Origin of the sequence: Providencia sp. 21OH12SH02B-Prov, assembly GCF_027362595.1 — a bacterium.
GTDB lineage: Bacteria > Pseudomonadota > Gammaproteobacteria > Enterobacterales > Enterobacteriaceae > Providencia > Providencia zhejiangensis.
Map to the genome: position 1 here is coordinate 230,686 of NZ_CP114796.1, position 230,686 is coordinate 461,371.

The 230,686-nt window shown below is 42.8% G+C and carries 216 protein-coding genes, 18 tRNA genes, 7 rRNA genes and 6 pseudogenes (2 of these 247 running past the window's edge); 181 read left to right on the forward strand and 66 right to left on the reverse strand.

Going from position 1 to position 230,686, the window contains the following annotated elements; translation table 11 throughout:
• The 11 genes from btuB to O7C57_RS01040 form a co-directional block, all read left to right on the forward strand.
• Positions 1 to 916, forward strand: the 3' portion of a protein-coding gene (btuB, locus tag O7C57_RS00990) for a TonB-dependent vitamin B12 receptor BtuB (protein WP_163863323.1). The gene continues 971 nt to the left of window position 1, outside the view; only the last 916 of its 1,887 coding nucleotides appear in the window; its start codon lies beyond the left edge, outside the window; the stop codon is at positions 914 to 916.
• On the forward strand, positions 861 to 1,727 hold the full coding sequence (murI, locus tag O7C57_RS00995; protein ID WP_163863321.1) for a glutamate racemase: 867 nt from the start codon (positions 861 to 863) through the stop codon (positions 1,725 to 1,727). The genes btuB and murI overlap by 56 nt, the downstream gene beginning before the upstream one ends.
• Before the next feature lie 538 nt (positions 1,728 to 2,265).
• A 16S ribosomal RNA gene (locus O7C57_RS01000) occupies positions 2,266 to 3,805 on the forward strand.
• An 87-nt stretch (positions 3,806 to 3,892) separates the two neighbouring features.
• Positions 3,893 to 3,968 (forward strand) — tRNA-Glu (locus tag O7C57_RS01005).
• A gap of 460 nt (positions 3,969 to 4,428) precedes the next feature.
• Positions 4,429 to 7,334, forward strand: a 23S ribosomal RNA gene (locus tag O7C57_RS01010).
• A gap of 119 nt (positions 7,335 to 7,453) precedes the next feature.
• Positions 7,454 to 7,569, forward strand: a 5S ribosomal RNA gene (gene rrf / locus O7C57_RS01015).
• A 45-nt stretch (positions 7,570 to 7,614) separates the two neighbouring features.
• Positions 7,615 to 7,690, forward strand: a tRNA-Thr gene (locus O7C57_RS01020).
• A 28-nt stretch (positions 7,691 to 7,718) separates the two neighbouring features.
• Positions 7,719 to 7,834: ribosomal RNA gene (gene rrf, locus O7C57_RS01025) — 5S ribosomal RNA — on the forward strand.
• Together the 16S, 23S and 5S rRNA genes with 2 tRNA genes alongside form the textbook arrangement of a ribosomal RNA operon.
• Positions 7,835 to 8,042: 208 nt before the next feature.
• A complete protein-coding gene (gene murB / locus O7C57_RS01030) occupies positions 8,043 to 9,077 on the forward strand; it encodes a UDP-N-acetylmuramate dehydrogenase (RefSeq protein WP_154624963.1) in 1,035 nt (344 codons plus the stop codon).
• Positions 9,074 to 10,051: a bifunctional biotin--[acetyl-CoA-carboxylase] ligase/biotin operon repressor BirA gene (gene birA / locus O7C57_RS01035; protein WP_163863319.1), complete on the forward strand. Its 978-nt coding sequence runs from the start codon at positions 9,074 to 9,076 to the stop codon at positions 10,049 to 10,051. The genes murB and birA overlap by 4 nt, the downstream gene beginning before the upstream one ends.
• 190 nt (positions 10,052 to 10,241) lie before the next feature.
• A complete protein-coding gene (locus tag O7C57_RS01040) occupies positions 10,242 to 11,141 on the forward strand; it encodes a hypothetical protein (RefSeq protein WP_195848195.1) in 900 nt (299 codons plus the stop codon).
• Positions 11,142 to 11,222: 81 nt separating this feature from the next.
• Here O7C57_RS01040 and coaA read toward each other — a convergent pair whose 3' ends face one another.
• On the reverse strand, positions 11,223 to 12,173 hold the full coding sequence (gene coaA / locus O7C57_RS01045) for a type I pantothenate kinase (protein ID WP_154624779.1): 951 nt from the start codon (positions 12,171 to 12,173) through the stop codon (positions 11,223 to 11,225).
• A 438-nt stretch (positions 12,174 to 12,611) separates the two neighbouring features.
• On the opposite strand from coaA, the gene O7C57_RS01050 reads away from it, so the two are divergent.
• The 38 genes from O7C57_RS01050 to O7C57_RS01235 all read left to right on the forward strand — a co-directional run bounded on the left by O7C57_RS01050 (position 12,612) and on the right by O7C57_RS01235 (position 31,069).
• Positions 12,612 to 12,687, forward strand: a tRNA-Thr gene (locus O7C57_RS01050).
• A 16-nt stretch (positions 12,688 to 12,703) separates the two neighbouring features.
• Positions 12,704 to 12,788 (forward strand) — tRNA-Tyr (locus tag O7C57_RS01055).
• 74 nt (positions 12,789 to 12,862) lie between these two features.
• A tRNA-Gly gene (locus O7C57_RS01060) sits at positions 12,863 to 12,937 on the forward strand.
• 6 nt (positions 12,938 to 12,943) lie between these two features.
• Positions 12,944 to 13,019, forward strand: a tRNA-Thr gene (locus O7C57_RS01065).
• Positions 13,020 to 13,140: 121 nt separating this feature from the next.
• Positions 13,141 to 14,325, forward strand: a complete 1,185-nt coding sequence (tuf, locus tag O7C57_RS01070) for an elongation factor Tu (RefSeq protein WP_154624778.1) — start codon at positions 13,141 to 13,143, stop codon at positions 14,323 to 14,325.
• Positions 14,326 to 14,603: 278 nt separating this feature from the next.
• Entirely contained in the window at positions 14,604 to 15,347 is a 744-nt protein-coding gene (locus O7C57_RS01075) for an SDR family NAD(P)-dependent oxidoreductase (protein ID WP_269723517.1), read from the forward strand.
• A 90-nt stretch (positions 15,348 to 15,437) separates the two neighbouring features.
• On the forward strand, positions 15,438 to 15,638 hold the full coding sequence (gene bfd / locus O7C57_RS01080; protein ID WP_154624959.1) for a bacterioferritin-associated ferredoxin: 201 nt from the start codon (positions 15,438 to 15,440) through the stop codon (positions 15,636 to 15,638).
• A gap of 127 nt (positions 15,639 to 15,765) precedes the next feature.
• A complete protein-coding gene (bfr, locus tag O7C57_RS01085) occupies positions 15,766 to 16,239 on the forward strand; it encodes a bacterioferritin (RefSeq protein WP_154624958.1) in 474 nt (157 codons plus the stop codon).
• 352 nt (positions 16,240 to 16,591) lie between these two features.
• Positions 16,592 to 16,903 carry a 30S ribosomal protein S10 gene (gene rpsJ / locus O7C57_RS01090; RefSeq protein WP_001181005.1) on the forward strand — a complete coding sequence of 104 codons (312 nt, stop codon included), beginning with the start codon at positions 16,592 to 16,594 and terminating at the stop codon, positions 16,901 to 16,903.
• A gap of 32 nt (positions 16,904 to 16,935) precedes the next feature.
• Entirely contained in the window at positions 16,936 to 17,565 is a 630-nt protein-coding gene (gene rplC / locus O7C57_RS01095) for a 50S ribosomal protein L3 (protein ID WP_154624957.1), read from the forward strand.
• Between the two features lie 16 nt (positions 17,566 to 17,581).
• A complete protein-coding gene (rplD, locus tag O7C57_RS01100) occupies positions 17,582 to 18,187 on the forward strand; it encodes a 50S ribosomal protein L4 (RefSeq protein ID WP_004926458.1) in 606 nt (201 codons plus the stop codon).
• Positions 18,184 to 18,486, forward strand: a complete 303-nt coding sequence (gene rplW / locus O7C57_RS01105; protein ID WP_269723518.1) for a 50S ribosomal protein L23 — start codon at positions 18,184 to 18,186, stop codon at positions 18,484 to 18,486. Before rplD ends, rplW begins: the two co-directional genes overlap by 4 nt.
• A gap of 19 nt (positions 18,487 to 18,505) precedes the next feature.
• Complete coding sequence (gene rplB / locus O7C57_RS01110; RefSeq protein ID WP_070928794.1) at positions 18,506 to 19,330, forward strand: 50S ribosomal protein L2; 825 nt, start codon at positions 18,506 to 18,508, stop codon at positions 19,328 to 19,330.
• 14 nt (positions 19,331 to 19,344) lie between these two features.
• Positions 19,345 to 19,623, forward strand: a complete 279-nt coding sequence (rpsS, locus tag O7C57_RS01115) for a 30S ribosomal protein S19 (protein WP_004265426.1) — start codon at positions 19,345 to 19,347, stop codon at positions 19,621 to 19,623.
• A gap of 15 nt (positions 19,624 to 19,638) precedes the next feature.
• The gene (gene rplV / locus O7C57_RS01120; protein WP_004265430.1) at positions 19,639 to 19,971 is read left to right on the forward strand and encodes a 50S ribosomal protein L22; all 333 of its coding nucleotides are present in this window, start codon (positions 19,639 to 19,641) and stop codon (positions 19,969 to 19,971) included.
• 17 nt (positions 19,972 to 19,988) lie between these two features.
• Positions 19,989 to 20,690, forward strand: a complete 702-nt coding sequence (rpsC, locus tag O7C57_RS01125) for a 30S ribosomal protein S3 (RefSeq protein ID WP_004926451.1) — start codon at positions 19,989 to 19,991, stop codon at positions 20,688 to 20,690.
• A 12-nt stretch (positions 20,691 to 20,702) separates the two neighbouring features.
• Positions 20,703 to 21,113 (forward strand): 50S ribosomal protein L16, encoded by a 411-nt coding sequence (gene rplP, locus O7C57_RS01130; protein WP_004926449.1) that lies wholly within the window; start codon positions 20,703 to 20,705, stop codon positions 21,111 to 21,113.
• The gene (gene rpmC, locus O7C57_RS01135; RefSeq protein WP_008913885.1) at positions 21,113 to 21,304 is read left to right on the forward strand and encodes a 50S ribosomal protein L29; all 192 of its coding nucleotides are present in this window, start codon (positions 21,113 to 21,115) and stop codon (positions 21,302 to 21,304) included. Before rplP ends, rpmC begins: the two co-directional genes overlap by 1 nt.
• On the forward strand, positions 21,304 to 21,558 hold the full coding sequence (gene rpsQ / locus O7C57_RS01140; RefSeq protein WP_154624956.1) for a 30S ribosomal protein S17: 255 nt from the start codon (positions 21,304 to 21,306) through the stop codon (positions 21,556 to 21,558). The genes rpmC and rpsQ overlap by 1 nt, the downstream gene beginning before the upstream one ends.
• A gap of 177 nt (positions 21,559 to 21,735) precedes the next feature.
• Positions 21,736 to 22,107 carry a 50S ribosomal protein L14 gene (rplN, locus tag O7C57_RS01145; RefSeq protein WP_004926446.1) on the forward strand — a complete coding sequence of 124 codons (372 nt, stop codon included), beginning with the start codon at positions 21,736 to 21,738 and terminating at the stop codon, positions 22,105 to 22,107.
• An 11-nt stretch (positions 22,108 to 22,118) separates the two neighbouring features.
• Complete coding sequence (rplX, locus tag O7C57_RS01150) at positions 22,119 to 22,433, forward strand: 50S ribosomal protein L24 (protein ID WP_154624955.1); 315 nt, start codon at positions 22,119 to 22,121, stop codon at positions 22,431 to 22,433.
• A 15-nt stretch (positions 22,434 to 22,448) separates the two neighbouring features.
• Complete coding sequence (gene rplE, locus O7C57_RS01155; RefSeq protein WP_070928791.1) at positions 22,449 to 22,988, forward strand: 50S ribosomal protein L5; 540 nt, start codon at positions 22,449 to 22,451, stop codon at positions 22,986 to 22,988.
• Between the two features lie 12 nt (positions 22,989 to 23,000).
• Complete coding sequence (rpsN, locus tag O7C57_RS01160; RefSeq protein WP_154624954.1) at positions 23,001 to 23,306, forward strand: 30S ribosomal protein S14; 306 nt, start codon at positions 23,001 to 23,003, stop codon at positions 23,304 to 23,306.
• Between the two features lie 34 nt (positions 23,307 to 23,340).
• The gene (gene rpsH / locus O7C57_RS01165; RefSeq protein WP_004907134.1) at positions 23,341 to 23,733 is read left to right on the forward strand and encodes a 30S ribosomal protein S8; all 393 of its coding nucleotides are present in this window, start codon (positions 23,341 to 23,343) and stop codon (positions 23,731 to 23,733) included.
• Positions 23,734 to 23,747: 14 nt separating this feature from the next.
• A complete protein-coding gene (gene rplF, locus O7C57_RS01170) occupies positions 23,748 to 24,281 on the forward strand; it encodes a 50S ribosomal protein L6 (RefSeq protein ID WP_154624953.1) in 534 nt (177 codons plus the stop codon).
• A gap of 9 nt (positions 24,282 to 24,290) precedes the next feature.
• The gene (gene rplR / locus O7C57_RS01175) at positions 24,291 to 24,644 is read left to right on the forward strand and encodes a 50S ribosomal protein L18 (protein WP_070928789.1); all 354 of its coding nucleotides are present in this window, start codon (positions 24,291 to 24,293) and stop codon (positions 24,642 to 24,644) included.
• Between the two features lie 14 nt (positions 24,645 to 24,658).
• Complete coding sequence (gene rpsE / locus O7C57_RS01180) at positions 24,659 to 25,159, forward strand: 30S ribosomal protein S5 (RefSeq protein WP_004265471.1); 501 nt, start codon at positions 24,659 to 24,661, stop codon at positions 25,157 to 25,159.
• Between the two features lie 6 nt (positions 25,160 to 25,165).
• Positions 25,166 to 25,345: a 50S ribosomal protein L30 gene (gene rpmD / locus O7C57_RS01185; RefSeq protein WP_004265475.1), complete on the forward strand. Its 180-nt coding sequence runs from the start codon at positions 25,166 to 25,168 to the stop codon at positions 25,343 to 25,345.
• Between the two features lie 3 nt (positions 25,346 to 25,348).
• Positions 25,349 to 25,783: a 50S ribosomal protein L15 gene (gene rplO, locus O7C57_RS01190; protein WP_070928788.1), complete on the forward strand. Its 435-nt coding sequence runs from the start codon at positions 25,349 to 25,351 to the stop codon at positions 25,781 to 25,783.
• Positions 25,784 to 25,790: 7 nt separating this feature from the next.
• On the forward strand, positions 25,791 to 27,116 hold the full coding sequence (gene secY / locus O7C57_RS01195; RefSeq protein ID WP_070928787.1) for a preprotein translocase subunit SecY: 1,326 nt from the start codon (positions 25,791 to 25,793) through the stop codon (positions 27,114 to 27,116).
• Between the two features lie 47 nt (positions 27,117 to 27,163).
• On the forward strand, positions 27,164 to 27,280 hold the full coding sequence (gene rpmJ / locus O7C57_RS01200) for a 50S ribosomal protein L36 (RefSeq protein WP_071548716.1): 117 nt from the start codon (positions 27,164 to 27,166) through the stop codon (positions 27,278 to 27,280).
• 145 nt (positions 27,281 to 27,425) lie between these two features.
• Positions 27,426 to 27,782 carry a 30S ribosomal protein S13 gene (rpsM, locus tag O7C57_RS01205; protein ID WP_004907144.1) on the forward strand — a complete coding sequence of 119 codons (357 nt, stop codon included), beginning with the start codon at positions 27,426 to 27,428 and terminating at the stop codon, positions 27,780 to 27,782.
• Between the two features lie 16 nt (positions 27,783 to 27,798).
• Positions 27,799 to 28,188: a 30S ribosomal protein S11 gene (gene rpsK / locus O7C57_RS01210; protein WP_002919257.1), complete on the forward strand. Its 390-nt coding sequence runs from the start codon at positions 27,799 to 27,801 to the stop codon at positions 28,186 to 28,188.
• Positions 28,189 to 28,222: 34 nt separating this feature from the next.
• Positions 28,223 to 28,843 (forward strand): 30S ribosomal protein S4, encoded by a 621-nt coding sequence (gene rpsD, locus O7C57_RS01215; RefSeq protein ID WP_004265487.1) that lies wholly within the window; start codon positions 28,223 to 28,225, stop codon positions 28,841 to 28,843.
• A 25-nt stretch (positions 28,844 to 28,868) separates the two neighbouring features.
• On the forward strand, positions 28,869 to 29,858 hold the full coding sequence (locus tag O7C57_RS01220; protein ID WP_004926425.1) for a DNA-directed RNA polymerase subunit alpha: 990 nt from the start codon (positions 28,869 to 28,871) through the stop codon (positions 29,856 to 29,858).
• A gap of 37 nt (positions 29,859 to 29,895) precedes the next feature.
• The gene (gene rplQ, locus O7C57_RS01225; protein WP_154624952.1) at positions 29,896 to 30,282 is read left to right on the forward strand and encodes a 50S ribosomal protein L17; all 387 of its coding nucleotides are present in this window, start codon (positions 29,896 to 29,898) and stop codon (positions 30,280 to 30,282) included.
• Positions 30,283 to 30,409: 127 nt separating this feature from the next.
• Positions 30,410 to 30,826, forward strand: a complete 417-nt coding sequence (zntR, locus tag O7C57_RS01230; protein WP_154624961.1) for a Zn(2+)-responsive transcriptional regulator — start codon at positions 30,410 to 30,412, stop codon at positions 30,824 to 30,826.
• 42 nt (positions 30,827 to 30,868) lie between these two features.
• Positions 30,869 to 31,069: an alternative ribosome-rescue factor A gene (locus O7C57_RS01235; RefSeq protein WP_167520927.1), complete on the forward strand. Its 201-nt coding sequence runs from the start codon at positions 30,869 to 30,871 to the stop codon at positions 31,067 to 31,069.
• Between the two features lie 3 nt (positions 31,070 to 31,072).
• Here O7C57_RS01235 and mscL read toward each other — a convergent pair whose 3' ends face one another.
• From mscL to def, 5 genes are all read right to left on the reverse strand, one after another.
• Positions 31,073 to 31,483: a large-conductance mechanosensitive channel protein MscL gene (gene mscL, locus O7C57_RS01240; protein ID WP_154624951.1), complete on the reverse strand. Its 411-nt coding sequence runs from the start codon at positions 31,481 to 31,483 to the stop codon at positions 31,073 to 31,075.
• A 101-nt stretch (positions 31,484 to 31,584) separates the two neighbouring features.
• Complete coding sequence (gene trkA, locus O7C57_RS01245) at positions 31,585 to 32,961, reverse strand: Trk system potassium transporter TrkA (RefSeq protein WP_154622880.1); 1,377 nt, start codon at positions 32,959 to 32,961, stop codon at positions 31,585 to 31,587.
• 33 nt (positions 32,962 to 32,994) lie between these two features.
• A complete protein-coding gene (gene rsmB, locus O7C57_RS01250; protein ID WP_269723519.1) occupies positions 32,995 to 34,281 on the reverse strand; it encodes a 16S rRNA (cytosine(967)-C(5))-methyltransferase RsmB in 1,287 nt (428 codons plus the stop codon).
• A gap of 71 nt (positions 34,282 to 34,352) precedes the next feature.
• On the reverse strand, positions 34,353 to 35,300 hold the full coding sequence (gene fmt / locus O7C57_RS01255; protein ID WP_163863310.1) for a methionyl-tRNA formyltransferase: 948 nt from the start codon (positions 35,298 to 35,300) through the stop codon (positions 34,353 to 34,355).
• Positions 35,301 to 35,325: 25 nt separating this feature from the next.
• Positions 35,326 to 35,850 (reverse strand): peptide deformylase, encoded by a 525-nt coding sequence (def, locus tag O7C57_RS01260; protein WP_163863309.1) that lies wholly within the window; start codon positions 35,848 to 35,850, stop codon positions 35,326 to 35,328.
• A gap of 134 nt (positions 35,851 to 35,984) precedes the next feature.
• Between def and dprA the strand changes: the two genes are divergently transcribed.
• The 5 genes from dprA to O7C57_RS01285 are packed head-to-tail and all read left to right on the forward strand — an operon-like array spanning position 35,985 to position 39,286.
• Positions 35,985 to 37,064: a DNA-processing protein DprA gene (dprA, locus tag O7C57_RS01265; protein ID WP_154622877.1), complete on the forward strand. Its 1,080-nt coding sequence runs from the start codon at positions 35,985 to 35,987 to the stop codon at positions 37,062 to 37,064.
• A 17-nt stretch (positions 37,065 to 37,081) separates the two neighbouring features.
• Positions 37,082 to 37,621, forward strand: coding sequence for a DNA topoisomerase family protein (locus tag O7C57_RS01270; RefSeq protein WP_154622876.1), 540 nt, complete (start codon positions 37,082 to 37,084; stop codon positions 37,619 to 37,621).
• 12 nt (positions 37,622 to 37,633) lie between these two features.
• Positions 37,634 to 38,203: an L-threonylcarbamoyladenylate synthase type 1 TsaC gene (gene tsaC / locus O7C57_RS01275; RefSeq protein WP_154622875.1), complete on the forward strand. Its 570-nt coding sequence runs from the start codon at positions 37,634 to 37,636 to the stop codon at positions 38,201 to 38,203.
• 7 nt (positions 38,204 to 38,210) lie between these two features.
• A complete protein-coding gene (aroE, locus tag O7C57_RS01280; protein ID WP_269723520.1) occupies positions 38,211 to 39,029 on the forward strand; it encodes a shikimate dehydrogenase in 819 nt (272 codons plus the stop codon).
• A complete protein-coding gene (locus O7C57_RS01285) occupies positions 39,026 to 39,286 on the forward strand; it encodes a DUF1488 domain-containing protein (RefSeq protein ID WP_154622873.1) in 261 nt (86 codons plus the stop codon). The genes aroE and O7C57_RS01285 overlap by 4 nt, the downstream gene beginning before the upstream one ends.
• Here the strand turns inward: O7C57_RS01285 and O7C57_RS01290 are convergent.
• Positions 39,262 to 39,807 carry a gamma carbonic anhydrase family protein gene (locus tag O7C57_RS01290; RefSeq protein ID WP_154622872.1) on the reverse strand — a complete coding sequence of 182 codons (546 nt, stop codon included), beginning with the start codon at positions 39,805 to 39,807 and terminating at the stop codon, positions 39,262 to 39,264. The two genes, O7C57_RS01285 and O7C57_RS01290, sit on opposite strands and share 25 nt — an antisense overlap.
• A 555-nt stretch (positions 39,808 to 40,362) precedes the next feature.
• Between O7C57_RS01290 and O7C57_RS01295 the strand changes: the two genes are divergently transcribed.
• From O7C57_RS01295 to O7C57_RS01320, 6 genes are all read left to right on the forward strand, one after another.
• Positions 40,363 to 41,902: ribosomal RNA gene (locus O7C57_RS01295) — 16S ribosomal RNA — on the forward strand.
• Between the two features lie 133 nt (positions 41,903 to 42,035).
• Positions 42,036 to 42,111: transfer RNA gene (locus tag O7C57_RS01300), tRNA-Glu, on the forward strand.
• Between the two features lie 345 nt (positions 42,112 to 42,456).
• Positions 42,457 to 45,362: ribosomal RNA gene (locus tag O7C57_RS01305) — 23S ribosomal RNA — on the forward strand.
• 119 nt (positions 45,363 to 45,481) lie between these two features.
• Positions 45,482 to 45,597, forward strand: a 5S ribosomal RNA gene (rrf, locus tag O7C57_RS01310).
• A gap of 55 nt (positions 45,598 to 45,652) precedes the next feature.
• Positions 45,653 to 45,729: transfer RNA gene (locus O7C57_RS01315), tRNA-Asp, on the forward strand.
• A gap of 8 nt (positions 45,730 to 45,737) precedes the next feature.
• A tRNA-Trp gene (locus tag O7C57_RS01320) sits at positions 45,738 to 45,813 on the forward strand.
• Between the two features lie 857 nt (positions 45,814 to 46,670).
• On the opposite strand, the gene hdfR is transcribed toward O7C57_RS01320, so the two are convergent.
• Positions 46,671 to 47,510, reverse strand: coding sequence for an HTH-type transcriptional regulator HdfR (gene hdfR, locus O7C57_RS01325; protein WP_154624507.1), 840 nt, complete (start codon positions 47,508 to 47,510; stop codon positions 46,671 to 46,673).
• Positions 47,511 to 47,621: 111 nt separating this feature from the next.
• On the opposite strand from hdfR, the gene O7C57_RS01330 reads away from it, so the two are divergent.
• Positions 47,622 to 47,960, forward strand: a complete 339-nt coding sequence (locus tag O7C57_RS01330; protein WP_004915426.1) for a DUF413 domain-containing protein — start codon at positions 47,622 to 47,624, stop codon at positions 47,958 to 47,960.
• Positions 47,961 to 48,162: 202 nt separating this feature from the next.
• Here the strand turns inward: O7C57_RS01330 and O7C57_RS01335 are convergent, their stop codons facing one another.
• Positions 48,163 to 49,689, reverse strand: a complete 1,527-nt coding sequence (locus O7C57_RS01335; protein ID WP_163863298.1) for a YifB family Mg chelatase-like AAA ATPase — start codon at positions 49,687 to 49,689, stop codon at positions 48,163 to 48,165.
• Between the two features lie 479 nt (positions 49,690 to 50,168).
• On the opposite strand from O7C57_RS01335, the gene ilvL reads away from it, so the two are divergent.
• The 6 genes from ilvL (at position 50,169) to ilvA (ending at position 56,749) form a co-directional block, all read left to right on the forward strand.
• Positions 50,169 to 50,270 (forward strand): ilv operon leader peptide, encoded by a 102-nt coding sequence (gene ilvL, locus O7C57_RS01340; protein WP_071599630.1) that lies wholly within the window; start codon positions 50,169 to 50,171, stop codon positions 50,268 to 50,270.
• 134 nt (positions 50,271 to 50,404) lie between these two features.
• Complete coding sequence (ilvG, locus tag O7C57_RS01345) at positions 50,405 to 52,051, forward strand: acetolactate synthase 2 catalytic subunit (RefSeq protein WP_154623522.1); 1,647 nt, start codon at positions 50,405 to 50,407, stop codon at positions 52,049 to 52,051.
• Positions 52,048 to 52,317, forward strand: coding sequence for an acetolactate synthase 2 small subunit (ilvM, locus tag O7C57_RS01350; protein ID WP_154623521.1), 270 nt, complete (start codon positions 52,048 to 52,050; stop codon positions 52,315 to 52,317). Before ilvG ends, ilvM begins: the two co-directional genes overlap by 4 nt.
• Positions 52,318 to 52,329: 12 nt before the next feature.
• Positions 52,330 to 53,256 (forward strand): branched-chain amino acid transaminase, encoded by a 927-nt coding sequence (locus O7C57_RS01355; RefSeq protein ID WP_154623520.1) that lies wholly within the window; start codon positions 52,330 to 52,332, stop codon positions 53,254 to 53,256.
• A gap of 65 nt (positions 53,257 to 53,321) precedes the next feature.
• Positions 53,322 to 55,172, forward strand: coding sequence for a dihydroxy-acid dehydratase (gene ilvD, locus O7C57_RS01360; protein ID WP_154623519.1), 1,851 nt, complete (start codon positions 53,322 to 53,324; stop codon positions 55,170 to 55,172).
• Positions 55,173 to 55,174: 2 nt separating this feature from the next.
• Entirely contained in the window at positions 55,175 to 56,749 is a 1,575-nt protein-coding gene (gene ilvA, locus O7C57_RS01365; RefSeq protein WP_163863291.1) for a threonine ammonia-lyase, biosynthetic, read from the forward strand.
• Here ilvA and ilvY read toward each other — a convergent pair.
• Entirely contained in the window at positions 56,741 to 57,637 is an 897-nt protein-coding gene (gene ilvY, locus O7C57_RS01370) for an HTH-type transcriptional activator IlvY (RefSeq protein WP_154623518.1), read from the reverse strand. The genes ilvA and ilvY overlap by 9 nt on opposite strands.
• 177 nt (positions 57,638 to 57,814) lie before the next feature.
• On the opposite strand from ilvY, the gene ilvC reads away from it, so the two are divergent.
• Together ilvC and rep are read left to right on the forward strand one after the other, a co-directional pair.
• Entirely contained in the window at positions 57,815 to 59,290 is a 1,476-nt protein-coding gene (gene ilvC / locus O7C57_RS01375) for a ketol-acid reductoisomerase (protein WP_154623517.1), read from the forward strand.
• A 375-nt stretch (positions 59,291 to 59,665) separates the two neighbouring features.
• Positions 59,666 to 61,690, forward strand: coding sequence for a DNA helicase Rep (gene rep, locus O7C57_RS01380; protein ID WP_163863289.1), 2,025 nt, complete (start codon positions 59,666 to 59,668; stop codon positions 61,688 to 61,690).
• Positions 61,691 to 61,739: 49 nt separating this feature from the next.
• Here the strand turns inward: rep and gppA are convergent, their stop codons facing one another.
• Both gppA and rhlB read right to left on the reverse strand, forming a co-directional pair.
• Positions 61,740 to 63,245: a guanosine-5'-triphosphate,3'-diphosphate diphosphatase gene (gene gppA / locus O7C57_RS01385; protein ID WP_154623515.1), complete on the reverse strand. Its 1,506-nt coding sequence runs from the start codon at positions 63,243 to 63,245 to the stop codon at positions 61,740 to 61,742.
• A gap of 11 nt (positions 63,246 to 63,256) precedes the next feature.
• A complete protein-coding gene (gene rhlB / locus O7C57_RS01390; RefSeq protein WP_096617953.1) occupies positions 63,257 to 64,543 on the reverse strand; it encodes an ATP-dependent RNA helicase RhlB in 1,287 nt (428 codons plus the stop codon).
• Positions 64,544 to 64,660: 117 nt separating this feature from the next.
• Between rhlB and trxA the strand changes: the two genes are divergently transcribed.
• From trxA to O7C57_RS01485, 19 genes are all read left to right on the forward strand, one after another.
• On the forward strand, positions 64,661 to 64,987 hold the full coding sequence (gene trxA, locus O7C57_RS01395) for a thioredoxin TrxA (RefSeq protein WP_096617951.1): 327 nt from the start codon (positions 64,661 to 64,663) through the stop codon (positions 64,985 to 64,987).
• A 680-nt stretch (positions 64,988 to 65,667) separates the two neighbouring features.
• A complete protein-coding gene (gene rho / locus O7C57_RS01400) occupies positions 65,668 to 66,927 on the forward strand; it encodes a transcription termination factor Rho (RefSeq protein WP_004915469.1) in 1,260 nt (419 codons plus the stop codon).
• Between the two features lie 724 nt (positions 66,928 to 67,651).
• Positions 67,652 to 68,740 carry a UDP-N-acetylglucosamine--undecaprenyl-phosphate N-acetylglucosaminephosphotransferase gene (wecA, locus tag O7C57_RS01405; RefSeq protein WP_163863287.1) on the forward strand — a complete coding sequence of 363 codons (1,089 nt, stop codon included), beginning with the start codon at positions 67,652 to 67,654 and terminating at the stop codon, positions 68,738 to 68,740.
• 31 nt (positions 68,741 to 68,771) lie between these two features.
• The gene (wzzE, locus tag O7C57_RS01410) at positions 68,772 to 69,830 is read left to right on the forward strand and encodes an ECA polysaccharide chain length modulation protein (RefSeq protein ID WP_163863285.1); all 1,059 of its coding nucleotides are present in this window, start codon (positions 68,772 to 68,774) and stop codon (positions 69,828 to 69,830) included.
• Between the two features lie 98 nt (positions 69,831 to 69,928).
• Positions 69,929 to 71,059 carry a non-hydrolyzing UDP-N-acetylglucosamine 2-epimerase gene (gene wecB, locus O7C57_RS01415; protein WP_163863284.1) on the forward strand — a complete coding sequence of 377 codons (1,131 nt, stop codon included), beginning with the start codon at positions 69,929 to 69,931 and terminating at the stop codon, positions 71,057 to 71,059.
• Positions 71,056 to 72,318, forward strand: a complete 1,263-nt coding sequence (wecC, locus tag O7C57_RS01420) for a UDP-N-acetyl-D-mannosamine dehydrogenase (protein ID WP_154624222.1) — start codon at positions 71,056 to 71,058, stop codon at positions 72,316 to 72,318. The genes wecB and wecC overlap by 4 nt, the downstream gene beginning before the upstream one ends.
• Positions 72,315 to 73,382 carry a dTDP-glucose 4,6-dehydratase gene (gene rffG / locus O7C57_RS01425; protein ID WP_154624223.1) on the forward strand — a complete coding sequence of 356 codons (1,068 nt, stop codon included), beginning with the start codon at positions 72,315 to 72,317 and terminating at the stop codon, positions 73,380 to 73,382. The genes wecC and rffG overlap by 4 nt, the downstream gene beginning before the upstream one ends.
• 9 nt (positions 73,383 to 73,391) lie before the next feature.
• Positions 73,392 to 74,273, forward strand: a complete 882-nt coding sequence (gene rfbA, locus O7C57_RS01430; RefSeq protein WP_154624224.1) for a glucose-1-phosphate thymidylyltransferase RfbA — start codon at positions 73,392 to 73,394, stop codon at positions 74,271 to 74,273.
• Entirely contained in the window at positions 74,251 to 74,991 is a 741-nt protein-coding gene (rffC, locus tag O7C57_RS01435; protein WP_163863282.1) for a dTDP-4-amino-4,6-dideoxy-D-galactose acyltransferase, read from the forward strand. The genes rfbA and rffC overlap by 23 nt, the downstream gene beginning before the upstream one ends.
• Positions 74,978 to 76,108 (forward strand): dTDP-4-amino-4,6-dideoxygalactose transaminase, encoded by a 1,131-nt coding sequence (rffA, locus tag O7C57_RS01440; RefSeq protein WP_154624225.1) that lies wholly within the window; start codon positions 74,978 to 74,980, stop codon positions 76,106 to 76,108. The genes rffC and rffA overlap by 14 nt, the downstream gene beginning before the upstream one ends.
• Positions 76,108 to 77,358, forward strand: a complete 1,251-nt coding sequence (gene wzxE / locus O7C57_RS01445; RefSeq protein ID WP_163863280.1) for a lipid III flippase WzxE — start codon at positions 76,108 to 76,110, stop codon at positions 77,356 to 77,358. The genes rffA and wzxE overlap by 1 nt, the downstream gene beginning before the upstream one ends.
• On the forward strand, positions 77,355 to 78,437 hold the full coding sequence (locus tag O7C57_RS01450) for a TDP-N-acetylfucosamine:lipid II N-acetylfucosaminyltransferase (protein WP_269723521.1): 1,083 nt from the start codon (positions 77,355 to 77,357) through the stop codon (positions 78,435 to 78,437). Before wzxE ends, O7C57_RS01450 begins: the two co-directional genes overlap by 4 nt.
• Positions 78,434 to 79,789, forward strand: a complete 1,356-nt coding sequence (wzyE, locus tag O7C57_RS01455; RefSeq protein WP_154624228.1) for an ECA oligosaccharide polymerase — start codon at positions 78,434 to 78,436, stop codon at positions 79,787 to 79,789. The genes O7C57_RS01450 and wzyE overlap by 4 nt, the downstream gene beginning before the upstream one ends.
• Before the next feature lie 9 nt (positions 79,790 to 79,798).
• Positions 79,799 to 80,536 carry a lipopolysaccharide N-acetylmannosaminouronosyltransferase gene (wecG, locus tag O7C57_RS01460; RefSeq protein ID WP_154624229.1) on the forward strand — a complete coding sequence of 246 codons (738 nt, stop codon included), beginning with the start codon at positions 79,799 to 79,801 and terminating at the stop codon, positions 80,534 to 80,536.
• Positions 80,537 to 80,839: 303 nt separating this feature from the next.
• Positions 80,840 to 82,228: a bifunctional threonine/serine APC transporter ThrP gene (gene thrP, locus O7C57_RS01465; RefSeq protein WP_154624230.1), complete on the forward strand. Its 1,389-nt coding sequence runs from the start codon at positions 80,840 to 80,842 to the stop codon at positions 82,226 to 82,228.
• A gap of 169 nt (positions 82,229 to 82,397) precedes the next feature.
• A tRNA-Arg gene (locus O7C57_RS01470) sits at positions 82,398 to 82,474 on the forward strand.
• A gap of 81 nt (positions 82,475 to 82,555) precedes the next feature.
• Positions 82,556 to 82,631, forward strand: a tRNA-His gene (locus O7C57_RS01475).
• Positions 82,632 to 82,646: 15 nt separating this feature from the next.
• Positions 82,647 to 82,732, forward strand: a tRNA-Leu gene (locus O7C57_RS01480).
• Between the two features lie 30 nt (positions 82,733 to 82,762).
• Positions 82,763 to 82,839, forward strand: a tRNA-Pro gene (locus O7C57_RS01485).
• A gap of 995 nt (positions 82,840 to 83,834) precedes the next feature.
• On the opposite strand, the gene O7C57_RS01490 is transcribed toward O7C57_RS01485, so the two are convergent.
• From O7C57_RS01490 to hemC, 5 genes are all read right to left on the reverse strand, one after another.
• A complete protein-coding gene (locus O7C57_RS01490; protein WP_154622326.1) occupies positions 83,835 to 84,062 on the reverse strand; it encodes a hypothetical protein in 228 nt (75 codons plus the stop codon).
• 329 nt (positions 84,063 to 84,391) lie between these two features.
• Positions 84,392 to 85,585, reverse strand: coding sequence for a protoheme IX biogenesis protein HemY (gene hemY, locus O7C57_RS01495; RefSeq protein ID WP_163863276.1), 1,194 nt, complete (start codon positions 85,583 to 85,585; stop codon positions 84,392 to 84,394).
• Positions 85,586 to 85,587: 2 nt separating this feature from the next.
• Positions 85,588 to 86,814 (reverse strand): uroporphyrinogen-III C-methyltransferase, encoded by a 1,227-nt coding sequence (gene hemX / locus O7C57_RS01500; RefSeq protein WP_247047183.1) that lies wholly within the window; start codon positions 86,812 to 86,814, stop codon positions 85,588 to 85,590.
• 3 nt (positions 86,815 to 86,817) lie between these two features.
• The gene (locus tag O7C57_RS01505; protein WP_154622905.1) at positions 86,818 to 87,573 is read right to left on the reverse strand and encodes a uroporphyrinogen-III synthase; all 756 of its coding nucleotides are present in this window, start codon (positions 87,571 to 87,573) and stop codon (positions 86,818 to 86,820) included.
• Entirely contained in the window at positions 87,570 to 88,514 is a 945-nt protein-coding gene (hemC, locus tag O7C57_RS01510) for a hydroxymethylbilane synthase (protein WP_154622904.1), read from the reverse strand. Before hemC ends, O7C57_RS01505 begins: the two co-directional genes overlap by 4 nt.
• 722 nt (positions 88,515 to 89,236) lie before the next feature.
• On the opposite strand from hemC, the gene O7C57_RS01515 reads away from it, so the two are divergent.
• Positions 89,237 to 91,810: a class I adenylate cyclase gene (locus tag O7C57_RS01515; protein ID WP_163863272.1), complete on the forward strand. Its 2,574-nt coding sequence runs from the start codon at positions 89,237 to 89,239 to the stop codon at positions 91,808 to 91,810.
• An 18-nt stretch (positions 91,811 to 91,828) separates the two neighbouring features.
• Here the strand turns inward: O7C57_RS01515 and cyaY are convergent, their stop codons facing one another.
• Positions 91,829 to 92,146 carry an iron donor protein CyaY gene (cyaY, locus tag O7C57_RS01520; RefSeq protein WP_269723522.1) on the reverse strand — a complete coding sequence of 106 codons (318 nt, stop codon included), beginning with the start codon at positions 92,144 to 92,146 and terminating at the stop codon, positions 91,829 to 91,831.
• Between the two features lie 273 nt (positions 92,147 to 92,419).
• Between cyaY and lptM the strand changes: the two genes are divergently transcribed.
• The 8 genes from lptM (at position 92,420) to O7C57_RS21835 (ending at position 100,604) form a co-directional block, all read left to right on the forward strand.
• Positions 92,420 to 92,608: an LPS translocon maturation chaperone LptM gene (gene lptM / locus O7C57_RS01525; RefSeq protein WP_154622902.1), complete on the forward strand. Its 189-nt coding sequence runs from the start codon at positions 92,420 to 92,422 to the stop codon at positions 92,606 to 92,608.
• 21 nt (positions 92,609 to 92,629) lie between these two features.
• A complete protein-coding gene (dapF, locus tag O7C57_RS01530) occupies positions 92,630 to 93,454 on the forward strand; it encodes a diaminopimelate epimerase (protein ID WP_163863267.1) in 825 nt (274 codons plus the stop codon).
• Between the two features lie 153 nt (positions 93,455 to 93,607).
• On the forward strand, positions 93,608 to 94,312 hold the full coding sequence (locus O7C57_RS01535) for a DUF484 domain-containing protein (protein ID WP_269723523.1): 705 nt from the start codon (positions 93,608 to 93,610) through the stop codon (positions 94,310 to 94,312).
• A complete protein-coding gene (xerC, locus tag O7C57_RS01540; RefSeq protein ID WP_269723524.1) occupies positions 94,294 to 95,223 on the forward strand; it encodes a tyrosine recombinase XerC in 930 nt (309 codons plus the stop codon). The genes O7C57_RS01535 and xerC overlap by 19 nt, the downstream gene beginning before the upstream one ends.
• The gene (yigB, locus tag O7C57_RS01545; protein WP_154622898.1) at positions 95,223 to 95,939 is read left to right on the forward strand and encodes a 5-amino-6-(5-phospho-D-ribitylamino)uracil phosphatase YigB; all 717 of its coding nucleotides are present in this window, start codon (positions 95,223 to 95,225) and stop codon (positions 95,937 to 95,939) included. The genes xerC and yigB overlap by 1 nt, the downstream gene beginning before the upstream one ends.
• A gap of 49 nt (positions 95,940 to 95,988) precedes the next feature.
• A complete protein-coding gene (gene uvrD / locus O7C57_RS01550) occupies positions 95,989 to 98,163 on the forward strand; it encodes a DNA helicase II (protein ID WP_196713761.1) in 2,175 nt (724 codons plus the stop codon).
• A 401-nt stretch (positions 98,164 to 98,564) separates the two neighbouring features.
• Positions 98,565 to 99,262, forward strand: a protein-coding gene (locus tag O7C57_RS01555) for an IS1 family transposase (protein ID WP_269723143.1) whose coding sequence is annotated in 2 segments (ribosomal slippage) — positions 98,565 to 98,814 and positions 98,814 to 99,262 — 699 coding nt in all. Because the reading frame shifts where the segments join, the coding sequence is not laid out codon by codon here.
• A 1,192-nt stretch (positions 99,263 to 100,454) separates the two neighbouring features.
• Positions 100,455 to 100,604, forward strand: a complete 150-nt coding sequence (locus O7C57_RS21835; protein WP_425476433.1) for a hypothetical protein — start codon at positions 100,455 to 100,457, stop codon at positions 100,602 to 100,604.
• Here O7C57_RS21835 and O7C57_RS01560 read toward each other — a convergent pair.
• Positions 100,601 to 100,780, reverse strand: coding sequence for a hypothetical protein (locus O7C57_RS01560; RefSeq protein ID WP_154624384.1), 180 nt, complete (start codon positions 100,778 to 100,780; stop codon positions 100,601 to 100,603). The genes O7C57_RS21835 and O7C57_RS01560 overlap by 4 nt on opposite strands.
• Positions 100,781 to 100,999: 219 nt before the next feature.
• Between O7C57_RS01560 and O7C57_RS01565 the strand changes: the two genes are divergently transcribed.
• Together O7C57_RS01565 and O7C57_RS01570 are read left to right on the forward strand one after the other, a co-directional pair.
• A complete protein-coding gene (locus O7C57_RS01565) occupies positions 101,000 to 101,518 on the forward strand; it encodes a DUF3304 domain-containing protein (protein ID WP_163863262.1) in 519 nt (172 codons plus the stop codon).
• Positions 101,506 to 103,947 (forward strand): T6SS phospholipase effector Tle1-like catalytic domain-containing protein, encoded by a 2,442-nt coding sequence (locus O7C57_RS01570; RefSeq protein ID WP_269723525.1) that lies wholly within the window; start codon positions 101,506 to 101,508, stop codon positions 103,945 to 103,947. The genes O7C57_RS01565 and O7C57_RS01570 overlap by 13 nt, the downstream gene beginning before the upstream one ends.
• A gap of 107 nt (positions 103,948 to 104,054) precedes the next feature.
• On the opposite strand, the pseudogene O7C57_RS21500 reads toward O7C57_RS01570, so the two are convergent.
• Together O7C57_RS21500 and O7C57_RS01590 are read right to left on the reverse strand one after the other, a co-directional pair.
• A pseudogene (locus O7C57_RS21500) lies at positions 104,055 to 106,614 on the reverse strand (T6SS phospholipase effector Tle1-like catalytic domain-containing protein).
• The gene (locus O7C57_RS01590) at positions 106,602 to 107,111 is read right to left on the reverse strand and encodes a DUF3304 domain-containing protein (RefSeq protein WP_244316451.1); all 510 of its coding nucleotides are present in this window, start codon (positions 107,109 to 107,111) and stop codon (positions 106,602 to 106,604) included. The pseudogene O7C57_RS21500 and the gene O7C57_RS01590 overlap by 13 nt, the downstream one beginning before the upstream one ends.
• Positions 107,112 to 107,574: 463 nt before the next feature.
• Here O7C57_RS01590 and O7C57_RS01595 point away from each other — a divergent pair, with 463 nt between their 5' ends.
• The 10 genes from O7C57_RS01595 (at position 107,575) to O7C57_RS01640 (ending at position 114,163) form a co-directional block, all read left to right on the forward strand.
• Positions 107,575 to 107,826 carry a HigA family addiction module antitoxin gene (locus O7C57_RS01595; protein ID WP_154635762.1) on the forward strand — a complete coding sequence of 84 codons (252 nt, stop codon included), beginning with the start codon at positions 107,575 to 107,577 and terminating at the stop codon, positions 107,824 to 107,826.
• 1,096 nt (positions 107,827 to 108,922) lie between these two features.
• Positions 108,923 to 109,063 carry a replication initiation protein gene (locus O7C57_RS01600; protein WP_269723526.1) on the forward strand — a complete coding sequence of 47 codons (141 nt, stop codon included), beginning with the start codon at positions 108,923 to 108,925 and terminating at the stop codon, positions 109,061 to 109,063.
• A 17-nt stretch (positions 109,064 to 109,080) separates the two neighbouring features.
• Entirely contained in the window at positions 109,081 to 109,611 is a 531-nt protein-coding gene (locus O7C57_RS01605; RefSeq protein WP_269723527.1) for a replication initiation protein, read from the forward strand.
• A 130-nt stretch (positions 109,612 to 109,741) separates the two neighbouring features.
• The gene (locus O7C57_RS01610; RefSeq protein ID WP_230085890.1) at positions 109,742 to 109,894 is read left to right on the forward strand and encodes a hypothetical protein; all 153 of its coding nucleotides are present in this window, start codon (positions 109,742 to 109,744) and stop codon (positions 109,892 to 109,894) included.
• A gap of 239 nt (positions 109,895 to 110,133) precedes the next feature.
• Positions 110,134 to 110,649, forward strand: coding sequence for a DUF3304 domain-containing protein (locus O7C57_RS01615; protein WP_269723528.1), 516 nt, complete (start codon positions 110,134 to 110,136; stop codon positions 110,647 to 110,649).
• Positions 110,637 to 111,023: a hypothetical protein gene (locus tag O7C57_RS01620; RefSeq protein WP_163863254.1), complete on the forward strand. Its 387-nt coding sequence runs from the start codon at positions 110,637 to 110,639 to the stop codon at positions 111,021 to 111,023. Before O7C57_RS01615 ends, O7C57_RS01620 begins: the two co-directional genes overlap by 13 nt.
• Before the next feature lie 63 nt (positions 111,024 to 111,086).
• Positions 111,087 to 111,590, forward strand: coding sequence for a DUF3304 domain-containing protein (locus tag O7C57_RS01625; protein ID WP_154624351.1), 504 nt, complete (start codon positions 111,087 to 111,089; stop codon positions 111,588 to 111,590).
• Positions 111,578 to 112,249 carry a DUF2235 domain-containing protein gene (locus O7C57_RS21505; protein ID WP_269723529.1) on the forward strand — a complete coding sequence of 224 codons (672 nt, stop codon included), beginning with the start codon at positions 111,578 to 111,580 and terminating at the stop codon, positions 112,247 to 112,249. Before O7C57_RS01625 ends, O7C57_RS21505 begins: the two co-directional genes overlap by 13 nt.
• 222 nt (positions 112,250 to 112,471) lie before the next feature.
• The gene (locus O7C57_RS21510) at positions 112,472 to 113,143 is read left to right on the forward strand and encodes a phospholipase effector Tle1 domain-containing protein (RefSeq protein WP_336432815.1); all 672 of its coding nucleotides are present in this window, start codon (positions 112,472 to 112,474) and stop codon (positions 113,141 to 113,143) included.
• Positions 113,144 to 113,314: 171 nt separating this feature from the next.
• The gene (locus tag O7C57_RS01640) at positions 113,315 to 114,163 is read left to right on the forward strand and encodes a hypothetical protein (protein ID WP_269723530.1); all 849 of its coding nucleotides are present in this window, start codon (positions 113,315 to 113,317) and stop codon (positions 114,161 to 114,163) included.
• 60 nt (positions 114,164 to 114,223) lie between these two features.
• On the opposite strand, the gene O7C57_RS21840 is transcribed toward O7C57_RS01640, so the two are convergent.
• Together O7C57_RS21840 and O7C57_RS21845 are read right to left on the reverse strand one after the other, a co-directional pair.
• Entirely contained in the window at positions 114,224 to 114,382 is a 159-nt protein-coding gene (locus O7C57_RS21840) for a DUF3304 domain-containing protein (RefSeq protein WP_269723531.1), read from the reverse strand.
• A gap of 118 nt (positions 114,383 to 114,500) precedes the next feature.
• Positions 114,501 to 114,644: pseudogene (locus tag O7C57_RS21845) on the reverse strand (DUF3304 domain-containing protein); the annotation flags it as partial.
• 344 nt (positions 114,645 to 114,988) lie between these two features.
• Between O7C57_RS21845 and O7C57_RS01655 the strand changes: the two are divergent.
• Both O7C57_RS01655 and O7C57_RS01660 read left to right on the forward strand, forming a co-directional pair.
• Complete coding sequence (locus O7C57_RS01655) at positions 114,989 to 115,330, forward strand: hypothetical protein (protein ID WP_269723532.1); 342 nt, start codon at positions 114,989 to 114,991, stop codon at positions 115,328 to 115,330.
• A 252-nt stretch (positions 115,331 to 115,582) separates the two neighbouring features.
• Positions 115,583 to 116,167: a 2OG-Fe(II) oxygenase gene (locus tag O7C57_RS01660; protein WP_154624355.1), complete on the forward strand. Its 585-nt coding sequence runs from the start codon at positions 115,583 to 115,585 to the stop codon at positions 116,165 to 116,167.
• A gap of 47 nt (positions 116,168 to 116,214) precedes the next feature.
• Here the strand turns inward: O7C57_RS01660 and prfH are convergent, their stop codons facing one another.
• The 6 genes and pseudogenes from prfH to O7C57_RS01690 form a co-directional block, all read right to left on the reverse strand.
• On the reverse strand, positions 116,215 to 116,823 hold the full coding sequence (gene prfH, locus O7C57_RS01665) for a peptide chain release factor H (RefSeq protein ID WP_163863246.1): 609 nt from the start codon (positions 116,821 to 116,823) through the stop codon (positions 116,215 to 116,217).
• Positions 116,823 to 117,959 carry an RNA ligase RtcB family protein gene (locus O7C57_RS01670; protein ID WP_154624357.1) on the reverse strand — a complete coding sequence of 379 codons (1,137 nt, stop codon included), beginning with the start codon at positions 117,957 to 117,959 and terminating at the stop codon, positions 116,823 to 116,825. Before O7C57_RS01670 ends, prfH begins: the two co-directional genes overlap by 1 nt.
• A gap of 287 nt (positions 117,960 to 118,246) precedes the next feature.
• A complete protein-coding gene (locus tag O7C57_RS01675) occupies positions 118,247 to 119,968 on the reverse strand; it encodes an amidohydrolase (protein WP_154624358.1) in 1,722 nt (573 codons plus the stop codon).
• Between the two features lie 191 nt (positions 119,969 to 120,159).
• Positions 120,160 to 121,512, reverse strand: a pseudogene (locus tag O7C57_RS01680) (APC family permease).
• Positions 121,513 to 122,371: 859 nt separating this feature from the next.
• Entirely contained in the window at positions 122,372 to 123,262 is an 891-nt protein-coding gene (rarD, locus tag O7C57_RS01685) for an EamA family transporter RarD (RefSeq protein WP_154624519.1), read from the reverse strand.
• A gap of 159 nt (positions 123,263 to 123,421) precedes the next feature.
• Positions 123,422 to 123,892, reverse strand: coding sequence for a thioesterase family protein (locus O7C57_RS01690; RefSeq protein ID WP_154624518.1), 471 nt, complete (start codon positions 123,890 to 123,892; stop codon positions 123,422 to 123,424).
• A 156-nt stretch (positions 123,893 to 124,048) separates the two neighbouring features.
• Between O7C57_RS01690 and pldA the strand changes: the two genes are divergently transcribed.
• From pldA to O7C57_RS01715, 5 genes are all read left to right on the forward strand, one after another.
• The gene (gene pldA / locus O7C57_RS01695) at positions 124,049 to 124,942 is read left to right on the forward strand and encodes a phospholipase A (protein ID WP_154624517.1); all 894 of its coding nucleotides are present in this window, start codon (positions 124,049 to 124,051) and stop codon (positions 124,940 to 124,942) included.
• Positions 124,943 to 125,073: 131 nt separating this feature from the next.
• Positions 125,074 to 126,900 carry an ATP-dependent DNA helicase RecQ gene (gene recQ, locus O7C57_RS01700; RefSeq protein WP_269723533.1) on the forward strand — a complete coding sequence of 609 codons (1,827 nt, stop codon included), beginning with the start codon at positions 125,074 to 125,076 and terminating at the stop codon, positions 126,898 to 126,900.
• Positions 126,901 to 126,916: 16 nt separating this feature from the next.
• Positions 126,917 to 127,912 carry a lysophospholipase L2 gene (pldB, locus tag O7C57_RS01705; RefSeq protein WP_154624515.1) on the forward strand — a complete coding sequence of 332 codons (996 nt, stop codon included), beginning with the start codon at positions 126,917 to 126,919 and terminating at the stop codon, positions 127,910 to 127,912.
• Positions 127,913 to 127,925: 13 nt separating this feature from the next.
• Positions 127,926 to 128,744: a sugar/pyridoxal phosphate phosphatase YigL gene (gene yigL, locus O7C57_RS01710; protein WP_154624514.1), complete on the forward strand. Its 819-nt coding sequence runs from the start codon at positions 127,926 to 127,928 to the stop codon at positions 128,742 to 128,744.
• A 656-nt stretch (positions 128,745 to 129,400) separates the two neighbouring features.
• Entirely contained in the window at positions 129,401 to 130,192 is a 792-nt protein-coding gene (locus O7C57_RS01715) for a tetratricopeptide repeat protein (RefSeq protein ID WP_269723534.1), read from the forward strand.
• Between the two features lie 12 nt (positions 130,193 to 130,204).
• On the opposite strand, the gene O7C57_RS21520 is transcribed toward O7C57_RS01715, so the two are convergent.
• The 4 genes from O7C57_RS21520 to rsgA form a co-directional block, all read right to left on the reverse strand.
• Positions 130,205 to 130,534 carry a hypothetical protein gene (locus O7C57_RS21520; RefSeq protein ID WP_154624512.1) on the reverse strand — a complete coding sequence of 110 codons (330 nt, stop codon included), beginning with the start codon at positions 130,532 to 130,534 and terminating at the stop codon, positions 130,205 to 130,207.
• Between the two features lie 64 nt (positions 130,535 to 130,598).
• Positions 130,599 to 133,940: a miniconductance mechanosensitive channel MscM gene (gene mscM, locus O7C57_RS01725; RefSeq protein ID WP_163863237.1), complete on the reverse strand. Its 3,342-nt coding sequence runs from the start codon at positions 133,938 to 133,940 to the stop codon at positions 130,599 to 130,601.
• Positions 133,941 to 133,973: 33 nt separating this feature from the next.
• Positions 133,974 to 134,885, reverse strand: a complete 912-nt coding sequence (gene asd / locus O7C57_RS01730) for an archaetidylserine decarboxylase (protein ID WP_247046951.1) — start codon at positions 134,883 to 134,885, stop codon at positions 133,974 to 133,976.
• Positions 134,886 to 135,042: 157 nt separating this feature from the next.
• Positions 135,043 to 136,095: a small ribosomal subunit biogenesis GTPase RsgA gene (gene rsgA, locus O7C57_RS01735; protein ID WP_163863233.1), complete on the reverse strand. Its 1,053-nt coding sequence runs from the start codon at positions 136,093 to 136,095 to the stop codon at positions 135,043 to 135,045.
• 117 nt (positions 136,096 to 136,212) lie between these two features.
• On the opposite strand from rsgA, the gene orn reads away from it, so the two are divergent.
• The 5 genes from orn (at position 136,213) to O7C57_RS01760 (ending at position 137,925) form a co-directional block, all read left to right on the forward strand.
• A complete protein-coding gene (gene orn, locus O7C57_RS01740) occupies positions 136,213 to 136,755 on the forward strand; it encodes an oligoribonuclease (protein WP_154624509.1) in 543 nt (180 codons plus the stop codon).
• Positions 136,756 to 137,036: 281 nt separating this feature from the next.
• Positions 137,037 to 137,249: a DUF1471 domain-containing protein gene (locus tag O7C57_RS01745; protein WP_154624508.1), complete on the forward strand. Its 213-nt coding sequence runs from the start codon at positions 137,037 to 137,039 to the stop codon at positions 137,247 to 137,249.
• Positions 137,250 to 137,619: 370 nt separating this feature from the next.
• Positions 137,620 to 137,695: transfer RNA gene (locus O7C57_RS01750), tRNA-Gly, on the forward strand.
• 39 nt (positions 137,696 to 137,734) lie between these two features.
• Positions 137,735 to 137,810 (forward strand) — tRNA-Gly (locus O7C57_RS01755).
• 39 nt (positions 137,811 to 137,849) lie between these two features.
• Positions 137,850 to 137,925: transfer RNA gene (locus O7C57_RS01760), tRNA-Gly, on the forward strand.
• 687 nt (positions 137,926 to 138,612) lie between these two features.
• Here the strand turns inward: O7C57_RS01760 and queG are convergent.
• A complete protein-coding gene (gene queG / locus O7C57_RS01765) occupies positions 138,613 to 139,770 on the reverse strand; it encodes a tRNA epoxyqueuosine(34) reductase QueG (protein WP_154623469.1) in 1,158 nt (385 codons plus the stop codon).
• A gap of 345 nt (positions 139,771 to 140,115) precedes the next feature.
• Here queG and tsaE point away from each other — a divergent pair, with 345 nt between their 5' ends.
• The 8 genes from tsaE to hflC all read left to right on the forward strand — a co-directional run bounded on the left by tsaE (position 140,116) and on the right by hflC (position 148,881).
• The gene (tsaE, locus tag O7C57_RS01770) at positions 140,116 to 140,580 is read left to right on the forward strand and encodes a tRNA (adenosine(37)-N6)-threonylcarbamoyltransferase complex ATPase subunit type 1 TsaE (protein WP_154623468.1); all 465 of its coding nucleotides are present in this window, start codon (positions 140,116 to 140,118) and stop codon (positions 140,578 to 140,580) included.
• Between the two features lie 13 nt (positions 140,581 to 140,593).
• On the forward strand, positions 140,594 to 141,886 hold the full coding sequence (gene amiB / locus O7C57_RS01775; protein WP_154623467.1) for an N-acetylmuramoyl-L-alanine amidase AmiB: 1,293 nt from the start codon (positions 140,594 to 140,596) through the stop codon (positions 141,884 to 141,886).
• A gap of 12 nt (positions 141,887 to 141,898) precedes the next feature.
• Positions 141,899 to 143,863, forward strand: a complete 1,965-nt coding sequence (mutL, locus tag O7C57_RS01780; RefSeq protein ID WP_154623466.1) for a DNA mismatch repair endonuclease MutL — start codon at positions 141,899 to 141,901, stop codon at positions 143,861 to 143,863.
• Positions 143,856 to 144,797 carry a tRNA (adenosine(37)-N6)-dimethylallyltransferase MiaA gene (gene miaA, locus O7C57_RS01785; protein ID WP_196713723.1) on the forward strand — a complete coding sequence of 314 codons (942 nt, stop codon included), beginning with the start codon at positions 143,856 to 143,858 and terminating at the stop codon, positions 144,795 to 144,797. Before mutL ends, miaA begins: the two co-directional genes overlap by 8 nt.
• Positions 144,798 to 144,903: 106 nt before the next feature.
• The gene (gene hfq / locus O7C57_RS01790; RefSeq protein ID WP_154623464.1) at positions 144,904 to 145,200 is read left to right on the forward strand and encodes an RNA chaperone Hfq; all 297 of its coding nucleotides are present in this window, start codon (positions 144,904 to 144,906) and stop codon (positions 145,198 to 145,200) included.
• Positions 145,201 to 145,301: 101 nt separating this feature from the next.
• Positions 145,302 to 146,582, forward strand: a complete 1,281-nt coding sequence (gene hflX, locus O7C57_RS01795; RefSeq protein ID WP_154623463.1) for a ribosome rescue GTPase HflX — start codon at positions 145,302 to 145,304, stop codon at positions 146,580 to 146,582.
• Between the two features lie 86 nt (positions 146,583 to 146,668).
• Positions 146,669 to 147,874, forward strand: coding sequence for an FtsH protease activity modulator HflK (gene hflK, locus O7C57_RS01800; RefSeq protein WP_269723535.1), 1,206 nt, complete (start codon positions 146,669 to 146,671; stop codon positions 147,872 to 147,874).
• A 2-nt stretch (positions 147,875 to 147,876) separates the two neighbouring features.
• The gene (gene hflC / locus O7C57_RS01805) at positions 147,877 to 148,881 is read left to right on the forward strand and encodes a protease modulator HflC (protein ID WP_154623461.1); all 1,005 of its coding nucleotides are present in this window, start codon (positions 147,877 to 147,879) and stop codon (positions 148,879 to 148,881) included.
• Positions 148,882 to 148,908: 27 nt separating this feature from the next.
• On the opposite strand, the gene O7C57_RS01810 is transcribed toward hflC, so the two are convergent.
• The gene (locus O7C57_RS01810; RefSeq protein WP_269723536.1) at positions 148,909 to 149,046 is read right to left on the reverse strand and encodes a hypothetical protein; all 138 of its coding nucleotides are present in this window, start codon (positions 149,044 to 149,046) and stop codon (positions 148,909 to 148,911) included.
• A 105-nt stretch (positions 149,047 to 149,151) separates the two neighbouring features.
• Between O7C57_RS01810 and O7C57_RS01815 the strand changes: the two genes are divergently transcribed.
• Positions 149,152 to 150,450 carry an adenylosuccinate synthase gene (locus O7C57_RS01815; RefSeq protein WP_154622437.1) on the forward strand — a complete coding sequence of 433 codons (1,299 nt, stop codon included), beginning with the start codon at positions 149,152 to 149,154 and terminating at the stop codon, positions 150,448 to 150,450.
• Positions 150,451 to 150,568: 118 nt separating this feature from the next.
• On the opposite strand, the gene O7C57_RS01820 is transcribed toward O7C57_RS01815, so the two are convergent.
• Positions 150,569 to 151,771, reverse strand: a complete 1,203-nt coding sequence (locus O7C57_RS01820; protein WP_154622438.1) for a mechanosensitive ion channel family protein — start codon at positions 151,769 to 151,771, stop codon at positions 150,569 to 150,571.
• A 642-nt stretch (positions 151,772 to 152,413) separates the two neighbouring features.
• Between O7C57_RS01820 and nsrR the strand changes: the two genes are divergently transcribed.
• The 7 genes from nsrR to rplI all read left to right on the forward strand — a co-directional run bounded on the left by nsrR (position 152,414) and on the right by rplI (position 157,758).
• A complete protein-coding gene (gene nsrR / locus O7C57_RS01825) occupies positions 152,414 to 152,836 on the forward strand; it encodes a nitric oxide-sensing transcriptional repressor NsrR (protein WP_163863223.1) in 423 nt (140 codons plus the stop codon).
• Positions 152,837 to 152,878: 42 nt separating this feature from the next.
• Positions 152,879 to 155,344 carry a ribonuclease R gene (gene rnr, locus O7C57_RS01830; protein ID WP_269723537.1) on the forward strand — a complete coding sequence of 822 codons (2,466 nt, stop codon included), beginning with the start codon at positions 152,879 to 152,881 and terminating at the stop codon, positions 155,342 to 155,344.
• A gap of 66 nt (positions 155,345 to 155,410) precedes the next feature.
• A complete protein-coding gene (gene rlmB, locus O7C57_RS01835; protein ID WP_154622440.1) occupies positions 155,411 to 156,157 on the forward strand; it encodes a 23S rRNA (guanosine(2251)-2'-O)-methyltransferase RlmB in 747 nt (248 codons plus the stop codon).
• Between the two features lie 159 nt (positions 156,158 to 156,316).
• A complete protein-coding gene (rpsF, locus tag O7C57_RS01840) occupies positions 156,317 to 156,712 on the forward strand; it encodes a 30S ribosomal protein S6 (RefSeq protein ID WP_154622441.1) in 396 nt (131 codons plus the stop codon).
• A gap of 8 nt (positions 156,713 to 156,720) precedes the next feature.
• The gene (priB, locus tag O7C57_RS01845) at positions 156,721 to 157,038 is read left to right on the forward strand and encodes a primosomal replication protein N (RefSeq protein ID WP_163863218.1); all 318 of its coding nucleotides are present in this window, start codon (positions 156,721 to 156,723) and stop codon (positions 157,036 to 157,038) included.
• Between the two features lie 4 nt (positions 157,039 to 157,042).
• The gene (gene rpsR, locus O7C57_RS01850) at positions 157,043 to 157,270 is read left to right on the forward strand and encodes a 30S ribosomal protein S18 (RefSeq protein WP_000135199.1); all 228 of its coding nucleotides are present in this window, start codon (positions 157,043 to 157,045) and stop codon (positions 157,268 to 157,270) included.
• Between the two features lie 38 nt (positions 157,271 to 157,308).
• Positions 157,309 to 157,758, forward strand: a complete 450-nt coding sequence (gene rplI / locus O7C57_RS01855) for a 50S ribosomal protein L9 (RefSeq protein ID WP_154622442.1) — start codon at positions 157,309 to 157,311, stop codon at positions 157,756 to 157,758.
• 101 nt (positions 157,759 to 157,859) lie between these two features.
• Here the strand turns inward: rplI and O7C57_RS01860 are convergent, their stop codons facing one another.
• Positions 157,860 to 158,474 carry a LysM-like peptidoglycan-binding domain-containing protein gene (locus tag O7C57_RS01860; protein WP_196713720.1) on the reverse strand — a complete coding sequence of 205 codons (615 nt, stop codon included), beginning with the start codon at positions 158,472 to 158,474 and terminating at the stop codon, positions 157,860 to 157,862.
• A gap of 231 nt (positions 158,475 to 158,705) precedes the next feature.
• Here O7C57_RS01860 and fklB point away from each other — a divergent pair, with 231 nt between their 5' ends.
• The gene (gene fklB / locus O7C57_RS01865) at positions 158,706 to 159,326 is read left to right on the forward strand and encodes an FKBP-type peptidyl-prolyl cis-trans isomerase (protein ID WP_154622444.1); all 621 of its coding nucleotides are present in this window, start codon (positions 158,706 to 158,708) and stop codon (positions 159,324 to 159,326) included.
• 95 nt (positions 159,327 to 159,421) lie between these two features.
• Here fklB and O7C57_RS01870 read toward each other — a convergent pair whose 3' ends face one another.
• Positions 159,422 to 160,390 carry a hypothetical protein gene (locus tag O7C57_RS01870; protein WP_196713719.1) on the reverse strand — a complete coding sequence of 323 codons (969 nt, stop codon included), beginning with the start codon at positions 160,388 to 160,390 and terminating at the stop codon, positions 159,422 to 159,424.
• Between the two features lie 571 nt (positions 160,391 to 160,961).
• Here O7C57_RS01870 and cysQ point away from each other — a divergent pair.
• A complete protein-coding gene (cysQ, locus tag O7C57_RS01875) occupies positions 160,962 to 161,702 on the forward strand; it encodes a 3'(2'),5'-bisphosphate nucleotidase CysQ (protein WP_154623673.1) in 741 nt (246 codons plus the stop codon).
• 53 nt (positions 161,703 to 161,755) lie between these two features.
• Here the strand turns inward: cysQ and mqo are convergent, their stop codons facing one another.
• The 4 genes from mqo to O7C57_RS01895 all read right to left on the reverse strand — a co-directional run bounded on the left by mqo (position 161,756) and on the right by O7C57_RS01895 (position 165,209).
• The gene (mqo, locus tag O7C57_RS01880) at positions 161,756 to 163,249 is read right to left on the reverse strand and encodes a malate dehydrogenase (quinone) (protein WP_196713718.1); all 1,494 of its coding nucleotides are present in this window, start codon (positions 163,247 to 163,249) and stop codon (positions 161,756 to 161,758) included.
• Between the two features lie 9 nt (positions 163,250 to 163,258).
• The gene (locus O7C57_RS01885) at positions 163,259 to 163,648 is read right to left on the reverse strand and encodes a hypothetical protein (protein ID WP_154623671.1); all 390 of its coding nucleotides are present in this window, start codon (positions 163,646 to 163,648) and stop codon (positions 163,259 to 163,261) included.
• A 419-nt stretch (positions 163,649 to 164,067) separates the two neighbouring features.
• Positions 164,068 to 164,658, reverse strand: a complete 591-nt coding sequence (locus tag O7C57_RS01890; protein ID WP_163863213.1) for an NUDIX domain-containing protein — start codon at positions 164,656 to 164,658, stop codon at positions 164,068 to 164,070.
• Positions 164,659 to 164,804: 146 nt separating this feature from the next.
• Complete coding sequence (locus tag O7C57_RS01895; RefSeq protein WP_154624524.1) at positions 164,805 to 165,209, reverse strand: YgiW/YdeI family stress tolerance OB fold protein; 405 nt, start codon at positions 165,207 to 165,209, stop codon at positions 164,805 to 164,807.
• Positions 165,210 to 165,387: 178 nt separating this feature from the next.
• Between O7C57_RS01895 and qseB the strand changes: the two genes are divergently transcribed.
• Positions 165,388 to 166,050, forward strand: coding sequence for a quorum sensing response regulator transcription factor QseB (gene qseB / locus O7C57_RS01900; protein ID WP_154624525.1), 663 nt, complete (start codon positions 165,388 to 165,390; stop codon positions 166,048 to 166,050).
• A complete protein-coding gene (gene qseC, locus O7C57_RS01905) occupies positions 166,047 to 167,396 on the forward strand; it encodes a quorum sensing histidine kinase QseC (RefSeq protein WP_163863211.1) in 1,350 nt (449 codons plus the stop codon). The genes qseB and qseC overlap by 4 nt, the downstream gene beginning before the upstream one ends.
• A 167-nt stretch (positions 167,397 to 167,563) precedes the next feature.
• Here the strand turns inward: qseC and O7C57_RS01910 are convergent, their stop codons facing one another.
• Positions 167,564 to 168,124, reverse strand: a complete 561-nt coding sequence (locus O7C57_RS01910; protein ID WP_269723538.1) for a YtfJ family protein — start codon at positions 168,122 to 168,124, stop codon at positions 167,564 to 167,566.
• A 303-nt stretch (positions 168,125 to 168,427) separates the two neighbouring features.
• Between O7C57_RS01910 and O7C57_RS01915 the strand changes: the two genes are divergently transcribed.
• On the forward strand, positions 168,428 to 168,634 hold the full coding sequence (locus O7C57_RS01915) for a DUF1107 domain-containing protein (RefSeq protein WP_014657315.1): 207 nt from the start codon (positions 168,428 to 168,430) through the stop codon (positions 168,632 to 168,634).
• A 91-nt stretch (positions 168,635 to 168,725) separates the two neighbouring features.
• Here the strand turns inward: O7C57_RS01915 and O7C57_RS01920 are convergent, their stop codons facing one another.
• Together O7C57_RS01920 and msrA are read right to left on the reverse strand one after the other, a co-directional pair.
• Positions 168,726 to 170,093: a hemolysin family protein gene (locus O7C57_RS01920; RefSeq protein WP_154624528.1), complete on the reverse strand. Its 1,368-nt coding sequence runs from the start codon at positions 170,091 to 170,093 to the stop codon at positions 168,726 to 168,728.
• A 148-nt stretch (positions 170,094 to 170,241) separates the two neighbouring features.
• Positions 170,242 to 170,883 carry a peptide-methionine (S)-S-oxide reductase MsrA gene (msrA, locus tag O7C57_RS01925; RefSeq protein ID WP_269723539.1) on the reverse strand — a complete coding sequence of 214 codons (642 nt, stop codon included), beginning with the start codon at positions 170,881 to 170,883 and terminating at the stop codon, positions 170,242 to 170,244.
• 133 nt (positions 170,884 to 171,016) lie between these two features.
• Between msrA and tamA the strand changes: the two genes are divergently transcribed.
• The 3 genes from tamA to O7C57_RS01940 are packed head-to-tail and all read left to right on the forward strand — an operon-like array spanning position 171,017 to position 176,880.
• Positions 171,017 to 172,759 (forward strand): autotransporter assembly complex protein TamA, encoded by a 1,743-nt coding sequence (gene tamA / locus O7C57_RS01930; protein WP_163863204.1) that lies wholly within the window; start codon positions 171,017 to 171,019, stop codon positions 172,757 to 172,759.
• Positions 172,756 to 176,526 carry an autotransporter assembly complex protein TamB gene (gene tamB, locus O7C57_RS01935; protein ID WP_269723540.1) on the forward strand — a complete coding sequence of 1,257 codons (3,771 nt, stop codon included), beginning with the start codon at positions 172,756 to 172,758 and terminating at the stop codon, positions 176,524 to 176,526. Before tamA ends, tamB begins: the two co-directional genes overlap by 4 nt.
• Positions 176,527 to 176,529: 3 nt before the next feature.
• Positions 176,530 to 176,880 carry a gamma-glutamylcyclotransferase family protein gene (locus tag O7C57_RS01940; RefSeq protein ID WP_154624531.1) on the forward strand — a complete coding sequence of 117 codons (351 nt, stop codon included), beginning with the start codon at positions 176,530 to 176,532 and terminating at the stop codon, positions 176,878 to 176,880.
• Positions 176,881 to 176,986: 106 nt separating this feature from the next.
• Here O7C57_RS01940 and ppa read toward each other — a convergent pair whose 3' ends face one another.
• The gene (ppa, locus tag O7C57_RS01945; protein ID WP_154624532.1) at positions 176,987 to 177,517 is read right to left on the reverse strand and encodes an inorganic diphosphatase; all 531 of its coding nucleotides are present in this window, start codon (positions 177,515 to 177,517) and stop codon (positions 176,987 to 176,989) included.
• Positions 177,518 to 177,728: 211 nt separating this feature from the next.
• Positions 177,729 to 178,736: a class 1 fructose-bisphosphatase gene (gene fbp / locus O7C57_RS01950; RefSeq protein ID WP_154624533.1), complete on the reverse strand. Its 1,008-nt coding sequence runs from the start codon at positions 178,734 to 178,736 to the stop codon at positions 177,729 to 177,731.
• A 301-nt stretch (positions 178,737 to 179,037) separates the two neighbouring features.
• On the opposite strand from fbp, the gene mpl reads away from it, so the two are divergent.
• Positions 179,038 to 180,417 (forward strand): UDP-N-acetylmuramate:L-alanyl-gamma-D-glutamyl-meso-diaminopimelate ligase, encoded by a 1,380-nt coding sequence (gene mpl, locus O7C57_RS01955; RefSeq protein WP_154624534.1) that lies wholly within the window; start codon positions 179,038 to 179,040, stop codon positions 180,415 to 180,417.
• 184 nt (positions 180,418 to 180,601) lie between these two features.
• Here the strand turns inward: mpl and argR are convergent, their stop codons facing one another.
• On the reverse strand, positions 180,602 to 181,072 hold the full coding sequence (argR, locus tag O7C57_RS01960) for a transcriptional regulator ArgR (RefSeq protein WP_154624535.1): 471 nt from the start codon (positions 181,070 to 181,072) through the stop codon (positions 180,602 to 180,604).
• Positions 181,073 to 181,511: 439 nt separating this feature from the next.
• On the opposite strand from argR, the gene mdh reads away from it, so the two are divergent.
• Entirely contained in the window at positions 181,512 to 182,450 is a 939-nt protein-coding gene (mdh, locus tag O7C57_RS01965) for a malate dehydrogenase (RefSeq protein WP_154624536.1), read from the forward strand.
• 79 nt (positions 182,451 to 182,529) lie between these two features.
• Here mdh and O7C57_RS01970 read toward each other — a convergent pair whose 3' ends face one another.
• Positions 182,530 to 182,802 carry a helix-turn-helix domain-containing protein gene (locus O7C57_RS01970; protein ID WP_154624537.1) on the reverse strand — a complete coding sequence of 91 codons (273 nt, stop codon included), beginning with the start codon at positions 182,800 to 182,802 and terminating at the stop codon, positions 182,530 to 182,532.
• 517 nt (positions 182,803 to 183,319) lie between these two features.
• Here O7C57_RS01970 and O7C57_RS01975 point away from each other — a divergent pair.
• Both O7C57_RS01975 and O7C57_RS01980 read left to right on the forward strand, forming a co-directional pair.
• Positions 183,320 to 183,667 carry a DNA-binding protein gene (locus O7C57_RS01975; protein WP_154622861.1) on the forward strand — a complete coding sequence of 116 codons (348 nt, stop codon included), beginning with the start codon at positions 183,320 to 183,322 and terminating at the stop codon, positions 183,665 to 183,667.
• Positions 183,668 to 183,813: 146 nt separating this feature from the next.
• Positions 183,814 to 184,176, forward strand: coding sequence for a DNA-binding protein (locus O7C57_RS01980; protein ID WP_154622860.1), 363 nt, complete (start codon positions 183,814 to 183,816; stop codon positions 184,174 to 184,176).
• 25 nt (positions 184,177 to 184,201) lie between these two features.
• Here the strand turns inward: O7C57_RS01980 and ispB are convergent, their stop codons facing one another.
• Entirely contained in the window at positions 184,202 to 185,173 is a 972-nt protein-coding gene (gene ispB, locus O7C57_RS01985) for an octaprenyl diphosphate synthase (protein ID WP_154622859.1), read from the reverse strand.
• Positions 185,174 to 185,508: 335 nt separating this feature from the next.
• Here ispB and rplU point away from each other — a divergent pair, with 335 nt between their 5' ends.
• The 3 genes from rplU (at position 185,509) to cgtA (ending at position 187,397) form a co-directional block, all read left to right on the forward strand.
• On the forward strand, positions 185,509 to 185,817 hold the full coding sequence (gene rplU / locus O7C57_RS01990) for a 50S ribosomal protein L21 (RefSeq protein ID WP_004915752.1): 309 nt from the start codon (positions 185,509 to 185,511) through the stop codon (positions 185,815 to 185,817).
• 19 nt (positions 185,818 to 185,836) lie between these two features.
• A complete protein-coding gene (gene rpmA / locus O7C57_RS01995; protein ID WP_004915755.1) occupies positions 185,837 to 186,094 on the forward strand; it encodes a 50S ribosomal protein L27 in 258 nt (85 codons plus the stop codon).
• Positions 186,095 to 186,224: 130 nt separating this feature from the next.
• On the forward strand, positions 186,225 to 187,397 hold the full coding sequence (gene cgtA / locus O7C57_RS02000; RefSeq protein WP_154622858.1) for an Obg family GTPase CgtA: 1,173 nt from the start codon (positions 186,225 to 186,227) through the stop codon (positions 187,395 to 187,397).
• Positions 187,398 to 187,472: 75 nt separating this feature from the next.
• On the opposite strand, the gene dacB is transcribed toward cgtA, so the two are convergent.
• Entirely contained in the window at positions 187,473 to 188,921 is a 1,449-nt protein-coding gene (gene dacB / locus O7C57_RS02005) for a serine-type D-Ala-D-Ala carboxypeptidase (RefSeq protein ID WP_154622857.1), read from the reverse strand.
• Positions 188,922 to 189,181: 260 nt separating this feature from the next.
• Here dacB and greA point away from each other — a divergent pair, with 260 nt between their 5' ends.
• Positions 189,182 to 189,658, forward strand: coding sequence for a transcription elongation factor GreA (gene greA, locus O7C57_RS02010; RefSeq protein ID WP_154622856.1), 477 nt, complete (start codon positions 189,182 to 189,184; stop codon positions 189,656 to 189,658).
• Between the two features lie 118 nt (positions 189,659 to 189,776).
• Here the strand turns inward: greA and yhbY are convergent, their stop codons facing one another.
• Positions 189,777 to 190,070 carry a ribosome assembly RNA-binding protein YhbY gene (gene yhbY / locus O7C57_RS02015; RefSeq protein ID WP_154622855.1) on the reverse strand — a complete coding sequence of 98 codons (294 nt, stop codon included), beginning with the start codon at positions 190,068 to 190,070 and terminating at the stop codon, positions 189,777 to 189,779.
• A 207-nt stretch (positions 190,071 to 190,277) separates the two neighbouring features.
• On the opposite strand from yhbY, the gene rlmE reads away from it, so the two are divergent.
• From rlmE to O7C57_RS02095, 16 genes are all read left to right on the forward strand, one after another.
• Entirely contained in the window at positions 190,278 to 190,907 is a 630-nt protein-coding gene (gene rlmE, locus O7C57_RS02020) for a 23S rRNA (uridine(2552)-2'-O)-methyltransferase RlmE (protein ID WP_154622854.1), read from the forward strand.
• Between the two features lie 57 nt (positions 190,908 to 190,964).
• A complete protein-coding gene (gene ftsH, locus O7C57_RS02025; protein WP_154622853.1) occupies positions 190,965 to 192,941 on the forward strand; it encodes an ATP-dependent zinc metalloprotease FtsH in 1,977 nt (658 codons plus the stop codon).
• 68 nt (positions 192,942 to 193,009) lie between these two features.
• The gene (folP, locus tag O7C57_RS02030; protein WP_154622852.1) at positions 193,010 to 193,858 is read left to right on the forward strand and encodes a dihydropteroate synthase; all 849 of its coding nucleotides are present in this window, start codon (positions 193,010 to 193,012) and stop codon (positions 193,856 to 193,858) included.
• Complete coding sequence (glmM, locus tag O7C57_RS02035) at positions 193,851 to 195,188, forward strand: phosphoglucosamine mutase (protein ID WP_154622851.1); 1,338 nt, start codon at positions 193,851 to 193,853, stop codon at positions 195,186 to 195,188. Before folP ends, glmM begins: the two co-directional genes overlap by 8 nt.
• Positions 195,189 to 195,449: 261 nt before the next feature.
• A complete protein-coding gene (gene secG, locus O7C57_RS02040; RefSeq protein ID WP_154622850.1) occupies positions 195,450 to 195,788 on the forward strand; it encodes a preprotein translocase subunit SecG in 339 nt (112 codons plus the stop codon).
• A 93-nt stretch (positions 195,789 to 195,881) separates the two neighbouring features.
• Positions 195,882 to 195,971 (forward strand) — tRNA-Leu (locus tag O7C57_RS02045).
• 58 nt (positions 195,972 to 196,029) lie between these two features.
• Positions 196,030 to 196,106, forward strand: a tRNA-Met gene (locus O7C57_RS02050).
• Positions 196,107 to 196,313: 207 nt separating this feature from the next.
• Positions 196,314 to 196,766, forward strand: coding sequence for a ribosome maturation factor RimP (gene rimP / locus O7C57_RS02055; protein WP_014657325.1), 453 nt, complete (start codon positions 196,314 to 196,316; stop codon positions 196,764 to 196,766).
• 23 nt (positions 196,767 to 196,789) lie between these two features.
• Positions 196,790 to 198,298, forward strand: coding sequence for a transcription termination factor NusA (nusA, locus tag O7C57_RS02060; protein WP_154622849.1), 1,509 nt, complete (start codon positions 196,790 to 196,792; stop codon positions 198,296 to 198,298).
• 23 nt (positions 198,299 to 198,321) lie between these two features.
• The gene (gene infB, locus O7C57_RS02065) at positions 198,322 to 201,054 is read left to right on the forward strand and encodes a translation initiation factor IF-2 (RefSeq protein WP_154622848.1); all 2,733 of its coding nucleotides are present in this window, start codon (positions 198,322 to 198,324) and stop codon (positions 201,052 to 201,054) included.
• A 202-nt stretch (positions 201,055 to 201,256) separates the two neighbouring features.
• Entirely contained in the window at positions 201,257 to 201,667 is a 411-nt protein-coding gene (rbfA, locus tag O7C57_RS02070) for a 30S ribosome-binding factor RbfA (protein ID WP_269723541.1), read from the forward strand.
• Positions 201,667 to 202,611 (forward strand): tRNA pseudouridine(55) synthase TruB, encoded by a 945-nt coding sequence (gene truB / locus O7C57_RS02075; RefSeq protein ID WP_154622846.1) that lies wholly within the window; start codon positions 201,667 to 201,669, stop codon positions 202,609 to 202,611. Before rbfA ends, truB begins: the two co-directional genes overlap by 1 nt.
• A gap of 122 nt (positions 202,612 to 202,733) precedes the next feature.
• Positions 202,734 to 203,003 carry a 30S ribosomal protein S15 gene (gene rpsO / locus O7C57_RS02080; protein WP_154622845.1) on the forward strand — a complete coding sequence of 90 codons (270 nt, stop codon included), beginning with the start codon at positions 202,734 to 202,736 and terminating at the stop codon, positions 203,001 to 203,003.
• 401 nt (positions 203,004 to 203,404) lie between these two features.
• Positions 203,405 to 205,528 carry a polyribonucleotide nucleotidyltransferase gene (gene pnp / locus O7C57_RS02085; protein WP_154622844.1) on the forward strand — a complete coding sequence of 708 codons (2,124 nt, stop codon included), beginning with the start codon at positions 203,405 to 203,407 and terminating at the stop codon, positions 205,526 to 205,528.
• 78 nt (positions 205,529 to 205,606) lie between these two features.
• Positions 205,607 to 206,524 carry a lipoprotein NlpI gene (gene nlpI / locus O7C57_RS02090; protein WP_154622843.1) on the forward strand — a complete coding sequence of 306 codons (918 nt, stop codon included), beginning with the start codon at positions 205,607 to 205,609 and terminating at the stop codon, positions 206,522 to 206,524.
• A gap of 169 nt (positions 206,525 to 206,693) precedes the next feature.
• The gene (locus tag O7C57_RS02095; protein WP_154622842.1) at positions 206,694 to 208,625 is read left to right on the forward strand and encodes a DEAD/DEAH family ATP-dependent RNA helicase; all 1,932 of its coding nucleotides are present in this window, start codon (positions 206,694 to 206,696) and stop codon (positions 208,623 to 208,625) included.
• A 230-nt stretch (positions 208,626 to 208,855) separates the two neighbouring features.
• Here the strand turns inward: O7C57_RS02095 and O7C57_RS02100 are convergent, their stop codons facing one another.
• The 3 genes from O7C57_RS02100 to O7C57_RS02110 all read right to left on the reverse strand — a co-directional run bounded on the left by O7C57_RS02100 (position 208,856) and on the right by O7C57_RS02110 (position 211,750).
• Positions 208,856 to 209,230: a YjaA family stress response protein gene (locus O7C57_RS02100; RefSeq protein ID WP_154622841.1), complete on the reverse strand. Its 375-nt coding sequence runs from the start codon at positions 209,228 to 209,230 to the stop codon at positions 208,856 to 208,858.
• Positions 209,231 to 209,332: 102 nt separating this feature from the next.
• Positions 209,333 to 210,049: a two-component system response regulator BtsR gene (btsR, locus tag O7C57_RS02105; RefSeq protein ID WP_154622840.1), complete on the reverse strand. Its 717-nt coding sequence runs from the start codon at positions 210,047 to 210,049 to the stop codon at positions 209,333 to 209,335.
• Positions 210,050 to 210,064: 15 nt separating this feature from the next.
• Positions 210,065 to 211,750 (reverse strand): sensor histidine kinase, encoded by a 1,686-nt coding sequence (locus tag O7C57_RS02110; RefSeq protein WP_269723542.1) that lies wholly within the window; start codon positions 211,748 to 211,750, stop codon positions 210,065 to 210,067.
• A 240-nt stretch (positions 211,751 to 211,990) separates the two neighbouring features.
• Here O7C57_RS02110 and O7C57_RS02115 point away from each other — a divergent pair, with 240 nt between their 5' ends.
• From O7C57_RS02115 to O7C57_RS02145, 7 genes and pseudogenes are all read left to right on the forward strand, one after another.
• Entirely contained in the window at positions 211,991 to 212,962 is a 972-nt protein-coding gene (locus tag O7C57_RS02115; RefSeq protein WP_154622838.1) for an HlyD family secretion protein, read from the forward strand.
• 11 nt (positions 212,963 to 212,973) lie between these two features.
• On the forward strand, positions 212,974 to 214,119 hold the full coding sequence (locus tag O7C57_RS02120) for an ABC transporter permease (protein ID WP_154622837.1): 1,146 nt from the start codon (positions 212,974 to 212,976) through the stop codon (positions 214,117 to 214,119).
• Positions 214,119 to 215,279: an ABC transporter permease gene (locus O7C57_RS02125; RefSeq protein WP_154622836.1), complete on the forward strand. Its 1,161-nt coding sequence runs from the start codon at positions 214,119 to 214,121 to the stop codon at positions 215,277 to 215,279. Before O7C57_RS02120 ends, O7C57_RS02125 begins: the two co-directional genes overlap by 1 nt.
• A 267-nt stretch (positions 215,280 to 215,546) precedes the next feature.
• Positions 215,547 to 215,954 (forward strand): DUF350 domain-containing protein, encoded by a 408-nt coding sequence (locus tag O7C57_RS02130; RefSeq protein WP_196713708.1) that lies wholly within the window; start codon positions 215,547 to 215,549, stop codon positions 215,952 to 215,954.
• Between the two features lie 16 nt (positions 215,955 to 215,970).
• A complete protein-coding gene (locus tag O7C57_RS02135) occupies positions 215,971 to 216,687 on the forward strand; it encodes a DUF1190 domain-containing protein (RefSeq protein ID WP_196713707.1) in 717 nt (238 codons plus the stop codon).
• Between the two features lie 2 nt (positions 216,688 to 216,689).
• Positions 216,690 to 217,883, forward strand: coding sequence for a glutathionylspermidine synthase family protein (locus O7C57_RS02140; RefSeq protein WP_163863188.1), 1,194 nt, complete (start codon positions 216,690 to 216,692; stop codon positions 217,881 to 217,883).
• A gap of 158 nt (positions 217,884 to 218,041) precedes the next feature.
• A pseudogene (locus O7C57_RS02145) lies at positions 218,042 to 218,209 on the forward strand (PAAR domain-containing protein); the annotation flags it as partial.
• A 256-nt stretch (positions 218,210 to 218,465) separates the two neighbouring features.
• Here O7C57_RS02145 and O7C57_RS02150 read toward each other — a convergent pair.
• Positions 218,466 to 219,341, reverse strand: a complete 876-nt coding sequence (locus tag O7C57_RS02150) for a U32 family peptidase (protein ID WP_154622831.1) — start codon at positions 219,339 to 219,341, stop codon at positions 218,466 to 218,468.
• 13 nt (positions 219,342 to 219,354) lie between these two features.
• Entirely contained in the window at positions 219,355 to 220,350 is a 996-nt protein-coding gene (gene ubiU / locus O7C57_RS02155) for a ubiquinone anaerobic biosynthesis protein UbiU (RefSeq protein ID WP_154622830.1), read from the reverse strand.
• A gap of 419 nt (positions 220,351 to 220,769) precedes the next feature.
• Here ubiU and ubiT point away from each other — a divergent pair, with 419 nt between their 5' ends.
• Positions 220,770 to 221,294 (forward strand): ubiquinone anaerobic biosynthesis accessory factor UbiT, encoded by a 525-nt coding sequence (ubiT, locus tag O7C57_RS02160; protein WP_163863186.1) that lies wholly within the window; start codon positions 220,770 to 220,772, stop codon positions 221,292 to 221,294.
• Positions 221,288 to 221,791 carry a GNAT family N-acetyltransferase gene (locus tag O7C57_RS02165; RefSeq protein WP_154622829.1) on the forward strand — a complete coding sequence of 168 codons (504 nt, stop codon included), beginning with the start codon at positions 221,288 to 221,290 and terminating at the stop codon, positions 221,789 to 221,791. Before ubiT ends, O7C57_RS02165 begins: the two co-directional genes overlap by 7 nt.
• Here O7C57_RS02165 and O7C57_RS02170 read toward each other — a convergent pair.
• Positions 221,773 to 222,075, reverse strand: coding sequence for a GIY-YIG nuclease family protein (locus O7C57_RS02170; protein WP_154622828.1), 303 nt, complete (start codon positions 222,073 to 222,075; stop codon positions 221,773 to 221,775). The two genes, O7C57_RS02165 and O7C57_RS02170, sit on opposite strands and share 19 nt — an antisense overlap.
• Before the next feature lie 297 nt (positions 222,076 to 222,372).
• Between O7C57_RS02170 and O7C57_RS02175 the strand changes: the two genes are divergently transcribed.
• Both O7C57_RS02175 and O7C57_RS02180 read left to right on the forward strand, forming a co-directional pair.
• Positions 222,373 to 222,624, forward strand: coding sequence for a DUF1471 domain-containing protein (locus tag O7C57_RS02175; RefSeq protein WP_154624840.1), 252 nt, complete (start codon positions 222,373 to 222,375; stop codon positions 222,622 to 222,624).
• 114 nt (positions 222,625 to 222,738) lie between these two features.
• Positions 222,739 to 223,176: a YhbP family protein gene (locus O7C57_RS02180; protein WP_196713706.1), complete on the forward strand. Its 438-nt coding sequence runs from the start codon at positions 222,739 to 222,741 to the stop codon at positions 223,174 to 223,176.
• Here O7C57_RS02180 and nrdG read toward each other — a convergent pair.
• The 7 genes and pseudogenes from nrdG to O7C57_RS02215 all read right to left on the reverse strand — a co-directional run.
• A complete protein-coding gene (gene nrdG, locus O7C57_RS02185) occupies positions 223,173 to 223,637 on the reverse strand; it encodes an anaerobic ribonucleoside-triphosphate reductase-activating protein (RefSeq protein ID WP_163863182.1) in 465 nt (154 codons plus the stop codon). The two genes, O7C57_RS02180 and nrdG, sit on opposite strands and share 4 nt — an antisense overlap.
• A gap of 4 nt (positions 223,638 to 223,641) precedes the next feature.
• Complete coding sequence (nrdD, locus tag O7C57_RS02190; RefSeq protein ID WP_269723543.1) at positions 223,642 to 225,780, reverse strand: anaerobic ribonucleoside-triphosphate reductase; 2,139 nt, start codon at positions 225,778 to 225,780, stop codon at positions 223,642 to 223,644.
• A 656-nt stretch (positions 225,781 to 226,436) separates the two neighbouring features.
• The gene (locus O7C57_RS02195; RefSeq protein ID WP_154624843.1) at positions 226,437 to 226,883 is read right to left on the reverse strand and encodes a GNAT family N-acetyltransferase; all 447 of its coding nucleotides are present in this window, start codon (positions 226,881 to 226,883) and stop codon (positions 226,437 to 226,439) included.
• 336 nt (positions 226,884 to 227,219) lie between these two features.
• A complete protein-coding gene (ridA, locus tag O7C57_RS02200; protein ID WP_004915899.1) occupies positions 227,220 to 227,606 on the reverse strand; it encodes a 2-iminobutanoate/2-iminopropanoate deaminase in 387 nt (128 codons plus the stop codon).
• Positions 227,607 to 227,704: 98 nt separating this feature from the next.
• Positions 227,705 to 228,169 carry an aspartate carbamoyltransferase regulatory subunit gene (gene pyrI, locus O7C57_RS02205; protein WP_154624844.1) on the reverse strand — a complete coding sequence of 155 codons (465 nt, stop codon included), beginning with the start codon at positions 228,167 to 228,169 and terminating at the stop codon, positions 227,705 to 227,707.
• Positions 228,170 to 228,182: 13 nt separating this feature from the next.
• Positions 228,183 to 229,118, reverse strand: coding sequence for an aspartate carbamoyltransferase (gene pyrB, locus O7C57_RS02210; RefSeq protein WP_154624845.1), 936 nt, complete (start codon positions 229,116 to 229,118; stop codon positions 228,183 to 228,185).
• 313 nt (positions 229,119 to 229,431) lie between these two features.
• Positions 229,432 to 229,620 (reverse strand): annotated as a pseudogene (locus tag O7C57_RS02215) (phosphonate ABC transporter permease); the annotation flags it as partial.
• Between the two features lie 38 nt (positions 229,621 to 229,658).
• Here O7C57_RS02215 and O7C57_RS02220 point away from each other — a divergent pair.
• Positions 229,659 to 229,865: pseudogene (locus O7C57_RS02220) on the forward strand (HAD-IA family hydrolase); the annotation flags it as partial.
• 144 nt (positions 229,866 to 230,009) lie between these two features.
• Here the strand turns inward: O7C57_RS02220 and argF are convergent.
• A protein-coding gene (gene argF, locus O7C57_RS02225) for an ornithine carbamoyltransferase (protein ID WP_269723544.1) crosses the window boundary here: on the reverse strand, positions 230,010 to 230,686 show its 3' portion. It continues 349 nt past the right edge of the window; the window shows 677 of its 1,026 coding nt (coding positions 350-1,026); the start codon falls outside the window, past its right edge; its stop codon occupies positions 230,010 to 230,012.

The following is a 230,686-nucleotide window of genomic DNA, read 5'->3' on the forward strand; positions in this document are numbered from 1 at the left end:
CAATTATCGTTTAGATAAAGGTAATATTAGTGCGGGTATAGATTATCAGCGTCAAAGCATAGAACCTAATGGCTATGCTTTAATAACTAAAAAAGAAACCATGAATAACACGGGGCTCTATTTGACGGGGCAATACTCGTTTGTTGATTCTGTTATAGCTGAAGCCGCCGTTCGCACGGATCATCATTCAGAATTTAATTGGCATACATCATGGCAATCAGGGCTGAGCTGGGAATTTTATGATGGGTATAAACTGGTTGGATCATACGCAACAGCATATAAAGCACCTAATCTAAGTCAACTGTACGCATATTCTTCATCAAGTTGGGGAACAACAAAAGGTAATCCGAACTTAAAACCAGAAGAAAGTAAGCAGTGGGAAATTGGTGTTGAAGGAACAACGGGACCGCTATTCTGGCAAATTAATGCTTATCATAATGATATTGATAACCTGATTGAATATAAATATGGCAATTTTATCAATACATATGAAAATATTGGAAAAGCAGAAATTAAAGGTATCGAGTGGGTTGGTGAATTTAGCACTGGCTTTTTACATCATCAATTAACATACCAATATGTCGATCCCAGAAATAAAAAAACGAACAAAGTATTGGAGCGCCGAGCTAAGCAACAAGTGAAATACCAATTAGATTGGAATATTGCTGAGGTAGATATGGGGCTAACTTATCACTATATAGGTTCGCGTTATGATAATGACTTTTCCCAATCACCATCAAAACGTCTAAAACAAGGGGGAGTTAGCCTTTGGGATCTCACAGCGGCATATCCAATCACTTCACAGCTCACAATTCGTGGTAAAATAGCTAATATGTTCGATAAAGACTATGAGACCGCGTATGGTTATCGCACCGCTGGAAGAGAATATTTCCTTACAGGAAGCTACAACTTCTAATCACAACCTATCTATTCGCCCGACCATCCTTGTGTTTGATTCAGGGGTGGGCGGGTTATCTGTTTATCGTGAAGTCAAAAAATTACTGCCTAACGCACATTATATATATGCATTCGATAATGAAGCTTTTCCTTATGGCGAAAAGAGCGAAGAGTTTATTGTCGATAGGGTTTATCAAATCGTGAATGCAATTGCCAAAAAGCATCCTTTGACTATTACTATCATCGCATGTAACACCGCAAGTACGATTAGCTTGCCTAATCTTAGAGCGCATTTTAATTTTCCTGTGGTTGGTGTCGTACCCGCGATTAAACCCGCCACTAAATTAACCCGAAATGGCATAGTTGGGTTGTTAGCGACGAAGGGCACCGTCAATCGCGAGTATACGAAAGAGTTGATTGCGCGATTTGCGACAGACTGTAGAGTCATTTCACTTGGTTCAGCGGACCTTGTGCAATTGGCAGAAAGAAAGCTACATGGAGAACAGATACCTTTAACAGAAGTCGCCAATGCGGTGAAACCATGGTTAAGAATGCCAGAAGCGCCAGATACCGTTGTTCTAGGCTGTACTCATTTCCCTCTATTAATAGAAGAACTTGAGCAAGTGCTTCCAAATGGAACTCGATTCATTGATTCAGGCGCTGCAATTGCTAGGCGTACGGTATGGCTGATTAACAATCAAGCAGAAGATATCATTGCGAGTCATGATGCAGATTTTGCGTATTGTCTATTAATGAATCATAGCGCGATAGAATTGCAATCAGTGTTGGCCACTGAAGGGTTTAATTCGTTGGAAAAACTGGCTATCTAAGTTAAATTTGATGGCAATCTGAGCAAACGAAAAAAAAATTGAAAAAAGGGGTTGCCAGAATTTTCTGACTCCCTATAATGCGCCTCCACTGACCGACGATGAGCCAACACAGAATGTGATGGCAAGCCCAAAAGGCTAACGACGGCAGACGAGAGAATCTGAAAAGATAAGCGAAAAAAAAGCTTGACTCTCGGTGAGGAAAGCGTAATATACGCCACCTCGCGACAACAACCTAAACGGTTAATATCGAAAGATAAAGTCGCAACGCTCTTTAACAATTTATCAGACAATCTGTGTGGGCACTCACAGGACACTATCAAAAAAATATTTGATTTTAAGTCTTGAAGAGTGACTAACACGTTAATTCATATATGAACTAACAATGTGCAATTCGATTGTGGAAGGATAACGCGAAGGCGAGTGAGTATTTCCGAGACAGTACTGAGGTACGGCGAGGAAAGCGGAGCGAAGCCGACAATGTTAGCCGAACAGAAGCGAATTGATAAACAGTTTAATTCTTTGAGCATCAGACTACTTTTAATTGAAGAGTTTGATCATGGCTCAGATTGAACGCTGGCGGCAGGCCTAACACATGCAAGTCGAGCGGTAACAGGGGAAGCTTGCTTCCCGCTGACGAGCGGCGGACGGGTGAGTAATGTATGGGGATCTGCCCGATAGAGGGGGATAACTACTGGAAACGGTGGCTAATACCGCATAATCTCTAAGGAGCAAAGCAGGGGACCTTCGGGCCTTGCGCTATCGGATGAACCCATATGGGATTAGCTAGTAGGTGGGGTAATGGCTCACCTAGGCGACGATCCCTAGCTGGTCTGAGAGGATGATCAGCCACACTGGGACTGAGACACGGCCCAGACTCCTACGGGAGGCAGCAGTGGGGAATATTGCACAATGGGCGCAAGCCTGATGCAGCCATGCCGCGTGTATGAAGAAGGCCCTAGGGTTGTAAAGTACTTTCAGTCGGGAGGAAGGCGTTGATGCTAATATCATCAACGATTGACGTTACCGACAGAAGAAGCACCGGCTAACTCCGTGCCAGCAGCCGCGGTAATACGGAGGGTGCAAGCGTTAATCGGAATTACTGGGCGTAAAGCGCACGCAGGCGGTTGATTAAGTTAGATGTGAAATCCCCGGGCTTAACCTGGGAATGGCATCTAAGACTGGTCAGCTAGAGTCTTGTAGAGGGGGGTAGAATTCCATGTGTAGCGGTGAAATGCGTAGAGATGTGGAGGAATACCGGTGGCGAAGGCGGCCCCCTGGACAAAGACTGACGCTCAGGTGCGAAAGCGTGGGGAGCAAACAGGATTAGATACCCTGGTAGTCCACGCTGTAAACGATGTCGATTTGGAGGTTGTGCCCTTGAGGCGTGGCTTCCGGAGCTAACGCGTTAAATCGACCGCCTGGGGAGTACGGCCGCAAGGTTAAAACTCAAATGAATTGACGGGGGCCCGCACAAGCGGTGGAGCATGTGGTTTAATTCGATGCAACGCGAAGAACCTTACCTACTCTTGACATCCAGAGAACTTAGCAGAGATGCTTTGGTGCCTTCGGGAACTCTGAGACAGGTGCTGCATGGCTGTCGTCAGCTCGTGTTGTGAAATGTTGGGTTAAGTCCCGCAACGAGCGCAACCCTTATCCTTTGTTGCCAGCGATTCGGTCGGGAACTCAAAGGAGACTGCCGGTGATAAACCGGAGGAAGGTGGGGATGACGTCAAGTCATCATGGCCCTTACGAGTAGGGCTACACACGTGCTACAATGGCGTATACAAAGAGAAGCGACCTCGCGAGAGCAAGCGGAACTCATAAAGTACGTCGTAGTCCGGATTGGAGTCTGCAACTCGACTCCATGAAGTCGGAATCGCTAGTAATCGTAGATCAGAATGCTACGGTGAATACGTTCCCGGGCCTTGTACACACCGCCCGTCACACCATGGGAGTGGGTTGCAAAAGAAGTAGGTAGCTTAACCTTCGGGAGGGCGCTTACCACTTTGTGATCCATGACTGGGGTGAAGTCGTAACAAGGTAACCGTAGGGGAACCTGCGGTTGGATCACCTCCTTACCATTGAAGTGTTTTGTGAAGTGTTCACACAGATTGTCTGATGAAAAGTAGAGCAAAGCCAATCTAAGATTGACTGAAGACCTTGTTGTCCCCTTCGTCTAGAGGCCTAGGACACCGCCCTTTCACGGCGGTAACAGGGGTTCGAATCCCCTAGGGGACGCCATTCAGTGTGGGTCAATCGAAAGGCTGCGCGTCGACCTTTCAGCGTTGTGCGGTGCTCGCGATGCTCATGTACTGAATGTACATTCCGCTCGCTGTGCGCCTACGCCTTGAAATGTCTTAGCTCGCACTTTCTCGAAAGTGCTGGCCATAAATAATGATTAAACTAATTCACTGAGTTAGTTTAACAATTATGCTCTTTAACAATCTGGAACAAGCTGAAAATTGAAACAACGCACATTGTTTATCGCTTAAACAATGTGAGAGTCTCTCAAAATTTCAAACCTGAAGTTTTCGGTCATTCAAACGAGTGGCATGAGCGAGCAGTGTGAAATTCGCGGCGTAGGAGCGCAGTCAGCGCAGCGTACATCGGTACGTGAGCATGACGAGCACCGCGCAACAAAGAATTTCACCACGCACAGCCATGACAGTTAGGTGATCGTTGAAACAATTTCGGGTTGTGAGGTTAAGCGACTAAGCGTACACGGTGGATGCCTAGGCAATCAGAGGCGATGAAGGACGTGCTAATCTGCGAAAAGCGTCGGTAAGGTGATATGAACCGCTATAACCGACGATGTCCGAATGGGGAAACCCAGTGCAATTCGTTGCACTATCGTTTGATGAATCCATAGTCAAACGAGGCGAACCGAGGGAACTGAAACATCTCAGTACCTCGAGGAAAAGAAATCAACCGAGATTCCCCTAGTAGCGGCGAGCGAACGGGGAGCAGCCCAGAGTCTTAATCAGCATCAGCATCAGGAGAACGGTCTGGAAAGTCCGGCAGTAAAGGGTGATAGCCCCGTATCCGAAGGTGTTGGTGTTGTGAACTCGACGAGTAGGGCGGGACACGTGTTATCCTGTCTGAATATGGGGGGACCATCCTCCAAGGCTAAATACTCCTGATTGACCGATAGTGAACCAGTACCGTGAGGGAAAGGCGAAAAGAACCCCGGCGAGGGGAGTGAAATAGAACCTGAAACCGTGTACGTACAAGCAGTGGGAGCACCTTTTAGGTGTGACTGCGTACCTTTTGTATAATGGGTCAGCGACTTATATTCTGTAGCAAGGTTAACCGTATAGGGGAGCCGTAGGGAAACCGAGTCTTAACTGGGCGATTAAGTTGCAGGGTATAGACCCGAAACCCGGTGATCTAGCCATGGGCAGGTTGAAGGTTGGGTAACACTAACTGGAGGACCGAACCGACTAATGTTGAAAAATTAGCGGATGACTTGTGGCTGGGGGTGAAAGGCCAATCAAACCGGGAGATAGCTGGTTCTCCCCGAAAGCTATTTAGGTAGCGCCTCGTGAACTCATCTTCGGGGGTAGAGCACTGTTTCGGCTAGGGGGTCATCCCGACTTACCAACCCGATGCAAACTACGAATACCGAAGAATGTTATCACGGGAGACACACGGCGGGTGCTAACGTTCGTCGTGAAGAGGGAAACAACCCAGACCGCCAGCTAAGGTCCCAAAGTCATGGTTAAGTGGGAAACGAAGTGGGAAGGCTCAGACAGCCAGGATGTTGGCTTAGAAGCAGCCATCATTTAAAGAAAGCGTAATAGCTCACTGGTCGAGTCGGCCTGCGCGGAAGATGTAACGGGGCTAAACCATGCACCGAAGCTGCGGCAGCGACATTTAGATGTTGTTGGGTAGGGGAGCGTTCTGTAAGCCTGTGAAGGTGTGCTGTGAGGCATGCTGGAGGTATCAGAAGTGCGAATGCTGACATAAGTAACGATAATGCGGGTGAAAAACCCGCACGCCGGAAGACCAAGGGTTCCTGTCCAACGTTAATCGGGGCAGGGTGAGTCGACCCCTAAGGCGAGGCAGAAATGCGTAGTCGATGGGAAACAGGTTAATATTCCTGTACTGGTGATAATTGCGATGGGGGGACGGAGAAGGCTAGGCTGGCCGGGCGACGGTTGTCCCGGTTTAAGGATGTAGGCAGGTGAATTAGGCAAATCCGGTTCACTATATGCTGAGGTCTGATGACGAGTCACTACGGTGGCGAAGTAGCTCATGCCCCGCTTCCAGGAAAAGCCTCTAAGCTCTAGATTATCATTAATCGTACCCCAAACCGACACAGGTGGTCAGGTAGAGAATACTCAGGCGCTTGAGAGAACTCGGGTGAAGGAACTAGGCAAAATGGTGCCGTAACTTCGGGAGAAGGCACGCTGGCGCTAGGTGAAGTCCCTCGCGGATGGAGCCGAAGCCAGTCGCAGATACCAGCTGGCTGCAACTGTTTATTAAAAACACAGCACTGTGCAAACACGAAAGTGGACGTATACGGTGTGACGCCTGCCCGGTGCTGGAAGGTTAATTGATGGGGTTATCCGTAAGGAGAAGCTCTTGATCGAAGCCCCAGTAAACGGCGGCCGTAACTATAACGGTCCTAAGGTAGCGAAATTCCTTGTCGGGTAAGTTCCGACCTGCACGAATGGCGTAATGATGGCCAGGCTGTCTCCACCCGAGACTCAGTGAAATTGAACTCGCTGTGAAGATGCAGTGTACCCGCGGCAAGACGGAAAGACCCCGTGAACCTTTACTATAGCTTGACACTGAACATTGAGCCTTGATGTGTAGGATAGGTGGGAGGCTTTGAAGTGTGGACGCCAGTCTGCATGGAGCCAACCTTGAAATACCACCCTTTAATGTTTGATGTTCTAACGTGGCCCCATCATCTGGGGTGCGGACAGTGTCTGGTGGGTAGTTTGACTGGGGCGGTCTCCTCCCAAAGAGTAACGGAGGAGCACGAAGGTTGGCTAAGCATGGTCGGACATCATGCGGTTAGTGCAAAGGCATAAGCCAGCTTGACTGCGAGAGTGACGGCTCGAGCAGGTACGAAAGTAGGTCTTAGTGATCCGGTGGTTCTGAATGGAAGGGCCATCGCTCAACGGATAAAAGGTACTCCGGGGATAACAGGCTGATACCGCCCAAGAGTTCATATCGACGGCGGTGTTTGGCACCTCGATGTCGGCTCATCACATCCTGGGGCTGAAGTAGGTCCCAAGGGTATGGCTGTTCGCCATTTAAAGTGGTACGCGAGCTGGGTTTAGAACGTCGTGAGACAGTTCGGTCCCTATCTGCCGTGGGCGTTGGAAGATTGAAAGGGGCTGCTCCTAGTACGAGAGGACCGGAGTGGACGCACCACTGGTGTTCGGGTTGTCATGCCAATGGCACTGCCCGGTAGCTAAGTGCGGAAGAGATAACCGCTGAAAGCATCTAAGCGGGAAACTTGCCTTGAGATGAGTCTTCCCTGACTCTTTAAGGGGCCTAAAGGAACGTTTAAGACTAAGACGTTGATAGGCTGGGTGTGTAAGCGTAGCGATACGTTGAGCTAACCAGTACTAATGAACCGTGAGGCTTAACCTGACAACACCGAAGGTGTTTTAGAGAGAACGTTGTGAAGCGCACGCAGAGTGCGAGAAATTAGCTTGTTCAAGATTGCTGTTCTGGTTGGTGGAAGCCAACGGGAACGAAAACCGAATTTGTCTGGCGGCAATAGCGCGGTGGTCCCACCTGACCCCATGCCGAACTCAGCAGTGAAACGCCGTAGCGCCGATGGTAGTGTGGGGTCTCCCCATGTGAGAGTAGGGAACTGCCAGACATCAATTTTAAAGGTTGTGTCAGTACTGACTGACCGCACCATATTGCTGATATGGCTCAGTTGGTAGAGCACACCCTTGGTAAGGGTGAGGTCCCCAGTTCGAATCTGGGTATCAGCACCATGAATTATCGGCATTTAAAAAGAATTTACCTAGCGGCAATAGCGCGGTGGTCCCACCTGACCCCATGCCGAACTCAGTAGTGAAACGCCGTAGCGCCGATGGTAGTGTGGGGTCTCCCCATGTGAGAGTAGGGAACTGCTAGGTTTTAAACATAAAAAAGCCACCTTAATCGGTGGCTTTTTGCTATTTAGCGTTTGCAAAAGCTCCCACAGCCTTTGATATATTGTTTCGATTTTTACTGTTTTAAAGTAATACTCTTAATATCATCAATGTCGCTTCATTATTTAATGATTCTCGTTGGTCGGCCTGATAGACTTGTCTTATCTTTATTTATTGTTTATCGAAGGCTGCAATGAACCCATCCCTTGAATTAAAACCATTTAATAGTTTTGGTATTGATGCAACAGCAAAGTCCATTTGTATTGCTGAATCAGCGGAAGCTATTTATCAGCAATGGCTTGAAGCAAAAAAACAGCAGTTACCTGTTTTGATTCTTGGTGGCGGTAGTAATGTTTTATTTATCGATAATTTTGATGGCGTAGTTATTTTAAATCGCATTAAAGGGATCAATGTAACTGAAACAGCTGATGATTGGCAGGTATATTCAGCAGCAGGTGAAAACTGGCATCAATTTATTGAATATTTAATGAATAACGGTATTAATGGAGCTGAAAACTTAGCATTAATACCTGGCTGTGTAGGATCTGCGCCAATACAAAATATAGGCGCTTATGGCGTTGAGCTAAAAGATATATGTGAGTATGTGGATATGTTGCATCTGATAACAGGTGAAACGGTGAGGATCCAAGCTGAAGAATGTCGTTTTGGTTATCGTGATAGTATCTTTAAGCATGAATATCAGGATGATTACATTATTATTGGTGTTGGGTTTAAACTTTCTAAACAATGGACTCCAAAACTCACTTATGGCGATTTGGCGCTGTTAGATCCTGAAACAGTCACACCACAGCAAGTTTTTGACTCTGTATGTAATACACGAAAAATGAAATTACCCGACCCTGCTATTACAGGAAATGCGGGTAGCTTTTTTAAAAACCCAATTATCTCGGCAGATAAAGCACAGCAAATAAAGCAGCTTTACCCCACATGTCCACAATATCTTCAGGAAGATGGTTCAGTCAAAGTTGCCGCAGGATGGCTGATAGATCAGTGTGGTCTGAAAGGTTATGAATTGGGCGGAGCGGCAGTTCATACACGGCAAGCTTTAGTGATAATTAATAAAAATCAAGCGACAGGGAATGATGTCGTTAATCTCGCTAGACATATTAGCCAAACGGTACATTCACATTTTGGTATTATGCTTGAGCCTGAAGTGAGATTTATTGGCAAAAATGGTGAAATTAACCCAATGGATTGTATTTTATGAAAGAAACTAGCATACCATTACAATTGATTGAGCTTTTATCGGATGCCCAAATTCACTCTGGACAACAACTGGGTGATAAAATTGGTATGACAAGAGCGGGTATCAATAAGCACATTAAAACGCTACGTTCATGGGGTATTCAGGTACAAACAATTACCGGAAAAGGCTATAAATTACCTTATTCAGTTAATTTGTTGAATGGTGAAGTAATTAGAAAGCAGGTTCAGGGGAGTCATGTGATCGTCGAACCTGTCATTGATTCAACAAATCAGTATATGCTGGATAGAATTCCTAGCTTACAGTCTGGTGATACATGTCTAGCGGAATATCAAAGTGCTGGAAGAGGCCGTAGAGGGCGACAGTGGGTTTCTCCATTTGGCTGTAATCTATATTTATCCATGTATTGGAAACTTGACCAAGGGCCGGCGGCGGCGGTAGGTCTTAGTTTAGTTGTGGGTATCGTCATTGCGAAAACGTTAAACAAAATTAGCAAAGGCAAAGTTAAGGTTAAATGGCCTAATGACCTTTACCTTAATGATAAAAAATTAGCAGGAATACTTGTTGAATTAACAGGTAAAACAGGTGATGCGGCACATATTATTATTGGTATTGGCATTAATATTGGTATGGAGAAAAAAAATATTGATAAAGAAAAATCCATCAACCAAGAATGGGCATCATTGGTAGACGAAGTTGAAAATATTGAAAGAAACGAATTATCAGCAAGTATTATTAATGCATTAAAAGAAGCATTAATCTTATTTGAAAAAGAAGGTTTAGCCCCATTTTTAGAGAGCTGGTTTGAGCTTGATAATTTCTTAGGAAGAAAGGTTAAGTTATTGATTGGAGATAAAATCATCACTGGGATTGAAAAGGGGATTGATCAGCAAGGTGCTCTTTTATTGCAACATGATAATGGTGATATTATTCCATATATTGGCGGTGAAATTTCATTAAGAGCGAATGAAATATAACGAAGTGTTTAATATATATCGACTGATTTTAGGTATATTTTTTGGTAGTGCAATAAAGGTATTTAAATCAGTTGATATCGAGTAAAACAGGAAAAATATTATTAAGGGCGACAATATTTTATTGTTAGAAATAAATAATTAATAATCTACACTTATTATTAATTATTTAAATCATACAGTTAATGCGAACATGATGAGAAGAATACAACAAACAGCTTTATTTTTAGTGCTAGTACATAATGCAAATTTAACTTATGCTGATGACTTAACTTCCGGATACTCTAAACTTTTAACCTTATCATCAAGCAATGATATCAGCGCATCTACGCTGCATTCTGAAGGGGTTGATTACAACAAATATATTTTGCCATATGTATTTGAAAATTTGTATCAGCATGAAGATTATGCATTCTCTCTCGGACTAAAAGGAAGTTATCTTAAAGTTCGCTTAGACCCGATTAGTATCAATGACGATAACGATATTTATTATGGGCGCTGGGATATATTCAATGTAATGGTTACCCCAAAAGTGGATTACAAATTAAATCAATATGTAACCCTAGAAGGGGCGGTTGATTTAGGTTATTCAAAAATGGTGAATAATTCTAAGGTTCGAGGAAGTCAAGAAGTAAAAGAGGGCCTCACCGATAATGGGCTACTTGATTGGGATGTTAATACCTTACATTTTGCGCCTGAAATCGGTGCGAAATTTAAAAAAGCCTTTGATAATAATGATGAGCTCACATTCCATAGTCGCATTTCATATATGGTGTTAACCGGTATTGATAATAATAAAAGCGGCGTTAAAGTTGATGATAATGCAGGAACATGGTCAACCGGAGCAAGTTATTTAGTTTCGGATGCCTTGAATATTATGGAAAAGGATTTTGACCTATTGCTGTCCAATCGAATTGGCGGTTTTTATGGTAAAGGTTATCGTGACTTATCTTTTGGATTTATTAACAGTACTGAAGTTGCAGTTGAAACACCGCTGAAAATTTATGGTTATGATATGAAAATGAAAATCGGTGTAGGCTATCTGTCGAGCGATAACGCCCACGGTACTACATTGGTATTTGGCCTCCAGTAATGATACGAACAGCGTATTTTAAATACCGTTGGAAATTATCAGTAAATAAATAACAGCCGGTTTTTAGCCGGCTTGCTGTTATTATTTTCTTAACCGAACACTCTGAATGGAATGGTTTTCACCCTTAGTCATGATGAGGCTAGCACGTTCTTTTGTCGGCAAAATATTTTCTTTGAGATTGAGTCCATTAATTTCATCCCAAATAGCGCCAGCGATATTAACGGCTTCTTCTTCACTCAATTTAGAGTAATTGTGAAAATAAGAATCAGGATCTGAGAATGCGCCTTGGCGAAATTTTAAGAATCTCCCCACATACCACTGTTTTAATAGTTCAGGGTTCGCATCGACATAGATAGAGAAGTCAACAAAATCGGATACAAACACATGGTGAGGGTCATGTGGGTAGTCCATATCGCTTTGTAACACGTTCAAGCCTTCTAAAATCAATATATCAGGTTGATCAATGACTTGTTGTTGGTCGGGAACGATGTCATAAGTGAGGTGCGAGTATACTGGTGCAACAACATTGCGGGCGCCTGACTTTATTTGTGAGACAAAGTTAACCAACCTACGCATATCATAAGATTGAGGGAAACCTTTTTTCTTCATGATATTACGATCTTTTAAAACTTGGTTCGGATATAAAAAACCATCCGTTGTGATTAAATCAACTTTTCGATGCTCAGGCCAGCGAGTCAACAGCGCCTGTAATAAGCGAGCCGTCGTGCTTTTACCGACAGCAACACTTCCAGCAATCCCTATAATGTATGGAACCTTAGCGCCATTGGTACCAAGAAATTGTTCTAACACAGCTTGGCGACGTAAATTAGAGCTAATATAGAAATTGAGTAAACGAGACAATGGTAGATAGATCTCAATAACATCTTCCATGGAGAGTTCTTCATTAATGCCTTTCAGCTCAGAAAGCTCACTTGGTGTTAATGTTAATGGCACTGAATCACGTAATGTAGCCCAATGTTCTCGATCAAACTCTAAGTATGGTGTAGTAATTAAATTCTCTGTCTGTTTCATAAACCAACATCTGCCTATTCTATGCAGGTTGGACAGGTTGCCTAAACACCCGTATCCGTAAAATTAAGTTGCATCATAGCGAGTGAAAGATAGTAGGCGTAGAACTTTTTATGTTTTATGTGAATTTTTTTTGACGGAGGCTGTAAAAATATCATTAACTGCTGAAAAAAACAGCGATAGACATGGTCTCTAAACAGACAAAAAACGTCATTTTTAATTTTAAAAAATGAGTTCACCATTTTTTTATGGTGCCAAGACACTTTACTGATTAAATAATCCTAGATTATAGTAGCAATTCGCTGTAGATGTTTTAAGCTGAATGTAGCGAAAAAAGCATCAAAATCACAAAAAACGAATAAAATGTGAGCAAGCGAACAAAAAATTAAATTTTTTTGTTGCAAGTCGCGCTCACTCTTCCTAGAATGCGCAGCACTTGATGCCGGCATAGCTCAGTTGGTAGAGCAACTGACTTGTAATCAGTAGGTCCCGAGTTCGACTCTTGGTGCCGGCACCAATTAACAATTTGGATAGGTGGGATACCCAAGCGGCCAAAGGGAGCAGACTGTAAATCTGCCGTCATCGACTTCGAAGGTTCGAATCCTTCTCCCACCACCATCTCCAAGAAGCTTCCCAAGAGGAAACTTTAAGGAACAGTTTAGCAGCTGATAACTCAGGTAGCCGAGTTCATTGCGGGCATCGTATAATGGCTATTACCTCAGCCTTCCAAGCTGATGATGCGGGTTCGATTCCCGCTGCCCGCTCCAAGATGTGCTGATATGGCTCAGTTGGTAGAGCACACCCTTGGTAAGGGTGAGGTCGGCAGTTCGAATCTGCCTATCAGCACCACTTCCCTTATGTTCTCAAATATCTCCCTGATTTGTCTCCTGTAAAAAGCAAGCAAATAGAATCTTAACTGCTTGGTTGATGTGGTGTAGCCACCGATTCCGTGTCTTAGAGGGACAATCTAATGTCTAAAGAAAAATTTGAACGTTCAAAACCGCACGTTAACGTTGGTACAATCGGCCACGTTGACCACGGTAAAACTACCCTGACAGCAGCAATCACTACTGTTCTGGCAAAAACTTACGGCGGTAGCGCTCGTGCATTCGATCAAATCGATAATGCACCAGAAGAAAAAGCGCGTGGTATCACCATCTCTACTTCTCACGTAGAGTACGATACACCAACTCGCCACTACGCACACGTAGACTGCCCAGGACACGCCGACTATGTTAAAAACATGATCACCGGTGCTGCGCAGATGGATGGTGCAATCCTGGTTGTTGCTGCAACTGATGGCCCAATGCCACAAACTCGTGAGCACATCCTGTTAGGTCGTCAGGTTGGTGTTCCTTACATCATCGTTTTCCTGAACAAATGTGACATGGTAGACGACGAAGAGCTGTTAGAGCTAGTTGAAATGGAAGTTCGTGAGCTTCTGTCTCAGTACGATTTCCCAGGCGATGACACTCCAGTTATCCGTGGTTCAGCTCTGAAAGCGCTGGAAGGCAACCCAGAGTGGGAAGCGAAAATTGTTGAATTAGCAGAAGCACTGGACAGCTACATTCCAGAGCCAGAGCGTGCAATTGACAAGCCATTCCTGCTGCCAATCGAAGACGTATTCTCAATCTCTGGTCGTGGTACAGTAGTAACAGGCCGTGTTGAGCGTGGTATCATCAAAGTGGGTGAAGAAGTTGAAATCGTTGGTATCAAAGAGACCGCGAAAACCACTTGTACTGGTGTTGAAATGTTCCGTAAGCTTCTAGACGAAGGTCGTGCAGGTGAGAACGTTGGTGTTCTTCTGCGTGGTACTAAGCGTGAAGAAATCGAACGTGGTCAAGTTCTGGCGAAACCAGGTTCAATCAAGCCACACACTACTTTCGAATCAGAAGTTTATATCCTGAGCAAAGATGAAGGTGGTCGTCACACTCCATTCTTCAAAGGCTACCGTCCACAGTTCTACTTCCGTACAACTGACGTAACCGGTACTATCGAACTGCCAGAAGGCGTAGAGATGGTAATGCCAGGTGACAACATCAACATGAAAGTTACCCTGATCCACCCAATCGCGATGGATGATGGTTTGCGTTTCGCAATCCGTGAAGGTGGCCGTACTGTAGGTGCGGGTGTTGTTGCAAAAATCATTGCATAATAACAACCCACTTTAGTAAAAAGGGCATCATTAAGATGCCCTTTTGCATTTCAACGCTCTATTCCCTATTTTAACTCTCTCACTTTCATTTCACTTCGAACAATTACAAATAAAACTGTTCCTCTAGATATTATAATAATGAGTGATATTTTAATTTATTCATTACATATCAACGCGTTAAATCGATCACAGAACAAACATTAATCTGAGTGCTTTCTAAAAAGATAAGACACAGCGCCTATTATTTAATAGTTGATGTCAAAATAAGGAAGCTAACTATGATTTCGTTTGAAAATAAGGTCGGTATCATTACTGGCGGTAATAGTGGAATTGGTTTAGCGGCGGCAAAAAAGTTTTTAGCGCTAGGGGCATCAGTTGTGATAACGGGGACTAACGTAGTTCGTGGTCAGAATGCTGAAAAGAAATTACAGGAAAAAGGGTACCCGATAAAATTTATACAAATGGATGCTGCTAGCGAAAAAGATAACCAACAATTGGTACAGTTTGTAGCGAAAGAATATGGCACGATTGATTTTTTATTCGCAAATGCAGGGGTTCTGACTGATAGTGCTGCGGATAAATTAGCGTATGAGCAATGGAAGCGTCTCATTGATGTTAATTTGAATGGTGTTTTTTTGATCAATCAGGCAGTGATTCAATATTGGTTAAAAAATCAGCAAAAAGGAGCCATTGTTAACTGTAGTTCGATTTGCTCTTTTGTTGGTCAGCATGAATTTTCTGGATATTGTGCCTCAAAAGGGGGAGTAAAGTTGTTAACGCAAACATTAGCCATAGATTATGCGATCCACAATATTCGTGTGAATGCCGTTTGTCCTGGTTATATTGATACTCCTTTGTTAGATGGACGTCATTTAGATAAGCAGAAATTAGCAGAGCTTCATCCGATGAAAAGAATAGGTACGCCAGAAGAAGTTGCTAATGTTGTTGCATTTTTAGCGAGTGATGTAGCCTCTTTTGTCACAGGTGCTTCATATCTGGTTGATGGAGGCTTCACCGCTTAGCGAGAGAAATGTAAATTAACAATAATGATAATTGAAATGGTAATCATTATTATTTAAACTGCCTGTATGTGATTTATACAGGTAGTTGTTATGTACGTATGTCTTTGTGAAGCTATTACCGACAAACAAATTAGGAATGCCGTACGTCAGCATCATGTGGCATCCTTAAAAGGTTTACGCCAAATTCTTCCCATTGGTCGTGAGTGTGGCAAATGTATTAGGCAAACACGTGAAATTATGAATGAAGAGCTAATACATATCGGCCAGCTACACATTGCTGAAGTCGCTTAATCGAAATAAGAATCATTTAACTCATTCATTAATAAGTAACTTTCATTTTAAATCTTGCAGATAAAATTACTCATTCATCGAATTTCAGTACTACACTTTAAAGACTGGAAGCGATGGAGGATTAAAAATGAAAGGCGATAAAAAAATGATAGCCCATTTAAACAAACTGTTGGGCAATGAATTAGTAGCAATTAATCAATATTTTCTTCATGCCCGTATGTTCAAAAATTGGGGATTAACCCGCCTCAACGAAGTGGAATACCATGAATCAATTGATGAAATGAAGCATGCAGATAAATATATTGAGCGTATATTATTTCTTGAAGGAATACCTAACCTACAAGATCTGGGTAAATTGAACATTGGTGAAGATGTTGAAGAAATGTTGGCCTCAGATCTCAAACTCGAATTAGATGGTGCTAAAAATCTGAAAGAAGCGATCAGTTATGCTGATTCCATCCATGACTATGTTAGTCGTGACTTAATGATTGAAATCTTAGCAGATGAAGAGAACCATATTGATTGGATTGAGACTCAGCTCGATTTAATTAAACGTATGGGGATTCAAAACTATACGCAAGCTCAAATCATCGAAGAGTAATCAAACTTCACATTATGCATTTTCCAAAAATGCCTCATTTGCTTACTGTGCGATGGGGCATTTTTTATTATCGGCAAAGAGGGAAGGGGGATAAAAATCAGAAAAATTCGCACATATTTTCCACGATTACTTGCGTTTAAGATTCAGTTGCGTATAATGCGCGGGCTTACTGATTAGTAATCTCTAATTTTTTAGGTTTTAAAGGTCAGTATTGAGTCAACGATTTGTTGCTCATTTAGACAATACTCCCGATTTGGGGGTTACATCAAAGAACGATTACACTCCCCCATCAATCGAAATGGGTGCGAGGAGTAATTATTTACGTTTATAAAATAGTTGGAGCTCTGGTCTCATGCAGAACCAAAGAATCCGTATCCGCCTGAAAGCCTTTGATCATCGTTTAATTGATCAATCAACTGCGGAAATCGTAGAGACTGCTAAGCGCACTGGTGCGCAAGTTCGTGGTCCTATCCCGCTGCCGACACGTAAAGAGCGTTTTACCGTTCTGATTTCTCCGCACGTTAACAAAGATGCGCGTGATCAGTACGAAATTCGCACTCACAAACGTCTGGTTGACATCGTTGAGCCAACCGAGAAGACCGTTGATGCTCTGATGCGTCTGGACCTGGCTGCCGGCGTAGACGTGCAGATCAGCCTGGGTTAATCAGGTCGTCGAACGATTGAGAGGTTGAAACAATGATTGGTTTAGTCGGTAAGAAAGTGGGTATGACTCGTATCTTCACTGAAGATGGCGTTTCTATCCCTGTAACTGTTATCGAAATCGAAAATAACCGTGTTACTCAGGTTAAAACTGCAGAAACTGACGGTTACAATGCAATTCAGGTGACTACTGGTAGCAAAAAAGCGAACCGTGTATCTAAGCCTGAAGCAGGTCATTTCGCTAAAGCTGGCGTTGAAGCTGGCCGTATTCTACGTGAATTCCGTACTGAAGAAGGTGCAGAGTTTAACGTAGGTCAAAGCATTAGCGTTGAAATTTTCGCTGACGTTAAAAAAGTCGACGTTACTGGTACATCTAAAGGTAAAGGTTTTGCCGGCACAGTTAAGCGCTGGAATTTCCGTACTCAAGATGCGACTCACGGTAACTCCTTGTCACACCGTGTTCCGGGTTCTATCGGTCAGAACCAGACTCCGGGCAAAGTGTTTAAAGGCAAGAAAATGGCAGGCCAACTGGGTAATGAGCGTGTAACCGTTCAGAGCTTAGATGTAGTACGTGTTGACGCTGAGCGCAACCTGCTGCTGGTCAAAGGTGCTGTTCCAGGAGCAACTGGTAGCAACCTGATCGTAAAACCGGCTGTCAAGGCTTAACGTCGAGGAGATAGGAATGGAATTGGTAATGAAAGACGCGCAAAGCGCGCTGACTGTTTCCGAAACTACCTTCGGGCGTGATTTCAATGAAGCGCTTGTTCACCAAGTAGTTGTTGCGTATGCAGCTGGTGCTCGTCAAGGTACTCGTGCTCAGAAAACTCGTGCTGAAGTTTCTGGTTCAGGTAAAAAACCATGGCGTCAAAAAGGCACAGGCCGCGCACGTTCTGGTTCTATCAAGAGCCCAATTTGGCGCTCTGGTGGTGTTAGCTTTGCTGCTAAACCACAGGACCACAGTCAAAAAGTTAATAAGAAGATGTACCGTGGTGCTCTGAAAAGCATCCTGTCTGAACTGGTACGTCAAGATCGTCTGATCGTTGTCGAGAAGTTTTCTGTTGAAGCACCTAAAACTAAGTTGCTAGCACAAAAACTGAAAGATATGGCTCTGGAAGATGTGCTGATCATCACTGCTGAATTAGATGAGAATCTGTTCTTAGCAGCACGTAACCTGTACAAGGTTGACGTTCGTGATGCAGCGGGTATCGACCCAGTTAGCTTAATCGCCTTCGACAAAGTGGTTATGACTGCTGATGCTGTGAAGCAAGTTGAGGAGATGCTGGCATGATCCGTGAAGAACGTCTGCTAAAAGTACTGCGCGCGCCGCACGTATCTGAAAAAGCTTCTACAGCGATGGAAAAAAGCAATACCATCGTTCTCAAAGTTGCGAAAGACGCGACTAAAGCAGAAATCAAAGCTGCTGTGCAGAAACTGTTTGAAGTCGAAGTTGAAGGTGTTAACACTTTGCTGGTTAAAGGCAAAACTAAACGCCACGGTCAGCGTTTCGGTCGTCGTAGCGACTGGAAAAAAGCTTACGTTAAGCTGAAAGAAGGCCAGAATCTGGACTTCATTGGCGGCGCAGAGTAAGTCGGAGGAGTAAAGAACAATGGCAATTGTTAAATGTAAACCTACGTCTCCGGGCCGTCGCCACGTAGTTAAAGTGGTTAACCCTGAGCTGCATAAGGGTAAACCTTATGCTCCGCTGTTAGAGAAAAACAGCAAATCCGGTGGTCGCAACAACAATGGCCGTATCACCACTCGTCACATTGGTGGTGGCCATAAGCAACATTATCGTCTGGTTGACTTTAAACGCAACAAAGATGGTATCCCTGCTGTTGTTGAGCGTTTGGAATATGATCCAAACCGTTCTGCGAACATTGCACTGGTTCTATATAAAGACGGTGAACGTCGTTATATTCTTGCACCTAAAGGCCTGAAAGCTGGTGACCAGATTCAATCTGGTGTTGATTCAGCAATCAAAGCTGGTAACGCACTGCCTATGCGCAACATCCCTGTTGGTTCTACAGTTCACAACATCGAACTGAAACCAGGTAAAGGTGGTCAGTTAGCGCGTTCAGCAGGTACTTACGCTCAGATCGTTGCTCGTGACGGTGCTTATGTCACCCTACGTCTGCGTTCTGGTGAAATGCGTAAAGTTCTGGCTGATTGCCGTGCAACTTTAGGTGAAGTTGGTAACGCTGAACATATGTTACGTGTTCTGGGTAAAGCTGGTGCTAGCCGCTGGCGTGGTATTCGTCCTACTGTTCGTGGTACGGCGATGAACCCAGTTGACCACCCACATGGTGGTGGTGAAGGTCGTAACTTTGGTAAACACCCTGTAACACCATGGGGCGTTCAGACCAAAGGTAAGAAAACTCGTAGCAACAAGCGTACTGATCAATTCATCGTACGTCATCGTTCTAAAAAATAATTAGAGGATAAGCCATGCCACGTTCTCTCAAGAAAGGTCCTTTTATTGACCTGCACTTGCTGAAGAAGGTAGAGAAAGCGGTGGAAAGCGGAGACAAGAAGCCTCTCAAGACTTGGTCCCGTCGTTCAACGATCTTTCCTAATATGATCGGATTGACCATCGCTGTCCATAATGGTCGTCAGCATGTTCCAGTTTTCGTAACCGACGAAATGGTTGGTCACAAACTGGGTGAATTCGCACCGACTCGCACTTATCGCGGCCACGCGGCTGATAAGAAAGCTAAGAAACGTTAAGGATAGGAGGAAGAGATGGAAACTTTAGCTATGCATCGCCACGCTCGTTCTTCTGCCCAGAAGGTTCGCTTAGTTGCAGACCTTATTCGCGGTAAGAAAGTGTCGCAAGCTCTGGAAATTCTGACCTATACCAACAAGAAAGCTGCTGGTTTAGTGAAGAAAGTACTTGAATCTGCAATTGCTAACGCAGAGCAAAACGATGGCGCTGACATTGATGACCTGAAAGTTGCGAAAATTTTCGTAGACGAAGGTCCAACCATGAAACGCATCATGCCGCGTGCGAAAGGCCGTGCAGATCGTATTCTTAAGCGCACCAGCCACATTACTGTGGTTGTGTCCGATCGCTGAGACTCTGGAGACTAGCAATGGGTCAGAAAGTACATCCTAATGGTATTCGCCTGGGTATTGTCAAACCTTGGAACTCTACTTGGTACGCGAATACTAATGAATTCGCTGACAACCTAGACAGCGATTATAAAGTACGCCAGTACTTGAACAAAGAATTGGCAAAAGCGTCAATTTCACGCATCGTTATCGAGCGTCCTGCAAAAAGCATCCGTGTGACTATTCACACTGCTCGCCCAGGTATCGTTATCGGTAAGAAAGGTGAAGACGTAGAAAAACTGCGTAAAACAGTAGCGGATATCGCTGGTGTTCCTGCGCAAATCAATATCGCCGAAGTTCGTAAACCAGAACTAGACGCTAAATTGGTTGCTGATAGCATCGCTTCACAGCTGGAACGTCGTGTTATGTTCCGTCGTGCTATGAAACGTGCTGTACAGAACGCAATGCGTCTGGGCGCTAAAGGTATCAAAGTTGAAGTCAGTGGCCGTTTAGGCGGTGCTGAAATCGCTCGTACCGAGTGGTATCGTGAAGGCCGTGTGCCACTGCACACTCTACGTGCTGATATCGATTACAACACTTCAGAAGCGCACACTACTTATGGTGTTCTCGGCGTTAAGGTATGGATCTTCAAAGGTGAGATTCTGGGTGGTATGGCTGCTGTTGAACAAGCTGAGAAACCAGCTGCTCAACCTAAAAAGCAGCAGCGTAAAGGCCGCAAGTAAGGAGAGTCGCTGATGTTACAACCAAAGCGTACAAAATTCCGTAAAGTGCATAAAGGCCGCAACCGTGGTCTGGCACAAGGTACGGATGTTAGCTTCGGCACTTTCGGTCTTAAAGCTGTGGGCCGTGGTCGTCTGACTGCTCGTCAGATCGAAGCGGCACGTCGTGCTATGACCCGTGCAGTTAAGCGTCAAGGTAAAATCTGGATCCGTGTGTTCCCAGATAAGCCAATTACTGAAAAGCCACTCGAAGTTCGTATGGGTAAAGGTAAAGGTAACGTAGAATATTGGGTTGCTTTGATCCAGCCTGGTAAAGTCCTGTATGAAATGGACGGTGTGCCTGAAGAGCTGGCTCGTGAAGCATTCTCTCTGGCAGCAGCGAAACTGCCTATCAAAACCACCTTTGTAACTAAGACGGTGATGTAATGAAAGCACAAGAGCTGCGCGAAAAAAGCGTTGAAGAGCTGAATTCTGAACTGCTGAATCTGCTGCGTGAACAATTCAATTTACGTATGCAGGCTGCAAGCGGTCAGCTACAACAGTCTCATCTGTTGAAACAAGTGCGTCGCGATATCGCACGTGTGAAGACTTTACTGACTGAGAAGGCAGGTGCGTAATGAGCGATAAAATCCGTACTCTGCAAGGTCGTGTAGTTAGCGATAAAATGGAGAAATCCATCGTTGTTGCTATCGAGCGTATGGTGAAGCACCCTCTGTATGGTAAATTCATCCGTCGTACGACTAAATTGCACGTACATGACGAGAACAATGAATGTGGTATCGGTGACGTGGTAGAAATCCGCCAAACTCGTCCACTGTCTAAGACTAAGTCTTGGGCCTTAGTTCGCGTTGTTGAAAAAGCAATTCTGTAATAGAATAGCTTCTTCTGATAAATAAACGGCTCTTTTTTTACTGGGCCGTTTATTTTTTTCTGTCCATAACGAAGATGTGGTGTTATAATGCCGCGCCCTCGTATTATGGGGTATATTGAACGGTCTCTTCAATAATGAAGTGGCTCAGTAGTAGTTGACATTTAGCGGAGCACTAAAATGATCCAAGAACAGACTATGCTGAACGTGGCCGACAACTCCGGTGCACGTCGCGTAATGTGTATCAAGGTTCTAGGTGGCTCGCACCGTCGCTACGCAGGCGTCGGCGACATCATTAAAATTACTGTTAAAGAAGCAATTCCACGCGGTAAAGTGAAAAAAGGTGATGTCCTGAAGGCGGTAGTGGTGCGCACCAAGAAGGGTGTACGTCGCCCGGACGGTTCTGTCATTCGCTTCGATAGTAATGCATGCGTTATTTTAAACAATAACAGCGAGCAGGTAGTCGGTACGCGTATTTTTGGGCCGGTAACTCGTGAACTTCGTACAGAGAAGTTTATGAAAATTATTTCACTGGCACCTGAAGTACTCTAAGGAGCGGAACTATGGCAGCGAAAATCCGTCGTGATGACGAAGTTATCGTGCTGACTGGTAAAGATAAAGGTAAGCGCGGTAAAGTAAAACAGGTTATTTCTTCTGGTAAAGTTATCGTTGAAGGTATCAATCTGGTTAAGAAACATCAGAAGCCTGTCCCGGCTCTGAACCAACCAGGTGGCATCGTTGAAAAAGAAGCGGCTATTCAAGTTTCTAACGTTGCAATCTTTAACAAGGCAACCGGTAAGGCTGACCGTGTAGGCTTTAGATTTGAAGACGGTAAAAAAGTCCGTTTCTTCAAGTCTAACAGTGAAACTATCAAGTAATTTTTGGAGTATACGATGGCGAAACTGCATGATTACTATAAAGACGAAGTAACTAAACAACTGATGACTCAGTTTGGTTACAATTCTGTCATGCAAGTCCCTCGGGTCGAGAAGATCACCCTGAACATGGGTGTTGGTGAAGCGATCGCTGATAAGAAACTGCTGGATAATGCAGCAGCTGACTTAGCAGCAATCTCTGGTCAAAAACCACTGATCACCAAAGCACGCAAATCTGTTGCAGGCTTCAAAATCCGTCAGGGCTATCCAATCGGCTGTAAAGTAACTCTGCGTGGCGAACGCATGTGGGAGTTCCTTGAGCGACTGATTTCTATTGCTGTACCACGTATTCGTGACTTCCGTGGCTTGTCCGCTAAGTCATTTGATGGTCGCGGTAACTACAGCATGGGTGTACGTGAACAAATCATCTTCCCTGAAATCGATTACGATAAAGTGGATCGTGTACGTGGTTTAGATATTACTATCACCACGACTGCGAAATCAGATGATGAAGGTCGCGCACTGTTAGCAGCGTTCAACTTCCCGTTCCGCAAGTAAGGCAGGGTACTCATGGCTAAGAAATCTATGAAAGCGCGTGATGTTAAGCGTGCTAAATTAGCTGATAAGTTCTTCGCAAAGCGCGTTGAGCTGAAAGCTATCATCTCTGATGTAAAAGCATCTGATGAAGATCGCTGGGACGCTGTTCTCAAGCTGCAAACACTGCCACGTGATTCAAGTCCTTCTCGTCAGCGTAACCGCTGCCGTCAAACTGGGCGTCCGCACGGTTTCCTGCGGAAATTTGGTCTGAGCCGTATTAAAGTCCGTGAAGCCGCTATGCGCGGTGAAATCCCGGGCCTTAAAAAGGCTAGTTGGTAATTGTCACCATATTGAATCACGGGAGTAAAGACAGATGAGCATGCAAGATCCCATCGCGGATATGCTGACCCGTATCCGTAACGGTCAGGCCGCGAACAAAGTTGCGGTCACCATGCCTTCCTCCAAGCTGAAAGTGGCAATTGCCAAAGTGCTGAAGGAAGAAGGTTATATTGAAGATTTTAAAATTGAAGGCGACATCAAGCCAGAATTGGAACTGACTCTGCGTTATTTCCAAGGTAAGGCTGTTGTAGAAAGCATTCAGCGTGTAAGCCGCCCAAGTCTGCGCATCTATAAGAAAAAAGATGAGCTGCCACAAGTTATGGCTGGCCTAGGCATCGCTGTTGTTTCTACCTCTAAAGGTGTCATGACTGATCGTGCAGCTCGCCAAGCTGGTCTTGGTGGCGAGATTCTCTGCTACGTAGCTTAATTCGGGAGGAAAGAATGTCTCGTGTGGCAAAAGCACCCGTCGTCATTCCTGCCGGCGTAGAGGTAAAACTCAACGGTCAGGTTATTTCGATTAAGGGTAAAAACGGCGAGCTTACTCGTACTATCCATAATGCGGTTGAAGTTAAACATGAAGATGGCCGCTTAACTTTCGCACCACGCGAAGGTTTTGCTGATGCTTGGGCACAGGCGGGTACTTCTCGTTCTTTGCTTAACTCAATGGTTGTTGGTGTTACTGAAGGCTTCACTAAAAAACTTCAACTAGTCGGTGTTGGTTACCGTGCAGCAATCAAAGGCAATGCAGTTAGCTTGTCTTTAGGTTTCTCGCATCCGGTTGAACACGCACTGCCAGCAGGCATTACTGCAGAATGTCCAACACAAACTGAAATCGTACTGAAAGGTGCTGATAAGCAAGTGATTGGTCAAGTCGCGGCAGAACTGCGTGCTTACCGTCGTCCTGAGCCTTACAAAGGCAAGGGTGTTCGTTACGCCGATGAAATCGTGCGTACTAAAGAGGCTAAGAAGAAGTAAGGTAACACTATGGATAAGAAAGCAGCTCGTATCCGTCGTGCGACCCGCGCACGCCGCAAGATCCAAGAGTTGGGTGCGACACGCCTGGTGGTACACCGTACTCCACGCCATATTTATGCGCAGGTTATCGCTCCAAACGGTTCTGAAACTTTGGTGGCCGCTTCTACTACAGAAAAAGCTATCAATGAGCAAGTGAAATTCACTGGAAACAAAGACGCAGCAGCAGTTGTTGGTAAAATTATTGCTGAGCGCGCACTGGAAAAAGGCATCACTGTTGTTGCTTTTGACCGTTCTGGTTTCCAATATCATGGTAGAGTCCAGGCACTGGCAGATGCTGCCCGTGAAGCTGGCCTTCAGTTCTAAGGTAGAGGTGTAAGATGGCTCACATCGAGAAACAAGCTGGTGAACTGCAGGAAAAGCTGATCGCGGTAAACCGCGTAGCAAAAACCGTTAAAGGTGGCCGTATTTTCAGCTTTACAGCACTAACAGTAGTTGGTGATGGTAACGGTCGCGTTGGTTTTGGCTACGGCAAAGCGCGCGAAGTTCCGGCAGCAATCCAGAAAGCGATGGAAAAAGCCCGTCGCAGTATGAAAACCGTTGCTCTAAACAACGGCACACTGTTCCACCCTGTGAAAGGTACACACACCGGTTCTCGCGTGTTTATGCAACCTGCTCACGAAGGTACCGGTATCATTGCCGGTGGTGCAATGCGTGCTGTTTTAGAAGTAGCTGGAGTTCGCAACGTACTGGCTAAAACCTATGGTTCCACAAACCCAATCAACGTGGTTCGTGCAACACTGGATGCTTTAGACAGCATGAAGTCTCCAGAAATGGTCGCAGCTAAGCGTGGAAAATCCGTCGAAGAAATTCTGGGGTAATCAGCCATGGCTAAGACTATTAAAATTACACAAGTTCGCAGTTCAATCGGTCGTCTGCCTAAGCATAAGGCAACTTTGGTCGGTTTAGGTCTGCGTCGCATTGGTCATACAGTAGAACGTGAGGATACTCCTGCTGTTCGCGGTATGGTCAACTTGGTTTCCTACATGGTTAAAGTTGAGGAGTAAGAGATGCGTTTAAATACTCTGTCTCCGGCTGAAGGTGCCAAGCACGCGCCTAAGCGCTTAGGTCGTGGTATCGGTTCTGGTCTGGGTAAAACCGGCGGACGTGGTCACAAAGGTCAGAAATCTCGTTCTGGCGGTGGCGTGCGTCGTGGTTTTGAAGGTGGCCAGATGCCTTTATACCGTCGTCTACCAAAATTTGGTTTTACTTCACGTAAAGCAATGATCACCGCAGAGATTCGTCTGTCTGATTTTGCTGCTGTTGAAGGCGATGTAATTGATCTGAACGCACTAAAAGCCGCGAATGTTGTTGGCATCCAGATTGAATATGCGAAAGTTATTCTGTCTGGCGAAGTGAATCGTGCAGTTACTGTACGTGGCCTTCGTGTTACTAAAGGTGCTCGCGCTGCGATTGAAGCTGCCGGCGGTAAAATTGAGGAATAAGTGACAGATGGCTAAACAACCAGGATTAGATTTTCAAAGTGCCAAGGGTGGAGTTGGTGAACTGAAGCGCAGACTTTTGTTTGTTATTGGTGCACTAATCGTTTTCCGAATTGGTTCTTTTATTCCAATCCCTGGTATTGATGCCACTGTGCTTGCCAAATTGCTCGAACAGCAACAAGGCACCATCATTGATATGTTTAACATGTTCTCTGGTGGTGCTCTTAGCCGAGCTTCTATCTTTGCTTTGGGTATTATGCCGTATATTTCTGCGTCAATTATTATCCAATTATTATCTGTGGTTAACCCACGATTAGCAGAGATTAAGAAAGAAGGTGAAGCAGGTCGTCGGAAGATAAGCCAATATACCCGTTGGGGTACTTTGGTTTTAGCAATATTCCAATCTGTTGGTATTGCGATGGGTCTTCCGAATATGCCAGGGATGCAAGGGCTAGTTATTGATCCGGGTCTCCCGTTCTACTTCACGGCTGTTGTTAGCTTAGTTACTGGAACCATGTTCTTGATGTGGCTAGGTGAGCAGATAACTGAAAGAGGTATTGGTAACGGTATCTCAATCATTATCTTCGCTGGTATCGTTGCGGGTCTACCGCCGGCCATTGGCCATACTATCGAGCAAGCTCGGCAAGGCGATCTGCACTTCCTCCTGTTGCTGTTGGTTGCAGTGCTCGTATTCGCGGTAACTTTCTTTGTTGTATTCATGGAGCGTGGTCAACGTCGTATCGTTGTTAACTACGCGAAACGTCAACAAGGACGCCGTGTTTATGCTGCACAAAGCACACATTTACCACTAAAAGTGAATATGGCGGGTGTAATTCCTGCAATTTTTGCTTCCAGTATCATACTGTTCCCGGGTACAATAGCATCCTGGTTCGGTGATGGGACTGGTTGGGACTGGTTAACGACTATTTCGATGTATTTACAACCAGGCCAACCGTTGTATGTGTTGCTTTATGCTTCTGCGATCATCTTCTTCTGTTTCTTCTATACGGCGTTGGTTTTCAACCCAAGAGAAACGGCAGATAACCTGAAGAAGTCCGGTGCATTTGTACCAGGAATTCGTCCGGGAGAGCAAACGGCCAAGTACATTGATAAGGTAATGACACGTCTAACTTTAGTTGGCGCGCTCTATATTACCTTTATCTGCCTAATCCCGGAGTTCATGCGTGACGCAATGAAAGTACCTTTTTACTTTGGTGGTACTTCCCTATTAATCGTAGTCGTCGTTATCATGGACTTTATGGCTCAAGTGCAAACTCTCATGATGTCAAGTCAATATGAGTCTGCATTGAAGAAAGCAAATCTTAAAGGTAAGTAATCACTTAGTGTGATTATGGTTTGCTTTAGAAGTTACGGAGAGTAAAAATGAAAGTTCGTGCTTCCGTCAAGAAATTATGCCGTAACTGTAAAGTTATCCGTCGCAATGGTAGCGTTCGTGTAATTTGCAGTGTTGAACCAAGACATAAACAACGTCAAGGTTAAGAAAAAGCATTTTTTTCTTGCAAAGTTGGGTTGAGCTGGCTAAATTAGCCAGCCAATCTTTTTTATCGAAGATACATTATTGTTTGAGTATCCTGAAAACGGGCTTTTCAGCACAGTAATGTATATTTTAACTTAGGAGTGCATAGTGGCCCGTATAGCAGGCATTAACATTCCTGATCATAAACATACCGTAATCGCTTTAACATCGATTTTCGGAATCGGCAAAACTCGTTCACAGGCTATCTGTGAAGCAACTGGTATTGCTGAAAATGTTAAGATCAGTGAGCTGTCTGAAGAACAAATCGACAAGCTGCGTGACGAAGTTGCCAAGTATGTGGTAGAAGGTGACCTACGTCGTGAAATTACCCTGAGCATCAAGCGTCTGATGGACCTTGGATGTTACCGTGGTTTACGTCATCGTCGTGGTCTTCCTGTGCGCGGACAGCGTACTAAGACTAACGCTCGTACCCGTAAGGGTCCGCGTAAGCCGATCAAGAAATAAGTCGGGGTACTGAATAATGGCAAAGGCACCAATTCGTGCACGTAAACGTGTAAGAAAACAAGTCTCAGACGGTGTGGCTCATATCCATGCTTCTTTCAACAACACAATCGTTACTATTACTGATCGTCAGGGTAACGCATTAGGTTGGGCAACTGCCGGTGGTTCCGGTTTCCGTGGTTCTCGCAAATCCACTCCGTTTGCAGCTCAGGTTGCAGCAGAGCGTTGCGCAGAAGCCGTGAAAGAATACGGTATCAAGAACCTGGAAGTTATGGTTAAGGGACCGGGTCCGGGTCGCGAATCAACAATTCGTGCTCTGAACGCCGCAGGTTTCCGCATCACAAATATTACTGATGTGACTCCTATCCCTCATAACGGTTGTCGCCCACCGAAAAAACGTCGCGTTTAATACGTTTCGTTTTTAGGACTGTTGGAGAAAGAAAATGGCTAGATATTTGGGTCCTAAGCTCAAGCTGAGCCGTCGCGAAGGAACAGACCTCTTCCTGAAGTCTGGTGTTCGCGCGATTGACACCAAGTGTAAATTAGAACAAGCACCTGGCCAGCACGGCGCGCGTAAACCGCGTCTGTCTGACTACGGTGTTCAGTTACGTGAAAAACAAAAAGTTCGTCGTATTTACGGTGTTCTAGAACGTCAATTCCGTAACTATTACAAAGAAGCAACACGTCTGAAAGGCAACACAGGTGAAAACCTGCTGACTCTGCTGGAAGGCCGTCTTGATAACGTCGTTTACCGTATGGGCTTTGGCGCAACTCGCGCAGAAGCACGTCAAATGGTTAGCCACAAGGCTATCATGGTAAATGGTCGAGTAGTTAATATCGCTTCTTATCAGGTTTCCCCGAATGACGTTATCAGCGTTCGTGAGAAAGCGAAAAAACAGTCTCGTATTAAGGCTGCTTTAGAGCTGGCTGAACAGCGTGAGAAGCCAACTTGGCTGGAAGTTGATGCTGCTAAAATGGAAGGTGTGTTCAAACGTATTCCTGAACGTACTGACCTGTCTGCGGACATTAACGAACACCTGATCGTCGAGCTTTACTCTAAGTAAAGCTTAGCACCAAAGAGAGGACACAATGCAGGGTTCTGTGACAGAGTTTCTAAAACCGCGCCTGGTAGATATCGAGCAAGTGAGTTCGACGCACGCCAAGGTGACCCTTGAGCCTTTAGAGCGTGGCTTCGGTCATACTCTTGGTAACGCACTGCGCCGTATTCTGCTTTCGTCTATGCCGGGTTGTGCGGTGACAGAGGTTGAGATTGATGGTGTACTGCATGAGTACAGCACCAAAGAAGGTGTACAGGAAGATATCCTGGAGATTCTCCTCAACCTGAAAGGGCTGGCGGTAAAAGTTCAGGGGAAAGATGAAGTTATTTTAACCTTGAATAAATCTGGCATTGGCCCTGTGACTGCAGCCGACATCGTCCATGATGGCGATGTCGAAATCGTCAAGCCACAGCACGTTATCTGCCACCTGACAGACGAAAGCGCATCAATCAATATGCGTATCAAAGTTCAGCGTGGTCGTGGTTATGTGCCGGCTTCTGCCCGAGTACATTCGGAAGAAGATGAGCGCCCAATTGGTCGTTTGTTAGTCGATGCTTGCTATAGCCCTGTAGAGCGTATTGCCTACAATGTTGAAGCAGCTCGTGTTGAGCAACGTACTGACTTGGATAAGTTAGTTATCGAAATGGAAACTAACGGTACAATCGATCCTGAAGAGGCGATTCGCCGTGCAGCGACTATCCTGGCTGAACAACTTGAAGCTTTTGTTGACTTACGTGATGTTCGTCAGCCTGAAGTTAAAGAAGAGAAACCAGAGTTCGATCCTATCTTATTGCGCCCAGTTGACGATCTGGAATTGACTGTCCGCTCTGCTAACTGCCTTAAAGCAGAAGCTATCCACTACATCGGTGATCTGGTACAGCGTACTGAAGTTGAGTTGCTTAAAACGCCTAACCTTGGTAAGAAATCTCTTACTGAAATTAAGGACGTCTTGGCATCTCGTGGTCTTTCTCTGGGCATGCGCTTAGAAAATTGGCCACCAGCAAGTATTGCTGATGATTAGGATCACAGGTTAAGGTTTTACTGAGAAGGATAAGGTCATGCGCCATCGTAAGAGTGGTCGTCAATTGAACCGCAACAGCAGCCACCGCCAAGCTATGTTCCGTAACATGGCAGGTTCTTTAGTTCGTCATGAAATCATCAAGACGACTCTGCCTAAAGCGAAAGAACTGCGTCGCGTCGTTGAGCCGCTGATTACTCTTGCCAAGACCGACAGCGTAGCTAATCGTCGTCTGGCATTCGCCCGTACTCGTGATAACGAGATCGTGGCAAAATTGTTTAATGAATTGGGACCTCGCTTTGCAGCGCGTGCGGGCGGTTACACTCGTATTCTTAAGTGTGGCTTCCGTACTGGTGACAATGCTCCGATGGCTTACATCGAGCTTGTTGACCGTGCTGTTGAGTCTCAAGAAGTAGCTGCAGAGTAATCTGTTTGCTATCAAAAAAACCGGGTATATTTGCCCGGTTTTTTTGTACCTGCTATTCTATCTTCCACTGAACATCATCCTTGATTTATTCCATTTAGACCTTATTTAAAGTGGAGTACCCATGAGTATGTATAAAATAGGGCAAATTGCTCGTCTTGCTGATGTTACCCCTGATACGATCCGCTTTTATGAAAAGCAAGGTCTGATGGGGCATAAGCTTAGGACTGAAGGCGGTTATCGCTTGTATACGGATCAAGATCTGCAACGGCTGCGTTTCATCCGTTATGCAAAGCAATTAGGTTTTACTTTGGAAGCGATTACTGAGCTCTTATCGATAAGAGTCGATCCTGAACATCATACATGCCAAGAGTCAAAAAAAATTGTTGATTTGCGTCTGTTTGAAGTTGAAAAAAAGATCCAAGAACTTATTATTATGCGTGATTCTTTGAAGATGCTTAGCTCCGCTTGCTGTGGCGAGGAACACGCAACAACATATTGTTCGATAATGGAGATTCTTGAAAAGGGTGCATCCAAAGTCTATTAGTTGATTACCATTTAGTTTTATTGTTATAGGAAGGTATATACCATGAGCCAATATCAACATAAACGTGGTCAGATAAAAGATAATGCAATTGAAGCATTGTTACACGACCCATTATTTAGGCAACGAGTTGAAAAAAATAAGAAAGGAAAAGGAAGCTATACTCGGAAAGGAAAACATCAAAGAAATGGTAACTGGGAGGCCAGTGGTAATAAGTTATTCTACGTATTACCACTGGCTTTTTAGTTATTACTTTTTATTTTGTTCTTTTAATAAATCACGAATTTCTGATAATAAAACTTCTTCTTTACTCGGTGCCGGTGGCGCTTCAGGTTCTGCTTCTTTTTCGCGACGTACTTTATTCATCACTTTAATTGCCATGAAAATAGCAAATGCGACAATAACAAAATCAAATACCGTTTGAATAAACATACCATAATTAAGAACAACAGCAGGCATATCTCCTTCAGCCGCCCTTAAAATAACACTGAATTGTTTAAAGTCGACCCCGCCAATTAATAAGCCGAGAGGGGGCATAATGACATCAGCTACTAATGAAGAAACAATCTTACCGAATGCTGCACCAATAATGATACCGACAGCCATGTCGACAACATTGCCCTTCATTGCAAATTCACGAAACTCTTTTAAAAAACTCATTTGACCCCCTAATTAAAAACTCTGTTTCATAAAATAAATATTTAGTTAACAAATTATAGTACCTAGATCAATTAAGCTGCAAATGAATCGTCATTTTATTTTTATAAAAAGAAAGGGCTAGGCTGAAATAGTTTTTCAACGTCAGGTACATATTTTTTATCTGTAATAAACATGATGACATGATCACCTTGTTCAATAATATGATAATCACTGGCAATAATAACTTCATCTTCTCTAACTAAAGCACCAATAATTGTTCCCGGTGGAAGCTTAATATCTGAAATTTTCTTTCCTACAACTTTAGATGTATTTTCATCTCCGTGTGCAATTGCCTCAATGGCTTCAGCAACCCCCCTTCTTAATGAGGAAACGCTGACAATATCGGCTTTTCGGACATGACCAAGTAATGCCGAGATTGTTGCTTGCTGTGGTGATACAGCAATATCAATCACCCCTCCTTGAACTAATTCAACATAAGCGGTGCGTTGAATTAAGACCATGGCTTTTTTAGCCCCCATTTTTTTAGCTAACATAGCCGACATGATATTTGCTTCGTCGTCGTTAGTTAGGGCTATGAATACATCCATTTGCTCAATATGCTCTTCGGTTAATAACTCCTGATCAGAAGCATCACCATAAAACACGATCGTATCATGAAGTAGTTCAGCCAGTTCTGTTGCGCGTTGTTGATTACGCTCTATTAGCTTGACGCTATAATCTTTTTCTAGCCGTTTTGCTAAGCCTGCACCAACATTACCGCCACCTACTATCATTAAACGTTTATAAGGTTTTTCTAGACGTTGTAATTCACTCATGACAGCGCGAATATGTTGTGTTGAAGCGACAAAAAATACTTCATCTCCAGCTTCAATGATGGTCGAGCCTTGAGGTCTTATAGGACGATCTTGACGGAATATTGCTACGACTCTGGTATCAATATGTGGCATGTGTTCACGTAAGCTTGATAGAGCATTACCCACGAGTGAACCGCCATAATAGGCTTTAACCGCAACAATACTGACTTTACCTTCGGCAAAATTAACTACTTGGAGTGCGCCAGGGTATTGGATTAGTTTGTAAATATAGTCTATGACTAATTGTTCCGGAGAGATTAAATAATCAATAGGAATTTGTTCAGGTAAAAATAGCTTGTCTGCTTCACGGATATATTCAGTTGCTCTAATACGCGCGATTTTATTCGGGGTATTAAAAAGACTATAGGCAATTTGACATGCGATCATGTTAGTCTCATCTGAATTAGTCACTGCGACTAACATATCTGCATCTTCAGCTCCCGCATCACGGAGTACTCGTGGGTGGGAGCCGTGACCATTGACGACTCTAAGATCAAACTGATCTTGTAATTGACGCAAGCGATCAGCATTCGTGTCAACGACAGTAATATCATTGTTTTCGTCTACTAGATTTTCAGCGAGAGTTCCACCAACTTGTCCTGCACCTAAAATAATGATTTTCATTGAATATTCCTATCTCAGACAAGCCTTATCCAGTTAATTTATTTGCTTTACTAGGCGTGCGTAGAAGAAACCATCACCCCCTGTTTCACTGGGGAGTATTTGTAATCCTGCACTTGTGCCATCATTCAGTTTAGCTTCCGGGTGTTTAGCTAAAAAGTTTTTTATTTGCAGGCTATTCTCTTCGGGCATAACAGAGCAAGTTGCATAGACAAGAGTACCGCCTACTTTTAAATATGGCCAAATAGACTCGAGTATTTTGGCTTGAAGAACGGTGAGCTCATTAATATCAGAATCCCGTCTTAACCATTTTATATCTGGGTGACGTCGAATAACACCGGTTGCTGAACATGGTGCATCAAGCAATATGCGATCAAACAATTTACCCTCAGCCCATTGCTCAGGAGTAGTTCCATCACCTTGAATAACAACAGCATGTTGCTTGAGTCGCGACAAATTTTCGTTTACGCGTTTTAGGCGAGATTCATCAATATCGACAGCCACAACATGCGCTTTTGGTGCTATTTCTAAGATATGAGTTGTCTTACCACCAGGTGCTGCACATAGGTCGAGAATATGTTCATTATTTTGAGGTGCAAGTATTTCGGCACAACCTTGGGCGGAGACATCTTGTACTGTAGACCAGCCATCATCAAAGCCGGGTAGTTTTGCTACTGAAGTTGGTTCAGATAGCCTTAATGCGGAAGGGGGTTTAAGATGTCGCTCAGATGTAATTCCTATTTCTTCCAACAGCTTTTGGTATTGTTCAGCACTATGATGTTGAGCGTTAACCCTCAACCACATAGGTGGACGTTGGTTGTTCGCTTCAACAATGGATTGCCATTCGTTAGGGTATGCGTTTTGCAGTCTTTTTAGTAACCAACTAGGATGTAAATATTGACTATTATGATTTGCGCTACGTTCTTCTAACTGAGCTTGTTGTCTTTGGAATGAACGCAATACACCATTGATAAGCCCTTTTAGTTGAGGACGTTTTAATGCAACGGCTCCATTGACTGTTTCAGCAAGGGCTGCATGAGCTGGAATACGTGTATAGAGTAGCTGATAAATACCAACCATAATGAGGTAGTGTAATGTTCGTTGCTTACCTGTCAGTGGTTTTTCCATTAGTTGGCTAACAAACCATTCAAGTTTAGGCAAATAGCGGAGAACACCAAAACAGATCTCTTGTAATAGAGACTTATCTTTATCGCTAATATTTTTTTGTAATTCAGGTAGTACCGTACTTAGGGATTGGCCTTTGTCAATGACTTGACCAATGGCTATTGCTGCGATGCTACGCAAGTTATATGTATTCTTCATAAATGAGGGTGAGTCTATTCGTCACGAAATAAATTTGCCTGAATATATTATCAGGCAAATTTATTGGTGTTTTAATTAAGTAGTGTTCCAGGAGCGAACCATTCACGGCGAGAGTTTAATAGATCTTGTGCTGCCATGGCTTTTTTACCTGGAGGCTGTAATTGAACGATATTCAATTTTCCGCTAGCAGTGGCGACACATATACCATTTTTATCGGCGCTAATAATCGTACCTGGTTTTTCACTGTGATTTTCTGAAATCACTTCAGCCTGCCAAACTTTTATCAGTTGATCTTGAACCATAAAATAGCTCATAGGCCAAGGATTAAACGCTCTAACACAACGCTCTATCTGCTCTGCTGATAATTGCCAATCAATACGCGCTTCTTCTTTAGATAATTTCTCTGCATAATTTGCTAAGGAATCGTCCTGTTTTTCAGGAAGGCATTGTTGGCTAGATATCAGGTCTAAGGTGTGTATTAGGGCTTCTGGACCAATAACAGCCAATTTTTGATAGAGTGTTGCGCTAGTATCTTCTGGCAGGATAGGGCATTTCGCTTTATAGAGCATATCACCGGTATCTAAGCCTTCATCCATTTGCATAATCGTGACGCCCGTTTCAGCATCACCCGCCCAAATAGAACGTTGAATAGGAGCAGCCCCACGCCAGCGAGGTAGTAGTGAGCCGTGGACATTTAGGCAACCTAAACGGGGGATATCTAAAACGGCTTTTGGCAAAATAAAGCCATAAGCAACAACAATCATCAAATCAGCATTTTGCTCTTTGATCCATTGATGGTTTTCTTCCTTTTTCAGTGTAGTAGGCTGAAAAACGGGAATATTATTTTCTTGCGCTAATACTTTTACAGGGCTAGGTGTCAGCTTCTTTCCTCTTCCCGCGGGCTTATCTGGTGGAGTGAGGACACCTACAACCTGATGTTTAGTGTTAAGCAAAGCAGCTAAATGACCAGCAGCAAAATCAGGTGTACCTGCAAAGATAATTTTTAATGATTCTGACACGTTTATGTTCCCTGTATAAATCTATCTATTTAGCTATTTTGGCTTCTTTAGCTCTCATTCTATCCAACTTTTCAACTTTTTGGCGGATACGTTGGCGTTTTAATGGAGAGAGATAATCGACAAATAGTTTCCCAACAAGGTGATCCATCTCATGTTGAATACAAATAGCGAGTAAGCCATCGGCCTCAAGTTCAAACGTTTCGCCATTATAGTCGAGAGCTCGAATTTTAACGTTTTCGGCTCTTGGGACAAATCCATGCTGTTCAGGAATGGAGAGACAGCCTTCCTCTATACCTGTTTCACCTGATTTGTCGAGTAATTCAGGATTGATCAATACCAGTCGTTCATCACGCGTTTCGGAAACATCAATAACGATGATCCGCTGATGAATATCAACTTGGGTCGCAGCAAGACCGATACCTTCTTCTTCATACATCGTTTCGAACATATCATCGATAATACGTTGAATTTCGGCATCTACTTTTTCTACTGGCTTAGCAATAGTGCGTAAGCGTTCGTCTGGGTAATGTAATACGTTTAATACTGACATAAATTTTTTCGAGCAGCGTCCAAAAAAGTGAATAAGAATTAATGCCTATTCTAGACATTTATTGGTCATATTGACAGTATTGGTGATGATTTGTTCATTGATGAACTCATTTATTATAACGTCAGGAAGATGCGATGGATTCTCAAGAAATATGGTTAAGAATGTCTCAAGTCAGCCGGTTATCACCGCATAAGGCATTAAGAATAATTAACAAGCTACTCTTATTAGAGAAAGTTAGTCTGCCTATCTTACGAGAATGTGGGCTGAATGAGTTGCAATGCTTACAGTTTCAACATTTTTCCTCGACCAAGTTAACTCAAACGATTAAATGGTTGGAAAAAGAAGAGCACCAGCTGATCACCTTTTATGATTCACACTATCCCCTTTTGCTAAAACAAATCTCGAATTTTCCGCTGGTGTTGTTTGTCATCGGGCAAAGGGAATTAATTGCAACTGCACAGATTGCAATCGTTGGCAGCCGCCAAACGAGTGCTTACGGCCGTAAATGGGCTGAGCTGTTTGCCAAAGAATTTACACGTTATGGTTTAACGATTACGAGTGGGCTAGCCTTTGGAATCGATGTTGTTAGTCATCGGGCGGCATTAAATGAAAAAGGGAAAACAATCGCTGTTTTAGGTAGTGGACTCGCAAATATCTACCCCAAGCAACATATTTTTTTGGCGGAAAAAATAAAAGAAGAAGGCGCATTAATTTCTGAATATTTACCTCATACACCGCCACTCCCTAAGCAATTTCCTCGGCGTAATCGAATCATTAGTGGTTTAAGTAAAGCCACCGTTGTTATTGAGGCAGGTATGAAAAGTGGTTCATTGATAACAGCACGCTATGCTATTGAACAAAATAGAGATCTTTTTACGATACCCGCACCGTTAGGAGATCCCGCTTTCAGTGGCAATCATTGGTTATTGCAGCAAGGCGCGTATTTATTAGTTGATCCCGAAGATATTAAACCTCATCTAGAGGCCGGACTGAATTGGTTGCCTGTCGAATCGTTAATTAAAGAAGAAATTAATTCTGAATTTAATCTGACAGAAAACAAAATATTGAGTATGGTTGAGTATCATCCTTTACCCGCAGATGTTATTGCTGAGCGCGCACAACAGCCCATAACAGAAGTGACTTCTATTTTGACTGAATTAGAAATAGATGGTGTGATCGCTTCAGTTGCTGGTGGATATATAAAATTAAGTTAGTTGGCTAAGAGAAAATCATGTCAAAGCAATTGCCTTTTGAAACAGAAAAAAATGAACATTGCCCTGAATGCGGTGCGGTATTGGTTATTCGTAATGGTGCACATGGACCTTTTTTTGCGTGTTCTTCATATCCGCAGTGCCATTATATCAAACCTATGCGCCCTTCAGCAGAAAGCCATGTAATAAAGGTATTAGAAGGACAGGCATGCCCTCAATGTGGTTATGATCTCGTTTTGAAACAAGGGCGATTTGGTATGTTTATTGGGTGTAGTCACTACCCTGAATGTGAGCATATAGAATTAATTGATAAGCCAGATGAAACGAAAGTTTCTTGCCCTCAGTGTCAAACAGGGCATCTGTTGCAACGTAAGTCTAGGTTTGGTAAGACATTTTATGCTTGCGATAGCTATCCATCCTGCCAATTTATTCTTAATAACAAGCCCGTATCTGGCGAGTGTGAGCATTGTCATTATCCATTACTTATGGAAAAAAGGGGTGCTCAAGGAGTAAGATTATTTTGTGCCAGTAAACGATGTGGTAAACCACAGAAAGAATAATGAGTTAAAAAGATGCAAAATAAATCTACACCTGCAATTGAAAATATTATCACAGCCCTTAATAAAGGGGATGTTATCGCTTATCCCACAGAGGCTGTTTTTGGACTTGGCTGTGACCCCGATAGTGAACAAGCGGTCAATAAATTACTTGAATTGAAACAACGTCCTTGGGAAAAAGGGTTGATTCTCATTGCTGATAATTATGAGCAATTGAAAAGTTACGTTGATGATAGTCAGCTAACAGATGAACAAAAACAGGTCATGTTTGAAAGCTGGCCTGGCCCCGTTACGTGGGTTATCCCAGCGAAGCCATCTACACCTAAATGGTTAACGGGTCGCTTTGATACTTTGGCGGTAAGGGTGACTGACCATAAGTTAGTAAAAGCACTTTGCCGAGAATATGGAAAACCATTGGTATCAACGAGCGCAAATTTGAGTGGAAAGGAGCCTTGTAGAACGACCCATGAAGTTATAGAGCAGTTTGCGGGAAGTATCCCTGTACTGGATGGGGCTGTAGGTGGACGTCAAAACCCATCAGAAATTCGTGATGCTAAAACTGGGCAATTATACCGAAAAGGATAACTATTTTATGGATAAGTATGCCGTCTTTGGCCATCCGATTGCACATAGTAAATCTCCTATCATTCATCAGATGTTTGCTCAACAAACAGGGATCTCGTTGGAGTATGAACGTATTCTGGCTCCGATAGATGAATTTGAGCAACAACTCTCTGAGTTTTTTGCTCAAGGAGGAAAAGGAGCGAATATCACTCTTCCTTTTAAAGAAAGAGCACATCACATGATGTCAGAACTAACAGAACGGGCTCAATCATGTGGTGCTGTCAATACGGTCATGAAACTTGATGACCATCGGTTCTTAGGTGATAACACGGATGGTGTAGGTCTATTATTAGACCTGCAACGGCTGAAGTTTATTCGTACGGATAGTAAAATATTAATGATTGGTGCTGGTGGCGCAACTCGCGGAGCGCTGTTACCACTTTTGGAATTTGGGTGTGAAATAACGCTAACAAATAGAACTTTCTCTAAAGCGAAAACATTAGTAAACCAATTTGCAAGTTTTGGAACAATTACCGCACAGCCGATCGATGAGATCAAAACTGCGACTTTTGATCTTATCATCAACGCAACATCTTCTGGCGTTAGTGGGGAAATTCCTGAACTTAATCCTGCGGTATTTTCTAAGCAAGTCGCTTGTTATGACATGTTCTATCAACAATCATTAACGCCATTTTTATCTTTTGCGAAAGCTTATAATGTTGAACAGCTTGCTGACGGCTTGGGAATGCTCGTTGGGCAAGCCGCTTTTGCCTTTAAGTTATGGCATGGTGTACTGCCAGATATGGAACCAGTCTTGTATGCGTTACAGAAGGAATTGAAAAAATGAATCAAGCAATTCAATTCCCAGATAGAGAAGAATGGGATGTAATGACTGGAAAGGTACGATTTCCAGTATTAATTAATGGAATGTTAGCGCATTGCGTCATATCGGGCAGGTTACTATATAAAAGATATGGGATGGGAGCCGAACCATTAGCATTATTTCAAACTCACCGTTGGGATATAGAAGAAGAGTTTGAGGTCTTGATCGCTCAAGACCTTTTAGACAATGGTAATGATTACTCTTTGCCTGATGATAAGTAGTCATTTTTCCATTGAACATAGTTATTAGCGGAATAGCGCAAATGCTCCAACTCCCCTTCAGTCAGTTTGCGGGCCGCTTTTGCTGGGCTACCGACATATAGGTAGCCACTTTCGAGTTTTTTACCTTGGGTAACTAAACTGTTAGCACCTATAACAACGTCATCCGCAATAATTGCACCATCTAATACAATCGACCCCATTCCAACTAAAACGCGATCCCCAATGGTACAGCCATGCAGCATCACTTTATGGCCGACAGTGACATCTTCACCGATAATTAACGGGTTACCGTCAGGGTTGTGTTTTGACTTATGGGTAACATGTAAGACTGAACCATCTTGTATATTCGTGCGAGATCCAATTTCAATATAATTCACATCACCACGTAATACAGACAGAGGCCAAATACTTACATCATCGGCTAAGCGAACATCTCCGATAACAACAGCGGAAGGATCGATAAATACGTCAGTGCCAGTAGTTGGGTAAATACCTAAATAAGGTCTTAAATGTTTATTCATAGCAGTCGCCATAGTCAATAAATGGTAGTGTTAAAAGCATAGTTAATATGTATACATACAATGAAGATGTTTAATCTGCAAAAGGTAAAGTATTCAAAGTATCTTTTCGTTGTCTATTTCAGCATCATATTGCTAGAAAAAAAAACATAATGATGATTTTATCTTCAAACAGTATTTTTTTTCAAAAAAAGGGTTGCCAGAATTTTCTGACTCCCTATAATGCGCATCCGTTGTCACGACAAACCGCTTCGGTGGTCAGGTTGAAAAAGAAACCCTCGTGATGACTGAGGTGAAAAAGAGAGAAAAAGTTGAAAATAATCACTTGACTTTCTGACAGAAAAACGTAGTATACGACACCTCGCGACAACAACCTAAACGGTTAATATCGAAAGATAAAGTCGCAACGCTCTTTAACAATTTATCAGACAATCTGTGTGGGCACTCACAGGACACTATCAAAAAAATATTTGATTTTAAGTCTTGAAGAGTGACTAACACGTTAATTCATATATGAAAGAATGTAGTCAGTTTAATTCTTTGAGCATCAAACACTTTTAATTGAAGAGTTTGATCATGGCTCAGATTGAACGCTGGCGGCAGGCCTAACACATGCAAGTCGAGCGGTAACAGGGGAAGCTTGCTTCTCGCTGACGAGCGGCGGACGGGTGAGTAATGTATGGGGATCTGCCCGATAGAGGGGGATAACTACTGGAAACGGTGGCTAATACCGCATAATCTCTAAGGAGCAAAGCAGGGGACCTTCGGGCCTTGCGCTATCGGATGAACCCATATGGGATTAGCTAGTAGGTGGGGTAATGGCTCACCTAGGCGACGATCCCTAGCTGGTCTGAGAGGATGATCAGCCACACTGGGACTGAGACACGGCCCAGACTCCTACGGGAGGCAGCAGTGGGGAATATTGCACAATGGGCGCAAGCCTGATGCAGCCATGCCGCGTGTATGAAGAAGGCCCTAGGGTTGTAAAGTACTTTCAGTCGGGAGGAAGGCGTTGATGCTAATATCATCAACGATTGACGTTACCGACAGAAGAAGCACCGGCTAACTCCGTGCCAGCAGCCGCGGTAATACGGAGGGTGCAAGCGTTAATCGGAATTACTGGGCGTAAAGCGCACGCAGGCGGTTGATTAAGTTAGATGTGAAATCCCCGGGCTTAACCTGGGAATGGCATCTAAGACTGGTCAGCTAGAGTCTTGTAGAGGGGGGTAGAATTCCATGTGTAGCGGTGAAATGCGTAGAGATGTGGAGGAATACCGGTGGCGAAGGCGGCCCCCTGGACAAAGACTGACGCTCAGGTGCGAAAGCGTGGGGAGCAAACAGGATTAGATACCCTGGTAGTCCACGCTGTAAACGATGTCGATTTGGAGGTTGTGCCCTTGAGGCGTGGCTTCCGGAGCTAACGCGTTAAATCGACCGCCTGGGGAGTACGGCCGCAAGGTTAAAACTCAAATGAATTGACGGGGGCCCGCACAAGCGGTGGAGCATGTGGTTTAATTCGATGCAACGCGAAGAACCTTACCTACTCTTGACATCCAGAGAACTTAGCAGAGATGCTTTGGTGCCTTCGGGAACTCTGAGACAGGTGCTGCATGGCTGTCGTCAGCTCGTGTTGTGAAATGTTGGGTTAAGTCCCGCAACGAGCGCAACCCTTATCCTTTGTTGCCAGCGATTCGGTCGGGAACTCAAAGGAGACTGCCGGTGATAAACCGGAGGAAGGTGGGGATGACGTCAAGTCATCATGGCCCTTACGAGTAGGGCTACACACGTGCTACAATGGCGTATACAAAGAGAAGCGACCTCGCGAGAGCAAGCGGAACTCATAAAGTACGTCGTAGTCCGGATTGGAGTCTGCAACTCGACTCCATGAAGTCGGAATCGCTAGTAATCGTAGATCAGAATGCTACGGTGAATACGTTCCCGGGCCTTGTACACACCGCCCGTCACACCATGGGAGTGGGTTGCAAAAGAAGTAGGTAGCTTAACCTTCGGGAGGGCGCTTACCACTTTGTGATCCATGACTGGGGTGAAGTCGTAACAAGGTAACCGTAGGGGAACCTGCGGTTGGATCACCTCCTTACCATTGAAGTGTTTTGTGAAGTGTTCACACAGATTGTCTGATGAAAAGTAGAGCAATAGGCTATACGTGGGAGACTTACCACAGGGTAAGACTTGCATGAAATAGGCCACAACATGGTTGTGCAATATTTCGTGTCCCCTTCGTCTAGAGGCCTAGGACACCGCCCTTTCACGGCGGTAACAGGGGTTCGAATCCCCTAGGGGACGCCAATTGCGCCGATATCGAGTGAAAGACGATGTCCTCAATAATGATTAAACTAATTCACTGAGTTAGTTTAACAATTATGCTCTTTAACAATCTGGAACAAGCTGAAAATTGAAACAACGCACATTGTTTATCGCTTAAACAATGTGAGAGTCTCTCAAAATTTCAAACCTGAAATTTTCGGTCATTCAAACGAGTGGCATGAGCGAGCAGTGTGAAATTCGCGGCGTAGGAGCGCAGTCAGCGCAGCGTACATGGGTACGTGAGCATGACGAGCACCGCGCAACAAAGAATTTCACCACGCACAGCCATGACAGTTAGGTGATCGTTGAAACAATTTCGGGTTGTGAGGTTAAGCGACTAAGCGTACACGGTGGATGCCTAGGCAATCAGAGGCGATGAAGGACGTGCTAATCTGCGAAAAGCGTCGGTAAGGTGATATGAACCGCTATAACCGACGATGTCCGAATGGGGAAACCCAGTGCAATTCGTTGCACTATCGTTTGATGAATCCATAGTCAAACGAGGCGAACCGAGGGAACTGAAACATCTCAGTACCTCGAGGAAAAGAAATCAACCGAGATTCCCCTAGTAGCGGCGAGCGAACGGGGAGCAGCCCAGAGTCTTAATCAGCATCAGCATCAGGAGAACGGTCTGGAAAGTCCGGCAGTAAAGGGTGATAGCCCCGTATCCGAAGGTGTTGGTGTTGTGAACTCGACGAGTAGGGCGGGACACGTGTTATCCTGTCTGAATATGGGGGGACCATCCTCCAAGGCTAAATACTCCTGATTGACCGATAGTGAACCAGTACCGTGAGGGAAAGGCGAAAAGAACCCCGGCGAGGGGAGTGAAATAGAACCTGAAACCGTGTACGTACAAGCAGTGGGAGCACCTTTTAGGTGTGACTGCGTACCTTTTGTATAATGGGTCAGCGACTTATATTCTGTAGCAAGGTTAACCGTATAGGGGAGCCGTAGGGAAACCGAGTCTTAACTGGGCGAATAAGTTGCAGGGTATAGACCCGAAACCCGGTGATCTAGCCATGGGCAGGTTGAAGGTTGGGTAACACTAACTGGAGGACCGAACCGACTAATGTTGAAAAATTAGCGGATGACTTGTGGCTGGGGGTGAAAGGCCAATCAAACCGGGAGATAGCTGGTTCTCCCCGAAAGCTATTTAGGTAGCGCCTCGTGAACTCATCTTCGGGGGTAGAGCACTGTTTCGGCTAGGGGGTCATCCCGACTTACCAACCCGATGCAAACTACGAATACCGAAGAATGTTATCACGGGAGACACACGGCGGGTGCTAACGTTCGTCGTGAAGAGGGAAACAACCCAGACCGCCAGCTAAGGTCCCAAAGTCATGGTTAAGTGGGAAACGAAGTGGGAAGGCTCAGACAGCCAGGATGTTGGCTTAGAAGCAGCCATCATTTAAAGAAAGCGTAATAGCTCACTGGTCGAGTCGGCCTGCGCGGAAGATGTAACGGGGCTAAACCATGCACCGAAGCTGCGGCAGCGACATTTAGATGTTGTTGGGTAGGGGAGCGTTCTGTAAGCCTGTGAAGGTGTGCTGTGAGGCATGCTGGAGGTATCAGAAGTGCGAATGCTGACATAAGTAACGATAATGCGGGTGAAAAACCCGCACGCCGGAAGACCAAGGGTTCCTGTCCAACGTTAATCGGGGCAGGGTGAGTCGACCCCTAAGGCGAGGCAGAAATGCGTAGTCGATGGGAAACAGGTTAATATTCCTGTACTGGTGATAATTGCGATGGGGGGACGGAGAAGGCTAGGCTGGCCGGGCGACGGTTGTCCCGGTTTAAGGATGTAGGCAGGTGAATTAGGCAAATCCGGTTCACTACATGCTGAGGTCTGATGACGAGTCACTACGGTGGCGAAGTAGCTCATGCCCCGCTTCCAGGAAAAGCCTCTAAGCTCTAGATTATCATTAATCGTACCCCAAACCGACACAGGTGGTCAGGTAGAGAATACTCAGGCGCTTGAGAGAACTCGGGTGAAGGAACTAGGCAAAATGGTGCCGTAACTTCGGGAGAAGGCACGCTGGCGCTAGGTGAAGTCCCTCGCGGATGGAGCTGAAGCCAGTCGCAGATACCAGCTGGCTGCAACTGTTTATTAAAAACACAGCACTGTGCAAACACGAAAGTGGACGTATACGGTGTGACGCCTGCCCGGTGCTGGAAGGTTAATTGATGGGGTTATCCGTAAGGAGAAGCTCTTGATCGAAGCCCCAGTAAACGGCGGCCGTAACTATAACGGTCCTAAGGTAGCGAAATTCCTTGTCGGGTAAGTTCCGACCTGCACGAATGGCGTAATGATGGCCAGGCTGTCTCCACCCGAGACTCAGTGAAATTGAACTCGCTGTGAAGATGCAGTGTACCCGCGGCAAGACGGAAAGACCCCGTGAACCTTTACTATAGCTTGACACTGAACATTGAGCCTTGATGTGTAGGATAGGTGGGAGGCTTTGAAGTGTGGACGCCAGTCTGCATGGAGCCAACCTTGAAATACCACCCTTTAATGTTTGATGTTCTAACGTGGCCCCATCATCTGGGGTGCGGACAGTGTCTGGTGGGTAGTTTGACTGGGGCGGTCTCCTCCCAAAGAGTAACGGAGGAGCACGAAGGTTGGCTAAGCATGGTCGGACATCATGCGGTTAGTGCAAAGGCATAAGCCAGCTTGACTGCGAGAGTGACGGCTCGAGCAGGTACGAAAGTAGGTCTTAGTGATCCGGTGGTTCTGAATGGAAGGGCCATCGCTCAACGGATAAAAGGTACTCCGGGGATAACAGGCTGATACCGCCCAAGAGTTCATATCGACGGCGGTGTTTGGCACCTCGATGTCGGCTCATCACATCCTGGGGCTGAAGTAGGTCCCAAGGGTATGGCTGTTCGCCATTTAAAGTGGTACGCGAGCTGGGTTTAGAACGTCGTGAGACAGTTCGGTCCCTATCTGCCGTGGGCGTTGGAAGATTGAAAGGGGCTGCTCCTAGTACGAGAGGACCGGAGTGGACGCACCACTGGTGTTCGGGTTGTCATGCCAATGGCATTGCCCGGTAGCTAAGTGCGGAAGAGATAACCGCTGAAAGCATCTAAGCGGGAAACTTGCCTTGAGATGAGTCTTCCCTGACTCTTTAAGGGTCCTAAAGGAACGTTTAAGACTAAGACGTTGATAGGCTGGGTGTGTAAGCGTAGCGATACGTTGAGCTAACCAGTACTAATGAACCGTGAGGCTTAACCTGACAACACCGAAGGTGTTTTAGAGAGAACGTTGTGAAGCGCACACAGAGTGCGAGAAATTAGCTTGTTCAAGATTGCTGTTCTGGTTGGTGCAAGCCAACGGGAACAAAAACCGAATTTGTCTGGCGGCAATAGCGCGGTGGTCCCACCTGACCCCATGCCGAACTCAGCAGTGAAACGCCGTAGCGCCGATGGTAGTGTGGGGTCTCCCCATGTGAGAGTAGGGAACTGCCAGACATTAAATTAAAGACTTATTGCGAAGCGATAAGCAGCCGTTAGGCGAAAGAATAGTGGAGCGGTAGTTCAGTTGGTTAGAATACCTGCCTGTCACGCAGGGGGTCGCGGGTTCGAGTCCCGTCCGTTCCGCCACTTAATTTAGGGGCGTAGTTCAATTGGTAGAGCACCGGTCTCCAAAACCGGGTGTTGGGAGTTCGAGCCTCTCCGCCCCTGCCAGTTACCAATTAAGTAAAAATAAAAGAAGTATCTTATTGATAACCCGATTATTTTAATCGGGTTTTTCTTTATCTAACCTACAGACACATCACCATCTCCCACCGAGCAGACATCCCACTTGTATTACCCTTTGATAATGCAGTCAATGACTCAATTTTGGGATTAAAGAGAACACTATCACTCTTTGATCAAATTGAGTAATAGAGTGCGTATATAAGCAGTTACACCCTACCTCAATGCTAAAATGCCTAAAAGTGACTTTTGGGTTGTATTAATATCCCCTAACACGCTGAATGAACTTAAAGATTAAATGTAGCTTATTAACGGAATATCATTGTGACGTTAAACGGCGCAGTTATTACTGTCATTGATAGCTCAATTTAGACCTATCAGTGTTGTTAGGTTTTAATGGGAACGGCTTTCTATCGATTTTTCTCTTTCTGCTTACATGCTAAGAAGGTTTGATTGTTTTAATCTATCTGGCATGAAGACTTGGTTTTTGTTTGCCTACCTATATACCTTTCGATTGTGACTTCGTTTAAGCCAATATGACTAATGCCATGACTTTAAAGAAGCGTGCCAAGTGATGTGATGATGTTTATATATTGCATGTTTAGGACATTGCCGTCGCTCACCCAAGCCGGTAAATACCCCATAAAATTTAATAGCATTAATTTTGGGCGATAGGGGTATTATCAAATATCACCATTTTTTATTGGCAGGGAATGATAACTTATTTAGATATCAATAAAATGGGATAGCTCTTTGATGTGCCTGTGACTTTCGAGCAAATTAACATTATTGAAAAACTAGACGCTCGATAAAACAATCGAGCGTCATGGCGTGATGAGCTTATTTTATGGGATTAATTGAGCATTCTTAATAGGGGTTTTTATTAGTTGATTAATCAATGCTTGTTGATCGTTCTTCTGTAGCCAAACAGCGTAGAGTGGTTTTGTCATTGGACTTTCTGAGAGTGTTTTTAGCCCAGGGTACTGGATACTCCAGTGAGAAGGTAAAAACGCAGCAGAAAGTGATACAGAGAGTAATTGACGGGCTATATGCGCTGATGTCGTTATCATGACAGGTGAGTCATCAGGCGTTAAAGCTGAATCATTTTGAGGATGGAAATCGGCTCCCCACTCTAATTTGATATAATTATAATTTGTTAGCGCAATATTTTTTTGTGAAGCCATTAGCTGAAGTTCAATCGTACCAATAATGGTGCTTTCAAACTCATCCATTTTCGGTGGCTCCGTTGCTATCAGCAAATCGAGTTCTCTGGAGTGTAGTTGCTTGACGAGTGATTGACGCGTTGATACTCGCGCTTCTAATCGTAGCTCATCATGCTGTTCATATAATGCTTGTACCCAGTCCGTCAGATAGCCTTCCCACAGTGATGCGGTCGCTCCAATTGATAGTTCAGTATGCTGTGATGCATGTGAGATCTCTTTTTTAGCCTGTAACCATGTATTCATCAACGATTCTGCATAGGGGACTAAGCGCTCCCCCGCGGCCGTTAATCGAATGTTATTACGATGCCGAGTAAATAGGTTTGTGCCTAGTTGTGTTTCAAGTTGTCTGATACGAAAGCTAACAGCAGATTGTGTTAAATATAGTGATTCTGCGGCTCGGCCGAAGTGTCTGGTTCTACTGACTTCCAAAAAAGTTTTTAATAACTCAGTATCCACATACATCTCCAATAATTTTTGTCGTGATGATTTAAATGTTTTGTTTTACAGATTGTCAATGCTGTCTAATACTCCGCGCCATAAAGAGTTGACAGTAATAAGTTAGGAGTGTGTCAGATGGCAGAAAGCTTCATCACGACTAATCGTTTTTTTGATAATAAACATTACCCACGTGGCTTTTCTCGTCATGGTGATTTCACCATCAAGGAAGCTCAGTTACTCGAACGTCACGGTCAAGCTTTTTCTGAGCTTGATTCTGGCAAACGCGCTGCACAGACTGATGAAGAAAAACTGTTCGTTGCAGTTTGCCGTGGCGAAAGGGAACCAGTAACTCCTGAAGAAAAGGTGTGGGCGAAATATTCTAGCCGTATAAATCGTCCAAAACGCTTTCATACTCTCTCTGGCGGTAAACCTCAGATAGACCCTTCAGATGACTATACAGATACAGATGATTAATATCATCAATATATTTACAGAGGGGCTTTAGGCCCCTTAGTTTATTTATCGGATATTAGTATGACTTATCGACCATGTTATTCTTGCAAATGTGTGCTTATCTAATCGCATATCGTCATCATTTCATGCATTCTGTACCTATCCACTGAAAATTGTTAGGTTCTCTGTTTTATTTTTCTGTCTTTAACTCTCTCCCAGCCAGTCAGCTTACTTGTTTTTGCAAATGAAGCAATAACTTATCCATCGCTCGGTAACCTAATGCTTCGAGAAGATGCGGTTTTTCAATATTGTCTGTATTTTGTAAATCAGCAATGGTACGAGCAACCCTTAAGATCTTATGCCAAGCCCTGATAGATAATCCGAGCTTATTTAAAGCCTGCTCTAAAAAAAAGGCATCCTTGGTATTGAGCTGACAGAGTGCGGTGGTTTCTTTCTCGGTTAACTGGCTGTTTAATTTCCCTATTCTTTTCATTTGAATGTTTCTTGCAAGTAGGACCCTAGAGCGTATTTGTTCGCTATTTTCACTGTGAGAGGATGGGTGGCTTAGCGTGCCTAGAGGTAGTAATGGAATCTCTATTGAAAGATCAAATCGATCAAGAAAAGGGCCTGAAATACGTGAGAGATAGCGTAAAATTTTAGTTGGAGAGCTGCGGCAAAAGTTTCCTTGATATTGACCTGTAGGGCTTGGATTTAAGGCAGCAATGAGTTGAAAGTTAGCAGGGAAAGAGACTTTTGCTTTAGCACGAGAAATAATGATTTGCCTTGATTCTAGCGGCTCACGTAATGCATCAAGTACAGTGCGGCTAAATTCCGGTAATTCATCTAGAAACAAAATCCCATTATGCGCTAGGGATATCTCCCCCGGCTTCGGTAAGCTTCCTCCGCCAATAAGTGCTGCCATTGAGGCACTATGATGAGGCGCTCTAAATGGCCGAGGAGGCCAATCATAACTTAAGTGAGTGGATTGACATAGACTATGTATTGAAGCGACTTCTAACGCTTCCTGTGGCGTTAGAGTGGGTAAAAGCGTCTTGAGTCTGCTTGCTAACATTGTTTTTCCAGTACCAGGAGGGCCTAATAAGAGTAAATTATGTCCACCACTGGCACAGATCTCTAATGCTCTTTTTCCTTGTTCTTGCCCAATGATATCGCTGATGTTGTCATTACAATTGAGTGATGCAGGGATGTTAGTTGGATGGAAATTACGTGGTAAGGCGGTCTTTTCATATAAAAAATGGCAAAGTTCTAATAGTGTTCCTGCAAACATAACGCTGTTATCAGGGAGTAAGTTCAGCTGTTGTGGATTTTCCGCTGCAAGAATGAGCTGTCTTTTTTTTGTTAATGCAGCCAAAGCGGCAGGAATAGCGCCATTAACATGACGAATTTGGCCAGATAAAGCAAGTTCGCCGAGAAATTCATATTGATGAAGTATCTTAGCGGGGACTTGGCCTGAAGAAACTAAGATAGCAATGGCTATCGCTAGATCATAACGCCCCCCTTCTTTAGGGAGATCGGCAGGGGCCAAGTTAATTGTCATTTTTTTGGTTGGATATTCAAAGCCGCTGTTTATTAGAGCGCTTCGTACCCTATCTCTAGATTCTTTAACAGCGGTTTCTGGCAGACCGACAAGCGTTAAGCCTGGAAGTCCATTACTAATATGGGCTTCAACAGTCACAAGTGGGGCATCCATTCCTATCGAGGCTCTGGTGTAGACAATCGCTAGTGCCATATTTTCTCCCTTTTAGTAAACAGAGTAATATTCTGTTTAACAAAAAGGCTGTGCAATAGCATGTTTTAATGTTGAGAAGCCGTTTGGAAAGCAGATTAGAAAATATTTAGCAATCATCATTTTCTTGCGAAGATGTTCACAAAATTATTATTTATCATGGTATTGGGTTTTATTTATAAATAATCATTAAGTATTACTTTAGATAATTGTTATTGAAAAGTGATATATGAAATAAATTTAATATCTTCAATGTTAGGTTTAGATAATGGAATATCAGACTAATTATTCAACCAGAACAATATGTATTTGCTATATATGTAGCGAAATACTAGATAATCATGCTGAATATTGTGTAGTGCTATGTTTTTAAAGTAAATTTATTTTTTAATAGGAAAAAAAGAAAATAAAAGTTGTCAAAGTAATTTTAACATGATAACTCTTTAATATAGATAACGAATAACAGTGAAAGAAAAAAACAGATGAACGCATTTTTCCGAGTGATTAGCCTAATTATTATCAGCGTGGTGGTGATTATTATCCCACCGTGCGGGGCTGCACTTGGACGACGAAGGCTAAATTAGTAGCCAGATCTCACGAGAACCCCGCACCGAAAGGCGCGGGGTTTTTTTTGACATAAAAGTTTACCAACATCATTCAACCTAAAAAAACAAAATAAATACAAATAGATAAAGCAAATGGAAGACAGGAGAGAAGCATGAATGGGGCACAATGGTTAGTTCAAGCATTAAGAACTCAAGGGGTTGAAACCGTGTTTGGTTACCCTGGTGGTGCGATTATGCCAGTGTATGATGCATTGTATGATGGCGGCGTTGAGCATCTGTTATGCCGCCATGAGCAAGGCGCTGTGATTGCGGCGATTGGTTATGCGCGATCAACCTCGAAAACGGGAGTATGTATTGCGACATCTGGGCCGGGTGCCACAAACTTAATTACAGGATTAGCCGATGCGTTGTTAGATTCAGTTCCTGTTGTTGCCATTACAGGGCAGGTGAGCTCTGAATTTATTGGTACGGATGCTTTTCAGGAAATTGATGTTTTAGGGTTATCGCTTGCCTGTACTAAGCACAGTTTTTTAGTGGAATCTCTTGAAGACCTGCCTCGTATTGTTGCTGAAGCTTTCGCAATCGCAAATAGTGGTCGTCCAGGACCTGTACTGATTGATATTCCGAAAGATATTCAACTACAGCAGGCCGACCTAGCACCATTTTTAATGCCTGTTGAACAGGATTTGCCTATCCAAACTGATGAAGTACAGCAAGCAAGAGCGTTACTCCAACAGTCGCAAAAGCCGATGTTATACATTGGTGGCGGTGTTGGTATGTCGGGAGCGGTTGCCGAGTTAAGACAATTTATTGCGTGCACAGGCATCCCTTCTGTGGCGACGTTAAAAGGGTTGGGGGCTGTAGCGGCGACGGAGCCTTATTATCTTGGCATGTTAGGTATGCATGGAACGAAAGCCGCTAACCTAGCGGTACAACGTTGCGATTTATTGATTGCGGTTGGTGCGCGTTTTGATGATCGTGTGACGGGCAAATTAAATACATTCGCTCCGGATGCCAAAGTCATACATATCGATATTGACCATGTTGAGCTTGATAAATTGCGTCAAACGCATGTGGCTTTGTTAGGTGATGCCAAACAGCTATTACCTGAATTGACGATGGAAAAAAATATTTCGTCATGGCAGGAAGAGGTGCAGCAGTTAAAACACGAATTCAGTTGGCGCTATGACCATCCTGGCGAAGCTATTTATGCCCCTTTGCTGTTAAAGCAACTTTCCGATCGTATGGGGCCTAATACAGTTGTCACAACGGATGTTGGGCAGCACCAAATGTGGTCAGCTCAGCATTTAGAGTTTGATGCCCCTGAAAACTTTATAACTTCAAGTGGTCTGGGAACCATGGGCTTTGGTATTCCTGCGGCAATCGGTGCTCAGGTTGCTCGTCCTGAAGATACCGTGATCTGTGTTTCTGGAGATGGCTCGTTCATGATGAACGTTCAAGAGTTGGGAACCATTAAGCGTAAACAGTTACCGGTTAAAATTTTATTGTTAGATAACCAACGTTTAGGCATGGTTCGTCAGTGGCAAGAGCTGTTTTTTGAGCAACGTTATAGTGAAACTATTTTAACGGATAACCCTGATTTTGTCGCTTTGGCGCGGGCTTTTGATATTCCTGGACGCCGTATCACTGCAAAATCGGAAGTCGATGCTGCGCTAGATGAATTACTTAATAGTGAAGGCGCTTACATCTTGCAGGTTTCAATAAATGAATTAGAAAACGTCTGGCCGCTGGTTCCACCAGGGGCGAGTAATGAAAAAATGATGGAGAAACCGTTATGATGCAACATCAACTCGCAATACAAGCCCGTTTCCGTCCTGAGGTTTTAGAGCGTATATTACGGGTGACTCGCCATCGTGGATTCCAAATCAGTTCAATGACTATGGATCACATGCCAGATGGTGATAATGTAAATATTGAAATGACTGTGAATAGCCAGAGGCCACTCACCCAGCTATATGCACAGTTAACTAAGTTGTCTGATGTTTCAGAAGTTGAAATAAGAGAACAAGAATCACGACTATTACGCACTCAGAGTGCAATGTAAGGAATAAATACAATGACTAAGAAAGCTGACTATATTTGGTTTAACGGTGAAATGACGCCATGGGCTGATGCTAAGGTACACGTTATGTCTCATGCTCTGCATTATGGAACATCGGTATTTGAAGGCGTCCGTTGCTATGACTCTCACAAAGGGCCAGTTGTATTCCGCCATAGAGAACACATGCAACGTTTGCGTGATTCCGCAAAAATCTACCGTATGCCTGTCAGCTATAGCGTAGATGAGTTAATGGAAGCTTGCCGTGCCACTCTGCGTAAAAACAACTTAGTCAGTGCATATATTCGTCCACTCGTTTTTATCGGTGATGTTGGCATGGGAGTGAACCCACCGGACGGTTATAAAACAGATGTCATCATGGCTGCTTTCCCATGGGGAGCGTATTTAGGGGAAGAAGCATTAGACCAAGGTATTGATGCAATGGTCTCTTCTTGGAATCGTGTGGCACCAAATACTATCCCAACAGGTGCAAAAGCTGGCGGTAACTATCTGTCATCGCTGTTAGTAGGGAGTGAGGCTCGCCGTCATGGCTACCAAGAAGGTATCGCGTTAGACGTTCATGGTTATCTATCTGAAGGTGCGGGCGAAAACATCTTTGAAGTGAAAGATGGTATTTTATTTACTCCTCCATTTACTTCTTCTGCTCTACCGGGGATCACTCGTGACGCTATTTTAACCCTAGCAAAAGACATGGGGATTGAGGTGCGTGAGCAAACATTATCACGTGAGTCACTTTATCTTGCTGATGAAGTCTTTATGACAGGAACCGCAGCGGAAATTACCCCAGTACGTAGCGTTGACGGTATCCAAGTCGGCATTGGCCGTTGTGGCCCTGTGACGAAAAAGATCCAGCAAGCATTCTTTGGCTTGTTTGATGGGTCGACGGAAGATAAATGGGGTTGGTTAGATCCAGTAAACCCTTAATAACAAATATAAACAGACTTACAGGCGGTCGTTCCCCGCCTGTTTTAAAACACGGGAGTAAAGATATGCCTAAGTACCGTTCAGCAACAACCACTCATGGCCGTAATATGGCAGGCGCTCGTGCATTATGGCGTGCCACCGGTATGACGGATGCTGATTTTGGAAAACCAATTATTGCAGTGGTTAACTCATTTACTCAATTTGTTCCAGGGCACGTTCATTTGCGCGACCTAGGGAAGCTGGTTGCTGAGCAAATTGAAGCTGCGGGTGGTGTTGCGAAAGAGTTTAATACGATTGCCGTTGATGATGGTATCGCTATGGGGCATGGCGGGATGCTTTATTCCTTACCTTCCCGTGAGTTAATTGCAGATTCTGTTGAATATATGGTGAATGCGCACTGTGCAGATGCCATGGTTTGTATCTCCAACTGTGACAAAATCACACCGGGCATGTTAATGGCGTCATTACGTTTGAATATTCCGGTGATATTTGTTTCAGGTGGCCCAATGGAAGCGGGTAAAACGAAGCTTTCAGATCAAATCATTAAGTTGGACTTGGTCGATGCGATGATCCAAGGTGCTAACCCTAATGTCAGTGATGCGGATAGTGAACAAATTGAACGTTCGGCTTGCCCAACGTGTGGATCTTGCTCGGGAATGTTCACCGCTAACTCGATGAACTGTTTAACAGAAGCGCTTGGCTTATCACAACCCGGAAATGGATCCTTATTAGCCACTCATGCTGACCGTAAAACCCTTTTCATTAATGCGGGTAAACGCATTGTCGAACTGACAAAACGCTATTATGAGCAGAATGATGAAAGTGCATTACCACGTAATATCGCCAACAAAGCCGCGTTTGAAAATGCGATGACACTGGATATTGCGATGGGGGGATCGACAAATACCGTATTGCACTTGCTTGCTGCCGCGCAAGAAGCAGAGGTTGATTTTACCATGGCGGATATTGATCGTTTGTCACGTCAAGTTCCGCACTTATGTAAAGTCGCGCCGAGCACCCAGAAATACCATATGGAAGACGTTCACCGTGCTGGTGGTGTGATTGGTATTTTAGGTGAGTTGAGCCGAGCAGGTTTATTACAAGAAAATGTGAAAAATATTCTGGGGCTGACTTTTAAACAGACGCTTGAGCAATACGACGTCATGTTGACGAAAGATGAGTCAGTTAAATCGATGTTTTTAGCGGGGCCTGCGGGTATTCGCACAACACAAGCATTCTCGCAAAGTTGCCGTTGGCCTTCCTTGGATACTGACCGTAAAAATGGGTGTATTCGTAATATTGAACATGCTTATAGCTTAGATGGCGGATTAGCGGTATTAGCCGGTAATATCGCCGAAGATGGTTGCATTGTAAAAACTGCGGGTGTTGATGAAGGAAGTTTAACGTTCCGAGGCCCCGCTAAAGTGTATGAGAGCCAAGATGATGCTGTTGAAGCGATACTTGGTGGCAAGGTTGTTGAAGGTGATGTGGTCGTTATTCGTTATGAAGGCCCGAAAGGCGGCCCAGGCATGCAAGAGATGCTCTATCCGACGTCATACCTTAAATCGATGGGATTAGGTAAGGCCTGTGCACTGATTACAGACGGTCGTTTCTCTGGGGGAAGTTCTGGGTTATCGATCGGTCATATTTCACCGGAAGCAGCAAGTGGTGGTTTGTTAGCCTTAGTACAGAATGGTGACATCATTGATATTGATATTCCAAAGAGAACCATTGCTTTGGATGTGAGTGAAGATGAGCTAAATAAACGCCGTGATGCGGAATTAGCGCGAGGTGATAAAGCTTATACACCACGTGATCGTCAGCGTGAAGTCTCTTTTGCTTTACGTGCCTATGCATCTCTTGCAACCAGTGCAGATAAGGGCGCTGTACGCGATAAGTCTAAGTTGGGAGGCTAACGGTGGCAGCTGCAAAACCATTACCATCAGCCCCAACGAGTGCTGATTATCTAAAAGCGGCGCTGAGTGCGCCGGTTTATGAAGTCGCTCAAGTTACGCCATTGCAAGAAATGAGCAAAGTCTCGGCTCGTATGGGAAATACGATCCTCGTTAAACGTGAAGATAGGCAGCCTGTGCATAGTTTTAAGTTGCGCGGTGCTTACGCCATGATTGCAGGGTTGACCGACGAGCAAAAAGCGAAAGGTGTCGTGACCGCTTCTGCGGGAAACCATGCTCAAGGGGTGGCCTTATCGGCGAGCCGTGTTGGTGTGAAAGCAAAAATTGTGATGCCTGTTGCGACAGCGGATATCAAAGTTGATGCAGTACGTAACTTTGGGGGCGAGGCCATTTTGCATGGCGCTAATTTTGATGAGGCGAAAGCAAAAGCCATTGAGATGGCAACTCAAGAGGGCTATACCTTTGTTCCTCCTTTCGATCATCCCGCGGTCATTGCAGGTCAAGCAACGATTGCATTAGAGCTACTGCAACAAGATGTGCATCTTGACCGAATTTTTATACCTGTTGGTGGTGGTGGCCTAATCGCGGGTGTGGCGGTTTTAATCAAACAATTAATGCCAGAAATTAAAATCATCGGCGTTGAAGCAGAAGATGCTGCCTGTTTAAAAGCAGCGCTAGAGGCTGGCCATCCGGTTGACTTACCTCGAGTTGGTTTATTTGCAGAAGGTGTGGCAGTAAAACGTATTGGGGATGAAACATTTCGTCTCTGCCAACAATATGTCGATGATGTGATCACGGTAGATAGCGATGCGATCTGTGCAGCCTTGAAAGATATTTTTGAAGACGTACGTGCTATTGCCGAACCATCCGGTGCATTGGCGCTGGCGGGCCTGAAAAAATATGTGCAACAGCATAATATTAAAGGCGAACGTTTAGCGCATATTTTGTCTGGCGCCAATATGAACTTTCATGGGCTACGTTATGTGTCTGAGCGCTGTGAAATTGGTGAACAGCGGGAAGCACTACTTGCCGTTACGATCCCTGAACAAAAAGGTAGCTTTTTACGTTTTTGTCAGTTGCTAGGTCATCGGTCTATCACGGAGTTCAACTATCGTTATACCGATGCAGATCCTGACCGCGCGTGTATTTTTGTCGGGGTAAGACTTAATGGCGGGGAAAGTGAGCGAATTGAAATAATTCAGGAGCTACAACAGAACGGCTATGAAGTGGCTGACCTTTCCGATGATGAAATGGCAAAATTACATGTCCGCTATATGATTGGTGGTCGCCCATCGAAACCATTGGAAGAGCGCCTCTATAGTTTCGAGTTTCCTGAGTCACCCGGGGCACTGTTGAAATTCTTAGAGACGTTAGGTACCTATTGGAATATTACACTGTTCCATTATCGGAGTCATGGCACTGACTACGGGCGTGTGTTAGCCGCGTTTGAGTTATCTGGACCAGAAGTTCGCTTTGATAGGCACCTTGATGCATTAGGCTATGAATATCATGATGAAACGGGGAATCCCTCTTTCCGTTTCTTTTTAGCGCCCCAACGTCTTCCTCAAACATTAGATTAAGCTTTCTGGGAGTAATTGCCAGAATGATTTGATTAAGGGTTCGCTAAGGCGTTTGCTAAGTGAGCAAACGCCTAGTTCAAAAGGCTCCACTAGCGAAATATTATCTAATTGTAATATACGACTACGTACCGGTTCTGGGCTGTTATCAACCACGACGCTCGGAATCAAAGCGATACCACAACCAAGCGCGACCATTGAGACGATTGCTTCATGCCCAGAGACGGTTGCATAGATCACGGGGTTATTGATGTGGTGGCGACGGAACCATAGTTCGATACGTTTTCTTGAGGGGCCGTGTTCAGGCAGGATAAAAGGAATGGCAGACCAATCAGGTTGTGGTTCTGTCGCCATGGTGCGTACCGCACAAGGCAATGCCGGAGCAATCAGAACCAATGGAATTTCACCAATTTTAGTAAATTTTACATTATCAGGAAGGCGTTCCGGTTTACCGGCAATCCCTAAGTCCGCTTCTTTGGTTTCGACTTTATCGACGGCATCGGCAGCATCCCCTGTGGTGAGTTTTATTTCAACGAGTGGGTGAAGGGCTCGGAATTTATCTAAAACCTGTGGTAAATGGCTGTAGGCGGCTGTTACTGAACAAAAAAGGCGTAGCTCACCCGTGAGAGAGGGGCTTTGTTGATTGAGAACATGTTGCAGTTGTTGATATTGCAATAAGGTTTGTTGAGCAAATTGTTTTAAATGCTCTCCAGCTTGCGTCAGTTTTACCGAACGATTATCACGAATAAATAGCGGATGCCCTAGCTGTTCTTCTAAGCGTTGAATTTGTCTCGATAAGGTTGAGGGGCTGACATACATTGCTTTAGAGGTTCGACCGAAATGGCAGCTTTCTGCTAAATGAAGAAATAGCTTTAAATCACGAATATCCATTTTTGTATTAGCCTCAGATTCAATAAATATGACGTTGCAAAATATGCAACATTGTATTGTTAATATATCAATTTAAGCAATGCAAATCATCGCATATAGTAAAACCATAACCGCTTAATAAAAGCGACGGGCCAAGGGCCTGACATAACGAACACAACAGAACAATGGAGTAAGACAATGGCGAATTATTTTAATACTTTGAATCTGCGTCAGCAGTTGGAACAATTAGGCAAGTGTCGTTTCATGAAGCGCGAAGAGTTTGCTGATGAAGCAGGATACTTAAAAGGTAAAAAAATCGTCATCGTCGGTTGTGGTGCTCAAGGCCTAAACCAAGGCTTGAATATGCGTGACTCGGGCTTAGATATTGCTTACGCACTGCGCGCTGAAGCTATCGCTGAGAAGCGTGCATCATGGCGCAAAGCGACAGAAAATGGTTTCAAAGTGGGCACTTATGAAGAGTTGATCCCAGAAGCTGACTTAGTGATTAACTTAACGCCAGACAAACAGCACTCAACCGTTGTTCGTGCTGTTCAACCAATGATGAAACAAGGCGCGGCTTTAGGTTATTCGCACGGTTTTAACATTGTCGAAGTTGGCGAAGAAATTCGTAAAGATATTACTGTTGTGATGGTAGCACCGAAGTGCCCTGGTACTGAAGTACGTGAAGAATACAAACGTGGCTTTGGTGTTCCAACGCTGATTGCGGTTCATCCTGAAAATGATCCGAAAGGTGAAGGAATGGCAATTGCTAAAGCTTGGGCTGCTGCAACGGGAGGTCATCGCGCTGGGGTATTAGAATCTTCATTTGTTGCTGAAGTTAAGTCTGACCTGATGGGCGAGCAAACTATCCTGTGCGGTATGTTGCAAGCTGGTGCTTTGCTGTCTTACGACAAAATGGTTGCTGATGGTGTTGAGCCAGGCTATGCAGGCAAATTGATTCAGTTTGGTTGGGAAACCATTACCGAAGCCTTGAAACAAGGTGGTATCACGCTGATGATGGATCGCCTGTCTAACCCAGCTAAACTGCGTGCATTTGCTCTGTCAGAACAATTGAAAACCATCATGGCGCCTTTATTCCAAAAACATATGGATGACATTATCTCAGGCGAATTCTCAGCAACTATGATGGCTGACTGGGCTAATGATGATAAAAACCTACTGGCTTGGCGTGAAGAAACAGGTAAAACAGCGTTTGAAAATTACCCAGAATATACTGGTAAGATTTCGGAGCAAGAGTATTTCGACCATGGCGTTCTGTTAGTTGCAATGGTTAAAGCAGGGGTTGAGTTAGCATTCGATACGATGTTAGAAGCGGGTATTCTTGAAGAGTCTGCTTATTACGAATCACTGCATGAATTGCCGCTGATTGCCAATACGATTGCTCGTAAGCGTTTGTATGAAATGAACGTGGTTATTTCAGATACCGCAGAATATGGTAACTACCTGTTCTCATTTGCAGCCGTTCCAATGCTGAAAGACTTTATGAGTAAACTGCAAGCCGGTGATTTAGCTAAACCTGTTGCTGATAATGGCACTGATAACGCGCAACTACGTGATGTGAATGAAGCGATTCGTAACCATCCTATCGAGAAAATCGGTAAGACATTACGTGGTTATATGACGGATATGAAGAAAATCTCTAGCGCGCAATAATCCTTACCATTCTCCGCATCAATAGATGCATTGGCTGAATGGAGGTTACCCAAGTCACATATTTAATGTATGCCCCTTGGGATAACCTCCTTTTTCGTCACTCTTCGCGTGATAGGTGCGTTGGCTTCACTCGGTTACCCAAGTCACATATTTAATGTATGCTCCTTGGGATAACCTCCTTTGCCGCCTTCCTCTAACGCGAATAGTTTAGAAAAATGTATTGATGTTATAAAAGAAAAAGAACAGAACCACATCGGTCTAATGAATGATGTGGTTTTTTGCTTTTATAAAGGATCGTTGCTCAAGAGTTGGCTAGGTTTCTGCTACAATCCGTAGAGAGTTCCATTTTGAATAACTAAGTGATGTAGAGAAACCATGCGATTAAATCCAAGCCAACAGCAGGCTGTTGAATTTGTGGATGGCCCATGCCTTGTGCTGGCGGGTGCCGGTTCGGGAAAAACCCGAGTTATTACCAATAAAATAGCGCATCTGATCCGCCATTGTGGCTATCAGCCTCGTCAAATCGCTGCGGTAACGTTTACCAATAAAGCGGCGCGTGAGATGAAAGAGCGTGTCGCCCAAACCTTGGGTAAAAAAGAAGCGCGTGGGTTGATTATCTCGACATTCCATACTCTTGGCTTGGAGATCATCAAGCGAGAATATAAAGCATTAGGTATTAAAGCGAACTTTTCTCTGTTTGATGATCAGGACCAAATGGCATTACTAAAAGAGCTAACCTTTGATTTATTAGAAGAGGATAAAGATCTTTTACAGCAATTGATCTCATCGATCTCAAATTGGAAAAATGATCTATTATCACCTGATCAAGCATTGGCGCGTGCCAGAAGTGAAAAAGAGCACCATTTCGCTGAATGCTATCGCCGCTACGAATTACATTTAAGAAGCTGTAACGTATTGGATTTTGATGACCTTATCAGTAAGCCAACGTTACTTTTGTCGCATAACGAAGAGGTTCGCGAACGTTGGCAACAAAAAATTCGTTATTTGCTGGTGGATGAATATCAAGATACCAATACTAGCCAATATCAATTGGTTAAGTTGTTGGTTGGTCAGCGCGCGCGCTTTACGGTGGTAGGGGATGATGATCAATCTATCTACTCTTGGCGTGGTGCTAGACCACAAAACTTGGTGCTGTTAAGTCAAGACTTTCCAAAACTGAATGTGATTAAGTTGGAGCAAAACTATCGTTCATCTGAGCGAATACTCAAAGCGGCAAATATTTTGATTGCCAATAACCCTCATGTATTTGAAAAACAATTGTTCTCGACACTGGGCTATGGTGCGCCACTCAAAGTGATTACCGCCAACAATGAAGATCATGAGGCAGAAAGGGTGATTGGTGAATTGATTGCTCATCACTTCATCAATAAAACACAATATAAAGATTATGCGATTTTATATCGTGGTAACCACCAATCTCGTATTTTTGAAAAAATGTTGATGCAAAATCGCATCCCATATCGCATTTCAGGGGGAACCTCCTTTTTTTCTCGTCCTGAAATAAAAGATTTATTAGCGTATTTGCGGGTACTGACTAATCCTGAAGATGATAGTGCTTTCTTGCGTATCGTGAATACGCCACGTCGTGAAATTGGTCCGAAAACAATCCAAAAGCTTGGTGAATGGGCTAATCAGCGGGGCAAGAGCCTCTATCAAGCCAGTTTTGATTTGGGCTTAGAGCAAACGTTAACAGGCAAAGGATTAAACGCGCTTCAGCAATTTGCTCATTGGATGGACAAGATTGTGAAATTGGCTGAACGTGAGCCATTGATAGCGGTACGTGATTTGCTGCGTGAAATGGATTATGAAAGCTGGTTGTATGAAACTTCCGCCAGTACTAAAGCTGCCGAAATGCGAATGAAAAACGTGAATCAATTGTTTACGTGGATGAGTGAAATGGTAGAAGGCGACGACTTGAATGACCCAATGTCGTTAGATCAGGTTGTAACGCGTTTCACGTTACGTGACATGATGGAACGAGGTGAAGATGATGAAGAGTCAGACCAAGTTCAGTTAATGACCTTACATGCATCAAAAGGGCTTGAGTTTCCTTATGTTTTCCTAGTCGGTATGGAAGAAGGGCTGTTACCACATCAAAGCAGTATTGATGAAGACAATATCGATGAGGAACGCCGTCTAGCTTATGTTGGAATTACTCGGGCACAAAAAGAGCTCTTTTTTAGTCATTGTCGTGAACGTCGCCAATATGGGGAGCTAATCCGACCTGAGTTAAGCCGCTTTTTATTAGAATTACCACAAGATGATTTAGAGTGGGAGCAACAGCGGAAAGTCGTTACGGCGGAGGAGCGAATGCAAAAAGGGCAATCAGCACTTGCCGATATTAAGGCCCGTCTAGGACTGAATAAAAAAGATAAGTAGGAGATTGCCCCTCACACTGCTTGTGCTTATCGAGTGTGAGGGGGAAAAACTAACTATTGGAACTATTGCGTTCTTCAAGTTTCAAAGGCCAGTTAACATAACCTTGCCATTGAACTTCTTGTTGCAAGTTTTCTGATCGTAATGGATGCTCCGCTAACCAACGATATGGTAATACAATCGTGAGGGTATCCGATTCAGCCTGAAGCCTCAATGCCGGCAATGTGTCATCACGTCGACGGCTAGCAAAAATGATCGCCAAACGCAGCAAGCGGCATAAATAGTAGGCTTGTTGCATGGGGAGCGCATTTTGTTGACTCAGTGTGGCAAGATCAACAGGGCCTTGCTGATTACGTAACAGTGCTGCTAATAAGCGTTTTTGTGCCGGAGTAAAACCGGGTAAATCTAGGTTGGTGATCAGGTAGCTGGCATGTTCAGGGCCTTTGCGAAAGTCCACACTAAGGCCTATTTCATGTAAGGCACACGCACTGGATAATAACTCACGACAGCGTAGGTCGAGCTCCCAGTGTTTGGCGACTTGCAAAAAGAAATGTTCAGCTAATTGACTCACACGGGCGGCTTGCTCAATATCCACTTGGAAACGGCGTTGAATATTCCGCAATGTTCGCGCACGAACATCTTGTTCTATCGGTAACTCAAGCATGCCGTAGACCAGACCTTCACGTAATGCACCACCGGCGAGGGTCATATTATCAATCGACAGGGTTTCGAAAATAGCGATGAGGATTGATAGGCCGCTTGGGAATACGAGTGCTCGCTCAAACGTTAAACCTTCAATTTCTAGCTCTTCAAGCTTATGGCATTGAATCGCTTTATATTTGAGCTGCTGTAGTTTATCGAGAGTGATCAGCTCATCCATCCCTTGCGAAATCATGATTTCTTGGATGGCCTGAACGGTACCCGATGCGCCAACACAAATTTTCCAACCATGACGTGTTAACGTCTCGGCAACAGGTGCAATAACTGCGCGCGCGGCACGTTCTGCTTGCGCAAAATTTTCTTCCGTCAGCGCGCGGTCACTAAAATATTTTTCAAGCCAAGTGACACAGCCCATTTCAAGACTGAATAATTGCTCGGCTTTGGCTCCTGTTCCCGCCACAAGCTCTGTACTACCACCACCGATATCCACCACTAACCGTTGATCAGGGCCGCCGGTTGTATGGGCAACACCTTGGTAAATCAAACGTGCTTCTTCTTCTCCCTGAATGACCTTAACGGTATTACCTAGAATTTCACTGGCTTTTTGCACAAAAATATCGGCATTTTTTGCCAACCGCAATGTTGCAGTTGCGACGACACGTATTTGAGAGCTAGGAATATCCTGTAAATGCTCAGAAAAAAGTCGCAAACATTGCCAACCGCGCTCCATAGCTTGCTCTGACAGCCTATTTTGACTGTCTAAACCCGCTGCGAGACGCACTTTGCGTTTTACTCTTGAAATAATCTGAATACTACCCGCAACTTCACGAACGACCAGCATATGAAAACTGTTCGAACCTAAATCAATCGCTGCATAGAGAGAAGAGGATTTCAGCATATCGTTATCACTCAGCCTGAACGTTTATGGTTATTACGTGGGCCATTATGGCGACGTGGCGAATTTGAATTGCGACGAGGCCCTCCTGGACGCGGACGATGGCGACGTTTCGGAGTCGGAAGGTCGGTTAATAACGCTTCGCTGTTATATTTGCTCACTGGGATCGAATGTTGAATATAGTCTTCAATAGCCGGTAGATTCAACGCATATTCTTCACAAGCGAGACTGATTGAATGACCACTTTCACCGGCTCGGCCGGTACGACCAATACGGTGTACATAGTCTTCACAATCGTCAGGTAAATCATAGTTAAAAACATGGGTCACTGAAGGAATGTGTAAGCCACGGGCTGCAACATCGGTCGCCACTAAAATATCAAGGTTGCCTTGTGTAAACTCTTCTAAAATGCGCAGACGTTTCTTTTGAGCGACATCCCCTGTTAAGAGACCAACGCGATGTCCGTCAGCAGCAAGGTGCGCCCAAATTTCATCACAACGATGTTTGGTGTTAGCAAAAATGATGCAACGCTCTGGCCACTCTTCCTCTAGTAGCGTCTGTAATAAGCGCATTTTTTCTTCATTTGAAGGATAAAACAGTTCTTCTTTAATACGGTGACCTGTTTTTTGTAATGGCTCGACTTCAATATATTCAGGGTTACTCATTTGTTCAAATGCCAGTTCTCTTACGCGATAAGAAAGCGTTGCTGAAAAGAGGAGATTCAATCTTTCAGCGACGGATGGCATACGGCGAAATAGCCAGCGAATATCTTTAATAAAGCCAAGGTCATACATGCGATCCGCTTCATCAAGGACAACAACTTGTACTGCACCTAAGTCAACATGCCCTTGTTTAGCGTAGTCAATTAAACGCCCAGTCGTGCCGATTAGGATATCAACACCACGTTGTAGCACTTTTAATTGCTCATCATAACCATCGCCACCATAAGCAAGCCCCATTTTTAAGCCAGTATACTCGGCAAGTTCTTTGGCATCCGAGTAGATTTGTACCGCCAATTCACGCGTTGGTGCCATGATAAGAGCGCGAGGCTGATTGGCTTGTTTCCCCTCAATGGCAGGGTGAGTTAGTAAATAATGAAATGTAGACGTTAAAAATGCTAACGTTTTTCCGGTTCCAGTTTGCGCTTGCCCCGCAACATCTTTGCCTTCGACAGTGAAAGGCAAGGTAGAAGCCTGTATAGGCGTGCAAAAATTGAAGCCTTTTTTATTCAGGGCTTCAATGACTTTTGGGTGCAAGGCGAAGTCGGAAAACTTCTTTTCTGTCAAGTGTGCTTTACTCATAGTGTGGTAGAATATCAGTTAACGGTTGGTTTACGAAAGTGTATCTTTTGAAATAAAGCATACTGCTGCCAATTAATGTTACACTAAGACTGCAAAAATGATCCATTGGAGTACAACATGAGCAACAAAATTATTCATATCACTGATGCAAGTTTTGAGACCGCAGTACTGAAAGCTGGTTCACCTGTTCTTGTCGATTTTTGGGCAGCATGGTGTGGTCCTTGTAAAATGATCGCGCCAATTCTTGATGAAGTTGCTGAAGAATATACAGGCAAACTGACTATCGCAAAACTGAATATTGATGATAACCCTGCTACAGCACCAAAATATGGTATTCGTGGTATCCCAACACTTTTACTATTTAAAAATGGTAGTGTAGCGGCAACAAAAGTGGGTGCATTATCTAAAGCTCAGTTGAAAGAATTTTTAGACGAAAATCTGTAAGTTATCGTTGTTAGTTTAGATAAAACGTTTAGCGGTACATCTATTTTATAGAGGGGACCGCTAGACGTCCTGATTGAAGCATGGTAAGTTATCCTCAATCTCCATATCGCACCCGAATGAATTACCTTGTAATCCGTTGCTCTTATCAAAAATATCTGGTTTGTCAGTTCAGTTGTGGTTCATATCATGTGATCTAGGGCTGATAATGTGTTGATTTCTGAAATTATCAATTGAAAATTGAGTTGTTGCGCTTACAACGTTAAATTATTTCTTTCGTGGCACATTTACAATATCAATTTATGATAGTGATAAACAGCAACTGTTAAGGGTTATTTAGGTTAGTGGAGATTGCAAAGTGGCGCTTTTGTTTTTTCGTGCGTTGAAAGCTGACAATTTGCCATATTGAGATATATGTTGTCTTAAATGTACAAAAAACTATTGCTAATATTGTCTGTGTTTCTAATAATAAGCCGCACATCATTCAGATGAATCGCCGCGATATGTTAGTGCAGTCTTAGCAAGAATAAGCGCAAGAATTTTTACGCATTGTTAATGGTTTCTGTTTGTAACTATCAACAGGGCGTTATAAAGTTAAGCTGGCAGTTATATATCTTATATATAGTTGTCTTCAATTTACGTTCATAGTTCGAGAATTACCCCGAGTTAAAGAACCCACCATTATGAATCTTACCGAATTAAAAAATACGCCAGTATCAGAATTGATTACGTTAGGCGAAAACATGGGGCTAGAAAACTTAGCCCGTATGAGAAAGCAAGATATTATCTTCTCGATTTTAAAGCAGCATGCTAAAAGCGGGGAAGATATCTTTGGCGATGGCGTGTTGGAGATATTGCAGGATGGATTTGGTTTCCTCCGTTCAGCAGACAGCTCTTACCTCGCAGGTCCCGATGATATCTATGTTTCCCCCAGCCAAATTCGCCGCTTTAACCTTCGTACAGGTGATACCATTTCAGGAAAAATCCGTCCTCCTAAAGAAGGTGAACGTTATTTTGCCCTGTTAAAAGTTAATGAAGTTAACTTTGATAAACCTGAAAACGCCCGCAGCAAAATTCTTTTTGAAAACTTAACCCCATTACATGCTAATAATCGTCTTCGTATGGAACGTGGTAACGGTTCAACAGAAGATTTAACGGCACGTGTTCTGGATTTAGCGGCTCCGATTGGTCGTGGTCAGCGTGGTTTGATTGTTGCTCCACCAAAAGCAGGTAAGACAATGTTACTGCAAAATATTGCCGCTAACATTGCACATAACTACCCAGATTGCGTATTGATGGTTCTGCTGATTGATGAGCGTCCAGAAGAAGTGACCGAGATGCAGCGCTTAGTGAAAGGTGAAGTGATTGCGTCTACGTTTGATGAGCCAGCAGCACGTCACGTGCAAGTTGCTGAAATGGTTATCGAGAAAGCAAAACGTTTAGTTGAGCATAAGAAAGATGTGATTATTCTTCTCGACTCCATTACTCGTTTGGCTCGCGCTTATAATACCGTTGTTCCTTCATCGGGTAAGGTATTAACAGGTGGTGTCGATGCAAACGCATTACATCGTCCTAAGCGTTTCTTCGGTGCAGCTCGTAATGTGGAAGAAGGTGGTAGCTTAACGATTATTGCTACAGCACTGGTCGACACAGGCTCGAAAATGGATGAAGTCATTTACGAAGAGTTTAAAGGTACAGGTAACATGGAATTACACCTGTCTCGTAAAATTGCGGAAAAACGTGTTTTCCCTGCGATTGATTATAATCGCTCAGGTACACGTAAAGAAGAGTTACTGACTTCACAAGATGAATTACAAAAAATGTGGATCCTCCGTAAGATCATTCACCCTATGGGCGAAATCGATGCGATGGAATTCCTCATCAGTAAGTTAGCGATGACGAAAACTAACGAAGAATTTTTCGACTTTATGAAAAGAGCATAATCGCTAAATTTTCAACATGGTTGAATGGATTAAGCGCTGTCGATGACAGCGCTTTTTTTATGGCTATTTTTTTTGATTTTCAAATGGATATTGCATTTATTTTGCCCTGCATAATATCCGTATCCGTTTGTAACTCATAAAAAATATAAGTTAAGTTTATATTTATAGTAACGAAATCATCATTGAATGATTCTAATTTATAATAATTAAATATCATTTATGATGATTAAAATAGGGTTATTAAAAAAATAATATTTTTTATATTGGATTTTTGGTGTAACAAAATGGAAAATCAATTCGTTGCATAGAATTGATTATTGTTTTATTCCAAGATTGATTGGTTTGAAGTAATACATGCATTCAATGTCTTCATTTATTTAAAGATTATGTCATTTTGGTAATGGCGTTTTTTGACTTGTCAGAAAAGGTTCATTTATTAAACAAAAAAGCAACTTAAAATTAACATCATAGAAAATAACAGTTCGTTATGGCATGCATCTTGCTTTTATTAAGTATAAAATCGGCAGATAAGGCATAGCTGTATAAAAAACTACACTGATAACTGAGCTGGGTAAATTTTTATATAGTTATAATAGTCGTGATTAAAGACTCGTCTTATAGCAGTTATTTCTTTTGAGAGAATAATGCATTAGCTGTCGGTCATAGGATCTGCATGGGCTTAAACGTTTTAGGTTGATTAGATAAAGAATAAGAGAGTTGACTCGTGGACACCGCACAATTTATTGCCAGTCTTTTTTATGTTTTTTTGTTCACGTTAGTATTTATTTTTATCGCTCGAGTTGTTGCAACGAAAATCGGGCTGGTAGATAAACCTAACTTCCGAAAAAAACATGTAGGATTAGTTCCTTTAGTGGGAGGGATTACGGTATTTTTTGGCATCTGCTTCGCATTTGTGATAACGGAGGAATACATTCCTCACAAATGGTTATACCTAATATGTGCAGGCCTACTTGTTTTAATTGGCGCTTTGGATGACCGGTTTGATATCAGTGTGAAGTTAAGAGCGGGTGTGCAGGCAATTGTTGCTGTCGTGATGATGACGGTTGCCGACCTAAAATTAGAATCATTAGGTTATGCTTTTGGTCCATGGGAGCTAGTGCTCGGGCCGTTTGGTTATATCGTGACGCTATTTGCTGTTTGGGCAGCCATTAATGCGTTTAACATGGTTGATGGTATTGATGGCCTGTTAGGTGGGTTATCGTGTGTTTCTTTTGGCGCATTAGGCTTTTTACTTTATCAAAGTGGTAACTATGCGTTAGCATTTTGGTGTTTTGCCTTCATTGCCGCTATCCTTCCTTATATCTTTTTAAATTTAGGTTTGTTAGGCCGACGCTTTAAGGTCTTTATGGGGGATGCTGGAAGTACACTTATTGGCTTTACGATTATTTGGATCCTAGTTGAATCAACTCAGGAAACAGTACATCCACTGAATCCTGTTACAGCGCTTTGGATCATTGCAATCCCGTTGATGGACATGGTTGCAATAATGTATCGACGTATTCGTAAGGGAATGAGTCCATTTTCACCGGACCGTCAACATATTCACCATTTAATCATGCGTTCAGGTTTTACGCCTAAAGGTGCTTTTGTACTAATTACCCTAGCGGCTGCATTTTTGGCATGCATAGGAATTATTGGTGAACGCTTAACATTTATCCCAGAATGGGTCATGTTGGCATTGTTTTTGCTTGTATTCTTTATGTATGGTTACTGCATCAAACGAGCATGGAAAGTGGCTCGTTTTATTAAGCGCATCAGACGTCGTATGCGGAGAGGTGGTGCAGTACGGTAACGACAAACGGAAATAATAGAGGTTCTGTGCAGTGAAAAACTCAGAAACACAACCTAATCAGTATCAGCCGCCGATAGAACCGGAATTGGATATCCGTGGTTTATGTCGCTCTTTGTGGCAAGGTAAAATTTTGATCGTGGCATTTGCGGTAATTTTTGCCGCTGTTGCATTAGGCGCATCTTATTTTATGCAGCAAAAATGGAGTGCAACCGCGATCACCGACCTGCCAACTGTTAATAATTTAGGCAGCTATTATTCGCAGCAACAATTTTTGCGTAATCTTGATTCTCGTATTAATACGACGGGGCAAGAAGGGCAATTGCCAACGATAGCGAATGAGGCTTATCAAGAGTTCATCAAACAGGTGGGCTCTTATGATACTCGTCGTCAATTTTGGTTAACCACTGATTATTACAAGCAGCGGTTAGAAAATGACCCGAAAGCAGATGCGGCATTATTAGATGAGCTGATTAACAATATTGAATTTACGCCAGCAGATAATCTGAAAAATCTCACTGACAATATTAAATTGATTGCTGAAACCTCTACCGATGCGAATCAGCTATTACGTCAGTACATTCAGTTTGCCAACCAGCGAGCAACGGCTAACCTGAATGATGAAATCAAAGGAACTTGGGCAACCAAAATGCAATCCATGAAAGCGTTGGTAAAACGTGAGGATATGGTGGCTCAATCTGCTTATGAAAGACGCTTAAATGTACTTGAACAGGCATTGAAAGTCGCTCAAAAACAAGGCATTTCACGTAATCAAAGTACAACGCCTGTTGATGAAATCCCTGATTCTAAAATGTTCATGTTAGGGGTGCCATTGCTGGAAGCTCAAATTGAGACGCTAAAAGCTACGGGGCCAGATCATGACACAGATTACGATCAAAACATGGCAATGCTATCAACATTGAGTGTTGGACCGACCCTTCAAGACCGTTTTCAGGCTTACCGTTATTTAAGGACACCTGAAGATCCCGTCAAACGCGATAGCCCACGTAGAGCCTTTATGATGGTTCTCTGGGGCGCTATAGGTGCGTTGGTTGGTGCTGGTGTGGTACTTGCACGCCGTCGCCCGTCCTAATTTTACATAAGTGGCAGGCTTAATGTCTGCCACTATATAAAGTTATCAATAATGAGATCAAGCAGCTAACTGCATTAGATAAAAATAAGAGAGTCACTGTGAAAGTATTGACTGTATTCGGCACTCGACCTGAAGCCATCAAAATGGCTCCGTTGGTTCATGCACTTGCTAATGATGCGGCTTTTGAAGCCAAAGTCTGTGTGACGGCCCAGCACCGAGAAATGCTCGATCAGGTACTGAAGCTATTTGAGATCACGCCTGATTATGATCTCAATATTATGAAGCCAGGGCAAGATTTAACAGATATTACGTGTCGTATTTTGGAAGGATTGAAAACGGTATTTGCCGATTTCCAACCGGATGTTGTTTTAGTCCATGGTGATACTGCAACGACGATGGCAACCAGCCTCGCTGCCTTCTACCATCGTATTCCTGTTGGGCATGTGGAAGCAGGATTACGTACGGGGAACCTATATTCGCCATGGCCGGAAGAAGCCAATCGAAAAATTGCGGGTCATCTCGCCATGTATCATTTCGCTCCCACAGAAAACTCGCGTCAAAATCTATTGAAAGAGTCTATCCCAGATAAGCATATTTTTGTGACAGGGAATAGCGTGATCGATGCTTTATTGTGGGTACGCGATAAAGTGATGAGCGACCAGCACATGGCCGAAAAATTGGCGGCAAATTATCCCTTTATTGATCCAAATAAAAAAATGATTTTAGTGACGGGGCACCGCCGCGAAAGCTTTGGTGGAGGCTTCGAGCGTATTTGTCATGCATTAGCTGAAATAGCTCAAAGTCATCCGGACGTTCAGGTGGTTTACCCTGTGCATTTAAATCCAAATGTTAGCGAGCCTGTCAAACGTATTTTGCATGGCATTGATAATATTATTCTGATTACTCCACAAGAGTATTTGCCCTTTGTTTATTTAATGAATCATGCTTATCTAATCTTAACAGACTCCGGTGGCATTCAAGAAGAAGCGCCATCGCTAGGTAAGCCCGTTTTAGTGATGCGGGATACGACCGAACGTCCTGAAGCGGTTGATGCGGGAACAGTACGTCTTGTGGGAACAGACACACAAAAAATTGTTGCAGAAGTTAATAGGTTACTGACAGATGAAGCGGAATATCATGCAATGAGCCGCGCTCATAACCCTTATGGTGATGGTCATGCTTGTCAGCGAATTCTTGAAGCACTAAAAAGCAATCAGGTGAAATTATGAGTTTTGAAACTATTTCTGTTATTGGCCTTGGGTATATTGGTTTACCAACAGCGGCAGCTTTTGCATCACGTAAAAAGCAAGTGATTGGTGTTGATGTCAACCAGCATGCGGTTGATACCATTAATCGCGGTAAAATCCATATTGTCGAACCTGAACTGGACCTTGTTGTAAAAACAGCGGTTGAAGCAGGTCACTTGAAAGCATTTACTAAGCCACAACCTGCCGATGCTTATTTGATCGCAGTACCAACTCCGTTTAAAGGTGAGCATGAACCTGACCTGACTTATGTCAGAGCAGCCGCAGAGTCGATCGCACCTGTGTTGAAAAAAGGGGATTTGGTTATTTTAGAGTCAACGTCTCCTGTTGGCACAACCGAACAGATGGCGGAGTGGATGGCTCAAGTCCGTCCAGATTTGACGTTCCCTCACCAAGCGGGTGAAGACGCTGATATTGATATGGCTTATTGTCCGGAACGTGTTCTGCCTGGGCAGGTGATGGTTGAGTTGATTAAAAATGACCGTGTTGTCGGTGGTATGACACCTAAGTCATCCTTGCGTGCTAGCGAGCTGTACAATATTTTCCTTGAAGGTGAATGTGTTATTACTAATGCCAGAACAGCGGAAATGTGCAAATTAACTGAAAACAGTTTTCGTGATGTGAATATCGCATTTGCTAATGAATTATCACTGATTTGTGCCGAGCAAGATATTAACGTGTGGGAATTGATTAGCTTGGCTAACCGCCATCCACGCGTCAACATTCTACAACCAGGTCCTGGTGTCGGCGGGCACTGTATCGCTGTCGATCCATGGTTTATTGTGGCGCAAAACCCCAAACAATCTCGCTTAATTCATACGGCTCGTTTAGTGAACGATGGCAAGCCTATCTGGGTTGTCGACCAAGTCAAAGCTGCTGTAGCGGATTGCTTATCTGAGACAGGTAAAAAAGCCAGTGAAGTGACTATTGCTTGTTTTGGTCTGTCATTTAAACCCAATATTGATGATTTACGTGAAAGCCCAGCCATGCATATCACTAAAATGATCGCGAATTGGAATACAGGTAAAACCTATGCGGTTGAACCGCATATTGAAGCGCTACCAACGTCTCTTAAAGGGATTGCGGAATTAGTTTCGATTGAGACCGCGGTGAATGAAGCCGATATCATTTTGATGTTGGTTGATCATACGGTCTTTAAAGGAATCCAAGGTTCTGCTATTCCACAGAAATGGGTTGTGGATACAAAAGGAGTTTGGCGTTGAAACGTATTCTAATTACGGGTGGAGCGGGATTTATCGGTTCTGCTGTTGTGCGACATATTATTGAGAACACTCGCGATAGCGCAATTGTTGTCGATTGTTTGACCTATGCCGGTAATTTAGAGTCACTCAGTGAAGTCTCTAACAGTGATCGCTATGCGTTTGAACAAGTGAATATCTGTGATCGCATAGCGCTAGACCGCGTGTTTGCTGAATATCAACCTGATGCGGTGATGCATTTGGCTGCTGAAAGCCATGTAGACCGTTCTATTGATGGCCCTGCGGCGTTTATTGAGACCAATATTGTTGGCACTTATACCTTACTTGAGGCCGCACGCCACTATTGGATGGGGCTGGATGGCAATAAGAAAGCGCAATTCCGCTTCCATCATATCTCTACTGATGAAGTCTATGGTGATTTAGAAGGTCCTGATGGTTTCTTCACTGAAACAACACCTTATGCACCAAGTAGTCCTTATTCAGCATCTAAAGCATCAAGCGACCACTTAGTACGCGCGTGGCATCGTACTTATGGGTTGCCGACCATGATCACGAATTGTTCAAATAATTATGGGCCATATCATTTTCCAGAAAAATTGATTCCATTAATTATTCTCAATGCATTAGCCGGCAAGCCATTACCTGTTTATGGCAAAGGCGAGCAGATCCGTGATTGGTTATTCGTTGAAGACCATGCGCGGGCATTACATTTGGTGGCAACCACGGCTCAGCCGGGGACAACTTATAACATTGGTGGGCACAATGAGCGCCGTAATATTGATGTTGTTAACACCATTTGTGAATTGCTTGAAGAACTTCATCCTCAAAAACCGCAGGGTGTTGCACATTATCGCGATTTAATTACCTATGTGACGGATAGGCCTGGGCATGATATGCGTTATGCCATTGATGCTGACAAAATAGCGCGTGAGTTAGGGTGGACACCACAAGAAACCTTTGAGTCGGGGATCCGCAAAACGGTGTTGTGGTACCTCAATAATGAGACTTGGTGGCGTCGTGTGCAAGATGGCTCTTATGCCGGTGAACGCCTTGGTTTAGGCGCTTAAGGGGGGATCATGAAAGGTATTATACTTGCTGGTGGTTCGGGAACTCGTTTACATCCTATTACGCGAGGCATCTCGAAGCAGTTGTTACCCATCTATGATAAGCCAATGATTTATTATCCATTGTCAGTGCTAATGCTGGCAGGGATCCGTGAAATATTGATCATTTCTACGCCTGAAGATTTGCCGATGTTTAAACGCTTGCTGGGTGATGGTCATGAATTTGGTATCGAGCTGAGCTATGCTGAACAACCCTCTCCTGATGGCTTGGCTCAAGCCTTTATCATCGGTGAAGAGTTTATAAATGGTGATGCATGCTGTTTAGTGTTAGGCGATAACATTTTCTTTGGGCACTCGTTTAGCCCAAAACTGAAATCCGTTGCGGCGAGAACCCAAGGTGCCACGGTATTCGGTTATCAGGTCATGGATCCTGAGCGTTTTGGTGTCGTAGAATTTGATGACGATTTCAAAGTGCTATCGATTGAAGAGAAACCGAAAAAGCCACTGTCTAACTGGGCAGTCACTGGGCTTTATTTTTATGATCACCAAGTGGTTGATTTTGCAAAGCAGGTGAAACCATCTGAACGCGGTGAGTTGGAAATTACCTCAATCAACCAGATGTATCTCGATAAAGGTGAGTTGAACGTAGAGTTATTAGGCCGAGGTTTCGCTTGGTTAGATACAGGTACTCACGATAGCCTGATAGAAGCGGGTACTTTTGTTCAAACTGTTGAAAAACGTCAAGGTTTTAAGGTTGCCTGTCTAGAAGAAATCGCATGGCGTAATGGTTGGTTAACTGACGAGCAAGTCAAAATGTCAGCTAAACAACTCAGTAAGACAGGGTATGGTCAGTATTTAGAGGATCTACTCCGTGTCCGTCCGCGCCAATATTGATTATTTATCATGGGAGTCTGAGTTTTTCGGACTCTCAACAGCAAAGCTAGACTTCACTGCTCCTCAGGCAGAGATGATCCTTGCAAGCCAATTAGATGACTATGCGATAACTCAAGCCAAAATACGGGCTAATGAAACAGAGCGCTTAGATGAATTAAGGCGGCTTGGTTTCTCTTTGGTTGAAGGGGAAGTCGATTTTGCGCTGACTGTTGGCATAGAAAATGCTTACTTGAATAGTGATTTACGGAAAAAAGTGCGCATTGAACCCGCGGTTACTGAAGATATACCTGTATTGCGTCAGGTAGCGGAGCAGGTTTTTAGCCAAAGCCGCTTTCGAACGCCTTGGTATCGTGAAGGTGATAGTGGACGCTTTTATGCATTGTGGATAGAAAAAGCAGTCTTAGGCACTTTCGATCATACCTGTTTATTAGTCAAAAATGTGGCAGGAGATATTTTAGGTTTCGTTAGTTTAAGGCACCTTGATGATGACACAGCACGTATAGGCCTACTCGCTGTTATGCCGAATGCTCATGGGCAGGGAGTTGGTCGTAAATTGATGTCAGCAGCTGTTGTTTGGTGTGAGCAGCACAAAAAAAGACAGTTAAATGTGGCCACTCAAATAAGCAATATTGCGGCATTGAATCTTTATTCACGTAGTGGTGCGGCAGTTGCTAGCACTGCATATTGGTTATATAGGGGACAACATGATTCCATTTAATAAGCCACCCGTTGTAGGAACAGAATTAGCATATATGAAGCAAGCCATGGAAAGCGGCAAGCTGTGTGGTGACGGTGGTTTTACAAAACGTTGTGAAGAGTGGATGGAAAAGCGTTTTAATTGCCCTAAAGTCCAGCTAACACCTTCTTGCACAGCGTCATTAGAAATGGCGGCAATCCTGATTAATATTCAGCCTGGTGATGAAGTGATCATGCCAAGCTTTACTTTTGTGTCTACTTCTAATGCGTTTGTACTGAGAGGGGCAACCATTGTTTTTGTCGATATTCGTCCAGATACAATGAATATTGATGAAACCAAAATCGAAGCTGCCATTACTGAACGTACTCGTGCAATTGTTCCTGTTCATTATGCGGGCGTAGCCTGTGAAATGGATACCATCATGGCAATAGCCCAAAAACATAACTTATTTGTGATTGAAGATGCGGCTCAAGGGGTGATGTCGACTTATAAAGGTCGTGCACTCGGAACGATTGGCCATATTGGCGCTTACAGTTTCCACGAAACGAAAAACTACTCTTCTGGTGGTGAAGGTGGCGCCACGTTAGTGAATGATAAGTCTCTGATTAACCGTGCTGAAATTATTCGTGAAAAAGGGACTAACCGTAGCCAATTTTTCCGTGGGCAAGTTGATAAATATACGTGGCGCGATATCGGCTCCAGCTATTTGTTGTCTGATTTACAGGCGGCTTATTTATGGGCTCAGCTTGAGGAAGCAGACAAGATTAATGACCGTCGTCTGTTGTTATGGCAGCGTTATTATGATGCTCTAGCACCTTTAGCACAGGCAGGCCAGTTAGCATTACCTATCGTACCGGAAGGATTAAAACATAATGCACATATGTTTTATATCAAGTTGAAGGATGTCGAAGAGCGTACTGCTTTCAATGACTATATGAAGTCAAATGACATTTTAACGGTATTCCACTATGTTGCGTTACATACCAGCCCTGCTGGAGAGAAATTTGGGCGTTTCGATGGCGAAGACCGTTATACAACAAGTGAGAGTGACCGTTTAGTACGTCTGCCAATGTTCTACAACATGACAGATGAGGAACAGCAAACGGTTATCACAAAAATTAAGGCGTTTTTTGCCTAATGTCGTTAGCTAGAGCATCGGTTTGGACTGCGGGGTCTACCTTGATAAAAATCGGGGCAGGCCTGCTTATTGTTAAGTTATTAGCAGTCACATTTGGCCCCAGTGGGGTAGGACTGGCGGGAAACTTCCGCCAGTTAATCACTGTGTTAGGGGTATTATCGGGCGCGGGTATTTTTAATGGGGTGACCAAATATATTGCGGAACACCATGAAGACCCTGAAAAATTGCGCGCGGTATTAGGGACCTCTTCAACACTTATTCTTGGTTTTTCGACGTTATTGGCGCTGGTATTTCTATTTTTTAGTGCCCCGATCAGTGAAGCGCTCTTTGATAGTCGGGAGTATCAATCGGTCATTCAAGCTGTTGCCTTGATTCAGATGGGCATTGCCTACGCTAACTATTTTTTGGCGATCCTCAAGGGATATCGGGATGCGTCGGGTAATGCACAATCCATTATTTTTGGTAGCATAATTGGTGTTGTTGCCTATTATTTATGCTATACGTTCGGTGGTTATGAAGGGGCATTAGTCGGATTAGCTTTGGTTCCGGCGTTAGTGGTTTTACCTGCTATCGGGATGATTGTTCGCCGTAAGCGGTTTGCATTATCGATGTTGAAACCGGCTTGGAATAAGGCGATTGCCACCAACTTAGGTAAATTTACCATTATGGCGTTAATTACGTCGGTCACTTTACCTGTCGCCTATGTCATGATGCGAAACTTGTTGGCTGCAAAATATAGCTGGGATGACGTAGGTCTATGGACGGGAGTTAGCACTATTTCGGATGCTTATTTGCAGTTTATCACTGCAACATTTTCCGTGTATTTGCTGCCTACACTTTCTCGATTACAACACAAGAATGACATCTCTGCGGAGATCATTAAGACGCTAAAATTTGTATTACCTGCTGTTGCCGTTGCAAGCTTTATGGTGTGGCTATTACGCGATTTCGCAATTTGGCTACTGTTCTCCGAAAAATTTAATGGCATGCGCGATTTATTTGCATGGCAATTAGTAGGGGATGTACTGAAAGTTGGCGCTTATGTCTTTGGCTATCTGGTGATTGCGAAGGCGGCATTACGTTTTTATATTTTAACTGAGGTGAGCCAGTTTATCCTCTTAATGGGCTTTTCCCATTGGTTGATACCTATGCATGGTGCGATAGGGGCAACACAAGCCTATATGGCAACATATATCGTGTATTTTCTCCTCTGTTGTTGTGTATTTTTGATTTACCGTAGGCGAGTATGACAACCTTAATACATGTACTGGGATCTGATCTCCCTCACCATAATCAAACGGTGCTGACGTTTTTTAATAATATGATCTGTAAAGAAAAAGCAGTGTCACAGAAACCCCATTTTATGGTGGTGAGCCTCGATGATCAGATGGCCAATGCTTATCCCGAGTTGGATATCGAAGTCTTTGACAGCAAAAAGGCGATCGCAGATGCGGTGATTCGTCGAGCAACATCCAACCGAAGAGAACGTTTTTTCTTCCATGGCCAATTTAATGCACCTATTTGGCTCGCTTTGCTGTTTGGCAAAATTAAATCACACCAATTTTGGTGGCATATTTGGGGTGCAGATCTCTACGAAGAGTCTAATTCGATAAAATTCAAATTGTTTTATGTATTACGTCGTTTAGCACAAAAGAAGGTAGGGCATGTTTGCGCGACCCGAGGTGACTTGTGTTACTTTCAGCAATTTAACCCTAAAGTCCCTGCATCGGTATTGTATTTCCCAACACGCATGGACCCTGCACTCACGCTAAGTGAACGTCCAGCACGTCAGGGCGATACATTGACAATACTATTAGGTAACTCAGGTGATCGATCAAATCGTCACACAGAGGCGCTGAGAGCGATTAAACAGCAATTTGGTGAGCAGGTCAGTATTATCGTGCCTATGGGTTACCCTGCAAATAACCAAGCTTATATCCAACAGGTCGAAGAAACCGCACAAACACTGTTTGCGGCGGGTCAGGTGAATATTTTAAAAGAACGTATGGAATTTACGGATTACCTGAATTTATTGAAAACCTGTGACTTAGGCTATTTTATTTTTAATCGCCAACAAGGTGTGGGAACGGTGTGTCTGCTGATTCAATTTGGGGTCCCATTTGTCATCAGTCGACAAAATACATTTTGGCAAGATTTGACGGCACAGAATGTCCCAGTATTCTTCTATGGGGATGAGCTATCGTTGGAATTAGTTGATGAAGCACAGCGCCAGATGGCGTTGCTGGATAAGCAACATATTGACTTTTTCGCGCCTAACTTTACCGATGGTTGGAAAAAAATCTTAGGTATTGCGGAGGAGAAAGCATGACCTTAGCCGAGTTAGGCGGCTTATCGCTTGTCTACCTGATTTCCATCATTTTTATGGGCACGTTACTCTATAAAGAGTTCAGACGTGTGCGCTTCAATTTTAATATTTTCTTTTCATTACTGTATTTATTGACGTTTTATTTTGGTTTTCCATTGACGTGTGCATTGGTGTTTCAGTTTGATGTGGCAGTCGTGCCTGCGGAGTACTTATTGTATGCGCAGCTTGCAGCGACAAGTTTTTATGCCATCTATTATGTAGCCTATAAAACACGCCTAACAAAAAGCGCCACTGTCGCTAAGCGGCCACTGTTCACGATGAATAAAGTTGAGACTCACTTAACCTGTTTATTGCTGATAGCTGTTGCCGTCGTGACAGTGGGTATTTTCTTCTTACAGAATGGCTTTTTATTATTTAAGCTTCAATCATATAGTCAGATATTCTCCAGTCAGGTTTCAGGCGTTGCATTAAAGCGTTTTTTCTACTTCTTTATTCCTGCAATGCTGATTGTTTACTTCCTACGCCCATCCCAGAAACGTTGGGTCTTCTTTCTTGTCAGTACTGTGGCATTTGGTTTTTTAACCTATGTCATCGTGGGCGGAACTCGTGCAAATATCATCATCGCGTTCGCACTATTCTTATTTATTGGTATCGTAAGAGGGTGGATCACGCTATGGATGCTAGTTGCGGCAGGGGTTGCAAGTATTGTCGGCATGTTCTGGTTAGCGCTAAAACGCTATGGTTTGGACGTGAGTGGTGCCGAAGCTTTCTACACCTTCTTGTATTTAACCCGAGACACATTTTCGCCTTGGGAAAACCTTGCCTTGTTATTGAGTTACTACGACAAGATTGAGTTTCAAGGGCTGGCACCGATTGCACGTGATTTTTATGTGTTTATCCCATCGTGGGTATGGCCAGATAGGCCTGATACCGTACTGAACTCAGCTAATTACTTTACTTGGGAAGTCCTTAATAACCATTCTGGATTAGCCATTTCTCCGACTCTCATCGGCTCATTAGTCGTGATGGGCGGTGTGCTATTTATCCCTTTAGGGGCAATTGTCGTTGGGTTAATTATCAAATGGTTTGACTGGATTTATGGTATGAGTCTGAAAGAGTCAAACCGCTATAAAGCTGCAATTATGCAAGCGTTTTGTTTTGGTGCCATTTTTAACATGATTGTTTTGGCACGTGAAGGCGTCGATTCTTTTGTGTCACGAGTGGTCTTTTTCTGCCTGATTTTCGGACTTTGTTTGATTTTGGCGAAATTACTGTACTGGTTATTTGAAAGTGCGGGGCTTATTCGGGCAAAAGCATCTTCTTATCTAAGAAGCCAACGTCGCGAAGACCGCTAAAGGAGCATTATGGAACAGCAATCTATTCCGCAATATAGTATCAGAGGCCACCAAATTTGGGGGTTTAAAGATATGGCACATTTTCTGGATCATCTGTTTGCTGATGGCGAGACTCAGTCAGGGACTCTGGTTGCAATCAACGCTGAAAAAGTCATGACAGCGGAAAAAGATGCGGCATTAAACACCTTGCTTGGCCAAGCCGAATACCTATATGCGGATGGTATTAGTATTGTGCGCGCTATTCGCCGTAAATATCCACAGGCTCAAGTTTCTCGTGTTGCAGGCGCTGACCTTTGGGAGGCGTTAATGGAGCGAGCAGGGAGGGAAGGAACGCCGGTTTTCTTAGTCGGAGGCAAACCTGAAATTCTTGAACAAACAGAAGAAAAATTACGTTCTCAATGGAATGTGAATATTGTTGGTTCACAAAATGGTTATTTTACAGCAGAAGACCGAGATGCTCTGTTTGAGCGTATCCGAGCCAGCGGCGCGAAGATTGTGACAGTTGCGATGGGGTCGCCAAAACAAGAAATTTTCATGCGCGATTGCCGTAAAGTTTACCCTGAGGCATTGTATATGGGGGTCGGTGGTACTTATGATGTTTTCACCGGTCATGTGAAGCGGGCGCCCAAAATATGGCAAAACCTTGGGTTAGAGTGGCTGTATCGCCTGCTAGCACAACCCACACGTATTAAACGACAATTTAAATTATTAAAATTTTTAGCTTATTACTATGGTGGTAAGCTTTAAAGAGCCTTCACGCGCCATGGTATAAGATGCCGTGGCGCGTTTTCTCATCGTTCTTATCAAAAATATCAGACTAACTGCTATTTTATCTTTGTAATAACAAAAACGTTACTTCTGGCCTCTTCTCTCAATTATTTTTATAATCCATCAAAAATATATGCAATGCATGGGCTTTTAGCTTAGTTTAATGCTTATATCATGTTTTTCGGCTATTAAAATAGTCGTTTTATGAAGATAAAATCATACTTATTACTATAAATACTCATAAGTCGTGATTTGTTTTTTGGGTAACGACAGGGGGAATGAATGGAAAGCTCACAACAAGAACGACCTCAAGGATTGCAACGAGGCTTAGAAGCGCGGCATATCGAGCTTATTGCGCTAGGTGGAACAATTGGTGTTGGCCTATTTATGGGCTCAGCCAGCACATTAAAATGGGCAGGGCCATCGGTTTTGCTCGCTTACATTATTGCCGGTATTTTTGTGTTTTTTATCATGCGCTCAATGGGCGAAATGTTATTTGTTGAGCCAGTAACAGGTTCTTTTGCCTCCTTCGGCTATAAGTACTTAAGCCCATTTTGGGGCTGCTTAACGGCATGGGGCTATTGGTTTATGTGGGTTGCTGTCGGTATCTCTGAAATTACGGCAATAGGTGTCTATGCTGAGTATTGGTTCCCAGACGTCCCTCAATGGATATTTGCGTTGATCGCGGTGGTTTCCGTTGCACTTGCAAACCTTGCGGCAGTTAGGCTCTATGGAGAGCTAGAGTTTTGGTTTGCTATGATAAAAGTCACCACGATTGTGGTTATGATACTGATTGGGTTGAGTCTCATTTTTTTAGGCATTGGCAATAATTTTGAACCGATTGGCCTTGCGAATTTGACGGATCATGGCGGGTTCTTTGCGGGTGGCTGGAAAGGTTTTTTATTTGCTTTGTGTATCGTAGTTGCTTCTTATCAGGGCGTCGAATTAGTCGGGATCACCGCGGGTGAAGCGAAAAATCCACAGGTGACATTGAAAAAAGCGATCAATAATATCTTATGGCGTATTTTAATTTTTTATGTTGGCGCTATTTTCATTGTTGTTACGCTGTTTCCATGGACGGACGTTGGGCAACAAGGTAGCCCGTTTGTATTGACCTTTGCTAAGGTAGGTATCGCGTCAGCGGCGGCGGTGATAAATTTTGTGGTGCTGACTGCGGCGCTATCAGGCTGTAATAGCGGTATGTACAGTGGTGGCCGTATGTTATATGCGTTAGCCCAAAATAGACAACTCCCCGCCTCACTATTAAAACTGACACGTAATGGCGTACCAGCGCGCTGTGTTGGCTTGACTATCTTATGCTTATTGGTAGGTTCGAGCCTAAACTATATCATTCCTAACCCTGAACAAGTTTTTGTTTATGTGTACAGCGCGAGTGTTTTACCTGGCATGGTGCCTTGGTTAGTGATATTGACCAGTCAACTGCGTTTTCGGCAGCAGAACCAAGACAAGATTGTTGGACATCCGTTTAAATCGATTCTGTTTCCATGGGTGAACTACGCAACGTTACTGTTTTTAGCTTGCGTGATAGTCGGCATGGCGATTAACCCTGATACCCGCTTGTCGTTAATTGTTGGTGCGATCTTTTTATTGACGGTTTCTGCGCTTTATTTCTTACTGCGCACACGTAACCGCGCGAAGAGTCAGTGCTAATTCGCTATCATCATCACGCTGTTGATTGACCAATATCGCGATAAAGAGAGAAAAAATGCTCTCTTTATCGACGAAATGCGCAAAAGGCAAGCAATCGAAAATTTTATTGAAAAAAGGACTAGACAGAACCTCATTAAATCCGTACTATCCACACCCGCAACGGCGTTAAGCGCCCGTAGCTCAGCTGGATAGAGCGCTGCCCTCCGGAGGCAGAGGTCTCAGGTTCGAATCCTGTCGGGCGCGCCATTAAATTAGCGTGCTGCTACGGTTGGCAAAACAAAGTTGTATGTAGTATAATAGCAACGCTTTGAATAAAGTGAAGTTATGGTGGCTATAGCTCAGTTGGTAGAGCCCTGGATTGTGATTCCAGTTGTCGTGGGTTCGAGTCCCATTAGCCACCCCATTCTTTTGTGACATTGCGAGGGTGGCGGAATTGGTAGACGCGCTAGCTTCAGGTGTTAGTGTCCTCAGGACGTGGGGGTTCAAGTCCCCCCTTTCGCACCACGAAAAGAATGTAAAGTAGATATACCCTATCGGCGAGTAGCGCAGCTTGGTAGCGCAACTGGTTTGGGACCAGTGGGTCGGAGGTTCGAATCCTCTCTCGCCGACCAAATTTAAAGAACCCCGCTTTAATCAGCGGGGTTTTTGCATTTAGAAGCGCGCAAAATCAGCTTATTCATTGGTACGAGCTACCTTTGGCACGGGTATACCAATCATCAATTATCAATCATTATTCAAACCCCAAACCCCAAACCCCAAAACCCAAAACCCAAAACCCAAAACCCAAAACCCAAAACTCAAAACCCACACCTTCGACATTAACTCCAACGTCAGCTTCAAGTGCCAAATAAACGGTAAGCATGACTGAACGTATTTAAATGTCTGTGCGTTAAGAATGACCGTTTATGGTTCCCGATATACTCATTGACTGGTTATCTGTTAGAACAAATGCGACTGAGGGCTTTATGAAGAAAATCATAGCTAATAGACTGTTTATATTTGTTATTTTTTCTATCTATTCGTCTGTGTCGCAAAATAGATACAAACCAGTATCTCAGTGTCGCCAAATGGAGACATATAATACATTGATTTTTAATAGTAAATTATCCAGGTGATTTTGATGTCTCTGAATTGAGACAGCTTTGTTGTTAAAAAAGGATGCTCACACAGCCTCATGTAAGGCAGGGGGAAAATGGCACTATATAAAAAACTGCTAGGATTGCGTTAGGCGTGTTTTTTCCGATGAAATGGGATAATAGAAAGAAAAAAGGCCATTCAAAAAAAGTTGGCACGCATTCTGCATTATCTATTGTGTAGATGCTCATTCCACTTATTATGACAGCAATGCTTCATAAACCCAGGAATGATGCAAAGCCGATTATCGGTGCCTATTGTCCAATATAGATGAACAAGAGCTAATCCTCTTCTCATCAACCCGTGGACGAAACGTTGAGTGAGGCACCATCCGTCTGTAGACCTGATTGTATATTTACACCTGCCTTGCTGGCAGGTGTTTTTTTTTATATGAACTCATCGACTAGAGCGATTTCCCTCTGTACAGCATGATGCTGTTACGGAAGGAAATCAGAAATTCATTTGTATGACATTAATTTTTGCGATTACAAAACCACTTGCTGAACCAGCGAGTGAGGTAGGTATAACACAAAATAATAAATGTAATGATGAAAACGTCTTTATTTAGATCAACAGTATCGAAACCAATGATAGAGATAAAAACAAAAGGTGACAGAATTAAAAGTAGCAGGTCGAAAAATACTTGTAGTCGATTCGGGGTTGAAATGATCCAGCGCCAAATAGTTTTAATTACATTCATGTAGATGTCCTGAGTTCGATTAAATCAAAAACAATGTATTATTTATACACTATGTAAATGGTATATTACAGAACAACCGTTATTTTGTTTGATGTTATACAACAATTAGGCGTTTTTCAGTCTAATTTGTGCTTTTTAAATATCATGGCGACTGATAACAGCCGTCAATATAATGTATTTAAATAAGTTTAATTAGGCTAATACTGTTAATCATATTATGAGTGATAAAAATGTTTGATTAAATATGATGGTATTTAGAATAAAAATAGCGGATAAAAAAACTCCACTTATAAAGTGGAGTTTTTCGTTTATATATTTCAAAATAGTTTTTAAGAACGTTCTTTTTTGAGTGAATGCAGTAAGGCTTCTTGACGTATTTTAGCGGCTTCCTCTGCTTTGTGCAGTTTATCGAGGGCATCGGCTAACCAAGCGGCATCATGAGCATCAAAACGTTGCGCTAATGCGGCTTTGAAATAAGTCTCTGCGTGTTCCCATTGCGCATGCTGTAATGCGATTTGCCCCATTGTACTATTGAGTAATGGTGTTGCTCCTGACTGCTTAACCAGTTGCTTTAATACTTTCTCAAGCTGTTCTGGTTTATCGCTACGGAGTCTTGGTGCGAGGAGTAATAAGCGCTCATCATATTGCTGTTTCAAACCATCAATCACAATTTTTTCAGCACTTTCGATATCATCACATTCAATCAAATGTTCAGCTAAGAAGGACTGTAAAGCCGTTTCATGACGGATTTTTCGTGGCTGAGCTTTCCACCACTGTTTCAAGCCTTCACTACCATTTTCAGCCATACATTGATTCATCAAGCCCTTATAAGCTTTCAGTTTTAATGCCTCTAACTCATCTTCGTTATGAAGTTGTGTTTTCGCCATAATCGGTAGCAGTTCAATCAGTGCCTGATAAGCCCCTGAACGTAAGTAGGCTTGTTCAGCAAGACGTAGTACTTCAGGGTGGCGGGGTGCTTGATCGAGAAGTTTATCGACCCCCGTTCGAGCCGCATACACTTCGCCTTCAGCCAATTGAATACGAACACGGCTGATATCGACGGGAAGTTGGTCGTTGCCGGCAACTTCGGCGGCTCTATTGAGGTATTGATGAGTTCGATGCTCATCTCCACGCTGTTGTGCCGCTTCAGCGGCAAGTAAATAGTTAATCACTGGCTGCTGAGAAAAATCCGCGTGTTTACTCATCAGTTTTTCAACTTGGTCGAAATCGCCTTCGGCAAGTTTGAGTAAGGCTTTTTGTGTTTGTGAGTGCGCTTTATGGTATTTACGCCCACTGACCCAGCCTTTAGTTCGTGAAGTGGTGCTAATAAAACGACGGTAACACCAGCCAAGGAACAGCAGGACAAACTGGAGCAACACAAAGCACAGCACTAAGTTAGTGACACTGGTGGTGATATCATAATCATCTGTACGGATGAAAACATAACCTTGGTGGCCCGCTAAGAGAGGGCCTAAGATAATACCAGCGATAAGCACAATAAAAAGGATCAGTACTTTAATCATAATTACCCCTTCTGCTCATTGGCTGGTGCATCAAGAGGTGCTGCCTCTGAATCTTCAGGTTTTGCGACCGCTTTTTCAGGCTGTTTTTCTTCTGTTGGTGCAGCTTCAGCAGGCGTATTAGCCACTTCTTCTGACTGTGCCAACAGATTACGAACGCGTGTTTGCATTACTTTTTCAAGTTTAGGTTGGCTTTCTAAAGCATCAGGCATCTCAGTCGCGATCGGTTGATTTATTAAATCATCAACTTCAGCTAAGAAGGCTTTTGTTGCCGGAGCGTTAACATCAAAATAAGCACGAACCCAAGTAGAAACTTGTTCGAGTGACTGTTTATAGGTTTCTTCTTGATATCGAGGCACCGCTTGTGCAGCGATCAACAATTGAGAACGAATGTTTTCACGTAGATAGATATCTTGATTTGGGGCCAATAATGGGGCTTCTGAACCGTCACGAGCACGTACGGTGATAAAATCATTAGTAAAGTTTTTCCAACTCCGTGATAGATTTTGCTTCCAATCCGCGATATCGCTGGAGACTTCTCCTTCATCTTCAGCTTTCACATCACCGCTGTTAATCTCATTGAGGCGCAAGTTATCGACTTCATTACTCAATTGATTCAAACGAAGAATAATACCGTCATAATCGACTTGATTGATCGCCGCTAAGCTAGCAATATCATTTTTAATGGCTTTACGGATATCAAGCAGGCTAGGGTCATTCATTTCAGCAAGACTAGAATCCGCACTTTTTAAGAGTACCGCGGCCGTGACTGGGTCGTGATCATTCCATAATTTTCTTCCTGCCATTTTGACCATAAAATCAGCCTGTGCCAGCAACCAACTTTTAACATCTGAGCTTGAGAGCGTATTAACATGTGCCTGTAGCTCTTGCATATGACGGTTGAGCTGCTCTTCATATTCACGAGTCTGTGTTTTGATTTCTGACTGTGAGGCGAACAGCGCATCCAAGCGCTGGCGGTCAACTTTTTGCTGTTCGGCTAAATCATTCAACTGTTGCTTCAATTCGTTATTTTCATTCACGAGTTGCGCATTACTTTGTTGAGTAAAATAATAAATACCACCACCAATGGCGATGATAATTGCGATAGCGATGGCACTACCGATGAGACCAGAACGTTTTTGCTCCGAAGACGGCTTAGGTTGGCGGTTTTTTGGGGTTTCCGCGACAGTTTCATTATTAACCGTTTCGGTAGAATTATTTTGTTCCGTCATAAATTAGCATCCCATGTCGGTTGAAAATAAGGCGTCCAATAAAGCATTATTTTCTGCGCTATTTGCCACACAGACCTTTTTCCAACCATTTTGGCGGGCTTGGTCTGCAATCCGTTCGCTGACAACTAATAAGCGGCGATTGAACCACCATGCTTTGGTATTTTCAGCGATTAATTGATTGAGTAAGGCTAACATTTGACCACTACTGATCACAATATCAGTAATATTTGCATTAACCCATTGTTGATTAAACTCTGTTTTATCGTATAAAACAGGGTGTCTCGCATAACATTCACAATACTCAACCTCTGCACCTCTGGAACGTAATGTTGAGGCTAGGAGCTCCCTTCCTCCGTTTCCGCGTAATAGAAGTGCACGTTTACCTTCAAGAAATTGCAATTCAGGAAGGCTAAGTAATGCTTCACTGGTCTCTCCGTGCTCTGGCCAACGGATAGTGCGACCTGTTAACGCCTCAAAATACTGGCCGGTTGAACGACCTATCCCATAGTAGGATAACTTATCTGACCAGTTGCGTCCTGCTTGTTTAAGGGTTAAATGTGCATACCAGACCGCATTTTTAGATAAAAGAAAGACTAAATCGTGTTGATCAAGCTGCTGAAGGCGTGATCCCAGTAAATTTAATTCAGCACCCGGCGCAATACTAATGAGCGGGGAAGCGAAAGCATCGCCTCCCTTTGCTTTGATTGCTGCGATGAGTTCGCAACCAGCTGGCTCAGGCCGCGTGACTAGTACTTTCATGCCGGTGGATTCCCTTGGTAAACCACAGAGAGAATTTCGCGGGCGCCTTTATCGAGTAATTCCTCAGCAAGAGAGATCCCTGCTTGTTTTGCTTGTTCTGGGGCGATTAAACGCTCGCCACGAATGACTTGGCTACCATCTGGCGCCCCCACTAAAGCACGTAGCCAAATTTGGTTATTTTGCCAAATCGCATAGCTCCCAATAGGTACTTGGCAACCGCCTTCAAGGCGCATATTCATAGCACGTTCCGCGAGAACACAGATGGCTGTTTCATCGTGGTTAAGTTTTTCGAGTAGTTGACGAGTACGCTCATCCTCTAAGCGGCACTCAATACCCACCGCACCTTGTCCCACGGCTGGTAAGGATTGTTCAGGCGCTAATGCAGTACGAATTCGCGCTTCTAAACCTAACCGTTTCAGCCCCGCGACGGCCAAAATTATGGCATCGTATTCGCCATTATCCAGTTTCGAGAGCCGAGTTCCCACGTTTCCGCGTAGATCGCGGATAATGAGGTCTGGGCGTAGTTCTCGTATTTGGCATTGGCGGCGTAAACTGGACGTTCCCACTATGCTACCGCTAGGTAGAGCCTCAAGGCTGTCAAAGTGATTAGACACAAAAGCGTCACGTGGGTCTTCACGCTCACAGATCGTGACTAAACCGAGCCCTTCTGGAAATTCAACGGGAACATCCTTCATTGAATGCACTGCGATGTCTGCGCGTTTTTCCAGTAAAGCTAACTCTAATTCTTTAACAAATAGACCTTTTCCACCTACTTTAGCTAAGGGAGTATCTAAAATAATATCGCCTTTAGTCACCATCGGTACCAGTTCAACCTGCAAACCGGGGTGTAGTTGTTCGAGCTTCTCTTTAACAAAGTGTGCTTGCCACATAGCTAAAGGGCTTTTACGTGTTGCAATACGGACGATATTTATTGAAGTCATTTCGTTGCTTTCTCAGGCATAAAGGCCATAGATTAACCATACAATTATCCCTAGTTTTAACATTTTAGCGATGGATTTTCCAGTTAACGACGCTAAAGCTAACGATTCATTAATTGCCTTATTAATAGAAAGCGTCTCTTTTTGATAAGGTTGCTGCGACATAAATCATCAAAAAAAGAAAGTAATGCAAAGGATTGTTTAGCTATTTGTGCGGTTAAAGTCGTAAACAAATTTCAATTTAAGTCAATTTAGTGGTGAAGCGTTCAAGCACAGGCCTAATGCGAAATACGTTTGTGATGGATGCTTGGTGTGTTTTTTTTGAGCAATCAGATGATTTGTTATTATTCCATTGATAAACAAGGGATATTCAGTCGCTATAAAAAATAAAAAGCCTTTTTATACAATATGTTGAAAATTAATTTGTATCAAAAATACACAGATAAAATTATGTGATCTACTTTACCCTTTTGCCGCAAGGTGTTAAATTGATCACGTTTCCGACAATTCATTTGAAAATAAATTTAAACTTACTTTTAATTAACGCGAGATGTCGCTAGGCGGCAGGTCGATAAGTCGCTAGGCGTTGTAAAAACCAGGTAACTAGCGCAAGTCAGCATCGTTAGTAGCGCTGCAACTTGAAGTATGACGAGTAGATATTTCTCTTTATTGGGTGCTGGGTATTCCCAGATTTGTCGTTAAGTTCATTCAGCCAGGCGTATCCCTTGTATCTCTATATTGAAACTCTAAAACAGAGACTTGATGCGATAAACCAACTTCGGTTAGATCGTGCGACAGCGTCAATGGATGAAACCTTCTGTAAGGTTTACAGTCTGCTGCCTGTCTTATTTCATTATCATCACCCAATGATGCCTGGCTATATTGAAGGAAACGTCCCTCATGGTGTGTGTTTCTTCACGCCTGATGATGACCAACAAACATGGTTGTCGCAATTTGAAAAATATCTTCCCTCAGCAGATAAAGCGAATGGTGAACTTCCTATCACAGGCATTTATTCCATGGGGAGTACATCATCGATAGGTCAAAGCCAATGTTCAGATATTGATATTTGGGTTTGTCATCCCTCTTGGTTGGATAGTGAAGAAAAGCGCCTATTACAGAAAAAATGCACATTAATCGAACAGTGGGCGGCTTCTCTTGGCATTGATGTGACGGTTTTTTTGATCGATGAAAATCGTTTTAGACACCATGCGAGTGGCCATATTGGCGGAGAAGATTGCGGTTCAACACAACATATTTTATTGCTTGATGAATTCTACCGTACCGCGGTACGTATGGCGGGTAAAAGGCTGTTATGGACCATGGTACCCGTCGAAGAAGAACATCATTATGATGAATATGTGATGTCGCTTTATGCTCAGGGGGTATTAACGCCAAATGAATGGCTAGACCTCGGTGGATTGGGCGAACTGTCTGCCGCTGAATACTTTGGTGCAAGTTTGTGGCAATTATATAAAAGTGTCGACTCACCTTATAAAGCGGTTTTAAAAAGCTTACTATTAGAATCTTATTCGTGGGATTATCCAAAAGGCAAATTACTCGCATTAGAATTTAAACGCCATCTCCACGCTGGCGAGATAGTTTGTTACGGTTTAGATTCTTATTGTTTAATGTTAGAGCGTGTTACCCGCTATTTAATCGAAATTAATGATACTACTCGCCTTGATTTAATTCGTCGTTGTTTCTACCTCAAAGTCTGTGAAAAACTCTCCAAAGATACTGAAGATGAATGTTCTGGCTGGCGCCGTGATGTACTTTCACAGTTAGTTGAATCATGGGGGTGGGGTGCTGAACGTTTAGAGATGTTAGATTTGCGCAATCAATGGAAAATTGAGCGTGTTCGTGAAGCCCATAATGAGTTACTCGACACGATGATGCAAAGTTACCGTAACCTGATCCGCTTTGCTCGTCGTAATAATTTAAGTGTTAGTGCTAGCCCACAAGATATTGGCGTATTAACCCGTAAGTTATATGCTGCTTTTGAAGCGCTACCGGGTAAAGTGACACTTGTTAACCCGCAAATCTCTCCAGACCTCAGTGAGCCACATCTTACGTTTATTTATGTTCCTTCTGGCCGCGCGAATCGTAGCGGTTGGTATTTGTATAACCAAGCACCACATATTGACACCATTATTGGTCATCAACCGCTCGAATATAACCGTTATTTGAATAAACTGGTCGCTTGGGCTTACTTTAACGGATTACTGACTGAAAATACTCAGGTGTATATGCATCATGGTCAGTCTCAATGTGATGAGAAGAAGTTACTTGAATTGATGCATGACGTTTCGGGGCATTTTCCGATTCGCTTACCGGCCCCAACGCCAAAAGCCTTGTATAGTCCTTGTGAAATCCGCCACTTAGCCATTATCGTCAATTTAGAAAAAGATCCGACACAAGTTTATTCAGACCAAGTGGTACATTTTGATTTCAGAAAGCTAGACGTGTTTAGTTTTGGTGAAGAACAACGTTGCCTAATTGGTAGTATTGATCTGCTGTATCGCAACTCTTGGAATGAAGTGAGAACACTTCACTTTAGCGGCGAACAATGCATGTTAGAGGCACTCAAAACCATTTTAGGTAAAATGCATCAAGATGCTGCGCCGCCAGATGCGGTGGAAGTCTTCTGCTATTGTGAGCATTTACGTGGCCTAGTGAGAACACGTGTACAACAGTTGGTTTCAGAGTGTATTGACTTGCGTTTATCAAGTAATCGCAATGACCCCGGTCGTTTCAAAGCGTTACGGATTGCTGGGCAAACATGGGGCTTATTCTTTGAACGGTTAAATGTTTCAGTTCAGAAACTGGAAAATGCGGTTGAGTTCTATGGGGCCATTTCTCACAATAAATTACATGGTTGGCCTGTCAAATTAAACGCCAAAGAAAATAACCATTTACCCGCCGTTGTTGACGGTTATGCAAGTGAGGGTATCGTACAGTTTTTCTTTGAAAATACCGCAGATAACACAGGCTTTAACATTTATGTTTTAGATGAAGCCAACCGAGTGGAAATTTATTCTCACTGTGAGGGTTCCAAAGAAGACTTAGTACGAGACGTTAGCCGTTTCTATTCATCGTCTCATGACCGTTTTACGTACGGTGCTAATTTTATTAATTTTAATTTGCCTCAGTTCTATCAAATTGTGACTCATAAAGGCAAAAGCCAAGTGATACCCTTTTCAGGCGGAACTTGGCCTTTCGATATTGAAGAGCAGGATGAATTAATGAATGCTGGGCATTTTGATACTTCACCGCATCATCAAGCCCATCATTATTGAGCGGACGAATCGTTAATACTAAAACGTAAAAGGCTCACCGCTTTGCGCGCTAATAGCTTGTGCGAGCATCTCCGTGAATCGTTGCCCTGAACGATCGCATACCCACTCATTATCTTTATAGTCGTAGTGATAGCCGCCGTGTTTCGTGGCGAGCCAAATTTGGTGGAAAGGCTCTTGTCGATTGATAATGATTTTGCTGCCACCTTCAAAACTGAGCGTCATGACACCACCATTCGTTTCACAATCAATATCCGCATCACCGTCATAATTGTCCAAATGTTGTTCAATAGAAGCCATCATTTGATCGGCAAGTTGGTGAAATTCACTGTCATTCACGGTTAATTTCCTATCAGCTTAAATAATTTACTAATAGAAATTATAGGTGTGAATATCAGTGAGGGTCAATCGACGAAAAGGGAGGACGCAGGGTAACTTTCTTTTGAGAATACTAAAACATTTGTTGGTGACTGTTCTTTTAAGCATTATGCTATTGTGGGTAGGGAATAAAATCACGATACAATTGATGAACAATAGTGATTTGCTTAGGCTGCCCTGTTAATCTGTTAACCCTATTCAGACGTCAAAAGTTAGTTTTACAGGCGAAATATAATGAAAAAAAGTTTAGTTGGACTCTCTGCGTTTATTATGTTGTTGACTCTTTCTGGTTGTGGCTTAAAAGGCCCTCTCTATTTTCCACCAGAAGAACAGGCTTCAGCATCACAAACTGAAGATGTTGAACCTAAGGCTCAAAATAGTACCGCGGCAGATTCACGAGCGCCGTCTTCAAATCAACAATAAGCTGCTGCGATGGAGCGGATTATGCAATTTTCTAAAATGCATGGCTTAGGTAATGATTTCATGGTCGTCGACGGCGTCACTCAGAATGTTTATTTTTCTCCTGAGCTGATTAGCCGCCTTGCGGATAGGCATACAGGGGTTGGCTTTGACCAACTGTTGTTAGTTGAGGCGCCTTATGATCCTGATTTAGATTTTCATTATCGTATCTTCAATGCAGATGGAAGTGAAGTTGCACAATGTGGCAATGGTGCTCGCTGTTTTGCACGTTTCGTACGTTTAAAAGGGCTGACAAATAAACAAAAAATTAAAGTCAGTACTCAAGCAGGTCGCATGACATTGACGATCAATGAAAATGACGATGTTTGCGTGAATATGGGGGAACCTGAATTTGAACCTCAGAAAATACCTTTTCGCGCTATCAAAGCAGAAAAAACCTATATTATTAGAGCGTTAGAACGTACAGTATTATGTGGTGTGGTTTCGATGGGAAATCCTCACTGTGTTATTCAGGTTGAAAGTGTAAAAACAGCTGAAGTGGAAATTTTAGGCCCTGTTCTTGAGAGCCATGAACGGTTTCCAGAACGCGTTAATGTCGGTTTCATGGAAATAATCAATGCGAACCATATCAGCTTACGTGTGTTTGAACGTGGAGCGGGAGAAACGCAGGCATGCGGTAGCGGTGCTTGTGCCGCGGTGGCAATCGGTATCCAGCAAGGGTTATTATCAAATCGAGTGAAAGTTGACTTGCCAGGAGGATCCCTTGATATTAGTTGGGAAGGGCCTGGCCATCCATTATATATGACAGGGCCTGCGAGTCATGTTTATGATGGGGTACTACAACTTTAAGCTTTATTTCGCGACTCAAGAAATTGCAAGTGACAGCGTTATTGGCTGTACGCGTTGGCGTTAGCGACCTGTTTTGTGACTGACTAGCGCCTTATTTGCCATCTAACTATACTGGGATTTATTTAGAGTAGACTTAATCATCAAGAGGTTATAATGGATAAACTGAAAATAGAGCCAGATAGCCCTTATCAAATTGATGATCGCCAAGTGGCGCGTTACTTACAGGAACAGCCCGACTTCTTTATCCGCAATGCTTCGCTTGTTGAGCAACTTTCAATATCGCATGCAATACAGGGGACAATTTCGTTACCTGAAGCGGTGATGAATCGACAGCGACTAAAAATCAAACAGCTCGAACAAGATATCTGTTTCATGGTTGAACAAGCGCATGAAAATGGTTTGCTATTTGATGAGTTACTGTATCTTGTCATCGATATGTCAATGGCGCAAAGCCTGAATGAGATGCTCAGCAGTTTAAATCGCTGGGCAAAAAAACTCGGCCTATCAGGGGCATCTGTTCGTTTATTTAGTGATTGTTGGCGGTTGTCTGCTCCTCTTGATGCGCAAGCACTTGTGGTTTCCCGTAGTGCGTTCGAATCTATTCGCCTTCAGCGTTTTGGAGAGAAAACGCATTATTTAGGTACGCTGAATGGCCCTGAAATACAACTGCTGTTGCCGGAAGCTATGAATGTAGGCTCGGTAGCGATTTCTCTCTTTGGTCATCATGGGGAATCAGGAATGGTCATTTTTACTAGCCGAAATCGAGACCATTATCAATCTGGTATGGGAACAGTGATGTTAGAAAAAGTGGCTCAAATTCTACCGAGGTTATTATGCCGATGGATAGAACGCTTATAACGACTCAGCCGGAAGGGCTGATGACCCAAGTCGAAGCATTTTTACGTTATTTACATGTTGAGCGTAGATTAAGCCCTGTCACGATCACTAATTATCGCCGCCAGCTCACGACAGTGACAGAAATGCTCAATGAAATGAAGGTGAGTGAGTGGCAACAGCTTGATGTCGTTAAAGCCCGTAATATCGCGGCTAAAAGCCGTCGAGCAGGCTTGCAAGCAGCCAGTATGGCGCTGCGATTGTCTGCATTACGGAGTTTTTGTGATTGGATGGTACAACAAGATGAATTACCAGCTAATCCAGTCAAAGCAGTACAGGCGCCAAAAGCGAAAAAGCGACTGCCAAAGAATATGGATGTTGATGAAGTCTCACAATTACTGAATATGGATAGCGGTGACCCACTGGTGGTGCGAGACAGAACCATGTTGGAAGTGATGTATGGCGCGGGGCTGCGTTTATCTGAATTAGTTGGATTAGATATTCGTCATTTAGATCTCGCCTCGGGTGAAGTCAAAGTGATGGGAAAAGGCAGTAAAGAACGTAAAATCCCATTAGGTAAAACTGCGGTGAGTTGGTTAACACGTTGGCTAGAAATGCGTGAGTTATATGCACCGGAAGATAATGCCGTTTTTATTTCGACACAGAGTGGCAAGCGAATATCAAACCGTAATGTGCAAAAACGTTTTGAGCAATGGGGCATTAAACAAGGGGTAAATAGCCATATTAACCCACATAAGTTGCGCCATTCATTTGCAACACATATTCTTGAATCAAGTGGTAATTTACGCGGTGTGCAAGAATTGCTCGGCCATGCCAACTTATCAACAACGCAAATCTATACACACTTAGATTTTCAGCATTTGGCTAATGTTTATGATGTGGCTCATCCCAGAGCAAAAAGGGAGAAACCTTAATGCATTTTTACCGTCCGCTGTCACCGATTCAAGCGATAACGTTTGATTTGGATGATACTTTATATGATAACCATCCGGTCATTGATAAAACGGAAGAAGAGGTATTACGTTTTGTCCGTGAATATGATCCACAATTCAGTCATTTTACTCATCATGATTTGTATACTTTTCGTCGCATTGTGGCTGAACAAGAACCGGATATTTGCCACGATATCACCCGCTGGCGCTGGTTATCATCGAAAATGATGTTTTGCCATTATGGATATAGCCGAGAAGACGCTCTAAAAGGGGCGGATGAACTAATGGCTCATTTTACTTATTGGCGAAATCAAATAGATATTCCTGAATCAACCCACCAGATATTAGCTCAGCTTGCAGAAAAATTACCCCTAGTGGCGATTACCAATGGTAATGCAGAGCCAGATGCTTGTGGCTTGGGGCAATATTTTCAGTTTGTGTTGAAAGCAGGGCCGGATGGGCGCTCAAAACCTTATTGTGATATGTATCGGCTAGCCGCGCAAAAACTCGATTTACAGCCTCATGCTATTTTACATGTGGGCGATAATCTATTGACGGATGTAGAGGGTGCTATTCGTAGTGGTATGCAAGCCTGTTGGATTAACGTCGACAATAAAACACTCATGGAAGAGAAAGATGTACGCTTATTGCCGCATGTTGAAATTTCGCAGTTGGCTTCTCTATTGTCGCTGGTATAATCATTTTTCTGTATAAAAACACAGTGGTCGTGGCCACTGTCCTGCTTTGATGGTAATTATGGACGTTTCTTATCTGCTCGAAGGCCTTAATGATAAACAGCGTGAGGCAGTTGCTGCACCACGCACTAACTTATTAGTACTTGCAGGTGCAGGTAGTGGTAAAACGCGCGTATTGGTACACAGAATCGCTTGGTTAATGGCGGTTGAGCATGCATCACCATTCTCGATCATGGCAGTGACCTTTACCAACAAAGCAGCAGCAGAAATGCGCCATCGTATCAATCAGTTGATTGGCTCAAGTGAAGGTGGCATGTGGATTGGTACTTTCCACGGTTTAGCCCATCGCTTACTACGTCAACACTATTTGGATGCTGGCTTACCACAAGATTTCCAAATTCTCGATAGCGATGACCAATATCGATTAATTCGTCGGTTGTTAAAAGCGATGAATCTTGATGAAAAACAATGGCCCCCCCGCCAAGGAATGTGGTACATCAACGGTAAAAAAGATGAGGGATTACGTCCTCAACATATCGAATGTTATGGTAACCCGATAGAAAGTACATGGTTAAAAGTGTATCAAGCTTATCAAGAGGCTTGTGATCGTGCTGGGTTAGTCGATTTTGCTGAGTTGTTATTACGAGCCCATGAATTATGGCTCAATAAGCCCCATGTATTGCAACACTATCGTGAACGCTTCACGAATATTCTCGTCGACGAATTCCAAGATACGAACAGCATTCAATACGCTTGGATCCGCGTGTTAGCTGGCGAAACGGGTAAGGTGATGATTGTTGGCGATGATGATCAATCAATTTACGGCTGGCGTGGGGCACAAGTGGAAAATATTCAGCGTTTTTTGAATGACTTCCCTGGAGCTGAAACAATCCGTCTTGAACAAAATTACCGTTCCACTAACAATATTCTGAAAGCTGCGAATGCCTTAATTGCGCATAATAGCGATCGATTAGGGAAAAATTTATGGACGGAAGATGGCGATGGTGAGCCGATTTCCCTCTACTGTGCTTTTAATGAATTAGATGAAGCGCGCTATATTGTCAGCCGTATAAAACAGTGGCAAGAAAATGGTGGTGCTTTGCAGGATTGTGCGATGCTATATCGTAGCAACGCGCAATCTCGTGTGTTGGAAGAGGCATTAATTCAAAGTGCTATGCCATATCGCATTTATGGTGGACAACGCTTCTTTGAACGTCAAGAAATTAAAGATGCACTGTCTTATTTAAGGCTGATTGCTAATCGTAATGACGATGCCTCCTTTGAACGTGTGGTAAATACGCCAACGCGAGGTATTGGCGATCGTACTCTGGATACCGTACGCCAAACCGCACGAGACCAACAATTAACCTTATGGGAAAGTTGTGAATATTTACTTCGTGAGCAAGTTCTTGGGGGTCGTGCCGCGGCGGCTATTGAACGTTTTCTCGAATTGGTCGATGCGCTGGCGAAAGAAACGCAAGATATGCCCTTACATGTACAAACGGATAGAGTGATTAATGACTCTGGTCTACGTGCGATGTATGAGCAAGAGAAAGGTGAAAAAGCACAGGCTCGCATCGAAAACTTGGAAGAGTTGGTGAACGCAACCCGCGATTTTAGTTATCAAGATGAAGATCAGGATTTGATGCCGCTACAAGCCTTTTTATCACATGCCGCATTAGAATCGGGTGATGGCCAAGCCGATGTGAATCAAGATGCGGTGCAGTTAATGACACTACACTCAGCAAAAGGACTCGAATTCCCAATCGTCTTTATCGTTGGTATGGAAGAAGGGATGTTCCCTAGCCAAATGTCAATGGATGAAAGCGGTCGCTTAGAAGAAGAGCGTCGCTTAGCTTATGTTGGGATCACGCGAGCGATGCAAAAGCTGACGATCACGTATGCGGAAAGTCGTCGTTTATATGGTAAAGAAGTTTATCACCGCCCATCACGTTTTATTGCGGAGTTGCCGACAGAATGTGTGGAAGAAGTTCGTTTACGTGCAACGGTTTCTCGTCCTGTTAATCATCAGCGCCTTGGCACACCAGTAACCCAAAATGATTCAGGTTATGCGTTAGGCCAACGTGTACGGCACCCTAAATTTGGTGAAGGTACTATTATTAATTTGGAAGGAAGTGGAGAACATTGTCGTTTGCAAATTGCTTTCCAAGGTCAAGGCATTAAATGGCTCGTGGCATCCTATGCTCGGCTAGAAAATGTATCATAAGTTATTTTTCCCCGTAGAGTGTCATAAACAAAATATGGCATTCTACCTAATATACGGTGTGTTTTAATTTCACGAGGCATATTAAAACACATAAAAATAAAATAGATTGTAATTATCAATTAATAATATATTTAAACTTATTTTCACTGTAATTATTTTATTGTTTTTTTATATAAATTATAAATTTGTTTTTTCGATTTTTTGCTTATAGCATGATTTGCGTTTTAATAATCATTAATTCAAGAACGATGAGTGTGAATTGGGCAATTGAAAAAATAAACGATGATCTCATTGGGGATTTTCGTCGCAATACAACATTAAGCTGATCGCTTCCCTTTCTTGGTCATGTATTCAATCTGGTGATTAATCTGTAATATAGGGTAATTTATCGGAGAATATTCATGGCTAAAGTCGATGTAAGGTGCCCATTTTGTCAACAAACTCCCTCAGTGAAAAAACATGGCCTAGGGAGTACAGGTCATCAACGTTATCGTTGTCAAGACTGCTGCCGAAGCTTCCAACTCGACTATGAATATCGTGCCTGCCAGCCCGGTACCAAAGATAAAATTATCGACCTAACGATGAATAATGCCGGTATTCGTGATACCGCTAGAGCCCTTCATATCAGCATTAATGCGGTTGTTCGCACTTTAAAAAACTCTCGCCGAAGCAGGTAACCTCTTTACCCCTTGATAATCTGCACATTGAACTCCTTTGCGAAGTCGATGAACAGTGGTCTTTTGTGGGTAATAAGAAGCAACAACGCTGGCTTTGGTATGCGTGGGAGCCCCGCCTAAAACGGATAATTGCTCATACGTTTGGTCGTCGAAACAAAAGGACTCTTCACCAGTTACTGGCTTTACTGTCTAGGTTTAATGTGGCTTTTTGGTGCACGGATAAGTTCAGTGCTTATGAGATATTGCCCAAGCAGAAACATGTGGTAAGTAAGTTTTATACGCAACGAATAGAAAGAGAGAATTTGAACCTGAGAAACCGCTTGAAGCGCCTTAACCGTAAGACGTTAGGTTACTCGAAGTCACCTGAAATGCATGACAAAATCATCGGTACATTCATTGAACGCGAATACTACCTATTATGATGATCTCTATATTGAATACACGACCCCTTTCTTCAGTACAGGTATAAAGTAGAGTTTCCTGCCTTTTTTCTCCTGAAAAAGAGGTCATCTGACATGAAAAAGACACGTTATACCGAAGAACCGATAGCGTTTGTCCTGAAATAGGCTGAAACCAGCACCTGGGTGGAGGAAGAGTGCAGAAAGATGGGTATTAATATTTGCGGCAGGCTCTGAAGCTGCGAGTTTCATTAAATTGGATTCATCGCGATGAATCAAAATATTGTCATTAGCACTGAGGGTGAGTTTATTCGTTTTGGCTAACTGGGTATTATTAAAACTGATGCTTTCCCTGCTTGGATATGTAACGAATTTGTGGCGTTAATCACCGAGGGGTGATAATACATTATCTTTAAAGGCAGAAACGGAAATCCCCACTAATTCAATTTGGTTCGCGTTAAAACACAAGGCATTATCACTAGCGCTTTTCAGTGTCGGGTCTACCGTAACAGTATTTTGATTTTCAAGGGCCTCTCGTTGCTGTTTTTCCGATTCTAAGCGCTTTTTTGTTTTGTCTCTATTGGCTGGAAATCATAAGGGCTCAGAATAACTGAGTTCCGTAAAGACGATTAAAGGTAAGAACAAGACAGCAGGGATCAGTTTTATCATAATAAGTGAATACGATTAATCGTACAAAAAGTTAAATTTCGCTTAAGGTAAAGAGTCATTAACCTAATGGCAAGAGAAATCATCAAGAAAGGATATAAAAACTGGATTTGATTACCTTTGAAGGTTAATTCAATGCAAAATATAGCCGTTTGGCTAATTGGTAGATTGTTTTTCTATTATTTATTTTTTTGTTGGCGAAACAATTTGCTTTAAGTTGGTTTGGCAAGCAGTAATTACGACTATTTTAGGTAAGGTATCTTTACTACTTTGTCCTGAATTGAATGATAGCGTTAATGAAAAGGGGATGTTGGGAAGCAACGAAACGATAACAATGGTTAATGGGTTAAATAGAATGGCTAAGATTTGTTAAACTGACTAATGTTTGGAACGGGCTGCTAGTGGTTAAAATGATTGCTTAACGACGTTTACTGTTCCATTGCTTCCCAAACCTCGGGGTCTAACTTCTATTTGAAATACAATAAAAAACAACGAACAAATCTCTTAAGCTAATATTAATAAAAAAATTAATGCCAAAGATCGCCAAGCAATAGTTACAGCGTTAGAATCAGTTGAAATTGCCGATGCCACCAAAAACTTTAAACTGTTGAGTAAAGGCATGGGGTATGTTGGACCAGCAATTGATGGTTATGAGCTTTTCTTTGTTGAGTTACCTAATGCAATAAAAAGTGATAATTAGCGATCTTTTTTTGTTAAAGCAACGATTGGAAGACAAAGATGCTCATGTTGATAGCTTAAAAAATGCCATGCTATTAATCGAATCCAAGCTACTAACAACATCTGAACCAGTTGCATCAGTGCCAGCCAAAAAATCTTGGCAATTCTGGAAAAATAGCCGTTTGGTATCATTTCCATGCTGAAACCCAAACCGCCATTTTGATAACAAACGAGCAATATCAAAAATGGTGTTTTTACGGGTGAAAAGAAGTGGTTTTAGCCCATTGAGTAGATTTTTGAATGAGTGCCTAAGTGGCGTTATGCTTAAGCACCTTTATGTTAAATTCAGATAGAACTTGTTAATTTAGTTTAGGTGATAAATACTGTCCGTATATATCTCATGGATAGGTCACATCAATGCAATGGTTAACTAAAATAACGCTCAGTTCCTCACTATTTTTGCTCCTCGCATGTTCACCAGATGAAAAAAAATCTCTACCTGAAAAAAGTGAATACCTTGCAGGGAATTTGTCGGGATTTAATCATGTGAAAGGAACGAACGTTAACTGGTTTACCGTCAATGGGTATGGTGGGAGAACGGGTGGTTTTACCTGCTGCGTTATGCTACCACCCAAATGGAATCCAAATTTAACGGCTGAAATAGAATGGGAAATAGATCCCAACCCATACCCAAAAAATATTCCAACGTTTGATAGCGGAAATTATCCTGAGTTTGCAAAAAAACACAAAGCTAACTACCGACAGTATCAAACAACAGTTAAGATCCCTGAATACTCAGAAACCTGTGGATTAACCGTGCATTTTTTACCTTGCCAACAAGTCAAGGTAACTACCTCCTGTTATACCATTGACCACCCAGACTACCCAATCAAAGATGCTTTTGACCAAGAGGAACCAGCATCATGCCAGAAATAACACGTTGGGATAAAGTCAGTCATGGCGAATCATGTTGGATGCCTCCAGAGTTTCCAAGCCAAGGACGACTCCCTCTCACACCGAAGCAAATTGAACGTAACTTAAAAAAGATCCGTCAGGATGAAGCGCGTTATCATGATAAAGTGTCAGAAAAGCTAGGGTTTAGAATGAGCATGACATGCTGCCATAGTTTGCATATCAGCTTATTTTTTGACGGTACCAATAACAATGAACCCTATGACACCAAGAAAGCTAGCCCTCCACATCCTTCTAATATTGCGAAGCTATATCATGCCAGTGCCCCTGAAGACAAAAAAGCCAATAGCAGTGGATATTACGCATATTATATTCCCGGAGTCGGAACCCCCTTTCCCGAAATAGGAACCTATGACTATTATTCAGAGGGACTCACGTACGCAAAGGGAGGAGAAGACCGTATCAATTGGGCATTGGTCCAAATTTGTAATACATTAAATATCGCGATTAAGAAAATAAAACTCGATGATAACACCATGAAAAAAAGCGTTCATGCGATGCGAGGGAGTTATGAGTCAGCGATAATTGGCCACCTTTTTACAGGACAGGGGCTAGATGCAGCCAGAACGGCTGACAATAATAATATCAACCGTATTCGTGAAATAGAATCGTTGCTTGAACCACTAAAAAAAGACATCATCACAGCCAGTCCAAAATTAGTCAGCATTAATCTATTTGTTTATGGTTTTTCCCGAGGTGCAGCAGAAGCCAGAACCTTTTCTTCATGGCTGAATGATATTCTAAAATCCTCAACCCTTTCCCCCCAAGGAACACTTCTGGGACTCGCTGTTTCTATTGAATTTTTAGGTATTCTAGATACAGTTCCTGCAGTTGGTGTTGCCAATATGGCGCCAATCTTCACTGGACATAATGGATGGGCTTATGGGACGCAAAGCCTCCCTAAATCCAGTTTAATTAAACAATGTACTCACCTTGTCTCATCTCATGAACAACGCCAATGCTTTGCGTTAGACTCCATTCGTTACCCTGACGGGACTTACCCTTCAAATGCAGTTGAAGTCATTTATCCCGGAATGCACTCCGATGTAGGAGGTGGATACCCTGTTAATGACCAAGGAAAAGCCCGTGAGAGTGATGGTGAACTTCTGTCACAAATAGCCCTACACGATTTATATGCATCAGCCATCGATGCAGGCGCACCGCTGGCGATCCATCCCAGTTATATTAGGGATGAATTAAAGGAACGTTATCCTTATAGAGTAATGCAGCCTAGTACAATTAAAGAATTTGTAATATCAGATGAATTAATTACCCGATTTAATGCATGGCGAAAAACTGTAACCCTTGAAACACAATCACAGCCAACACAAAGTGAACAAGGCTATTCCCCTGTACGTTTTAAATACGCCCCGCTTGAAGATGCAGTCGAAGAACAGATGGGATGGATGACCGCATGGCGTATAGCCAGATATGCATCCTCTCGGCAAGAGTCAATCAATTTATCACACCAACCTTTTTTCCAAGCCTCAACATTGCCCGATGGAGCCCAAATCGATCCATGGGATACGCGATTTCCGGATAGAGCTGAATATTACATCAATGAAGCCAAAGAGACTCATGACGCTAAATTAAAACAAATACAGGTCGAAAGGGAAAAAGAAAAAACTCGTCATAACGATGATTGGACGCCTCCTCCACAATTTATCGGAGAGCCATTGTTCGATGAACAGAATAGCAAAGGACAACTATGGGAAGCATCGTTGGAGTTTAAAACCGATTACGATAATCAACCCAGCATTGACTATCTCAATGTCACTCGAAAAACCATGGTTTTTAAAGCGGCAGACAGGGCTGTTAGAAAAGCGACGTATCTCGTGTTAGGTCATGATCCTGAAGCGGAATATGCTCGTTTAAAACAACTCGCCACACTCATTTATCAAGATACAGTCAAGCCGGTTCTCGATAACCAAAACGATCACCCACGCATCAAAAATGTTTTTACTGACATAAAAAAAGTAATTGCATTATATGATGACCAAATCCACGATTCTCGTGCATGGTTTATGCATACCGAAGCGGGTATCTCCGAAATGTTAGGTGATTACTTTTTATTTCGAATGATTTACTTTGGTAATAAATGGAATAAATTAACCCAAGTCGTCAGTCTTGATTTAGAACTTACGCCCAATCTTTTTGAATTTGATTTATCCAAAAACGCGAACGATATTGAAGTGTTTAAACATGGTGAAGAATACGTTTTAAAAAATAGAAACAGTGGGCATGTGTATACAATCCCAAATAGCACCATATCGGCTCCTACCTCAGATTTCCTGTCTGAAATTGGTGCGTTAGAGCTTTCAAGCGATAAGATACGCCACGAAAAATTCATGGAATATGTTTCCACATTGCCAAATGTCATTAAATTAACTTAATCATAATGGGAATCGAAATATCTCGATTCCCATAAGACCCATTATGTTAAATAAAACTACAAATCGAAGAAAAAGAGGCGGATAGACATACCCGCCCAAAATAAAGGCTAAGAAACAAAAGTGCCATTCGCTATTTTTTGTAGATTTGCATATATTTGAGCCTGTCTATCATCTTTCCGTTGCTGAACCAACGGTTTCAATTGAGCAATAAACTCATGAGTTGAAGCAGGTAATTCGTTTTCATTAACGATAATTTCTTGTCCAGTCTGGCGATGATATATTTTAACCCCATAGGTTGGGTGATGAGTAAAAACAGCGTGTTTCTGTAAATTTTTATCCACGCCCATTAAATAATTACCATCAAAACGCAATAAGACGGCCTTATTCCATTTATCCCCAAAATAAATCATTCTTGATAAAAAATACCCTCCAAACGGCTCTCTCACTCCACTCTCGGAATGCATAAACCAAGCTCGAGAATCATGAATATAGTTATCATAGAGATCAATTAAAGAACCTATTTTTGGATCTTTTTTACCCGTGAAATACGGTAAAAAAGATCGTTCATATTTATCATTCCCATTATCTTTAAAAATAAAATATTTGACAGCTTCATTTTGGCGCGTATAAACATACGCATTGGTTAACAATAACGGGTCAAGAATCTGTAGTATTCCCGCTGTTAACGGTACTGAGCCAGCAAAACTGCTGTCCGTGTTTTCTTCAATCGTACAGGTTTTTTCATTAATGGGGTGCTTGGTCATTTTATATTGAAGCGTTAATAGTGGTTCAGGTCGAGGTCTACGCACATAATCAGCGGCAAATTCTAACGCTGCTTCCCAGAGTTGTCCTCGTGCATTAGTGGCATCAAATAAAGGTGAACCAATTAAATCACCACCTGGAAACCAATCTTCATTATTTCTATGTTTAGCTATCTCATCATTACGCTTTTTTTCAGTGAGTTGAGCATTACATGCTAAAAGAGATCATTCCTCAGCCAACGCATTATACGCTTGCTTTCCATACCCTGATTCATACGGTTGAGCCTGAATTTTGGGGTGTTGAGAAGCCTGCTGAAAAAAAGGTTGTGACGCGATGTTCATCGGGGATGAGAGAGGGGATGCAAAACGCATAATTCGCCACCCCGTAATCCAACTGAGTTGATCTTCCATGATTTGTTCTAAGCACACCGTTTCAAACCGAAATGGGGAATAGATAGGACTGTCTGACAAATCAGACTCTTGTTGAGTATCAATCAACGTTGTTGATAGCCAATGGTTAAACGTCGAAACCAATTTCGGGGATACGTTAAATTCTTCACGATTAGAACCATCCATATTTCTAAAGGAATACCACTGCTGATAATCGGCAGATAGCTGATTAAACGTATCAGGATGAACGGCTAATGGGGCGCCAGCTTCAATCGCGGCCGCGTACATATCGTGCAGCGCGATTTGAGACAATAACGCCCCCGCATCATCTCGGGATTTACCTTGGTCGCCCATCGGATACCCCCCTCCCACATCCGAGTGCATGCCGGGGTAAACCACCTCCACCGTGTTAGGTAAATAATTTCCCTCCGCCGTCCGAATTGAATCGAGTGAAAAGGCTTGCCGCTGTTCATTGGCCGCGACAAAGTGACAACATTTTTTAATCAACCCTGATTGCGGTAAGGGTTGCGTTTGCCCCGCCCAACCGTTATGCCCTGTAAATCCCAGCACGACGTTGGCTATCCCTACCGCAGGAACGGTATCAAAAATGCCTAAAAACTCGACCGAGACCTTGACACCCAATAGCGTTCCCGCGGGAAATCCTAACAGATTGGACGATAACAGTTCATCTAACCAACTCACAAACGCTCTGGCTTCCGCTGCCCCACGAGAAAATCCATAGACAAACAATTTAATGGCGACAATTTTACATTGAGAGTCGGGTACTTTTTTCTTAATCGGTTCAAGTAGTTTTTCTATGGCATGTAAGCGTGCCGCCTGATGACTATTATTTGGCGAAACTGCAGCTAAATAGGCTTGATTAATTTTTTCTCGGTCAAAAAACATTGGACCTGTTGCCGCCGTCGCCATTATGGCGTCGTTTTGAGATAGATCTAGTTTGGATGAATTCATCGTTTCAACCGCTTTTTTCATAAGACCATTACCGATGAAATTTTTTGTCACCGTATGATGTAATGTATTACACAGTTGAACTAAGCCCCAATTAATACGGTCTTCTCCCCCAACCGCAAACTGCAACCCCGAAGAATAATAATCATACGTCCCAATTTGAGGGAATGGCGTACCGACGCCCGGAATGTAATAAGCATAAAAACCACTCTCATTCGCCTGACGGTTTTCGGGGGCACTGGCATGATACAGTTTAGCCACATTGGATGGATGCGACGGTGTACTGCTTGTGTCGTTCGGCTCATTGTTATTGGTGCCATCAAAAAACAAGCTGATATGTAAACTTTTACAACACGAATTTTTTAATTTCCGATAACAGTCACTCCGATGTCGAGATTCTTCTTGTCTTATTTTTTTCAATATTCTTAATTAACTGCTCTTTTGTCAGTTTTAACCGCCCATCGAGCGGGAATTCAGGGGGAACCCAACAAGGGCCACCTTGGGTTGAGATTTGGTCTTTTTGAGGGGCGATAATCATTGAGGACATTGTGCGGGCTCCGGTTGGTCAAAAGGGTCTTTAATGGGGTGGTTTGGATGCTCAATGCCATGGCACGTCGCGGTAACTTTCACTTGTTGGCACGGTAAGAAGTGGACTTGCAATCCACAGGAATCCGTATATTCCGGGATAGTCACGGTGGTCTGATATTGTCGGTAATTGGCTTTATATTTTTTTATATAATCTTTGTAGTTGGGATCACTGTATTCAGGAAAATCGGAGGGAAAAGGGTCAGGATTAACTTCCCACTTGATATTGACCTGCATATTGGGTTGCCATATTTCAGGTAGCATGATGCAGCACGTAAACCCCCCGGTTCGCCCCCGATAACCATTGACTGAAAACCAATTAATCTTCGTATCCGCGACATGGTTATACCCCAATAAATTTGCCCCCACATAGGCGATTTTATCTTTCGGTTTATCGTCGGGCGAACACCCTAAAATAAAGAGTGGAAGAATGAAAAAAGCTAAAGTAAATGCTCTCATGTACATAATCCTGTCCATTGGAAATGGAAAACAGTATCATACACTTAAGGTAAATTATCTATTCCTGAATAAGAATAATTGGAGTGACATCATTGGTTCTTATAAGACCCATTGTGTTAAACGGGTGTGTTTAGAGACTAAAACACCAGGTTAGATATCATAAAACCGCCTAAGTGCGATTTTGAATTGCTAAAAGTATCTCATCCCCCTGAAAGTTTATAACGGTTTCAGTTGCAGTTAAGCGTATTTTTAACATCGCCAGAGCTGACTGAAAAACTGACCTGAAATCGTTGAAAAGCACAAACTTGTTTTGTGGTGTTCGACGATTTTACCAACCGAGTAAAACGAGGACGGTAGTGTTATTTAAAATAAGCAGAATAGTTAATGATACACACAGGCGATTTTCGTGATAAATAGAGGCTATATCACTTTAAAAATTGATAGAAGGTTACAATAGATGTGAATGTACAAACCACCTCACGTAGGTGAATTAATCACTGAAACGTTGAATGAACTTAACCTAAGCATTGATATTTTAGCTGAAAAGCTAAAAATGACTGTATCCGAAACTGAACAGCTTGTTAATGGTAATCGAGTCATTACATTACAAATTGCGAAGCGTCTATCAATGACTCTCGGTAGCAGTTCATCATTTTGGTTAAATATTCAAAAAAATTATTACAAACGCTCCTCTATTGAGAATGAATTTTTTTGAAGATATTTAACCCATCAAATTCTATTTTTTGTATTTTAATATCTGGTCATATTCAGCCAAAATTTAAACTTAAAATAAGCACAGCTATTAATTTTGAACATCAATTGACATAGGTTTACACGAAAAAGCTGATGCATCAATGCATCAGCAGCGCATCAGTTTGATGCGTGAGAACAGTAGTTACAGTTTAACTCTCTATATCACATATGATGTGCAACCATTTATTTCATACTTACCCATAGGAAATATAAATTTTCAACATTTTATATCCTGCATCAATTCGTCATCGGAATGATGCAGAAATGCATCAGTTCTATGTTTACATAGCCATAACAATTAAAAATAAACTTCATATTTATCAAAAAAATACTATAAAAATTCCATTTTGCGTATGGTGTGTGTTTGCAAGAAACAAAAATTGGTGAGTACAAAATATTTTTAGTGCCTGATAAATAGTTTTTGATGGGTCACAAAAGAAATTTTAATCATGAGCGCAACAATATGCGTAATTGTCCTCTCGTGTTTCATTTTAATTCTTACTTTAAAGCTCCTGTAACGTCCTCTGTTTGATTTAAACACCCTAACTAAGAGGTGTTTTATGATGATTGGTTATTCTAGTGGCTTAAAATTGATTATAGAGCGTTTAACATCCACTAACTGGATTAATGTGAGCAAAGCGAACTGAATAACACGGAAATTTCAGCGACGCTGTGGCGGAATGGTCGAAGACAAAAGAAATGTTCAGCAATCTTCCTGAGCAACGCGAGGGAGCTACTGTAGTATTTTTAGGTATGTTTTGAAAGGAGCAAACATTGTTTGCGACATCTGTTTAACTATCTCGTAAAGTGATGTATCTGACAAAAATGGTTGAGTTATTCACAGGTATTCCCCTTTTTAACTTGTTTTTTTGTTTTTTTATCTTGTTTTCTGATCTTGTTTTCTGACGGCTTTATTTCTTTAAAATCAATACACTATATACCCATAGGTCGGAAAAATTACGGTAGCATCCACATAATTAGGTCTGATAAAATAAAAACTTGCTACCTTTAAAATAGGCCTGTAGATGTTATAAAACATATAACTTATTGGGTTTAACATGAGTAACTTAATCGCGTACAAATCAAATGCCCTGATTGAAGCTAGCTACAAGCTAACTCTTCAAGAGCAAAGAGTATTGTTGATGTGCATAGGTAAGTTGAATCCGCAAGATGAACAGCCAGAAAAAAATTCCAATTAACTGCAAATGAGTTTTTTTTGGCATTTCCTGATATGGGAAAAGAAAATGCTGAACGACACTTACAATCAGCTATAGATCGATTATGGGACAGATCTATCATTATAAATTGGAAGAATAAAAAAGAAGAAATCCGTTGGATCCAAGGAAGGGCTAAATATTTTACTGGAGAGGGAAAAATAGAATTAGTTTTTGCAGATTTGATTATGCCATATTTAACTCAATTAAAAGGCCAATTCACTAGTATTGCTGTTAAAAGTGTATCTGCTCTTAAAAGGACATATAGCATACGAATTTATGAATTATTAATGCAATTCAAGAAGACAGGTGATCGACTTATAAGCGTCGATGACTTCCGGTCTATGCTCGGATTGGAGGAAAAATATAGTCAATTTAAAAGATTAAATGACGATGTCATAAAACCGGCGATTCAAGAATTAAATGAAAAAAGTGATCTAATGGTTTTAGTTGATACTGTCAAAAAAGGTCGTAGAGTTGTCGCTTTACACTTCCAATTTAAAGAAGATAAACAAATAAAAATGGCAATCTAATGGCTCAGGTAAGTATTTCAGAAGCAGCTAAGCTAACAGGAAAAAGTCGCAGGACAATACAACGTTATGTCGTGACAGGAAAACTATCATTGTCACCCATGATAATGACAGCTCAAAATTAGAAAATGAGTTGCTGAAAAAAGAAATTGAGTTTTTAAAGCAACGGTTAGAAGATAAAGATGCTCATATTGATAGCTTAAAAAATGCCATGCTATTAATCGAATCCAAGCTACCGACAACACCTGTACCAGCCAAAAAGTCACGGCAATTCTGGAAAAAATAGCTGGTTGGCGTCATTTTTACCGCGAAACTGAAACCACCATTTGGATAACAAACGAGCAATATCAAAAATGGTGTTTTTACGGGTGAAAAGAAGTGGTTTTAGCCCATTGAGTAGATTTTTGAATGAGTGCCTAAGTCGGATTACGCTTAAGCGCCTTTATGTTAAATTCAAATAAACATTGTTAATTTAACTTAGGTGATGAATACTGTCCGTATATATCTCATGGGTAGGGCACATCAATGCAATGGTTAACAAAAGTCACGCTCAGTTTCTCATTATTTTCGCTCCTCGCATGTTCACCAGATGAAACTCCATCTCCTTCTAAAAAAAATGAATACCTTGCAGGGAATTTGTCGGGATTTAATCATGTGAAAGGAACGAACGTTAACTGGTTTACTGTCAATGGGTATGGTGGGAGAACGGGTGGTTTTACCTGCTGCGTTATGCTACCACCCAAATGGCATCCTAATTTAACGGCAGAAGTCGAATGGGAAATAGACCCCAACCCTTACGCTAATGTACCTAATCCAGTAGGAGATAAGTTTTTAGAATTCATGAAACAACATGAAGCAAATTATCGACAGTATAAAACAACGGTCAATATCCCTGAATACTCTGAAACCTGTGGATTAACTGTGCATTTTTTACCTTGCCAACAAGTCAAGGTAACTACCTCCTGCTATGCCATTGACCACCCAGACTACCCAATCAAAGACGCGTTTGACCAAGAGGAGCCTGCATCATGCCAGAAATAACACGTTGGGATAAAGTCAGTCATGGCGAATCATGTTGGATGCCTCCAGAGTTTCCAAGCCAAGGACGACTCTCTTTCACACCGAAGCAAATTGAACGTAACTTAAAAAAGATCCGTCAGGATGAAGCGCGTTATCATGATAAAGTGTCAGAAAAGCTAGGGTTTAGAATGAGCATGACATGCTGCCATAGTTTGCATATCAGCTTATTTTTTGACGGTACCAATAACAATGAACCCTATGACACCAAGAAAGCTAGCCCTCCACAATGGTGTTTTTTACGGGTGAAAAGAAGTGGTTTTAGCCCATTGAGTAGATTTTTGAATGAGTGCCTAAGTCGTGTTACGCTTCAGCATGTTTATGTTAAATTCAAATAAATATTGTTAATTTAACTTAAGTATTGAATAATGCCATTTATCACCCACGGACAGGTTACGATAATGGCATGGTTAACAAAAATCACCGTCTTATTTCCGTTATTATTCATACTTAGCGGATGCTCGCCCGATAAAAAAAACGAACAACTCGCAGGCAACATTTCGGGTTTCAATCACGTCAAAGACACGTCCATTAACTGGTTTTCTGTTAATGGTTATTATGGTCGGGGTGCCGGCGGCTCCTGTTGCATCATGATCCCTTCCCAATGGTCACCGGATCAAACCGTGCTAGTCGAATGGGAGGTTGATCCCAACCCTTATCCTTCAGATTCCCCCGGTGTAACAGACCCTAAATTTGAAGACTACATGCAAAAACATGAAGCCAACTACCGGCGTTACAGTAAACGTGTCGAAATCCCGCAGTATGATGACCCTTGTGGGTTACAAGTGCATTTTTTACCCTGCCAAGAGGTCAAAATTACCTTGTCTTGTTATGCGCTTGATCACCCAAATTATCCCATAAAAGAACCGAGCTACATGGAGGAGCCAACCGAATGTCCAATTTAAGTCTCTCTATCCCAATAGAGAGCCAAATTAAAACTCTCATCTACCCGATCAAAAAAATTATGGACAGCCAACAAGTGACTCATGGTGATCCTTGTTGGGCGCCGCCGTTGTTTCCGGAGCAAGGGCGATTACTGTTATCCATGCCTCAGGTTACCAATAATCTGTATAACGCACGAAAAGAAGAACGACAATACCAACGCTCGGACATAAAAAAACGCATGGCGAGTGTCAAAAATGTGCATGTCAGCCTGTTTTTTGATGGCACCAACAATAACGAACCTTATGACACCAACAAAGCCGAGCCACCGCACCCCTCTAACGTGGCAAAATTGTACCATGCCAGTGCACCAGAGGTTAAAGAAGCCATTTCTGCAGGTTTTTACGCTTACTACATGCCCGGTGTGGGTACGCCATTCCCCGAAATTGGCACCAATGAATACTACAATCCCGGGTTAACCTATGCTGCCGGCGGGGAAGCCCGTGTCAGTTGGGGATTAATTAACCTTTGTGACACGTTGTTTTATGAAGTTACGAAAATTCGACTGACCACCGCAGAGCGTCGTGACGCATTGGAGAGCATGAGTTCGAACACCAACTATGAAAGCACCACCATGTTCGCCTTAAGTGATTACAACCCGATTCCTGGGCTCCTAAAATGACTGGCGCCTATCAAAGACAAAATCGCTCGTCATGTTCCGAAATTGATAACATTGAAGTTGTATGTGTACGGGTTTTCTCGTGGGGCTGCCGAAGCCCGCACCTTTGTGTATTGGGTCAATCAATTATTGGAAAAACTTCCGACATTTTCAGATATCCCAGAGGCTGAAAAAACCCTCTATGGTCTTCCGGTCTCCGTGGACTTTTTAGGGGTGTTTGACACTGTGCCGGCGGTGGGGTTTGCCAATGTTATGTCCATGTTTAGTGGGCACAACAGTTGGGCGGGGGGCACTCAGCAACTGCCCAAATCGTCACTGGTGAAAAATTGCTGTCATTTCGTAGCGGCACATGAACAACGTCAGGCTTTTGCGGTTGACTCGGTGCGTACCCCAGAAGGCATTTACCCGCCCAATACCGTGGAAGTCATTTACCCCGGGATGCACTCCGATGTCGGGGGCGGTTACCCCCAAGGTGACCAAGGCAAAGCGCGAGACAGTGCGGGAGAGTTGTTATCCCAAATCGCTTTACACGACATGTACGCTGCCGCGTTCGATGCGGGCGCCCCATTGGCGATAAGTGAAACGCTGTTTTCTACCTTACATCGAGATTTACAAGAACAGTATTCTTTTCGAAAAATGACATTAGCTTCGGAAAGAGAGTTTGTTTTATCTAGTTTATTAATTGAAAAATTCAACACGTGGGTTCAACACACGTTACCTGAAATCATGCCTGCAGGCGAACCCACTAAAGCCGCGTACACGCCCATCCGATTTGCCACTCATGACCTTGAACACGTCATGGAAGCGCAATTGGTGTTAATATCCGCGTGGCGGATTGGTCGTTATGGCTCTGCACAAACCGAGCGAATCAACCTGACACAACAACCTTTTTTTTAGGCTGCGCCTCAACATGCCGATATCCATGCCCAACCGTATGAACCCGCGTTTAATCACCAAGCGACTGAAGCCATCATCACCGAATACAACCTTAATGAACAAAAAATAAATAAAATAAAAAGGGAAAGGAAAACAGAACAAGACCTACACTACTTGGATGTGAAAAATTGGGTGGCAAAAAATACAGGAACACCGCTGTTTGATGCCACCAATGCACGAGGGCAACTTTGGGAAGCCGCCTTAGAATTTAAAGCCGATTACGAAGATATTTCACGCCCAGCACCTCAGATCGATATGTCGTCACGTAAAACCCAATCGGAATGTTTAAAAGATATTCAACAATGGGTCGGTACCGCATTAGACAGCCAGTGTGCTGCTTTTCCTAAATACAGCTTTCCCACGATAACGGTGTCAGCACAAGCCGCATTGCTACAAAATTTAGACGGTTCGGTAGAACGAATTGTTCAAGAGATCACTTACCAAGATGAACGAGGTGAGTACGAACATTTAAAAGAGGTCAGTAGTGAATTATTCCGAAAAGTGATCTCCCCTTATCTTTGGGGAGTGACGCCCAAAAACACGGCGATGGACAACCTCATCGCGTTGTTTGATGACCATATTCATGATTCAAGGGCGTGGTTCATGCACTCCGAAAGTGGGGTTCGTGAGCCGTTTGGCAGTTATTTTCTGTCGCGGATGATTTATTTTGGGGATCATTGGAATAAAACCATGACGCTGATAATTGAAAACAACAAATTGGTTCAGTTCCCAGCAACACCCGCAGCACAACTCGCACTGTATTACCTTCCCACGTATGGGTTGAGAATGATAAACCTGCAAACAGGTGAAACGGCTAGCCTTGACGGAATATCAGGTGCACCAAAAACTAACCAAATCATGCCAGTGATACGCGATATTTTAGTGAAATATCAGCAGACACGGAGAGAAGAACTCCGACAAAATCTCATGGATTTTTTAACCCAGAGTGGCGATAAAGTGATAACACTCGATAAAGAATAAAGAGACAACCCAATCGGAGCAACAACGGTGATCCAGATAAGACCCATTTAGGTGCGATAATCATTGAGGACATTGTGCGGGCTCCGGTTGGTCAAAAGGGTCTTTAATGGAGTGGTCTGGGTGTTCAATGCCATGACACGTCGCGGTGACTTTCACTTGTTGGCACGGTAAGAAGTGGACTTGCAATCCACAGGAATCCGTATATTCCGGGATAGTCACGGTGGTCTGATATTGTCGGTAATTGGCTTCGTGTTTTTTTCATATAATCGCGATAATTCGGATCACTATATTCAGGTAAATCGGTAGGAAAAGGGTTAGGGTCCACTTCCCACTTGATATTGACCTGCATATTGGGTTGCCATATTTCAGGTAGCATGATGCAGCACGTAAACCCCCCGGTTCGACCCCGAAAGCCATTGACTGAAAACCAATTGATATTCGTGTCCGCGACATGGTTATACCCCAATAAATTCGCGCCCACATAGGCGATATTATATTTCGGTTTATCGTCAGGCGAACACCCTAAAATAAAGAGAGGAAGAATGAAAAAAACTAAAGTAAACGCTCTTATGTACAGATCCTGTCCATTGGAAATGGAAAACAGTATCTTATACTTAAGGTAAATTATCTATTCTTGAATTAGAATAATTGGAGTGAAATCATTGGTTCTTATAAGACCCATTATGTTAAACGGACGAGTTGGTTACTCAAAACCGCCTTCTTATATCCATTAAAGCCCCTAAAATCAATTTTAAGACACGAAAACTCTATCAAACCATCCAATGGGCAACGCTACAACACTCGCAGTTGGCTGTGCATGATTTTATGGATAGCGCAACGCGAGCATTGATTAAACGATTTAATCGTGAAGTAGGTGCAGGCTACCATTCACTGAAAGATAGTCAGCATCGTTTGGCTGAGATCAGTGGGCAATACTTATCTTCTCGTATTGATATGTTGACTGCTTATCAGCAGGACCTCAAATTTGTTACGGCAAAATATAAAGGTTTAAATTCGTCCTTATTGAGTGAACAGATATCGCTATTCCATAAGGGAGAGGACGCGGTAAGCTTATTGACAGGTATGACTGAGATGCATGACCGAATTGGATCATCATTGACGTTTTGCTTTGGTAAAACAGTAACTTGCACAACGGTTTCTGGCTAATTTTTTAAGCGATTAATACTCAGTGAGTAGCGATCTTTTAAGCATAGAAAGCGTTCATCATGGCCGTGATGAACGCGATAACATGATGAATATCACTCACTCATCTACCAATAGTTTTGTCATATTAAAACTCGGCTTTATGGTTAGTCACATTGATTTAAGAGTCTAATCATTAAGATTTAAGTTTTTAATTTTAAATTTTCCATTCAGTGAAGTATAAAATCATACCGAGTAACCATTCTAATATTTATCATGTCATTGAATAAGTTAATTGATTCTCTTTCTACACAAGGTTGGTATGTGTGGGATGACTTTTTGAACCTGTCAGAAATACAGGCAATTAAAAGCTGCATTCCTGAAAAACTACACGACGCTCGTATTGGTAACGGTGAATCGTTACAAGACAATAAAACGATTCGTGGTGACCAAACTATTTGGCTAGAGTCTGAAATGGGGGCACCTATTGCAGAGTATATGGCGAAAATGGACGTTATCCGCCAAGCATTAAACCAACAATGCTACATGGGGTTACGTGACTTTGAGACGCATTTTTGCCGTTACCCAAATGGCGCGTTTTATAAAAAGCATGTCGATAATTTTCAAGGCCAAGGCCGACGCAAAGTGACGACGGTGCTTTATATGAATGAGGCGTGGCAGCGAGGTGATGGTGGGGAATTGGTTGTGTATGATCATCAAGATAATAAACTGTTTCAACTTGACCCTTTAGCGGGGCGGATGATTGTGTTTATGTCTGAAGAGTTTCCTCATGAAGTTCTCCCTACCCAACAAAAGCGTGAAAGTATAGCCGGTTGGTTTTTAACCGAAAAAATACTTTAACCTTACTGACGAATGCCACCTCCTCGCGGAGGTGGGCTGTAAATGGATTAATTAATTCGTTTAAATGCTTGTCCAGAAAAGGTAATATTCGCATTTCCTCTTTCTATTTGATAATGCGCATTATGCCGTTGCTTATTCAATTCCGATGCTTGCTGATCTTGGTATTCATTTAAACGCCAATAAATAAGTTGCTTAGCTAATTTCTTATTCGCATGCTGACTACGCTCAGATTGCACTTTGACACTGATCCCAGTTGCAAGATGTTTTGCTCTTACCGCTGAGCAAGTTTTATTAACATGCTGCCCACCAGGACCTTGAGCTTTTATAAATTCGAATTCAATATCACTCTCTTCAATAGCTTGAATAGGTGAAAAGCGGATCACATTAATAAACCAATTTTTCCGTTTATGGTTGGGCCTTAAGGGGCTTGGACATTGCCACTGTAGTGTACCAGACCATAACTGAGCTAGCTTTTCAGCGTCATGCCCTTCTAAAGAGACCAACGCAGATTTTAAACCGTGTTTTGATGCGACAGTGTCGAGTAGATCAACCGTCACTTGATGTTTTTTAGCTTCAACGAAAAAGCAAGCTAACGCTTTTTCAACGACAATACAGCACTCCTCGGGGCCTTGTGCAGAAGAAAATTGTAATAACATTACGCACATTCCCCACTGGTTTTGTAGGTCAGTAAGGGGCGTAAACGTGCGATAACCTCAATTAACCCTGCTCCCACCATGCTTTCAATCACGGTTTCAATCGACTTATAGGATTGTGGTGCTTCCTCATAAATCAATTGTTTATTAGCACAGATGACACGGCTACCTAATGCAGTTCGCGCTAGCTGTAATGGGGTATAGCGATGAGACAGTCGCCCCTTACACTCCGTACGCATCCATTTGCGACCCGCACCGTGAGCCAGTGAATTTAAGCTAACCTCACGGGGATGAGGCAGAACTAAATAACTGAAATCGCCGCGTGATCCCGGAATAATGACCATGCCTTGGTCAGAAGGGGTGGCACCCTTGCGATGTAGCCAACCTTCTATACCGCTAAGAGTGCACGGCTCAACCAAATTATGATTAACATCAAGGACCATTTCCCCCTTAGCCTTGACCTGCTGCAACATACGTAAACCAATTAATTGGCGGTTTAATTCGGCAAAAGATAATGCATTTTGGTGTGCCTCTAAATAGGCTTTCGCTTCATTTGAAGACTCTTCAAGGCCATTGTGGCCATAGTTTTCAACATGCTGACGTAATATGGATTGGCCTAATCCACGAGAGCCACTGTGCACAAGCAGTAATGCACATTTTTTATTTAAACCGCTTTGGGTGATCGACTCGTCGCTAAAGATTTTGTCGATGATTTGAAATTCAGCAAAGTGATTACCGCCACCAATGGAGCCGAGTGAGGACATAAAATGATGGGATTTCATCTCATGTGGAACATGCTCATCAAGCCATTCTAAGGGAGCGCTATCCGGCATTGTGGATAACTGTTTTTCAAACTTATCCAAGTTTAACTTAGTGCTCTTGATATCGGTTTGAAATAAACGCATTCCACAACCAATATCATTACCGACCAATGCGGGATAGAAGCGCTGTGCTGAGAAAAATGCAGCACCAATTGGGTAACCACGACCCGGATGTAGATCTGGCATACCGACCACAGAAACCATGTTAGGGAGTGCCGCGGTTGTTTGTAATTGTTGGATCGCTTTGCTTTCAATCCACGTGTTTTCTGTCGCGATATAACTGACGTGTTCGCTGACAGAATGAATGATATTGCCCATAAGTCATTAACTCATTTTTAAGGAAAAAATAAGGTGATTTAGCAGGCAAGAACTGGAGAGATAGAGAGACTATTTCTGAGTACGCCCGCAAAGAGTGTGATGAATTGTTGTCATAATGTTCCTCCTTGCAGTGTGTGGGTGAGTAAAAAAACGAGCGGATAATAACGAGGGGGATAGGGGATTGCAAGCAGTTTTCACAATGGTGTTGCTGATTAAGAATGCTTTACTCTGTGTAGAACGGCTTACTGAAAGGCAGTAAGCCGTCTAAATATTAATTAAATATTAAGCTATTGTGCGACATGGACGGTTTTTCCGCCAATAATCGTACGCAATACTTTTACATTTTCGATATCATCTGCTGGGATTTTAAATACATTGCGATCAAGGACGATCATGTCTGCAAATTTCCCGACTTCTAATGAACCAATCACATCTTCTCTGTGTTGAGCATAGGCAGAATCAATGGTTGCTGAACGTAGAACTTCAGTCACGGTCATATCACGGTCATTATCCAGACGTGGTGCTGGGTTACCGTCAATGTGACGCCCGCGACGAGTGGCTGCGACTTTTAAATCATACCACTCATCAAAGTCATCAATTGGCCAGTCACTACCGAAAGCAACTACCGCGCCCGCATCGATAAACTTCGCAATCGGTTCCAATTGTTCGAAACGCTCTTCGCCTAACATCTTGCGTTCAAAGGCGGCCAGTTCAGGTGTGGGGGCTGCCCATTGAAAGGAGAGGCAAGCAATAGTGTTGAGGCGTGCAAAACGTTCATAATCTTTTGGATGTACCAATTCATTATGAGCAAGACCTGGGCGAATATCTTTTTCTGGATGCGCTGCGCGCATCTTTTCAATCGCATCCAGCACGATAGAAACGGCTCCCTCACCAACGGTATGTAAATGGGGGTCGTAACCTGCTGCTGCAATTTTTTCCATTAATTCATCCAGAATTTCAGCAGTAAAATACAAATCACCGTAGTTATCGGTTTCAACCCAGTTCGGTGCTTCGTCAGTGCCTTTATTGATACGATAAGGTTGGAGCAATGAAGCCGTCATGGTTGGGTATTGCAATACGCCATCGACAAACATTTTGATATTACGTAGACCAATCCCCGGTGCTGGCGTCCAATCAGCTTGGTGCCATTTTTTGGCAAAAGCAACGGCTTTATCCACCGCGGCCGCAACGGCTGCGACATTAGGCGTATCATCTGGCGTAATTTCTCGAGCCGCTTGAAAACGCACCGTTAGTTCGCCGCGGCGTTGGAGTTCCGCGAACGCTTCTAACTGCTGTTCGGAAACACGCGCATCCATAACGGTGGTCACGCCTTGCTGGTTGAGTACTTTTTGCACTAATTCAGCGACTTCAACCGCTTGGTCATCACGAATTGATGGAATACTATCCGCGGCACGCATCGCCGGAGCATCTTCTAAAATGCCATTTAGCTCGCCATTAGCATATTTACCGATTTTGCCATCAGGTGGCTCAGGGGTATCTTTGGTGATACCAAAGAGTTCTAATGCACGGCTATTGGCTAATAAGGTGTGGCAGTCATTGGAAAATAGGACGACCGGACGCTTTGTCTTCAGTTTATCCATGTCTTCGCGATACATATCGATGCCTGCGGGTAACATGCCTTGACGTAGCCATGCAGTGACTTTTAGCCAATCATTTTCACCTGTACGAGGATCTTTATCCAAGTGTTCTTGGACGCGCTGAAGAATTTGTTCAATAGTCAGCGATTCATAGTTGAGGTGACACCCAAATAATTGAATACCGCCCCAAAATGGGTGCATATGACCATCGATGATGCCTGGCATCATCATCTTACCTTCTAAATCGATACTTTCAGTTTTCGGCCCAACATATTGATGTAATTCATCAGAGGTACCGCTCGCGATAATATAGCCATCTTGTACGGCAATGGCATCTACAACACTATCTTGTTTATCAGCAGTGTAGATATAACCGTTGAAATAAATGACATCAGCAACTTTATTATTCATTTCTATCACAGTCTTTATCAGGGGCTCGGTATAGGTAGAGCCAGAATAACAAAGGGGAAGGCATCGCTCCCCCAAGTCTACAATTATATGAATGTCACTCTAACTACTTCGAGGCACAGCTGGGTAGCAACAGTATGCGACATCTATACGTGATTCTAGTCAATACATACGTTAGCTCGAAATAGCGAGAGTTAATTGATAATCATATTCGTCTCATCGTCAGAGATTGCTGGTGGACTACGTCTGAAACCCTGTGTCAGCAATGTCAGATAAAACGCGCCTGCCGCAAGCCAGCATAGGCCAACCGTAAAGGCTTCTTTATCTAAACTTGTCCATAACCATAAGGTCAGTATGACACCAATCGACGGCATAATCAGGCAAGTGATCAGTTTTTTACCGTTTAAAGCCTCTTTACGGTCGATATAAAAGTGTTTGATAACCGACAAGTTAACAAAGGTAAACGCAATCAATGCACCAAAGCTGATCATTGACGCTACCATGCTTAACGACAGTACCAGTGAGAGTAGTGACGCGATAGCAACAAAGATAATTGAATACACCGGCGTATTCAGCCTTGGGTGCAGGTAAGCAAATATAGAGCGTGGCAATACACCATCACGACCCATAGCATAGAAAATACGCACAATACTGGCTTGTGACGTCATTGCAGAGGCAAACACACCGATCACATAAGCGGTGATAAAGCTGGATGCCATCATGGCTCCACCAACTTGTTTCATGACTGCAAGGCTAGCAACATCGGTATTCGGAATAAACTCTTGCCACATAGGGTAGCTTAAGTGTGCGCTATACGAGATAACCACAAATAAGGTGCCAGCAATAAAGACGGTATAGATAATCGCTTTAGGTAGGGCGCTGCGAGCATCCTTTGTTTCTTCCGCCATTGTTGAAATGGCATCGAAACCTAAGAAGGCTAAGCAGAGAACCGCTGCTCCTGCAAATAAACCAGGAACCTGATCTGCTGCCAGCGTAATCGGCGCGAGTAGTGCTTCAGTATCTAGCACAAAGTTTGTTTTGAAACTCAGATATAAGAAGACCGCAATAAAGACAATTTGCATGGCGATGATCAGCATATTCATGGAGGAAACTAATTTTATCCCCAAAATATTCATCAAGCTGACAACGGCAATTGTCGTGCAGATAATCACTGGCATTGGAATGCTCGGGAATGCTTCATGAACGAAGATCCCAATAGCAATATAGTTAATAATTGGCAGAAATAGATAATCGAGCAATTGTGCCCAACCGACGAGGAAGCCCAGTGTACCGCCAAACGTCCTTTGCACATATTAATAGGCAGAGCCTGCTAGCGGCAGTGCACTTGTCATTCGGCAATAACTCATCGCAGTAAATAGAACAGCAGCCAATGTCACAAGATAAGCGATAGGCAAATGGCCTTCACTTAATACAGTCACTTGGCCATAGGTGGTGAAAATTCCGAGTGGCACCATATAAGCCAGCCCGAAAAAAACTAACGCAGGTGTGGTCAGTACACGTTTCATTTGAACGGTATTCTGTTGCATTTTTAAGCCCTTCCCAAAAGCCCTTAACAACTATCAACTCCATAGGCGGAGTGAACCTAAAATGCAGCTATACTCGTTAATACTTCAGTTGCAGCGTTATGTTAATAAATGGTAGCTATGTTCATTTGAACAAGCAGCATCACTTTCTATGCTATTAGCGGTGCATTCATTGATGTTTAACTGCATCTAGAATTATGTGAGTATATAACCTGAGTTATAACGCTACATTATTGTATTAAAATAAATTTTAGAGCGAACTCATATTCAATTTCAGAAAACCTCGCACCAGGACATTTGATAAATCATCTGTCATCGTGCGCACTTTAATGAAACGTCAGTGATGAATCGGACCATCACCATCCGCTGGGGTGAATACAAGCGGCGTACAATATAGATTCGATGTTCCTTTAACGCAATGATTAATTATTAAAAAAATAAATATTTTTTTAATTCAATAAGTTGGTTTGATTTTAATGTGGGTAAATAAAAGCTCATTTTGGATAAATATAATAATAGCTTGTTTGAGAATTAAATCAATGTGTCACATGCTTTTCTAAAATGTTGATTTTTATTGGATTTATTGTTTGTTTGAATGAAAGTATTAGAGCCATTGCCAATGACAGATGATCATTTCTCTATTGATGTGAATAATAGGTACTATTAATCGTAAATAGGTTATTTGTAATTTATTTAGGTTGGGGAAATCATTTATCTAAATGATATAACTTTGTCGATTGTCTATATGCATAAAGTAAATTAACAAATGAAGTTCCATAAAATGAAACCCTGACCTTCTAATTAATAAATAATAAAAGGCCAGGGTTTCGATAATTGCCTTTAAATAGGCAATTTACTGAATTTATCTTCGTAACCTACGTTGTGTGTAAAGTGCATCCAAGGTAAATAAAATTAATGCAACCCAAATAAAACCAAAAGTGACTAACAATTCTGATGTCATTTGTTCACCATAGATAAATACAGCGAGTAAGAACATAATTGTTGGTCCCAAATATTGGAAAAATCCAAGTGTTGATAAACGTAAGTGGTTTGCTGCTTCAGTAAACAGTAACAAAGGCACCGTTGTAATCACACCAGCGAGGATTAATAACACATTTAAATGCCAATCATTCATTGTCATATTGCTAGTCGGACTATCCGCAAAGAATAGTAAGAAGATGATGCCGACAGGTAATAACCAGAGTGTCTCGAATGTCATGCCAATTTGAGCATCAACCCCCAGTTTTTTACGCAATAAACCGTAAGTTGCAAAAGTGACCGCAAGGCTTAACCCAATGATCGGCACTGAACCAAATTGCCATAGTTGGATCAGCACTCCCATGAGCGCTAAACTGACAGCAATCCACTGCATGCGGCGAAAACGTTCTTGTAGAAATAGCATGCCAAACAAGACGTTGACTAAAGGGTTTATAAAATAGCCTAGGCTAGCTTGTAACATATGACCATTATTGACAGCCCAAATATAAATTAGCCAGTTGGAAGCAATGGTTACCGCAGTGACACCCAAAATCAGAATTTTTTTAGGGTGTTTTAACACTTGGCGCATATAGCTCCAATGCCTAGTGGCCGTTAATAAGACCAACATAAAGAAAAATGACCAAATAATACGGTGAGTCAGTATTTCTTCTGCTGGCACCTCTTGGATGGTTTTAAAATAAATAGGTGCGACGCCCCAAATTAAATAGGCGCCCAAGGCGCATAAGACACCCTTAATGGTGTTTTGTTGGTTCATTATTGACTCTGAATTCGAATAAACGGCTAAAAGTAAGTCGATTGAGATATCGAGCCAAAGAAAATATTGGCTCGATTTATGACCTTATTAATGTGACATTGCTCGAGTTTTTTTACAAGTCATTAGTTGAGTAAGTAACTAAATTTTTACTTTTTATTTTCATCCAATTAGATAAGTCGCAGTGGCTGTAGCAATATGCTGATTACGTTCATTATGTAATTCACAGCGAGTCACGGCAATTTTATTACCGTCGCGCAGTAAACTTGCACTAGCCGTAAAAACTTCACCGCGACCAGGACGTAAATAATCAACTCGTAGATCGATGGTGCCCATTTTTGACATTTTCTCAACGATATCTTGATGGATTAATGGGGTGATACGTTGAAGAATGCGATTAATACATACCATGCCGCCGGCAACATCTAATAGGGATGCGATCACGCCACCATGCAGGATATTTTGTGTGAAATTGCCTATCAATTCTGGACGATTATTAATGGTCAGTTGGACAAAATCATCGCTCATATGTGCTAATTCGATGCCTAAAAGGTGATTAAAAGGCATTTTATAGATAAATGCATCACTCATGAGCTTACTGGCTTCTTCTAATGTGTAAGTATGGTCATTCATCTGCTTTATTCCTTTAAAAATATGTGAACAATAAGTTACCACTATGTATAAAATATGTCTCTAGCAAATGAACGAATAATCTTTCAGCAGTTATCAGATTTTATGTGTAAAATGAGAAAAACTTTTTTTGGGAATGTACAAAATAGGAATAACAGAATGCGCATTTTTCACAAATTACTTAGTGTAGTGCTCTGTTTTTGGTCCGTATCATTATTTGCGGCAGAAAAATCGGATACGCCAAATTCGCAAGAAGTTACAGATAACAAGCCAATAAGAGGGAGTATTATTTCGGGTTTATTACAAAATTACGATAATCCTTTTGTACTTTATCCATATGAGTCTAACTACATTATTTATACTTATACTTCATCAATAAATAAGGAAGCGATACAAACCTATAATTGGGGTGATGATGCTTTACATGACGAAGTAAAATTTCAACTGAGTTTAGCTTTTCCTTTATGGAGAGGGATTGCGGGGGATAACTCCGTCTTAGCCGCATCTTATACGCAACGTTCTTGGTGGCAATTAAGTAATAAAAAAGAATCTTCACCCTTTCGTGATACTAACTATGAACCGCAAATTTTTATTGGTTGGGCGACTGACTACCAGTGGGGGGGTTGGACGTTGCGTGAATTAGAAACGGGTTTCAACCATGAGTCGAATGGCCGTTCTGAGCCGACGTCACGCAGTTGGAATCGTATTTATGCACGTGCTATGGCCCAAAATGGTAACTGGCAAGTCGATTTAAAACCTTGGTATCGCATTCACGAAAGTGAAGGAAGTGATGATAATAAAGATATCACCAAATATATGGGCTATTACCGGTTAAAAGTAGGTTATGCCTTAGGTGATAGTGTATTTACGGCAACGGGGCGTTATAACTGGAATAGTGGCTATGGTGCGGCTGAGCTAGGTTGGAGCTATCCAATCACCAAGCATGTGAGGTTCTATACCCAATTATTTAGCGGTTACGGCGAATCCATGATCGATTATGATTATCGGCAAACTCGCTTTGGTATCGGTGTGATGCTAAATGATATGCTTTAGTCGTTAGCACTTATTTGTTAGCATACGACAACCTTAATTCAAGCGATACCTTGAAAGGCTTCGGGCACTAACCCACTATTTAGACGCTGCTCTCTGACGGGCAGCTATCAGTTTGTAATTTGAGGATCCGCGTGTCTACTGCAGAAGTGATCTCCCAGTTTTCACTTGCTGAAAGTATACTCAACAGTACTTTCGGTTATCAGTCTTTCCGCCCTGGGCAGGAAGCCGTTATTCGAGCAATTTTTGACCATCGTGACTGCTTAGTACTCATGCCAACAGGAGGCGGTAAGTCTCTGTGCTATCAAGTGCCTGCTCTAGTCAAGGAGGGGGTGACGCTGGTGGTTTCCCCCTTAATTTCATTAATGAAAGATCAGGTCGATCAATTACGACTTCATGGCATTAGTGCGGCTTGTTTAAATTCTTCTCAGACCGCCCAAGAACAGCGTGAGGTCATGGATCTGTGCGCGCAAGGTGTTTTGAAATTACTGTATATCGCTCCTGAAAGATTACTGACTGACTACTTTCTAAACCAACTGGCTAATTGGAATATAAGTCTATTGGCCGTCGATGAGGCTCATTGTATTTCACAATGGGGCCATGATTTCCGTCCTGAATATCGTGCCCTTGGCCAATTGAGACAACATTTTCCCGATGTGCCAGTGATGGCATTAACAGCAACGGCAGATGAAACAACACGAGCAGATATTGTTCGCTTGCTCGATTTACATGACCCGTTGATACAAATCAGTAGCTTTGATAGACCGAATATTCGCTATACCTTAGTAGAAAAGTATAAGCCACTGGAGCAACTTTGGTTTTTTATTAAAGCCCAGAAAGGCAAGGCTGGTATCGTTTATTGTAATAGCCGTAGTAAAGTGGAAGAAACCGCCGAACGCTTACAAAAACGGGGGCTAAGTGTTGCAGCGTATCACGCGGGATTAGATAGCCAGCAACGCGAGTGGGTTCAGGATGCTTTTTTAAAAGACAACTTGCAAATTGTTGTGGCAACAGTGGCATTTGGTATGGGGATCAACAAGTCGAATGTGCGTTTTGTTGCACATTTTGATATTCCTCGCAATATTGAAGCCTATTACCAAGAGACTGGACGTGCCGGACGTGATGGGGTTGAGGCGGAAGCAATCCTTTTTTATGATCCCGCTGATATGGCATGGCTACGCCGCTGTCTCGAAGAAAAACCCGCGGGTCTGCAACAAGATATTGAACGGCATAAACTAAATGCGATAGCCGCATTTGCCGAAGCACAAACTTGTCGTCGATTGGTACTACTCAATTATTTTGGCGAAAATAGGCAGTCACCGTGTGGGAACTGTGATATCTGTTTAGACCCTCCAAAACAGTATGATGGTTTAATCGATGCACAAAAAGCGCTCTCGTGCATTTATCGTGTTGGTCAACGTTTTGGTATCGGCTATATTGTCGAAGTATTACGTGGGGCGAATAATCAGCGTATTCGGGAATTAGGCCATGACCAATTACCTGTTTACGGTATCGGAAAAGAGCAAAGCCATGAGCATTGGGTGAGTGTGATCCGCCAATTAATTCACCTTGGCATGATTACACAAAATATTACTCATTTCTCCGCATTACAACTTACTGAAGCAGCTAGGCCGATTTTACGCGGTGAATCATCACTGCAATTAGCCGTTCCTCGCGTTTTGGTAACAAAAAGCCGTAATCAGCAAAACAAAGTTTATCGGGGCAACTATGATAAGAAGTTGTTTGCTAAGCTACGCAAATTACGTAAATCTATAGCCGATGAAGAAAACATCCCCCCATTTGTGGTTTTTAATGATGCAACACTGATTGAAATGGCAGAGCACTGCCCTACGTCTTCCTCAGAATTGTTGTTGATCAACGGCGTGGGAGAACGGAAGCTAGAACGCTTTGGTGATGCCTTTATGACATTGATTCGGGATCATCTTGAAGGTTACGAATGACGAAAGGATAAATATAATGACCCCTGAGAAGCTAAAAGAGAGCTGGTTAAATCGAGAAGCTCAATTTGCTGCGTTTACCAACGGGCCTCTTTTGGATTTCTGGATACAGCGAGAGGAAGCTGAATTTTTGGGGGTAGATGATGTGCCTATCCGTTACGTTCGTTTTATCAATTCTCAGCACAGTAAAGCCATTGTGATCTCTCCAGGGCGTAGTGAAAGCTATGTGAAATATCCTGAAGTTGCTTATGACTTTTATCATCTTGGCTTTGATGTCTTTATTGTGGATCATCGAGGGCAGGGACGATCAGGACGTATGCTTGCCGATCCACAAAAAGGGCACGTTGAAAAGTTCACTGATTATATCGATGATTTTGCAAAGTTTATTGAACTTGAAGTGCAATGTCGGCATTATCTCAAATGTTATGCCTTAGCCCACTCGATGGGAGGAGCGATCCTAGGAGGCTACTTATTGCGAGATAAGGTGACTTTTGATGCGGCTGCGCTTTGTGCGCCTATGATTGGGATTAATTTACCTATACCACATTGGCTAGCCAGCTTTATTGTTGATAGGGCAGAATTACACCAAAGTGTGCGTAATGAGTATGCGGTATCGACGGGTAAATGGCAGCCATTACCTTATATGATTAACGTCCTGACACACAGTCAAGAGCGCTATCGGCGTTATTTGCGTTATTATGCCGACTATCCTGACTTGCGTCTTGGAGGGCCAACTTATCATTGGCTAAAAGAAAGTTTTGCAATTGGTGATGAGCTGATTGCAAGAGCGGGAGAAATTGATGTACCACTGATGCTACTAGAAGCAAGTGAAGATAAAGTGGTCAGCAATCGAGAGCTACAGGCTTTTTGTCAAAGTCGGCAAAAAGCACAAACAGGAAGAGAAGAAAAATTACCTCTCGTGATAGAAGGGGCACACCATGAAATCCTGTTTGAAGTGGATGCACTAAGAGCGATGGCACTTAATGCAATCTGTGATTTTTTTGAGCAGTATTAGTTAGGAATGATTTATGAAATATCCTGTTGTTGCTTCTGATTTGGATGGTACGCTTTTATCTCCCAATCATGATTTAACCTCTTTTACCAAGGAAACGTTGAAACAGTTAGTCGAAACACAAGATATCCATTTTGTGTTTGCAACGGGCCGTCATCATGTGGATGTTGCACAAATTAGAGATGGTTTAGGTATTGATGCTTATATGATCACCTCCAATGGTGCTCGAGTTCACAATACAAAGGGCGAACTGATTTTTAAACATAATGTTGATCCTGACATTGCACATGAATTGTGCTTGATGGACTTCGATAATCCTGATCTTGTGACTAACTATTACAGTGGTGATGACTGGTTTATTAACCGCGAAAGCCCTGAACAAAAAGAGTTTTTCAAAGAATCCGTGTTTCAATATACCTTATTTGAGCGCGATAACTTTGATACTTCTGACGTGTGTAAAGTCTATTACACGAGTGAAGATCACGACTTGTTAGTCGATTTACAAAATCGGATCCGTGAGCGTTGGCAAGACCGCGTCAATGTGACATTTTCATTACGTAGTTGCCTTGAAGTGATGGCTGGAGTGGTCTCTAAAGGTGAAGCGTTGCAACAAGTTGCGGCGTTGCAGGGCTATCAAGTTCATGATTGTATCGCCTTTGGTGATGGGATGAACGATAAAGAAATGCTGACCTTATCAGGTAAAGGCTGCATTATGGAAAATGCTCATCAAATGCTCAAAGATGAATTACCACAACTTGAAATTATTGGCTCTAATGCAGATGATGCGGTAGCAAACTACCTGAGAAAACTGTATCTCACTCATCCTGTTGGTTAACTGACAACACGAAAAAGAGATTATTCCAAATTAGAGGCAAATTATACTGCCTCTAATTATTTATACTCGATATTGGCGTTAACATAGTCAATAGCATCACGGATAAATATTCCTTTATTAAATCGGATTTATATAAAAACATAAAAATAGATTTTATTTTTATTTGAGAAAAATAAAAGAAGGAAGTGTTGTGAGTACGGAAAGCTGGGTCACGCTATTGCAACAGCCCGTGGCCATAGTCAGTCATTCAATACGATTCATGGAATAATCACGCAGAAAATAAATGCGTTATTGCAATAGCGGTTGCATAAAATAAGGGGACGGGTAGAGATACATCGCTTAATACTGTCTTACTGAATGGGTGAGGTTAAACCATACTCATTGATGCGCACTATAAATAATTCTGTCTTATTTTTTTAGAGAACAGTCTGTTTTTATTTGACTTGGTCAGGAAATACCTCAGTTTCTATAATAAAAGTAAAAAATGTGCTAAATCAGTAATAAACTCAATTTTCCTATTCTTTCTGTATGAAAGTCGCATTAAACTATGACGAGTCGGCTGTGAGTTTAGGCTATAGTCAAACCGCAGCCTGCCGATAATAATGGATCACACTGTTTTCTCAGTCGGTATTTTGCACTGTTGAGGGTTGTTTAGGATGAAAAAAATTGCGTTAGCGCTCTTATTAGGTTCTGTTTGCTATAGTTCACAGTTACTTGCCACGCCGTCGACAAAATCGGCACCTCCTCAACAGACCATAGAGCAAATTACGCAGTTAGCACAAAAAGGTGATCCAACAGCGCAATACCTTCTAGGTCAGCGCTATTTTAAAGGCAATGGCGTTTCTCAGGACTCAAAAATTGCAGCGGAATGGTTTATTAAAGCAGGTGACCGAGGTAATTCTGATGCACAATTCCAATTAGGTACGATGTATGTGAATGGTTTCGGTGTGCGTCGAGACTACGATAAGGCGATGCTTTGGTATCAACAAGCCGCTAAACAAAATGACACCCGTGCAGAAACCAACATGGCGATGATGTATGCACAAGGGCTTGGTGTCGCACAAGATCTCGAAAAAGCAGCTTATTGGTTTAGGAAAGCAGCGCAAGGTGGCAATGTCATTGCGCAATTCCACATCGGCCAAATGTATTCAATTGGTAGCGGTGTTGATCAGGATAATGAAAAAGCCGTGTTTTGGTTCCGTAAAGCAGCTAAACAGCGTGATGCAAAAGCGCAAGATCGTTTAGGTGTCATGTATTCAGAAGGGAAAGGCGTCAAGAAAAACCTGCAACAGGCTTATGCTTGGCTGGCAACCGCAGTTTATAGTGGTAATAAAGAGAGCCAGAAATTGCAAAATAAAATTGCCGAGCAATTAAATGAAAATGACTTAAAACAAGCACAGCAACTCGCTGAGAATTATATTCAATCCTATGGATCTAAGGCGAGCTGACGAACAGTAAACTCAGTGGGATATGATCCGATATCCCACCATGATAATGATCGATAGCACGAGATAGGCCCAACTCATACGATAAAACCGATTGTATCCCCAGCCTCTACGTACATTTAACTGTAACGCTTTGGTTGATAATTTACTCACCAACATGCGATAAGCCACAATATAGAGTAGGGAAAGCGCTTGCCATAAATAGAGTATATAGACGGCAAATGATTTTCCGACGACTAACAAGATAATCAATGGGATCAGGAAAAAGAGGATCGAGCCAACTTTATCAAATTGAGTGACTCGTAATAAAACCTGCTCATCTTGTGGATCAATAGGTGCTTTCATTTCACTACCTTAAAAATTAGTATCATGGTCAATAACTTAAGTTATTGACCATTAAGTTCTGCGGTTATAGCTCTCCTGATTTACGTGGAGGATTGCGACCTGCAAGATTATTCGTTGCACTTTGTAATGCATTATCACGTATATCCACGCGTGCTTGGAATGGAGGGAATGGCAAGGTAATCCCTTGTTCTGCAAATGCCGCCAATATATTTTGATGGATTTCGTGCCGTGCTGGTAAGCGGTGCCCCATTTCGCCAGCATAGACGCGTAATTCGAAAATCTGAATACCCTGTTGTAAATCGACCAAATAAACTTCAGGATTCGGGTTATCCAATATCATGCTCGAACGTTCAGCCGCGCTGAGAATGATGGAGGTGACTTGCTGGCTGTCTGCATCCGCAGGAGCAGGGATAGTCATAACAATACGTGTGATGGTGTCAGAGAGAGACCAGTTGATAAACTGTTCTGTAATAAAGGCCTTATTGGGCACAATAATTTCTTTTCTATCCCAATCAGTCAGGGTGGTCGCACGGGTGTTAATCTTAGTAATACTACCCGTTAAATTGCGTATGGTGACGGTATCACCAATTCGGATAGGTTTTTCAAACAAGATCATTAGACCGGAAATGATATTGGCAAAGATCTCTTGTAAACCAAAGCCTAACCCAACCCCCATGGCGGCGACTAACCACTGTAATTTCGACCAATCGATCCCCAACATAGAGAAACCAACAATGGTGCCTATGATAGTGAGTGAGTACTTCGTCAGTGTGGTTATGGCATAACCCGTGCCAGGGGTTAAATCTAAATGCTGTAACACCGCTAACTCAAGCAATGCAGGTAAATTTCTGACTAATTGCGTGGTGACAATGATGATCAAGATGGCGATAAAAATCGATCCCATCGTGATTGGTTGCACAGTATCAACACCATTAATGGTAGAGGTGACATCCCACAAGCGAATATTTTCAAGGAACGAAAATGCAGTGTGCAGCTCAGACCACAGCCAAATCAGAGAGACTAAGGCAATCATCGTAAGTATCGAACGTACTAAGCCGACGGATTGTGCGCTGATCGCATCAAGGTCAATCACTTGCTCATCAATATCAATACTACCTTCTCCACTGGCGTTTGGCTGTTGTGAGTCATCCTCTCCTTTTGCCCGCTGGGCTAAGATGTCTGCACGACGCTGTTTGGCGCGTTCAAAGGCGAGTTTACGACGCTGAATTGACATCCAACGGCGGATAGTATGATAGATAATTAATAACACAAACCAGATGGCAACCGAGGTTTCTAAACGACCGAGCAGGGCTTGAGAGGTTGAAAAATACCCTAACAGAGAGAAAAAGGCAGCGACGACTGGTGCACCGAGTAGCATCCACCATAATGCCTTGTTGATGAGATTATCGCCTGAGCCATGTCTATCAAGGTAGAGTGGAACGTGTGTGCGACGCAAGTTATTGGTCATTAAACTCAATGCAAAGCATAGTAACAAGAAACAGAAGCGACCAATGGTTGAGGCGAATTCTCTGTCACTGTAATACTCAAAAGTAATCAGCGCCATCATCAAGGGGACAATAACGAAAATAGCGAGGCGATAGTAACGCATCGCACGTTTTACGGCATCTTTATCCCAGCCGAAGTGTGCAATAAATAACCCTGTGGGGCGAGAGAAGGTTTCACTGATCATAAACAGCCATAGCACCGGCGTCGTCGCGCTGACGCCATAGCCTATCGCCGCCGCCATCGGGTATTGCCATGCACTTTGTAACCCGTAGCCAATGGCGGACCACATCATCGGGAGTGGTAGCGCCACAATGATAGACCAAAAAATGGTTCGTACAGTGAGGTAAAAATGGTCTTGGGTGACTTTACCAATACGTAAGCTAGCGCGATCAAGAAAATCCTGATAATGCTTACGAGTGCTGATACTGAAGATAACTAAAATGATTGAGCCGAGCAGATACAAAAAAGTATCTTGGGTCGTCAGCATCACCTTTAAGGCACCGGTCAGTTGCGATAAGGTGTCTAAAGAGAGCAACTGGGTAATATCAGTGATCAATAAGACAGGATAGTGAAGCGTTACTGGCGGTGCGTCAGCGACCCAAAACAGATAACGGTGTGAGGCATCTTTTACATCTTTCAATGCATCGGTGAGCTGGCTAGTGGCTACGTTTAATTTCGTTAGCTCAAGCATTTCTGTATCAAAGCCTGAAATCAGTGCCGTGAGCAGTTCTTTACGCGTTTTGATCAGCGATGAATAAACTTGTGCTTGTGCTGGGCTTAAATTATTTTCAGTTTCTTGTGTGGCAGTATCCAGCTTGGATAGCCGATCAAGCATGTCTTCATAGTTTAGCCTTTGCACACGTAAGTCAGCCATATCACGGTTAAGCTGTTGGCTTTTAGGGATCTCAGGTAGGCGTGATAGCTGAGTGCGTAAGGCTTCTCCTAACGTACTTGAACCATCAAGCCATTGTGCTTGTTCACGAATAGTGGTGAGTGCTTGGCGTGCATCTTGGATACCCGAGGAAATTTCTGCTTGGCTAGTACTGATATTGTTCATGCGAACCGCTTGGTCAGTTAGCTCTTGTGACAATTTGCGGTTAATATCAATTTGTTCTTTTAGAAAAGGGGTCAGCTCGCCTTGCTCAGCCAGCATTTCAGTATGCTCAAGGGCTAATACGGCTTTTTGCTGACGTAACGTGTTTTGCACTTCACGCAATTTTTGTAGTTCAAGTTCTAGCCGGTTGTAGCGTTTTTTATTGATCTCTAATGTGACACGGGAAATCTCTTGGCGGTTATTGGCTGATAACTGTGCCATTTCCAATTCATTAACTTCGGATTTGCGAGCACTTACTTCTGCTTGAGCAAGGATTGACTGCGCTTCCGCTAATGGTGTCGAGGGCGTACTTAGCGATTGTAAACGAAAAGCCGCTTCAGAAAGCAAGCGTCGTGACTCTGACAACTGCTTGGGAAGCGCACTGAGTGACTCACTAATCTCACGTCCTTTATCTTGTTCTTGCTGAGTTTTTCTTCCTTGTTCAAGTAGTTGGCTACTGACTTGAATAATTTGTTGTTCAAGCTCAGACAAACTGATATTGGCAGGGATAGCCGGTGGCTCATCACTTTCATTGAGTAATTCTTGCCTTAACCCTTTAATAATTTTAGGGAAATTATCAATGGCGTCTTGGTAAGACTTGGCTCTAGCATCCGCTTCATTGGCTTCACTGATCCAGTTGAGAGCGCCTTGTAAAGCTTGCGCTATCTCCGCATCTTTGGGATTTTTGCTCGGATCTAGTTGAGACAGCTCCTGCTTAATCTGTGCTTCATTTAGCGTGGTATTAGGAGCCCCAGCCGCAGAAAAGGCGATTAGCAGGCTGAAAAAAAAACTGATAATCAAGCGCACAGTCGGGAGCTCCTTCAAATCATTAATTGAGTATTACTGAGTTTCTGTTTGTTCAGCGGTAGCCGCCGCTAAAGTGTCATTTGAGACCGTTTCAGCCAATAGCTCACCCATACGGGTAGCATAACCTGGGATCAGTGAAGAATTGAAACGGATTGTATTAGCTTCGAACAGGTTGATAACGGTTGAGCCAAGTTTGAAACGACCCATTTCCTCGCCTTTTTTCAGGAATACCGCATTTTCAGTTAATTGGTCTGGATAAGTCCAACGCTGAATAATACCTTGGCGTTGATCATTAACGCAGCCACTCCAGACGGTTTCAATACTACCGACAATTGTTGCACCAACTAAAATTTGTACCATCAGACCTATCTCGGTTTTAAACACACAAATCAGGCGCTCATTACGTGCAAATAAATTCGGTACATTGGCGGCAGTGAGTGGGTTCACAGAGAAAAGATCCCCAGGAACATAAATCATTTCGGTTAATAAGCCATCACAAGGCATATGAACACGGTGATAATCACTTGGAGATAAGTAAGTGGTAATAAAGTCGCCGTGACGAAATTTTTCTGCCAACTGATAGTTACCCGCCAGTAAAGCTTCCACCGTATAATTGTGACCTTTGGCTTGGAAAATGTGACCGTCTTGAATTGGGCCTAATTGGCTGACAGCGCCATCAGCAGGTTGGGCTAATTGATGTTGACCTTCAACCAATGGGCGAACTTCGTCTTTCAATGGTCGTACAAAAAAATCATTAAACGTGGCATAAGCGGTGAATTCGCTTTTTTGTGCTTCACTCATATCCACTTTATAGGCTTTAGCAAATAGTTTTATGGCCCACTGAGTGATAAAGCCAGCTTGCTTGTTGGCAAACCAGCCCGCAAGTTGTGTAAGACCTTGTTTTGGTAATAAATATTGTAAACGTATTTTAATCTTATCTAGCACGTTAACCTCAAATTCGAAAAGGCCAGTTAGCAAAAAGGCGTTATTGTACCTTTGCTTTTTTAAATAGGCTATTTTGTTTCGATGGGCTTAAAAATCTTTACCTTTAGCCTGTGCGTCTATAAAAAAATGTAAGCACACACTTACGTTTTAAGCCGGTTTATTTCTCTTTCCCCGTGAAATTACCACGCGGTTTCACTTGCTCCATGCTTTCTAAAATACGGTGGTAATTTTCAAAGCGTGATTCCGCGATTTTCCCATCTTCTGTTGCTTCACGCAGTAGGCAGCCGGGATCATCCAAATGTTTACAATCTCGGAACTTACAGCCACCTAAATAATCTTTAAATTCGACAAATCCTTTGGTGACTTGTTCCGTTGAAAGGTGCCATAAGCCAAATTCACGTACGCCCGGAGAGTCGATAACGTCACCTCCATGAGGGAAGTGATACAAGCGCGCCGTTGTTGTCGTGTGTTGGCCCAACCCCGAGGTGTCAGACACTTCATTTACTAAAATAGCTTCCTCATTATGTGGTAATAATGCATTCAGTAAACTGGATTTACCCACGCCGGACTGCCCCACAAAGACCGATATTTTGCCTTCTAATAAGTTAGTGAGCGCTTCCATTCCTTCGTTGGTATGACTGGATACCTCGAGGACTTGGTAGCCAATATCGCGATAAATCGTCATCAGCTCACTGACCCATTCGCGGTTCTCTTGGTCTAACAGGTCAATTTTATTCAGAACAATAATTGGTTGAATACCAACGGTTTCACAAGCCACTAAATAGCGGTCAATAATATTGAGAGAAAGTTCCGGTAGGATTGCCGAAACCACCACGATTTGGTCAATATTCGCAGCAATGGGTTTCAGCCCGTCATAATAGTCAGGTCGTGTTAAGACTGAGCGGCGCTCATGAACCGCTTCGACAATGCCGTTCACCTTGTTATCTGTTTGCGTATTCAGTGCCGGGCGCCAAACAACACGGTCGCCAGTCACAAGAGACGAGATAGTGCGGCGCAAGTTACAACGCTGCAATGTACCGTCATTGGCTTCAATATCAGCATGTTGTCCAAACCGGCTGATAACTAGCCCTTCTTGTGCCTCTCCTAGTTGACTATCATCAATTTCAGTGACATTTTGTTTTTTCAGTCTTTTTTGATGATTTGCCTGCACGCGGCGCTGCTGGCCTTTTGACAATTTCTGCTTAGCCACCTGACCTCTCTTGATATTGTTGGCTGAGTTTTTTTGTTTGCTTCATTGAGTGGATCGCGTCGATACCTCAAACGCGCTATCATACACGAATTCCACCGGATCAAGTTAGGGTATATGATGCAAAAGAATGAGAATAATTTAATCTGGATCGATTTAGAAATGACCGGTCTCGATCCTGAGCGTGACCGTATTATCGAAATCGCGACTATTGTTACGGACAGTCAACTTAATATTTTAGCACAAGGTCCTGTCATTGCGATTCATCAAACACAAGCGCAATTGGATTTGATGGACGAATGGAATGTCAATACGCATACAGGAAGTGGATTAGTTGAACGTGTTAAAAGCAGTACGTTCAGTGAACATGACGCTGAATTAGCGACGATTGCTTTCTTAGAGCAGTGGGTGCCAAAAGGCGCTTCACCAATTTGTGGTAATAGTGTTGGTCAAGATCGTCGTTTTTTATTTCGCTATATGCCTGAATTAGAAAGTTATTTCCATTATCGCTACCTTGATGTCAGCACATTAAAAGAGCTAGCTCGTCGTTGGAAACCGGAAATACTGGGGGGATTTACGAAAAAAGGTACCCATCAAGCATTAGATGATATTCGTGAATCCATTGCTGAATTAGCCTATTACCGCGAAACTTTTATTAAATAAAGCCTATTAGACCAGGCGATTAAAAATAGATGGGCCACCGATAAGTGGCCTATTTATGTTAGTAGCTGACCTTCTTTAACTCCTCGTTATTGTTGACGTATTCATGACTTATTTTCCTAATAGGATGAAGTGCTGATCTCGCTATTTTTATTCAAAAAAATTGATAAACAAAGCCAAATTTAGTTGCTTTTATTTGCGGTAACTTGAGGTTAAATTAATGGCATAGCAGATAACAAGGGTTATCAAGTCAATTTTAACGATAAAATTAAAGGATAAAAATTATGAACATGATTAAAACATTAACAACAGCTTCATTGTTATCTTTAGTGGCTTTCGGCGCTTCAGCTCAAACGGTTACAGCAACGGGTGACACGCTAGCTTCTACCGAAGCTATGATTGCTCAGAAAGCAAAAGAGGCGGGTGCGGACAGCTACAAAATTACCAGTGCGCGTGTTGGTAATTTCGTGACAATGAGTGCAGATCTCAATAAATAAGCCTTGTTGCTAAGTCGAGTTAACGGAATGCCTATTGAAGGCACTCCGTTGCTTGCGATATTAACTGCTTACCGCTATTTATCTCATCTCTCTTTATCATCAAATGGCTGTCAACATGTCTGTTAGCGTGCTTTATTGTTGAGTGCGTTATGCGGAATAACACAAAAGTAAAAAAGTGTTAACCGATTGAAATCAGAAGGTTACTTTCATCGTTGATAAAATCATCACAATGCCCAATTTATCAGCAAACGAACAAAAAAATGAAAAATTTGCGACAAGGGACTTGCCTGCCGTGCAATTTCTCGTATAATGCGCTCCCCGTACCGATGAAGATTTTTATCTGTACGGTAAAGCAAAAAGATGCAGTTTTGCGGGAATAGCTCAGTTGGTAGAGCACGACCTTGCCAAGGTCGGGGTCGCGAGTTCGAGTCTCGTTTCCCGCTCCAAACTCTCTTAATGTTTTGCTAAAACACTATTTTCGGTCTGCGGGAATAGCTCAGTTGGTAGAGCACGACCTTGCCAAGGTCGGGGTCGCGAGTTCGAGTCTCGTTTCCCGCTCCAATCTCTCTTAGTGTTTTAGTTGCAGTACTCACACCAAATGCGGGAATAGCTCAGTTGGTAGAGCACGACCTTGCCAAGGTCGGGGTCGCGAGTTCGAGTCTCGTTTCCCGCTCCAAAATTCACTGTATTTTCGACGCCATCCACACTCATTTTAAAGCCACAGATCGCTTACCTAAGCAAAAACCGTTATTTATCGATATTGAATATCGTTAACGATATGGCGATTATTCTTTTAAGTCTAAGCGAAAGGCGCTGCCTTGATACGGTTCGGGATCTTTTTAGGATCTTGGGGATTTTTCTGCTTGCATTCATTAGGTTGCCGCCATAGAATAGCCACCCCTTACTGATTGGGGAAATAAATTATTATTTCAAATGTTATAGTTTTGGTTGCGTAGTATACAAAAGATCTATTTTTTGCCGTTTTAGTTAATTTTATTGTTCCAATCTTACATTTTTATAACTTTACTTCTGTTGTGAGTAGCAAAAAGTCGCTTTATTTTAGTTTCCTGCCGTGAATAAGTTATCCACAATCTATTATCGAAACAAAGTCGCTTATAAGTCTCTGTAATACTTTATTACACAGAGTTATCCACAGGATGTGTCTGTGAGTATTTTTACATAATTGAAAAAATAATTTCCAAGAGTTATTAATTATCTTATTGAATTTAAAGTATAAAAAAATTTGCTGAAAATGTGGGTGTCATAACTTGCAAATCCTTTAACCATTGTCAGTTAAGCAATTTTTTATTTTATTCACACGAGGTTGACTTTTGTCTATTTAGGATATAATGACGTATTATTTTTAAGCGTCTCTAGGCAAACCTTTAGATATGGCACGTACAAGGCGTTTCTGTTGTGAAGTTTGAATAGTCACTTGGTTTTCTTCTCTACGATTCAATTGTTGTTGTATCGCCCATTGGACATGTTCATCTAGCATTTCCCCCATGCCTAAGCGGGAACGTAAAGCGATGACGATATTGTCTTGATAAGGCGCATTTCCCAATGCCACACTGATGTTTCTTAGCCATTTCAGGTAACCAATTCGGCGAATTGCAGAGCCTTCAGTGACTTTTAAAAAAGTGGCTTCATCCCAACTAAAGAGATCGAGAAGCTCCGGTGTGTGTAGCACCCGTCTTGGGCTGAAATCCTCTTCGTCAGTTAATTGAGAAAAACGATTCCAAGGACAAATTAATTGGCAATCATCACAACCGTAGATACGGTTTCCCATTAGGGGGCGAAACGCTTCTGGGATTGGGCCGTCCAGTTCAATTGTGAGGTAAGAAATACAGCGGCGAGCATCCACAACGTATGGTTCAACAATTGCCCCCGTCGGACAAGTTGTCATACAGGCAACACAACGGCCACATTGCTCCTCAACGGGCTGATCGACAGGAAGGGGTAAGTTGACCAGCAATTCACCGAGAAAAAACCAGGATCCAGCTTCACGATTGAGGATCAACGAATGTTTACCCGTCCAGCCCAAACCGGCTTTGACGGCGAGTGGACGTTCTAAGATGGGAGCAGAATCAACAAAAGGGCGAAAATTGAGTTCTTCTGAACAGGTGTGTTCTCGACAATAGGCTAAAATACGGTCACTCAGCATTTTTAAGCGTTTTTTAAGTAGCTTGTGATAATCTCTACCTAAGGCATAACGGCTAATGTACCCCAGTTTAGGGTCATTGAGAGTGCTCGCAAAAGCGGCTTTTGCAGGAAGGTAATTCATACGTACACTAATGACGCGCAATGTGCCAGGGTGTAACTCATGTGGCCTTGCTCGCATCATTCCATGGCGTTCCATCCACGCCATATCGCCATGATACTGTTTATCCAGCCATGCCTGCAATTTTGGTTCTTCTAACGAAAGGTCAGTGTCACAAATACCGACTTGCTGGAAGCCAATTTCTACTCCCCATTGCTTGATATTTTGAGCGAGAAGGTTGAGATCAAGAAGTGTTGCCATGAGATTTTATCGTGATACTAGGCTATATACCTTGCTAAGCGTTATTGACGTTTGGTGGTCTGTTTGTCTGTGAATGCATCTTATTTGAGTGAGACCCCAAATACCGTGTTCAGTCATCTAAGCTGGACGCCCTCCATTTCTTGAGAACTTTATCATGGCTAGGTGAATTCACAAAATATCGGCTTGTTAATCTCGTTGTGTGATTAAGTTCGATGACTAATTTAATATCCATGATGCCAATATTTCTGTAATGTTATTTAAGAAAAATGGATCGGCTTGAGTTAATATAGTCGTTAATATCAACATTGATCTGTTTTTTCCTTACTATAGCTGATTGAATAATTCATGAAAGAACGCATATTACAACTTGCCAACGAAGAGCAAACCGTGGCACTAGGGCGTGCAGTTGCACAGGCCTGCAAACAAGGTGCAGTGATTAACTTGTATGGCGATCTTGGGGCGGGTAAAACAACGTTTAGTCGAGGTTTTTTGCAGGCATTAGGGCATCAAGGTCATGTGAAAAGCCCGACTTACACACTGGTTGAGCCTTATGATCTCCCTGAGCGACAAGTTTTTCATTTTGATCTTTATCGTTTAGCCGACCCAGAAGAATTGGAATTTATGGGGATCCGTGACTATTTTTCCCCTGAGTCGATCTGCCTAGTTGAATGGCCTCAACAAGGTAAAGGTTTTCTACCTGAGGCGGACTTGGAACTTCATTTGACCTATCAGGATAAAGGACGTCAGGCTCACTTGATTGCTTTTTCTGCAAATGGGGAGTCGTTGTTAGAAGAACTACCCGCTCTTTAAGGATATATTGCTCATGACGAATGCATTACCAAGAAAAATAACCGATAGGCGCATTGCTTCCTACTTATTACTATTGATGATTTTTGCGCTCTGTCTCGTTGCACGGCCTGTTCAGGCAGCAACGTTAGCGAACATTCAAGTAGATAACAGCCCATCAAATGCACAGGTCACACTCTCCTTTGCTGGAGGTAACCCTGACTACAAATATTTTCCCCTGCATTCGCCAGAGCGTCTCGTCATTGATATTAAACAAAATGGCGAAATTATGGGTTTACCGATGAAACTCCCCGCGGGTGATTTAGTGAAAGTTGTTCGCACGAGTCAGCCACCGGATAGTCGGCATAAACGTATTGTTTTGGAGCTGACAAAAGCAGCCAAGGTACAAACGTCGCTGAAACAAGTTGCTGGTCAATATCAAGTGGTGTTTAGCCTTTCGACAGGGAAAGGTGGGACATCTGCACCGTCGAATAACATAACTCAACCAGTACAGGCCGTTGGCAATAATAGTGCACAGGATAAGCCGTTAAAAATGAACGCGGCGGGACAACAAAAAACGCCTGTACCAGTGCAAGCCAATAAAACGATGCCAAAAGGTGCTAAACAGGTGGTGATTGCAATTGATGCGGGCCATGGTGGTAAAGACCCCGGTGCGATAGGTAAAAATGGTTATCGTGAAAAAGATGTTACCTTGAGTGTGGCGCGCAAACTGTATGCCAAATTGGCGGCAGACCCCATGTTTAAGCCGGCAATGACCCGTGACGGTGATTATTTTATTTCAGTGAGTGGCCGTTCTGATGTTGCACGTAAGAAAGGCGCCAATATGTTAGTGTCTATTCATGCTGACTCCGCGCCAAACAGCAGTGCGAGAGGGGCGTCGGTATGGGTTCTTTCTAATCGTCGTGCTAACAGTGAATTAGGTAACTGGCTTGAGCAGCGCGAAAAACAATCTGAATTATTAGGTGGAGCTGGTGATGCCTTAAGTGGTGCGGATCCTTATTTGAGCCAAGCGGTCCTTGATTTGCAATTTGGTCATTCACAGCGAGTGGGGTATGACGTTGCCGTCCAAGTGATTAAACAACTCAGAAAAGTTGGCAATATTCATAAACGTAGCCCTGAGCATGCCAGTTTAGGCGTACTGCGTTCGCCGGATATCCCTTCAATTTTGGTTGAAACAGGGTTCATTAGTAATAGTGCGGAAGAACAATTGCTAAAATCAGACGCTTATCAAGAGCAAGTTGCTGAAGCAATTCATCAAGGTTTGCGCCAATATTTCCTAGCAAACCCTCTGCAAGCCGCACCTAATTAAGAGGTGATAGCGATGGCGATCCAGATTCTTTCCCCTCAACTTGCTAACCAGATTGCTGCTGGAGAGGTAGTGGAGCGTCCTGCCTCGGTTGTTAAAGAGTTAGTTGAAAATAGCTTAGATGCTGGTGCAACACGCATTGATATCGATATTGAGCGTGGTGGGGAGAAATTAATTCGTATTCGCGATAATGGTAATGGCATCAGTAAAGATGAATTAGTTTTGGCTTTAGCACGTCATGCAACCAGTAAGATAGCGACATTAGATGATCTTGAAGCCATTATGAGTATGGGCTTTCGAGGGGAAGCGCTGGCCAGTATTAGTTCAGTTTCACGCTTAACGTTAACGTCAAAGCCCGCGGAACAATCCGAAGCATGGCAAGCGTATGCGGAAGGGCGGGATATGACGGTGACGGTAAAGCCTGCTGCTCACCCAAACGGCACTACGGTAGAAGTGCTTGATCTGTTTTATAACACCCCCGCTCGCCGCAAATTTATGCGTACTGAGAAAACGGAATTTGGTCATATCGACGAAATTGTGCGACGTATTGCACTTTCTCGGCCTGACGTAGCGATTAATTTGAATCATAACGGTAAGCTTGTTAAGCAATACCGAGCGGCTCATGATGAAGTGCAACAAGAACGTCGATTAGCAACGGTTTGTGGAACAGGGTTTATGCAAGGCGCATTGGCAATCGCGTGGGAGCACGGCGATCTCGGTATAAAAGGCTGGGTAGTCTCCCCTGACAATACGCTTTCTGTCAGTGATATTCAGTACTGTTATGTGAATGGCCGCATGATGCGAGATAGGTTAATCAATCACGCTATTCGTCAAGCTTATGAAGGACACCTTGATGATAATCAACAGCCCGCTTATGTCCTTTACTTGACCATAGATCCTCAACAAGTTGATGTGAACGTGCATCCTGCTAAGCATGAGGTGCGTTTTCATCAAGCTCGCTTAGTCCATGATTTTATTTATCAAGGGGTTCGGACAGCATTGTTGAATGCTCATGGCGCCGATGAATTGCCTGGCATTGAGCCTGTTACGCATGAATTAGCCAATCGGACTTCCGCAGGTGATAATTATTTTTCATCACCAACAGGTTTTAGTGCGCAGGAAAATAAACAAGCGGCCTATACTCAAGAAGAACGCGAGCAAGAGCATGATGAGCAATCAAAAAAAGCGCGTTTTACGCCATCACTATCGGCCCAGCCAGCGGTATCAGTCAATCGTGATATTCAAGGAAAAAGCGCTTATTCCCCTTCTTCCTCAAATTATGACCGAAAAGCAGGGCAGTTATATCAGGCGTTAATGTCGGTTCCTGTGGCTGAAGAGGATAAAAAACCATTATTTCCGGCTCGACAACCACTAGATGTTTCAACAATTTCTTCCCAATCAGTCGCAGAAAATGCCAACAACTTCACATTTGGCAAAGTATTGACAATTTACGCAAAAAACTTTGCATTAATTGAGTCTTCATTAGGGCTAATCCTGTTATCCTTAACAGAAGCAAATTATTTGCTGAAGTTGGCTCAATTATCACCAAAGGGTGAAGCGTTGAAACCTCAGCCATTATTGATCCCGTTAAAATTATCATTGAGTGCTGATGAAATTGCGGTTTTTCAACGTAACAAGGAACAATTGACATTATTTGGTGTTGAAGCCACGATATCTCATGGAAAAGTAACTATTCATGCGGTATCGTTACCGCTAAGAACACAAAATTTATCTCAGCTTTTTTCAGGTTTGCTGAATTTTTTGTCGACAAAAGAGCATGTCTCTCATCAAGATATTGCTCAATGGCTTGCAAAAACAGTTTCTCGAGAAAAAATGCAAGAAAGCTGGAGCTTAGCACAAGCAGTTCAGTTACTCGCTGATGTTGAGCGGCTTTGTCCACAGTATGTCAAAAAGCCGTCACCAACATTATTACAATTAATTAATTTACAACCCGTGGTAGCTACACTAACAAATGAGTGAACTGTTAACTCAGAAAAAACCGAATGCTATATTCCTGATGGGGCCGACAGCCTCCGGTAAGACCGCGTTGGCAATTGCTTTGCGTCAACACTTGCCTGTGGAGATAATCAGTGTCGATTCGGCGTTGATCTACCGTGGTATGGATATCGGTACAGCGAAGCCAAATGCAGAGGAACTTAGTCAAGCCCCTCACCATCTGATCGATATTCTCGATCCTTCTTTGCCGTATTCCGCCGCCGATTTCCGGCGAGACGCATTAAATGTAATGGAGGAGATTACTTCTCAAGGTAAAATTCCATTACTGGTGGGTGGCACAATGCTTTATTTTAAGGCGTTGTTAGAAGGGCTTTCACCATTGCCTTCAGCGGATCCTGCTATCCGTGCTGAGATTGAAGATATTGCACAGCAACACGGATGGGCTGACATTCACCGTCGTTTAGCTGAGGTTGATCCGGTTGCGGCGGCTAGGATTCATCCTAATGATCCGCAAAGATTATCTCGAGCTTTAGAGGTATATCTCATTTCAGGGAAAACTTTGACTGAAATGACTCAAACAGCAGGTGAAGAATTACCTTATAATGTGTTTCAGTTTGCTATTGCGCCTCAAGATCGTAAAATTTTACATCAGCGCATTGAACAACGCTTTCATCAGATGTTAGATGCTGGATTTGAAGAGGAAGTTAGAGCGCTTTATAACAGAGGTGACCTCCATGTTGACTTGCCCTCTATCCGTTGTGTGGGATATCGACAAATGTGGTCTTATCTGGAAGGCGAAACAGATTATGATGAAATGGTTTATCGGGGAATTTGTGCAACACGCCAATTGGCAAAACGTCAAATTACCTGGTTGAGAAGCTGGGAAAATGTTCACTGGCTAGATAGTGAACAACCACAGCTAGCGCTTAAGTCTGTTATGCAGGTTATATGTGCATAGAGCCAAGGTTTGTGTACAATTAGAATGTTAAGCGCAATTTTTGAGTAGTTACTTTTTGGAATCGAAAGATTCTCATTTAAAAACAACAAAATAAGGAAAACATAGAATGGCTAAGGGGCAATCTTTGCAAGATCCGTTCCTGAACGCATTACGTCGTGAAAGGGTTCCGGTCTCAATTTATTTGGTTAACGGCATCAAATTGCAGGGTCAGATTGAATCTTTTGACCAGTTTGTCATTTTACTAAAAAACACGGTTAGCCAGATGGTTTATAAGCATGCTATCTCTACCGTTGTCCCTGCTCGTCCTGTTTCTCATCATAGCGGTAGTGCTGCTGGTGGGGCAGGTAATGGCAATTATAACACTGGTGCTCCTACTCAACAGGATGGCGAAGCCGCTGAGTAAGGCCAGTTGTGCGTTAAAATTCAAGGAAAACATAGGTAGGGAGACTTTACCTGTGTTTTTCCTTTGTATTGATAGTGATTAAGCCTAAGAGGTTATAGCCCTTGTTTGATAGGTATGAAGGCGGTGAGCTGGCTGTATTAGTGCATGTTTTTTTCTCACAAGAAAAGGACACGGAAAATCTAACCGAATTTGAGTCACTCGTGACATCGGCAGGCGTTAAACCTGTACAGATAGTCACAGGCAGTCGTAAGTCTCCTCATCCTAAATATTATGTCGGAGAAGGGAAAGCGGAAGAAATCGCGGAGGCGGTGAAGGAAAGTGGCGCGGATGTGGTGTTATTCAACCATACTCTGAGTCCAGCGCAAGAACGTAATCTCGAAAGGCTATGCCAATGTCGGGTCGTCGACCGCACAGGGGTCATTTTAGATATCTTTGCTCAAAGGGCGCGCACGCATGAAGGGAAGCTTCAAGTTGAGCTTGCGCAATTACGCCATCTATCAACTCGCTTAGTGAGGGGATGGACGCACCTTGAGCGACAAAAAGGCGGAATTGGCTTACGTGGCCCTGGTGAAACTCAGTTAGAGACTGACCGTCGGTTATTAAGGGGAAAAATCAGTCAGATTTTATCCCGTCTCGGCCGAGTAGAAAGACAACGTGAACAAGGGCGTCAGGCGCGAAATAAAGCGGATATTCCAACGATTTCGCTTGTTGGTTATACCAACGCCGGTAAATCGAGTTTATTTAACCGGATGACGGCTTCTGACGTTTACGCTGCGGATCAACTGTTTGCGACACTGGATCCAACATTAAGACGTATTGATGTCGATGATGTAGGAACTGTTGTGCTTGCAGATACTGTTGGTTTCATTCGCCATCTGCCTCATGATTTAGTTGCTGCCTTTAAAGCAACACTGCAGGAAACTCGCGAAGCAACATTATTGCTTCATGTGATTGATGCAGCAGATAGCCGTTTGGATGAAAATATTCATGCGGTCGAAAGTGTATTGGAAGAAATTGAAGCTGATGAAATTCCGACACTTTTAGTTATGAATAAAGTGGATATGCTGGAAGAATTTATCCCGCGTATCGACAGAAATGAGGATAACAAACCGGTTCGTGTCTGGGTATCAGCGCAAACGGGTGAAGGTATCCCCTTGTTGCTACAAGCATTGACGGAACGCCTTTCAGGTGAAATCGCACATGTTGAAATGCGTTTACCACCTAGTGAAGGCCGCTTACGTAGCCGTTTTTATCAACTTCATGCGATTGAACGTGAATGGCTTGAAGAGGACGGCTCAATTGGCCTTGAGGTGCGTATGCCAATGGTTGATTGGCAGCGTTTGTGCAAACAGGAACAACAATTACCTAGTTATGTTATCTAACATGTCGCTAGGAAATGGAATTGATATTAAGAGTTATTTGTTGCTCTTAACCCGAAAAATCAATCATAAAGATATGGAGCTAAAACATGGCGTGGAATCAGCCCGGTAATGACGGACAAGACCGCGATCCGTGGGGAAGCGGCAATAAAGGCGGCAACTCTGGCGGGAACAAAGGTGGTCGAAAACGTGGGGCTTCTGATCTCGACGATCTCTTTCGTAAACTGAGCAGTAAGCTTGGTGGTAAAAAAGGCGGCGGTGGTGATGGTGATAATAAACAACCCTCTCAAATCAGCGGTCGTCTTGGTGTATTGGCTCTTGCTGCCATCGTAGTTGTATGGGCTGGATCAGGTTTCTATACCATTAAGGAAAGTGACCGAGGTGTTATATTACGCTTTGGCGAGTATAGCGGTGTTGTCGGACCTGGTCTGAACTGGAAGCCAACATTTATTGACAAGGTTATCCCTGTTAACGTTGAAACCGTTCGTGAACAAGCGACTAACGGTATGATGCTAACGTCAGATGAAAACGTGATCCGCGTTGAAATGAACGTTCAGTATCGTGTCACTGATCCTGCTGAATACCTGTTCAGTGTGACCAACCCAGATAACAGTTTACGTCAGGCTCTTGATAGTGCTGTGCGTGGCGTTATCGGTCAGTCAGCAATGGAACAAGTGTTGACAACAAACCGTGCATTTATCCGTGATGTTACGCAAAAAGAGCTAGAAGCAACAATTGCGCCATACAAAATGGGTATCACACTGCTCGATGTCAACTTCCAAGCTGCTCGTCCGCCTGAAGATGTTAAAGCCGCATTCGATGACGTAATCGCTGCAAGGGAAGAAGAACAAAAAACCATTCGTGAAGCTCATGCTTACCGTAACGAAGTTCTGCCAATGGCAAAAGGTAACGCACAAAAGCTAATCGAAGAAGCTGAAGCTTATAAGGCAAGTGTTGTCTTTAAAGCAGAGGGTGAGGTTGCAAGCTTTGCGAAGATGTTGCCTGAGTATCGTGCAGCACCTGAAATTACGCGTGAGCGTCTCTACATTGATACGATGGAACGTGTTTTAAGCAATACACGTAAAGTTATCGCCAATGATAAGAGCAACAGCATGTTAGTTCTGCCATTAGAGCAATTGATGCGTGGTGGCAACAGCAGTGCGCCAGTACCAAAAACGAGCTTAGCGCCTAAAGTGATGAATCCTAATACCAATAATTCATCATCTTATGGTTCGGCACCCGCGCAACAAAACAGTGGTGTTCGTGGTGATGCCGTTAGAGTAGGGAGACAATAATCATGCGTAAATCGCTAATTGTTATCGTTATTGCCATCTTGGCAGTTGCTTACGCATCCATCTTTATTGTTCCTCAAACCGATCGTGGCATTGTGTTACGTTTTGGTAAGGTATTGCGTGACTCAGAAAATAAACCCATTATTTATGAGCCAGGCTTACACTTTAAAGTGCCGTTTATTGAAACGGTGAAAATGCTTGATGCGCGTATCCAGACTTTGGAAATTCAAGCTGACCGTTACTTAACAAGTGAAAACAAAGACTTGATGGTAGACTCTTACCTGAAATGGCGTGTTACAGACTTTAGCCGTTACTATGTAGCGACGGGAGGTGGTAACCCTTATCAAGCCGAAACACTGTTAAAACGTAAGTTCAGTGACCGTTTACGTTCTGAGTTTGGTCGTTTAAGCGTTAAAGACATCATTACGGACTCTCGTGGTCGTTTAACCATTGATGTGCGTGATGCATTGAACAAAGGTACGGCAACGGATGATGCTACGAAAGATGCCGATGCTGCTATCGCATCTGCGGCTGCACGCGTTGAGCAAGAAACTAACCTAGCGCCATTGGTTGTGAATGCAAACAGTATGGCTGCATTAGGGATTGAAGTGGTTGACGTTCGTATCAAACGTATTGAGTTACCGAACGAAGTTTCTGAGGCTATCTATGCGCGTATGCGTGCTGAACGTGAAGCGGTTGCCCGTCAACATCGTTCACAAGGTCAGGAAGAAGCCACTAAGATCCGTGCGGTTGCTGATAAAACGGTAACAGAAACGTTGGCAGAAGCTGAACGTACAGCATTGACACTACGCGGTGAAGGGGATGCGATGGCAACAAAACTGTTTGCTGACGCTTTCAACCAAGATCCTGAGTTCTATGCCTTTATCCGTAGTTTACGTGCCTATGAGCAGAGCTTTAAAGGTGGCGATGATGTGATGGTGCTTAGCCCTGACACAGATTTCTTCCGCTTTATGAAAGCGCCAACTAAGTTGCGTTCTACTGATGATTAAGTTACGTGCAACAGATTAAAATAACTGTTAAGCTAGTAAAGAAAAGCCCGCTTCGCGGGCTTTTTTTTCGCCTACCATTTTAAGTATTGGATTTTTCAGGGAAAATTTAATCTGGTCGAGCTGGCTATTATCAGTTGGAGTTATGGTAGAAATAAAAAATGCCATTTTTGCTTGCTTTCCAGAAAAATAATTTTTGCTGTGCCAAAAATTACTGGAACAGAATATTTTAGATGGTAGAATTCATTTTTAAGCAACCGAGTGTATTTTGAAATGGGTAAGAACGTTGTCGTACTGGGCACCCAATGGGGTGACGAAGGAAAGGGCAAGATCGTCGACTTGCTGACAGAGCGTGCTAAATATGTAGTTCGCTATCAGGGCGGCCATAATGCTGGCCATACTCTTGTTGTAAACGGTGAAAAAACCGTTCTCCACTTAATTCCATCCGGTATTCTTCGTGAAAATGTCATCAGCATTATTGGTAATGGTGTAGTACTTGCACCTGACGCTTTAATGAAAGAGATGAAGCAATTAGAAGATCGCGGTGTTCCTGTTCGCGAACGCTTACATATTTCTGAAGCATGCCCACTGATCCTGCCTTATCATATCGCATTAGATAATGCGCGCGAAAAAGCGCGTGGTGCGAAAGCGATTGGTACAACGGGTCGTGGAATTGGTCCTGCTTATGAAGACAAAGTTGCTCGTCGTGGTTTGCGAGTTGGCGACCTGTTTGATAAAGCAAGTTTTGCTGAAAAACTAAAAGAAATCATTGAGTATCACAATTTCCAACTGGTGAACTACTACAAAGAGCCTGCGGTTGATTATCAGAAAACCCTCGATGACATCATGGCAGTCGCGGATATTCTGACTAGCATGGTAGTTGATGTTTCTGATCTGCTCTATAAAGCACATCAGAAGAATGAATTAGTGATGTTCGAAGGTGCACAAGGCACTTTATTGGATATTGACCACGGTACTTATCCGTATGTCACCTCTTCTAATACCACTGCTGGTGGAGTTGCAACAGGTTCTGGTTTAGGTCCTCGCTACGTCAGCTACGTGTTAGGTATTATTAAAGCATACTCTACGCGTGTTGGTGCAGGCCCATTCCCTACGGAGCTTTTTGACGAGACGGGTGAATTCCTGCGTGAAAAAGGCCAAGAGTTTGGTGCGACTACAGGTCGTAAACGTCGTACAGGTTGGTTAGACATTGTTGCGATTAATCGCGCTGTTCAGATCAACTCCCTGTCTGGTTTCTGCTTGACTAAACTTGATGTGTTAGATGGTCTGAAAGAAGTGAAAATCTGTGTAGGCTACCGCCGCCCAGATGGTCAAGTGCTAGAAACGACACCACTGGCAGCAGATGAGTGGGAAGGTTTAGAGCCTGTCTACGAAACTATGCCGGGTTGGAGCGAAACAACTTTTGGTGTTAAAGACAGAGCGCTGTTACCACAAGCCGCTTTAGATTACATCAAGCGTATTGAAGAACTAACGGGTATTCCAGTTGATATTATTTCAACAGGACCTGATCGTTCTGAAACGATGATCCTGCGCGATCCATTTGATGCATAGTTCAGCCATAGCAGTTTCTTAGATAAGAAGCTGCTCATTATCCGCTGAGAGCCTGTGTCTTGAACAGGCGTCTAGGCAGATTAAAAACACCGATTTATTCGGTGTTTTTTGTTATTGGTTATTCACGTTTTAAATTCGCCAGATCACTGCCGGATGGGTGTTGGTAAATTCTTAGCTTAAAGTATTTTGCTGAAGCATTAACATATTCAAAAATTTCAGATTGTACTTCCTCATACTCAACCCAAGTCGTTGAGCGAGTGAAACAATAAATTTCGACGGGTAACCCGTTGGGGGTTGGTGGCATCGTTCTTATGACTAAGTACATATCAGTCCTAACATCGCCACGCATTTTTATCCAATTCAAAATATATTTTCTGAATAGTTGTAGGTTCGTTACACCATTATTAATCATCCATTCATTGATATTAGTGATGTCACTTCGTGCTTCTAGCATATTTTCTATACTTTGGCGTAAGGGCGCTGTATTTTTTAGCTCATTAAATAAAGCTTCAGTGGCAAATGAAATTGAAGATTGATCAATATAAAAACTGCGTTTGATGCGACGACCTCCCGATGAAAACATGGGTTGCCAGTTAGTGTATTTTTCAGTCAAAAAATCCTTGGTCGGGATACGTGAAATCGTATTATCCCAATTTCGAACGGTGATCGTATGCAAGGCGATATCAATTACTTCGCCACTAATATTACTGCTTGGTAATTCAATCCAATCGTAAAGTTTCAGTACCTTACCATTTGATACAAGTATGTTGGCAACAAATGATAGCAATGTATGCTGGAAGACAAACATTAATACTGCGGCAATAGCACCAAAACTCGAAATAATAATGATCGGTGATTGGTCGGTCATTAGGGCGATGATCAAGATAAATGAAATTATCCATACAATAATTTTTGCGATCTCGATATAGCCTTTTATTGAGTTATTGCGATGCAGGGTCTTTTTGGCTTGGCGCAGAATAAAAACATCTAAGCCATCGTTTATCAGAGCGGCAACATTAATAATAATCAACGCCCAACAGATGGTTTTAAAGGTGATATTCACTTCATCAGAAAATGAAGGCAGCATCTGATTGAGATAAAGCACAAAAGTGACGGCAACAATGGATGCAATTTTTCGTGCAACGCCATCAATTAAGTCATCGTCAGTTAAATTGGTTAATAATGGTAATAACCTTCTGGCAAATCGTAAGAAAATGACTTTGCCAACGATCCATGTCAGCAGTAAAACGACGACTAAGATCGCTGTCATTAATAAGGTGTTCCCTGATATAAAATCATAAATTTCGATAATTTGTTCCATAACGTCCTATATCACCTACTTAGCGTGCCGACTGTTCATTGTAAAACGGAAAAAATAAAAAGATTTGATGTTAAAAGTGATAAGCAGCCTATCGATTCAACTCACTCTTGTTCAAACAGTATAGACAATAGGGAGTGAGTCAGGAATCTCGAGTGGCTTAAGGAATCTGTGCTATTATGTGTTCGATTATTCTTTGATATTATTTGTTTGTCAGTATCTGGCTTGCATCGATAGGCAAAAACAGGAGATGGTAGGAGTGTTTATCTCGCTCTGAAAACCGACATGTTTCCTGCATAGTAAGCTAAACTAGAATAAACGGTATTTGATGATGTCAAATGCAGACGTAATGGCATTCGTTATCGTCTAGGTTATTGTTGTTAACGTGAATGTCTTTGTTGAGCGTTGAAGAGCGGCTTGATTTGATGAAGCCTATTGGCATTAATTTGTTTGCTTTTTGAAGCAAGGCCAACATGAGGTACGGAACATGTACCGTGCCGAGTATAACTTGAATTATTTGAAAGATATCCTTAGGTTATTTTGGCCTAGCGCAAACAATATGGATACCATTTCGTGATAATTTGAGTTTAATAAGAGAGAAGTGGTGAGATAACCATTGGCTAAGCCAAAAATTTTGAGGTGATTGTGCAGCTAACGAGTTTTACAGATTATGGGTTACGTGCTCTGATTTATTTGGCATCACTCCCTGAAGGGAAAATGACCAGTATCACAGAAGTCACTGACGTCTATGGTGTCTCCCGCAATCATATGGTTAAGATTATCAATCAACTCAGCCATCTTGGCTATGTTAAAGCGACTCGTGGTAAAAATGGTGGGATAACGCTTGGACAACCCGCAGAAACCATCCGGATCGGGGACGTTGTCAGAGCACTAGAGCCCCTCACGTTAGTGAATTGCAGTGGTGAGTTTTGCCATATAACACCCGCCTGCCGTTTGAAGGGTGTACTTCATCAGGCGATACAACAGTTTTTAAAGGAACTCGATAAACATACGCTAGCTGACATGGTTAAAGATAACAGTCCGCTTTATCAATTACTGCTCGATTAGACAACGCAGTAATAGCAAATTCTGATGACAACGGAGGTAACGATGTCACAAGATCCTTTTCAGGAAAGAGAAGCAGAAAAATACGAATCCCCAATTCCTAGCAGAGAATTCATACTCGAACTCCTCACTAAACGCTCGGCCCCTGCAAAGCGCGAAGAAATAGCACAATTATTGAATCTCTCTTCAGAAGAAGAGTTAGAAGCCTTACGCCGCCGTTTACGAGCGATGGAGCGTGATGGGCAATTAGTGTTTACTCGCCGTCAATGCTATGCGCTACCAGAGCGTTTAGATTTACTTAAAGGCAAAGTGATAGGCCACCGTGATGGCTATGGTTTCTTGCGCGTTGAAGGTAAAAAAGAAGACTACTACCTATCACAAGATGAGATGAAACGTGCATTACATGGCGATGTCATTTTAGCACAGCCTTATGGTCAAGACCGTAAAGGGCGCACTGAGGTGCGTGTTGTTCGTGTACTTGAACCTCGTAACAATCAAATTGTTGGGCGCTATTTTATTGAATCAGGGATGGGGTTTGTGGTTCCTGATGATAGCCGTTTAAGTTTTGATATTTTAATTCCTAAAGACCAAATCAACGGTGCTCGTATGGGCAACGTGGTGGTGGTTGAATTGGTCACAAGACCACAGCGCCGTTCTCAAGCGGTTGGACATATTATTGAAGTATTAGGCGAAAGTATGGGTACAGGTATGGCAGTTGAGATTGCCTTGCGTACTCATGAAATCCCACATTCATGGCCACCTCAAGTCGAAAAACAGGTGGCGGATTTAAGTGAGCAGGTTCCTGAATCAGCAAAAAAAGGGCGTGTCGACTTACGTGATTTACCCCTTGTGACGATTGATGGTGAAGATGCTCGTGACTTTGATGACGCCGTACATTGTGCTCCGAAAAAAGGAGGGGGGTGGCGTTTATGGGTGGCGATTGCTGATGTAAGTTATTATGTTCGTCCACAAACTGCACTTGATGATGAAGCACGTAGTCGGGGTAACTCCGTCTATTTTCCATCGCAAGTGGTACCTATGCTGCCAGAAGTGCTCTCAAATGGCCTCTGTTCACTGAACCCAGGTGTTGATCGCCTTTGTATGGTGTGTGAAATGACGGTATCTGCGTCAGGTCGCCTATCTTCCTACAAATTCTATGAAGCCGTGATGAATTCACACGCAAGGCTAACGTACACCAAAGTATGGAAGATTTTACAAGGTGATGAGGAGTTGCGTGAACACTATAAGGCATTGGTTCCGCATATTGAGCAATTACATGCGCTTTATAAAGCTCTGGATGATGCACGTATTGAACGTGGTGCAATTTCGTTTGAATCAGAAGAAGCAAAATTCATCTTTAACGCTGAACGCCGTATAGAACGTATCGAGCCTGTAGAACGTAATGACGCTCATAAACTGATTGAAGAGTGTATGATTCTAGCCAACATCGCAGCGGCTCGCTATGTTGAGAAAAATGAAGAGCCTGCACTGTATCGTGTGCATGATCGTCCAAAAGAAGAGAGCGTGATGAACTTACGTTCCGTCTTTAGTGAATTGGGCTTAACGCTACCAGGTGGCATGAAGCCTGAGCCGAAAGATTATGCTCAAGTCATGAATGAAGTTGCTGACCGTCCTGACCATGAATTACTGCAAACGATGATCTTGCGTTCAATGAAGCAGGCGATTTATGATCCTGAAAATCGCGGTCACTTTGGGCTGGCTTTAAAATCCTACGCGCATTTTACGTCACCTATCCGCCGTTACCCTGATCTAACGTTGCATAGAGGGATTAAATACCTACTTGCGAAAGAGCGTGGGCACACCGATCATCGTTGGACGCCGACAGGTGGCTGGCATTCTGATATGGATAGCATGTTACAGCTCGGAGAGCATTGTTCCATGACGGAACGCCGTGCCGATGAAGCGACACGCGATGTCGCCGATTGGTTAAAATGTGACTTTATGCAAGACCAAGTCGGTCAAGTCTTTACAGGGCTAATTACCAGCGTGACAGGTTTTGGTTTCTTTGTTCGCTTAAATGACCTGTTTATTGATGGCTTAGTGCATGTATCGACGCTAGATAATGATTACTACCGTTATGATGCGGTGGGACAACGCTTGATTGGTGAGTCTTCCGGAACTACTTATCGACTTGGCGATGAAGTGGAGATTCGCGTTGAAGCGGTGCATATGGATGAACGCACCATTGATTTCGCCTTGATTTCAACTACGCGTAAAGCCAAGAATCCCGGTAAAACAGCACGTGATAGAATGAAAAAAGAAGTTAAAAATGCAACTAAATCAGCACGCAGTAAACGTGGTGATGCGAGCAAGGATAAAAACTTCGAGCCTGATTCAGCTTTTCGTCGTTCAGAGAAGAAAGGCAAGAAAACAGATAAAAAATCAGATAATAAGGCTAAAGGGAAAAAAGCCTCTGATAAAACCAAGAAAATTAGTGCAAAATTAAAAGCTAAACGCGCAGCGAAAAAAGCCCAAAAACAAGAAGGGTAATGGATCCGCTGAGTTAACTAAGGTGGCGTCATGCCACCTTGAATTCCATCAACAAAAAAGAGATTTATGAGCGAAATTATTTACGGCATTCATGCGGTGAAAGCCCTACTTGATCGTGATGCATCACGACTCAAAGAAGTTTATATTTTAAAAGGGCGCGAAGATCGCCGTCTGATGCCGATTATTCATGAAATCGAAGCGCTTGGCATTGTGGTGCAAGTCGCGAATCGTCAATGGATGGATGCACAAACAGAAGGTGCGGTACACCAAGGCATCATTGCAAAAGTATTGCCGGGTAAGCAGTATCAAGAAGGGGATTTGCCTGATTTTCTTGAAAATACAGAAACCCCTTTCCTATTGGTGTTAGATGGCGTTACAGACCCTCATAACTTAGGGGCATGTTTGCGTAGCGCAGATGCAGCGGGCGTTCATGCAGTGATTGTGCCGAAAGATAAATCAGCACAACTTAATGCAACCGCGAAAAAAGTTGCTTGTGGCGCAGCGGAAAGCGTTCCTTTGATTCGCGTGACTAATTTAGCGAGAACGTTGCGTTTATTGAAAGAGTACAATGTCTGGATTGTGGGTACCGCGGGTGAAGCCGACCACACCTTGTATCAAAGTAAATTAACTGGGGCAATGGCACTCGTGATGGGAGCTGAAGGGGAAGGCATGCGCCGTTTAACCCGTGAGCACTGTGATGAGTTGATCAGCATCCCAATGGCGGGAACGGTTTCTTCATTAAATGTTTCTGTTGCAACAGGTATTTGCCTGTTTGAAGCTGTGCGTCAACGTACTGATAAGTCACCCGAATAATAAATATTCAGTGATATTTGTCGCCATCTCTTGAGTTTTCTCTCGGGGATGGGTATAGTGACGCGTCAATTTTTTAGCCGCACTCAACAAGTTCCTTGCCTCCGCGGGCCGCGGTTAACCCTGACAGGAGGCTGAATAATCCGTAAGGAGCAACTACTAATGCGTCATTACGAAATCGTTTTTATGGTCCATCCTGACCAAAGCGAACAGGTTCCGGGCATGATCGAGCGTTACAGTGCTGTAATCACTAACGCACAAGGTCAGATCCACCGTCTGGAAGACTGGGGCCGTCGTCAACTGGCTTACCCAATCAATAAACTGCACAAAGCTCACTATGTTCTGTTGAACGTAGAAGCTCCACAGGAAGCGATTGATGAGCTGGAAACTAACTTCCGCTTCAACGATGCCGTTATCCGCAGCATGGTTATGCGCTTAAAACACGCAGTAACAGAAGCTTCTCCAATGGTTAAAGCTAAAGACGAACGTCGTAGCCGTGACCTGGCTGATGAATATCAGGATGAAGAAGCTGAAGAAGCTGGGGATTCTGAAGAGTAATTGCGCAGGTGTTCACTAATCGTTTGGTGCTCACAGGCACAGTCTGTAAAGCATTGATTCGAAAAGTGAGTCCGTCGGGTATCCCTCACTGCCAGTTTGTTTTAGAACATCGTTCACAACAACAGGAAGCAGGATTAACCCGACAAGCATGGTGCAGAATGCCCATAATTGTTAGCGGACAAACCTTACAAGCCCATACTCACAGTATAACGGTCGGCAGTCGAATTACAGTCACTGGTTTTATTAGTACCCATCAAGGGCGCAATGGATTAAGTAAACTGGTTCTTCATGCCGAGCAGATTGATTTGATAGATTCTGGAGACTAGCCATATGGCACGTTATTTCCGTCGTCGCAAGTTCTGCCGTTTCACAGCGGAAGGCGTTCAAGAGATCGACTATAAAGATATCGCAACGCTGAAAAACTACATCACTGAAAGTGGTAAAATTGTACCAAGCCGTATCACCGGTACTCGTGCAAAATATCAGCGTCAGCTCGCTCGTGCTATCAAGCGCGCTCGCTACCTGTCTCTGTTGCCATATACTGATCGTCATCAGTAATTGGTACAGTCCATTAACGACTTTAAGAGGATAAGGTAATGCAAGTTATTCTGCTTGATAAAGTAGCTAACCTAGGTAGCCTGGGTGATCAGGTTAACGTTAAATCGGGCTATGCTCGTAACTACTTAGTTCCACAGGGCAAAGCTGTTCCTGCAACTAAGAAAAACATCGAATTCTTCGAAGCTCGCCGCGCTGAACTGGAAGCTAAATTAGCTGACGTTCTGGCAGCAGCTCAGGCTCGTGCAGCAGCTGTTACTGCGCTGGGTTCTGTTACTCTAGCTTCTAAAGCGGGTGACGAAGGTAAACTGTTTGGTTCTATCGGTACTCGTGACATCGCTGATGCAGTAACTGCTGCTGGCGTTGCAATCGCGAAAAGCGAAGTTCGCCTACCAAATGGCGTTCTGCGTACTACTGGTGACCACGAAGTTCATTTCCAGTTACACAGCGATGTTTTTGCTGAGCTGAACGTTATCATCGTTGCTGAGTAATCAAAAATGATGGTAGTGCCATCGGTTTTCCGATAGCACAAAAAAAACACCGGCTAGTCCGGTGTTTTTTATTGCCTGTAATCGCGCTTGTTCAAGTCAAGCTACGGTGTTCGGTAGTAACTACCATCACTTAGACGCGCAAAGCTAAATGTTTTACCTTCAGCGGTCGTAATCTCCAATAGCTGTACTTCCCCTTTTGCATTTGCCTTCAAACGTATTTTCTGACCCTGCCGTAAACTACTGAGAGGTTTTTCCGCTCCCTCAACACGGGCCATAACAAATGCATCATTGGCTTGCAGGTGGTTATCACGAAACAGTTGTGCCAATGTTTTGCCTTTTTGTATCTGATAGTTTTGCCATTCATTGGTTGTAGGGCGAGTTGCAGGCTGTTGTGTCTGCTTTGGTGGTGTGGTGGTCGTTGGTGGTGATGTAACCTCAGGTGGAGTCTGCTCCACTGGCGGTTCTTGGATGATCTCTGGTTCAGCAGGCACGCCTGCGGGGGCACCTTCCGTTTGACCGTTATCTATTGGTTCTTCTGATGGTGTTGGAGTCACTATCTCGGGAGTTGTTGGTGGCGGTACAACAATAGGCTGTGGCTGACTTTGAGGTGTTTTATTACCTTGGTTTTCATCACCAGTAGGCCAGAAAAGGGCTGCAATAACGATAATCGCTAAGATAGTGATACCAATGCGATGAAATCTTGAAAATTTAAGCATGACTCCTCCTTGATTGAGGAACGAACGGTGACGAACTAAATTCATTTGTGATGATAGGAATAGTAGCACTGATTTTTAGTAATTTGATTACCCTAGGTTATTTTTCAGAGAACACTGAGCTGAATCATACAAAATAGCTTACTTTTAACGCACAGAGGTATGGTTTAGGTTTACCCATAAGGTAGGGGCTGTTATTCTTGCTTTTTTATCAAAAACCATACAGGTATTTTCATGGCAAACCCAAATTTTGATTCAGTAGAAGCTCAAGCAAGCTATGGTATTGGCTTACAAATCGGTCAGCAATTATTAGAGTCTGGTTTAGAAGGCCTAGAACCTGCTGCTATTTTAGCAGGCCTCACTGATGCGTTAGAAGGTAATATGCCTTCAGTTCCTGTTGAAGCACTTCATAAAGCGCTACGTGAAATTCATGAGCGTGCAGATGCAGTCCGTGCTTCTCGCCAAGAAGCCATGGCGGCTGAAGGTCGTGCATTCCTTGAAGAAAACCAAAAGCGTGAAGGTGTATCAACCACTGATTCTGGTTTGCAATTCTCTGTGATTAACCAAGGTGAAGGTGCGATCCCTGCACGTACTGACCGTGTTCGCGTCCATTATACAGGTCGTCTCATTGACGGTACTGTTTTTGATAGCTCAGTTCAACGTGGCCAACCCGCAGAATTCCCTGTGAGTGGCGTTATCCAAGGTTGGATAGAGGCTCTGACTCTGATGCCTGTCGGTTCTAAGTGGGAACTGTACATCCCTTCTGAGCTGGCTTATGGTGAGCGTGGTGCAGGCGCATCTATCCCGCCATTCAGTACGCTAGTCTTTGAAGTCGAATTACTCGAAATTCTGTAATCTTGGCGGTCAGTATAACTGACTAAGCCAATATCAGGGCTTTGCAGGCCTGCCTTTTTATGATGAAGGCAAGGTCGCAAAGTCCTTTTTATGTTTTAAGCTGTAGGTGTTATTGAGGGGGAATCTTTTTTAGTTCTAAACACCCGTTTATTTACAAGACGTGCAATGATAATAAAAATCACAAAACCAACGATGACAAATAGCTCATCTAAAGTGGTGATTTGTTGAGAGACCTCTATTGATAAATACAGTAAGAAAGCTAATAGGCTCATTATTGCCAGTAGTATGATGGTATTAATGAACGAAAGAAGCATTAAACGTTTTATCTTGAGTTGATTTCCTTGGAAAGGAATTGACCTATATATACTTAAAAGCAATATAACGATAGCAGCGGCTGTTGCAGGAAATAACATGTCAGATGCTTGGTAACTCAGAAGCAAAAAAATTTTTAATATCAGTTGATTTTCCTTGAGTAACGCAATGCAATATATCGTGAGAGAGGCGATAACAAGCGTAAAACATAGCATGGTTATGGTATAGAGTGCATTGTAAATTAACCCATGATTTTTTTCTGTTAATACGAAATCATGACGGGCTTTTTTACAAAAAAATATTCTTGGTATAAATAGTAAAATAAGTATCAAGACGTTGATAATGTTAAATATAATGGAAAAGCTATAGGTATATATTAAGCTAGGGCGATGATATAACTGTACCTCTCCAAACATCTTATGCATGGCTATCCCATTTACGTATTGCGTAAATTTGAGAATAAAAAAGTAGACGATGGCAATACCCGCAACAATAAGGATATTTTTAAGGTTAGCTTGGTTCAATTTGGTGTAGTAAAAGATAAGGCAAGTGGAAAATAGGAAGATAAAAATCTTAATGAACCATTCTACCCTTAGGCTATATATAATCGCATTTAAATAATGAGGCGGTACGTATAATAATGGTTGAATTGTCACGCTATAAAACCAAAAGTACTCCGTGAGGATCCAAACACTCACAAATATGGCGGGTAATCTAAAAAAAGAGAGCTTGGCTGTATTTGATTGACTCATTTTTATTCCTAAATTTTAGAGAATCACATCATTGATAGTGGTGATATATAAATAGCAGGTTAGATTCCTATTCAAAAATGCGATTAAGCTTATTGTCATTTTTACTTATTGTTCTGTATAGCATTAAATCATAATGCGTTGTTGCAACTCGAGAATGGGGTATAAAGTTTGCTACCTTAATGTTGTCATCGAGCCTAAATATAGGCATTTTTCTTAGCGGCATTAGCGCTAAAAACCTAAAGTCACTTCTTATATATTCACAATCTATAATTGCCTTTCTTTAAAAGAAGCTCACCGCTCTCTCTTATTTGTTTCTTATGGATATAAAACAATGGATTAAACAATATTGCTATTGCAAATGTCGAGTGATAAATCAAATCTAAAGCATAATATAAAGCGCTGTTTCTGATATAACGCAATATTTCCCCAAGAACACTATTCTTTTCATTAATTGAAACTACTTGGAAAGAAAATAATGTAAATTGATAAGGTAAGTGTGAACGGTTTCTGTGGTTCCAATGATCTATGGCTGTTAAGCTAAAGGTACAGAGTGATGGAAAAGAGGTGAATCATGCTAAAACAAATTTGCGAATTGGCTATCGATGCAGGCTCCGCCATTATGGCTATTTATACCAGCCAAGAGCCGTTACATATTGATCATAAAAGCGATCAATCTCCTGTGACAGAGGCTGATATTGCTGCTCATAACATTATTACTGCCGGTTTAACACGTATTGCACCCGATATTCCTCAATTATCTGAAGAAGCGCCACCGTCATGGGATGAACGTAAAAATTGGCAGCGTTATTGGTTGATTGACCCTCTGGATGGAACAAAAGAATTTATTCATCGCAATGGTGATTTTACAGTCAATATTGCGTTGATTGAAAAGGGTATACCGATTATGGGCGTTGTTTATGCGCCCGCCAAAGGGTTACTCTATTACGCTGAAGGTAATCAAGCGTGGAAAGAAGAAGGTGGGCACAAGCAACCGATTCATGTTAAAGATTCAATGCCACCTATCATAGTGATCAGCCGCTCTCATCAAGATGGTGAATTGCGCGATTATCTTGCTCAAATGGGAAGCCATGAAACGGTTGAAATTGGTTCTTCATTAAAGTTTTGTTTAGTGGCAGAAGGCAAAGCGCAACTGTACCCGCGTTTCGGGCCAACCAATATTTGGGATACGGCAGCAGGGCATGCTGTGGCAATCGCATCCGGTGCTAAGGTTTTAGATTGGAACGGTAAAACGCTAGATTACACCCCACGAGAGTCTTTTTTAAACCCTGGTTTCCGTGTAACTTTGTTCTGACTGGAAATGAGAACATGTCGGGTAAATTGGTATATTTACCCGACAAAACGCGATTAGTTATCGAGCTTGAGTACTTTTGCCGTTGCCGCGCGAATATCTAAGCAAGCTTTTGCGTCGACTTTTAAATCAATTCCATAAGTTGGAATGATCTCTTTTAAACGCGCTTCCCAGCCATCTGAATTGAGCTGATCCGCAAAGCAAGTCTTCAAGACATTCAATGCAATAAACGCAGCGGTAGAAGCACCCGGTGATGCGCCCATCAAGACAGTCAGTGACTTATCTGCGCTGGTAATCAATTCAGTACCAAATTCTAGGATACCTTTTTTATCGTGATCTGGTTTTATGATCTGAACACGTTGTCCCGCAACCACTTCTTTCCAGTCTTCACGCTGTGCTTCTGGGTAGAATTGTTGCAGCATAGCAAATTGGTGGGCTGAAGTTTGGAGCACTTGCCCAACTAAGTACTCAGCTAGCGCCCAGTTATCTTTAGCAACGGCAAGCATTGGCTCTATGTTATTTAATTTAACCGATTCAAATAAATCTAAATAAGAGCCGTGTTTGAGGAATTTGCTAGAAAATCCAGCATAAGGACCAAACAATAATGAGCGTTTACCATCAATGATACGTGTATCTAAGTGTGGAACGGACATAGGTGGGGAGCCTTTGTCTGCTTTACCATACACTTTTGCATGATGGCGAGCTGCAATTTCTTCATTATCACAACGTAGCCAGATACCGCTAACAGGGAAGCCACCATAGCCTTTACCTTCAGGAATACCTGATTTTTGGAGTAATTCGATAGCTCGTCCGCCTGCACCGATAAAGACAAATTTAGCGGTCGTAATGGTTTTTTCATGAGTGAGTAGGTTTTTGACTTCGATATTCCATCTGCCGTCAGCGGCTCTTTTAATATCGATAACTTCATGTTTGTAGTGAACAGCAAAACCTGACTGCTGGCTCAATTGTTCCATTAATAGATGCGTCAGCGCGCCGTAATCCACATCGGCACCGGTTGCAACCCGTGTCATCGCGATAGTTTCTTTTGGATCACGGCCTTCCATGATCAGTGGTGCCCACTCATTGATCTGTTGCGGATCCTCAGTGTATTCCATGTTCTGATAACAGTGGTGAGCTGACATCTGGGTATAGCGCTGTTTCAAAAACTTGACGTTATCTTCACCCCAAACAAAGCTCATATGTGGGCAAGGATGGATGAAATCACGGGGATCTTTGATTTTGCCTTTCGTGACTAAGTAAGACCAGAGTTGGCGAGACAGATCAAACTCGGTATTCACTTCAAGGGCTTTACTGATATCAACCGTGCCATCTGGATTCGGTGGCGTATAGTTCATTTCACAGTTTGCAGCATGACCTGTACCGGCGTTGTTCCAAGGATGAGAACTTTCTTGCGCACAGTCATTCAGTCTTTCAAAAACCGCAATATTCAGTGATGGTTCAAGTTCTTTTAAAAAAGTGCCGAGGGTAGTACTCATGATACCGGCACCGATGAGCGCGATATCTACTTGTTCTGAAATAGGCTTACTCATTAAAAACTCCTAAGACTTAGAGGGTTTAAAACACAGCTCAGTGCCTTCTTGATAGACAACATACGCGCGACGCCATGGTTCATCGCCGATTAAACGCCATTTATGGCCGGTTCCCGTGTTATCTTGGGCGAGTAAAATATCACCCGGTTTAATAATAAACGTTGAACCATCTTTGGTTTCAAACTCTAAAGTACCAGTAAGTGTGATGACATAACGTGGAACAGGATCTTTGTGCCAATCCCATGACCCGCCTGAAGAGGTTTCGCGGAAGGATAATTCACTAACGGCAATAGCAGGAGTTTCGCTATCTCCTCTCGCTTCTCCACTTAATTCAATCGTGCCTTCTTCAAACAGAGAATTACCATCTTCACCGGTCCACATACGAACACAACGTATCATATTATTAACCTCTTAAGTTTTGTATGGATGAACAAACAAGCTAATAGGTAAACATGAAGCACTTTTAACAAAAGATATTGTCAAATAGTCATATTAAGATAACTCTAAATAAGTGTACTTTTAGAATAAATATTCTATTCAACTATTGTATCCTATTCTATTTAAAATAAATACTGTAGGAATTGGTAGGATGTTTTCCGATGATATTTATTTGAATGACAAAAAATAAAATAAATGGTGACGTAACTTATTGATAATAAATAAACTATTTATTTTGTTTATTATGGGTCAAACCACACATCAATAAATAGAAAATTAACGTAATAAATAAAAAAATATAAATAGAAATAAACACGATTTAATTTTCCTTCCTAATTCTAATCAAGAAGGAAAATAGAATAATATAAATAGCATTATTTTTAATGAGTTAAAATATTATTTAAGGCAAGATGCTGAATAAGCATGATGGTTTTACCATCGACAATTTCGCCCGTTTTTATGGCGGCCAATGCTTTAGGAAATGGCCACTCTAATACCTCAATATCTTCACCTTCTTCAGCAAGGCCACCACCTGAGCTAATTCGATCTTGGTCATGATATTCTGCGATATAAAAATACAGTTTTTCAGTTACAGAGCCTGGGCTCATATAAGCTTCAAAAATTTTTTCAATTTTTTCAATACGAAATCCGGTTTCTTCTTCCGCTTCAGCACGTATACGTTGTTCTGGTGAGGCGTTATCCAGTAATCCAGCGGCGGCTTCGATGAGTAAATGCTGGTATCCATTAATATATAAAGGAAAACGAAACTGGCGGATCAGTACAATCGTATTTTTCACTCGATTGTATAGCAAAATCACCGCACCATTTCCTCTATCATAGGATTCGCGGGTTTGTTGTTGCCAACTGCCATCACGGCGCTGAAGTTCATAAGTGTATTTCTTCAGTGTATACCAATTATCAGAGAGCAAAGTTTCTTGAATATTACGAACTTGAGGGATTTTAGTCGACATGATATGACCTTCATAATGATGATAGCTGTTAATCTAGCATTGTCATCAATATCTCGAAATAGGAAATCATGCTAGTTGCACCCTATTGAAGGGAATAAAGGATAGATAAGGCAGCTTGGATGCCAAGCCACCTTATCAAATCAACGTTATTTAATCAGTTGGATCTGTTTCACTTCCACTTCTCGTGAGTTCCAATCTTTGTCAATTTTACCGCGGATCTCCACTTTATCTTTTGGCGTTACGTTAAGGCCATTCCATCTTTTTGGACTAATTTCAAGATTGATGGTGCCTGTACCATCGGTAAATTCATAATGTTTCTGATCCAACTGTTTAACGATATTACCACGCAGAATTACCCAGCTATCATCAGAGAGATCTAATGCTTTAGCGACAGTGGTTTCGCCACTACTTGGTCCCGTGAAACCACCTGATTGGGAAGTTTGAGCGGTGGTATTTTGGGTTGCACCTGGTCCATCAAAGCCACCATTTACAGCCAGTACTGGTGCAGAAGCTAATGCCGCAATCAAGGTAATTAAAGGTAATGTTTTCATAGTGGTCCTCTCCATTTGGTTACCAAAATTTGTTTACGGGAGCTATTAAAACAAAAAATTCTTAACAGGATCTTAAGGGAATCCCATAAAAAAATATATTTTAAATTTAGGCCATAACAGCTGGTCATCGCTAAACGAATCGGATAAATATAATAATATGCTAACACAGGAGAGAAGCATGCGTATTTTGCTGATAGAAGATGACCGATTAATTGGTGATGGTTTAAAAGTGGGCTTAAGCCAGTTAGGCTTTACCATTGATTGGTTTACTGATGGAAAACAGGGGCAAGTTGCGCTACTTGATGCACCATACGATGCCGTGATCCTCGATCTTTCTCTACCGAGTTTAGACGGCATGGATATTTTGAAATATTGGCGTCAAGAAGGGCGCGATGAGCCTGTTCTCATACTGACTGCCAGAGATGCATTGGATCAGCGTGTTCAGGGGTTACAGCAAGGTGCCGATGATTATCTCTGTAAACCTTTTGCCCTCGCTGAGGTTGCCGCGCGGTTACAGGCTTTAATTCGTCGGCGAAGCGGGCAGTTATCACCCATACTCAAACATGGTGATGTAGAAATGGATCCTGTGGCGATGACGGTAACTTGTCATGGTAAATTTATCGAATTAAAAAGCAAAGAGTTATCCTTGTTATCGCTATTTCTACATAATCCAAATAAGGTGTTGTCCCGAACGATGATAGAGGAAAAATTATATAACTGGGATGAAGAAGTATCGAGCAATGCTGTTGAGGTGCATATTCATCATTTACGCCGCAAATTAGGATCGGGTTTTATCCGGACGGTTCATGGTGTTGGTTACCGTTTAGGTGAAGCGGTATGAAAACCTTTAGTTTACGTTTAAAGCTAACGCTGATACTGCTGTTACTTGCCTTAATGACATGGGGTATCGCGAGTTTACTCGCATGGCATCAAACCTATAAAACCATTAATGAATTATTTGATACCCAGCAAATGGTTTTCGCCAAACGCTTATCCGTATTACCTTCTGACCTTGACTTTAATAATACGTCATTAGCAAAAACGAAAAAAATCTTACGTAAAAATCGGGGTCATCAAGATGATGATGCACTGGCATTCGCTATTTTTACACCTCAAGGCGAAATGGTCCTCAACGATGGTGATAATGGGCGTAAAATTCCCTTCAGTTTTTCTCGGGAAGGTTTTACTGAAGGCAAAATTAAAGGGAGTGATGATGAATGGCGTTTTGTCTGGTTAAAGTCTTCGGAAGGGCAATATATTATTGCAGTAGGGCAAGAGTGGGAGTATCGGCAAGATCTGGCAATGGACATTATGGTTGCTCAGTTTTTGCCTTGGTTAATCGCTTTACCGACGCTGTTGATTGTATTTTTATGGTTATTAACCCGAGCATTACGCCCCTTACATCAAGTGGCTACTCAGCTCTATCAACGGCGGCCAGATGAATTAACGTCGGTTCAGGTCGAACGCTTGCCGTCAGAAGTTAAGCCTATGTTAGATGCGCTTAACCACTTATTTGAACGGATCCAGACGATGTTTGCCCGCGAACGGCAATTTACCTCCGATGCGGCACATGAGTTACGTAGCCCATTAGCCGCCCTTAAAGTTCAGGCTGAAGTCGTGCAAATAGCAGGGCAAGACTCAGCAATCCGCGAACATGCGGTGGCCAATTTATCCGAAGGTATCGATAGAGCAACACGCCTTGTTGACCAACTCCTGACACTTTCGCGCTTAGAATCACTGTCACAACTGGACGATATTGAGCAGCTATCATGGCTTGCATTAATTCAGTCATCAATTAAAGACATTGAGTTAGAGGCTAAGGCGGCACAAGTTACCATTGATGTCAGTGTGCTCAGTGAACCATCATCATTTACAGGACAACGTTTGTTATTAGCTATCTTACTGAGAAATATACTGCATAATGCGATCCGTTATGGGAAGACGGGTGGGAAAGTTGAAATAGAATTAAATAATAATGACCTAACGATTAAGGATGATGGGGCGGGAGTTCCGCTAGAGGTGCTGAAGCGATTAGGTGAACGTTTTTATCGTCCAGCAGGGCAAGAAAAAACGGGCAGTGGATTAGGATTATCGATTGTTAAACGTATCGCTGAATTACATCATTTTAAATTAGCGTTTACGAATGGTGAAAATGGCGGTTTTTGTGTGAAAATACATTGGTCATAATGATTGGTTATTAATATATTTCAAATAATTATTCACCGTGTAAATTTAAAGGTAATACGCTTTCTTTAGAATAACGCTCTCTTGGTATGGAAATCTGTGCCTCTCGATACGATGCCATTCTCTATGTGCACGACAGCAATATTTCCGTGCACTAGAGAGGGTGAAATTTATTGTCCTAGTTCTGCTTTTATCAGGGTTATCACTTTATTAATTTCAGGTTCAGTCAGTGCCCCATCTTTGAAATACAGTACTTTTCCTTCTTTATTCAATAGGATAATCGCTGAGCTTTCAGGGGTGAGGCTCCATGCTTTTTTAACGACACCATCACTATCAACAATAAATTGTGAGTAAGGAAACTCTTTCTTGCTATCCTCAACGCTATTACTCACAAAAACACCGGTGCCGAAAATGGCATCATCGGCATTAATAATTGAGGTTGTTTGATAGGTATCATGAGGAAAGCGGGCTTTTTTGATCGCTTCAATCAGTGGTGCATTGAGTTCTTTAGCTGAAGAGCGCCCCGCAATATGTTGAATTGTCCGAACTTTTCCAGGTAGCTGTTGGCTTTTCCATTCTTGATAAGAAAATTTTCCATCAGGACTTAATTGCATTTCACCTTTATCAGTCACTGAAACAGGGGGAACGGATTGGTTAAGTTGGATTGGGCTTGCCAAGGCGGTAGAGGAGAGGGTTAGTAGGCAAGCAAATAAAAAACTCTTCTTAATCATTATATTACCTCTTTTGTTATATTTTGATGCATCAACGAGAAATGAACCATCACAAAAATGTGTTGTGCTTACAGTTATAGCATAGCTCATCCGATGAGTTGTGAAACCAAAATTAACATTTTTGCAAAATTTAGCATAACTACAAAGTTTTTGAGGTTATTGACAGAATGTTTGTAGTGTCATTTTCTGTAAATGAATTGAATAAAACTGCAATAATCGAACCAAAGTAAATATTCCTGGTCTATTATTAACGAGCGGTATGAGTGAAGAGTATCGTAAGACAAAAGGAAAGGAAAAGTTCTAATGAAAATATTTAACCGTTATAACCCATCCAAAATTGCACTCTACGTTAAAACGCTATTCCGTGGTCGTATCTACATCAAAGGCTTTGGGGCTTTTGAGTTTAATTATGGCAAAATCTTACCACCAAAGGTGGGCGACAAGCGCCACTACAATGTGATGAGTGAGGTGAACAAACAAGTATTGGTACTACAGTCTGAGTTGGGGTAGTTGCTGTTAGCCTAAATAGCAAATTGCTATTGAGCTAAAAACAGCGCCACATAGAGTGGCGCGTTAAGCGAAACGGCTTCGCTGTAAAGCATTAATGCTTAGTTTGTTGTGTTGGTTGTTCTGCGTTAGCCGTTTCCACGTTACTTTTTCCTGCTTGAACCACGACGGCTGCTGGCGGTGTTGTGACTCGGGTAACAAGTAATTGATCGATCTTGTAGTTATCAATATCAACCACTTCAAATTTATACCCCGCATATTTGACATAATCAGTACGCTTTGGCATTTTTCTTAAGCGATACATCATAAAACCAGCAATGGTCTCATAGTTGCTAACGTCAGGAAATTCATCAATATCCAAAATACGTTGCACATCTTCAATAGGGGTTCCGCCTTCAACTAACCATGAGTTTTCATCTCGTGAGATGATCTGCTCTTCTTGGCCTGGCCCGATAAGATCCCCCATTAACGTGATCATCACATCATTAATTGTGATCAGCCCCATAACGAGAGCGTATTCATTGAGGATCACCGCAAAGTCAACGCCATTAGCTTTAAAGGCCTCAAGAGTGTCAGACAAAGAGAGCGTATCAGGGATCATTAAGGCATTTTGAATATGAACACCATCTTGTAAATTAAGACTTTGGCCATTCAATACACGGTTTAATAGGACCTTCGAGTCAACATAACCAATGACATGATCAATATCACCGCTACACACTAAAAATTTGGAGTGTGGCTCGGTTGAAATTTTGTGTTTGATGCTCTCTTCGGATTCATCTTTATCAAAGTAAATAATACTTTCACGCGGGGTCATTGCCGATGGAACCGTGCGAGATTCCAGTTCAAAGACATTTTCAATCAACTCATGCTCTTGTTTACGCAATACGCCAGCAACAGCGCCTGCTTCAACAACAGCAAAAATATCATCTGAAGTGATATCTTCATTACGCGCAGTGGGTAACTTGAAAATTTTGAAAATCAAGTTAGCAAGGCCATTGAAGAACCAAACTAGTGGGCTGAGTAGGGTTAAACACAAACGCATTGGGTTAACAATCCGTACAGCGATAGCTTCGGGTTTTACCATTCCAATACGTTTAGGGGTTAAGTCTGCCACTAAAATAAATAGGCTGGTGACAATGGTAAATGACAGAATAGATGCAGTTTGTTGTGCCCACTCGGGAGAAAGGAAATTAATAAAAATGTCTTGTAATGCAGGTGAAAAGGCAGATTCACCGACAATCCCTGCCAAGATGGCGACCGCATTTAGGCCGATTTGAACCACAGTAAAAAACATACCGGGCATTTCCTGTAATTTCAGGACTCGTGCCGCATTAATGTTGCCCTCATCGGCCATTAACTTGAGTTTGATACGACGAGAAGCTGCCAGTGAAATTTCTGACAACGAAAAAAATGCGCTAATTGCACATAATAAAAGAACGATCAGTAAACTATTAAGCATAAATTATCCAAATATTACCTTCAGGAACATCTGACCCTTTATGGAGGATCCCCTGAAGGCAACTCTTTCTACTACAGAGATAAAATAGCGCGGAGGTGCGCAAAATTGGGTTAGTGACGTTATTATAGCATTAGGTTAAATTTTCTGCCTAGTTTATGTTCTGTGGCGGTAAACAAATTCCAGTTCCTCCTAATCCACAATAGCCTGCTGGATTTTTATGGAGGTATTGTTGGTGGTAATCTTCCGCAAAATAAAAGGTTTCTAATGGTGCGATTTCTGTGGTGATTTGGCGAGTATCATTTTGAGCAACCATCGCTTGTTGATAAGCCGCTCGTGTCTCTCGTGCTTGCTGTAATTGTGAATCAGAAACGGTATAGAGGGCTGAACGATATTGTGTGCCAATATCACCGCCTTGACGCATGCCTTGGGCTGGATCATGGTTTTCCCAAAACAGAGTTAATAGATCAGTATAGCGGATAGTCTGTGGATCAAAGACCACTCTAACAATCTCGGTATGGCCTGTCAGTCCTGTGCAAACTTCTTCATAGGTTGGGTTTGGGGTAATCCCTCCACTATAGCCAACAGAGGTGGAATAAACGCCGGACTGCTGCCAAAACAAGCGCTCAGCGCCCCAAAAACAACCCATCGCAAAATAGGCAACTTCAGCATTCTTCGGAATATTATCAATCGAATACTGGTTCACCGCATGGTATGGTGAATGGGGAATGGCGGTTTCTCTACCGGGTAGCGCTTGCGAAATACTCACGGGTTGTAATTTATTAGAAGACATAACAGATTCCTATGTGTGGTAATGTGCATTTTCGGTAAAAATTAGGATAAAAACTTGTATCTAGAGTTTATTTTACTCAAAATAAATTGATATGAAGTGTTTAGTCAAATTATCAATGATCTTAGGAGCGGGCGTGTCAAAATACCCTATCATCTGTTTTCTAACCTTAATGGCGACAGTTCCTGCTGCGTATAGCGCAAATCTACGCCTTAATATTGAAGGACTTGAAGGGCAACCTAATCAGAACGTCCGTGTTCAGCTTTCTAATATTTCTCAGGATGAAGTGGTGCCTAATGGTCGCTTTCGTGCTCGTGTCACAAAAGCAATCGAGGAAGGTCTGAAACCACTTGGATACTATCAGCCTAAAATTGAGTTCACTTATCAAGAAAATAAGCCACCAGCACGTTCCGTATTAACGGCGAAAGTCACACTGGGCGAACCTGTTCGAGTACAAGGTGTTAATATTACATTAGAAGGGGGAGCTAAAAACGACCCTGACTATGCAAAAATGATAAAAAATAACACACCTAAGATCGGTACGATCCAGAATGATGGCGAATATGAAAGCTTTAAAGGTAAATTTAGTGGGCTTGCGATCCGTAAAGGTTATTTTGATGCGATCATGGAGAAAAGCCAACTAGGCATATCACTTGATCACCATGCCTCTTATTGGGACTTTGACTTTAATAGTGGTGAGCGTTACCGATTTGGTGACATTTCCTATGAAGGTTCTCAAATCCGCACTGATTATCTGAACAACCTCGCGCCTTTTAAAGAAGGTGAATATTACACTTCAGAACAACTGGCCGAATTTAACCGCCGATTAGTGGAAACGGGTTGGTTTACTTCCGCCATTGTGACTCCCAATATCGCTAAAGCTCGGGAAGAGCACACTGACCTGTTGCCAATGGAAGGGGTGATGGTTCCTCGTGCAAAAAACTTCGTTGAATTAGGTGGTGGTTATGCCACTGACGTTGGTCCTCGTGTTAAAGCAACATGGAATAGGCCTTGGGTAAACTCGCGAGGGCAAAGTATTACCTCAAATATCAGTTTATCGCAGCCTGAACAGATTATTGATGCCAGCTATAAGATCCCCCTTAAAGCCAATCCTTTAGAACAATATTATGCGGTTCAAGGGGGGTATAAACGTACTGACTTAAACGACACAGAGTCCGATACGACGACCCTAAACGTGTCACGTAATTGGGATTATTCCAGCGGCTGGCAATATGGCGTGAACATGCGTTGGATGTTGAGCCACTTTACCCAAGCGGATGTCACGAATACCACGATGTTGCTTTATCCTGGGGCTAATGTTAGCCGAATTCGCCAACGTGGTGGTGTGATGCCAAGTTGGGGGGACAGTCAGCGTTACTCTATTGATTATTCGAATGAAATTTGGGGTTCCGATATCGATTTTCTTGTATTGCAAACTAAGCAAGTGTGGATCCGCTCCCCATGGGAAGGCCATCGTTTTGTATTCAGAGGAAATTTAGGGTGGATTGAAACGAATAATTTTGACAAGGTGCCACCAGACTTACGTTTCTTTGCCGGTGGTGATGGCAGTGTACGTGGTTATGGTTACCAAAAAATCTCACCAGAGGATAGCAAAGGTAAACTAACAGGGGCATCTAAACTGGTCGTGGGTTCCATTGAATACGATTATAACTTCACGGGTAACTGGTGGGGTGCTGTGTTTATTGATAGTGGTGAAGCCGTTAACGATATTAAGAAAAGTGATTTTAAAACGGGGGCTGGTGTTGGTGTCCGCTGGGTTTCTCCGGTAGGACCAATAAAATTCGACCTAGCGACCCCGATCGGGGATCCTGATAATAATAAAATACAATTTTATATCGGCTTGGGGACTGAACTATGAAATGGATGAAGTGGTTAAAATGGACAGCTCTTGCCGTTTTACTTGTATTGATCTTGATTGTTGCCGCACTAAGTTGGGTATTGGGTACGCAATCAGGCCTCCATTTTGCACTTAATAGTGCGACACGTTTTGTACCTGGGCTAGAGATCCGCTCTATTGATGGGGATATCAATAATCTGACCTTGGCTGGGGTAAAATACCAAATGCCGGGCGTCGATGTTGATGCAGAAAAACTGCATCTTGCATTACGTTTAGGCTGTTTGACTAGTCGCGAGCTTTGCATTGATGATCTTTCGACTGAAAATGTTATCGTCAATGTTGATACCTCAAAAATGCCTCCTTCAGAAGAAACGCCGCCTTCTGAGCCATTAACCGAATTGAATGCACCACTCACGATTAATCTCAATCAATTACAATTAACATCAACCAAAGTTAATGTTGATGGGATGGCGATTGACCTCGAAAAGTTTAAGACAGGTATTCACTGGCAGCAAAAAGCACTGATATTAGCACCCACGGATGTGATTAATTTAGCGATTAATCTGCCAGTAAGCGAAGAACCGCAGCCAGATGAACCCGTGACAGAAGTTCCTGTTGGTGAAGAAAAATCGATTGGCGAAACGCTGAAGGAACTGTTCGCTAAACCATTACTGGCGGAATTACCGGAAGTGATCCTTCCTGTCGATTTAAATGTTGAAGGGATCAACGGTTCGAATTTACAGCTAACAGGCGCGACGGACGTTGTGATCAATAGCTTGAATTTAACGCTTTCAAATGATGGGCAAAATGTCCTACTGAAGAAATTTACGGTTGATTCGCCCCAAGGTCACCTTGCCTTATCGGGAACAGCAACATTAGCTGATAAATGGCCTGTTTCTCTGTCGATTACTGGGGAAAGCCGTCTAGAAGACTTTGATGGTCAAAAAGTCGATTTATCACTCAAAGGTGGGTTACTTGAGGAGCTAAAACTCGCACTGAACTTAAGTGGACCGGTGAACGCAACCTTAGCGGCTCAAGCCGACCTTGCCCAAGCTGACTTGCCTATTCAGTTAACGTTAGAAAGCCAGAAACTGAGTTGGCCATTAGTGGGTGATGCTCAATATCAACTTGATGGTACACGTTTACGTTTGAATGGCCGACCTTCTGCTTATGATTTATCTCTTCGCTCAGCGATAACTGGGCAGGAAATTCCACCATCCACATTGATGTTGGATGCGAAAGGGAATGAAGAGCAAGTCAATATTACTCGTCTGCGATTAGCGGCTTTACAGGGTAATGCTGATATTACGGGTGTCGCTGATTGGAGCAAAGCAATCAGTTGGAATGCCGTATTGACCTTATCAGGTATCAATACGGCTAAGCAATGGCCGGAATGGCCTGCAAAAGTCGATGGTAAGATTGCGACCCGGGGTAGCCTTTATGGTGGCAGCTGGCAGTTACAAATACCTGAAATTACGTTAGATGGTAATGTTAAGAATAACTTACTGAAAGCGCGAGGTGAGGCGACTGGTAATGCTGCTGGACAGTGGAATATTCCAGCGCTGAAACTTTCACTCGGAAAAAACCACCTTGATGTTAAAGGAAACCTATCAGATAAATGGAATTTAGACACGAAAATCAATGCGCCGGGATTAGATGGCATATTGCCGGGCCTTGGTGGGGTGATTATCGGTGATGTTAAATTACGAGGTGACCTGCAAGCGCCTGAAATATTGGCGGATTTAACAGCTCGTGGCGTAAGATGGCAAAAAGAGCTGTCTGTCGATAATGTTGTTATCAAAGGTAAAGTGGCTTCAGGTGAACAGATCAAAGGTGACTTATCCGTCGTTGTTCGCCAGTTAAAACAAGCTGACCTCGTCATCAGTCGCTTAACTTTGGATGCGAAAGGTAGCGAAAAGCAACATACCTTAAAGCTGGATGTGAGTGGGGAACCCGTCTCTGGCCATCTAACATTAGCAGGTGGGTTTGATCGCCAAACGGAGGTTTGGAAAGGCAACCTGAATAATACCTTGTTTGAAACCCCCGTTGGTGAATGGAAACTCAGCAAGGCCATGGCTCTTGATTATGCAAATCAAACTCAAGAAGTGACGATTGGTACCCATTGCTGGGTGAATATCAATGCGCGCCTTTGTGTGCCAAAACCAATTAAAGCAGGTAAAAACGGTAGCGCGGATATTGTGCTAGAACGTTTTGATCTTGCAATGTTGAAACCCTTCCTCACGGATGAAACACGTGTTCGCGGTGTGTTTAGTGGTAAGGCAAATGTTATTTGGAAAGATGATGGTAGCTTGCCACAAGCGAAAGTGGATCTCAAAGGCGATGGTGTTAAAGCCGTTCAGTTAGTTGATGGTACTTGGATACCGCTAGAGTTTGATACCTTGACGTTAAGTGCGGCGTTGAAAAATGGTAAAGCCAATTTGGATTGGTTATTCAAAATCGCCAATAATGGTCAATTGAAAGGCAGTGTACAAATTGCGGATCTAGAAAAGAGACGTCAGCTTTCAGGTAATGTTGAGATCAATCGCATTACATTAGCGCTGATTAAGCCATTATTAGGTGAAAAAGAAGTCGCAAATGGGGATTTAAATGCCAACTTACGCCTTGGGGGAACGGCAAATAATCCATTGCTCAACGGTAACTTGGCGCTTTCCGGTTTGGAAATCAAATCATCATTGATTCCGTTTGATATTAAAAGCGGTAACCTAGGAATTGCCTTTAATGGCACGAGTTCCGTAATGACAGGGCAAATCAATACGCCAGAAGGTTATCTCAATATCAGCGGTGATGCAGATTGGCGTAAAGTTGATGCATGGCGAGCGAAAGTGATGGCAGTCGGTAATAACTTACGTGTTTCCATGCCTCCAATGGTTAAAGTTGATGTACAGCCTGATATTGTGTTTGAAGCGTCACCGACGTTACTGACATTAAATGGTAGCGTGACAATTCCATGGGCGAGGATTACGGTACAAGAGCTACCAGAATCTGCCGTTGGTGCTTCTTCAGATGTGGTTATGTTAGATAGCGACTTGAAACCTATCGATAAAACCAGCACGCCAATTCCAATTCAAACTAACTTGGATATTAAGATTGGTAATGATGTTCAGTTGGATGCTTTTGGTCTGAAAGCCCGTTTGACGGGGATGTTAAAGGTATTACAAAACAAACAAGGTCTGAGCCTTAATGGACAGATCGATATTCCATCGGGGCGTTTCCGCGCTTATGGACAGGATCTGATCGTACGTAAAGGTCAGATACAGTTCTCGGGACCTGCGGATCAACCATTCTTGAACTTAGAAGCAATTCGTAATCCAGATAACACTGCCGATAATGTTATTGCAGGTGTTAAGGTCACAGGACTTGCAGACAAGCCAAAAGTCGAGATATTCTCTGAGCCAGCCAAAACACAGCAAGAAGCTTTATCCTATCTGCTACGCGGGGAAGGATTAGAAAGCGGAGATGCTAATGGTTCACAAATGACATCGATGCTAATTGGACTCGGCGTTGCGCAAAGTGGCCAACTTGTCGGTAAAATTGGCGAAACATTTGGAGTCTCTGATTTGGCACTCGATACGCAAGGGGTTGGTGATAAATCTCAAGTCGTGGTGAGTGGAAAAATTACTAACGACCTACAAATTAAGTATGGTGTTGGTATATTTGATTCATTGGCAACGTTAACGTTACGTTATCGATTAATGCCGAAGTTATATTTGGAAGCAGTGTCTGGTGTCAATCAGGCCTTGGATCTTCTTTATCAATTTGAGTTTTAAAATATGCGTGTAATTGTTTATGGCAGTTTAAGGCGCAAGCAAGGGAATCATCACTGGATGACTTATGCTCAGTTGCTAGGAGAGCATAGCTTAGAAGGCTATGAGCTTTATGACCTTGGCTATTATCCAGCGGTTATTAAAGGTGAAGGTGTGATTGAATGCGAAGTTTATCGCATCAATCCGTCTATTCTGACTGAATTAGACGAATTAAAGAAAAATTCGCAAGACTATGTCCGTGAGTTAATCCCTACGCCATATGGTAATGCTTGGATTTACCTGTATCGGCATTCTGTTGAAGGCTTACGCAAAATTAAGTCTGGTGATTGGCTCAAGCGCCACGAAGAAGAAGAGTAGTTAAATGCCGGTATACGTCATCGTTGCCGGCATTTTTGTTTGTTCATATCCACAAAAAAGGTGCTCACGTTACCGTTAGCACCTTTCATTTCCCCAGAAAAGGGAATTATTTTTTAGCTGCGCGTTCGAAAGAAGAGATAATTTCAGCTTTAGCCGCTTCAGCATTATCCCAACCATCAACTTTAACCCATTTGCCTTTTTCGAGATCTTTGTAGTGTTCAAAGAAATGGGTGATCTGTGCACGTAGCAATTCAGGCAGATCGTTTACGTCTTTAATGTGATCGTATTCTTTGCTTAGTTTAGTGTGCGGTACTGCCACTAATTTAGCATCTTCACCAGACTCATCTGTCATTTTCAGCACACCAACTGGACGGCAGCGAATAACGGAACCTGGTTGTAATGGATAAGGTGTTGGTACCAACACATCAACAGGATCACCATCTAAAGACAGCGTGTGATTGATGTAACCATAGTTACATGGATAGAACATCGCTGTAGACATAAAACGATCTACAAACAGAGCGCCAGAGTCTTTATCAACTTCATATTTGATAGGATCTGCATTAGCAGGGATTTCGATGATAACGTAGATATCTTCTGGCAGATCTTTACCTGCCGGTACATTGTTCAGGCCCATGAAAAAGTATCCTTTATGTTAAAAACTAATATGTCCATCAATATATTAGATCATATCCAAACAATCTAACCTATTTTGGTCCATAGCGTGGGGGGTATTATAGCCGTAAAGAGGGACAAAACTCACTAGTTGGTAAGCTATTCATAAAAAAAAGCTGAATAAAGAGAACAAAAAAGGCGGGATAACCCCCGCCTTAGCGTAAGAAATCAAGTTATTCAGCGTCAGGGAACTCACGCATGAATGATTCTGCTTTTTCCACCATCGATGCGGTACCGACAAAAAAGGGTACGCGTTGGTGAAGCTCACTTGGTTCGATATCTAAAATACGGTCACGACCATTGCTAGCCTTACCACCTGCTTGTTCAGCAAGGAAGGCAATTGGGTTGCATTCGTATAGTAAACGCAATTTACCATTTGGGTGGCTCGCTGTGCTTGGGTAGATATAAATACCTCCCTTGAGCAAGTTACGGTGGAAGTCTGCAACGAGTGAACCAATATAGCGCGTCGTGTATGGACGACCTGTTGCTTCGTCTTGTTCTTGGCAGTACTTAATGTATTTCTTAACCCCCATAGGGAACTTAATGTAGTTACCCTCGTTGATTGAATACATTTTGCCTTCCGCTGGATACATCACTTTTTCGTGAGACAGGCAGAATACGCCAAGTGATGGATCATAGGTAAAGGCATGAACACCACAACCAGTCGTATAAACCAACATAGTGGATGAGCCATAAACGACGTAGCCAGCAGCCACTTGGCGATGGCCTGGTTGCAAGAAGTCGGCTTCAGTCACAGGCTGACCAATTGGGGTAATACGATGGTAAATAGAGAAGATTGTTCCGACGGAAACGTTTACATCGATATTAGAAGAACCATCTAATGGATCCATTAATACGACATATTTCGCGTTTTCTGCACGATCACCTTCGAAAATGACGATTTCATCTTCTTCTTCAGAGGCAATACCGGCAACTTCCCCGCGAGCTTTCAAAGCTGCTTTTAATTTTTCATTTGCATACAGGTCAAGCTTCATCTGGACTTCACCTTGTACATTCGAAACACCACTTGTGCCTAGAATGTCGACCAGTCCAGCTTTGTTAATATCACGATGGATAATTTTAGCGCCCAGTTTAATTGCTGACAGTAGTGCGGTCAGCTCTCCTGTTGCATGAGGAAAATCTTGTTGCTTATCGACGATGAATTCGCCTAATGTTTTCATGACGAAGGTCCTGAATATAATTGACAGAGGTTTGCAGGGGGGAATTGTACCCTTGCGCGGGGAGTTTATCTATACCCTTCATACTTGCTATCGCAGCGTTATGGGCTGAGTTTTGTTACCTGTGTCACATACTTGCGTATGCCCCCTTAAAATTGTTGTTGCTTGCCGCGTGTTGTCGCTTGAATGATTTTGGGAATACTCTGCATTTTTTGTTGTGGTAAGAATTCGAATTTTTGGTCTATATAAACCTAACATTGATGGGTAGAATAATGATAAACCTCATGCTATTGGATGGAAAATAATGCACATACATATTCTGGGTATCTGCGGTACGTTTATGGGTAGTTTGGCAATACTGGCTCGTTCGCTCGGGCATAAAGTGACAGGCTCCGATGCAAACGTGTACCCTCCGATGAGTACATTGCTAGAAAAACAAGGCATTGAACTCATTCAGGGCTATGACCCTAGCCAGCTTGAACCTGCACCGGATATGGTTGTTATCGGTAATGCGATGACACGCGGTAACCCTTGTGTAGAAGCGGTATTAGAAAAAGGCCTAACTTACACATCGGGCCCTCAGTGGTTACATGACCATGTTTTACCCGAGCGCTGGGTGCTTGCCGTAGCAGGAACACACGGTAAAACAACCACAGCGGGCATGTTAACATGGATATTAGAAGATTGTGGTTATAAGCCCGGCTTTCTGATCGGCGGTGTACCTGGAAACTTTGAGGCCTCTGCTCAAATTGGAGAAAGTCCTTTCTTTGTGATTGAAGCGGATGAATACGATTGTGCATTTTTTGATAAACGCTCGAAATTCGTTCATTACAGCCCAAGAACCTTAGTGTTGAATAATCTCGAATTTGATCACGCTGATATTTTCGACAACCTTGAAGCTATCCAAAAGCAATTCCACCATCTCGTCCGCATTGTGCCGAGTAACGGCAAAATTTTTATGCCCGATAATGACTCAAATCTGAAACAGGTTATTGGAATGGGGTGCTGGAGTGAACAAGAATTTATTGGTGAACATGGAGAGTGGCAAGCTAATAAATTAAACCATGATGGAAGCCATTTTGAAGTTTTCTACCAACAAGAAAAAGTGGGCGACGTTATTTGGTCACAAGTCGGCAACCATAACATCCATAATGCGTTAATGGCGATTGCAGCCGCACATCATGTTGGTGTTCCCGCAGCAGAAGCGTGTCGAGCATTACATAAGTTTATTAACGCGCGTCGTCGTTTAGAGTTACGGGGTGTTGAATATGGCGTGAGTGTTTACGATGATTTTGCTCATCACCCAACGGCAATCTTAGCGACCTTAGAAGCGTTACGCAGTAAAGTTGGCGGTACTTCACGGATTATTGCGGTACTTGAGCCTCGCTCAAATACCATGAAGATGGGGATCAGTAAAAACGATATTGCACCATCATTAGGCCGTGCTGATGAAGTGTTTCTCTTCCAACCTGCGAATATTCCTTGGATGGTGACAGAAATCGCTGAAAATTGTGTGCAACCTGCACGTTGGAGTTCTGATATTGAAGCGTTAGCGAACATGGTGATTGAGACCGCACAGCCAGGTGATCATATTTTGGTCATGAGTAATGGTGGTTTTGGTGATATCCACGGTAAATTGCTTGCGGGACTTAAAAAGAAATCCGAAGCCGAAGGCGAAAATTAAAATAAGCCTTAATAAAAAAGGCAGCTTAACGAAAGTGTTTCATTGGTTGAGTCACTTCTGAAGCTGCTTTTTTATTGCAGATGATTATCGGGCGGTCATGAGATAAGGTCAGAATTGACGACTACAGTGACCGCATCGATGTGAAAGAAGGGGCGAGAGGCTTCCCGCCTGAGTGACAACAGTCTTAGAGTTCTTGATCAAAAAGCGCAAGGATCGCTTCATAAAGCTCTTTAGTGGTGAAATTATTCGCTGGCGTAGAAAAAATAGTATCGTCACCCGCAATGCTACCTAAAATACCCTCCGCTTTCCCCAAAGAATCCAGTAAACGTGCGATCAGCTGCGCTGCACCTGGGCTGGTTCTAATCACAACAACAGAGTGATTGTAATCAATATCAAGTACAAGGTTTTTTAGTGGGCTGGTGGCAGTAGGAACACCGGGTTCAGTAGGTAAACAGTAAACCATTTCCATTTTAGCGTTACGAGTACGAACGGCACCGAACTTAGTTAACATTCTGGAAATTTTTGATTGGTTGATATTTTCAAAGCCTTGCTCTTGCAGTGCGATCACAATTTCAGCCTGAGAGCTAAATTTTTCTTCTTTAAGTAGAGCTTTAAAAGCTTTAACCAAGTCTTCTTGTTTAGACGGTGTACGCATAATTAACCCATCCTATGACAATAAATTAAGTTGTATTATCCGTAAATGTGAATTTTTATGCAACAAAATTGCGTTATGATGGTTTCGTGTACAGGAACGATCTGCCTTTATGAATCGAGCACTCAATACGGAGATGGTTTTAGCGTGAAACACTCAATTCGCACAGAAAAAAATGCGCTAATGTATTATTTGTAACAAATCCGTAAAAACTATTTATTATGTAAAGGTCAATAGTGATAAAAACTATTTGTTAAAAAAGTGCCCCTTATCTCATTAACAGATAAGGATTTTGTTTAGAATAGATAAAATGAGTACGTAAGCGTATTAACTTTAATATGCTTCAACATCTGTTAATGAATTGTTTTTTATCAGTAATGTGTTTAATGCATAACAAGATGAATCCATATACTTTTTAAAGTACAAATAAAGGAGTTTCAGAATGAAAGTTGCAGTTCTAGGCGCAGCAGGTGGTATTGGTCAAGCTCTGGCCCTTCTTCTTAAAAACCAGCTTCCAGCAGGTTCAGAACTCTCTCTATACGATATCGCACCAGTAACTCCGGGTGTTGCTGCAGACCTTAGCCATATCCCAACTGATGTAAAAGTGGTTGGTTTTTCAGGTGAAGATGCGACCCCTGCACTGAAAGGTGCCGATGTTGTACTGATCTCAGCTGGTGTTGCTCGTAAACCAGGTATGGATCGTTCAGACCTGTTTAATGTTAACGCTGGTATTATTCGTAATTTGACTCAACAAATTGCGACAACCTGTCCAAAAGCCTTGATCGGTATCATTACTAACCCTGTTAACACGACAGTGGCTATTGCTGCTGAAGTACTGAAAAAAGCAGGTGTGTATGATAAAAACCGTCTGTTTGGTGTGACAACGCTGGATATTATCCGTTCGAATACTTTCGTTGCAGAACTGAAAGGTAAGAAACCTCATGAAATCGAAGTGCCTGTCATTGGTGGTCACTCAGGCGTCACGATCCTACCTTTATTATCTCAAGTTCCAGGTGTTGAGTTCACCGAAGAGGAAATTGCTGCACTGACTAAGCGTATTCAAAACGCAGGTACTGAAGTTGTTGAAGCAAAAGCAGGTGGTGGATCTGCAACCCTGTCTATGGGTCAAGCAGCTGCACGTCTCGGCCTCTCTCTGATCCGCGGTCTGCAAGGTGAACCTAACGTGATCGAGTGTGTTTATACTGAAGGCGAAGGTGAACATGCCCGTTTCTTTGCTCAACCCGTTCGTTTAGGCAAAAACGGGATTGAAGAGCACATCTCTTACGGTAAATTAAGTGATTTTGAACAAAAAGCACTGAAAGATATGCTAGATGTACTGAAAAAAGATATCGAACTAGGCGAAAAATTCATTAACGGCTAATTGTCGCTCAGTTTTTTACTGAATTTTAAGAAAACCGCTGCTCCTAACGAATTGGGTCAGCGGTTTTTTTTATTGGTTTTTAGCGTGATGTTGATACTTTTTCTCTTATCTTTCTTTCTAATAATTCACCTGTAATGGGATTAAAATAGCGGCTTGGCCATATTTCTGATGGGTGGATTTCAAGAAAATTTGCAATAATCCATTCTCCTTTTGGCCAAGGGCGAGATAAAGCGTTCGCCAGTGTGGAAGAGCTTAAACCCGCATGTCGAGATATTGCTGCTAGAGTTGTTCCGCGTTTACGTAATGCGGCAATTATATCTGCTGGATGCCAATCCGATTTCCGTAAGATCATTTTTTAGTCCTTTTTTTACTCAGAATCATGTAGAGTTAGTAGTACATCTAACAGGACTTTGTGATACATTCACTGCAATCGTCCTGTTATTGGAAATAAAATAACAGAAATTTCCCAAAAATATTTCTAATTTTTTCTAAAAATTCAGTTTTATGAAAGGGATTCTATTTTTGTGAAATATTAGAAACCGTTAGCAAATATATTTGTGGGTACATCTAACATATTGAAAATAAAAACTAACTACTTATAGTTATCTGAGGGAAATGGCATATTAATGATTATAGTTATAACTACTAATAATATATAAATATTATTCAGCAAAAAAAGAGAATTGTATGCTGATTTCAACTCAATTTGTTGTTATTAAAAGAAATTAAAATACACTTTACATGTATAACTCATATATTAATTAATAATAAGTTTTAATAAAAACAAATGAGAATAAGGTTATTGAGAAAATAAGCACATTTTTCAGCAATTATTATTGAATTGTAAATAATGACCAGGAGGGTCAAGTATGCAAAAAGAGTGGTTAACAGCGAAAGAGTTAGTTGGTTTAAAGGGACTGCCAATGACAACTCAGGGGATAAATGCGATGGCTCGTCGGGAAAACTGGCTATGCCGCAAACGGCGAGGTATTCAAGGAAAGGCGTTGGAATATCATATTCATAGTTTACCTGAAGGTTTATTTGATTCCTTTTCTGTTTATGAGACGCCTGCATTATATCAAGTAAAACATAATGATAATGCATTTATTTGGCAGGAAATATATTACCAGCTTTCACCGGAAGAGCGCAGCGCCATTTTGGCATTTATTATGCGCGAAGGGGTAATAGCATTAGTGGATTTAATAAATAAAAAATGACCTACCTTAAAAAGAGGTCTGATGTAATTAATTAATGAAGAATACTTATATTTAAGCTCAATTAATTCTTTGTTAACAAGGTAGAGATATAGTTCTAGATATAGCCTCAACGGCAGATTTCATCATATAAATTCGAAAGAGATAATATGAAAAAAATGTGGTTCACTGCGAAAGAATTAGCAGGTTTAGAAGGCTTACCAACTTCCCCCCAAGGCGTTAATTTAATGGCGAGAAGGGAAGGATGGAAAAATCGTCGTAAGCGTGGTGTTCAAGGTAAAGCTGTAGAATATCATTTAGATAGCTTGCCTGGAGAAATACAGGGTCAACTGAGTCTTGCGGAACCCTCTGTGGGGTATCAAAGCCAAAGGATGGATGCTTTACAAATATGGACGGGCGCGTATTACCAACTGACAGAGGCTGAGCGCAATAAAATCGTTAAATATATTTTGCGCTATGGTTTATCATCATTGCTCGCTCGAATAGAACAAGAAGAAAAAGGGGAAGAATAATTTCATCCCCTAATGGCATAGAGAACTATGAATGACGTGAAATCGCGACGTTAGCAAGACCGATAAGCGCTTCTTTGTATATTGAATCATCGAGAACACTTAAGGCATCAATGGCTTTTTGCGACTCTTCCTGTGCGCGGGTATAAGTATACTCGAGCGAGCCACAACGTTTCATGGTAGCGAGTACTGTCTCTAGCAGATGACGACCATTACCTTGCTCGATCGCTTGGCGGATCAATTTAGCTTCTTCTTCAGTGCCATGATTCATTGCATGCAGAAGAGGAAGCGTTGGTTTCCCTTCATCAAGATCATCACCCGTATTTTTACCGAGTTGCGTATTATCGGCATCATAATCTAACAGATCATCAATCAATTGAAAGGCTGTACCTAAATAACGGCCATAGTCCTGTAAGGCTTTCTCTTGCTCGGGAGTTGCAGAGGCTAAAATCGCCGAAGCATGTGCAGCAGCTTCAAATAAGCGGGCTGTTTTACTGTAGATCACTTGCATATAGTTTTCTTCAGTAATGTTCGGATCGTTACAGTTCATTAGCTGTAAAACTTCACCTTCTGCGATGACGTTTGTGGCTTCTGACATCAACTTCAATACGCGCATAGAGTCAAGATCCGTCATCATCTGGAAGGATCGAGTATAAATAAAGTCTCCTACCAGTACGCTTGCCGCATTGCCGAAAACAGCATTGGCAGTTTGTTTGCCACGGCGCATATCCGATTCGTCGACCACATCATCATGTAATAAAGTGGCTGTATGGATAAACTCGATCAGGGCAGCAACTTGAATATGTTTATGCCCGGAATAGCCAAGAGATCGTCCTGCCAGCACTGCGATCATTGGACGGATCCTTTTCCCACCACCGCTAACAATGTAATAACCAAGCTGGTTAATGAGCGCAACGTCTGAATTCAATTGACTGAGGATTGCCTCGTTAACCGCTGACATATCCTCTGTAGTTAGTTCAACAATAGATTCTAAATTCATCGTAATTTATTCATATTATAAGATTTTAGCCGTCACCTGTTGCTAAAAAAAGGTGCCGCCAATAAAACAGTTATCCTGTAAGCATAACATTAATATTTCTAAGATAATTAGTTGTAATGCAAAAAATGTTTAAATAAGTAACAATTCGAGTTATTCATCATAATTTAGCGGCTAACCTGTGCATGGAATAAAAAAGTCGGTTTTTTTGTGATCTAACTGCATTATTGGCTTGTGTTCTGACGCTTTTTTGCGTAGAATTCGCGCCCTATTGTGAATATTTTATAGCGTACTCTGGAATTAAATTATTTAGCGAGTACGCGGAAAGCGGAGTTAATATGTACGCGGTTTTCCAAAGTGGTGGTAAACAACACCGAGTTAGCGAAGGTCAAACTGTCCGCCTAGAAAAGCTGGACATCGCAACAGGTGAAACTGTTGAATTTGATCACGTTCTGATGGTTGCTAATGGCGACGATATCAAAATTGGCGCTCCTGTCGTTGAAGGCGTAAAAGTGAAAGCGGAAGTGGTTGCACACGGTCGTGGCGATAAAGTTAAGATCGTCAAATTCCGTCGTCGTAAACACAGCCGTAAACAACAGGGTCACCGTCAGTGGTTCACTGATGTTAAGATCACTGGCATCGCTTAAGATTTAGGAGAGCAGATTAATGGCACACAAAAAGGCTGGCGGCTCGACTCGTAACGGTCGCGATTCAGAAGCAAAACGTCTGGGTGTAAAACGTTTCGGTGGCGAAGCTGTATTAGCAGGTAGCATCATCGTTCGTCAACGTGGTACTAAGTTCCACGCAGGTAACAACGTAGGTTGTGGCCGTGACCACACTCTGTACGCTTTAGCGGACGGAAAAGTTAAATTTGAAGTTAAAGGTCCTCAAAATCGTAAATTTATCAGCATCGAAGCTGAATAAGTTTTCTGACTTTTAATTCGAATTAAAGCCCTGCAAAAACTTTTTGCGGGGCTTTTTATATTCAAAATACGCCATCTCTGGGTAACGCGGCCATCCAGCACTATAATGGCTATCATACGGAGAAAGAATTATGAAATTTGTAGATGAAGCCAAGATTTTGGTTGTGGCGGGAGATGGCGGCAATGGTTGTGTCAGCTTCCGTCGTGAAAAATATATTCCAAAAGGTGGACCTGACGGCGGTGACGGCGGTGACGGCGGTGACGTTTACCTGCAAGCAGATGAGAACCTCAATACACTCATCGATTATCGCTTTGAAAAATCTTTCCGCGCTGAGCGTGGGCAAAATGGACAAAGCCGTGACTGTACCGGTAAGCGTGGTCAAGATATCACGATTAAAGTCCCTGTAGGAACGCGTATACGCGATCTTGGTACCGGTGAGGTACTGGGTGATATGACGCGCCATGAACAGCGTCAAATGGTTGCTAAGGGCGGTTTTCATGGCCTAGGTAACACCCGTTTTAAATCTTCAGTTAACCGTGCACCACGTCAACGCACGATGGGTACTCCAGGTGAAACGCGTGAACTGATGTTAGAATTAATGCTCTTGGCAGATGTCGGTATGTTAGGGATGCCGAATGCAGGTAAGTCTACCTTTATTCGCTCTGTATCAGCTGCAAAGCCAAAAGTTGCAGATTATCCATTCACCACCTTAGTGCCAAGTCTCGGTGTCGTACGGATGGATAACGAAAAAAGCTTTGTGGTTGCAGATATTCCTGGATTGATCGAGGGGGCAGCTGAAGGCGCAGGTCTAGGGATCCGTTTCCTTAAGCACCTAGAGCGTTGTCGTGTTTTATTGCATTTAATCGACATTTGCCCAATTGATGAATCTGATCCAGTAGAAAATGCGAAGATCATTATTAGCGAACTCGAAAAATACAGTGAAAAACTCGCTGAAAAACCACGCTGGTTGGTCTTTAACAAAGTCGACATTCTTGGCCCTGAAGAGTCTGCTAAGCGTGCGGCTGAAATTGCCAAAGCCATGGGCTGGGAAGACAAATACTACATGATCTCTGCGGTGAATCATGAAGGCGTAAAAGCCCTGTGCTGGGATATCATGGAGTTTATGGAAACTCAACCACGTGATATGGCCGTCACTGAAGATGAAAAACAACCTGAAAAAGTTGAATTTATGTGGGATGACTACCACAAAGAGCAACTAGAGGGTGCCGAAGATCTGGATGATTGGGATGACGATTGGGATGAAGATGATGACGAAGGTGTCGAAATCATCTATCAAAAATAAGTCAATCGACTGATATGAAAAAGGCGCGGATGCTTATTACCGCGCCTTTTTATTTGTCTTGATCATGTTAGGTGATCAATTTTTTTGGAAAAGATCTTTATAGAGTCTGCTTTCAAAACGCACCAAAGGAACACGTCGACTACGTTGTTGATTCTGTGGTACTGCATAGGCAGAAATAAATTGTACAAAGGCGACTCGTTGACCACTGGCAGTAGTTATAAAGCCAGCAAGGTTATAGACTCCTTGTAACGCACCTGTTTTTGCTGAAACTTTGCCATTGACGCCCGCTTCATCTAACCCACCACGATAGCGTAACGTGCCATCGTGTCCTGCAAGAGGCAGCATCGAAATAAAATCAAGTTGCTGATCATTTTTGGCAATAAACTGTAAAATTTCCATCATAGTTGCAGGCGTAATTAGGTTATGGCGTGATAAGCCTGAGCCATCGACCATCACGGTGTTTCCTAAATCAATGCCTGCCTTCTGCTTTAAAATCTGTCTAACCGCATCGGAGCCGGAGCGCCATGTTCCGGGGACACCATAATAGTCACGCCCGATAGTACGAAATACGGTATCAGCAATCATGTTGTCAGATTTTTTCAGCATGACTTTGAGCAGATCATGCAGTGGCTGTGATTCCGTTTTGACTAAAACCTGTGATGGCGCTGTTGGTAGCGTACGTTTTTTCACATGACCGGTTAATTCAATGTCTGCATTTTGTAGTTCATTTTTAACAATAGCGCCAGAATAGCTAGCCCCATTTTGTACAGCAAACGCGAGTGGTAGAGGTTCACTGCGTTGAGCTAGGCACCCTGTTAAGGTATAACGATTTAACTCGCCCGGCACGACGTCAAGTTCACAATAGCGACCTTCAGGAGCGCCTGGGGCTAATGTTTTGACTTCACTAAACATATTAACGGGGTAGAAACTCGCAGCCTTGATATAGGCCATATCACCCGCTTTCTGGGCGGGGTAAAGTGAGACCGAAAAACAGTTTCTATCGATAATAGCCGCAGCAGGGGGCGCACTGAAGCATTGTGTCATATCGTTCCACACCCAGCCTGGCGCTTTATCATGGCTGGTAAATGCCGAAATATCGACAATGAGATCCCCCTCTATTTTGTGGATCCCCAACTGCCTTAATGCATTCACCATATTGCGAATCTGCTGGCGAGTGAGCGTTGGATCGCCACTAAAGCGGATAACAAGATCGCCCGTTAATGTATTACCACTTAATTTGGCGTCCGTTTCAAAGTTGGTCACAAAACGGTAATCAGGGCCAAGCTGTAAAAGTGCAGCGAGTGCAGTAACGACTTTTTGAGTACTAGCAGGCAGTGCCATTTGCTGTGCGTTGTAATCAATAATAGGCGTATCGCTACCGACTTTTTGCGCAACCAGAGCGAGGTTAGTACCATCGGGTAAATATTGTTTATAATCATCAATCGGAATAGCAACTGCTTGTCCTGTCGCCAAAACAAGTCCTAAAGTGATGATCCATTTTCTGGTGAGTGTTAATAACGGCATAAATTTCACGCATTAGGGTAGACATACTGTACATACTAAAGTGTAATGCCTGAAAAAGTAAACGATGACCCGCTATTAACTCTACGTTAGAATGGCAAGCATTGTGATAAGATAAGTGTGTGAATGGTTACTAAAGAGTCATTCACGGCCTGTGTATTGTTCGAACGCCCCCTTTTTTCTTACGGGGGGTAGTGTGCTGTTGTTACAAAAATCAGGAAGATACTTATTTTTAGATAGGATTGAAACAGAGGTATTTATCAATGAAACAGATTCCAATGACGGTATTGGGTGCAGATAAATTACGAGAAGAGCTCGATCATCTTAAATCTGTCCGCCGCCCGGAAATTATTGCAGCAATTGCCGAAGCTCGTGAACACGGTGACTTGAAAGAAAACGCAGAATATCATGCTGCGCGCGAACAACAGGGTTTCTGTGAAGGTCGAATTCAAGAAATCGAATCAAAGCTTTCCCATGCTCAGGTGATTGATGTCACTAAAATGGCAAATAATGGTCGTGTGATCTTTGGTGCAACAGTAACTGTTCTGAATGTTGATACAGATGAAGAACTGACTTACCGTATTGTGGGTGATGATGAAGCAGATATTAAAATTAATCTAATCTCTGTCAATTCACCGATTGCACGCGGGTTGATAGGTAAAGAACTCGATGATGTGGTTGTGATTAAAACCCCAGGCGGTGATGTTGAGTTCGAAATTCTTAAAGTTGAGTATATCTGATTCCTATTTCACTGAATTGGTTATATTATTTTACTGTATTAGCGAAAAAGGCCGCTAGCGGCCTTTTTCTTCATATAAAAGCTGCCTTCAATGGCATTTTTATATAAATTAAGGGTGATTATTTAGGTAAAATAATTTTGCGCTCAGCCGATGGACGGTAGAGAACAAGTATCTTGCCTATAATTTGTACATTAGCAGCACCCGTTTCGCGAACGATTGCCGCCGCGATCAAATTTTTAGTTTCGCGATCTTCGCCTGCGATTTTGACTTTGATAAGCTCATGATGAGCTAATGAAAGTTCAATCTCTGCTAATACGCCTTCAGTTAATCCATTGTTGCCAATCATAACAACTGGGTTTAAGTGATGAGCAAGGCTTTTCAGGTGCTGGATTTGTTTTTTGTTAAGATTCATCGATTTTTTACTTCGTTAGTATTGAAAATGGCTTATTCTACCGCCATCTGATATCTATCACCATCAATTAATCTCTGTCGGATGGTAAAGAAGTAACAATGAATACCCAAAATAATTCGTGTTACATGTCTGTGAAGTGATGAATAGTCATGTAGTTTGAAAAATAGTGGGGATAGATGTGTTCTATTAGTATAGTTGGAAAATGCAATGGCCAATAAAAAACGTTCGGCAAGCTCAAGTCGCTGGTTGCAAGAACATTTTAGTGATAAATATGTTCAGCAAGCACAAAAGAAAGGGCTTCGCTCACGTGCATGGTTTAAACTGGATGAAATCCAGCAAGGTGATAAAATTTTTAAACCAGGCATGACCGTTGTTGATTTGGGGGCAGCACCCGGAGGTTGGTCACAGTATGTTGTCAGCCAAATAGGCAATAATGGCCGGGTGATTGCTTGTGATATTTTACCTATGGACCCGATTGTCGGCGTTGATTTCCTTCAAGGGGATTTTCGTGAAGAAGCAGTGTTGGCAGCATTGTTAGAGCGGGTTGGTGATAAAAAAGTCCAGGTAGTCATGTCTGACATGGCTCCCAATATGAGTGGGACTCCCGCGGTCGATATACCTCGATCGATGTATCTGGTTGAGTTAGCATTGGATATGTGCCGTGCTGTGCTGGCACCTGGGGGAAGTTTTATTGTTAAAGTGTTTCAGGGAGAAGGCTTTGACGAGTACCTCAGGGATATCCGCTCCCTATTTACGAAGGTAAAAGTTCGTAAACCCGAATCTTCGCGGGCACGATCGCGTGAAGTATACATTGTAGCGACAGGGCTAAAACTGTAGTACCCTGAACGTTATTTGTTAACACAGTTGTAATATGAGGTTAATCCCTTGAGTGACATGGCGAAAAACCTGATTCTCTGGTTAGTCATCGCAGTTGTTCTGATGTCCTTGTTCCAGAGTTTTGGCCCAAGCGATTCGAATAATCGCAGAGTTGATTATTCTACGTTTATCAATGAGTTAGCCCAGGATCAGGTACGTGAAGTTCGTATCACAGGTCGTGAATTAAACGTCAGAAAAGCTGATAATAGCCGCTATACAACTTATCTTCCTATGCAGGACGAGAAGCTGTTAGACACGCTACTAAATAAGCACGTAACTGTCGTTGGTGAGCCACCAGAAGAACCTAGCTTTCTGCAAACTATCTTTATTTCCTGGTTCCCAATGCTTCTGCTAATCGGTGTCTGGATCTTCTTTATGCGCCAAATGCAAGGTGGTGGCGGTAAGGGAGCGATGTCATTCGGTAAAAGCAAAGCTAGAATGCTGACGGAAGATCAAATCAAAACAACTTTTGCGGATGTTGCAGGTTGTGATGAAGCAAAAGAAGAAGTCGGTGAAATCGTTGATTTCCTCCGTGAACCTGCTCGTTTCCAAAAGCTGGGTGGTAAAATTCCTAAAGGCGTTTTGATGGTAGGCCCTCCAGGTACGGGTAAGACGTTGCTTGCTAAAGCCATTGCTGGTGAAGCAAAAGTCCCCTTCTTTACCATCTCAGGCTCTGATTTCGTTGAAATGTTTGTGGGTGTTGGTGCATCTCGTGTTCGTGATATGTTTGAACAAGCGAAAAAAGCCGCGCCTTGTATTATTTTCATCGATGAAATCGATGCTGTAGGTCGTCAACGTGGTGCCGGTTTAGGTGGTGGTCACGATGAGCGTGAACAGACATTGAACCAAATGTTGGTTGAAATGGATGGTTTCGAAGGCAATGAAGGGATTATCGTTATTGCTGCGACCAACCGTGCTGATGTTCTTGACCCTGCATTATTGCGTCCAGGCCGTTTCGACCGTCAGGTTGTTGTTGGACTACCGGATGTTCGTGGTCGTGAACAAATTTTAAAAGTTCATATTCGTCGTGTTCCTATCGACCCAAGTGTTGATACCTTTATCTTAGCTCGTGCGACACCGGGTTTCTCGGGTGCTGAGTTAGCAAACTTAGTTAACGAAGCCGCTTTATTCGCCGCTCGTGCAAATAAACGTGTTGTTTCGATGGTTGAGTTTGAAAAAGCGCGTGACAAAATTTGGATGGGTGCTGAGCGTCGTTCTCTGATGATGACGGAAGAACAAAAAGAATCAACCGCCTATCATGAAGGTGGGCATATGATTGTTGGTCACTTAATGCCTGAACATGACCCTGTTCATAAGGTGACTATTGTTCCTCGTGGACAAGCGCTCGGTGTGGCCTTCTTCTTACCTGAAGGGGATGAAGTCAGCCGTAGCCGCCTAAAACTGGAAGGGATGATTGCAACGGCATATGCGGGTCGTATCGCAGAAGAGTTGATTTATGGTCGTGAAAAAGTCACAACCGGTGCGTCATCTGATATTCAGTTTGCGACAAACTTAGCACGTAACATGGTCACACAATGGGGCTTCTCAGATCGTTTAGGTCCAATGCAGTATTCTAAAGAGGAAGGTCCAGCGTTCTTAGGTCGTTCTTCTGGTAATGGTTCTGGCATTTCTGATGAAACCGCTCGCATTGTCGATGAAGAAATTAAAATTATCTTAGACCACTGTTATCAGTTGGCTTATAAAACGTTAACAGACAATATTGATATTTTGCATGCAACTAAAGATGCATTGTTGAAATATGAAACTATCGATATGCCTCAGATTGATGATCTGATGAATCGACGTCCAGTGCGTGAGCCAGCAGGTTGGGATGAAGATAAAAAGGTAAGTAACGTAACGGGTTCCTTTGGTACTGGTGCAAGCGCATCAAAGCCTGAAATCAATACGGAAAAACCTCAACAATCTGAAGAACCAAAAGACAGTGAAGGTGGATCGCATTCACCAGATAATACAAACGATAACAAACCTCAGTAAGCTATCGTGAAATCTATATAGAAAAACCCCAGGTCTCTGGGGTTTTTTACGTTAAGGTGAGATAACGAATGAAAATCAGAGCGAAAGGTTGTGAACTTGATTTGTCGGCTCCCAAGGTGATGGGGATTTTGAATGTTACTCCTGACTCATTTTCAGACGGTGGCACTCATAATCGTTATCATGATGCACTCGAGCATGCCGCTAAAATGGTTAATGAAGGAGCATCGATTATCGATATCGGCGGTGAATCGACCCGTCCCGGTGCTGCCGATGTTTCGATTAACGAAGAACTCGATAGAGTCATTCCTATTGTTGAAGCAATCGCAAAACGATTTGATGTCTGGATTTCTGTTGATACCTCAAAAGCAGAAGTCATGTCAGAGGCGGCAAAAGCAGGCATGCACTTAATCAATGATATCCGCTCATTACATGAAGAGGGTAGCCTCGAAGTTGCGGCTCAAAGTGGTTTACCTGTGTGTATTATGCATATGCAAGGTCAACCACGAACCATGCAGGACGCGCCTAATTATGAAAATGTGGTAAGAGAAGTTAAAGAATATTTTAATACTGAAATTGAGCGCTGTGTCGCGGCAGGAATTGATAGGCAACAGATAATACTCGATCCAGGTTTTGGTTTTGGCAAAAATTTGCAGCATAATTACCAGCTATTGGCAAATTTGGATCAGTTTCATGATTTCGGACTACCGCTATTGGCAGGCATGTCTCGTAAATCTATGATTGGAAACTTATTGAATGTTCCACCACAAGAACGGCTTGTGGGAAGTGTTGCTTGCGCGACAATTGCCGCAATGAAAGGTGCACAAATTATTCGTGTGCATGATGTCAAAGAAACCGTTCAAGCAATGCAGATCGTTCAGATGACTCTGTCAGAAAAGGAAAAGTTAGCGTATGAGTAACCGTAAATTTTTTGGTACCGATGGTATTCGTGGCAAAGTGGGTGATAGCCCAATCACGCCTGATTTTGTCTTAAAATTAGGTTGGGCAGCAGGAAAAGTCCTTGCGCGCCATGGTTCACGGAAAATTATTATTGGTAAAGATACGCGTATCTCTGGTTATATGTTGGAGTCATCTTTAGAGGCTGGCTTGGCGGCGGCAGGATTATCTGCTTCATTCACAGGTCCAATGCCAACCCCTGCCGTTGCTTACCTTACTCGAACTTTCCGTGCTGAAGCAGGTATCGTTATCTCCGCTTCTCATAACCCATATGATGACAATGGTATTAAATTCTTCTCTATTGATGGTACAAAATTACCTGATGAAGTCGAAGAAGCGATAGAAGCAGAAATGGAAAAGCCGATCACTTGTGTCGAGTCAGCTGAATTAGGTCGTGCAAATCGTATCGTTGATGCGGCAGGGCGTTACATTGAATTTTGTAAGGGCACCTTCCCAAGTGAGCAAAGTCTATCTAGCTTAAAAGTGGTTATTGATTGCGCGAATGGTGCCACTTATCACATTGCACCGAATGTTTTTCGTGAATTAGGCGCGGAAGTGATCGCAATTGGCTGCGAGCCTAATGGCATTAACATTAATGAAAAATGCGGTGCTACCGACGTACGCATGCTGCAAGAGCGTGTTTTAGCAGAAAAAGCGGATGTTGGCTTGGCGTTTGATGGTGATGGTGACCGTTTAATTATGGTTGACCATGAAGGTAACAAAGTCGATGGTGACCAAATCCTGTATATCATCGCACGTGAAGCCTTACGTCAAGGTCAGCTAAAAGGTGGCGTTGTTGGCACACTAATGAGTAATATGGGGTTAGAGATTGCGCTGAAACAGCTCGGTATTCCGTTTGAACGTGCAAAAGTAGGTGACCGTTATGTCCTTGAGAAGCTTCAAGAAAAAGGCTGGCGTATGGGAGCTGAAAACTCAGGTCATATTATCTTATTAGATAAGACGACAACAGGAGATGGTATTGTTGCTGGTTTGCAAGTATTGAGTGCGATGGTACGTAACCAAATGAGCCTGCATGATCTCTGTAGTGGAATGAAATTACTTCCTCAAGTCTTGGTCAACGTGCGTTTTTCTGGTTCCCATGATCCACTGCAAAGTGAAGCGGTATTGGCGGCGAATGAGCAAGTGGAGAAGGAATTGGCAGGTAAAGGCCGTGTGTTACTGAGAAAATCAGGAACTGAACCACTGATTCGTGTTATGGTGGAAGGCGAAAATGAAGCTGAAGTTTTAGCCATGGCAAATCGTATTGCTGACGCTGTCAAAGCTGAAGGTTAATCACATTCAGCATATATGCTGTTTAAAAATAAGGGACTCGCTGAAAGCATGACAAAGTGGCAAGCCGTTTGACTTATTTGCTGTTTTTTTCCGCAAATAAACCGCAGAAATAAAATTTGGCTTGCTTGTCTGCTCAGCTTTGGTTAGTATTCGCACCTGCTCAATCCTGTAAAGGTCTTCCTGAAAGGTAAAATGAGTAGGTGTGCAGTACTTTAGGTCATAGTGGTAACACTATGTGCCGCAACTGAATAGGTAACTCGAATGTACATAGCTCTTTTAATTGTTTTCTTGTTGGTAGCTATCGGCCTTATTGGTCTGATCATGTTGCAACAAGGTAAAGGTGCTGACATGGGTGCGTCATTCGGTGCGGGTGCATCTGCAACACTGTTTGGTTCATCGGGTTCTGGTAACTTCATGACTCGTATGACTGGAATCTTGGCTGCTGCGTTTTTCATTATCAGTTTGATTCTTGGCAACATGACTGCCAACAAATATGGAACTGGTAGTAAGTGGGAAAACATCAGTGAACCGGCAAAAGTCGAGCAACCAACAGACGTTCCGGCAGCACCAGCTACACCAACGAGTGATATTCCTCGTTAAGTGTTAAAGATTCCGGATGAAGGCCTTTAGCCATCATCAAAATAAAGAATTTGAGGTTATTGTTTATTAATAAATGAATAACCTCGCCTCAGTGCCGAGGTGGTGAAATTGGTATACACGCTACCTTGAGGTGGTAGTGCCTACAAAACGGGCGTACGGGTTCAAGTCCCGTCCTCGGCACCATTATTTAGATAACTTGTGCTATACGAGTTATTTGTGTAGAATATGTCACGTTTTCGAACGCGGGATGGAGCAGCTTGGTAGCTCGTCGGGCTCATAACCCGAAGGTCGTCGGTTCAAATCCGGCTCCCGCAACCAATTCTTAGTCAGCATATCTTGTCAGATGTATTTATCGGAATTTCTCATCGATTTATCTAGATTTTAAAGATATACTAAGAACATGGTAGAACCCGTTGGCACTACAGGGTCCAGTTTCATAAAGCCCCGAAATTTCGGGGTTTTTTGTTATTTGACAATCGAATTAACTGGGCTTTTATAGCCCTTTTTTTATGTCTGGGGGTGGGCTTGTCCACATTAGAACAAAAATTGACAGAGATGATTTCAGCACCGGTGGAAGCACTTGGCTTTGAATTTGTAGGCTTAGAGTTTGTCCGTGCGCGTACATCGACATTGCGTGTTTTCATCGATAGTGAAGAAGGCATCACTGTTGATGATTGTGCTGATGTCAGCCATCAGGTGAGTGCAGTGTTGGATGTCGAAGATCCAATCTCTGTGGTCTATAACCTAGAAATATCGTCACCAGGGCTAGAGCGCCCGCTATTCACTGTCGCCCATTATGAGCGTTTTGTCGGTGAAGAGGTGGCACTGACTTTACGCATAGCGATGCAGAACCGCCGTAGATGGCAAGGCATTATTAAAGCCGTCGAAGGTGAAATGATAACGGTTACTGTGGATGGTAAGGATGAAGTGTTCGCCCTTGGCAACATCCAGAAAGCTAACTTGGTACCCCACTTTTAATTAAGTTCAATGAGGCAACTAGGATGAACAAAGAAATTCTGGCTGTTGTAGAAGCGGTTTCTAACGAAAAATCCCTCCCTCGTGAAAAAATATTCGAGGCTCTGGAAACAGCACTAGCGACAGCAACCAAAAAGAAATATGAACAAGAAATCGACGTTCGTGTAGCGATTGATCGTAAATCTGGTGATTTTGACACTTTTCGTCGTTGGTTAATTGTTGAAGATGTTACTATGCCAACGCGTGAAATTACGCTGGAAGCTGCACAATTTGAAAACCCAGAATTTCAACTGGGCGAATACGTTGAAGATCAGATTGAATCTGTTGCGTTTGACCGTATTACAACACAAACAGCAAAACAAGTTATCGTTCAGAAAGTTCGTGAAGCTGAACGTGCAATGGTCGTTGACCAGTTCCGTGAGCAGCAAGGCGAAATCATCACTGCTCAAGTTAAAAAAGTTAATCGTGAAAATATTACGTTAGATCTTGGCAATAATGCTGAAGCCGTTATCTTACGTGAAGATATGTTACCGCGTGAAAATTTCCGTCCAGGTGACCGAATTCGTGGTGTGCTGTATGATGTCCGTCCTGAAGCACGCGGTGCGCAACTTTTTGTGACCCGTTCTCGCCCTGAAATGCTGATTGAACTATTCCGCATTGAAGTGCCAGAAATCGGTGAAGAAATTATTGAAATCAAAGCTGCTGCTCGTGATCCCGGTTCTCGTGCCAAGATTGCAGTAAAAACTAACGATAAGCGTATTGATCCAGTCGGTGCTTGTGTTGGTATGCGTGGTGCGCGAGTTCAAGCGGTTTCTAGTGAGTTAGGCGGCGAGCGAATTGATATTGTGTTATGGGATGATAACCCAGCTCAATTCGTGATTAATGCAATGGCTCCGGCTGATGTGGCATCTATTGTGGTCGATGAAGACAAATGTACAATGGATGTTGCCGTAGAAAGCAGTAATTTAGCTCAAGCGATCGGCCGTAATGGTCAAAACGTTCGTTTGGCGGCACAATTACTGAAAAAACACCGTGGTGATGACAAATGGGAACTGAATGTCATGACCGCAGAAGAGCTGAATGCAAAACATCAGGCAGAAGCACATGCTTCTATTGACACATTCACCAAGCATCTTGATATTGATGAAGAGTTCGCCACTGCACTTGTTGAAGAAGGCTTCTCGACGTTAGAAGAACTGGCCTACGTGCCTATCAAAGAGCTTCTGGAAATTGACGGTTTAGATGAAGAAACTGTTGAAGTTCTACGTGAAAGAGCGAAAGCGGCCCTTACCACAATTGAATTGGCTCAAAAAGAGAGCCTAGGTGATAATCAGCCAGCAGAAGATTTATTAAATCTGGAAGGTATGGATAATACTTTGGCCTATAATTTGGCTACTCGCGGTATCTGTACACTGGAAGATCTTGCTGAGCAGGGCATCGACGACCTTATTGATATTGAAGGTCTGGATGGTGAGAAAGCAGGTGCACTCATCATGGCCGCACGTAATATTTGCTGGTTCGGTAACGATGCGTAAACACTGTAGCAGGAAGGAACGGCATGACAGAAACTGTAAAATCATTGGCAGCAGAAATTCAAACCACAGTTGAACGCCTGATACAGCAATTTGCTGAAGCAGGGATCAAAAAAGGTGAGAATGACTCTGTTAGTCAGTCAGAAAAAGAGACATTGCTGGGCCATTTGAATCGTGAACAAGGCGGTTCTGCGGGTCAGCCAAGTAAGTTAACACTACAACGTAAAACGCGTAGTACGTTGAGTGTTCCAGTCACCGGTGGTAAGAGCAAATCGGTAAATGTAGAAGTCCGCAAAAAACGCACTTATGTGAACCGCGACGCTGAGCAAGCGCAAGCGGAAGAGCAGGCGAAGCGTGAAGCGGAAGAGCAAGCACGGCGCGAAGCTGAAGAACTGGCCAAACGCGAAGCAGAAGCAAAACGTATTGCAGAAGAAAATGCGAAACGTGAAGCAGAAGCAAAGCGCGAGGCCGAAGAGAAAGCAAAACGTGAAGCAGCTGAAAAAGCTACGCGCGAAGTAGCGGAAAGAGAAAAAGTGAAACCAAGCGAAAATCATCAAAAAGCTGGCAAAGCCGGTGAAAACAACTCTGAAAAACAGCGCCGTGAAGCTGAAGCTGCGGCTCTGAAACGTAAAGTTGAAGAAGAAACCCAGCGTAAAGTTGAAGCTGAAGCGAGACGTGTAGCTGAAGAAGCCCGCAAAATGGCAGAAGAAAATAACGATAAGTGGAATAATGATTCCAAAGTCGACGATGATAGTGATTATCACACGACAACTTCTCGTCATGCTCGTGCCGCGGAAGATGAAAACGACGAGAAAGAAGAAGGCCGTCGTTCTCGTAACCGTAGCGCTAAAGCGCCTCGCCAGAAGAAAGGGAATAAACTTTCTGAGAAGGCTGATCGCGAAGAAGAACGCGCTGTGGGTCGCTCTAATCGTGTCAAAGGTAAACAACGTAAAGGTAGCTCACTGCAACAAAGCTTTAATAAGCCAGCCGCAGCAGTTAACCGTGATGTTGTTATCGGCGAAACGATCACTGTCGGTGAACTGGCGAATAAAATGGCCGTTAAAGGCTCACAAGTGATTAAAACAATGATGAAGATGGGCGCGATGGCGACTATCAACCAAGTCATTGACCAAGAAACTGCACAACTGGTTGCAGAAGAAATGGGGCACAAAGTTATCCTTCGCCGTGAAAACGAGCTAGAAGAAGCGGTAATGAACGATCGTGATACAGGTTCAGCGGGTGAAGAACCTCGTGCACCTGTCGTCACTATCATGGGTCACGTTGACCATGGTAAAACGTCGCTACTTGACTATATTCGTTCGACCAAAGTTGCTTCTGGTGAAGCGGGTGGTATCACCCAGCACATTGGTGCTTACCATGTGCAGACAGACAAAGGTATGATTACCTTCTTAGACACCCCTGGTCACGCCGCGTTTACGTCAATGCGTGCTCGTGGTGCACAGGCAACGGATATCGTTGTTCTGGTTGTTGCAGCAGATGATGGCGTGATGCCACAAACGATTGAAGCCATCCAACACGCGAAAGCGGCGGGTGTGCCAATTGTTGTTGCTGTGAACAAAATTGATAAACCAGAAGCTGACCCAGATCGCGTTAGAAATGAGCTGTCACAATACGGCGTTATTTCTGAAGATTGGGGTGGTGATACACAATTTATCAGTGTATCAGCGAAAAAAGGAACGGGTATTGATGACCTGCTCGATGCTATCTTGCTGCAAGCTGAAGTATTAGAACTGAAAGCGGTTTATGCAGGTATGGCAAGCGGTGTGGTTGTTGAGTCTTATCTTGATAAAGGACGTGGTCCAGTTGCGACTATCCTTGTTCAAGAAGGGACGCTTAACAAAGGCGATATCGTTCTGTGTGGCTTTGAATACGGCCGTATTCGTGCAATGCGTAACGAATTAGGTAAAGAGGTGCAATCTGCGGGTCCATCCATGCCTGTTGAAATCCTCGGCCTATCAAATGTACCGTCAGCCGGTGATGAAGCAACGGTTGTTCGTGACGAGAAAAAAGCACGTGAAGTTGCATTGTATCGCCAAGGTAAATTCCGTGATGTGAAACTGGCTCGCCAGCAGAAATCTAAACTGGAAAACATGTTTGCTAACATGGAAGACGGTAAAGTGTCTGAATTGAACATTGTTCTGAAAACCGATGTTCAAGGTACTTGTGAAGCCATTACTGACTCACTGATGAAACTGTCTACTGATGAAGTGAAAATTAAAATCATCGGTTCTGGCGTGGGTGGTATCACAGAAACTGACGCGACATTGGCAGCTGCGTCAAATGCGATTATTCTTGGCTTTAACGTTCGTGCGGATGCATCTGCTCGTCGTGTTATCGAGAGTGAAAGTGTTGACTTACGTTACTATTCCGTCATCTATAGCTTGATTGATGAGATCAAACAAGCGATGAGCGGTATGCTGGCGCCTGAATACAAACAGCAAATCATGGGGCTTGCCGAAGTCCGTGATGTATTTAAGTCACCAAAATTTGGTGCAATCGCAGGTTGTATGGTGACAGAAGGTACTATCAAGCGTAATAACCCAATCCGCGTCCTACGTGATAACGTTGTTATTTACGAAGGTGAGCTGGAGTCATTACGTCGCTTTAAAGATGACGTCAACGAAGTACGTAACGGTATGGAATGTGGTATCGGTGTTAAGAACTACAATGACGTCCGTGTTGGCGATATGATTGAAGTCTTTGAAGTGATTGAAGTTAAGCGTTCTATTGACGGTTAATTTCTTTGATATACTGTAATTACAGATTAATATTTATTCTAAATCATTTAGGATGCCGTTAGGCGACAAGTGAATGAGTGCTTAAGAAGATACATCGGTATGTGATTAGGACGAATCAGCGTAGTCAACAACACGGCATCTTAAAAGTAGGATGAGTATATTTGGGGGGCTTATGCCCCCCTTAATGTCAGGAGATATAACGATGGCAAGAGAATTTAGTCGTTCTCAGCGCGTAGCACAAGAAATGCAAAAAGAAATTGCGATTATCTTGCAGCGTGAAGTTAAAGATCCCCGCATTGGAATGGCAACGGTTTCAGGTGTTGAGCTTTCAAGAGATTTAGCGTATGGCAAGGTGTTTGTTACCTTCCTTAATATCTCTCATGAAGAGCATGAATCTCAAATGGTGCAAGATGGCATTAAAGCTCTGAATGAAGTCTCAGGTTTTATTCGTTCTTTGCTAGGTAAAGCGATGCGCTTACGTGTTATTCCTGAGTTAACGTTTTCTTACGATAGCTCACTGGTTGATGGTATGCGTATGTCTAACTTAGTTTCGAATGTGATTCGCAATGATGAAATGCGTCGTGCGGATGCGGATAGTAAAGAGGAAAAATAATGGGGCGTCGTCGTAGCGGCCGTGATATACATGGCGTTTTGCTGCTGGATAAACCCACGGATATTTCTTCAAATGATGCGCTGCAAAAAGTGCGGCGCTTCTTCAATGCAAATAAAGCGGGTCACACGGGTGCGTTAGATCCACTTGCAACAGGGATGCTCCCTGTTTGTCTCGGTGAAGCAACCAAATTTTCTCAATTTTTACTCGATTCAGATAAGCGCTATCGTGTGATTGCACGGTTGGGTCAACGTACGGATACGTCTGATTCTCATGGTGAAATTATTAGTGAGCGCGATGTTGAGTTTACACAGGCTCAGCTGGACGCTGCATTAGCGCATTTTCGTGGTGATACCTTACAAGTGCCCTCTATGTACTCGGCATTGAAACATCAGGGGCGTCCATTGTATGAATATGCACGAAAAGGGATCACTGTTGAACGAGAAGCCCGTCCGATAACGGTTTATGAGTTGCAATTTCTTCGTTTAGAAAATAATGAACTTGAGCTGGAAATTCACTGCTCTAAAGGCACCTATATTCGGACAATTATAGATGATTTAGGTGAAATGTTAGGCTGTGGTGCTCATGTGATTTATTTGCGTCGAGTTCAAGTCGCCAATTATCCATACGAACGTATGGTTACATTGGAGCAACTCGCCGAACTAAGAGCGAAGGTTGATGAGGGTGAAGGCACTTTCGAGTCGTTACTTGATCCTTTATTGCTACCAATGGATACCGCGGTTATTCATTTTCCAGTCATTAATTTGACCGACGAAACGGCTGCTTATTTCAAGCAAGGCCAGCCGGTCAGGGCGGATATCGGTCAACTTGCCGAAGGTACAATGGTACGTATTACTTGTGGTGCAGCGCAGCGTTTTATTGGTATCGCATTAATCAGTGAAGACCTACGAATTGCCCCACGGCGTTTAGTTGTCGAAAATGAATAATCTGCATAGCGGCGCTTATTGCTTTGCTGCTACAAGCAGCGTAGAATAGCGGCGCTTAATCTGTGAGATACTAAATTAGAGATTGGGTCTCATTACATACATTTATACATTTGGAGTTTATTATGTCTCTAAGTACTGAAGCGAAAGCAAAAATCGTTGCTGAATTCGGCCGCGATGCTAACGACACTGGTTCAAGTGAAGTGCAAATCGCACTGTTAACTGCGCAAATCAACCACCTGCAAAGCCACTTTTCAGAGCACAAAAAAGATCACCACAGCCGTCGTGGTCTGCTGCGTATGGTTGCTCAGCGTCGTAGATTGCAAGCTTACCTGAAAGGTAAAGATATCGCACGTTACACAGCTCTGATCGAGCGTCTGGGTCTGCGTCGCTAATCTATACTCTAAATAATTCTAGGTGCAGCTAGTCAATAAGTGAATTGAAAGGCTAGGCGCAGAGTTATGTGGCTAGCTTAAATTAGCCTAGTTAACATCGCTGCAACTCGAAATATGACGACTATAGTCAGTTTCAGTGGAAAGGGGCCAAATGGCCCCTTTTCTTCTAAAAGTTATACATAAAGTTGAAGTAGTACTCGAATTATACTTAACTTAAATGCTAAGCTATAGTTCCTAATTAATTGTTTTATTAACGCCTCTTCAGCTACACCGATTCGCGCGGCTAATGAGAACATTGATTATATGAACATCAGTGTTCTCATTAGTCGCGAGGCTGTAGTAGGAAGAGAAAGCCAATGCCACTAGAGAAGCTCAGGTGGCCTAAAATAAAGGGTGATATTTTGTTAAATCCTATTGTTCGTAAATTTCAATACGGTCAGCATACTGTATCCATCGAAACTGGCATGATCGCGCGTCAAGCGACGGCGGCTGTGATGGTAAATATGGATGATACAGCAGTATTTGTTACTGCGGTTGCTCAGAAAAAAGTTAAAGAAGGTCAGGATTTCTTCCCTCTGACGGTTAACTATCAAGAGCGCTCTTATGCGGCAGGTCGTATCCCGGGTAGCTTTTTCCGTCGTGAAGGTCGCCCAGGCGAAGGCGAAACACTGATCGCTCGTTTGATTGACCGTCCTCTACGTCCTCTGTTCCCAGAAGGTTTCCTCAACGAAATCCAAATCATTGCAACGGTTGTTTCAGTTAACCCTCAAGTTAACCCTGATATCGTCGCTATGATTGGTGCTTCAGCTGCACTGGCCTTGTCCGGCGTTCCTTTCAATGGTCCAATTGGTGCGGCACGTGTTGGTTTCATTAATGATCAATATGTTCTGAACCCAACAGCAGATGAGCTGAAATCAAGCCGTCTCGACTTAGTTGTTGCGGGCACTGAAGGTGCTGTTCTGATGGTTGAATCAGAAGCAGAGCTGTTAAGCGAAGAGCAAATGCTAGGTGCTGTTGTTTTTGGTCATGACCAACAACAAGTTGTCATTAAAGAGATTAACGAATTAGTTAAAGAAGCAGGCAAAGAAAAATGGGATTGGCAACCAGAGCCAGTTAACCAAGCTCTGCGTGATAAAGTGGCTGCACTGGCTGAAAGCCGTATGGGCGACGCATACCGCATTACTGAAAAACAAGAGCGTTATGCGCAAGTTGACTTGATTAAAGAAGAAGTGACCGCTGCTATCGTTGCTGAAGACGAAAACGTAGATGTCGCTGAAGTTGCTGAAATTTTGGCTAACTTAGAAAAACAAGTTGTTCGTAGCCGTGTTATTCGTGGTGAGCCACGTATCGATGGTCGTGAGAAAGACATGGTGCGTGCTCTCGACGTGCGTACGGGTGTTCTACCTCGTACCCATGGTTCCGCCCTGTTTACACGTGGTGAAACTCAGGCTCTGGTTACCGCAACATTGGGTACTGAGCGTGATGCACAGGTTATTGACCAGTTAATGGGCGAATATACTGATCGTTTCTTGTTCCATTATAATTTCCCTCCATATTCTGTCGGTGAAACGGGCATGGTAGGTTCACCTAAGCGCCGTGAAATTGGTCATGGTCGTTTAGCAAAACGTGGTGTATTGGCTGTTATGCCTGACCATGCTGACTTCCCATATACTGTTCGTGTGGTATCAGAAATCACTGAATCAAATGGTTCATCATCAATGGCGTCAGTTTGTGGTGCTTCGTTGGCTCTGATGGATGCTGGTGTTCCAATTAAAGCGGCTGTTGCTGGTATTGCAATGGGTCTCGTGAAAGAAGGTGATGATTTTGTTGTTCTGTCCGATATCCTAGGTGATGAAGACCACTTGGGTGATATGGACTTTAAAGTGGCGGGTAGCCGTGATGGTATCAGCGCACTGCAAATGGACATCAAAATTGAAGGTATCACTCGCGAAATCATGCAAGTGGCATTGAACCAAGCAAAAGGTGCTCGTCTGCATATTTTAGGGACAATGGAACAAGCGATTAACAGTCCTCGCGAAGAGATCTCTGAATTTGCTCCGCGTATTTATACTATTCGTATTAATCCGGACAAGATTAAAGATGTTATCGGTAAAGGTGGTTCTGTGATCCGTGCACTGACAGAAGAAACGGGGACAACCATCGAAATCGAAGATGACGGTACAGTGAAGATCGCCGCGACCGACGGTCTAAAAGCGAAAGAAGCTATTCGTCGTATTGAAGAAATTACCGCTGAAGTTGAAGTGGGTCGTATTTACCAAGGTAAAGTGACTCGTATTGTTGATTTCGGAGCATTTGTTGCTATCGGTGGCGGTAAAGAAGGTTTGGTTCACATTTCTCAAATCGCGGACAAGCGTGTTGAGAAAGTGACTGACTATCTGCAAATGGGTCAAGAAGTTCCTGTTAAGGTATTGGAAATCGACCGTCAAGGCCGTATCCGCCTGAGCATGAAAGAAGCTGTCGCGACTGAAGAAACTCCAGCACAGCAGCAGGACTCAGCAGAATAGGCTGAATCTGAACAGCGCCCTATGTTTTAGGGCGCATAGCCATAATTTGCTGACACAGTGGTAATGTAAGGACGGAGTATGCTGAACAGTATCTGTCTTCGGTTTAGGGGCTTAAACGCGTTAACTCGCGGGGTCTCTGCGCTTATCTTTTTTGTGCTCCTTGGATGCAGTAACAAAGATTGGCGTAAAAACGAGGTATTTGCTGTTCCTCTGCAACCTTCACTACAACAAGAAGTAATATTGGCTCGTATGGAACAAATCCTTGCGAGCCGATCTTTGACCGATGATGAATACGCCCAGCTTTTATATGAGCGCGGAGTGTTGTATGATAGTCTCGGTTTGAGGGCGTTAGCGCGCAATGATTTTTCAACAGCGTTAGCTATTCGTCCCGATATTCCTGAAATCTTTAACTTTTTAGGAATATATTTTACGCAGGCTGGCAACTATGATGCCGCCTATGAAGCGTTTGATTCTGTATTAGAGCTTGATCCAACTTACAATTTCGCGCGTATGAATCGTGGCATCGCATTATATTACGGTGGCCGATACAAATTAGCGCAGGATGATCTGCTGGCGTATTATCAGATAGATCCAAATGATCCTTTTCGCACACTATGGCTTTATCTAGTAGAGAAAGACATAGACCCGCGTGTAGCACAGGATAACCTGGCTGCTCGTTATAACAGCGCGGAGAAAGGGCTATGGGGCTGGAATATCGTAGAGTTTTATCTAGGCAATATCAGTGAGAACACATTGATGGCGCGTTTGAAAGAAACTTCTGCGGATAACACTTCGCTCGCTGAGCATCTCAGTGAAACTAACTTCTATTTAGGTAAGCATTACCTAAGTCTGGGGGATAAGGATAGCGCAACTGCGTTATTCAAACTGACGGTGGCTAACAACGCCCACAGCTTTGTTGAACACCGCTATGCATTGTTGGAATTGGCGCTGTTAGGCCAAGAACAAGACGACCTTTTAGAATCGGGCCAGCAATAGCTGACGAACATTTCATGATTATTTTTTGAGTCATCATCCTTCGGGGTGACGGCCTATTTGTTCGTTTAATAACACAATTTGAGCCAGTTCACATTTTAAATGAAAATGACCGAAATGAATTTCGCACGGTTATGTAAACTGGCCGCCATTAAGTATGAGGCACCTTTACATGACCACCGAGACTGATATCTCTTTCGCTGATTTAGGTTTATCAGCGTCTATTTTGACTGCACTAAACGACCTGGGATATGAAAAACCTTCGCCAATCCAAAAACAATGTATCCCATTGTTGATGGATGGTAATGATGTGCTGGGTATGGCTCAGACGGGTAGTGGTAAAACCGCTGCATTCAGTCTGCCACTGCTCCATAACATCGACCCTGATTTAAAAGCTCCGCAAATTTTAGTCCTAGCACCAACGCGTGAGTTGGCGGTACAGGTTGCTGAAGCGATGAGCGATTTTTCTAAACACATGAGCCGCGTTAACGTTGTTGCCCTGTATGGCGGTCAACGTTATGACGTTCAGTTGCGTGCTCTACGCCAAGGACCACAAGTGGTTGTTGGTACACCAGGTCGTCTACTTGACCACCTGAAGCGTGGTACGTTAGACCTGTCTAAACTGAAAGGTTTAGTATTGGATGAAGCTGATGAAATGCTGCGTATGGGCTTTATTGAAGATGTAGAAAACATCATGAGCCAAATCCCAGCAGAACATCAAACAGCACTGTTCTCTGCAACGATGCCAGAACCGATTCGTCGTATTACACGTCGTTTCATGAAAGAGCCTAAAGAAATTCGCATTCAGGCTAGTATTACAACACGTCCAGATATTGCTCAAAGCTATTGGACTGTTTACGGTATGCGTAAAAATGAAGCGTTGGTTCGTTTCTTGGAAGCAGAAGACTTTGATGCGGCAATCATCTTTGTTCGTACTAAGAACGCAACGCTAGAAGTGGCTGAAGCCCTTGAGCGTAATGGCTATAACAGTGCGGCACTGAATGGTGATATGAACCAAGCACTGCGTGAGCAGACTCTGGAACGTTTAAAAGACGGCCGTTTAGATATTCTGATCGCAACAGATGTTGCGGCGCGTGGCCTTGACGTTGATCGTATTAGTTTAGTTGTTAACTACGACATCCCTATGGATGCAGAATCTTATGTTCACCGTATCGGTCGTACAGGTCGTGCAGGCCGTGCTGGTCGCGCATTACTGTTCGTTGAGAACCGTGAACGCCGCTTGCTGCGTAACGTTGAACGTACGATGAAACTGACGATCCCAGAAGTTGAGCTGCCAGATTCTCAATTGCTGAGTGAACGTCGTCAGGCGAAATTTGCTGAGAAAATTCAACAGCAATTTGAAAGCAGCGACTTAGATCAATACCGTGCACTGCTGAAAAAACTGTCACCGTCAGAAGATGTTGATATGGAAACATTAGCAGCAGCACTGCTGAAAATGGCACAAGGTGAGCGTGCGCTGATCCTGCCACCTGATGCACCACGTCGTCCACGTCGTGAATTCAATGACCGTGATGACCGTCGTCGTGACCGTAATGGTAATGGTTTCGAGCGTGCAGAACGTGGTGATCGCGGCGGTCGTCGTGAACGCCGTGATGTTGGTGATATGGAAATGTATCGTATCGAAGTGGGTCGCGATGATGGTGTGGAAGTTCGTCACATCGTTGGTGCGATTGCTAACGAAGCCGATATCAGCAGCCGTTATATCGGTAATATCAAGTTGTACGGGACTCACTCGACGATTGAATTACCAAAAGGCATGCCGACTGACGTATTAACGCATTTAAGCCGTGCGCGCATTCTGAATAAACCAACACAAATGCAATTGATTGGTGATGCACAACCATTTGAGCGCCGTGAGCGTCGTGGTGGTCCACGTCGTGATGGTGGCAATGAAGGTGGTTTCGGTGCGGGTCGTCGTCACGATCGTGATGGTGGAAACCGCCGTGGTGGTGATCGTGATAATGCGGGGGGTAACCGCCGTGGTGGTAACCGTGATCGCGGTAATAGCAACGGTCCACGTGGTCGCAATGAAGACCACAATACCGCCGCACCGCGTCGTCGTAGCGCTAGCCATAATGCGTAATTAGTCACGCATTTACCGAGTTCTTAGTGTAAAACGTTATCGGTAAGATCTAAAAACCCGCTTTCCATTGGATTGCGGGTTTTTTTATTATTTCAATCTATCGTCGCAACAATCGCTTTCTATATTGTGTTGCGGATTAAGACACAGCCAAGCGGTCACTCTTCCTTGTGGATGGCTACTTTGGTGCTTATCGGATATACGCAGTAAGTGGATAACAATAGGTTTTACTACTAGTTGTTTTCTAATAACTCTTCCGCTTGCCTTTGTGGCATGGGTAACTCGTCATGGCTGACAATCACTTTTTTGAGTTTATGATTAAACGCTGCAACCGTAATTTCTTCTAATAGCCTGACTTCAACGGGACTGAGTCCACCTTCATTTTTTTCTAAGGCCTGTATCACAATACGGTGATGAGTCGTTAAAGGAAGCCGAACATTGAGTTTCATGGCATCAATAAGTTGTACTAGAAGGCTTTGTGCAACGTAGAAATCCCCAATAATTAACCGAGACGATGAGAATTCCCCTTCAGCGGTGTATTCCTCATGAGTCTCTAAGTTTTTTAAGGTCATTGAGTTGGTTCGAAGCTGTAAGTAGAAGTCAGCCATGTGTGATCTCCCTATATATTCGTCATATTTCAGGTTACAGCGTTAATGGCTAGGCTTACTCGCATTAATCAGCCTAGCTGCAATTGGTATCATTTAAAGTCATTAAATTAATCCAAGTGCTTCTTTTAACGGCTTTAAATAGCGGCGGCTTACAGGAATGTGCTCCCCTGAGCTTAAGACTAGCTCTGCTTGACCATTATCACCAAACAAAATTTCACTTAACTGCGTCATGTTGACTAAATATTGACGATGACAACGAACTAATGGTGTGCGTAATTCTAAGGTTCTTAAGGTGAGTTCAGTAAAGCCTTCTTGTCCTTGGGTGCTCATCACATAAACGCCACTCATGCGTGAAGTGACATATTGAACTTCATCTAATTTCATCAGCCAAATACGGCTATGTCCTGTACATGGAATAAACTTTAGAGGTTCATGATCGCTAAGAACGTCAAGGTCTTGCTTCTGCTTACCTTGACGTAGTCGATTCAGGGTTTTATTCAGCCTTTCGCTTTCTAATGGCTTTAATAAATAATCAAAGGCATGTTCTTCAAAAGCTTGTATAGCAAACTGATTAAAGGCCGTTAAAAAGACGATATACGGCCTATCCTCAGGGTCAAGCATGCGAACCATCTCAAGGCCTGTGATACGAGGCATTTGGATATCAAGAAAGACGACATCGGGCTTCTTTTTATGAATAACACTTATCGCTTCAATAGCGTTAGCACACTCATCCATGATCTCAATATCATCATGCTCTTCTAATAAACAACGTAAGTTTTCCCGTGCAAGTGGTTCATCATCAACAATCAATACATTCATATAAATTTAATCATTTTATTGCTTTAACATGTAGGGAAGCCGTAATTGCACTCGCGTAAATTGTTCTGGTTCATACTCCACGCTAACGCCATATTGCTCGCCATATTTTAGACGTAGGCGTTTATCAACTAAACTCATTCCTAGGCCATCGTTTTGTGCTGTGGGCTGATAGAGGCCTGCATTATCTTCTATTTCAATATAAACCTGTTCACAGCGTATATAGCTTCTTATTGTAATATATCCAGTATCTAATAACTGTGAGGTGCCATGTTTAATTGCATTTTCGACGATAGGTTGCAGCGAGAATGCCGGTAATTGCACCTGTTTTAATGTGTCTGGAATATCGAGCGCTATTTGTAAATTTTCACAGAAGCGGGCTTTTTCTATTTGTAAGTAAGCATTCACATGCTCTAATTCTTCACCGAGTGTCGCATTTTGTTCAGGGCGTTTGAGGTTATTGCGAAAGAACGTTGAGAGGTATTGGACTAATTGTCCAGCTTGCCGACTGTCTCGGCGTATAACAGCTTGTAGTGTATTAAGTACGTTAAATAAAAAGTGAGGATTCACTTGCGCGTGAAGTAGCTTTACTTCCGACTGTAGCAGTGATTGTTTATTACGCTCATATTGTCCAGCGAGAATCTGTGCTGAAAATAAGCTCGCGATGCCTTCACCGAGAGTGCGGTTAATTGAGCTGAATAAACGATTTTTAGCTTCATAGAGTTTAATCGTGCCGATAACTCGCTCATTCTCCCCACGAAGGGGGATAACCAACGCGGAGCCGAGTTTACAAGTTGGGCTTAAAGAGCATTTATATGGGGTTTCATTACCATCAGCATAGACGACTTCATTATTATCGATCGCTCGCCGCGATTGCTCGGAAGCTATCGGTGTGCCTGGGCAGTGGTGATCGGCTCCGATACCAATAAAGGCTAAAATCTTTTCTCTATCCGTGATGGCGACGGCACCAATCTCTAATTCTTGATAGATGATCTTGGCTACTTTCATACTGTTATCAGTATTGAACCCTTTGCGTAAAATACCATCTGTACATAATGCGATTTTCAAGGCTTGAGCCGAAAAGGCCGTCGTGTATTTTTCAACAATCGCTCGGCGATCGAGCAAAATACGAATAAACATAGCGGCACCAATCGTGTTGGCAATCACCATGGGCGCTGCAATATTTTTCACCAGTTCTAATGCTTCATCGAAAGGACGTGCCAGTAATAGAATAATGAGCATTTGGATAATTTCAGCGACAAAGGTGACATAACTGGCGGTAATTGGGTTAAAAATTTTATCGATTTGGCCTCGTTTCATGTAATAACGATGCACTAAACCGCCAATCAATCCTTCGGCGATAGTAGAAACCATACAACTAAATGCGGTCATACCGCCGAGTGAATAACGGTGTAATCCTCCAGTGAATCCCACTGCAAAGCCAACCGCTGGCCCACCCAGTAGCCCTCCAAGCACGGAACCAATCGCACGTGTATTGGCGATAGAGTCATTGATATGTAAGCCAAAATAAGTTCCCATCACACAAAAAACAGAGAAAATAAGGTAGCACATGACCTTATGCGGCAGGCGGATAGTGACTTTTAATAGAGGGATAACAAGAGGCGTTTTACTCAATGCCCATGCAATGACTAAATAAACGCACATCTGTTGTAATAGCAGCAAAATGAGATCAAATTCGTACATAAAGGGTTCCAATTTTGGCATTTTAGCCGCGCAATTTTAGCGTAAGCTGCTGATTTAATAATAGCGATTTAGTCAAAGTTAGCTATCTTTATTTGACATAAGGGGAAAGTCGCTTCAATATTATATCTCCCCCCTCTTGTTTGTGACCTTGCGCACAAATTTATTAACGCTGTATCGGCAATTATTGCGATAATTTGATGATTATAGTTTCCTCCGTGATTATTTAGGGTTTTACTAATAATGAAAAAAAGAACAATAGCACTGATTTTGTTGATGCTGATTTTGATAGCGGCGGCGGCACTTTTCCATTCCCACAATCAATTCTTATTATTGCAAGGTGAAGTCGATGCGCCAGAGGTTATGGTGACCTCTAAGGCGAAAGGTCGTGTTATTGAACGCCATGTGGAACGCGGGGATGACGTTCAAAAAGGGCAATTGTTATTAACATTAGAGAGCCCTGAACTAACGGCACAATACGCAGCTTTAAAAGCCGCGAGAGACCAAGCGAAAGCGCAATTAGCTCAATCAATTAATGGAACACGTGAAGAAACAATTCGTAATTTACAAGCGTCATTGGCACAAGCTAACTCACAGTATCAAAATGCGACACGTGAATATACTCGCTTAAATAACTTGTCTGCTAAAGGCTACGTTTCTGCTAATGAGTTAGATAATGCACGTAAAGCAAAAGAGGTGGCTTTCCAGCAAGTACAAGGCGCAAAGGCGCAGCTTGAAGAAGCCAAAAATGGTGACCGTATTGAATTACGTCAAAAATATGCGGCACAACTGAGTGAAGCTGAACAGAAACTGGCTGAGCTGCAAGTGCAGTTAGATGACTTACAAGTGAAAGCTCCCGTTGATGGCGAAATAGGGCCTATACCCGCGGAAATTGGTGAAATTTTTAATGCAGGTAGCCCATTAATGACCATGGTCCGCATCCCACAGGCTTATTTCATTTATAACCTGCGTGAAGATATCCTTGTTGATATTAAAAAAGGTGACAAGATTCAACTTGATGTTCCCGCTTTAGGCGATAAAAAAATTGAAGCAGAGGTTCGTTATATCGCACCAAAAGGGGATTACGCAACAAAAAGGGCAACACGTGCGACAGGGGATTTCGATTTGAAAACCTTTGAAGTTCGTTTGTATCCATTAGAACCGGTTGATGGCTTAAGACCGGGTATGAGCGTGTTATGGCGCTGGGATAAATAAAAGGCGCTGTTATGAGATTAAAATTCGCTTGGCATGGTTTTGAACATGCATTCAGTCGAGAAACACAAGCCGCTATCCGCAGCCCTGTTTTTCACTGGTTAAGTTGGCTGTTTCCGTTAATGTTATTTACGTTAATAAGCGCTAACTTCTCAGAAGGAACACTGATGGATCTGCCGGTATCCGTCGTTGATAATGACCGAAGCCCAGCGTCTAGGCAGATTATTCGGGATCTGAATGCAGGCCCCCATGCAGATGTAAAAGCGATTGATAACAACCTTAACAGCTCAATAAAACGCTTAGCTAGTGCGCAAGATTATGCGCTTTTATATATTCCTACCAATTTTGAAGCGGATGTATTACGGGGGCGCCAACCTGAAATACGCATGTACTACAATGCGTTGTTTTATGCGTCGGGAAGTTATGCGATCCAAGATTTCAGTGGACTGGTGGCTGAGCTGAATGCCAAGTACCGTACTCAACTGGCGAGTTCAATGGGAAAAGCCTTACCCCCATTAGCACAAGTGACTCTTTCTTACGACAGTTTATTTAACCCCAGCGGCAGCTATATCTATTACCAGCAGTTCGCAGCAACTATTCATATGCTGCAATTGTTCGTGGTGACGTGTACGATTTATACTTTATCGCGTAGCTCAATATTACAGAGTGTGAAGCCATTTGGTATGGCCGTGCTCGGAAAAATGGCCCCTTATACATTATTTTTTACCACATTATTAGTGGTTGAACTTGCGGCATTGGTGAGTATCTTTGACGCTAAGGTGGTGGGAAATCCCCTCTATATGATAATGGTTGGCTTCTTCTATGTGATAGCGGCACAAAGTATTGGGCTATTGCTATTTAGTTTCACGTCTAGTGCAATTATGGCTTATAGCCTTATTGGGATGCTAGTGAGTATTGCATTAGCCTTCTCGGGAATGGCAGTACCTGAATTATCCATGATTTTGCCCGCACAAATTATTTCGAATATTGAGCCATTAACCCACACACTCAACGCGATGTTTGATATTTTCTTACGTGAAATTTCATTTAAACGTATTGTCGAAGTCTGTTTGTTCTTACTGATTTATCCCATCGTAACGGCATTTTTGATCCGTAAACGCTTGCCGAAAAGAATTGCGGCACAAGGAGGGGAGCTCTAATGCAGATGTATTTTGCAACCTTCCGTAAAGTACTGATTGGCATGTTAGATAAGCCAATGTGGTTATTATTGATCGTCTCGTTGTGTGTGATGAGTTTAGTTTATGCGAAGCCGGTGTTATGGGATTTACCTGTTGCAGTGATCGACCAAGATCATAGTGTGGCAAGTCGAGCACTTATCCGTGACTTAGATGCTGCTCCGAAAGTGAAACTGCACAGTTATGATAGTTTAGATCAAGCTCGCAAGGATATGATCGGTCGGCAACTGTTCGCTATCATTATCATTCCAACCGATTTTGAAAAGTTTTTATTGAATGGTAAAACTATTACGATCCCTGTTTATGGTGACGCGACCAACCGTTTGGCGAGCGGCCAGATCCAACAAGAATTAGTCAGTGCTTATCAAACATTATTAAATAGCTATAACACACAATTATTAATTAATTCTGGTTATAGCAAAGAGCAAGCTAAAGTCATTATTACTCCAATCCGTAGCTTAACGGAGCCTTTGTATAATCCAGGTGTCAGCTTTGCCGCCATTGTGTTTCCCGGTTTGCTCGTCATGTTGTTACAGCATTCACTGCTTATTGCCTGTGTTCGCGTGAGTATTGCTATTCGTGGCACGCCAAAAGGTAAACCGCCATTAGCAGTATATTTAGGGGCATTATCTGCATTGATCCCAATTTGGTTATTTTTATCCACCGTCTTTTTTGCTTTGTGGCCATGGATCCTAGGTTATCGCCAAGAAGCACCACTGTATCAATTATGGATGCTGACTTTTCCTTTCTTATTGGCAGTAATTGGGTTAGGTAAGTTAGTGACTGAATGTTTACGTAGTGTTGAGATGATTTATTTAACCTTAGCGTTTATTACCACACCGGTTTTCTATATGTCAGGAACGATATGGCCATTGCAAGCAATGCCTGAGTGGGTACGCATGATCGCGTCAGCATTACCATCAACATGGGCAACCAGTGCCATGGCGGGGATCAACCAAATGGGTCTACCGTTTAGTGGCGTATTGATGGATATTGTGATGATGCTGGTTCTTGGGGTCATTTATACTGTGATTGGTGTGTTTATTGGTATGCTACGTGACGGTGAATTACGTCATATTTCCCATATTATGCATCGTTGGCGGAAGCAGCGTCATGATTCATAATGTTGTTTAAGATGTCTCATGAATAGAAGGCCTGATAAAGATTGAAAGTCATTGCGATGTTGAGATAAATAACCGGCCTTCATTCTAATATGACGGTGAGTTTTTAAGTCATTATTAGATAATCCCAATTATGAATAAATAGTTTTACGCATTATAAGATATTAATAGCCTGAACTTTAAAATTAAGTTAATTTAATTCTTTATAAATGCTTTATTTTAAAAAAAGCTTAAGTTACATTTATTCCTTTTTTAAAGGAATAAATCTCTATGGACTTTTCGACTATCCTTTCTGCGTTACTTTCGTTTATGAGTTATTTTGCGATAGGTACTGTCATGGTGCTTGTGTTTCTTTTTATTTATACACGGATATCGCGTCATAATGAGTGGGTATTAATCAAACAGAATAATACCGCTGCTGGGCTTGCATTTATTGGTGCTATGCTAGGTTATATCACTCCACTATCGAGTGCTATCTCTCACTCTATTAGTCTTCTCGACTGTATTATTTGGGGCGTTATTGCATTATTTGTTCAATTACTTGTTCTCGGCGCAACCAAAATATATATGCCAAAGATCAGCGAGAAAATAGAACAGAATAATATTTCTGCTGGGCTATTTTTAGGAGGTACATCACTTGGGTTTGGTATTTTGAATGCCGTTAGTATGAGCTATTAACAAATAAAGATGTTCTATGAGTAAGAAAAATAAAATAAAGAAACATAAAAGTCATCAACCCCATGCTAACGCTCAATTAAAACGAATTGGTACCGTAAAAAAAGAAGTACGTAAAGGCCCTAGCATACTGACGCTAGCCATTATGGGAGGGGCTGTTATTTTTGGTATACGTAGTTGTAGCAAAGAATCTCCAACCTCTACGGTGACGATCTTTAAAAATAGCGATGATTGTGTATTAGCGGGGTATAGCCGATCTTTTTGTACGCAAAAACAAGAAGAAGCTCAGCAACAATTAATTCAGCACATGGCTTACTATAATCAACTAAATAGCTGTGAATCTATTTATGGGCAAGGCAATTGCACATTAATAAATCGCAAATTGACTCTGTATGAAAATTTGGAGTGCTTATCCCAAAACCATGACAATGAGTATTGTGATGCCCAAGAGCGTGAGGCTTATGCGCCTACACTAGCAGGCTTTTCGGTTGATAATTATCCCAGTGAAGTGAGTCGTTCTTCAACGTCTGCGCATTCAGGATTGCATTATTACTCAAGGGCTAGACCATTTTATCGTTCTAAAAGTGAACCGAATGTTTATTATGAGCCTGGTTCATCGGATAAATGGGTTTCCGATGGTTCAAATAAGTTGAAACCCGCTAAATACAGTAATAACTCGACTAAAACGACTTCACGAGGCGGCTTCGGACATAAATCCAGTCGTAAAGGTGGCTGAGTATGTTGCGAATACCATTAAAGCCGCGTGAGAATTTAGATAAAATAGCTCAAGATTATGGTTTTGATTTTCATATTATTGATGATGAAATTTATTGGGATGAATCACACGCCTATTGTTTTACCTTAGAGCAAATTGAAAATGGTATTGAAGATCCCACCGAAGAATTACATCAGATGTGTTTAGAGGTTGTTGATCTTGCTATTAACGATGAGGCTATCTTAGAAGAACTTGCAATCCCTGAATTATATTGGGATGCGATTGCAAATAGTTGGCGAAAGAATAAAGCGTCATTATATGGAAGAATGGATTTCTCATGGAATGGATATCAGACAGCAAAATTACTTGAATATAATGCAGATACTCCGACATCACTCTACGAATCCGCATTCTTTCAATGGCAGTGGCTGTCTGATATGACAGCAAGAGGTTTAATTCCAGCTAATGCCGACCAGTTTAATTCGATTCAGGAAAAACTGATTCAGCGTTTTTTATTATGGCGTAACGAGCACCCTTTTTATTTTTGCTGTTGCGAAGACTCGATAGAAGATCGCGGAACTGTTTTATATTTGGAAGACTGTGCTCGCCAAGCGGGATTACAAACGCAATTTATTTACATGGAAGATATCGGGTTAGGCCTCGGTGGGGTTTTTACGGATTTACAAGATCAGATTATTCATCAAGGTTTTAAATTATACCCCTATGAGTGGATGTTCCAAGATGATTATGGCCCGATATTGCGTAGCCAACGGACCGAATGGTTGGAACCGTTATGGAAATCAATTTTAAGTAATAAAGGGCTATTACCTTTGTTATGGCGTTATTTCCCTAACCATCCTAATTTGTTACCTGCTTATTTTGCCGATGAGCAAATTAATATTGTTGGAAAACTTAAACAGGATATGGGGAGTCATTGGCAAGGTTTTACAACCAAACCGTTATTCTCACGCGAAGGTGCGAATGTTTCATTATTCATGAATAGCGAACAAGAGATTATTACAGAAGAATTTGGTGAATATGCTCATGAACCCCGTATTTATCAGGCCAGTGCATTATTGCCTAAATTTGGTTCCGATTATACCTTAATAGGAAGCTGGGTGATTGGTGATGAACCTGCTGGCATTGCTATCCGAGAAGATGGTTCGTTAATAACCAAAGACACATCTCGATTTATTCCTCATTATATTATGAATTAATGCAGCTTATTTGTGAAAGGGACCTATGAACCGCGAATTGATCTCATTTCTCGCATGGTGATAGTGATCAAGCGCGAACTCTATCTCCCCATAAAAGAGTCATACTCAATCATTTCATCGTTCATGAATTTCTATAAAATACATCAATTCAAACTTAAGGAGTCGCCCATACAGGCGACTTGGTTGATGGCCCATCGGGTAAAAAAATAGGCACTATTGCCGAGGGCGACAGTTTAATGAAAATTAACGGGATCGCCGTAACACTGGAAGGCCACAAAGTGGCTTGTGGTGGCTTCAATGGTTGTGTACATGTCACGTTGGGATAAGTGATGACTTGCTGATATCACCGCATATCACTGAAACTACTACCCCGTCATATTGCTAATCGCAGCAGTATTGGCGATGCACATTTGCGTTAGCCATATCATTTTCTATCACTCCAAGTGATTCGTTGACTTGCCGCCGAGATACGCTGCGAATTATTTGGGAGACTATCTGTACGAGTACGAATAAAGGCAGCCGATATCCCATCGACATAAAAAAGCAATCAGAGTGTTTCGCTCATGGATGTATGGCTAACCTCTAATCAACCATCTCTAAACCTGCAACTTGTCGCCAATAGCCATTACAACTCCTGTCTGTAATCGTTAGTGGTGCTAGGCCTGTTTGGTTGGCTTTAAATTGTGACAGTATTTTTAGAGAATCATGACTTTCAGGAGAAATACGTACAATATCCACTAAATCCATCATGGATAGCTGTTCATTGCCTAAGTTGTAGCAATAGCCACTTTGTGTCTGCAATCCATTGAGCGTGAAAACCTGTTGCTGTTCTTGAGAAAAAACTTTTCGGCCTTGTGGATAGTTGATACAGCAAGTTTCACACTCATCTTTTGCACGATTTTCTGAGCGCGCGGTAAAGCAGCGGGCCGAATAGGCGAGAGGTAGGTGTCCATAACTCATCACTTCAACTTCGAATTTGTCACGTATTCCTAGCTCGTCACATTGATTGAGTAAATTGACTAGCCAATCACGAGACAATTCGACAGGCATACACCAGCGTTGCATACCTTGTCGGAGTAGGATATTAAGCGTTTGAGCGTTATAACAATTCAAACCATGACCGGCGACAAAAGGCAGGTTGCGCTCAATTAACATATTAATCACCCCAAAGTCGTGTGCTTCCACGAGGAATTCGCCATTATCGACTAATTTACTGATCTCTTTAAGTTCAGAAGGGGCTTGTAATAGTGCGAGGGTACTTAAAATAATCTGTTTTCCGCTAGCAGACAGTGCCTTAGCCAAATCAATCCAGTCAGCTGGTTTCATTTCACGACGCTTACTACAGACGGTCTCACCGAGATAAATAATATCAGCTTCACTTTGCATAGCCTGCTGATAAAACGCTTCAAGTTGCTGTTTTGGCCAGTAATAAAGAACTGATCCTAATGCATATTTCATGACGTATTCCTTATTATTGCCATTTACGATGGTAAGCGCCAAGGGTTGTTTGGCTACCTTCAGACAGTTCTCCCAAAACTTTCAACCATTGTGGGTCCGCAATAAATTGTTTTGGATTTGCATTGTATTTGTCGATGGCTTTGCGCCAGATACGAGTGACGTCGGTCACATAGGCTGGGCTGCGTTGGCGACCTTCAATTTTGACCGATGCAATATTTGCGGCCATCAAATCTGGCAGTAGTTCTATGGTGTTAAGGCTGGTAGGCTCCTCCAGTACATGGTATTGATGGTCATCAACCAAATAGCGTCCTTTGCATAGTGTCGGATAACCAGCATTTTCATTGCCTTGATAGCGGTCGATCAGGACTTCATTTAAACGTGATTCCATGCCTTGTGGCGTTTGCTGCCAACGAACAAATCGTGCAGGCGAGCAAGCACCAACCGTATTGGGGGATTCGCCGGTGAGATAAGATGAGAGATAACAGCGTCCTTCTGCCATGATGCATAGGCTACCAAAAGCAAAGACTTCTAAGGGAACAGGGCTAGTTTTGGCGAGTTGCTTGACTTGATGGATAGAGAGTACGCGCGGCAATACGATACGATGAACATCAAAATTACGTGCATAAAAGCGAATCGCTTCGGTATTTGTCGCTGAAGCTTGCACAGACACATGTCGCTCAATATGTGGATACTTATTCGCGGCATATTCAAGCATGGCTAAATCAGCAAGAATTAATGCATCTGCGCCCAAAGATGCTGCAAGGTCGACAGAGTCTCTCCAGCGTTGAAAACCATCGGGATGAGCAAAGGTATTAATTGCAATATGCAGTTTGCGCTTGTGATTATGTATATAGCGTTCTGCTTCACGTAATTTTTTTTCAGTAAAATTCAGGCCTGCAAAATGGCGTGCGTTGGTATCATTTTTCAAGCCGATATAAACCGCATCGGCACCATTATCGACAGCCGCTTTGAGAGCTGGTAGGTTGCCCGCAGGGCAGAGTAATTCCATGGTGTCTATTCCAGTGTAAAATTTCGACAACTTAGCATTCTAGTCAACTCGGTCGAGACAGATTTTGATTTAAGGCAGTGAATTGGTTGTTTACCTGTTGAATTTGCATCGTTATTTTGATGTTAACACTCCAATATCAAAAAACTGATGCGTTTTAGTTAGGTGGATTTACTGGCAAATAGGCGAGTAGACAGAGTATTCATGATATTTCTGGCAGAATAAAAAATAAATACTGGCGAGAAGAGCAAACCTTGATATAGGATCAAATGAGTGCTTATTTTCTTTGGCATTATATGAATATTCTATTATTGAGTATGTCGATATATATGTCTGTTATCACACTGATTTGCTAGCCATAAGCCATAGCGGGTGCTGTGTTGTATTTAATAGGCAGTCAATTGATATAGGGAGTCAGAGCTGTGTTAGGAAAAATTCGTTCTCAACTTATCTTAAAAGGGCCTTCACTACTGAAGTTTCCTTTAAAAGTGACCCCATTTGCTGTGCAGCGTCAGGTGCTTGAGCAGCTACTTAGCTGGCAATTCCGTGAATCGGTCAAAGAAGGTGAGCTGGATTTCCTTGAGGGTAAATGGCTAAGAGTTGAAGTCAGTGACCTTAACTTAGTCTGGTTTATTAGCTTACAAAATGGTGTGTTAGTCGCGAGTGCTCAGGAACAAGCCGATGTTAGCGTAAGCGGTAAAGCGAATGACCTGATCCTTATCGCGGCTCGTAAAGAGGATCCCGATACGTTGTTTTTCCAACGCCGCTTAGTGATTGAAGGCGATACAGAATTAGGCTTGTACGTGAAAAACCTGATGGATGCTTTTGAATTAGAGAATATGCCAACACCATTGCGTTTTACATTGTTACAGCTGGCGGATTTTATCAAAACCGCTCAACAAGACGAGGACACTGAGCATAAAAACTCGGTGGCATCCCCATGTTAATTCGAGTTGAAATACCGGTTGATGCAATAGGCATCGATAAATTATTGCGTGAGACATTCCCCACGCAAGCTGAAGCAGAATTAGTGCATAAACTACGTGAAGACGGTTTATTAACATTAGGTGTTGTTGCAACCAATGATGACGGCGAAGTGATTGGTTATGTAGGTTTTACGCCTGTAGATGTCAATAATGAAGATGTGCAATGGGTTGGCCTTGCGCCTATTGCTGTCAGTCAACAATATCAAAACCAAGGTATTGGTAGCCAATTGATTTACGAAGGTCTCGATAGCTTAAATGAGTTTGGTTACGGTGCTGTGGTGGTGGTAGGGGATAGCAACTATTATCGTCGTTTTGGTTTTGAACCCGCATCACAGCACAATATTGTAAGCCAATGGCCTGAGTTACAAGACCATTTTATGATCTGTGGATTAGAAAATGGCACCTTAAGTGATCATACAGGGCGCGTGACTTATTCTGCTCATTTTGATGCACTGTGATTCACTAAGTAATTTATAATATTGTCTGGCTGATCAAGGATCAGCCTTTCTTTTGCCTTTTTACTGAGTTTTTTGACCTGAAATTCCAATTTTGATGCTGCTGAGCGATCCCCCACTAAACAATGAAAAACAAGAGTCAGTGGCATTTTTCCTTTCAATGCTTTTGCACCTTTTCCTTCTTGATGCTGAGTAAAACGGCGTTGAATGTCTGTTGTAATCCCACAATACAATCTGTTATTTTTCTCTCTTATTAGGTAAATATACCAATTTTTCTGTGTGGTCATTAGATCCTAGCGCCTTATTTTTGCCTTTCTGTGCTGAAATTTAAGGGGAAATAATTTGGGTATAAACTAAAAATCTCGCTGATCAGTGGAAATATAACTTATTAAATTATATATAAAAAATGACACATTAAAGTCATAAATTTGTAACCTAAAGATTGGTTTTGATTCAAATTTTTTGAATAATAACAGCAAAATTAGCTAATTTTCATTACGATTTAAAGTGCATAATATGATCCATATCACAGGGGGACGATAAAACTTCCTGATAATAATTGAATATACAATGAGGAACACATTATGAAAAAATCAACACTAGTCGCTGCAACTTTGGCTTTAAGTGCTATTTCATTTGGCTCAATGGCTGCTGAAGAAGTTCAACACTCTAGCCAACCCGCTGCTGGTTATGTTTCTGTAACAGGTGCTGTTAGCGTTAATGACCTAACTGAAAAGTTGGCCAAAAAAGCTGAAGAAGCTGGTGCAAGTTCATTCCGTGTTATTTCCGCAGGCGGTGAAAACTCAATGAATGGTGTTGCTGCAATCTATAAATAATTTATAGTACCTAGCAAATACAATACCAAACGTTCAGAACAGCTTAAGCACGCTCAGCGATAGACAAACGATATTCAAAGAGCGTGTTCTGAACGGACAATGTGAGTTTTTGCGATGAATGACCAACAGGCATTACAACATATCCAACGTTATCTTTCCCGCCAGCACGTTTTTTCTCTCTTTACGTATCATGAGCATGATATCTGGCCAGCCACTTGTTACTATGCATTTGATGCTAACCAGATGAGTTTATTTTTTATGACCGATCCCGATTCGCGTCATGGTCAACTTATGCGAGCCAATCCTCGTATTGCAGGCACAGTTTCCGCACAAACAAAAGTTGTCAGCCAAATCCAAGGGATCCAATTTATTGGCGATGTGATAGCCTTGGATGAAACGTTATTACCGCAAGCTCGCCAATTTTACTGTCGCCGCTTTCCTGTGGCGTTGACCGCAAAACTCCCTGTATGGCGCTTAGATTTACAGGAAGTCAAAATGGTCAATAATAAATTAGGTTTTGGTCGCAAACTGCATTGGTCACGAGAACGTTAACGTAAAGTGTGAATAACTTGATTACTGCTTCCTCGCCAAAGTAGAGCGGGATCATACAACTCTTGAACAAATTTCCCATCGACCAGTACGTTAATCAGACTAACCACTTTCTGTTGCTCTGGTGTCAATTCTGCAAGCTGATAACCTGTCCATAGCCAAATATCTTTATCAGGGCAAACTGTTTTGACACGATGAACTAATTGAAAAATAGCCGCGAGGTTAGCAGGGTGCAAGGGATCTCCGCCGGAGAGAGACAACCCCTGCCGACGGATTCGTGTATCCTGTAAATCCTGTATGATCCGATCTTCCATTGCTTGGGTAAATGGGATGCCAGAATCGAGACGCCATGTACTTTGGTTGTAGCATCCACGACATTGATGCACACAGCCTGAGACAAACAGTGTACATCGGGTTCCAGGGCCATTGACGACATCAACAGGGTAATATTGATGATAATGCATAGTCTTAACCTAGCTGCCCATTGCCTAAATGTTTGATGCGTCGTTTGACTTCTTCTTGTTTACCCGCGTTAAATGGGCGAGCATCAGGGCTTCCTAGGTAACCACAGACACGGCGGATGACTGAAACGCGGTTGGTGTCGTGATTACCACAACGTGGGCAAACAAAACCCTTGCTAGTGCAGCTAAATTCCCCCGTAAAGCCACACTCATAACATTCATCAATTGGTGTGTTTGTTCCATAATAAGGAACATGTTCATAGCTATAATCCCAAACGTCTTCAAGGGCTTTCAGGTTGTGTTGTAAGTTAGGATATTCTCCATAACAGATGAAACCACCATTGGCGAGTGAAGGGTAAGGTTGTTCAAAGTCGATTTTGTCGTAAGGGTTAACACGTTTTTCAACATCAAGATGAAAACTATTAGTGTAGTAACCTTTGTCTGTCACATGGGGAATCACACCAAATTCAGCGGTATCAAGGCGGCAAAAACGGTCACACAGGTTTTCACTTGGTGTGCTATACAAGCTAAAGCCATAACCAGTCTCCGTCTTCCATTCGTCTGTTGCTTGGCGTAATCGACTAACAATAGCGATGGCCTTTTCTCTTAATTGGGCATTGTCATAAACATGTTCTTGAGCGCCGAAGAGCGCATTGATGGTTTCATGCAGTCCAATATAACCTAATGAAATGGAGGCTCGGCCATTTTTAAATATCTCGGCAACACTATCATCGGCTTTGAGTCTCACACCACACGCGCCTTCCATATACAGAATCGGTGCAACACGTGCTTTCACATTTTCTAGGCGCGCAATACGTGTCATGAGTGCTTTTTTGGCGATGAACAAACGCTCTTCTAGTAATTGCCAGAAGGCATCTTCATTACCTTGAGCTTCAATCGCAATGCGCGGTAAGTTAAGGCTGATTACACCTAAATTATTGCGACCATCATGAATTTGTTGCCCATTTTCTTCATAAATGCCTAAGAAGCTACGGCAGCCCATTGGGGTTTTAAAGGAACCAGTGACATTAACGACTTGGTCATAGTTCAGAATGTCTGGATACATACGTTTACTGGCGCATTCCAAAGCTAACTGTTTGATATCATAGTTAGGATCCCCAAATTGGTGGTTTAATCCTTTTTTAATCGCAAACACCAGTTTAGGGAACACCGCGGTTTTACGGTTTTTACCTAAGCCAGCAATACGGTTTTTTAAAATAGATTGCTGGATCAAACGTGCTTCTGTTGAGGTACCAAGGCCAAAGCCAAAGGTGACGAAAGGCGTTTGTCCATTTGCGGTATGTAATGTATTAACCTCATATTCAAGGGATTGGAATGCGTCATAGCATTCTTTTTCTGTTTGGCATTCAGCATAGCGCTGAGCATCACTGATCCCCCAAGCTTCTGCTGTTTTAAGGTGTTTTTCATAGCTGATATGTACATAGGGTGCCAGTATTTCGTCAATACGATTGATAGTCGTACCGCCATAAATGTGGCTAGCTACTTGAGCAATAATTTGTGCAGTCACGGCAGTTGCTGTTGAAATAGACTTTGGTGGCTCAATTTCTGCATTGCCCATTTTAAACCCATTGGTTAGCATACCTTCAAGGTCGATAAGCATACAGTTAAACATAGGGAAAAAGGGCGCGTAATCCAGATCATGATAGTGGATTTCGCCTCGTTCATGAGCAATGACAACATCTCGAGGCAAAATATACTGTTTAGCATAGTGTTTTGCCACAATACCAGCGAGTAAATCACGTTGAGTAGGGATCACTTTACTGTCTTTGTTGGCATTTTCGTTTAACAGTGAAACATTGCTTTGCTCAATAAGGCCTCGGATATCATGGGTGAGCTGGCTACGTTTTTCACGTGCACTATCTCTATCATGACGATATTCAATGTAAGCGCGCGCTAGGTTTTTATAAGGGCCGGACATGAGCTGATTTTCTACGGCATCTTGGATCTCGCGAATGTCTACTTTTTCACGATGGCCGAGTTGCTCTGTGACAGCAGTTGCAACGTGAAGACAGTAGTCATTATCTTGAATATTCACAGCCGTAGATGCACGCTTTATGGCCTCTTGAATTCTTTGGGCGTCAAAATTGACTTGGCAACCGTCTCGTTTAATCACAACCGTTTTCACTGAAATGCTCCTTATTGAGTTATCCACAATATCAAACCGTCAGATAATGCCGCAGTAGCAGGAGTGGCTGTCTTGTGGATAAAACTGTGAATAAATACTATATGTAGTATGTGTTGATGCAATTAAAGCACAATATATAGGTTATTGCTCTTTTTTAGCTACACTAAACTTGATCCACAACAAGGAAAAAAATAAATTGTATGAATATCAAAAGCCGAGATAACAAAAATAAAAACCTATTATGAAATTGATCGTGGCAGCAAACGATGGCCTGTGTGAGCGCCGGTAAAATACGAAACAGTCAAATCACATCATAGCGATCTGTCAGTGCATAAATCATATGAGAAATCCAAAATAGCAACTTGATTGCTAATAAAATGGTTTTCCGATTAAAACCGCCTAGTAATAAGGTAATGAAAGGGCCGGAAATCGCGATAACCACGACATAAATACTGACAAAAAAACCAACTTGCGGGGCAGTTATATGACGTTAAGTGGATTAATTGAGGTAATAAACCGAACACGGCCACTTCAGTCGTAATAGCACCAAATACGGCCAAAGAAAGGATATTAAGAGTAGAGAAAAAGTTGATCATGGTGGATTTATCTAACAAAAAAAGGCCACTTATGTGGCCTTTATATTGAGTTATAGCGAATTAGTTAAGCAAATCAAATTTTGCTAAGTATTCACCCCAGTCTGCGACACCTTGAAATTCAAAGCCGACACTTTGGTAAAAATGATGCGCACCAAGGTTATCAATATGATAGCCAATCATAATGGCTGGAATTTTCTCTTGATTTGATGACTTTATTTCATCAATCAATACCTGCATCGCTTGCCGACCATAGCCGAGACGTTGGTGCTTCTCGTCTATCATAAAGCGATAAATCCAATAATTGCCATCATCGGGGTCAATACCATACATGACTAACCCCACTAATGTATCTTGATGCTGAATACCTTTAACGATAAACCGAGGTAAAAATTGAACTTCCGCAATTGAATATAAGTTGGAAGCAATAAATTGTGCTTGTTCTTCTGAAACTTGTAAATCAGCACAATCTTCCCAGTTATCTTGATTCAACCCAACGAGTGTTACCATTAACTTCTCCTGTTTAGAGAAGCAAACCTTCTCTAAATTATGAATGAATAGAATATGTTTTGAATGTATTTAGATTATTTTTACGCATGGTAACCCCCTTAGTTCGGATGAGTGATAGGGCCTAATTGGCGACTAAAAATGCGGCTCAAATATGCCGGAATGGCAATAAAATAACAAGATGTTTTGAAAAATATATTGTTGGCAGGAAAGTGAATAAAAAAATAGTCCGTATAGCGAGTTAGCGCATGATTATTTGGATAAGTTCGGGAAAGTGAAAGGTGATAACACAAAGCAGAAAAAACGCCATTTTTCCCGCTTTGTGTTATCTGTTATTAATTACTTACGCACAGCGATCGCTTCGATCTCGATTTTTACATCTTTCGGTAAACGGGCAACTTCAACACAAGAGCGCGCAGGGAAAGGGGCATTATGTTGTTTGAAGAACTCTTCGTAAGTTGCATTCACGGTTGCGAAATCGTTTAAATCTTTCACAAAGACCGTGGTTTTCACGATATTGGCAGCGCTAAGACCCGCTTTTTCTAAGATAGCAGCAACATTCGCCAGTGATTGGCGAGTTTGTGCAGCGATATCTTCAGGAACTTCCCCCGTTTTTGGATCAACAGGGATCTGACCTGAAGTGATAACCATACTGCCTAGGTCAACACCTTGTACATAAGGGCCGATTGCTGCTGGTGCATTTTCTGTACTGATTTCGTATGACATAATGACTCCATTTAAGCAGATAAAATTAGCGTGATAGATGAAACATAGTATAAAGCTTTGCTATTCACATACAAAGTCGCAGTCTACGTTTATCTTGTTTACTGATTATTGATCACGGCGTCTCTATCGAACTCTTTTTCACAGAATTTACAGGTTAATGCAACTTCTTTGCCGACTTTTTTCACTCTAAAGCTGCTGGAGACTGGCTCATTATGGCTAATGCAGTTACTGTTTGGACAAATCAGCACATTGTCGATATGTTCCGGTAATCTTAGCTCCAGCTTTTCTACGACTTGGTAGTCCTCAATACGATTGACGGTTGCTTCTGGCGCATACATCGCTAATTGGTTGGCTTGTTCTGGCGTTAAAAAAGTATTTTCAATTTTGATTAAATCTTTTTTACCTAAATTATTCGAAGGCAAATTTAAACCGATAGTAATTCGTTCATCAGTTAATGTCAGTTTAAACAGGCTCAGCAATTTGAAACCAATTTGAGCAGGAATGTGGTCGATGACAGTGCCGCAGCTTATCGCTTCAACTTGTAATTTATGGTCGTGTGTCATGATGGGTTTCTCCTCAGATGGCCAATTCTTTATTTAAAACCAGTGACAGTAAGGCTTGTCTTGCATATATGCCATTGCCTGCTTGTTGGAAGTAGTAAGCATAAGGTGTTTTATCAACATCGACACTGATTTCATCAATGCGCGGTAATGGATGTAATACTTTCAAGTTAGGTTTCGCAACATGCAGATCTGCTGCTCGCAGTACAAATTGTGCTTTAACATTGGCATATTCTGAAGGGTCTAAACGCTCTTTTTGTACTCGAGTCATGTAGAGAATATCGAGTTCAGGCAAGACTTCATCAATATTGTTATGCAGGCTGTATGTAGAACCTTTCTCTTCAAGTAGGTGAAGAATATGCACAGGCATCGATAGGGCTTCCGGAGCGATGAAGTAAAAATGATTGCCCTCGAACTTAGACAGCGCTTGCGTGAGAGAATGCACGGTTCTACCATATTTTAAGTCACCGACCATGGCCACTTGCAAGTTTTCAAGGCGGCCTTGTGTTTCTTGAATAGTAAATAAATCCAATAGCGTTTGTGTTGGATGCTGATTTGAACCATCACCCGCATTGATAACGGGAATATTGCCTGAAAATTGGCTAGCTAAACGTGCGGCACCTTCTTGTGGATGACGCATCACAATGGCATCCACATATTGGCTAATGACCGAAATAGTATCGGCGAGCGTTTCACCTTTTTTACCTAACGAAGTGTTCGAACTGTCAGAAAATCCGACAACAGATGCCCCTAAGCGATGAATGGCTGTTTCAAAGGATAAACGCGTACGGGTCGATGCCTCGAAGAAACAACTGGCGATAACTTTATGTTTTAGAAATTCAGGTTGTGGTTGTTGTTTTAAAGAAGCGGCAACCTTGAGCACGAGCTCAAGATCGGCGCGATCTAAATCATTAATTGAAATTATATCGCGATGGTATAAAGGGTTCGGCATCGTTGTTCTCCTGTGTCAGCAAGACGTGTTAGGTGATAGGCCAAAAAAAAGCCCCTCAATGAGGGGCTTTTCTTGAAATACGGAGGGGAAAAACAGGCTGTCCAGACCGCCAGAAGGCAGTGCAATGGAGGTGTTCTTTGAAACAAATAGAGCAACAGCGTTCATGGTTTCTCCCGGCAAATTGTGGCGCATTATACGCGTGTCTCCTCTCGACGCAAGCGTTTGCATACAGAAAAATAAATTTTTTTACTGGTATGCTGATATTCCTTTTTTGTTATTTTGTATAAAAATAATAAAATCAGAGAGCTATTCATTATTGGCTAAGTCGCTTAGCGAGCCTCTCTAATTTGACCATTAACAAAAGCGTCACGCTGACTAACACAATGGTGAGTGCGGCACCATCGGCAATATTTCCTCTATCCGTTAAACTGAAAATTGACACAGGCAGTGTTGCCCAACCAGGGGGATACAGCATCATGGTTGCACCTAGCTCCCCTAAGCTGAATGCTACATTTTCAATATCAGGTGAAATACGGGCTTGTTGGCCTCGCTTTATCAGGGAATGAGTTTGGTAAAACATGGGATGAATATCAACGCATGTCAGCCGATGACGTTGCGCATTTGCGTCAGCAAGCCGCCAATAAGTTATTTGCCGCAGGTGCGCACTATGTTATTGATACATTAGCTGATCTACCTGACCTCATAGAGAAGATAAATGTGCGACTGGCTAATGGCGAAAGACCCTAAGTGGCCGTATCGCTTATAGGTTGAGTTCGAATCTGTACAATATTGTGGCGCCTATTATCTCGATGTCTATTAGTTAGTAGGCACCACAGCTTCAAATACAGATTCGAATACAGCTTCAAATAAGTGCCGACCTAATCTATACAATTAAATGATACCACTCGGTAATTCAGGTGCTAATGTTGCAACCATTACCGCTTTTATTGTATGCAAGCGGTTTTCCGCTTCATCGAACACAATACTGTATGGAGATTCAAAAACCTCTTCAGTGACTTCCAGTCCACCCCACAGATTAAACTCTTGGGCAAGTTGAGCGCCGAGCGTTGTGTCTTCGTTATGAAATGCGGGTAAACAATGTAGGAATTTAACATCAGGGTTACCGGTTAACTGAATCGTATTCATATTCACTTGATACGGTTTAAGCAAATGAATCCGTTCGGCCCAAACCGCTTTTGCTTCCCCCATTGACACCCAAACATCGGTATACAGGAAATCAGCATCTTTAACACCTTCTGCAACATTTTCAGTGAGCGTGATTTTCCCTCCTGTTTTCAACGCTGCTTTTTGACAAATTTCAACGAGTTCTGCTTCTGGCCAACAACTTTTTGGTGCGACTAAACGAACATCCATGCCTGTGAGCGCCGCAGCCTCTAACATGGAATTTCCCATGTTGTTACGAGCATCGCCTAAATAAGCAAATTTGATCTCTGAAAGAGGTTTGTTTGGTTGATGTTCTTGGATGGTCAGTAGGTCGGCCAATAACTGTGTGGGATGGAATTCATTTGTTAATCCATTCCATACAGGCACTCCCGAATGCGCAGCTA

Coding starts and splice junctions, on each gene's coding strand:
- murI (WP_163863321.1), top strand. CDS start 861: ATGGTTATCGCACCGCTGGAAGAGAATATTTCCTTACAGGAAGCTACA.
- murB (WP_154624963.1), top strand. CDS start 8,043: ATGAACCCATCCCTTGAATTAAAACCATTTAATAGTTTTGGTATTGAT.
- birA (WP_163863319.1), top strand. CDS start 9,074: ATGAAAGAAACTAGCATACCATTACAATTGATTGAGCTTTTATCGGAT.
- O7C57_RS01040 (WP_195848195.1), top strand. CDS start 10,242: ATGATGAGAAGAATACAACAAACAGCTTTATTTTTAGTGCTAGTACAT.
- coaA (WP_154624779.1), bottom strand. CDS start 12,173: ATGAAACAGACAGAGAATTTAATTACTACACCATACTTAGAGTTTGAT.
- tuf (WP_154624778.1), top strand. CDS start 13,141: ATGTCTAAAGAAAAATTTGAACGTTCAAAACCGCACGTTAACGTTGGT.
- O7C57_RS01075 (WP_269723517.1), top strand. CDS start 14,604: ATGATTTCGTTTGAAAATAAGGTCGGTATCATTACTGGCGGTAATAGT.
- bfd (WP_154624959.1), top strand. CDS start 15,438: ATGTACGTATGTCTTTGTGAAGCTATTACCGACAAACAAATTAGGAAT.
- bfr (WP_154624958.1), top strand. CDS start 15,766: ATGAAAGGCGATAAAAAAATGATAGCCCATTTAAACAAACTGTTGGGC.
- rpsJ (WP_001181005.1), top strand. CDS start 16,592: ATGCAGAACCAAAGAATCCGTATCCGCCTGAAAGCCTTTGATCATCGT.
- rplC (WP_154624957.1), top strand. CDS start 16,936: ATGATTGGTTTAGTCGGTAAGAAAGTGGGTATGACTCGTATCTTCACT.
- rplD (WP_004926458.1), top strand. CDS start 17,582: ATGGAATTGGTAATGAAAGACGCGCAAAGCGCGCTGACTGTTTCCGAA.
- rplW (WP_269723518.1), top strand. CDS start 18,184: ATGATCCGTGAAGAACGTCTGCTAAAAGTACTGCGCGCGCCGCACGTA.
- rplB (WP_070928794.1), top strand. CDS start 18,506: ATGGCAATTGTTAAATGTAAACCTACGTCTCCGGGCCGTCGCCACGTA.
- rpsS (WP_004265426.1), top strand. CDS start 19,345: ATGCCACGTTCTCTCAAGAAAGGTCCTTTTATTGACCTGCACTTGCTG.
- rplV (WP_004265430.1), top strand. CDS start 19,639: ATGGAAACTTTAGCTATGCATCGCCACGCTCGTTCTTCTGCCCAGAAG.
- rpsC (WP_004926451.1), top strand. CDS start 19,989: ATGGGTCAGAAAGTACATCCTAATGGTATTCGCCTGGGTATTGTCAAA.
- rplP (WP_004926449.1), top strand. CDS start 20,703: ATGTTACAACCAAAGCGTACAAAATTCCGTAAAGTGCATAAAGGCCGC.
- rpmC (WP_008913885.1), top strand. CDS start 21,113: ATGAAAGCACAAGAGCTGCGCGAAAAAAGCGTTGAAGAGCTGAATTCT.
- rpsQ (WP_154624956.1), top strand. CDS start 21,304: ATGAGCGATAAAATCCGTACTCTGCAAGGTCGTGTAGTTAGCGATAAA.
- rplN (WP_004926446.1), top strand. CDS start 21,736: ATGATCCAAGAACAGACTATGCTGAACGTGGCCGACAACTCCGGTGCA.
- rplX (WP_154624955.1), top strand. CDS start 22,119: ATGGCAGCGAAAATCCGTCGTGATGACGAAGTTATCGTGCTGACTGGT.
- rplE (WP_070928791.1), top strand. CDS start 22,449: ATGGCGAAACTGCATGATTACTATAAAGACGAAGTAACTAAACAACTG.
- rpsN (WP_154624954.1), top strand. CDS start 23,001: ATGGCTAAGAAATCTATGAAAGCGCGTGATGTTAAGCGTGCTAAATTA.
- rpsH (WP_004907134.1), top strand. CDS start 23,341: ATGAGCATGCAAGATCCCATCGCGGATATGCTGACCCGTATCCGTAAC.
- rplF (WP_154624953.1), top strand. CDS start 23,748: ATGTCTCGTGTGGCAAAAGCACCCGTCGTCATTCCTGCCGGCGTAGAG.
- rplR (WP_070928789.1), top strand. CDS start 24,291: ATGGATAAGAAAGCAGCTCGTATCCGTCGTGCGACCCGCGCACGCCGC.
- rpsE (WP_004265471.1), top strand. CDS start 24,659: ATGGCTCACATCGAGAAACAAGCTGGTGAACTGCAGGAAAAGCTGATC.
- rpmD (WP_004265475.1), top strand. CDS start 25,166: ATGGCTAAGACTATTAAAATTACACAAGTTCGCAGTTCAATCGGTCGT.
- rplO (WP_070928788.1), top strand. CDS start 25,349: ATGCGTTTAAATACTCTGTCTCCGGCTGAAGGTGCCAAGCACGCGCCT.
- secY (WP_070928787.1), top strand. CDS start 25,791: ATGGCTAAACAACCAGGATTAGATTTTCAAAGTGCCAAGGGTGGAGTT.
- rpmJ (WP_071548716.1), top strand. CDS start 27,164: ATGAAAGTTCGTGCTTCCGTCAAGAAATTATGCCGTAACTGTAAAGTT.
- rpsK (WP_002919257.1), top strand. CDS start 27,799: ATGGCAAAGGCACCAATTCGTGCACGTAAACGTGTAAGAAAACAAGTC.
- rpsD (WP_004265487.1), top strand. CDS start 28,223: ATGGCTAGATATTTGGGTCCTAAGCTCAAGCTGAGCCGTCGCGAAGGA.
- O7C57_RS01220 (WP_004926425.1), top strand. CDS start 28,869: ATGCAGGGTTCTGTGACAGAGTTTCTAAAACCGCGCCTGGTAGATATC.
- rplQ (WP_154624952.1), top strand. CDS start 29,896: ATGCGCCATCGTAAGAGTGGTCGTCAATTGAACCGCAACAGCAGCCAC.
- zntR (WP_154624961.1), top strand. CDS start 30,410: ATGTATAAAATAGGGCAAATTGCTCGTCTTGCTGATGTTACCCCTGAT.
- O7C57_RS01235 (WP_167520927.1), top strand. CDS start 30,869: ATGAGCCAATATCAACATAAACGTGGTCAGATAAAAGATAATGCAATT.
- mscL (WP_154624951.1), bottom strand. CDS start 31,483: ATGAGTTTTTTAAAAGAGTTTCGTGAATTTGCAATGAAGGGCAATGTT.
- trkA (WP_154622880.1), bottom strand. CDS start 32,961: ATGAAAATCATTATTTTAGGTGCAGGACAAGTTGGTGGAACTCTCGCT.
- rsmB (WP_269723519.1), bottom strand. CDS start 34,281: ATGAAGAATACATATAACTTGCGTAGCATCGCAGCAATAGCCATTGGT.
- def (WP_163863309.1), bottom strand. CDS start 35,850: ATGTCAGTATTAAACGTATTACATTACCCAGACGAACGCTTACGCACT.
- dprA (WP_154622877.1), top strand. CDS start 35,985: ATGGATTCTCAAGAAATATGGTTAAGAATGTCTCAAGTCAGCCGGTTA.
- O7C57_RS01270 (WP_154622876.1), top strand. CDS start 37,082: ATGTCAAAGCAATTGCCTTTTGAAACAGAAAAAAATGAACATTGCCCT.
- tsaC (WP_154622875.1), top strand. CDS start 37,634: ATGCAAAATAAATCTACACCTGCAATTGAAAATATTATCACAGCCCTT.
- aroE (WP_269723520.1), top strand. CDS start 38,211: ATGGATAAGTATGCCGTCTTTGGCCATCCGATTGCACATAGTAAATCT.
- O7C57_RS01285 (WP_154622873.1), top strand. CDS start 39,026: ATGAATCAAGCAATTCAATTCCCAGATAGAGAAGAATGGGATGTAATG.
- O7C57_RS01290 (WP_154622872.1), bottom strand. CDS start 39,807: ATGAATAAACATTTAAGACCTTATTTAGGTATTTACCCAACTACTGGC.
- hdfR (WP_154624507.1), bottom strand. CDS start 47,510: ATGTATGTGGATACTGAGTTATTAAAAACTTTTTTGGAAGTCAGTAGA.
- O7C57_RS01330 (WP_004915426.1), top strand. CDS start 47,622: ATGGCAGAAAGCTTCATCACGACTAATCGTTTTTTTGATAATAAACAT.
- O7C57_RS01335 (WP_163863298.1), bottom strand. CDS start 49,689: ATGGCACTAGCGATTGTCTACACCAGAGCCTCGATAGGAATGGATGCC.
- ilvL (WP_071599630.1), top strand. CDS start 50,169: ATGAACGCATTTTTCCGAGTGATTAGCCTAATTATTATCAGCGTGGTG.
- ilvG (WP_154623522.1), top strand. CDS start 50,405: ATGAATGGGGCACAATGGTTAGTTCAAGCATTAAGAACTCAAGGGGTT.
- ilvM (WP_154623521.1), top strand. CDS start 52,048: ATGATGCAACATCAACTCGCAATACAAGCCCGTTTCCGTCCTGAGGTT.
- O7C57_RS01355 (WP_154623520.1), top strand. CDS start 52,330: ATGACTAAGAAAGCTGACTATATTTGGTTTAACGGTGAAATGACGCCA.
- ilvD (WP_154623519.1), top strand. CDS start 53,322: ATGCCTAAGTACCGTTCAGCAACAACCACTCATGGCCGTAATATGGCA.
- ilvY (WP_154623518.1), bottom strand. CDS start 57,637: ATGGATATTCGTGATTTAAAGCTATTTCTTCATTTAGCAGAAAGCTGC.
- ilvC (WP_154623517.1), top strand. CDS start 57,815: ATGGCGAATTATTTTAATACTTTGAATCTGCGTCAGCAGTTGGAACAA.
- rep (WP_163863289.1), top strand. CDS start 59,666: ATGCGATTAAATCCAAGCCAACAGCAGGCTGTTGAATTTGTGGATGGC.
- gppA (WP_154623515.1), bottom strand. CDS start 63,245: ATGCTGAAATCCTCTTCTCTCTATGCAGCGATTGATTTAGGTTCGAAC.
- rhlB (WP_096617953.1), bottom strand. CDS start 64,543: ATGAGTAAAGCACACTTGACAGAAAAGAAGTTTTCCGACTTCGCCTTG.
- trxA (WP_096617951.1), top strand. CDS start 64,661: ATGAGCAACAAAATTATTCATATCACTGATGCAAGTTTTGAGACCGCA.
- rho (WP_004915469.1), top strand. CDS start 65,668: ATGAATCTTACCGAATTAAAAAATACGCCAGTATCAGAATTGATTACG.
- wecC (WP_154624222.1), top strand. CDS start 71,056: ATGAGTTTTGAAACTATTTCTGTTATTGGCCTTGGGTATATTGGTTTA.
- rfbA (WP_154624224.1), top strand. CDS start 73,392: ATGAAAGGTATTATACTTGCTGGTGGTTCGGGAACTCGTTTACATCCT.
- rffA (WP_154624225.1), top strand. CDS start 74,978: ATGATTCCATTTAATAAGCCACCCGTTGTAGGAACAGAATTAGCATAT.
- wzxE (WP_163863280.1), top strand. CDS start 76,108: ATGTCGTTAGCTAGAGCATCGGTTTGGACTGCGGGGTCTACCTTGATA.
- O7C57_RS01450 (WP_269723521.1), top strand. CDS start 77,355: ATGACAACCTTAATACATGTACTGGGATCTGATCTCCCTCACCATAAT.
- wzyE (WP_154624228.1), top strand. CDS start 78,434: ATGACCTTAGCCGAGTTAGGCGGCTTATCGCTTGTCTACCTGATTTCC.
- wecG (WP_154624229.1), top strand. CDS start 79,799: ATGGAACAGCAATCTATTCCGCAATATAGTATCAGAGGCCACCAAATT.
- thrP (WP_154624230.1), top strand. CDS start 80,840: ATGGAAAGCTCACAACAAGAACGACCTCAAGGATTGCAACGAGGCTTA.
- O7C57_RS01490 (WP_154622326.1), bottom strand. CDS start 84,062: ATGAATGTAATTAAAACTATTTGGCGCTGGATCATTTCAACCCCGAAT.
- hemY (WP_163863276.1), bottom strand. CDS start 85,585: ATGATTAAAGTACTGATCCTTTTTATTGTGCTTATCGCTGGTATTATC.
- hemX (WP_247047183.1), bottom strand. CDS start 86,814: ATGACGGAACAAAATAATTCTACCGAAACGGTTAATAATGAAACTGTC.
- O7C57_RS01505 (WP_154622905.1), bottom strand. CDS start 87,573: ATGAAAGTACTAGTCACGCGGCCTGAGCCAGCTGGTTGCGAACTCATC.
- hemC (WP_154622904.1), bottom strand. CDS start 88,514: ATGACTTCAATAAATATCGTCCGTATTGCAACACGTAAAAGCCCTTTA.
- lptM (WP_154622902.1), top strand. CDS start 92,420: ATGAAAAAAAGTTTAGTTGGACTCTCTGCGTTTATTATGTTGTTGACT.
- dapF (WP_163863267.1), top strand. CDS start 92,630: ATGCAATTTTCTAAAATGCATGGCTTAGGTAATGATTTCATGGTCGTC.
- O7C57_RS01535 (WP_269723523.1), top strand. CDS start 93,608: ATGGATAAACTGAAAATAGAGCCAGATAGCCCTTATCAAATTGATGAT.
- xerC (WP_269723524.1), top strand. CDS start 94,294: ATGGATAGAACGCTTATAACGACTCAGCCGGAAGGGCTGATGACCCAA.
- yigB (WP_154622898.1), top strand. CDS start 95,223: ATGCATTTTTACCGTCCGCTGTCACCGATTCAAGCGATAACGTTTGAT.
- uvrD (WP_196713761.1), top strand. CDS start 95,989: ATGGTAATTATGGACGTTTCTTATCTGCTCGAAGGCCTTAATGATAAA.
- O7C57_RS01560 (WP_154624384.1), bottom strand. CDS start 100,780: ATGGAAATGATACCAAACGGCTATTTTTCCAGAATTGCCAAGATTTTT.
- O7C57_RS01565 (WP_163863262.1), top strand. CDS start 101,000: ATGCAATGGTTAACTAAAATAACGCTCAGTTCCTCACTATTTTTGCTC.
- O7C57_RS01570 (WP_269723525.1), top strand. CDS start 101,506: ATGCCAGAAATAACACGTTGGGATAAAGTCAGTCATGGCGAATCATGT.
- O7C57_RS01590 (WP_244316451.1), bottom strand. CDS start 107,111: ATGAGAGCATTTACTTTAGCTTTTTTCATTCTTCCACTCTTTATTTTA.
- O7C57_RS01595 (WP_154635762.1), top strand. CDS start 107,575: ATGTACAAACCACCTCACGTAGGTGAATTAATCACTGAAACGTTGAAT.
- O7C57_RS01600 (WP_269723526.1), top strand. CDS start 108,923: ATGAGTAACTTAATCGCGTACAAATCAAATGCCCTGATTGAAGCTAGC.
- O7C57_RS01615 (WP_269723528.1), top strand. CDS start 110,134: ATGCAATGGTTAACAAAAGTCACGCTCAGTTTCTCATTATTTTCGCTC.
- O7C57_RS01620 (WP_163863254.1), top strand. CDS start 110,637: ATGCCAGAAATAACACGTTGGGATAAAGTCAGTCATGGCGAATCATGT.
- O7C57_RS01625 (WP_154624351.1), top strand. CDS start 111,087: ATGGCATGGTTAACAAAAATCACCGTCTTATTTCCGTTATTATTCATA.
- O7C57_RS21505 (WP_269723529.1), top strand. CDS start 111,578: ATGTCCAATTTAAGTCTCTCTATCCCAATAGAGAGCCAAATTAAAACT.
- O7C57_RS01655 (WP_269723532.1), top strand. CDS start 114,989: ATGGATAGCGCAACGCGAGCATTGATTAAACGATTTAATCGTGAAGTA.
- O7C57_RS01660 (WP_154624355.1), top strand. CDS start 115,583: ATGTCATTGAATAAGTTAATTGATTCTCTTTCTACACAAGGTTGGTAT.
- prfH (WP_163863246.1), bottom strand. CDS start 116,823: ATGTTATTACAATTTTCTTCTGCACAAGGCCCCGAGGAGTGCTGTATT.
- O7C57_RS01670 (WP_154624357.1), bottom strand. CDS start 117,959: ATGGGCAATATCATTCATTCTGTCAGCGAACACGTCAGTTATATCGCG.
- O7C57_RS01675 (WP_154624358.1), bottom strand. CDS start 119,968: ATGAATAATAAAGTTGCTGATGTCATTTATTTCAACGGTTATATCTAC.
- rarD (WP_154624519.1), bottom strand. CDS start 123,262: ATGAACCAACAAAACACCATTAAGGGTGTCTTATGCGCCTTGGGCGCC.
- O7C57_RS01690 (WP_154624518.1), bottom strand. CDS start 123,892: ATGAATGACCATACTTACACATTAGAAGAAGCCAGTAAGCTCATGAGT.
- pldA (WP_154624517.1), top strand. CDS start 124,049: ATGCGCATTTTTCACAAATTACTTAGTGTAGTGCTCTGTTTTTGGTCC.
- pldB (WP_154624515.1), top strand. CDS start 126,917: ATGACCCCTGAGAAGCTAAAAGAGAGCTGGTTAAATCGAGAAGCTCAA.
- yigL (WP_154624514.1), top strand. CDS start 127,926: ATGAAATATCCTGTTGTTGCTTCTGATTTGGATGGTACGCTTTTATCT.
- O7C57_RS01715 (WP_269723534.1), top strand. CDS start 129,401: ATGAAAAAAATTGCGTTAGCGCTCTTATTAGGTTCTGTTTGCTATAGT.
- O7C57_RS21520 (WP_154624512.1), bottom strand. CDS start 130,534: ATGAAAGCACCTATTGATCCACAAGATGAGCAGGTTTTATTACGAGTC.
- orn (WP_154624509.1), top strand. CDS start 136,213: ATGCAAAAGAATGAGAATAATTTAATCTGGATCGATTTAGAAATGACC.
- O7C57_RS01745 (WP_154624508.1), top strand. CDS start 137,037: ATGAACATGATTAAAACATTAACAACAGCTTCATTGTTATCTTTAGTG.
- queG (WP_154623469.1), bottom strand. CDS start 139,770: ATGGCAACACTTCTTGATCTCAACCTTCTCGCTCAAAATATCAAGCAA.
- tsaE (WP_154623468.1), top strand. CDS start 140,116: ATGAAAGAACGCATATTACAACTTGCCAACGAAGAGCAAACCGTGGCA.
- amiB (WP_154623467.1), top strand. CDS start 140,594: ATGACGAATGCATTACCAAGAAAAATAACCGATAGGCGCATTGCTTCC.
- mutL (WP_154623466.1), top strand. CDS start 141,899: ATGGCGATCCAGATTCTTTCCCCTCAACTTGCTAACCAGATTGCTGCT.
- miaA (WP_196713723.1), top strand. CDS start 143,856: ATGAGTGAACTGTTAACTCAGAAAAAACCGAATGCTATATTCCTGATG.
- hfq (WP_154623464.1), top strand. CDS start 144,904: ATGGCTAAGGGGCAATCTTTGCAAGATCCGTTCCTGAACGCATTACGT.
- hflK (WP_269723535.1), top strand. CDS start 146,669: ATGGCGTGGAATCAGCCCGGTAATGACGGACAAGACCGCGATCCGTGG.
- hflC (WP_154623461.1), top strand. CDS start 147,877: ATGCGTAAATCGCTAATTGTTATCGTTATTGCCATCTTGGCAGTTGCT.
- O7C57_RS01810 (WP_269723536.1), bottom strand. CDS start 149,046: ATGGCATTTTTTATTTCTACCATAACTCCAACTGATAATAGCCAGCTC.
- O7C57_RS01815 (WP_154622437.1), top strand. CDS start 149,152: ATGGGTAAGAACGTTGTCGTACTGGGCACCCAATGGGGTGACGAAGGA.
- O7C57_RS01820 (WP_154622438.1), bottom strand. CDS start 151,771: ATGGAACAAATTATCGAAATTTATGATTTTATATCAGGGAACACCTTA.
- rnr (WP_269723537.1), top strand. CDS start 152,879: ATGTCACAAGATCCTTTTCAGGAAAGAGAAGCAGAAAAATACGAATCC.
- rlmB (WP_154622440.1), top strand. CDS start 155,411: ATGAGCGAAATTATTTACGGCATTCATGCGGTGAAAGCCCTACTTGAT.
- rpsF (WP_154622441.1), top strand. CDS start 156,317: ATGCGTCATTACGAAATCGTTTTTATGGTCCATCCTGACCAAAGCGAA.
- rpsR (WP_000135199.1), top strand. CDS start 157,043: ATGGCACGTTATTTCCGTCGTCGCAAGTTCTGCCGTTTCACAGCGGAA.
- rplI (WP_154622442.1), top strand. CDS start 157,309: ATGCAAGTTATTCTGCTTGATAAAGTAGCTAACCTAGGTAGCCTGGGT.
- O7C57_RS01860 (WP_196713720.1), bottom strand. CDS start 158,474: ATGCTTAAATTTTCAAGATTTCATCGCATTGGTATCACTATCTTAGCG.
- fklB (WP_154622444.1), top strand. CDS start 158,706: ATGGCAAACCCAAATTTTGATTCAGTAGAAGCTCAAGCAAGCTATGGT.
- O7C57_RS01870 (WP_196713719.1), bottom strand. CDS start 160,390: ATGAGTCAATCAAATACAGCCAAGCTCTCTTTTTTTAGATTACCCGCC.
- cysQ (WP_154623673.1), top strand. CDS start 160,962: ATGCTAAAACAAATTTGCGAATTGGCTATCGATGCAGGCTCCGCCATT.
- mqo (WP_196713718.1), bottom strand. CDS start 163,249: ATGAGTAAGCCTATTTCAGAACAAGTAGATATCGCGCTCATCGGTGCC.
- O7C57_RS01885 (WP_154623671.1), bottom strand. CDS start 163,648: ATGATACGTTGTGTTCGTATGTGGACCGGTGAAGATGGTAATTCTCTG.
- O7C57_RS01890 (WP_163863213.1), bottom strand. CDS start 164,658: ATGTCGACTAAAATCCCTCAAGTTCGTAATATTCAAGAAACTTTGCTC.
- O7C57_RS01895 (WP_154624524.1), bottom strand. CDS start 165,209: ATGAAAACATTACCTTTAATTACCTTGATTGCGGCATTAGCTTCTGCA.
- qseB (WP_154624525.1), top strand. CDS start 165,388: ATGCGTATTTTGCTGATAGAAGATGACCGATTAATTGGTGATGGTTTA.
- qseC (WP_163863211.1), top strand. CDS start 166,047: ATGAAAACCTTTAGTTTACGTTTAAAGCTAACGCTGATACTGCTGTTA.
- O7C57_RS01910 (WP_269723538.1), bottom strand. CDS start 168,124: ATGATTAAGAAGAGTTTTTTATTTGCTTGCCTACTAACCCTCTCCTCT.
- O7C57_RS01915 (WP_014657315.1), top strand. CDS start 168,428: ATGAAAATATTTAACCGTTATAACCCATCCAAAATTGCACTCTACGTT.
- O7C57_RS01920 (WP_154624528.1), bottom strand. CDS start 170,093: ATGCTTAATAGTTTACTGATCGTTCTTTTATTATGTGCAATTAGCGCA.
- msrA (WP_269723539.1), bottom strand. CDS start 170,883: ATGTCTTCTAATAAATTACAACCCGTGAGTATTTCGCAAGCGCTACCC.
- tamB (WP_269723540.1), top strand. CDS start 172,756: ATGAAATGGATGAAGTGGTTAAAATGGACAGCTCTTGCCGTTTTACTT.
- O7C57_RS01940 (WP_154624531.1), top strand. CDS start 176,530: ATGCGTGTAATTGTTTATGGCAGTTTAAGGCGCAAGCAAGGGAATCAT.
- ppa (WP_154624532.1), bottom strand. CDS start 177,517: ATGGGCCTGAACAATGTACCGGCAGGTAAAGATCTGCCAGAAGATATC.
- fbp (WP_154624533.1), bottom strand. CDS start 178,736: ATGAAAACATTAGGCGAATTCATCGTCGATAAGCAACAAGATTTTCCT.
- mpl (WP_154624534.1), top strand. CDS start 179,038: ATGCACATACATATTCTGGGTATCTGCGGTACGTTTATGGGTAGTTTG.
- argR (WP_154624535.1), bottom strand. CDS start 181,072: ATGCGTACACCGTCTAAACAAGAAGACTTGGTTAAAGCTTTTAAAGCT.
- mdh (WP_154624536.1), top strand. CDS start 181,512: ATGAAAGTTGCAGTTCTAGGCGCAGCAGGTGGTATTGGTCAAGCTCTG.
- O7C57_RS01970 (WP_154624537.1), bottom strand. CDS start 182,802: ATGATCTTACGGAAATCGGATTGGCATCCAGCAGATATAATTGCCGCA.
- O7C57_RS01975 (WP_154622861.1), top strand. CDS start 183,320: ATGCAAAAAGAGTGGTTAACAGCGAAAGAGTTAGTTGGTTTAAAGGGA.
- O7C57_RS01980 (WP_154622860.1), top strand. CDS start 183,814: ATGAAAAAAATGTGGTTCACTGCGAAAGAATTAGCAGGTTTAGAAGGC.
- ispB (WP_154622859.1), bottom strand. CDS start 185,173: ATGAATTTAGAATCTATTGTTGAACTAACTACAGAGGATATGTCAGCG.
- rplU (WP_004915752.1), top strand. CDS start 185,509: ATGTACGCGGTTTTCCAAAGTGGTGGTAAACAACACCGAGTTAGCGAA.
- rpmA (WP_004915755.1), top strand. CDS start 185,837: ATGGCACACAAAAAGGCTGGCGGCTCGACTCGTAACGGTCGCGATTCA.
- cgtA (WP_154622858.1), top strand. CDS start 186,225: ATGAAATTTGTAGATGAAGCCAAGATTTTGGTTGTGGCGGGAGATGGC.
- dacB (WP_154622857.1), bottom strand. CDS start 188,921: ATGCCGTTATTAACACTCACCAGAAAATGGATCATCACTTTAGGACTT.
- greA (WP_154622856.1), top strand. CDS start 189,182: ATGAAACAGATTCCAATGACGGTATTGGGTGCAGATAAATTACGAGAA.
- yhbY (WP_154622855.1), bottom strand. CDS start 190,070: ATGAATCTTAACAAAAAACAAATCCAGCACCTGAAAAGCCTTGCTCAT.
- rlmE (WP_154622854.1), top strand. CDS start 190,278: ATGGCCAATAAAAAACGTTCGGCAAGCTCAAGTCGCTGGTTGCAAGAA.
- ftsH (WP_154622853.1), top strand. CDS start 190,965: ATGGCGAAAAACCTGATTCTCTGGTTAGTCATCGCAGTTGTTCTGATG.
- folP (WP_154622852.1), top strand. CDS start 193,010: ATGAAAATCAGAGCGAAAGGTTGTGAACTTGATTTGTCGGCTCCCAAG.
- glmM (WP_154622851.1), top strand. CDS start 193,851: ATGAGTAACCGTAAATTTTTTGGTACCGATGGTATTCGTGGCAAAGTG.
- secG (WP_154622850.1), top strand. CDS start 195,450: ATGTACATAGCTCTTTTAATTGTTTTCTTGTTGGTAGCTATCGGCCTT.
- nusA (WP_154622849.1), top strand. CDS start 196,790: ATGAACAAAGAAATTCTGGCTGTTGTAGAAGCGGTTTCTAACGAAAAA.
- infB (WP_154622848.1), top strand. CDS start 198,322: ATGACAGAAACTGTAAAATCATTGGCAGCAGAAATTCAAACCACAGTT.
- rbfA (WP_269723541.1), top strand. CDS start 201,257: ATGGCAAGAGAATTTAGTCGTTCTCAGCGCGTAGCACAAGAAATGCAA.
- truB (WP_154622846.1), top strand. CDS start 201,667: ATGGGGCGTCGTCGTAGCGGCCGTGATATACATGGCGTTTTGCTGCTG.
- rpsO (WP_154622845.1), top strand. CDS start 202,734: ATGTCTCTAAGTACTGAAGCGAAAGCAAAAATCGTTGCTGAATTCGGC.
- nlpI (WP_154622843.1), top strand. CDS start 205,607: ATGCTGAACAGTATCTGTCTTCGGTTTAGGGGCTTAAACGCGTTAACT.
- O7C57_RS02095 (WP_154622842.1), top strand. CDS start 206,694: ATGACCACCGAGACTGATATCTCTTTCGCTGATTTAGGTTTATCAGCG.
- O7C57_RS02100 (WP_154622841.1), bottom strand. CDS start 209,230: ATGGCTGACTTCTACTTACAGCTTCGAACCAACTCAATGACCTTAAAA.
- btsR (WP_154622840.1), bottom strand. CDS start 210,049: ATGAATGTATTGATTGTTGATGATGAACCACTTGCACGGGAAAACTTA.
- O7C57_RS02110 (WP_269723542.1), bottom strand. CDS start 211,750: ATGTACGAATTTGATCTCATTTTGCTGCTATTACAACAGATGTGCGTT.
- O7C57_RS02115 (WP_154622838.1), top strand. CDS start 211,991: ATGAAAAAAAGAACAATAGCACTGATTTTGTTGATGCTGATTTTGATA.
- O7C57_RS02120 (WP_154622837.1), top strand. CDS start 212,974: ATGAGATTAAAATTCGCTTGGCATGGTTTTGAACATGCATTCAGTCGA.
- O7C57_RS02125 (WP_154622836.1), top strand. CDS start 214,119: ATGCAGATGTATTTTGCAACCTTCCGTAAAGTACTGATTGGCATGTTA.
- O7C57_RS02130 (WP_196713708.1), top strand. CDS start 215,547: ATGGACTTTTCGACTATCCTTTCTGCGTTACTTTCGTTTATGAGTTAT.
- O7C57_RS02135 (WP_196713707.1), top strand. CDS start 215,971: ATGAGTAAGAAAAATAAAATAAAGAAACATAAAAGTCATCAACCCCAT.
- O7C57_RS02140 (WP_163863188.1), top strand. CDS start 216,690: ATGTTGCGAATACCATTAAAGCCGCGTGAGAATTTAGATAAAATAGCT.
- O7C57_RS02150 (WP_154622831.1), bottom strand. CDS start 219,341: ATGAAATATGCATTAGGATCAGTTCTTTATTACTGGCCAAAACAGCAA.
- ubiU (WP_154622830.1), bottom strand. CDS start 220,350: ATGGAATTACTCTGCCCTGCGGGCAACCTACCAGCTCTCAAAGCGGCT.
- O7C57_RS02165 (WP_154622829.1), top strand. CDS start 221,288: ATGTTAATTCGAGTTGAAATACCGGTTGATGCAATAGGCATCGATAAA.
- O7C57_RS02170 (WP_154622828.1), bottom strand. CDS start 222,075: ATGACCACACAGAAAAATTGGTATATTTACCTAATAAGAGAGAAAAAT.
- O7C57_RS02175 (WP_154624840.1), top strand. CDS start 222,373: ATGAAAAAATCAACACTAGTCGCTGCAACTTTGGCTTTAAGTGCTATT.
- O7C57_RS02180 (WP_196713706.1), top strand. CDS start 222,739: ATGAATGACCAACAGGCATTACAACATATCCAACGTTATCTTTCCCGC.
- nrdG (WP_163863182.1), bottom strand. CDS start 223,637: ATGCATTATCATCAATATTACCCTGTTGATGTCGTCAATGGCCCTGGA.
- O7C57_RS02195 (WP_154624843.1), bottom strand. CDS start 226,883: ATGGTAACACTCGTTGGGTTGAATCAAGATAACTGGGAAGATTGTGCT.
- ridA (WP_004915899.1), bottom strand. CDS start 227,606: ATGTCATACGAAATCAGTACAGAAAATGCACCAGCAGCAATCGGCCCT.
- pyrI (WP_154624844.1), bottom strand. CDS start 228,169: ATGACACACGACCATAAATTACAAGTTGAAGCGATAAGCTGCGGCACT.
- pyrB (WP_154624845.1), bottom strand. CDS start 229,118: ATGCCGAACCCTTTATACCATCGCGATATAATTTCAATTAATGATTTA.